This is a genomic window from Terriglobus saanensis SP1PR4, from assembly GCF_000179915.2.
GTDB lineage: Bacteria > Acidobacteriota > Terriglobia > Terriglobales > Acidobacteriaceae > Terriglobus > Terriglobus saanensis.
Map to the genome: position 1 here is coordinate 171,134 of NC_014963.1, position 230,686 is coordinate 401,819.

At 58.2% G+C, this 230,686-nt stretch carries 186 protein-coding genes and 3 tRNA genes (1 of these 189 only partly in view); 97 read left to right on the plus strand and 92 right to left on the minus strand.

Features of this window, described 5'->3' with window-relative positions:
- On the plus strand, positions 1-297 hold the 3' portion of the coding sequence (locus tag ACIPR4_RS00790) for a hypothetical protein (protein ID WP_187290229.1). Its footprint begins 60 nt before the window's first position; 297 of the gene's 357 nt are visible here — the last part of the coding sequence; its start codon lies beyond the left edge, outside the window; the stop codon is at positions 295-297.
- A 16-nt stretch (positions 298-313) separates the two neighbouring features.
- Here the strand turns inward: ACIPR4_RS00790 and ACIPR4_RS00795 are convergent, their stop codons facing one another.
- Genes ACIPR4_RS00795 through ACIPR4_RS00805 form a run of 3 tightly spaced genes read right to left on the minus strand, consistent with a single transcriptional unit; the run spans position 314 to position 1,500 of the window.
- Positions 314-781: an RES family NAD+ phosphorylase gene (locus tag ACIPR4_RS00795; protein WP_013566736.1), complete on the minus strand. Its 468-nt coding sequence runs from the start codon at positions 779-781 to the stop codon at positions 314-316.
- A gap of 3 nt (positions 782-784) precedes the next feature.
- Positions 785-1,195, minus strand: a complete 411-nt coding sequence (locus ACIPR4_RS00800; protein WP_013566737.1) for an antitoxin Xre/MbcA/ParS toxin-binding domain-containing protein — start codon at positions 1,193-1,195, stop codon at positions 785-787.
- A 53-nt stretch (positions 1,196-1,248) separates the two neighbouring features.
- Positions 1,249-1,500, minus strand: a complete 252-nt coding sequence (locus ACIPR4_RS00805; RefSeq protein WP_049780749.1) for a hypothetical protein — start codon at positions 1,498-1,500, stop codon at positions 1,249-1,251.
- 19 nt (positions 1,501-1,519) lie between these two features.
- On the opposite strand from ACIPR4_RS00805, the gene ACIPR4_RS00810 reads away from it, so the two are divergent.
- Positions 1,520-2,743: a BaiN/RdsA family NAD(P)/FAD-dependent oxidoreductase gene (locus ACIPR4_RS00810; protein ID WP_013566739.1), complete on the plus strand. Its 1,224-nt coding sequence runs from the start codon at positions 1,520-1,522 to the stop codon at positions 2,741-2,743.
- A gap of 8 nt (positions 2,744-2,751) precedes the next feature.
- Here the strand turns inward: ACIPR4_RS00810 and ACIPR4_RS21330 are convergent, their stop codons facing one another.
- The 4 genes from ACIPR4_RS21330 to ACIPR4_RS22880 form a co-directional block, all read right to left on the minus strand.
- Positions 2,752-3,486 carry a DUF1573 domain-containing protein gene (locus tag ACIPR4_RS21330; RefSeq protein WP_013566740.1) on the minus strand — a complete coding sequence of 245 codons (735 nt, stop codon included), beginning with the start codon at positions 3,484-3,486 and terminating at the stop codon, positions 2,752-2,754.
- Positions 3,470-7,006 carry a choice-of-anchor D domain-containing protein gene (locus ACIPR4_RS00815; RefSeq protein WP_187290230.1) on the minus strand — a complete coding sequence of 1,179 codons (3,537 nt, stop codon included), beginning with the start codon at positions 7,004-7,006 and terminating at the stop codon, positions 3,470-3,472. Before ACIPR4_RS00815 ends, ACIPR4_RS21330 begins: the two co-directional genes overlap by 17 nt.
- Before the next feature lie 341 nt (positions 7,007-7,347).
- Positions 7,348-7,602: a hypothetical protein gene (locus ACIPR4_RS00825; RefSeq protein ID WP_222829252.1), complete on the minus strand. Its 255-nt coding sequence runs from the start codon at positions 7,600-7,602 to the stop codon at positions 7,348-7,350.
- 3 nt (positions 7,603-7,605) lie between these two features.
- Complete coding sequence (locus ACIPR4_RS22880) at positions 7,606-7,779, minus strand: hypothetical protein (RefSeq protein WP_222829253.1); 174 nt, start codon at positions 7,777-7,779, stop codon at positions 7,606-7,608.
- Positions 7,780-8,231: 452 nt separating this feature from the next.
- On the opposite strand from ACIPR4_RS22880, the gene ACIPR4_RS23270 reads away from it, so the two are divergent.
- The 5 genes from ACIPR4_RS23270 to ACIPR4_RS00850 all read left to right on the plus strand — a co-directional run bounded on the left by ACIPR4_RS23270 (position 8,232) and on the right by ACIPR4_RS00850 (position 14,644).
- Positions 8,232-10,325, plus strand: a complete 2,094-nt coding sequence (locus ACIPR4_RS23270) for a DNRLRE domain-containing protein (protein ID WP_013566742.1) — start codon at positions 8,232-8,234, stop codon at positions 10,323-10,325.
- A 59-nt stretch (positions 10,326-10,384) separates the two neighbouring features.
- Positions 10,385-10,927 (plus strand): phage tail protein, encoded by a 543-nt coding sequence (locus tag ACIPR4_RS00835; RefSeq protein WP_013566743.1) that lies wholly within the window; start codon positions 10,385-10,387, stop codon positions 10,925-10,927.
- Between the two features lie 56 nt (positions 10,928-10,983).
- Complete coding sequence (locus ACIPR4_RS00840) at positions 10,984-11,526, plus strand: GNAT family N-acetyltransferase (protein ID WP_013566744.1); 543 nt, start codon at positions 10,984-10,986, stop codon at positions 11,524-11,526.
- Positions 11,527-11,630: 104 nt separating this feature from the next.
- The gene (locus ACIPR4_RS00845; RefSeq protein ID WP_049781084.1) at positions 11,631-13,988 is read left to right on the plus strand and encodes an NHL domain-containing protein; all 2,358 of its coding nucleotides are present in this window, start codon (positions 11,631-11,633) and stop codon (positions 13,986-13,988) included.
- Between the two features lie 26 nt (positions 13,989-14,014).
- Positions 14,015-14,644 (plus strand): outer membrane protein, encoded by a 630-nt coding sequence (locus tag ACIPR4_RS00850; protein ID WP_013566746.1) that lies wholly within the window; start codon positions 14,015-14,017, stop codon positions 14,642-14,644.
- Between the two features lie 11 nt (positions 14,645-14,655).
- Here ACIPR4_RS00850 and eutC read toward each other — a convergent pair whose 3' ends face one another.
- Genes eutC through eat form a run of 3 tightly spaced genes read right to left on the minus strand, consistent with a single transcriptional unit; the run spans position 14,656 to position 18,178 of the window.
- Positions 14,656-15,417 carry an ethanolamine ammonia-lyase subunit EutC gene (gene eutC, locus ACIPR4_RS00855; protein ID WP_013566747.1) on the minus strand — a complete coding sequence of 254 codons (762 nt, stop codon included), beginning with the start codon at positions 15,415-15,417 and terminating at the stop codon, positions 14,656-14,658.
- Positions 15,414-16,808, minus strand: coding sequence for an ethanolamine ammonia-lyase subunit EutB (locus ACIPR4_RS00860; RefSeq protein WP_013566748.1), 1,395 nt, complete (start codon positions 16,806-16,808; stop codon positions 15,414-15,416). The genes eutC and ACIPR4_RS00860 overlap by 4 nt, the downstream gene beginning before the upstream one ends.
- Before the next feature lie 29 nt (positions 16,809-16,837).
- Complete coding sequence (eat, locus tag ACIPR4_RS00865; protein WP_013566749.1) at positions 16,838-18,178, minus strand: ethanolamine permease; 1,341 nt, start codon at positions 18,176-18,178, stop codon at positions 16,838-16,840.
- Positions 18,179-18,606: 428 nt separating this feature from the next.
- On the opposite strand from eat, the gene ACIPR4_RS00870 reads away from it, so the two are divergent.
- Both ACIPR4_RS00870 and ACIPR4_RS00875 read left to right on the plus strand, forming a co-directional pair.
- Positions 18,607-22,113 (plus strand): TonB-dependent receptor, encoded by a 3,507-nt coding sequence (locus tag ACIPR4_RS00870; protein WP_013566750.1) that lies wholly within the window; start codon positions 18,607-18,609, stop codon positions 22,111-22,113.
- A 74-nt stretch (positions 22,114-22,187) separates the two neighbouring features.
- Positions 22,188-24,296, plus strand: coding sequence for a phosphocholine-specific phospholipase C (locus tag ACIPR4_RS00875; protein ID WP_013566751.1), 2,109 nt, complete (start codon positions 22,188-22,190; stop codon positions 24,294-24,296).
- Positions 24,297-24,470: 174 nt separating this feature from the next.
- On the opposite strand, the gene ACIPR4_RS00880 is transcribed toward ACIPR4_RS00875, so the two are convergent.
- The 3 genes from ACIPR4_RS00880 to ACIPR4_RS00890 form a co-directional block, all read right to left on the minus strand.
- A complete protein-coding gene (locus tag ACIPR4_RS00880) occupies positions 24,471-26,231 on the minus strand; it encodes a DUF2059 domain-containing protein (RefSeq protein WP_013566752.1) in 1,761 nt (586 codons plus the stop codon).
- A 66-nt stretch (positions 26,232-26,297) separates the two neighbouring features.
- A complete protein-coding gene (locus ACIPR4_RS00885) occupies positions 26,298-27,521 on the minus strand; it encodes an L-lactate MFS transporter (protein ID WP_013566753.1) in 1,224 nt (407 codons plus the stop codon).
- Between the two features lie 137 nt (positions 27,522-27,658).
- Positions 27,659-30,217 carry an FdhF/YdeP family oxidoreductase gene (locus ACIPR4_RS00890; RefSeq protein ID WP_013566754.1) on the minus strand — a complete coding sequence of 853 codons (2,559 nt, stop codon included), beginning with the start codon at positions 30,215-30,217 and terminating at the stop codon, positions 27,659-27,661.
- Between the two features lie 213 nt (positions 30,218-30,430).
- On the opposite strand from ACIPR4_RS00890, the gene ACIPR4_RS00895 reads away from it, so the two are divergent.
- The 3 genes from ACIPR4_RS00895 to ACIPR4_RS00905 all read left to right on the plus strand — a co-directional run bounded on the left by ACIPR4_RS00895 (position 30,431) and on the right by ACIPR4_RS00905 (position 36,898).
- Positions 30,431-31,717: a M24 family metallopeptidase gene (locus tag ACIPR4_RS00895; protein ID WP_013566755.1), complete on the plus strand. Its 1,287-nt coding sequence runs from the start codon at positions 30,431-30,433 to the stop codon at positions 31,715-31,717.
- A gap of 270 nt (positions 31,718-31,987) precedes the next feature.
- On the plus strand, positions 31,988-35,263 hold the full coding sequence (locus ACIPR4_RS00900; protein WP_013566756.1) for a TonB-dependent receptor: 3,276 nt from the start codon (positions 31,988-31,990) through the stop codon (positions 35,261-35,263).
- A gap of 105 nt (positions 35,264-35,368) precedes the next feature.
- Positions 35,369-36,898 (plus strand): M20/M25/M40 family metallo-hydrolase, encoded by a 1,530-nt coding sequence (locus tag ACIPR4_RS00905; protein ID WP_013566757.1) that lies wholly within the window; start codon positions 35,369-35,371, stop codon positions 36,896-36,898.
- Positions 36,899-36,969: 71 nt separating this feature from the next.
- Here the strand turns inward: ACIPR4_RS00905 and ACIPR4_RS00910 are convergent, their stop codons facing one another.
- The gene (locus tag ACIPR4_RS00910; RefSeq protein ID WP_041585859.1) at positions 36,970-40,257 is read right to left on the minus strand and encodes a TonB-dependent receptor; all 3,288 of its coding nucleotides are present in this window, start codon (positions 40,255-40,257) and stop codon (positions 36,970-36,972) included.
- 345 nt (positions 40,258-40,602) lie between these two features.
- Here ACIPR4_RS00910 and ACIPR4_RS21335 point away from each other — a divergent pair, with 345 nt between their 5' ends.
- Positions 40,603-42,222 carry a GWxTD domain-containing protein gene (locus ACIPR4_RS21335; protein WP_049780753.1) on the plus strand — a complete coding sequence of 540 codons (1,620 nt, stop codon included), beginning with the start codon at positions 40,603-40,605 and terminating at the stop codon, positions 42,220-42,222.
- 15 nt (positions 42,223-42,237) lie between these two features.
- Here the strand turns inward: ACIPR4_RS21335 and ACIPR4_RS00920 are convergent, their stop codons facing one another.
- Complete coding sequence (locus ACIPR4_RS00920) at positions 42,238-42,531, minus strand: ArsR/SmtB family transcription factor (RefSeq protein ID WP_013566760.1); 294 nt, start codon at positions 42,529-42,531, stop codon at positions 42,238-42,240.
- A 142-nt stretch (positions 42,532-42,673) separates the two neighbouring features.
- Between ACIPR4_RS00920 and ACIPR4_RS00925 the strand changes: the two genes are divergently transcribed.
- The 4 genes from ACIPR4_RS00925 (at position 42,674) to ACIPR4_RS00940 (ending at position 49,644) form a co-directional block, all read left to right on the plus strand.
- Entirely contained in the window at positions 42,674-45,841 is a 3,168-nt protein-coding gene (locus ACIPR4_RS00925; protein ID WP_013566761.1) for an efflux RND transporter permease subunit, read from the plus strand.
- Positions 45,838-47,091: an efflux RND transporter periplasmic adaptor subunit gene (locus tag ACIPR4_RS00930; protein ID WP_013566762.1), complete on the plus strand. Its 1,254-nt coding sequence runs from the start codon at positions 45,838-45,840 to the stop codon at positions 47,089-47,091. Before ACIPR4_RS00925 ends, ACIPR4_RS00930 begins: the two co-directional genes overlap by 4 nt.
- On the plus strand, positions 47,075-48,571 hold the full coding sequence (locus ACIPR4_RS00935) for an efflux transporter outer membrane subunit (protein WP_013566763.1): 1,497 nt from the start codon (positions 47,075-47,077) through the stop codon (positions 48,569-48,571). Before ACIPR4_RS00930 ends, ACIPR4_RS00935 begins: the two co-directional genes overlap by 17 nt.
- A gap of 164 nt (positions 48,572-48,735) precedes the next feature.
- The gene (locus ACIPR4_RS00940) at positions 48,736-49,644 is read left to right on the plus strand and encodes a glycosyltransferase family 2 protein (RefSeq protein ID WP_013566764.1); all 909 of its coding nucleotides are present in this window, start codon (positions 48,736-48,738) and stop codon (positions 49,642-49,644) included.
- Between the two features lie 14 nt (positions 49,645-49,658).
- Here ACIPR4_RS00940 and ACIPR4_RS22650 read toward each other — a convergent pair whose 3' ends face one another.
- From ACIPR4_RS22650 to ACIPR4_RS00955, 4 genes are read right to left on the minus strand one after another with little or no spacing between them, the layout of a single operon-like run.
- The gene (locus ACIPR4_RS22650) at positions 49,659-49,826 is read right to left on the minus strand and encodes a hypothetical protein (RefSeq protein WP_013566765.1); all 168 of its coding nucleotides are present in this window, start codon (positions 49,824-49,826) and stop codon (positions 49,659-49,661) included.
- A gap of 54 nt (positions 49,827-49,880) precedes the next feature.
- Positions 49,881-50,747: a hypothetical protein gene (locus ACIPR4_RS21340; RefSeq protein WP_013566766.1), complete on the minus strand. Its 867-nt coding sequence runs from the start codon at positions 50,745-50,747 to the stop codon at positions 49,881-49,883.
- Positions 50,748-52,631, minus strand: a complete 1,884-nt coding sequence (locus tag ACIPR4_RS00950; protein ID WP_245536545.1) for an asparagine synthase-related protein — start codon at positions 52,629-52,631, stop codon at positions 50,748-50,750.
- Positions 52,628-53,077: a lasso peptide biosynthesis B2 protein gene (locus ACIPR4_RS00955; RefSeq protein ID WP_083811865.1), complete on the minus strand. Its 450-nt coding sequence runs from the start codon at positions 53,075-53,077 to the stop codon at positions 52,628-52,630. Before ACIPR4_RS00955 ends, ACIPR4_RS00950 begins: the two co-directional genes overlap by 4 nt.
- 293 nt (positions 53,078-53,370) lie before the next feature.
- Between ACIPR4_RS00955 and ACIPR4_RS00960 the strand changes: the two genes are divergently transcribed.
- The gene (locus ACIPR4_RS00960; RefSeq protein WP_013566769.1) at positions 53,371-53,646 is read left to right on the plus strand and encodes a PqqD family protein; all 276 of its coding nucleotides are present in this window, start codon (positions 53,371-53,373) and stop codon (positions 53,644-53,646) included.
- A 24-nt stretch (positions 53,647-53,670) separates the two neighbouring features.
- Here ACIPR4_RS00960 and ACIPR4_RS00965 read toward each other — a convergent pair whose 3' ends face one another.
- Positions 53,671-54,777 carry a glycosyltransferase family 17 protein gene (locus tag ACIPR4_RS00965; RefSeq protein WP_013566770.1) on the minus strand — a complete coding sequence of 369 codons (1,107 nt, stop codon included), beginning with the start codon at positions 54,775-54,777 and terminating at the stop codon, positions 53,671-53,673.
- 148 nt (positions 54,778-54,925) lie between these two features.
- Here ACIPR4_RS00965 and ACIPR4_RS00970 point away from each other — a divergent pair, with 148 nt between their 5' ends.
- The 6 genes from ACIPR4_RS00970 to ACIPR4_RS00995 all read left to right on the plus strand — a co-directional run bounded on the left by ACIPR4_RS00970 (position 54,926) and on the right by ACIPR4_RS00995 (position 63,103).
- Entirely contained in the window at positions 54,926-55,840 is a 915-nt protein-coding gene (locus ACIPR4_RS00970) for a right-handed parallel beta-helix repeat-containing protein (protein ID WP_013566771.1), read from the plus strand.
- A gap of 46 nt (positions 55,841-55,886) precedes the next feature.
- Entirely contained in the window at positions 55,887-57,068 is a 1,182-nt protein-coding gene (locus ACIPR4_RS00975; protein WP_013566772.1) for a nucleotidyltransferase domain-containing protein, read from the plus strand.
- 182 nt (positions 57,069-57,250) lie between these two features.
- On the plus strand, positions 57,251-57,553 hold the full coding sequence (locus tag ACIPR4_RS00980) for a hypothetical protein (protein WP_013566773.1): 303 nt from the start codon (positions 57,251-57,253) through the stop codon (positions 57,551-57,553).
- A 149-nt stretch (positions 57,554-57,702) separates the two neighbouring features.
- Positions 57,703-58,890, plus strand: coding sequence for a TolC family protein (locus ACIPR4_RS00985; protein ID WP_245536415.1), 1,188 nt, complete (start codon positions 57,703-57,705; stop codon positions 58,888-58,890).
- The gene (locus ACIPR4_RS00990; RefSeq protein WP_013566775.1) at positions 58,887-59,984 is read left to right on the plus strand and encodes an efflux RND transporter periplasmic adaptor subunit; all 1,098 of its coding nucleotides are present in this window, start codon (positions 58,887-58,889) and stop codon (positions 59,982-59,984) included. The genes ACIPR4_RS00985 and ACIPR4_RS00990 overlap by 4 nt, the downstream gene beginning before the upstream one ends.
- 2 nt (positions 59,985-59,986) lie before the next feature.
- On the plus strand, positions 59,987-63,103 hold the full coding sequence (locus ACIPR4_RS00995; protein WP_013566776.1) for an efflux RND transporter permease subunit: 3,117 nt from the start codon (positions 59,987-59,989) through the stop codon (positions 63,101-63,103).
- 62 nt (positions 63,104-63,165) lie between these two features.
- Here the strand turns inward: ACIPR4_RS00995 and ACIPR4_RS01000 are convergent, their stop codons facing one another.
- Together ACIPR4_RS01000 and ACIPR4_RS01005 are read right to left on the minus strand one after the other, a co-directional pair.
- Positions 63,166-66,318 carry a ligand-binding sensor domain-containing diguanylate cyclase gene (locus tag ACIPR4_RS01000; RefSeq protein ID WP_013566777.1) on the minus strand — a complete coding sequence of 1,051 codons (3,153 nt, stop codon included), beginning with the start codon at positions 66,316-66,318 and terminating at the stop codon, positions 63,166-63,168.
- Positions 66,319-66,447: 129 nt separating this feature from the next.
- Positions 66,448-68,844, minus strand: coding sequence for a hypothetical protein (locus tag ACIPR4_RS01005; protein WP_013566778.1), 2,397 nt, complete (start codon positions 68,842-68,844; stop codon positions 66,448-66,450).
- A gap of 171 nt (positions 68,845-69,015) precedes the next feature.
- On the opposite strand from ACIPR4_RS01005, the gene ACIPR4_RS01010 reads away from it, so the two are divergent.
- Together ACIPR4_RS01010 and ACIPR4_RS01015 are read left to right on the plus strand one after the other, a co-directional pair.
- Positions 69,016-72,420, plus strand: coding sequence for a TonB-dependent receptor (locus ACIPR4_RS01010; protein ID WP_013566779.1), 3,405 nt, complete (start codon positions 69,016-69,018; stop codon positions 72,418-72,420).
- A 451-nt stretch (positions 72,421-72,871) separates the two neighbouring features.
- The gene (locus ACIPR4_RS01015; RefSeq protein WP_013566780.1) at positions 72,872-73,072 is read left to right on the plus strand and encodes a cold-shock protein; all 201 of its coding nucleotides are present in this window, start codon (positions 72,872-72,874) and stop codon (positions 73,070-73,072) included.
- 161 nt (positions 73,073-73,233) lie between these two features.
- Here ACIPR4_RS01015 and ACIPR4_RS01020 read toward each other — a convergent pair whose 3' ends face one another.
- The gene (locus tag ACIPR4_RS01020) at positions 73,234-75,750 is read right to left on the minus strand and encodes an Ig domain-containing protein (protein WP_013566781.1); all 2,517 of its coding nucleotides are present in this window, start codon (positions 75,748-75,750) and stop codon (positions 73,234-73,236) included.
- 624 nt (positions 75,751-76,374) lie between these two features.
- On the opposite strand from ACIPR4_RS01020, the gene ACIPR4_RS21345 reads away from it, so the two are divergent.
- Positions 76,375-79,464 carry a sensor domain-containing protein gene (locus tag ACIPR4_RS21345; protein WP_013566782.1) on the plus strand — a complete coding sequence of 1,030 codons (3,090 nt, stop codon included), beginning with the start codon at positions 76,375-76,377 and terminating at the stop codon, positions 79,462-79,464.
- A 139-nt stretch (positions 79,465-79,603) separates the two neighbouring features.
- Here ACIPR4_RS21345 and ACIPR4_RS01030 read toward each other — a convergent pair whose 3' ends face one another.
- Together ACIPR4_RS01030 and ACIPR4_RS01035 are read right to left on the minus strand one after the other, a co-directional pair.
- Positions 79,604-83,293: a TonB-dependent receptor gene (locus ACIPR4_RS01030; RefSeq protein WP_144312267.1), complete on the minus strand. Its 3,690-nt coding sequence runs from the start codon at positions 83,291-83,293 to the stop codon at positions 79,604-79,606.
- A 422-nt stretch (positions 83,294-83,715) separates the two neighbouring features.
- Entirely contained in the window at positions 83,716-85,068 is a 1,353-nt protein-coding gene (locus tag ACIPR4_RS01035) for a hypothetical protein (RefSeq protein ID WP_013566784.1), read from the minus strand.
- A 155-nt stretch (positions 85,069-85,223) separates the two neighbouring features.
- On the opposite strand from ACIPR4_RS01035, the gene ACIPR4_RS01040 reads away from it, so the two are divergent.
- The 8 genes from ACIPR4_RS01040 (at position 85,224) to ACIPR4_RS01075 (ending at position 100,021) form a co-directional block, all read left to right on the plus strand.
- Positions 85,224-88,712, plus strand: coding sequence for a TonB-dependent receptor (locus ACIPR4_RS01040; protein WP_013566785.1), 3,489 nt, complete (start codon positions 85,224-85,226; stop codon positions 88,710-88,712).
- 102 nt (positions 88,713-88,814) lie between these two features.
- Entirely contained in the window at positions 88,815-91,373 is a 2,559-nt protein-coding gene (locus tag ACIPR4_RS01045; RefSeq protein WP_049780754.1) for an amylo-alpha-1,6-glucosidase, read from the plus strand.
- A 95-nt stretch (positions 91,374-91,468) separates the two neighbouring features.
- A complete protein-coding gene (panB, locus tag ACIPR4_RS01050; protein WP_013566787.1) occupies positions 91,469-92,371 on the plus strand; it encodes a 3-methyl-2-oxobutanoate hydroxymethyltransferase in 903 nt (300 codons plus the stop codon).
- 3 nt (positions 92,372-92,374) lie between these two features.
- The gene (gene panC, locus ACIPR4_RS01055) at positions 92,375-93,235 is read left to right on the plus strand and encodes a pantoate--beta-alanine ligase (protein WP_013566788.1); all 861 of its coding nucleotides are present in this window, start codon (positions 92,375-92,377) and stop codon (positions 93,233-93,235) included.
- Positions 93,232-94,476: a bifunctional phosphopantothenoylcysteine decarboxylase/phosphopantothenate--cysteine ligase CoaBC gene (gene coaBC / locus ACIPR4_RS01060; protein ID WP_013566789.1), complete on the plus strand. Its 1,245-nt coding sequence runs from the start codon at positions 93,232-93,234 to the stop codon at positions 94,474-94,476. The genes panC and coaBC overlap by 4 nt, the downstream gene beginning before the upstream one ends.
- A 4-nt stretch (positions 94,477-94,480) precedes the next feature.
- Positions 94,481-94,903 (plus strand): aspartate 1-decarboxylase, encoded by a 423-nt coding sequence (gene panD / locus ACIPR4_RS01065; protein WP_013566790.1) that lies wholly within the window; start codon positions 94,481-94,483, stop codon positions 94,901-94,903.
- A gap of 368 nt (positions 94,904-95,271) precedes the next feature.
- On the plus strand, positions 95,272-98,649 hold the full coding sequence (locus tag ACIPR4_RS01070; protein ID WP_013566791.1) for a TonB-dependent receptor: 3,378 nt from the start codon (positions 95,272-95,274) through the stop codon (positions 98,647-98,649).
- A gap of 379 nt (positions 98,650-99,028) precedes the next feature.
- Positions 99,029-100,021, plus strand: a complete 993-nt coding sequence (locus tag ACIPR4_RS01075; RefSeq protein ID WP_187290231.1) for a carboxypeptidase-like regulatory domain-containing protein — start codon at positions 99,029-99,031, stop codon at positions 100,019-100,021.
- Here ACIPR4_RS01075 and ACIPR4_RS01080 read toward each other — a convergent pair whose 3' ends face one another.
- A complete protein-coding gene (locus ACIPR4_RS01080) occupies positions 100,022-101,350 on the minus strand; it encodes an MFS transporter (protein ID WP_013566793.1) in 1,329 nt (442 codons plus the stop codon).
- A 105-nt stretch (positions 101,351-101,455) separates the two neighbouring features.
- Here ACIPR4_RS01080 and ACIPR4_RS01085 point away from each other — a divergent pair, with 105 nt between their 5' ends.
- Genes ACIPR4_RS01085 through ACIPR4_RS01095 form a run of 3 tightly spaced genes read left to right on the plus strand, consistent with a single transcriptional unit; the run spans position 101,456 to position 104,328 of the window.
- Positions 101,456-102,490 (plus strand): cytochrome-c peroxidase, encoded by a 1,035-nt coding sequence (locus ACIPR4_RS01085; RefSeq protein WP_144312269.1) that lies wholly within the window; start codon positions 101,456-101,458, stop codon positions 102,488-102,490.
- Positions 102,491-102,502: 12 nt separating this feature from the next.
- Entirely contained in the window at positions 102,503-103,264 is a 762-nt protein-coding gene (locus ACIPR4_RS01090) for a carboxypeptidase regulatory-like domain-containing protein (protein ID WP_013566795.1), read from the plus strand.
- Positions 103,261-104,328, plus strand: coding sequence for a beta-propeller fold lactonase family protein (locus ACIPR4_RS01095; RefSeq protein WP_013566796.1), 1,068 nt, complete (start codon positions 103,261-103,263; stop codon positions 104,326-104,328). The genes ACIPR4_RS01090 and ACIPR4_RS01095 overlap by 4 nt, the downstream gene beginning before the upstream one ends.
- Here the strand turns inward: ACIPR4_RS01095 and ACIPR4_RS01100 are convergent, their stop codons facing one another.
- From ACIPR4_RS01100 to ACIPR4_RS01125, 6 genes are read right to left on the minus strand one after another with little or no spacing between them, the layout of a single operon-like run.
- Complete coding sequence (locus ACIPR4_RS01100; protein ID WP_013566797.1) at positions 104,329-105,864, minus strand: acido-empty-quinoprotein group A; 1,536 nt, start codon at positions 105,862-105,864, stop codon at positions 104,329-104,331.
- A 56-nt stretch (positions 105,865-105,920) separates the two neighbouring features.
- Entirely contained in the window at positions 105,921-107,084 is a 1,164-nt protein-coding gene (locus tag ACIPR4_RS21350) for a c-type cytochrome (RefSeq protein ID WP_222829254.1), read from the minus strand.
- A gap of 25 nt (positions 107,085-107,109) precedes the next feature.
- Complete coding sequence (locus tag ACIPR4_RS01110) at positions 107,110-108,513, minus strand: multicopper oxidase family protein (RefSeq protein WP_041585862.1); 1,404 nt, start codon at positions 108,511-108,513, stop codon at positions 107,110-107,112.
- Positions 108,514-108,521: 8 nt separating this feature from the next.
- Positions 108,522-109,481: a sugar phosphate isomerase/epimerase family protein gene (locus tag ACIPR4_RS01115; RefSeq protein ID WP_013566800.1), complete on the minus strand. Its 960-nt coding sequence runs from the start codon at positions 109,479-109,481 to the stop codon at positions 108,522-108,524.
- 32 nt (positions 109,482-109,513) lie between these two features.
- Entirely contained in the window at positions 109,514-110,671 is a 1,158-nt protein-coding gene (locus ACIPR4_RS01120) for a Gfo/Idh/MocA family protein (protein WP_245536416.1), read from the minus strand.
- A 23-nt stretch (positions 110,672-110,694) separates the two neighbouring features.
- On the minus strand, positions 110,695-111,561 hold the full coding sequence (locus tag ACIPR4_RS01125; RefSeq protein WP_013566802.1) for a ThuA domain-containing protein: 867 nt from the start codon (positions 111,559-111,561) through the stop codon (positions 110,695-110,697).
- Between the two features lie 342 nt (positions 111,562-111,903).
- Here ACIPR4_RS01125 and ACIPR4_RS01130 point away from each other — a divergent pair, with 342 nt between their 5' ends.
- From ACIPR4_RS01130 to ACIPR4_RS22330, 4 genes are all read left to right on the plus strand, one after another.
- The gene (locus ACIPR4_RS01130; protein WP_013566803.1) at positions 111,904-113,097 is read left to right on the plus strand and encodes a phosphatidylinositol-specific phospholipase C1-like protein; all 1,194 of its coding nucleotides are present in this window, start codon (positions 111,904-111,906) and stop codon (positions 113,095-113,097) included.
- Positions 113,098-113,206: 109 nt separating this feature from the next.
- Positions 113,207-113,743 carry an RNA polymerase sigma factor gene (locus tag ACIPR4_RS01135; protein ID WP_245536417.1) on the plus strand — a complete coding sequence of 179 codons (537 nt, stop codon included), beginning with the start codon at positions 113,207-113,209 and terminating at the stop codon, positions 113,741-113,743.
- Complete coding sequence (locus tag ACIPR4_RS01140; RefSeq protein ID WP_013566805.1) at positions 113,740-114,264, plus strand: hypothetical protein; 525 nt, start codon at positions 113,740-113,742, stop codon at positions 114,262-114,264. The genes ACIPR4_RS01135 and ACIPR4_RS01140 overlap by 4 nt, the downstream gene beginning before the upstream one ends.
- Positions 114,261-114,872, plus strand: coding sequence for a periplasmic heavy metal sensor (locus tag ACIPR4_RS22330; RefSeq protein ID WP_013566806.1), 612 nt, complete (start codon positions 114,261-114,263; stop codon positions 114,870-114,872). Before ACIPR4_RS01140 ends, ACIPR4_RS22330 begins: the two co-directional genes overlap by 4 nt.
- Before the next feature lie 64 nt (positions 114,873-114,936).
- Here ACIPR4_RS22330 and ACIPR4_RS01150 read toward each other — a convergent pair whose 3' ends face one another.
- Both ACIPR4_RS01150 and ACIPR4_RS01155 read right to left on the minus strand, forming a co-directional pair.
- On the minus strand, positions 114,937-116,133 hold the full coding sequence (locus tag ACIPR4_RS01150; RefSeq protein ID WP_187290232.1) for a dienelactone hydrolase family protein: 1,197 nt from the start codon (positions 116,131-116,133) through the stop codon (positions 114,937-114,939).
- 238 nt (positions 116,134-116,371) lie between these two features.
- The gene (locus ACIPR4_RS01155; protein ID WP_013566808.1) at positions 116,372-117,931 is read right to left on the minus strand and encodes an N-acyl-D-amino-acid deacylase family protein; all 1,560 of its coding nucleotides are present in this window, start codon (positions 117,929-117,931) and stop codon (positions 116,372-116,374) included.
- A gap of 27 nt (positions 117,932-117,958) precedes the next feature.
- On the opposite strand from ACIPR4_RS01155, the gene ggt reads away from it, so the two are divergent.
- Positions 117,959-119,833, plus strand: a complete 1,875-nt coding sequence (gene ggt, locus ACIPR4_RS01160) for a gamma-glutamyltransferase (protein WP_013566809.1) — start codon at positions 117,959-117,961, stop codon at positions 119,831-119,833.
- Between the two features lie 91 nt (positions 119,834-119,924).
- On the opposite strand, the gene ACIPR4_RS01165 is transcribed toward ggt, so the two are convergent.
- The gene (locus ACIPR4_RS01165; RefSeq protein ID WP_013566810.1) at positions 119,925-120,734 is read right to left on the minus strand and encodes an SGNH/GDSL hydrolase family protein; all 810 of its coding nucleotides are present in this window, start codon (positions 120,732-120,734) and stop codon (positions 119,925-119,927) included.
- 105 nt (positions 120,735-120,839) lie between these two features.
- Between ACIPR4_RS01165 and ACIPR4_RS01170 the strand changes: the two genes are divergently transcribed.
- Complete coding sequence (locus ACIPR4_RS01170) at positions 120,840-121,673, plus strand: sugar phosphate isomerase/epimerase family protein (RefSeq protein WP_041585863.1); 834 nt, start codon at positions 120,840-120,842, stop codon at positions 121,671-121,673.
- 409 nt (positions 121,674-122,082) lie between these two features.
- On the opposite strand, the gene ACIPR4_RS01175 is transcribed toward ACIPR4_RS01170, so the two are convergent.
- A complete protein-coding gene (locus ACIPR4_RS01175) occupies positions 122,083-123,393 on the minus strand; it encodes a M20/M25/M40 family metallo-hydrolase (protein ID WP_013566813.1) in 1,311 nt (436 codons plus the stop codon).
- Between the two features lie 90 nt (positions 123,394-123,483).
- Here ACIPR4_RS01175 and asnS point away from each other — a divergent pair, with 90 nt between their 5' ends.
- Together asnS and ACIPR4_RS01185 are read left to right on the plus strand one after the other, a co-directional pair.
- Positions 123,484-124,851: an asparagine--tRNA ligase gene (gene asnS / locus ACIPR4_RS01180; RefSeq protein ID WP_013566814.1), complete on the plus strand. Its 1,368-nt coding sequence runs from the start codon at positions 123,484-123,486 to the stop codon at positions 124,849-124,851.
- Positions 124,852-124,872: 21 nt separating this feature from the next.
- The gene (locus tag ACIPR4_RS01185) at positions 124,873-125,331 is read left to right on the plus strand and encodes a hypothetical protein (RefSeq protein WP_013566815.1); all 459 of its coding nucleotides are present in this window, start codon (positions 124,873-124,875) and stop codon (positions 125,329-125,331) included.
- A gap of 108 nt (positions 125,332-125,439) precedes the next feature.
- Here ACIPR4_RS01185 and ACIPR4_RS01190 read toward each other — a convergent pair whose 3' ends face one another.
- Positions 125,440-126,264, minus strand: a complete 825-nt coding sequence (locus tag ACIPR4_RS01190; RefSeq protein WP_013566816.1) for a class I SAM-dependent methyltransferase — start codon at positions 126,262-126,264, stop codon at positions 125,440-125,442.
- A gap of 151 nt (positions 126,265-126,415) precedes the next feature.
- On the opposite strand from ACIPR4_RS01190, the gene ACIPR4_RS01195 reads away from it, so the two are divergent.
- Genes ACIPR4_RS01195 through vapC form a run of 3 tightly spaced genes read left to right on the plus strand, consistent with a single transcriptional unit; the run spans position 126,416 to position 127,479 of the window.
- On the plus strand, positions 126,416-126,814 hold the full coding sequence (locus ACIPR4_RS01195; protein ID WP_013566817.1) for a DoxX family protein: 399 nt from the start codon (positions 126,416-126,418) through the stop codon (positions 126,812-126,814).
- Positions 126,815-126,874: 60 nt separating this feature from the next.
- Positions 126,875-127,087 carry a type II toxin-antitoxin system VapB family antitoxin gene (locus ACIPR4_RS01200; protein WP_013566818.1) on the plus strand — a complete coding sequence of 71 codons (213 nt, stop codon included), beginning with the start codon at positions 126,875-126,877 and terminating at the stop codon, positions 127,085-127,087.
- Positions 127,084-127,479 (plus strand): type II toxin-antitoxin system VapC family toxin, encoded by a 396-nt coding sequence (vapC, locus tag ACIPR4_RS01205; RefSeq protein WP_013566819.1) that lies wholly within the window; start codon positions 127,084-127,086, stop codon positions 127,477-127,479. Before ACIPR4_RS01200 ends, vapC begins: the two co-directional genes overlap by 4 nt.
- Before the next feature lie 100 nt (positions 127,480-127,579).
- Here the strand turns inward: vapC and ACIPR4_RS01210 are convergent, their stop codons facing one another.
- The 5 genes from ACIPR4_RS01210 to ACIPR4_RS01230 form a co-directional block, all read right to left on the minus strand.
- On the minus strand, positions 127,580-128,119 hold the full coding sequence (locus tag ACIPR4_RS01210; RefSeq protein ID WP_013566820.1) for a DinB family protein: 540 nt from the start codon (positions 128,117-128,119) through the stop codon (positions 127,580-127,582).
- 84 nt (positions 128,120-128,203) lie between these two features.
- A complete protein-coding gene (locus ACIPR4_RS01215) occupies positions 128,204-129,211 on the minus strand; it encodes an LLM class flavin-dependent oxidoreductase (RefSeq protein ID WP_013566821.1) in 1,008 nt (335 codons plus the stop codon).
- Positions 129,212-129,589: 378 nt separating this feature from the next.
- Complete coding sequence (locus tag ACIPR4_RS01220; protein ID WP_013566822.1) at positions 129,590-130,456, minus strand: hypothetical protein; 867 nt, start codon at positions 130,454-130,456, stop codon at positions 129,590-129,592.
- Between the two features lie 102 nt (positions 130,457-130,558).
- A complete protein-coding gene (locus tag ACIPR4_RS01225) occupies positions 130,559-131,047 on the minus strand; it encodes a cytochrome P460 family protein (protein WP_013566823.1) in 489 nt (162 codons plus the stop codon).
- Positions 131,047-132,021: a heme-binding domain-containing protein gene (locus ACIPR4_RS01230; protein ID WP_013566824.1), complete on the minus strand. Its 975-nt coding sequence runs from the start codon at positions 132,019-132,021 to the stop codon at positions 131,047-131,049. Before ACIPR4_RS01230 ends, ACIPR4_RS01225 begins: the two co-directional genes overlap by 1 nt.
- Positions 132,022-132,141: 120 nt before the next feature.
- Between ACIPR4_RS01230 and ychF the strand changes: the two genes are divergently transcribed.
- Positions 132,142-133,239, plus strand: coding sequence for a redox-regulated ATPase YchF (ychF, locus tag ACIPR4_RS01235; RefSeq protein ID WP_013566825.1), 1,098 nt, complete (start codon positions 132,142-132,144; stop codon positions 133,237-133,239).
- 96 nt (positions 133,240-133,335) lie between these two features.
- Entirely contained in the window at positions 133,336-133,971 is a 636-nt protein-coding gene (locus tag ACIPR4_RS01240) for a LysE family translocator (protein ID WP_013566826.1), read from the plus strand.
- An 8-nt stretch (positions 133,972-133,979) separates the two neighbouring features.
- On the opposite strand, the gene ACIPR4_RS01245 is transcribed toward ACIPR4_RS01240, so the two are convergent.
- Positions 133,980-134,255, minus strand: coding sequence for a DUF2164 domain-containing protein (locus tag ACIPR4_RS01245; protein ID WP_013566827.1), 276 nt, complete (start codon positions 134,253-134,255; stop codon positions 133,980-133,982).
- 101 nt (positions 134,256-134,356) lie between these two features.
- Here ACIPR4_RS01245 and ACIPR4_RS01250 point away from each other — a divergent pair, with 101 nt between their 5' ends.
- The 7 genes from ACIPR4_RS01250 to ACIPR4_RS01280 all read left to right on the plus strand — a co-directional run bounded on the left by ACIPR4_RS01250 (position 134,357) and on the right by ACIPR4_RS01280 (position 139,035).
- The gene (locus ACIPR4_RS01250) at positions 134,357-134,602 is read left to right on the plus strand and encodes a DUF4160 domain-containing protein (RefSeq protein WP_013566828.1); all 246 of its coding nucleotides are present in this window, start codon (positions 134,357-134,359) and stop codon (positions 134,600-134,602) included.
- Positions 134,583-134,843, plus strand: coding sequence for a DUF2442 domain-containing protein (locus tag ACIPR4_RS01255; RefSeq protein ID WP_013566829.1), 261 nt, complete (start codon positions 134,583-134,585; stop codon positions 134,841-134,843). The genes ACIPR4_RS01250 and ACIPR4_RS01255 overlap by 20 nt, the downstream gene beginning before the upstream one ends.
- Before the next feature lie 88 nt (positions 134,844-134,931).
- The gene (locus ACIPR4_RS01260; RefSeq protein WP_013566830.1) at positions 134,932-136,059 is read left to right on the plus strand and encodes a D-alanine--D-alanine ligase family protein; all 1,128 of its coding nucleotides are present in this window, start codon (positions 134,932-134,934) and stop codon (positions 136,057-136,059) included.
- Positions 136,060-136,068: 9 nt separating this feature from the next.
- A complete protein-coding gene (locus ACIPR4_RS01265) occupies positions 136,069-136,428 on the plus strand; it encodes a cupin domain-containing protein (protein WP_013566831.1) in 360 nt (119 codons plus the stop codon).
- Positions 136,429-136,460: 32 nt separating this feature from the next.
- Positions 136,461-137,579, plus strand: a complete 1,119-nt coding sequence (locus ACIPR4_RS01270) for an alginate lyase family protein (RefSeq protein WP_245536419.1) — start codon at positions 136,461-136,463, stop codon at positions 137,577-137,579.
- Between the two features lie 185 nt (positions 137,580-137,764).
- Entirely contained in the window at positions 137,765-138,607 is an 843-nt protein-coding gene (locus tag ACIPR4_RS01275) for a CDP-diacylglycerol diphosphatase (protein ID WP_013566833.1), read from the plus strand.
- The gene (locus ACIPR4_RS01280; RefSeq protein ID WP_013566834.1) at positions 138,598-139,035 is read left to right on the plus strand and encodes a DNA-binding transcriptional response regulator; all 438 of its coding nucleotides are present in this window, start codon (positions 138,598-138,600) and stop codon (positions 139,033-139,035) included. The genes ACIPR4_RS01275 and ACIPR4_RS01280 overlap by 10 nt, the downstream gene beginning before the upstream one ends.
- Here ACIPR4_RS01280 and ligA read toward each other — a convergent pair whose 3' ends face one another.
- The gene (gene ligA / locus ACIPR4_RS01285; protein WP_013566835.1) at positions 139,036-141,120 is read right to left on the minus strand and encodes an NAD-dependent DNA ligase LigA; all 2,085 of its coding nucleotides are present in this window, start codon (positions 141,118-141,120) and stop codon (positions 139,036-139,038) included. It abuts the gene before it with no gap.
- Positions 141,121-141,179: 59 nt separating this feature from the next.
- Here ligA and ACIPR4_RS01290 point away from each other — a divergent pair, with 59 nt between their 5' ends.
- From ACIPR4_RS01290 to ACIPR4_RS01300, 3 genes are all read left to right on the plus strand, one after another.
- A complete protein-coding gene (locus ACIPR4_RS01290) occupies positions 141,180-142,247 on the plus strand; it encodes a metal-dependent hydrolase (RefSeq protein ID WP_013566836.1) in 1,068 nt (355 codons plus the stop codon).
- Between the two features lie 42 nt (positions 142,248-142,289).
- On the plus strand, positions 142,290-142,853 hold the full coding sequence (locus ACIPR4_RS01295) for a DUF6580 family putative transport protein (RefSeq protein WP_013566837.1): 564 nt from the start codon (positions 142,290-142,292) through the stop codon (positions 142,851-142,853).
- A 254-nt stretch (positions 142,854-143,107) separates the two neighbouring features.
- Positions 143,108-144,772 (plus strand): TIGR03118 family protein, encoded by a 1,665-nt coding sequence (locus ACIPR4_RS01300; protein WP_013566838.1) that lies wholly within the window; start codon positions 143,108-143,110, stop codon positions 144,770-144,772.
- Between the two features lie 93 nt (positions 144,773-144,865).
- Here ACIPR4_RS01300 and ACIPR4_RS01305 read toward each other — a convergent pair whose 3' ends face one another.
- Complete coding sequence (locus tag ACIPR4_RS01305; protein ID WP_041585865.1) at positions 144,866-145,540, minus strand: YqaA family protein; 675 nt, start codon at positions 145,538-145,540, stop codon at positions 144,866-144,868.
- Between the two features lie 20 nt (positions 145,541-145,560).
- The gene (locus ACIPR4_RS01310; protein WP_013566840.1) at positions 145,561-146,067 is read right to left on the minus strand and encodes a MogA/MoaB family molybdenum cofactor biosynthesis protein; all 507 of its coding nucleotides are present in this window, start codon (positions 146,065-146,067) and stop codon (positions 145,561-145,563) included.
- A 100-nt stretch (positions 146,068-146,167) separates the two neighbouring features.
- Between ACIPR4_RS01310 and ACIPR4_RS01315 the strand changes: the two genes are divergently transcribed.
- The 3 genes from ACIPR4_RS01315 (at position 146,168) to ACIPR4_RS21995 (ending at position 148,508) form a co-directional block, all read left to right on the plus strand.
- The gene (locus tag ACIPR4_RS01315; RefSeq protein WP_013566841.1) at positions 146,168-147,193 is read left to right on the plus strand and encodes an energy transducer TonB; all 1,026 of its coding nucleotides are present in this window, start codon (positions 146,168-146,170) and stop codon (positions 147,191-147,193) included.
- A gap of 153 nt (positions 147,194-147,346) precedes the next feature.
- Positions 147,347-148,267: a tRNA (adenosine(37)-N6)-dimethylallyltransferase MiaA gene (gene miaA / locus ACIPR4_RS01320; protein ID WP_013566843.1), complete on the plus strand. Its 921-nt coding sequence runs from the start codon at positions 147,347-147,349 to the stop codon at positions 148,265-148,267.
- A 64-nt stretch (positions 148,268-148,331) separates the two neighbouring features.
- Positions 148,332-148,508 carry a 2-oxoisovalerate dehydrogenase, E1 component subunit beta gene (locus tag ACIPR4_RS21995; protein WP_013566844.1) on the plus strand — a complete coding sequence of 59 codons (177 nt, stop codon included), beginning with the start codon at positions 148,332-148,334 and terminating at the stop codon, positions 148,506-148,508.
- 206 nt (positions 148,509-148,714) lie between these two features.
- Here ACIPR4_RS21995 and ACIPR4_RS01330 read toward each other — a convergent pair whose 3' ends face one another.
- From ACIPR4_RS01330 to ACIPR4_RS01340, 3 genes are all read right to left on the minus strand, one after another.
- Positions 148,715-149,653, minus strand: coding sequence for a hypothetical protein (locus ACIPR4_RS01330; protein ID WP_013566845.1), 939 nt, complete (start codon positions 149,651-149,653; stop codon positions 148,715-148,717).
- 138 nt (positions 149,654-149,791) lie between these two features.
- Entirely contained in the window at positions 149,792-151,117 is a 1,326-nt protein-coding gene (locus tag ACIPR4_RS01335) for a dihydroorotase (RefSeq protein WP_013566846.1), read from the minus strand.
- Positions 151,114-152,094, minus strand: coding sequence for an aspartate carbamoyltransferase catalytic subunit (locus tag ACIPR4_RS01340; RefSeq protein ID WP_013566847.1), 981 nt, complete (start codon positions 152,092-152,094; stop codon positions 151,114-151,116). Before ACIPR4_RS01340 ends, ACIPR4_RS01335 begins: the two co-directional genes overlap by 4 nt.
- Positions 152,095-152,381: 287 nt before the next feature.
- Here ACIPR4_RS01340 and ACIPR4_RS01345 point away from each other — a divergent pair, with 287 nt between their 5' ends.
- Entirely contained in the window at positions 152,382-153,902 is a 1,521-nt protein-coding gene (locus ACIPR4_RS01345; RefSeq protein WP_013566848.1) for a sialate O-acetylesterase, read from the plus strand.
- Positions 153,903-154,099: 197 nt separating this feature from the next.
- On the opposite strand, the gene pyrR is transcribed toward ACIPR4_RS01345, so the two are convergent.
- Entirely contained in the window at positions 154,100-154,669 is a 570-nt protein-coding gene (pyrR, locus tag ACIPR4_RS01350; RefSeq protein WP_041586290.1) for a bifunctional pyr operon transcriptional regulator/uracil phosphoribosyltransferase PyrR, read from the minus strand.
- 137 nt (positions 154,670-154,806) lie between these two features.
- Positions 154,807-155,412: a hypothetical protein gene (locus ACIPR4_RS01355; RefSeq protein WP_013566850.1), complete on the minus strand. Its 606-nt coding sequence runs from the start codon at positions 155,410-155,412 to the stop codon at positions 154,807-154,809.
- A gap of 171 nt (positions 155,413-155,583) precedes the next feature.
- Between ACIPR4_RS01355 and ACIPR4_RS01360 the strand changes: the two genes are divergently transcribed.
- On the plus strand, positions 155,584-156,954 hold the full coding sequence (locus tag ACIPR4_RS01360; protein WP_013566851.1) for a TolC family protein: 1,371 nt from the start codon (positions 155,584-155,586) through the stop codon (positions 156,952-156,954).
- 28 nt (positions 156,955-156,982) lie between these two features.
- Here ACIPR4_RS01360 and ACIPR4_RS01365 read toward each other — a convergent pair whose 3' ends face one another.
- A complete protein-coding gene (locus tag ACIPR4_RS01365) occupies positions 156,983-157,600 on the minus strand; it encodes a hypothetical protein (protein WP_013566852.1) in 618 nt (205 codons plus the stop codon).
- Between the two features lie 363 nt (positions 157,601-157,963).
- On the opposite strand from ACIPR4_RS01365, the gene ACIPR4_RS01370 reads away from it, so the two are divergent.
- The 4 genes from ACIPR4_RS01370 (at position 157,964) to ACIPR4_RS01385 (ending at position 161,417) form a co-directional block, all read left to right on the plus strand.
- Positions 157,964-158,473 carry a MerR family transcriptional regulator gene (locus tag ACIPR4_RS01370; protein WP_245536421.1) on the plus strand — a complete coding sequence of 170 codons (510 nt, stop codon included), beginning with the start codon at positions 157,964-157,966 and terminating at the stop codon, positions 158,471-158,473.
- Positions 158,474-158,560: 87 nt separating this feature from the next.
- Positions 158,561-159,022: a hypothetical protein gene (locus ACIPR4_RS01375; protein ID WP_013566854.1), complete on the plus strand. Its 462-nt coding sequence runs from the start codon at positions 158,561-158,563 to the stop codon at positions 159,020-159,022.
- Positions 159,023-159,030: 8 nt separating this feature from the next.
- Positions 159,031-159,912, plus strand: coding sequence for a dihydropteroate synthase (folP, locus tag ACIPR4_RS01380; protein WP_013566855.1), 882 nt, complete (start codon positions 159,031-159,033; stop codon positions 159,910-159,912).
- 41 nt (positions 159,913-159,953) lie between these two features.
- On the plus strand, positions 159,954-161,417 hold the full coding sequence (locus ACIPR4_RS01385; RefSeq protein WP_013566856.1) for a DNA recombination protein RmuC: 1,464 nt from the start codon (positions 159,954-159,956) through the stop codon (positions 161,415-161,417).
- A gap of 339 nt (positions 161,418-161,756) precedes the next feature.
- Here the strand turns inward: ACIPR4_RS01385 and ACIPR4_RS21355 are convergent, their stop codons facing one another.
- Positions 161,757-163,031, minus strand: coding sequence for a GGDEF domain-containing protein (locus ACIPR4_RS21355; RefSeq protein ID WP_013566857.1), 1,275 nt, complete (start codon positions 163,029-163,031; stop codon positions 161,757-161,759).
- A 293-nt stretch (positions 163,032-163,324) separates the two neighbouring features.
- Between ACIPR4_RS21355 and ACIPR4_RS01395 the strand changes: the two genes are divergently transcribed.
- Both ACIPR4_RS01395 and fabF read left to right on the plus strand, forming a co-directional pair.
- Entirely contained in the window at positions 163,325-163,564 is a 240-nt protein-coding gene (locus ACIPR4_RS01395; protein ID WP_013566858.1) for an acyl carrier protein, read from the plus strand.
- 13 nt (positions 163,565-163,577) lie between these two features.
- Positions 163,578-164,846 carry a beta-ketoacyl-ACP synthase II gene (gene fabF, locus ACIPR4_RS01400; protein ID WP_013566859.1) on the plus strand — a complete coding sequence of 423 codons (1,269 nt, stop codon included), beginning with the start codon at positions 163,578-163,580 and terminating at the stop codon, positions 164,844-164,846.
- A gap of 54 nt (positions 164,847-164,900) precedes the next feature.
- On the opposite strand, the gene ACIPR4_RS01405 is transcribed toward fabF, so the two are convergent.
- From ACIPR4_RS01405 to ACIPR4_RS01415, 3 genes are all read right to left on the minus strand, one after another.
- Complete coding sequence (locus tag ACIPR4_RS01405; protein ID WP_013566860.1) at positions 164,901-166,247, minus strand: MATE family efflux transporter; 1,347 nt, start codon at positions 166,245-166,247, stop codon at positions 164,901-164,903.
- A 34-nt stretch (positions 166,248-166,281) separates the two neighbouring features.
- The gene (locus ACIPR4_RS01410; RefSeq protein WP_013566861.1) at positions 166,282-167,010 is read right to left on the minus strand and encodes a YIP1 family protein; all 729 of its coding nucleotides are present in this window, start codon (positions 167,008-167,010) and stop codon (positions 166,282-166,284) included.
- Positions 167,011-167,078: 68 nt separating this feature from the next.
- Positions 167,079-168,515: a DUF5715 family protein gene (locus tag ACIPR4_RS01415; protein WP_144312274.1), complete on the minus strand. Its 1,437-nt coding sequence runs from the start codon at positions 168,513-168,515 to the stop codon at positions 167,079-167,081.
- A gap of 149 nt (positions 168,516-168,664) precedes the next feature.
- Between ACIPR4_RS01415 and ACIPR4_RS23275 the strand changes: the two genes are divergently transcribed.
- Positions 168,665-169,093 carry a c-type cytochrome domain-containing protein gene (locus ACIPR4_RS23275; protein ID WP_013566863.1) on the plus strand — a complete coding sequence of 143 codons (429 nt, stop codon included), beginning with the start codon at positions 168,665-168,667 and terminating at the stop codon, positions 169,091-169,093.
- 8 nt (positions 169,094-169,101) lie between these two features.
- On the opposite strand, the gene ACIPR4_RS01425 is transcribed toward ACIPR4_RS23275, so the two are convergent.
- The 5 genes from ACIPR4_RS01425 to ACIPR4_RS01445 all read right to left on the minus strand — a co-directional run bounded on the left by ACIPR4_RS01425 (position 169,102) and on the right by ACIPR4_RS01445 (position 172,356).
- Entirely contained in the window at positions 169,102-169,695 is a 594-nt protein-coding gene (locus ACIPR4_RS01425; protein WP_013566864.1) for an HD domain-containing protein, read from the minus strand.
- A gap of 186 nt (positions 169,696-169,881) precedes the next feature.
- A complete protein-coding gene (locus tag ACIPR4_RS01430) occupies positions 169,882-170,334 on the minus strand; it encodes an RES family NAD+ phosphorylase (RefSeq protein WP_013566865.1) in 453 nt (150 codons plus the stop codon).
- Positions 170,335-170,751, minus strand: coding sequence for an antitoxin Xre/MbcA/ParS toxin-binding domain-containing protein (locus ACIPR4_RS21360; protein WP_013566866.1), 417 nt, complete (start codon positions 170,749-170,751; stop codon positions 170,335-170,337).
- Positions 170,752-170,813: 62 nt separating this feature from the next.
- Positions 170,814-171,650, minus strand: coding sequence for a PEGA domain-containing protein (locus ACIPR4_RS01440; RefSeq protein ID WP_013566867.1), 837 nt, complete (start codon positions 171,648-171,650; stop codon positions 170,814-170,816).
- Between the two features lie 265 nt (positions 171,651-171,915).
- Positions 171,916-172,356 (minus strand): hypothetical protein, encoded by a 441-nt coding sequence (locus ACIPR4_RS01445; RefSeq protein ID WP_041585868.1) that lies wholly within the window; start codon positions 172,354-172,356, stop codon positions 171,916-171,918.
- A 41-nt stretch (positions 172,357-172,397) separates the two neighbouring features.
- On the opposite strand from ACIPR4_RS01445, the gene ACIPR4_RS22660 reads away from it, so the two are divergent.
- The 5 genes from ACIPR4_RS22660 to ACIPR4_RS01465 all read left to right on the plus strand — a co-directional run bounded on the left by ACIPR4_RS22660 (position 172,398) and on the right by ACIPR4_RS01465 (position 176,888).
- The gene (locus tag ACIPR4_RS22660; RefSeq protein ID WP_013566868.1) at positions 172,398-172,562 is read left to right on the plus strand and encodes a hypothetical protein; all 165 of its coding nucleotides are present in this window, start codon (positions 172,398-172,400) and stop codon (positions 172,560-172,562) included.
- A 94-nt stretch (positions 172,563-172,656) separates the two neighbouring features.
- A complete protein-coding gene (locus ACIPR4_RS01450; protein ID WP_187290233.1) occupies positions 172,657-173,412 on the plus strand; it encodes a hypothetical protein in 756 nt (251 codons plus the stop codon).
- A gap of 64 nt (positions 173,413-173,476) precedes the next feature.
- Positions 173,477-174,949 carry a sensor histidine kinase gene (locus ACIPR4_RS01455; protein WP_013566870.1) on the plus strand — a complete coding sequence of 491 codons (1,473 nt, stop codon included), beginning with the start codon at positions 173,477-173,479 and terminating at the stop codon, positions 174,947-174,949.
- A 5-nt stretch (positions 174,950-174,954) separates the two neighbouring features.
- Positions 174,955-175,377, plus strand: a complete 423-nt coding sequence (locus ACIPR4_RS01460; protein WP_013566871.1) for a response regulator — start codon at positions 174,955-174,957, stop codon at positions 175,375-175,377.
- Positions 175,362-176,888, plus strand: a complete 1,527-nt coding sequence (locus ACIPR4_RS01465) for a hybrid sensor histidine kinase/response regulator (protein ID WP_013566872.1) — start codon at positions 175,362-175,364, stop codon at positions 176,886-176,888. Before ACIPR4_RS01460 ends, ACIPR4_RS01465 begins: the two co-directional genes overlap by 16 nt.
- 28 nt (positions 176,889-176,916) lie before the next feature.
- Here ACIPR4_RS01465 and ACIPR4_RS01470 read toward each other — a convergent pair whose 3' ends face one another.
- The 6 genes from ACIPR4_RS01470 to ACIPR4_RS01495 all read right to left on the minus strand — a co-directional run bounded on the left by ACIPR4_RS01470 (position 176,917) and on the right by ACIPR4_RS01495 (position 182,156).
- On the minus strand, positions 176,917-177,846 hold the full coding sequence (locus ACIPR4_RS01470) for a DsbA family protein (protein WP_013566873.1): 930 nt from the start codon (positions 177,844-177,846) through the stop codon (positions 176,917-176,919).
- 42 nt (positions 177,847-177,888) lie between these two features.
- Positions 177,889-178,707 carry a hypothetical protein gene (locus ACIPR4_RS01475; protein WP_013566874.1) on the minus strand — a complete coding sequence of 273 codons (819 nt, stop codon included), beginning with the start codon at positions 178,705-178,707 and terminating at the stop codon, positions 177,889-177,891.
- Positions 178,708-178,731: 24 nt separating this feature from the next.
- Positions 178,732-179,505, minus strand: coding sequence for an alpha/beta fold hydrolase (locus ACIPR4_RS01480; protein WP_013566875.1), 774 nt, complete (start codon positions 179,503-179,505; stop codon positions 178,732-178,734).
- 65 nt (positions 179,506-179,570) lie between these two features.
- On the minus strand, positions 179,571-180,287 hold the full coding sequence (locus tag ACIPR4_RS01485) for an alpha/beta hydrolase (protein WP_013566876.1): 717 nt from the start codon (positions 180,285-180,287) through the stop codon (positions 179,571-179,573).
- 238 nt (positions 180,288-180,525) lie between these two features.
- Positions 180,526-181,389 (minus strand): ThuA domain-containing protein, encoded by an 864-nt coding sequence (locus tag ACIPR4_RS01490; RefSeq protein ID WP_013566877.1) that lies wholly within the window; start codon positions 181,387-181,389, stop codon positions 180,526-180,528.
- Positions 181,386-182,156 (minus strand): ThuA domain-containing protein, encoded by a 771-nt coding sequence (locus tag ACIPR4_RS01495; protein ID WP_013566878.1) that lies wholly within the window; start codon positions 182,154-182,156, stop codon positions 181,386-181,388. The genes ACIPR4_RS01490 and ACIPR4_RS01495 overlap by 4 nt, the downstream gene beginning before the upstream one ends.
- A gap of 146 nt (positions 182,157-182,302) precedes the next feature.
- Between ACIPR4_RS01495 and ACIPR4_RS01500 the strand changes: the two genes are divergently transcribed.
- Positions 182,303-183,343, plus strand: coding sequence for a YncE family protein (locus ACIPR4_RS01500; RefSeq protein WP_342612307.1), 1,041 nt, complete (start codon positions 182,303-182,305; stop codon positions 183,341-183,343).
- Here the strand turns inward: ACIPR4_RS01500 and ACIPR4_RS01505 are convergent.
- The 4 genes from ACIPR4_RS01505 to ACIPR4_RS01520 all read right to left on the minus strand — a co-directional run bounded on the left by ACIPR4_RS01505 (position 183,318) and on the right by ACIPR4_RS01520 (position 187,855).
- The gene (locus ACIPR4_RS01505) at positions 183,318-185,663 is read right to left on the minus strand and encodes a putative bifunctional diguanylate cyclase/phosphodiesterase (protein WP_187290234.1); all 2,346 of its coding nucleotides are present in this window, start codon (positions 185,661-185,663) and stop codon (positions 183,318-183,320) included. The genes ACIPR4_RS01500 and ACIPR4_RS01505 overlap by 26 nt on opposite strands.
- Positions 185,664-185,920: 257 nt before the next feature.
- Positions 185,921-185,997, minus strand: a tRNA-Pro gene (locus ACIPR4_RS01510).
- A gap of 42 nt (positions 185,998-186,039) precedes the next feature.
- Positions 186,040-186,567, minus strand: coding sequence for a DUF4112 domain-containing protein (locus ACIPR4_RS01515; RefSeq protein WP_013566881.1), 528 nt, complete (start codon positions 186,565-186,567; stop codon positions 186,040-186,042).
- Positions 186,568-186,616: 49 nt separating this feature from the next.
- Complete coding sequence (locus ACIPR4_RS01520) at positions 186,617-187,855, minus strand: acyltransferase family protein (protein WP_013566882.1); 1,239 nt, start codon at positions 187,853-187,855, stop codon at positions 186,617-186,619.
- Positions 187,856-188,095: 240 nt separating this feature from the next.
- Between ACIPR4_RS01520 and ACIPR4_RS01525 the strand changes: the two genes are divergently transcribed.
- From ACIPR4_RS01525 to ACIPR4_RS01540, 4 genes are all read left to right on the plus strand, one after another.
- A tRNA-His gene (locus tag ACIPR4_RS01525) sits at positions 188,096-188,171 on the plus strand.
- A 37-nt stretch (positions 188,172-188,208) separates the two neighbouring features.
- Positions 188,209-188,961, plus strand: coding sequence for a DUF72 domain-containing protein (locus ACIPR4_RS01530; RefSeq protein WP_013566883.1), 753 nt, complete (start codon positions 188,209-188,211; stop codon positions 188,959-188,961).
- Positions 188,958-189,998: a YheT family hydrolase gene (locus ACIPR4_RS01535; RefSeq protein WP_013566884.1), complete on the plus strand. Its 1,041-nt coding sequence runs from the start codon at positions 188,958-188,960 to the stop codon at positions 189,996-189,998. The genes ACIPR4_RS01530 and ACIPR4_RS01535 overlap by 4 nt, the downstream gene beginning before the upstream one ends.
- Positions 189,988-190,578: a hypothetical protein gene (locus tag ACIPR4_RS01540; protein WP_013566885.1), complete on the plus strand. Its 591-nt coding sequence runs from the start codon at positions 189,988-189,990 to the stop codon at positions 190,576-190,578. Before ACIPR4_RS01535 ends, ACIPR4_RS01540 begins: the two co-directional genes overlap by 11 nt.
- A gap of 10 nt (positions 190,579-190,588) precedes the next feature.
- Here ACIPR4_RS01540 and ACIPR4_RS01545 read toward each other — a convergent pair whose 3' ends face one another.
- Complete coding sequence (locus ACIPR4_RS01545) at positions 190,589-191,860, minus strand: hypothetical protein (RefSeq protein WP_041585869.1); 1,272 nt, start codon at positions 191,858-191,860, stop codon at positions 190,589-190,591.
- Positions 191,861-191,951: 91 nt separating this feature from the next.
- Between ACIPR4_RS01545 and ACIPR4_RS01550 the strand changes: the two genes are divergently transcribed.
- A tRNA-Arg gene (locus tag ACIPR4_RS01550) sits at positions 191,952-192,028 on the plus strand.
- A gap of 27 nt (positions 192,029-192,055) precedes the next feature.
- Here the strand turns inward: ACIPR4_RS01550 and ACIPR4_RS01555 are convergent.
- From ACIPR4_RS01555 to ACIPR4_RS01565, 3 genes are all read right to left on the minus strand, one after another.
- A complete protein-coding gene (locus ACIPR4_RS01555; protein WP_013566887.1) occupies positions 192,056-193,576 on the minus strand; it encodes a hypothetical protein in 1,521 nt (506 codons plus the stop codon).
- 27 nt (positions 193,577-193,603) lie between these two features.
- Positions 193,604-195,307 carry a sensor domain-containing diguanylate cyclase gene (locus tag ACIPR4_RS01560; protein ID WP_049780756.1) on the minus strand — a complete coding sequence of 568 codons (1,704 nt, stop codon included), beginning with the start codon at positions 195,305-195,307 and terminating at the stop codon, positions 193,604-193,606.
- 298 nt (positions 195,308-195,605) lie between these two features.
- Positions 195,606-196,868 (minus strand): MFS transporter, encoded by a 1,263-nt coding sequence (locus tag ACIPR4_RS01565; RefSeq protein ID WP_041585870.1) that lies wholly within the window; start codon positions 196,866-196,868, stop codon positions 195,606-195,608.
- 77 nt (positions 196,869-196,945) lie between these two features.
- Between ACIPR4_RS01565 and ACIPR4_RS01570 the strand changes: the two genes are divergently transcribed.
- Positions 196,946-198,733 carry a tetratricopeptide repeat protein gene (locus ACIPR4_RS01570; protein WP_013566890.1) on the plus strand — a complete coding sequence of 596 codons (1,788 nt, stop codon included), beginning with the start codon at positions 196,946-196,948 and terminating at the stop codon, positions 198,731-198,733.
- 339 nt (positions 198,734-199,072) lie between these two features.
- On the opposite strand, the gene plsX is transcribed toward ACIPR4_RS01570, so the two are convergent.
- The 3 genes from plsX to ACIPR4_RS01585 form a co-directional block, all read right to left on the minus strand.
- The gene (gene plsX / locus ACIPR4_RS01575; RefSeq protein WP_013566891.1) at positions 199,073-200,155 is read right to left on the minus strand and encodes a phosphate acyltransferase PlsX; all 1,083 of its coding nucleotides are present in this window, start codon (positions 200,153-200,155) and stop codon (positions 199,073-199,075) included.
- Positions 200,156-200,186: 31 nt separating this feature from the next.
- Entirely contained in the window at positions 200,187-200,372 is a 186-nt protein-coding gene (rpmF, locus tag ACIPR4_RS22005; protein WP_013566892.1) for a 50S ribosomal protein L32, read from the minus strand.
- 126 nt (positions 200,373-200,498) lie between these two features.
- Complete coding sequence (locus tag ACIPR4_RS01585; protein ID WP_013566893.1) at positions 200,499-201,062, minus strand: YceD family protein; 564 nt, start codon at positions 201,060-201,062, stop codon at positions 200,499-200,501.
- A gap of 828 nt (positions 201,063-201,890) precedes the next feature.
- Here ACIPR4_RS01585 and ACIPR4_RS01595 point away from each other — a divergent pair.
- Positions 201,891-203,012 carry a dermokine domain-containing protein gene (locus ACIPR4_RS01595; RefSeq protein WP_013566894.1) on the plus strand — a complete coding sequence of 374 codons (1,122 nt, stop codon included), beginning with the start codon at positions 201,891-201,893 and terminating at the stop codon, positions 203,010-203,012.
- 85 nt (positions 203,013-203,097) lie between these two features.
- Here the strand turns inward: ACIPR4_RS01595 and ACIPR4_RS01600 are convergent, their stop codons facing one another.
- Genes ACIPR4_RS01600 through ACIPR4_RS01610 form a run of 3 tightly spaced genes read right to left on the minus strand, consistent with a single transcriptional unit; the run spans position 203,098 to position 205,346 of the window.
- Positions 203,098-203,652: a GyrI-like domain-containing protein gene (locus ACIPR4_RS01600; RefSeq protein ID WP_013566895.1), complete on the minus strand. Its 555-nt coding sequence runs from the start codon at positions 203,650-203,652 to the stop codon at positions 203,098-203,100.
- A gap of 35 nt (positions 203,653-203,687) precedes the next feature.
- Entirely contained in the window at positions 203,688-204,032 is a 345-nt protein-coding gene (locus ACIPR4_RS22335) for a histidine triad nucleotide-binding protein (RefSeq protein WP_013566896.1), read from the minus strand.
- A 9-nt stretch (positions 204,033-204,041) separates the two neighbouring features.
- A complete protein-coding gene (locus ACIPR4_RS01610; RefSeq protein WP_013566897.1) occupies positions 204,042-205,346 on the minus strand; it encodes a M48 family metallopeptidase in 1,305 nt (434 codons plus the stop codon).
- Between the two features lie 133 nt (positions 205,347-205,479).
- Here ACIPR4_RS01610 and ACIPR4_RS01615 point away from each other — a divergent pair, with 133 nt between their 5' ends.
- Positions 205,480-207,216, plus strand: coding sequence for a TldD/PmbA family protein (locus ACIPR4_RS01615; RefSeq protein WP_013566898.1), 1,737 nt, complete (start codon positions 205,480-205,482; stop codon positions 207,214-207,216).
- On the plus strand, positions 207,216-208,868 hold the full coding sequence (locus ACIPR4_RS01620; protein ID WP_013566899.1) for a metallopeptidase TldD-related protein: 1,653 nt from the start codon (positions 207,216-207,218) through the stop codon (positions 208,866-208,868). The genes ACIPR4_RS01615 and ACIPR4_RS01620 overlap by 1 nt, the downstream gene beginning before the upstream one ends.
- 366 nt (positions 208,869-209,234) lie before the next feature.
- Here ACIPR4_RS01620 and ACIPR4_RS21365 read toward each other — a convergent pair whose 3' ends face one another.
- The 4 genes from ACIPR4_RS21365 to ACIPR4_RS01640 form a co-directional block, all read right to left on the minus strand.
- Entirely contained in the window at positions 209,235-209,864 is a 630-nt protein-coding gene (locus tag ACIPR4_RS21365) for a DUF2059 domain-containing protein (RefSeq protein ID WP_049780757.1), read from the minus strand.
- A gap of 151 nt (positions 209,865-210,015) precedes the next feature.
- Complete coding sequence (locus tag ACIPR4_RS01630; RefSeq protein WP_041585873.1) at positions 210,016-211,098, minus strand: FUSC family protein; 1,083 nt, start codon at positions 211,096-211,098, stop codon at positions 210,016-210,018.
- A 569-nt stretch (positions 211,099-211,667) separates the two neighbouring features.
- Entirely contained in the window at positions 211,668-212,138 is a 471-nt protein-coding gene (locus ACIPR4_RS01635; RefSeq protein ID WP_013566903.1) for a ferritin-like domain-containing protein, read from the minus strand.
- A gap of 64 nt (positions 212,139-212,202) precedes the next feature.
- Positions 212,203-213,390: an alginate lyase family protein gene (locus tag ACIPR4_RS01640; protein ID WP_013566904.1), complete on the minus strand. Its 1,188-nt coding sequence runs from the start codon at positions 213,388-213,390 to the stop codon at positions 212,203-212,205.
- Positions 213,391-213,497: 107 nt separating this feature from the next.
- Here ACIPR4_RS01640 and ACIPR4_RS01645 point away from each other — a divergent pair, with 107 nt between their 5' ends.
- Together ACIPR4_RS01645 and ACIPR4_RS01650 are read left to right on the plus strand one after the other, a co-directional pair.
- On the plus strand, positions 213,498-214,088 hold the full coding sequence (locus ACIPR4_RS01645; RefSeq protein WP_041585874.1) for a hypothetical protein: 591 nt from the start codon (positions 213,498-213,500) through the stop codon (positions 214,086-214,088).
- Positions 214,081-214,323, plus strand: a complete 243-nt coding sequence (locus ACIPR4_RS01650) for a hypothetical protein (protein ID WP_041585875.1) — start codon at positions 214,081-214,083, stop codon at positions 214,321-214,323. Before ACIPR4_RS01645 ends, ACIPR4_RS01650 begins: the two co-directional genes overlap by 8 nt.
- 14 nt (positions 214,324-214,337) lie before the next feature.
- Here the strand turns inward: ACIPR4_RS01650 and ACIPR4_RS01655 are convergent, their stop codons facing one another.
- Positions 214,338-216,191 (minus strand): glycoside hydrolase family 15 protein, encoded by a 1,854-nt coding sequence (locus ACIPR4_RS01655; RefSeq protein WP_013566905.1) that lies wholly within the window; start codon positions 216,189-216,191, stop codon positions 214,338-214,340.
- A gap of 257 nt (positions 216,192-216,448) precedes the next feature.
- Positions 216,449-217,504 (minus strand): DUF2235 domain-containing protein, encoded by a 1,056-nt coding sequence (locus ACIPR4_RS01660; protein ID WP_013566906.1) that lies wholly within the window; start codon positions 217,502-217,504, stop codon positions 216,449-216,451.
- Positions 217,505-217,755: 251 nt separating this feature from the next.
- Between ACIPR4_RS01660 and ACIPR4_RS01665 the strand changes: the two genes are divergently transcribed.
- The 3 genes from ACIPR4_RS01665 (at position 217,756) to ACIPR4_RS01675 (ending at position 219,685) form a co-directional block, all read left to right on the plus strand.
- On the plus strand, positions 217,756-218,115 hold the full coding sequence (locus ACIPR4_RS01665; protein ID WP_013566907.1) for an ArsR/SmtB family transcription factor: 360 nt from the start codon (positions 217,756-217,758) through the stop codon (positions 218,113-218,115).
- Between the two features lie 17 nt (positions 218,116-218,132).
- A complete protein-coding gene (locus tag ACIPR4_RS22885) occupies positions 218,133-219,062 on the plus strand; it encodes an SRPBCC domain-containing protein (protein ID WP_013566908.1) in 930 nt (309 codons plus the stop codon).
- Positions 219,063-219,220: 158 nt separating this feature from the next.
- Positions 219,221-219,685, plus strand: a complete 465-nt coding sequence (locus ACIPR4_RS01675) for a response regulator (RefSeq protein ID WP_013566909.1) — start codon at positions 219,221-219,223, stop codon at positions 219,683-219,685.
- A 106-nt stretch (positions 219,686-219,791) separates the two neighbouring features.
- On the opposite strand, the gene efp is transcribed toward ACIPR4_RS01675, so the two are convergent.
- Together efp and ACIPR4_RS01685 are read right to left on the minus strand one after the other, a co-directional pair.
- Positions 219,792-220,367 (minus strand): elongation factor P, encoded by a 576-nt coding sequence (gene efp, locus ACIPR4_RS01680; RefSeq protein ID WP_013566910.1) that lies wholly within the window; start codon positions 220,365-220,367, stop codon positions 219,792-219,794.
- 181 nt (positions 220,368-220,548) lie between these two features.
- Positions 220,549-223,173 carry a beta-glucosidase gene (locus ACIPR4_RS01685; RefSeq protein ID WP_049780759.1) on the minus strand — a complete coding sequence of 875 codons (2,625 nt, stop codon included), beginning with the start codon at positions 223,171-223,173 and terminating at the stop codon, positions 220,549-220,551.
- 275 nt (positions 223,174-223,448) lie between these two features.
- Here ACIPR4_RS01685 and ACIPR4_RS01690 point away from each other — a divergent pair, with 275 nt between their 5' ends.
- Positions 223,449-224,801 (plus strand): hypothetical protein, encoded by a 1,353-nt coding sequence (locus ACIPR4_RS01690; RefSeq protein WP_187290235.1) that lies wholly within the window; start codon positions 223,449-223,451, stop codon positions 224,799-224,801.
- Positions 224,802-224,849: 48 nt separating this feature from the next.
- Positions 224,850-225,242: a GlcG/HbpS family heme-binding protein gene (locus ACIPR4_RS01695; RefSeq protein ID WP_013566913.1), complete on the plus strand. Its 393-nt coding sequence runs from the start codon at positions 224,850-224,852 to the stop codon at positions 225,240-225,242.
- 56 nt (positions 225,243-225,298) lie between these two features.
- On the opposite strand, the gene ACIPR4_RS01700 is transcribed toward ACIPR4_RS01695, so the two are convergent.
- Complete coding sequence (locus ACIPR4_RS01700; protein ID WP_013566914.1) at positions 225,299-227,335, minus strand: beta-N-acetylhexosaminidase; 2,037 nt, start codon at positions 227,333-227,335, stop codon at positions 225,299-225,301.
- 95 nt (positions 227,336-227,430) lie between these two features.
- Here ACIPR4_RS01700 and ACIPR4_RS01705 point away from each other — a divergent pair, with 95 nt between their 5' ends.
- Complete coding sequence (locus ACIPR4_RS01705) at positions 227,431-228,072, plus strand: NAD-dependent epimerase/dehydratase family protein (protein ID WP_013566915.1); 642 nt, start codon at positions 227,431-227,433, stop codon at positions 228,070-228,072.
- 142 nt (positions 228,073-228,214) lie between these two features.
- Here the strand turns inward: ACIPR4_RS01705 and ACIPR4_RS23435 are convergent, their stop codons facing one another.
- Positions 228,215-228,490: a transposase gene (locus ACIPR4_RS23435; RefSeq protein WP_425358327.1), complete on the minus strand. Its 276-nt coding sequence runs from the start codon at positions 228,488-228,490 to the stop codon at positions 228,215-228,217.
- On the opposite strand from ACIPR4_RS23435, the gene ACIPR4_RS23045 reads away from it, so the two are divergent.
- Positions 228,398-228,694 (plus strand): hypothetical protein, encoded by a 297-nt coding sequence (locus tag ACIPR4_RS23045; RefSeq protein WP_245536423.1) that lies wholly within the window; start codon positions 228,398-228,400, stop codon positions 228,692-228,694. The two genes, ACIPR4_RS23435 and ACIPR4_RS23045, sit on opposite strands and share 93 nt — an antisense overlap.
- Here ACIPR4_RS23045 and aspS read toward each other — a convergent pair.
- Positions 228,691-230,544, minus strand: a complete 1,854-nt coding sequence (gene aspS, locus ACIPR4_RS01715; RefSeq protein WP_222829255.1) for an aspartate--tRNA ligase — start codon at positions 230,542-230,544, stop codon at positions 228,691-228,693. The two genes, ACIPR4_RS23045 and aspS, sit on opposite strands and share 4 nt — an antisense overlap.
- Positions 230,545-230,686: the final 142 nt, after the last annotated feature.

The window sequence follows — 230,686 nt, forward strand, 5'->3', positions numbered from 1 at the left end:
AAACCTTCCTTCGGTTATGAAACCTATCCGGCGAAGTGGCATAAGCCAGGCAAAGAGATTACTGTTCTTCTCCCTGTTTTCGGCAAAACGGGCTCTTTCTTTACCTGCAACCTGAAAACCGATGTCAAAGACTTCGCCTACGCCATGCGGAGCGGTGGACGGCTGGTCTCCATGCCGGTGGGTAACTTTAAAGAGTGGATGACTAAGCACGACTACGACCCGGAGCACGGCAAGAATACGCCCACCCAGCCTGAGGCGGGCCCCTCCGAAGCAGGCACCCCCGCCCCGCCGAAATAGACCTGTTTTGTGGGAGTTATCTGGAGAGCAGACGGAAGAGTCGCCGGTCATAGGCGACTCTTTCGGCTCTTCTGACCTTGAGATGGCCTGCATCGGGCGCCAGCGGATTGAGAAGATAATTAAAGGAGTAGGGCGCGACGGCGGCAGGCACTTTAAGAAGCGCGGACTCTCGCCCAAGCAGCCATTTGTCTCCGATAGCCTGGGTTCGTGTCAGGGCGCTTTCCCATCCTGAGGCCAACTTTGGGGCTTCCCCTATGGCGATCTCTCTTTCCATCACAATCTCGAGAAGCTGGAAGGTGTCGGGCAAAAGGTCGGCTGAGCCTTTCAGGTTGACGAGCGTTTCCAGGATGGCAAGTGCTGGCGATTCAGCTAGATAGGCGATTCGTTTGCCGCGCTCGGCGGTGTGCCAGCGTCCGTCGGCTCGTTCTCCGCCGAGGCCGTCGAGTGTGTCGTAGTTGCTGATGCGCCAGAGGATATCCACCATCGATCAGGTGTAGATGCCTTCGTCGATCTGCCAGAGCATTTTTTCGACCAGCCGCCCACCAGCTTCTGTCACCAGCATCTGGAGAGGGGCACGGCTCTGCAGGCGGTCATCCGGCATGCGGAGCCAGCGGAGGGCTTTTTCAGCGTTGTCGAAGATGCGGGTGGCCATCTCGAGGATCCTGCCGACGCGAAGAACCCGGTCCGTCTGTTCCAGGGTGAGGAGGCCGCCGCTCGCCTCGCGATGCTTCAAGCTGCGGGGCGAGATGACGATGGAAGCGACTTCGGAGAAGGTGAGGCCGAGTTGGCGAAGGCTGTCGATGGAGGCCGTCGACGCGCCATGTTCCACGGCGGTCGCCAGATCGAACTCCGATCCGGAGCCAAGACCAATCGATTCGGCAAACGGCACAGTCGCCATGCTTCACCTCTTCTTGCATTATGCCATAGAGTGATAAGGCATAATGTCTTGCCTCATCCAAACAGGCCTACGGTCTGGGGAGGAACGGGGAGGCCGGTCTTTCCGTCGTCGCAGCGGGGGCACTTGCGCTGGTGGATGGAGATGCCGTCCGAGCCGTACTCAAAGAGGCAGCTGGGGCGTTGGCATTGCAGGTGGTAGACGTACTGTCCGTCGCGGCCAGCGTCCATCCAGGCGACGCGGCGGAGAACCTTCTGGCGTTTGGAGTTGATGTATCCGGCTTCGGTGGTGAGGCTGCGTGTGGCCATCCCCATAGAATAAGGGTCTATGGCAGACGAATATTCACAGAGCACCAAACAGTACGACGTAGCGGTACTGGGCGCGGGTGCCGCAGGCCTGATGGCCGCGATCGAAGCGGGCAAGCGCGGTAAGAGTGTTGTTCTGGTCGACCATGCCGAACGCGCGGGCAAGAAGATCCTGATCTCCGGTGGCGGACGGTGCAACTTTACGAACCTGCATACGACCCCGGCAAACTTCCTTTCGGAGAACCCGCATTTTGCGAAGTCGGCGCTTTCGCGCTATACGCCGCAGGAGTTCATTGCCCTGGTAGAGAAGCACGCGATTCCGTATCACGAGAAGACGCTGGGACAGCTTTTCTGCGACCGCGCGGCCCAGGACATTGTGACGATGCTGCTGGCGGAGGCGTCTGGGGCTGGAGTGGAACTGAAGCTGAAGACGGGCGTTCGTGGAGTCGAGCGAAACGATGAGGGATTCACCGTGACAACGCACGATGGAACGGTCTCTGCGAAGAACGTGGTCGTGGCGACGGGTGGGTTGTCCATTCCCAAAATGGGCGCGACCGGTATTGGTTATGAGATCGCGCGTGCGTTTGAGTTGGAGATCGTGGAGACGCGACCGGCCCTTGTGCCCCTGGTCTTTTCTCCAGCGGATGAGGAGAAGTGGTGCGACCTGACGGGGCTTTCGGCGGATGTGGTGGCTTCGACGCCGGGGTCGCCGTACCATCCGGCGCGAAAGCCGGAGGTGACGTTTCGCGAGAAGCTGCTGCTGACCCATAAGGGAGTTTCGGGGCCAGCGGTCTTGCAGATTTCGAGCTACTGGAAGCCGGGCAAACCGGTGGTCTTCGACCTTGCGCCGGGGCAGGTGGTCTTCGACCTGATGCTCGCGCCGGACGCGATCCGGACGGCGGAGGCGATGGCGTACTACCTGAAGGAAACCACGCTGCCGCAGCGCTTCGCGACGCGGTGGATGCGGTTGAATACGCCGGAGCAGTGGAAGAACCCGCAGGTGAAGGGTCTGGAAGAGGCGCTGCATAGGTGGACGGTGGTGCCTGCCGGGACAGAAGGCTATGCCAAGGCCGAGGTGACGGCGGGCGGCGTTTCGACAGCAGAGCTGGATTCGACCACGATGGGCGTGAAGAAGATGCCGGGGCTGTACTTCATCGGTGAGGCTGTTGATGTGACGGGGCATCTGGGCGGATTTAATTTTCAGTGGGCATGGGCTTCGGGAGCGGCGGCGGGGCGGGCGGTTTAGCTCGAACTTTATTGGACGGTGAGCGTCAGGATGACGGACTTGGTGAGACCGGCGCTGGTGGCACTTACGGTGATGGGATAAGTCCCACTGGAGGTTGGCGTGCCTCCGGTGCCTGAGCCGGGGTTGGAGCCGTCCCCTGGAATCTTGCGGCCCAGACCGCAGCCTGTTACGAGGATGAGTGCGAAGTAGGCAATCGCGATTTGCCTCCGGCGTCGGAGGAAGGCTGCGGGGAGCAGAAGCAGGGCGAGCCAGAACGGAGTTCGTCCGGGAACGTGTGCCGTTGTTGTGCCGGTGAGGATTGTTGCTGTAACAGTAGTGATCGCACTGAGATCTGCAGTAGAGGGTGTGACGGTGCATTTGGCATTTGCAGGAGCGCCCGTGCAGGCGAAGGCGACTGGCTGCGCCATCAAAGTAGAGGGTGTGAGGAGAAACGGAAAGGCTGCGCTCTGACCGCTGGAGAGGGTCGCGGTGGTGGCAGCGGTGGCGGCCCATGTGAAGTCGACTCCCGTGCCTGCGAGATGGGTAACCAAGGGTGAGTTTGGAGCGTTGCTCGCGACCGAGAGCGTTCCCAGACGCGCGCCGGAGAGCCTGGGCGCGAAGGATACCTGCATGGTGCAGGCCTGACCCACGGCAATCGGTGCAGAGGTCGAGCAGGTGTTGGTTCCAACGACGGTGCCGAAGTCATTGGACAGCGCAACGCTGGAGATGACGAGCGGCGAAGAGCCGTTATTTGTCAGTGTCACGGTTTGCGGTGTGCTGGCGTTGCCTACGCCCGTGGCTCCGAAGTTGAGCGAGAGCGGAAGGAGAGAGATGCCCGGCGGGGCCTCTCCCGTTCCCGCAAGAGTGACTGTCTGCGTGCCGAAGACATCGGTGACCGTAAGCAGGCCTGTCTGCGGACCGACGGACTGGGGTACGAAGAAGGTCTGCATGGAACAACTGGAGTGCGCGGAGAGCGAGTTGCCGCAGGCTGGTGACGGTGAAGTCTCCGCTGGTGATGCTGGTGGCGATGAGCGTGAGAGCGATGTCCCCGTTGTTGGTCAGGGTGACGGTCTGCGCGGAGGAGGTAGTTGTGGCGACAGTGTTCGGGAAGTTGAGTGCTGTGGGCGAGAGTATGTCCGTTGCCGCGCTTGTGCCGACGCCGGTGAGGGATGCGGTGTGAATGCCGGAGTCGGAGGAGAGGGTGAGTGTTCCGCTGCGTGCTCCGCTGGCCGTGGGCTTGAAGGTGATGGAGAGCGTGCAACCTGCTTGTGGGGGAAGGGTGCTGCCGCAGGTGTTGGCGGAGAGGACGAAGTCTCCTGTGATGCTGGCTGTGCCAAGTGTCGCGTTGGCCGTGCCTGTGTTGGAGACGGTGATGTTCTTGGGCACGGCGGCTGTGCCGATGGGAGTGCTAGAGAAGGCGAGGGTGGTGGGCGTGAGGATCAACGCGGTCGGTCCGGGAGCGTTGCCGGAGAGCGCGACCGTCTTTGTACCTGCATCACTCGTGATCGTAAGTGTGCCGGTGCGTGTGCCTGTGCTGGTGGGTGTGAAGAATACTTCCACTGTGCATGAGGCTCCTGGAGGCAGGATTGGTTGGGCGGTGCAGGTCCCGGCCTTCGTGAAGTCGCCTGTGATTACGATCGCAAGAAGATTTAAGGGAGCCGAACCGGCGTTGCTGACGGTGACCGTTTGTGCGGAGCTGGTAGTTCCAACGGGCTGCGAGGCGAAGGTGAGAGAGTCCGGTCTGACCTGAAGAACGGCAGCGGGCAGCGCGCCCGCAGTGACGAGAGGGACCTGCCAGATACCGCGGCCATAAGTTCCCGCGCGCAAGGCGCCAGCCTGCGCGCCTCCGGGAATGCTGACAGCTGCCTGCACATTGAGTTGGGTGACGGGCGCGTTGGGAAGGCCGGTTCCGTAGACGCTCCAGCAGTTCGCGGTGGCGCAGATGTCGACCTCCGTGGTGACATAGACGCCGGTGTCCATCGCCACGTACACGGTGGAAGCGTCGTTGGGGTCGACGACGACTGCGTTCGCGGGAGCGTTGGGCAGGTTGCCGGAGAGGTTGAGCCAGGTCGCGCCCGCATCTGTAGAACGATAAAGGTGCGGAAAACCGAAGCCCATCACGGTGACATAGACCGTGTTTCCAGACCCGTCATGCGGGTCGACGAAGATGCTGGAGAGATCGAAGCCGCCGGGGTTGAACAAGTTTGCGTGGAGGGGATCGTTTGAAACGGTATTCGCGGTACGGTCCATCCAGACCGAACTGCCGGAGTTCGTCTGTGCGTTGAGGGTGGCGTAGAAGTGTCCGCCTGCAAAGCCGCCGCCATCGAACGTTCCCGCCATTCCTGCGTAAAGCACCGTCGAACCCGCATTCTGAGGAATGGAGCTTGCGGCGACCGGTCCGCCTGCGACAAGAGAGCGGATGAGCGCGTCCGTTGCGGTACACGCATCGCTGGAAGAGCCGCTGAGAGGAGCGCTGAGGAGGCTGGAGGTACTCCAGAGCGAGCCGCCCATTGCGGGGCCGCGCCATACTCTGCAGGTCCCGGTGATCAGGTTGGTGTTGAGTGCGGGGTCGAGGAGAAAAGGAGCATTGACGAGAGAGATGTCTTCGCTGGTTTGAGAAGCACCGATCTGCGGTAAACCGGTAAAGTCCGCAGCCGTGCATGCGGCTCCGTTACTGCAATGAAAGATCGAGACGCCACTCCCTGACTGAAGGAACCTGTTGCGCGGGTCAGTTTGATCGATGGCTACAGAACCGCTCTCGCCTGTGCCGAGTTGTTGCCACGGTGAGAGCGACGATGCACTGGAAGTAGAGGCACTGCCGAGTACGCCGACGCCCGCGAGCATCGTGTCTGCTTCTGTGGGATGCGTGGCGAGGCTGGTGATCTCTGCAAGGGAACCGAGGCCGCCGTTGAGATTTTGAAAGTGCGTGGCATCGTCTGCTGAGCATGCGGGGCCGTTCTGTGCGACGAGATCGGTCGAGCGCCACAGACCTCCATCGTTGCCGAAGAAGATCAGACCGCCGTTGCCAGCGGCGATGGCATGCTGTGCGGGGGCGACCTTCGCCGGGGCCGCGCAGCCTGTGGTGGCATTGGTGGTATTGCGCAGGTTGCAACCACTGGCGAGAGAGCAGCGGAAGATCTCCTCAGTTCCGGCGAAGAGGACTGTGTCGGCAACTCCTGCAGCTGTGGTTGGGACAGCGGCCAGGACGAGGTTGTAGTCCGCCTGTGGAATGGCTCCGTTGCTCTCCAGCGGCGCTGCGTTGAGTGGATGCGTCCATGCGACCGTGTTCGAGAGACAAGTCGAACCGTTGAAGGCGCAGGCATCCTGCCAGAGTCCCTGGTCGAGATTGTTGACGTCTACGGTAAGCGCGAAGAGATCGCCAGTGACAGGCTGCACGGCGAGCGCTCCGCGAAAGAGCGGGCAGCTCTGTGCACCGGGCGCGCCTGCAAGCGTGGGACAGTTGGCGAGCGTCAGGCCTGCGCCGGGCTGCGTTGCGAGACGTGTCCATGTGCGTCCGTCCGCGCTTTCGTAGTACCCGTGGAAGCGGACGGCAGCGTAGAACTTCTGGCGGATGGGGTTGTAGACGACTGCGGTGACGGCATTGCCTTCGTAGTTGGAGAAGTCGGTCGTAGGCGATTGAACGACGGAAGTGCCATCGGCGATCGTGCCCATCTGCCAGGTCATACCGGCGTCGGTGGAGTAGAAGAGACCGCGTGTGCTCGCGCCCAATTGGCTGGCGCCGACGAGCGTCCCTTCTGCCGCCTGGCTGACTGCAGCGACGACGAGCTGCGGCGAGAGCGTACTCCAGGCGAAGCCTGCAATGCCTTCGCCAAGGAAGAGGTGTCTGCCTGCCGTTCCGTCGTTCGAGCGTTGCGCGATGGTCCAGGTAAGTCCGTTGTCCGCGGAGCGCAGGATGCCTTCGCCATAGAAGGAGTCCGAGGCGTCGTTGGAGTCGCCTGTACCTGCGAGAACGACGCCTGTACCGCCCGGCTGCACGCTGACGGCTCCGATACTGAGAGAGGGGATGACGGAGGTGCCGCTGTTGGCGCTGAAGACCGGGAGCGTATCGGTCAGCGGAGCGAAGGAGGGATTCGCAGAAGTGGCGTTGGAGCTCTTCCAGACACCGCCACCTGTGGTGCCGAGGTAGACGGCATTGCCTAAGGAATCTGCTGGATCGATGGCAATGGAAGTGATGCGACCGGTGACGTTGCCGTAGAGGGTTGTGTTGATCTGGTTGGGGCCAGCGGGTTGCCACGGTGTTGAGAGAGGCGTTGTGGTAAGCATCGCGGTTTGCGTGGCGCGGGCTTTGACGAGATGTTCAGCGATGTTTTGTTGGCCGAGGGTTCGGGGTTGGAGAAATCTTTTGTGAGGGGATTGGGCGGGGAGCAGGGTGGTGAGAATGAGGAGAGCTGTGGCGAATCTCCATCGAAATATGTTTGTGCGCTCTGCGCGACCCCATTCTTTCGCCATAAAGCGGCGAAAGAATGGGGCACAAAAGTGCTGGGGAAATCTGGATAAATTCGGCTGCTGGGTTTTCAAGAACTCTGTCCCGGAGCTGTCAAAATATCATGGCAGGCGGCGGTGTCTGTTCTTCAAACGTTCCACGCGGTACCCAATGGAATACGTTATTCCCGAACCGGTACTTGACGGTTCTTTTGGTTGGGTTTGTCTGTCAGAAGAAGCCGCAGGGGAGCCAGTGGGCCGACGGGTATCAGGTCGAACTCCATAAGCTTTGCCTGGCCGAGAGGAAGCTTTTCGAGCAGGGCATGTGCTTCTTCGACGGACGTCACGTTCAGGAGAAAGATCGGCCCTTGTCCATCTTTCCGAAACCAGCTCTGGTCGATCTTCCCGGCCAGAATCAAGCTGAGGGTGTCCTTCACCTCCTACGGCAGGATAGTTTTACGTTGCTCCGGTGTAAGAGGACTGGGGACGTGACCTATCGCCAGAATGTGCGTCGTGGGTGCCGAGACCGCTGTTGGTGTTGAGGCTGTCTGAGCAAAGCTAATGACGGGCAGGAAGGCGAATACAAGGGCGACGTTGCGGCACAGCTTCAGCATGGAGCCTCCGGAGGTTTGCAGTTATAGATGGCCTCCCTCGGCAAGTGATTCACAAATGTGAGCGTCCGGTTTTGAGATTGGCAGGTCGCCCATTTCATTCCAGATTTTCCCAGGCCATGACAAAATTGCGTCCTTTGACTACAGCCAAGTTCGCGTACTCTGTCTTACGTTTATTCCAACCAATTAAGGTTGAACTTACTGCAATTTTTATTGTGATGTTATGAAGTTAATTGAAAAACTAATCAGCCTCTCTTGCTTTTGCAAGTTATCCGCGCATAACTTGTCACCACTACTGAACTACTTCTTCATGGCGCAGTGACCTCCGCAGGTTGTCGCGCAAGGATTTACCTGAATCGCTTTTCTCCGGTAATAAAACCGCGATCGTAGCTCCGGGCCCTCTCCAGAGGTCTATGAGAATCTGCGTCCGGTCGTGTTCCTAAGGAGTGTGCGCCTTGAAGTCACTTGGATTCGCTCGTTTGTCTCTTTGCCTCGGCGTGATTCTCAGCGCTCAGCAAGCGCTCGCGGTGGATGTGCGTCTCGACGGTGACGCGCACGTGAATGCCGCGCATGCAAGCACCCGCTATGGCACGCTCACGAACCTATATGTCGGAGCGGGCAATTCCACTTATCTGCAGTTCGATCTATCCTCGTTGCCCGCGGGGACGCTTTCAAGCCAGGTGACACGCGCGACGTTGACGCTCTTTGTGAATCGCGTGTACACAGCGGGTTCGGTGTCGGTCTCTCCTGTGATAGGAGCCCTGAACGAGGACACCATAGACTTCACGACAGCACCTGCGATGGGTAGCCCCTTTGGTAGCATTTCGGTGTCGACTCCGGAAGAGTATGTTTCCGTGGATGTGACTGCGCAGGTGCAGGCGGCGCTGGCTCTGCCCGCGGCGAGTATTGGATTTGGACTTCAGTCTGCCGCTGCTGTCGCTCTCTTCGACAGCAAGGAGAACGATGAGACTTCGCATACGGCACGGCTGGATGTGACGTTGGCCAGCCAAGGACCTCAAGGCATTCAGGGTCCCCAAGGCATTCAAGGAGTGCCCGGTGTGGCAGGTGCACCCGGTACCGCGGGCGCACCTGGAGTTCAAGGGCCAATCGGGCCTGCAGGTGCACCGGGTCCTCAAGGAGCGATTGGCCCCATAGGCGCCACGGGCCCGCAGGGAGTGGTCGGCCCTGTAGGCGCAACCGGCTCGCAGGGAGCAACCGGTGCAACAGGAGCTACTGGCGCTACGGGAGCACAAGGAATCCAGGGCGTCACGGGATCGACGGGTACGACAGGAGTGGCGGGTGCTACCGGGCTAGCTGGTGCTACGGGTTCGACGGGTCCCACCGGAGCACAAGGACCGCCGATTAATTTCCTGGGGGTCTGGTCCAACGCGAGTACTTATGCCATTGGCGATACTGTGTTTTTCAACGGGTCGAGTTATATCTCGCTTGTAAGTGGCAATACAAACTTTCAACCGGATGTCAGCACGGTGCAATGGTCTCTGCTGGCGCAGCAAGGAAACATGGGAGTTCAGGGTATTCAAGGCGTCACGGGACCCACTGGCGCCATTGGGCCGATCGGTCTGCAAGGGGCGACAGGTCCGATAGGGTCGACTGGTCCGCAAGGAATTCAGGGCATTCAAGGTATTACCGGATCGACTGGAGCTACCGGTAACACCGGGGCGCAGGGGGTGACTGGTTCCACGGGTGCTACGGGTGCCACTGGCGCTACTGGACCCATTGGACTACAGGGCGCCACAGGATTCACGGGGGCTACTGGACCCACTGGTCCAATCGGAGCGACCGGTCCCCAGGGATTGATCGGTCCCACAGGCGTAACAGGTCCTACTGGAGTTACAGGCCCAACCGGTTCACAGGGACCGCCGGTCAGCTTCCAGGGTGTCTGGTCGAACGCAACGACTTATGCGATAGGCGATGCGGTCTTCTATAACGGGTCGAGTTATATCTCCCTGGCGGCAAGCAACTTGGGCTTCCAGCCAAATATCAGCAATACGAAGTGGTCCTTGCTCGCACAAGCGGGTGCCACCGGAGCTACCGGAGCCACTGGACTTGCCGGAGTGACGGGCCCCGCAGGGCCAGCGGGTGCGACCGGATCGACTGGCGCAACAGGGGCGAATGGAAGCGGCATCACTTCCGTCTCGTTCACCTCCACATTCGTAAACCCCACGGCCACGACGATGTATTTTCAATCGCCGTCCTCTACAGTCGGCATTGCCACTACGCAAACCACTATCTCCGGAGCCACAACGAATAACTTTGTCGCGATGCCGATCTCATGCACCATGTCCGCACTCAGTGTCGGTGCAAACAACTACTTTACTGCAGGCGCAGATACCGAAACGATTGTGGTCTACAAAAATGGGTCGCCGACAGCCATGACCTGTTCGGTCACTACCAATAACAATGGATCAGGTTGTTCCGATACGACAGATACCTTCGCCGTAGTTACCGGAGATGCGATCTCTCTTGGTTATTCGCAGACTAACGGCTCGCCCTTCAACAAAGTGAGTGTGAAGCTTACCTGTCAATAACGCGCTCGATGCGCAAGAAGTGTCGCTGTAGATAGATTCATTACGAAAGGAATGTAAGTATGGCAGATCCATATCTTGGAGAAATACGGATGGTCGGCTGGAACTTTGCAGCCAGCGGGTGGGCACTTTGTAATGGACAATTGATGTCCATTAGTCAAAACACTGCTTTATTTTCCTTGCTAGGAACTACGTATGGGGGAGACGGCCGAACGACCTTTGCTTTGCCAAACCTCCAGGGCCGTGTGCCCATCCATCAAGGCAATGGAGCTGGATTAAGCGGCTATGTTATTGGGCAGCTTGCGGGGAACGAGCAGGTATCCCTCCAGCTTCCCGAAATGCCCCAACATAATCATTTGATGGGCGTCAGTAATCTTGCGGGATCGCTGTCGGATCCGACGGGGGGGATTTTGGCCCAGGGAAACTCCGGAACGGACAGATCACCCGTTTTGATTTCTGACTATGTCTCTTCTGCAGCGACGGGGACCTTGGCACCGACGGCGATTTCCATGGCCGGTAGTAGTCTTCCCCACAATAATATTCAGCCTTATTTATGTATCAACTTCATTATTGCGCTGCAGGGGATCTTTCCTTCGCGGGGTTAGCCTGAGGTGTGTCGGAGTGCAAGCACCGGCACATCACTTCTTTGATTTAAAAATATATGGCCACTGCTACTCCAGTTCGTGTAACAAGCCTCTATCTCAGACAGGCAGAAAGTGCCGACGAGGAGTTTCTGCAGAGGCTTTACGCAGAGCAGCGAACCGCTGAGTTAGAGTCTTCGGGCCTGGACGCATTGCAGTGCGAAGTTTTTTTGCAAATTCAATTTCGGGCCCGGCAGCTCAGTTACGCGGCTCACTATCCCACAGCTTCGGACCAGATCATTCATCTGGAATGCGGGTCGCCGATCGGGCGAATCCTGGTCGAACGCAGCACAGAGGGAATGCGCCTGATCGATATTGCCCTGCTTCGTAAGCAGCAGCGGCGGGGGTTTGGCACAAAGCTTCTTCATGCTCTGCTGCAGGAGTGTATGAGCCGTGGAGAAGAACTGAGACTACAGGTTTTAAAAGGAAGTGTGGCTGAAAGGCTTTATCTGCGACTAGGGTTCGTCCTAACGGGCGAAGATCCGTTCCGCAAGCAGATGGTTTGGACCGGTGGTTCGCAGGAAACATCGCACGGGCGCATCACAAAAAGAGCCTTATGCTAAGGCGAAAAAAAGCAGAAGATGCGCAAAAAAGTCTGAACCCGCCGCCTTGGAAATTCGGTCGAAGAATAACCGGCTTCGTGTACCTGGTGGTCGCGTTCTGTGCGATGGTCGCGTGTCTTGCGATGCAGGCGCAGACCACGCCAGTGAGTAATGTTGAGGCGACGACCGCTCCGCTCGCCTCTCCAGCGGGTATTGCTTACGATGCTTCTGGCAATATGTACTTCGCGGATTTGAATAACCATGTGGTCCGCAAGGTTAGCGCTGCGGGCATTATTACAACGGTTGCGGGAACCGGAGAGCAGGGCTTTGCAGGGGACGGAGGGTCGGCCACGAGTGCCTGGCTCGATTCGCCTGTTGGTGTTGCCGTCGATAGAGTTGGCAACCTCTACATCTCCGATAGTCACAACCAGCGCATTCGCAGGGTGAGTGGTGGCACGATCGCAACGATTGCTGGTACCGGCGTTGCAGGCTTTTCCGGCGATGGTGGCGCTGCCGTGTTGGCAACGCTGAGCCATCCCACTGGTCTTGCTGTGGATACAGGCGGCAACCTTTATGTTGCAGATACCGACAACCACCGCATTCGCAAGATCAGCGGAACGACCATCACCACGGTTGCGGGCAGTGGCGAGCAAGGCTTCGCCGGCGACGGTGGCCCGGCGACGGCGGCGTGGCTTGATTCGCCCGATGGCGTTGCGGTGGATGCTACAGGCAATCTCTACATCGCGGACACACACAATCAACGCATTCGTGTCGTAAGTGCCGAGGGAACCATCTCCACCATCGCGGGTAATGGCAGTAGGGCCTATGCGGGAGATGGAGGCAGTGCAGTGGCTGCGTCTCTTGCTCGTCCGCGCGGGTTGAGTGTCGATGCATTGGGCAATATCTATTTTGCCGATAGCGACAACAACCGCATCCGCCTCATCGCTACGACAGGCATTATTACAACGGTTGCGGGGAACGGTTCACAGGGAGATGGAGGCGATGGCGGGTCTGCGCTGGACGCGACGCTGGATACTCCGCGCGCGACTGCAGTGCGCGCTCTCGGTATCTTTGATTTATCCGATACGCACAACGACATCATTCGTGAAGTCGGTCTCAATGGGTTGATCTATACGATCGCGGGCATCAGTCTTGTTAGTGGGGAGAGCCTTACGCTGAGCGGACCTGCTTCGGTTGTCTACGGTAGCGGTTCGCTGATGTCTACCTTCAGCAACTATGGTCTAACGGCCACGGGCCAAGTCAATCTGCTGGACATCACCTCCGGTTCAACCGTTGTTGGCTCGGCGACCCTGAGTGCGAACACGGCCACGCTCAGCAGTTCGACACTCTCTGCAGGAATGCATCGCCTCGTGCTCAGTTACGGGGGCGACGGACAGAACGCGGCGATCACCAGCGGCGTTTTTGTACTCACCGTCGATGTGCTGCCAATTACAGCAACGGCGAATGGCGTATCAGTGCCGTTCGGGCAGGCGATTCCGACACTTACGGGAACGCTCACCGGCGTGCTTCCCCAGGACACCGGGAACGTCACCGCCGTCTTTGCAACGACGGCAACTTCTACCTCGCCGTTCGGTTCATATCCCATCACGGTGACGCTTGCCGGAACCTCGGCCGCGAATTACAAGGTGACGCTCACGGCAAACTCGGGCAATGTCATTATTGGTAAAACCGCGAGCACGGTCACACTTACTTCCTCCAACATCGCGCCGTTCTTCGGTTCGCCGGTGACGTTTACAGGCGTCGTGGCATCTTCTACAACAGGCACACCCACGGGCACTCTCAGCTTCTTAGACGGCACGACTTTTCTGGCCACAGTTGTTATTAGCTCCACCGGCTCTGCAACCTATACCTCAAGCGCGTTGGCGGTCGGAACGCATAGCCTCACCGCTGTCTACAGTGGCGATACAAACTTCGCCGCCAGTACTTCGCCGGCTGTGATCGAGTCGGTTACTGATTTCACTCTTGTGATTAATGGGACGTCCACGCAAACAGTCAATCCTGGTGAGGTCGCAAGTTATAACTTCGCGGTGCAGAGTGGTGGTACTCCCGGAGCGATTACCTTTACAGCCTCTGGCCTGCCGCCAGGTGCGGCCGCAACCTTTACGCCTGCTACGATTCCCGCTGGCAGCTTGACGACTGCGGTGGGCTTATCGATCCAGACCGCCGGATTACAGGCTGTAAACCGTCGATCGGCATTGCCTTCACAGATACCGCTTCTTCCGCTGAGTGCCGTCTTTCTTCTTCCTCTGCTGGGGGGCAGACGCATTCGCGCAAGCCTTGCCCGTATGCCGAGGACGCTTCTCGTGGTAATCGCCGGCATGGTGATGTTGGGGCTGAGTGGATGTGGTAGTGGAGGCTTCTTTGGAAACTCCCCGAAGACCTACACCATTACCGTGACAGCATCCATGACAGGCGCCACGACTTTACAACATACGGCCACGATCACACTGACCGTTCAATAACCAACGCAGGGAGCAAGCAGGCACGCATGAGACTTACCAGGATCCTGTTTTCGATCGTACTCATGATCATGGCGACGACTGCCTGTGCGCAGGCGATCCCGTCAGGAGCCAGTGAGCTTGGGCAGACGGTTTCGAAGGAGTATCCCATCGCGCTGTCTCTGCGCTACAGCGCGACGATCAGCAACGCACCTCCCGGCACATGCGGTTGCTTTCTGATGAATGGCGGTAGTGGCGAAGTCCTGTTTTACGTATGGAAGCACATTTCCCTGGCGGCGGATGTTACGGGGAATCACACCGATCTTGTTCCGCAATCGCAACAGGGCCTTGGCCTGATCACATACATGGCTGGCCCACGTTACTCGTTTCATCCCACGCGAAGGCTCACGCTCTATGGACAGTTTCTTGTAGGCGGTGTGCATGGTTTCGATAGTTACTTCCCGAGAAACAATGGACGGTCCAGCGATGTGGCGAACTCCTTCGCTTACAGTCCGGGCGGCGGTGTGGAGATCGGCGTAAAAGACTGGCTCTCAGTGCGCGCGGTGGAGGGCGAATATCTCTCGACTCATCTTCCGAATGACCTTAACGCGTATCAGCACAATCTTCGTCTCGGCTCTGGCGTCGTCTTTCGCTTTTCGACCAAGCGAATCAATCGCTAAGTCGGCCTTCCTCAACCTCGTTCGAGTCCTAACAGATCGCTGCTATCTTTCAGCGAAACACCGGTGCCGCCTTGCAGCCGTGCTCCCGCGAGTAAGTACAGAAGCTTGAAGACCGCGTTTTGATACGAGAGACCTTCGGGATGAATATTCGAGATGCAGTTGCGCTCTGCATCCGTGCGCCCGACGCGTGGATGATAGGTGAGATACGCCCCGAGACTGTCTGGAGACTTGAGGCCGGGCCGCTCTCCGATGAGAAGCAGTACAGCCTCCGCGCCGCGTATCTCACCGATCTCATCGCCCAGAGCGACGCGCGCCTGTGTCGCCACGACGACACGGTCCAGCGTCCATCCGATGAGGCCATCGCGCAGATGCCGCAACAAAGGAAGCGCGTGGGATGCAGGTGCGAGGGAGGAGAGTCCGTCGGCAATCACTACAGTAAGAAGATGAGTGCCTGGAGTCGTGCTGGGCTTCAGAGCTTCGATACATGCGGGGTCGAGCGAGCGTCCACGGTCTGGACGGCGAAGGTATTCGGATCGGTTACAGGCTTTACTCCACGCGCGCAGCGAGGAGAAGTCTGCAGCCTGCAACTTGCGCACCAGCCTGTCCACATCCAGAGGTGTATGGATGGCGTCGCGGGCGGTGGCGTGGTCCATTGTGAAGTCGAGTACGGCCTGCGTCGGTTGGCTCGATCCGACGCGCCCCATGGCGATACGCGCGGAAGTCCACTGCGATAGATGCTGCCATGGATCAGGGCTCGCCAACTCGTCCTTCATAGCTGCCCCTGTAGAAGTCCCGGCGGCATGAGACGCGCAATTGCATCTCTCGATGAAGCGAGACGTCCTTCTTCGTCCACGATGCGCATCTTCCTCAGCCATGCTTCAAACTCGGGCGCGCGCTTGAGACCAAGAACACTACGGACGTAGAGAGCATCGTGGAACGAGGTGCTCTGGTAGTTCAGCATGATGTCGTCCGCTCCCGGAACACCCATGATGAAGTTGACACCCGCAACGGCAAGAAGCGTGAGCAGCGAATCCATATCGTCCTGGTCGGCTTCGGCGTGGTTGGTGTAGCAGACGTCGCAGCCCATCGGAAGACCCATTAGCTTGCCGCAGAAGTGATCTTCCAGACCCGCACGAATGATCTGCTTGCTGTCGTAGAGATACTCCGGTCCGATGAATCCAACGACGGTGTTGACAAGCAATGGACGGCACATGCGCGCGACGGCGTAGGCGCGGACTTCGCAGGTCTGTTGGTCGACGCCGAAGTTCGCATTTGCGGAAAGAGCACTTCCCTGGCCGGTTTCAAAGTACATGCAATTCGTTCCGATGGTTCCGCGATGCAGTGCAAGCGCCGCCTCCTCCGCTTCGCGTAACAGGGAGAGCGATATGCCGAAGCCTTCATTTGCTTTCTGCGTACCTGCAATGGATTGAAAGACGAGATCGACGGGTGCGCCCAGTTGCATGGCCTGGAGCGTGTTCGTCACATGTGTGAGCACACAGCTTTGCACGGGCGCGTCGAAGCGTTGACGGAAGTCGTCCAGCAGACGCAGAAGCTTCATCGTGGCGGACACGCTGTCACTGGCGGGATTGATGCCGATGACGGCATCGCCGCAGCCGTAGAGAAGACCATCGATGACGGACGCAAGGATGCCCTGCGGATCGTCCATGGGATGGTTTGGCTGTAGACGTACGGACATCGTTCCCGGAAGACCGATGGTGGTTCGAAACCTGGTGACAACGCGGCATCGGCTGGCTGCGAGGATCAGGTCCTGATTGCGCATCAGCTTCGACACTGCCGCGACCATCTCGGGCGTGAGTCCACGGCTGACCTGTAAAAGCGAGTCGGCATTATGTGTCTCCTGCAGGAGCCACTCGCGGAGTTCACCTACGGTGAGATGCGCTACGGGAGCGAAGGCCTCAAGATTATGTGTGTCGTAGATGAGGCGTGTGACGTCGTCGTCCTCATAGGGAATCACCGCTTCGTTTAGGAAGTGTCTCAGCGGAACGTCGGCAAGCGCGTATTTCGCGGCGGCGCGAACGATCTCCGACTCGGCGGCGACGCCAGCCAGTTCGTCGCCCGATCGTGCGGGTGTTGCCTTGGCAAGCAGCATCTTCAGATCGTCGAAACGATAGGTGCAGCCGTTGATCGTGTGTGAGAAAGCCATCTCGTCGCAATCCTGCAGGAATTTGTGAACTAAGCCGACTGGCGTTTTGCCAATCGAAGAAGAAGATAACCTGCAGCTAACAGGCAGACGAAGAGCGCCGCGATCACCAGATTGTAGTAAATGACGCTGGCAAGGCAGACGCCCACGCCAGCCAGCGTCCACAATGGTGAAAACGGATAGAGTCTTGCGCGAAAGGGCCGTGGCATGGATGGCTCCGTCTTACGCAGACGGAAGAGAGCCAGCATGCTCGTGGCATACATGACCAGCGCACCGAGTACGGACATGGTCACGATGTTTGCGGTGAGCGATTGTCCGCCGATGGTGATCCAGGAGTCGCTGTAGATGGCCGCGATGCCGACGACCCCTCCAGCAAGGATGGCGACGTAGGGTGTGCCAAGACGCGGATGCACCTTGCCGAAGAGCGAAGGTAGATAGCCGCTGCGGGCCAGCGCGAAGATCTGACGCGAGTAGCCAAAGATAATCCCATGTAGCGAGGCAATGAGGCCGAAGAGACCGAGCCACACGAGCATGTGCAGCCAACCGCTGGAGGGGCCCACGATGATCTTCATCGCCTGCGGAAGCGGGTCGTTGATGTTGGCGAGCAAGCGCCAGTCTCCTACGCCGCCCGCGAAGACCATGACGCCCATTGCGAGCGCCAGCAGCGTGCCTATGCCTGCGATGTACGCGATCGGGATGGAACGCGAGGGGCGCTCGGCCTCTTCCGCTGCCATGGCGACGCCTTCAATCGCAAGGAAAAACCAGATCGCGAAGGGAACTGCGGCAAACATGCCTTGCAGTGTGGACAGGGTGAAGTGGTTCTGACCTGCCCAGCCGTTCGCCATGAAGTTCGACAGACGAAATCCAGGGGCGACTACGCCCATGAAAACGAGAAGCTCGACGATGGCGAGGACTGTAATCAGTAGTTCGAAGCTGGCTGCAATGCGGACACCGATGATGTTGATCGCCATGAAGAGGAGATAAGCCATCGCTGCAGCGTGCTTTAGAGAGAGCGAAGGAAACTGCACGTTCAGGTACGCGCCGATGGCGAGTGCGATGGCGGGCGGAGCGAAGACGAACTCAATCAGCGTGGATGCGCCCGCGAGATAGCCTCCGAACTGCCCGAAGGCGCGTTCCGCGTAGGCGAACGGACCGCCTGCGTTCGGGATTGCCGTTGTGAGTTCGGTGAAACTGAAGATGAAGGTGGTGTACATCGTGGCGACGAGAAGGGTCGTCACCAGAAAACCGAGAGTGCCCGCACTGGCCCAGCCATAGCTCCATCCAAAGTACTCGCCGGAGATCACGAGCCCCACGGCAATTCCCCAGAGCTGCCACGTGTTCAACGTCGCCTTCAGGTGCGGCTGTTCTTCCATAGATACTCTCCGGCCATGATCCGTCATGATGGCTTCAGCCCGTTGAAGTCGATCTTGATCTAACGCATAATACGCGCATCGCATGAACTTCCCATTGCTGACGGATGTGCTGCGCGCTTCCCGGGAGGCACGTGGGCCACTAAAGTTGCCACGGATTTGTACGTCAATTAGGCGAAGACGCAAATGCCCAGGCAGACAATCTTTTGCGGATGGTCTCAGCAGCTACCGTTGTTGCGCTCTAGTGCGGAGAAGAGTTAATTTTCCGTGAAATTCAAAGCTTTCTTTGTTTTTTAGGCTAAATGCGATAGTGGCTGCTCCGCTTCTGTCTCTATTCTGCAGTTAACTTTTCCGATTTCTTTCTCCGCCGGGCATTTCGCAAGAAGGCGATCGTCGGCGACAATCTGGCCGCAACACACTTCAGGAGATTTATGCGTTTCAAGAGTCTTTCCCTTTGCTTGTTTCTTGTCCTGTGCGCGATCTTTTTTCCTTCACAGGTCTTCGCGCAATCGACGCAAGGCACCATTCTTGGAGTTGTGAAAGACAGTACCGGGGCATCGGTGCCGAATGCTTCGGTCAAACTGACGGGCGTGGATACGGGCGTGACGAAGTCGGACATCTCCGACTCCTCGGGTGCTTATCAGTTCTCCAATCTCAGCGCAGGTCTCTACAGCGTGGAGATTACCGCCCAGGGATTCTCCGTGCAGCGATTGGAGAATCTACGACTCACCGCACGCCAGGAGCTGCGTGCCGATTCGACGCTCACTACAGGGAACGTGAGCCAGGAGGTCTCCGTCAACGCCAGTGATGCGGGAACCATCCAGACCGATTCTCCCTCGATCGACGCGTCGCTCTCGAGTGTTGCCGTGCGCGACCTGCCTGCGAACTATCGTGCGAGTCAGAGTGGGACAAGCCCTCTTTCGATGATCCAGACGCTTCCCGGAGTGCAGGCGGATACCGCTGCACCCGGAAAAACCGCGGCCTATTCCGTGCAGGGAGGCCTTCCCTTCCAGACGGAGGTTTCGGTGGATGGCATTACGACACAGAGCGCGACGGGAGGGAACAGTCCACTCTCCAATGCCTTCCCCTCGGGCGAGTCGATCTCCGAGTTGCGCGTCGACGGTGTTCTGAACGCTGCCGAGTTTGGACAACCGGGCGAAGTTACGACGATTACGAAAAGTGGAACCAACAAGCTGCATGGTTCGCTCTTCTGGTATCACCAGGACGCTTCCTTGAACGCGAAGGATTACGGCGCGCTCTCCAAAGCTCATCTGGTGACGAACGATTATGGAGCGACTGTGGGTGGTCCGGTTGTTGTTCCGCATCTCTACAACGGCCACGACCGAACGTTCTTTTTTGGAACATATGAGGGATATCGGAGCCCGCGCACGACATCGGTTCAGTACTATGTGCCCACGGCGGCGATGAAGAATGGGGACTTCTCCCATGTAGCTGGCCTGACTTCGCTGCACAATCCGTTTACCGGCGGAAACTATGCTCTCTCTGCTGTGCCGATCAATCCTGTTGCACAGAAGTTCTTGCAGTTCTTTCCAGATCCGAACATAGGCGATACGTCCACTTATACGCCGGGTGTCTTCAACTATTCGACTAATAAAGATACCTCTCTCTTCTCCAACCAGTTCGACGTTCGCGGCGATCAATACTTTGGTCAGAAGGCGCTCGTCTTCGCACGCTTCACCTGGAAGAACTATGAGCCTCATACGCCAAATAGTCTGCTTGTGCCTTCCACTACGAACTCGGTGCAGGACCGCATCTTCCTGGTCGCTGGAAACTATAACTTCACCTCGAACCTGATCAATGAGTTTCGTTACGGGTTTACCTTCGATACTTCAGGGAATACCAATTCGCTGGATGGCAAAGCGTTCACGCAGAGCTCGGGTCTGACCGGTCTGCAGAATCTTTTTTATAACGGTCTTCCTGAGCTTGATTTCAATTACCTGACTTCCCTGAACGCGGACCGACTGAGTTCGACAACGAAGTCGCGCATGCATGTGTTTACCGACAATCTGAGCTGGGTAAAGGGTCGCCACACCATGAAGTTTGGCGTGGACATCCGACGCATCGAGGCACTTACGCCGCTCGGATTCAATGGAGCGGATAACTATGGGACCTTCAATTACTCTCCTGCAACCTTCACGGGAAGTGAGTTTGCCGACTTCCTGATTGGTACCCCCAGCACGACGTTCTACGATGTGGTGCAGTCGGACAACGATGGCAAGACGCTCCACTACCACGCGTATGCGCAGGACCAGTGGAGAGCCAGCGATAATCTCACTCTGAGCTTCGGTCTTCGTTACGAATTCCATCCGGCGTATCACGATCCCAGCGGCAATATCGGCAACTTCGATCCTTCGGTGGCAAAGTCGGGCCGCGTGGTTTTCCCAGCGGGTAAAGGCAGCCTCGTCTCCACGGATTATCTGGCGAGCTTCGACTCCTGTGGTCTCGGACAGACGACCGGCGTTCCGACGCAGAACGGAGCTCCCTGCACACCCACAGTGGACAATGTACAAGCGGGCTTGCCTGATGGACTGAGGACTGCCATCAAGACGCGTTTTGCGCCTCGCTTTGGTTTTGCGTATCGCCCGTTTGGAGGCAATCGCACGGTGATTCGCGGCGGATACGGGCTCTACAACATCACTCTCCTGGGTTCGAACTTTTACTCGCTCACCGGAACGTTGCAGGCCAACACCGTGCAATACGCCAACCTGCAAACGGCCACGGGCCCGTCTTATGTATGGCCCAGCATCTTTGCGGGGTCGGGCACCAGTTCGAGCTCTGTGGGCTACGGTCAGGCTTACTTCGGAACCGCAAACGATATCCACTGGAAGGATCCGTACTCCAACCAGTTCTCACTTTCGATCGATCGCGATCTTGGAAATAGCTATGGTCTGCGCGTCTCTTATATCGGTATGACTACGCGCCACCTTGTGTGGGCGCCGAACCTGAACGATTTGCCTTACTCCACGACAACGTCGGCGGCGAATCAGCCTCTCTCTGCTCGCCCATTTCCAAATTGGGGCACGATCAACACTCGTTCCACAGGAGCTGACTCCAACTACCAGTCCGGACAGGTGAACTTCTTCCATCATCTGAAGGACGGCTTCACCTTCGATACGACCTACACGCTGGCGAAGAACCTTTCGGATAACCAAGGGCCGAACAGCAGCAGCTTTGCCAGTGAGAGTGGAGGCTCGCGCGCCTCCTTTGCGGGCGATCCTAACGTCGACTTTGGCCAGGTCTATGGCTCGCGCAGACATCGTTGGAGCACCACGCTGGTCTATGCGCTTCCCTTTGGGCGCGGACGCCAGTTCGGCGGCAAGATGAATCGCTTCGCGGACGCAGCGGTCGGCGGATGGCAGGTCAGCGGCATCTCTCTGCTGCAGACCGGGCCGTTCCTGTCGCCCTACTTCTCGAGTGGTGAGGGCGATCCCTCCGGTACAGGGTCTGGTTTGAACAGTGCAAACAATGGAGCAGCTCTGGGTAGCCGTTCTCAACTTGTGGACCGCGTTAGAGGTGTGAGCGCCACGCCCACGTTACGCACCGCGCTCAACTGGTTCAACAAGGCTGCCTTTACCTGCCCCGGAGATCCGAACTGGGTAGCCGGTACTCCGTGCCATACTGGACGCGGGCAGGCAGGCGACCCCGCTCCGATCGGACGCTTCGGCAATGCACAGAACGGCTCTCTTGTTGGCCCCGGAACAGTCAATTTGTCTCTTGGTTTGAACAAGGTCTTCACCCTTACCGATCGCATCTCGTTGCGCGCGGAAGGAACCTTCACCAATGTTCTGAATCACACCAACCTCGGAAATCCGAATATGGATATCTCCAGCTCCGCCTTCGGCCAGATTACTGCCGCAAGCACTGCCGACTTTGGTGGCCCGCGTACCGGTCAGGTTTCCATGCGGGTGCAGTTCTAATTCGCTGTAAAGCAGAAGAAACGCTAAAGGGAGCCGGATATTTCTTCGGCTCCCTTTATCGTTAGAGAGAGACGATGAAGACTAGACGAGATTTTCTTCGCATGACGGCAACTTCTGCTGGTGCAGCCATGGTGCCTCCTGCGATCCAGCGTGCGCTGGCGATCGCACCGCGTCGCGGGACGGGCACGATTCAGGATGTGGAGCACGTTGTGATTCTCATGCAGGAGAATCGCTCCTTCGATCATTATTTTGGAACGCTGCGCGGCGTGCGCGGTTTCGGCGACCCTCGTCCTGCGCCTCTGCCGAACGGACAGAGCGTATGGCACCAGCCTGTGGCTGCGGTGAAGACGAAGCGTTATCACGCTCGCGGCCTGTCTCCGGACGCGAAATACGTGCTGCCGTTTTATCTCAACCCGAAGCGGACGACGGAGTTTCAAGCCGGAACGGACCATGGTTGGAGCAGTGGACATCTTGCGTGGAACGATGGCCGCTACGATCAGTGGGTAAACCAGAAGCAGGATGTCCTGACGATGGGATACCTCAAGCGGCAGGATGTCAGCTTTCACTATGCGCTCGCGGATGCCTTTACCCTGTGCGATGCGTACTTCTGTTCGACCCATTCGAATACCTGCCCCAATCGCATCTATCTTTGGTCGGGCACGATCGATGCGCGGAATGCGATGGGCAAAAAGCCGAATGGGCCGGGTCTGGAAGAACGAGCGAAGACGAATGGCTATACGTGGACGACGTATCCGGAGCGTCTGCAGCAGGCGGGAGTTTCGTGGAAGGTCTACCAGGGCGGCACAGGAGTACCCGGAACGCCGACGGACAATTACACGGATAACTCGCTGGAGTTCTTTGCGCAGTACCAGGTACAAGAGGGCGCTTCGCCTGCAAGTCCGCTTGTGCGCCAGGGCGTCTCAAGCCAAACGTTGCGCGATCTTCGCAGCGATGTGGAGAAGGGCACGCTACCTCAGGTTTCATGGGTCGTCGCGCCGTATAAGTACTGCGAACATCCGGAGGCTTCACCGACCGATGGCGCTTACTTTATCTCGCAGGTGATGGAGGCGCTGACGGCCGACCCTGATGTCTGGAGCAAGACGGCGTTCCTGATCAACTATGACGAGAACGATGGCTTATTCGATCACATCATTCCGCCGATGCCGCCGAAGACGAACGCAGCTGGTCAGAGCGGCATGGTCTCTGCGGATCTTCGCGAGAGTCTGCAGGATGAGTTTCTTGATCTCGATAAATATCCGCACGAGATGCATCCGCTGGTTCCGGGGGCGGACCCCGGAGGTCTGCAGCCCATTGGCCTTGGGCCGCGTGTTCCGATGCTCGTCCTCTCCCCGTGGAGCACGGGTGGTTGGGTTTGCTCGCAGGTCTTCGATCACACGTCGGTGCTGCAGTTTCTGGAGAACCGCTTTCATGTAGAGGAGCCGAACATCAGCAAGTGGCGTCGCGCGGTGTGCGGCGATCTGACGGCGGCCTTCGATTTTTCGAATGCGGGTCCGACGCGTAATGCTTCTTTTCCTGTGCCTGCGCCGATGAAGTCTTTGCATCATCCCTACCAGGTGCCGCCGCAACAGCTGATGCCGCAGCAGGAGCCGGGGACGCGTCCCGCAAGGGCTTTACCGTATCGCATTGAGACGCAGTGCCATGTTGCTTCCGGTCGCGTCACGCTTGACCTAGTGAATCGAGGCAGCGTGGGCGCGGCGTTTTATGTCTTCGACGCTAAGCGTGCGGAGGCGGAGCCACGCCGGTACACCGTTTCTTCGGGTGATACGTTGAGCGATTTCTGGGAGTTGTCTAGCGGCTTCGACCTTTTGGTGCATGGGCCGAATGGATACCTTGTCCATCAGAAGGGCACGCTCGATACCGTGCAGCCAGAAGTAACTTTGCAGCATGAGGAAGCGGGACTTTCACTCAAAATCGCGGTTCGCAATCCAAAGACGCAGGCCATCACGGTGAATTTGGCCGAGGCGTATGCGGGTTCGCATCAGACACAGGTTGTCCAGGCGCATGGAAACATAACGACGGAGATTCCGCTGAAGGCGACGGATGGATGGTTTGATGTCTCCCTTACTCTAGAAGAGGACGCGGGTTTTCTGCGGCGCTTTGCCGGGCATGTGGAGGACGGTAAGCCGAGTACGAGCGATCCTGGTGTGGGCCGAAGTTCTTAATTCTTTTTTGCCATCCCATAGCGAAGCGAAGGGATCTGCTGTCGCGGCTTTGGCGAAAGTATGGGTCGCGCAGAGCGCATAAACCGGACGTCGACGGAGATCTTTTGGATGCGCTTCGCGCATTACCCACTCATTCGCAAAGAACGCGAATGAATGGGGCACAAAGCTTTTGCACTACGGCAAGTAATACCTGAAGCTGGTGTAGACGAAGTTGTTGGTCGCCTTGGGCGCTCCACCGACTCCTGCCCAACCGTTGCGTTCCAGGTAGCTATACGCCAGACCATACTGCAGCTTTCCTTTGGGGCCGCTGTAGAAGCGGTACTGATAGCCCAGAGAGCCCTGCATGATGTCTCGTGTGGCGCCGAGGCAGGTTCCGGTTCCGGGAGCATATCCGGTGCTGCCCGTGGGAATCGCTTCCACACCGCAACCGACGTTTGAGCCTGTGATTGGGGCGTAGCCTACGAGCACGCCAGCAGCGTTGAGATACGTCGTCCGCTGCACATACTCTGTGCCCGCGTAGGCGAAGAGGTCGAGCCTGGGTGTGGGGTGGACTTCCAGCGAGAAGAGGCCCTGTGCGTTGCGCAGAGGCTCCAGCGTTCCGTTGGGATGCACGGTGATATCGGGCAGGATCGATGCACCGTATCGGCCCGTGCCGTCACCGGCTACGACATGCAGACCCACGGTTGTCTTCGATCCGATCGGGAAGCGTGCACTTGCAACCAGGCCTCCGCCCAGCTTGGTATCGTTCTGCGCATTGGTGGAGCTTGCGGCGGTGGGATAGTAGCGGTCGCGGAAGAAGCGGGCAACACCGCCGATTTCATAGTGGCCGTACTTCGGATCGAAGGAAGCCTTGACGATGACATCGGGCGCGACCTGATTGGTGTAGTTTGCAGCCGAGTTATTCAAACCGCCCGCAGCGCCTGCCGAGCCAAAGAAGAAGTTACTTGCGGCATTGCTTGCGGCGAACTGGTACTGCGAGTTCTCCACTGAGGCAGCGAGCGTAAACGACGGCGTGAAGGCTTCCTGCACGCGGAAGCTGGCCTGCCGAACGTAGGTGAAGCCCACATGGAGATTGCCGTCGAAGAAGAGCGGTACGGCTTCCTGTCCCGGGCTGGCGGCCTTCTTATCTTCCGTCAGCAGCGTCCACATCTCGCCGCCTGTAAAGGTCGCGCTACCGGCCTGCGCCTGGGCCCATGCCTGCCGGATGCGAAGGGTGTAGCTGTTTGTCTGGAGATTGTTGGAGGTGATACCGGCCGAAAGAAAGTCGCCTTCAAAATATCCACTGATGGTGCCGAAGGGGACTTTTCCGCTGGCCAGAAAGGAGAGTCGCGACTGGCGCGCCGAAGGCACCCACTCGCTGGTATGCGCTTCGCCTGCCGCAGGGAATGGCGTGGCGTTGTAGTTCGTGTAGATGTCGGCGTTCATCGCGCGCTGCCGCCAGATGCTTTCAGCGGCCAGGAAGCCTCCGGGCACAAGGGTGATGCCCTTGTAATGGATCGACGCCGGCTCATCCATGGCCTTGCGCAGTGTTTCCTGAGTCTGCTGGACCGCTTCTACCTTGGCTGTCACAACGGCATCCGTAGTGTGGATCTCTTCGACCTTCGCTTGCAGAGTATTCACCGCAGAGGTGTTCTGCTCTACAGCCGTAGTGACCGATTGCGTCTGCGCAGCGGTGGCGGCCGTCTGTTGCTGGCTGGCCTGTTGCATGGAGGCGAACTGCGCATCGCGTTGGGAAAGCTGCTGTTTCAGCAGATCGATCTGACTTTGAAAGTCATCATGCATCTGTTGCATCTGCGCCGCCAGCGAACTCAGGGTTGCGGTTTTACGTCGGGCGACTGCATGTTTCGGATGCACTGTTGCGGTTTTCTGTGCCGACATAAATGGGACAGCTCCCATCGCGACTGCGATTAACGCCGAACGAAGTAGGGTTTTCATACAAGGCCTCAAAAGGTGTTGCAGACTGCGCTCCGCTTGAACGGAGCGCAATTGGTGAAAGTTCTGCTATCGCGTCGTTGGAACGACGTCTGTAGCGGTTTTAGGTGGGCGAACGATAAAGGGAACCACTGCGGAGATGAGCATGACGACAGCCAGCACGTGCAGGCCGCTGGCAAAAGATCCGCTGGTCTGTCGCAGATGCGCGATCAGCAAAGGACCGAAGGCGCTGGCAAAGCCCCACGCTGTGAGCATCAGGCCGTAGATAGGTCCGACATAGCGAGAGCCGAAGTAATCCGCTGCGAAAGCGGGCATGGTGCCAAAGCCGCCTCCGTAGCACATCAGAACGATGAAAGCGACCGCCGTGAGCGGCGCGACGGCACCGAGACTCGGAAGGAACCAGAAGAGCGCGGCCTGCAAAAGGAACATGACGAGGAAGGTATAGCGTCGCGTCAGATAGTCCGACATCGAGGCCCAGAAGACACGTCCCAGAGCATTGCCGATGCTGACGATTCCTACCATGCCTGCAGCGACGATTGCGCTGACCTTCGTCAGCTCCTGGAACATGGGAGCTTCCTGCGAGATGATCGAGATCCCTGCCGAGGTGTTGAGAAAGAGGAGAACCCAGAGTGCCCACCACTGCCAGCTCTTCAGCGCTTCAGCCAGAGTGAAGTCACGTGCCGCCTGAGACTTCAGCGAAACCTTTGGAGTCCAGCCTTCCGGCTTCCAGTCTGCCGGTGGGTTCTGCATAAAGAAGCCCGCGCCGACACAGATCACGAGATACGCCGTGCCGAGATAGGCGAAGGTCGTCATGACGCCTATGCTCTGGATGAGGCGAGTAGCCACCGGCGCGGTGATGAGAGCGCCTGCACCAAATCCGCCAACAGCGATGCCTGTCATCAGGCCGCGCTTGTCGGGGAACCACTTCACCAGCACGGAGACGGGAATGATGTATGCGAAGCCCAGGCCGATACCACCGATGAACCCATAGGTAAGGTAGAGCCACCAGAGCCGACCGGCGGAGAGGCTGGCAAGAATTGTGCCCAGACCGTAAAGCAGACCACCCGTCATCGCGACGACGCGGGGACCACTGCGATCGTTCCAGAGGCCACCGAAGAACGCGGCAAAGCCGAGGACAAAGATCGCAATGGTAAAGGTGAGTGTGACCTCTGCAATGCTCCAGTGAAACTGGGTCGCCAGTGGCTTACGAAAGACGCTCCACGCGTACACAGCGCCTAGCGCAACCTGCAGAAGAACGCCTGCGGCCGCGATGCCCCATCGCTTCGAGTTCATCGTTTGATCCTCGGATGAATCTATTTTGTTAGATAGATATCTGATGCGGAAAGCGAACCACGTGCCGCATCAGTCCGCATAAAGTCATGGGCCATCCGAGATTGGATGGCCCATGTGAAACGGTAAGAAAATTTCCGCTATGGGGCGAAGGAGCCAGGGATCAGCCGGTCGTACCAGGGTGTGTGAAGCGGCATGCCCGGTTCGTCCGATTTTTCCACGGTGATGGTGATGTGCTTCGCGGCAGGCTGATTGCTCTTCTCTGCAACGCTGCCGATGGGCAGCAGAACATTGAGTTCGGGGAAGTATCCCGCGCAGTCGCCTTTGCTCAGACGGTAAGGGACGACGACGAAACGCTTCGCGTAGCGGGTTTGGTCATTGAAGTAGCTGGTGATGTTGATGATGTCGCCAGCCTTCAGGCCTCGGTCGCGCATGTCCTCGGTATTCATCATCAGGACGCGGCGTTCGTTATGAATGCCGCGATAGACATCGTTCCAGGCATAGACGGTCGTGTTGAACTGATCGTGGCTGCGAACGGTGGTGACGACGAGCTGCCCGGGCTTGAGATCGTGCTTCGGAAGCTCGATCACGGCAAAGTTCGCCTTGCCTGTTTTGGTGTCAGCAAAGTTTCCTTCGCGCGGCTTGTTGGGAAGATAGAAGCCAAACTTCTGGCGAACCTTCTCGTTATAGCCGTCGCAGCCGGGAATGACTTTGCCAATCAAATCGCGGATCAGATCATAGTTGTCGAGCAACGAGAGCCAGTCGACCTTCGACTTTGTGCCGAGCGTGCGCGCGGCGATGTGGCAGATCATCGCGGGCTCCGACATGAGGAGCTTCGACGCAGGCTCCAGACGCCCGTGCGACATTTCCACTACACCCATTGAGTTTTCCGTGCTCTGGAACTGATGTCCGGATTTCTGCTCGTCGAGCTCAGTACGGCCAAGCGCCGGAAGGATGAGCGCTCTCTTGCCGGTAACGAGGTGGCCGCGATTCAACTTGGTGCTGATCTGCACGGTCAGGCGCGTGTTGCGCATAGCCTCTGCTGTGTATTCCGTATCCGGGGCCGCGGAGAGAAAGTTGCCGCAGAGGCCGATGAAGACCTTCGCCTTTCCCGCATGCATGGCCTTGATGGATTCGACAACATCGAAGCCATGATGACGCGGCGGATCGAAGCCGAAGACTTTCTGCAGTTGATTGAGGAAGGGCTCACGTGGCCGTTCCCAGACACCCATGGTGCGGTCGCCCTGCACGTTGGAGTGGCCGCGTACGGGACAGACGCCCGCGCCGGGTTTGCCGATGGCGCCGCGCAGCAGGTTGATGTTGACCAGTTCCTGAATCGCCGAGACCGCGGTCTTCTGCTGCGTCAGGCCCAGGCACCATGCCGTAATGATGCGGTCGGACTTCACCAGCAGCTCGGCGACTTCACGCATCTTCTCGCGTGGAACGCCGGACTGATGCACAAGCACGTCAAAGTCCGCCAACCGAAGATCGGCGATCAACTCTTCGATTCCAGAAGTCTTTTCGCGGATGAACGTCCAGTCGAAGGCTTTGCCTGGATTCGCGTCTTCCAGAGCAAGCATCTCTTTCAGGATCCCTTTGAAGAGAGGGATGTCACCGTTGATGCGGATCTGCAGGTACAGATCGGTGAGTTTCTGCCCATTGCCGATGACGCCCTTCGGTTCCTGTGGATCTTTGAACCGCAGCAGCCCCGCTTCGACGAGGGGGTTGATCGAGATGATCGTCGCTCCCGCTTCTTTTGCTTCGGAGAGCGTCGTGAGCATGCGGGGATGGTTCGTCGCCGGGTTATGACCGATGAGGAAGATGACCTGCGCCTTCGCAAAGTCGTCGATCTTTACCGTGCCCTTGCCGATGCCGATGGATTCAGTCAAAGCCGATCCGGAGCTCTCGTGGCACATGTTGGAACAGTCCGGCATGTTGTTGGTGCCGAAGTGCCGCGCAAAGACGCCGTAGAGGAACGCCGACTCATTGCTGGCGCGACCGGAGGTGTAAAAGACTGCCTCGTCCGGGCTTTCGAGCGCGTTGAGCTCGTCCGCGATTATCTGGTACGACTCGTCCCAGGAGATCGGCGTGTAATGCTCTTCGCCTTCGCGTAGCACCATAGGTTCCGTCAGGCGTCCCTGTTGGCCGAGCCAGTATTCATCGTGGTTGGAGAGTTCGACGATGGAGTGCTTGGCGAAGAACTCCCGTCCGCACTTACGCGAGTCGGTCTCCCACGCGACGGCCTTTGCTCCATTTTCACAGAATTCAAAAAACTTTCGATGGCCATCGGTCTCCGGCCATGCGCAGCTCATGCAGTCGACGCCGTGTGAGTGGTTCAAGATCGAAAGGGAACTTGCACCTCGCAGGATCGACTTGTTCATGAATAGATGCTCGGTCGAGCGGACGACAGCGGCCACGCCAGCGGCATAGTGCTCTGGCTCGGTGAGCCACATCGGTCGCAGTTCGGCAGGAAACTGGGCCTGCACCGGATGGAACTTCCAGCTTGGTTGTTCCAGGGCTTCGCCCGCTAGTCCGTCCGAGGAGATCGGATTGTTGCGAATGCGCGCTTCGCTGTTGATGTCGTTTTTTTCGGCTTCCCAGTGAGAGGGCGTTTGAGCATCCATCTGGCCTTCGGCTTGATCCTGATGATCGGCGGGGTCCGATTGGGGGGCGGTATCGTTCCGGGGCGTAGTTGCCATTTTGACCTCCAGAGTCCGTAGAACGATTGTAGGCTTGCGATCCTTGCTGCGCATTCAATCAGAAGGAGGACGGAGATCATTGGATGCATTTTCCCTAACCTCCGCATCTCCTGAAACGTCGACATCGATCTGATTTTCCGATTGCGATGTTTTCCGTTTGCGTAGAATGAGCGAAACCTGATCCCCAATTTCCATCAATAAAGAGGCCCTCCTTTGGATCGTCGCCATTTTCTGCAAACTAGTCTGCTTGCAACCCCTTCCGCATTGGCTTTAGGACAACGAACGGAGCACCGGGCGGAGAGCTTCTCTCGCCCGCTTCCTTCTGCAATCGCCGCGCTCAAGAACCGCAAGGACGAAGCCGTGCCGATCACCCTTGCCGAGCGCGAAGCTCGTTTTGAAACCGCGCGTCGGCTGATGAATGAGGAGAAAATCGATGCCATCCTGTTGGCGGGCGGCACCTCCCTGGTGTACTTCACCGGCATGCGGCTAGGAAACAGCGAACGTATGTTCTGTTTTGTAATTCCACAGAAGGGCGACGCCTTCGTCGTCTGTCCGGCGTTCGAGAAAGACCGCATGATGGAGCGGATGAATCTTCTTCCGGGAGGAGCAACGATCCGCATTTACACCTGGCAGGAGCATGAAAGTCCTTACGCGCTTGTGCGCAAAGGGCTTGCCGACGGAGGTGTGGACTCGGGCACGCTCGGTATCGAAGAAAAGACGCCGTTTGTTTACGCCAACGAGATCGCCAAGGCGTGCGGCAATCTGCACGTGGTGGACGCTACGCCGGTGATCGCTGGTTGCCGCATGATCAAAAGTCCCGCAGAGTTAGCGCTAATGAAGCTGGCGTGCTCCGTAACGCTGCAAGTCTACGAAGCGGTATGGAAGTCCGCGCATCCGGGCCTGACCACGGCACAGTTTAGCGAGCTGTGCGACGCAGCGTATCGGCACGTCGGTTTTCCCGGAGACACGAGCTGCCAGACGGGAATCTACAGTGCATTGCCGCATGGATCGGTCACGCCGCAGGTGATCAAAGAAAACGACATCGTGCTGATCGACGACGGCTGCATGGTGGAAGGGTATGTATCCGATCTGTCGCGCACCTTCGTGTACGGCAAACCGACCGACAGGATGTTGCGCGTCTTCGACGTAGTGCATCAGGCGCAGGCGGCGGCACTGGCTGCGGCGAAGCCGGGCGTGGAGTGCCAGGCGGTGGATGCTGCGGCACGCAAGGTCATTACCGACGCAGGATTTGGTCCGGACTACAAGACGTTCACGCACAGAGTCGGTCACGGCATTGGGATGGACGGGCATGAGTGGACCTACCTGGTACGGGGAAACACGACGAAGCTGCGACAGGGGATGACCTTCTCGGATGAGCCCGGTATTTATCTCAAGGGCGAGTTCGGTGTTCGGCTGGAAGACGATATGGCCATCACCGAGCACGGTGCAGAGATGATGACGCCGACCAGCGCTTCGCTGACACAGCCTTTTAGCAGCTAATACAAGCATTTTTTTGATTTCAGGAGAGTTACAAAGACGGCGACTTTGTAAATAAAAATGCGAAAGTCGCCGTTTTTTCTTGCGTTAGCGCGTACGTAGTTCTATCGTGGGACAAATCACCTCATCTAAATCGAGCGCGGTCTTGAAGGCTAAGACTGTGTAGGGGGGCCTTGCGGCTCGCCGACGAACACGTGCATCTTTTCTCACCCGTTGGGATGTAACTGAAGCGAAACCTTCGCTCAGCAGAAAAGTATAGGAGAGCTCTAAAACATGAAGTTATTTCCGAGGCAAGTGAAGTTTGTTCTGATGCTGTTCGTTCTTGCGCTGACGCAAGCGATCACAGCACAGACGTTCCGCGGTGGTATCGCGGGAACAGTGCAGGACAGCAGCGGCGCAGTGGTCCCCAACGCCAAGATTTCTTTGACTGGTACCGACACCGGCTATAAGCGCGAACTGGAGTCCACAAGCTCCGGCGACTACACCTTCCCGGATCTTCCTCTCGGAAACTATTCGATTGAGGTTTCATCCGCAGGCTTTGCGTCTACGAAGATCGATAAGATCGCGGTTCGTCCAGGTCAGGTCTATTCGCTGGAAATCAAGCTCAGCGTTTCTACCTCGTCAGAACTGATCGAGGTCAATGCAGCAGCGGTCTCTCTGGATACCGTTTCTTCGACGAACAACGCTGTCGTCAATGAGAAGGCTGTAGAAAACATGCCTCTCAACGGTCGTGACTTTACGCAGCTCATCAAGATTGTTCCCGGATATAACGGAGCAGGTTCGCTCAACGGTACGCGTACGAACCAGAACAACTATCAGATCGATGGTGCGGACAATAACGATATCTGGCAAAACGCTTCAGCAGCCAACCAGGGAGGCGTAGGCTCCATCGCTGGTGTCACGATTCCCATCGATGCAATCGATCAGTTCACTGTTCAAACGCAGGCCAACGCGGAATCCGGACGCAACGGCGGTGGTCTCATCTCGCTCGCTATCAAATCCGGTACGAACCGCATTCACGGAACGGCATATTACTTCAACCGTAACGAGTTCTTCGCGGCGCGCAGTCCATTCCTCAAGGACACGGACCGCAAGCCAGCCCTCCGCAATCAGCAGTTCGGCGGTTCGCTTGGCGGCCCCATCATTCACGACAAGCTCTTCTACTTCGTAAACTATGAGCGTCAGAAGTACACGATTGCGAACTCCGCTTCCGCTACCGAACCAACCACCGCATACGTGGCTCAGGCGACTGCGCTTCTCGCGGCTCACGGAATCTCTGTCAACCCGCTCTCGCTCAGCGTGATCACGCTGTGGCCGCAGGGCAACAAGAACTCCGGACCCGCAGCCAACGGTAACTTCCTGGACACCACACCCCAGCATGGTTACAGCGATAACTCCATCGGCAAGATCGATTGGACAATCACCCCGCGCCAGCAGCTTTCGGCACGCGCCTTCATCGGTACCGGCCGTCAGTTCGCCACCTCCAGCAGCACTGGTCCATTTATCTCTGACTATTATCAAGTCGCTCCTGACATCACCCAGAACTTCACGGTAGTCCACAACTGGGCAGTTACGAACCATATCTCGAACCAGCTCCTCGCGGGCGTGGGCGTCTTCAATCAGACCTTCAACGACCAGAACCACAGCCAGAACATTCCGGCGCTCGGCCTTAACACCGGAGTCACCACACCGTCGCTCTTCGGCGCTCCCACCATCACGATTAGTTCTTCGACGGATTTTGATCAGGTTGGTCCAACTCAGCCCCTCGGACGTAAGGACTACACCGGTCACCTGACCGACACCATGACGTGGCTCAAGGGTAAGCACCAGTTCCGCTTTGGTGGTGAATTCCGTCGCAACTACATGGACCTGCAGTATCAGCGTAACGTTCGTGGAACCTTCACCTTTACTGGCAACGCTTCGGCCAGCGTTGCACTGCCTGCCGGAGCGACTTCTTACGCTGCCGATACTGCGCCAACACAGGCCGTCAAGGGACTTGCTGACTTCCTGGCTGGTTATGTGGGTTCATCGTCCTTCACGCAGGGTACGCTGCGCCGCGGTATCTATAACAAGGCGTTCGATATCTTCGCTCAGGACACCTACACCGTTCTTCCGTCGCTCACCTTGAACTACGGTGTCCGTTACACCTACAACGGACCCTTCACCTCCAACGGCGTGATCTCGGGCTTCCGCCCCGGAGCAACGAACGCAGACGCCTATGGTCTGGAGATTGTCGGTCAGGGCCTCGACTCCGTGTACAACTCCAACAAGACCAACTTTGCTCCGCGCTTTGGCTTCTCTTATCAGCCAGCGCAGAAGATGGTCATCCGCGGTACGTACGGTATCTACTTCGACGTTCCCAACTGGAACGGCTTCTTCGATAACCGTCCAGGCAATGGCGGCGCATCCGGTGTGCAGGCCAATCCAACCGGCGCGACCCCTGTACTCAACCTGAGCCGCAACTTATACCAGTGGCAGACGGGTGTGAACCCATTTGTCGGTGCCTCCATTCCTGCCGCCCTCGGTCTTTCCACTGTCGACCCTAACTTCAAAACGGCGTATGTGCAGAACTTCAACCTGAATACGCAATATCAGATCAGCCGCAACACGATGTTGCAGATCAGCTACGTCGGCTCGCTGGGCCGTCGTCTGTTCCGCCTTCGTGACATCAACCAGGCACGCCCCGGAATCGGTGCGACAACTGCTGCACTCCAGCCACGTCGCCCCTTCTACACGGACACCCGTCTGGCGAACCGTACGACCATCGCAGCCATTAACCAGATGGAAAGCAAGGCTGCATCGAACTACCACTCGATCCAGGCGATGCTGCGTACCAGCAATTACCACGGTCTGACCGCGCAGGGTTCTTACACGCTCGGTCATGCCTTCGACAACGTATCGGGTACCCGCGGATTCGCTCCTCAGGATTCGACCAACATCGATGGAGAGTATGGCAGCGCCGACTTCGACGTGCGCCAGACGTTCAATGGTTACATCGTCTACGAAGTGCCAAAGTTTACCGATCACGCAACGTACCTTACACGTGGCTGGCAGGGCAATGCCTTCATCACCGCTTACACGGGTACGCCCTTTTCGGCAAAGCTGGGTAGCACGGACAACAGTGGCACTGGCGAACTCCAGGACCGCCTGAACCAGATCGGAGATCCAAAGGCAGGCCTGAACCGTCAATTGGTCCGTCCGGCGGGTGCAACTCCCTACGTCCAGTGGTACACGGGCGCGGCTTTCCAGACGGCGCCTGCGGGCACCTTCGGAACAACCGCACGTAACGCCTACCGTGGACCTGGATTTGCCACAGTCGATGCGGCTGTTGTGAAAAACACCTACATCCACGAAGGCATCAACCTCCAGTTGCGGGCTGAGATGTTCAACATCTTCAACCGCCTGAATCTGGCGAACCCCAGCCTTTCGGGCTCGCCAACGGGCAGTTCTTTCGGTCGCAGCACAAACACTCGTTCCAACAGCGGCGCCCCCGGCATCGGACCGGGTGAGCCGTTCAATGTGCAGCTCGCGGGCAAGATCATTTTCTAACTTGCACCCAACAGACGAACCAACACAGGCTGAGAACGAATTCGTTCTCAGCCTGTGTTGTGTCTGATAGCTTTTCCAATCGAATAAAGCGAACAGGAGATTGTAATGAAGCGTTTTGCAGTGATTTTGACGGGTGCGGCCTTATTGGCCCCGCCGCCGACGTTTGCGCAGATGGGTGCTCCTGGGCAGCGTCCCACAGGGATGCCGGCAGTGGCTGGACCTTTGGCAGCAAAGTATAAGACGGACGCAGACAAAATTCTGACTGCGGCGATGGAGGACAACGAAGGCTATGCCGATTTGGCGTACCTCTGCGATCACATCGGAAAGCGCATCAGTGGGAGTCCGCAGCTGAACACCGCCATAGAGTGGGGCGCGGACCTGATGAAGAAGGCTGGCCTGCAGAACGTGCAGATTCAGCCGGTGATGGTGCCGCACTGGGTGCGTGGTGGCGAGTCTGCCGCTCTGGTCGGGCCGGTGAAGAAGCCTCTCCACATGCTGGGCCTGGGCATGAGCGTGGGCACATCGAAGGAAGGCACCACGGCGGACGTCGTCTTTGTGCATGACTTCGCGGAGTTGGATGCGCTGCCCGACGCGCAGGTCAAGGGAAAGATCGTCGTCTTCAATCCGGGATGGAAGGGCTACGGCGTTGGTTCGATGTACCGAACGGGCGGAGCGTCGCACGCTGCGGCAAAAGGCGCTGCCGCAATGCTGGTGCGTTCTGCCACCGGGCTGGCGATGAAGACGCCGCACACCGGAACGCTGCGCTATGACGAGAAGCAGACCAAAATTCCGGCTGCTGCGATCTCGGTCGAAGACGCGTTGATGATCGAACGCCTGAGCAAGGAAGGTCCCGTCAAAGTGCATCTGCAGATGGATGCGCATATGGAAGAGGACGTGAAGGCAGGGAACGTCATGGGCGAGATCGTCGGCAGCGAGCATCCGGAACAGGTGGTCGTTCTTGGTGGTCACATCGACTCGTGGGACGTCGGCCAGGGCGCACAGGACGACGGCTCCGGCATCATGGCAACGTTCGAAGCGGTCTCTCTCATCCACAAGCTGGGACTGAAGCCGAAGCGTACGATCCGCATCGTCTTCTGGGTGAATGAAGAGAATGGCGGAGCCGGTGGACGCGCGTATCGCCAGCTCATTGGTGACAAGATCGGCGACCAGGTGGCCGCGATCGAGATGGATGGTGGTGCGGAGAAGCCACTGGGTATCGGCTATGGCGGATTCGGTGGCGGACGTCGTCCGACTCCTCCCGTTCCTGGTGCAGTTGCTGCGCCAGTGGCAGAACCACGCGGCATGGACGAGAGCACGCTCTCTCCAGCGGAGAAGCAATCCTTCGTTTACATGAAGGACATCGCTTCCTTACTTGAATCGATCGGCGCGAACACGGTTTCGCCCGGCGGCGGCGGTTCGGACATTGGACCCATTACTACAGACGGCGTTCCGGCCCTGAGTCCCGCAACGGTGGGTGACCACTACTTCGACTGGCACCACACCGAGGCCGATACGCTGGATAAGGTGGACGTCGATTCCTTCAAACGGAACACGGCGATGCTGTCTGTCGTGGCGTATGTGCTTGCGGATATGGACGGCCGTCTCGCTGGACAGAAATCTGTAGCGCGCGAGTAATTCAACTCTTACGAGTCCTTAAACAGTGATGCCCTCGCTTCCGGGAGGGCATCTGTTTAAGTGTGAAGTCCTTAGAACTCGAACCGAACCGAACCGCGAGCGTAGAAGGCGCGCTGGAAGGAGAGAGGCTTCAAGTAATCGACGTTCGGCGTGGTGGAGTTGAGTTCTGAATCCTGATCGACCTGTGTGAGCGACCGGGAGTTGAGGACGTTGAACATATCCCAAGAGAGCTTTACCTTTGCACCTTCGCGAACCGGAATGGAGTAGTCGGTGTGAAGGTCGAGCTGCATGTTGGAAGCAGTGCGACCGAGGCTTCCACGTCCGTTGCCTAGAGGAATTTCGCCCTCGTTGTCATAGACGGGGTGAGCGCCGAGGTTTGTAAGGGGAGCGCCAGCCTGGCCACGGAATCCGATGCCCTGTGTGAGGTTCTTGAGGAAGCCGCTCGGTACGACATAGGAGCCGTATAGGTTCGCGACGTGACGTCGGTCGGTGTTGAGAAAGCCAGACTTGAACTGGTTACCCAACAGGCCGAGCACACCTTGAGTGAAGTCGAAGAGTGAGCTCACACCGGGGTCGGACTGACCGTTATCGTTGCGGAAGAGACCTTCATAGTTTCCGTAGAGCTTCGCGTAACGATAGTTCACGCGCATCAGGAAGTTGTGGCTGAAGTTCTTATTCGCTTCGATTTCCAATGCCTGGTAGTGACGACGAGCTGCTGCAAATCCATCCGCTTTGCCGTCTGGAGTTGGGAGGCCAGCAACGTCAGGGTTTTGGCCGCAGGCGCCGCCGAGGGCATCACCGGCCGCGTTGTGCTGAATGCCGTAGTCGAGTACACAATTTGCCGGTGGAGTGGTGGTGTAAGCCTCCTCCTGTTCGTTGACGAAATAGTCTGCGGAGGGGCTTGGATTACCAATCAAGAAGTTTTGAAAGGGGCCAATGTTTGGATCAGCACCAAGGGCACCTTCCGGCGAAACGCCGGAGAGATCTTCAAGAATTCTCAGAAGACGGCGATCGGTGTACCGTGCACTCACGACAAACCCTAAGCCGACCTGACGTTCGATTCCGGCAACGAACTCTTCTTCATAGTTCAGCTTGGTGCCCGAGGCAATGAGTTCGGGTGCCGAACCGCTGATGGAGAGACCTCTACCGGCGCCTGCGGCTACCCCGTTGTCATCGACGCCTGCCGCCGTATTTCCGCTCAGCAGATGGGCTGCATCAAGAACCGGAATGACCGTTCCCAGGGAACTGAGAACTACCTGATGATTTGCGTCCGAAAGGGGCGCGTAGTTAGCGCGGTAGACATCCTGCTCCTGGTTGAGTTCGCGAACGGCGGCGTCTGCTGGAAGCATTTGCGTGTAGCGAGCGTAGTTGAAGAAGACCTTGCCTTTGCGATCTCCGAAGGGATCGATATTGATGCCTACACGCGGAGACCAATTGTCATTGAAGACATACTGCTGAACTACACCGTTGAGCTGCTCCTCTTCCCAGCGGAGACCTGCGTTGACGCTGATGTGCTTGTTGATGACCCAGTCATCGTTCGCATAGAGCTGGTGATATCCAACGCTGGTGAACGCCTGGGGAGTGCTAAAGATGCCACGATTCTGCGAGAGGTAAACCTGCGCTAGACCATAGCCCGGGATGTTCATCTGGGGGCATAGAGTCAGAGGGCAGTTCGGGTCTGGACTGTCTTTGGTGTAATTAAGCGCAATCAACTTGAAGCCCGCGCTCGTCTGCGTCCCCGCGATTGCAGCAGGAGTTGCGGCCCCAGCGCTATTTGTGGTGGGGAAAGCGTAGGTCCCACCGGTATAACCCTTGAACAGGTCATAGATGGCACGGTCAAATTCGTACCCAATGGAGAGGGTATGGGTGCCAAAGAAGCTGACCGTTTTTTCTGTTTCCGCGGTGAAGCTGTAGGCGTGAGTATCAGGATTCTGATAGTAACCGAGACCTGCCGCATTGAACTGAGCGCCAGCGAGCCCAAGATTAGGCTGTGTCGTATCGGTGATGTTGTAAAGATTCTGAAATCCAGACTCGGTAAAGTGGGTCTGCTTCGCGGTGCCTGCAATATTGAGGACCCAAGTCGGTGTGATCGCCGCATTCATATGGAAAACCTCGTTACGCGATCCGAAGTTCCAGCGGCTGAACGACGACGAGTTAGCCTGGTTGAAGTTGGGATAAAGGGGGAAGGTATCCTGGTTGGCGTATCCGTATCCATAGTTGCTGCTGGAGGGATCGCCGAAGGCAGACGCGTCGAAGGTCAGTGTCTCAAACGGCTTGTAGGTGATCTTGCCAGCCCAACTGTAGGCCGTAATGGAGTTGGTGAACGCACCCTGCGCTGCGAGACCGGAACCTGCGGGCGCGATATATTGCACCTGGTTGAGCGAAGGATTGAAGGCACCGAAGAAGAAGAGCTTGTCACGCATACCGTGGAATGGAATGTAGCCGCCCAATTCAATGGCTGCGTCATACTGGGGTACGCCAAAGATGCGTCCATGGGTGTTCACGCGATTGAAGAAGTCATCTGCGTAGCGCTGGGTTGAGCTGAACTGTGCGGGAGCAAAGTAGGCTGAGACCGCTCCATGGAAATGAGTTCCGCCCGTTTTCGTCACGATCAGTGCAATACCGCCGTCCGCGCGACCATACTTCGGCTCCAAAGCGCCGGTCTTTACCTGAACGCCCTGAATGAAGGACAAGTTGATGCCTGTTCCGAGAGAGCCGTAGGTCGGGCTGAAGACGCCGAGACCACCGTAACCGACGTCGGTCAGATTCACGCCGTCGATGATGTACTGATTCTCCAGGCCAGTTGCGCCACCGATGGAGGGATTCGCATTTCCGGTACCACCGCCGTTAACTGCACCAGGAGCCGTATAGAACAGGCTTCCAACATTGCGCGCCACGGGAACCTGCTCATAGAAGGTGTAATCCAGGTTGCTGCCGATAGCCGTCGAAACGGTATTTACTTCAACGCTGTTCGCCTTGACTTCAATAACGTCCGAAACCTGGCCGATCTGTATGGAAAGATCAAAGCTCGACAGGCGTCCGATTACGACGTTGACGTTCTTTGCCTCAGTCGCGCTGAAGCCTTCTTTCTTGGCTGTTACAGAGTAGAGACCAGGCGTAAGGCCACCGATTGTGTAGCGTCCCGTGGCATCGGTCGTCACTTCTTTTTGATCGGTCGCACCCTTCAAGGTCACCTTTGCTCCCGGGACGGCAGCACCACTGCCATCCGTGATGACGCCCGACAGTCCGCCACGTGTTGCGGAAGTCTCCTGGGCGTAAAGCAGAGGACCAACCCTTGTTCCCGTCGAGAACAAAAGTGCAGATACAAAAATCCCTTTGATCAATAGCTTCACAAGCATCTCCAAAATTTAGCGGTAGGATTCAGGGCGTATGGGCTTTTGCCCTATACGGCCGTATCTCATTTGGTATACGCACGACGTATGCCAAATGAAATTCTCTTTAGAATCATGAAAGTACTTTGAAGTTGAGAAAGCTCAATATTCCAGATTCTGGAGATTACAGGTTCGTAAATGCGGTTTCGCGGAGCGCTCGTCGAAGGAACGACATGGGATTAGAATGACGCGTACACTATGAATTTCCGCTCAATGTATTCAGGCAGTTCTATTTTGGGAATAAAGGCATTCGGATCTATTACAGTTCGAGTTACATGTCTCTTATTGGCGCTAGTTATCGCGCAGTCGAGTATGTTAGCCAAAGATCCACATCTGCCGGAGATCTATGCTCATTGGCTGAACCAGGAAGTGAACTACCTAATCACTTCGGAAGAAAGAACTGAGTTTCTTCATCTCACTTCGGACACGGCGCGCGAGCAGTTCATCGAGACATTCTGGAAGATCAGAAATCCTTCTCCTGCGGCCCCTACCAATGTCTTCAAGGACGAACATTATCAGCGATTGGCCTATGCAAATCAGCACTTCGGCACGCTCTCTCTGAACGATGGAGCAAGCACGGCTCGGGGAATGGTCTACATCACACTCGGTGAACCAGCGCAAATCCAGTCTTATCCGGAATCGAAGCACCTGCGGCCAATCCAGATGTGGTTTTACCAGAACACCAGCGGGGCAATTCCCGTCCACTTCTATGTGCTCTTTTACAAACCCAGTCCGATTGAAGATTACAAGCTCTACTCACCTACCGGCGATAGGCCACAAAAGCTGATCAATGGTACGGACGCCGTCAATAACGATCCCGTTGCGATCAAGATCATTAACGACGACTTGGGAGTCGAGATGGCCCATGTCGCCCTGTCTCTTATTCCTGGTGAACCTGTCGATCTCAAATCGCCTTCGCCCTCGATGCAATCCGATATCTTACTCAGTAACATCCGAAATTACTGGAATCTTCCTCTCAATAAAGAACGTATTCGCGAGAGACGAGGAGCCTCCGAGCAGGTCTCCCATCGCATTATTCTTGGGGAAGAGTTTTTCGATCTTACTGCGGTCGTAGAGCGGAGTTCTACGAAGCAGCTGCGCGTCAATTACCTTCTTCGCTTCCGTGAACCCCGCGACCTGGGATTGGCGCAGCAGGCGGATGGGCGTTTCTTTTATAACTTCGTTCTCGAAGCGAAATTAACATCTGCCTCGGGTAAGGAAGTCTATCGTCAGACAGAAAAGCTCTCCGACTATCTCAGCCAGAAACAGTTTGAAGAGATCAAGAGCAAAATTTTCGGTGTTGAAGGAAGTCTGCCTATCGCTCCAGGTCACTATGATCTGCATCTTGCACTTACGAATCAGATCAGCCATCAAACCTTCCAGCAAACGAAGACCCTTCTTGTGCCCGCGTACGATCATCCACTGGCGATCAGTTCGGTATTCTTCGCGGCGAAGGAAGTGCCGGGCAAAGATTACGCGGGTAATCTGCCCTTCAGTTATTCCGGCTTGAAGCTGGCGCCCGTCGGTTCCGACAACACCACCATCGCGCAGGGAGACCCCTTACGCATGATCTTCCAACTATGGGAGGCTGCGGGAACGCCAACGGAGCTCCGTGGGAAGACGCTTGAGATCAGTTATGTGATTGGACAGCTGGGCTCTCAGGAAAAGCAGGAAGAGCAGCAGACGGTGGACCGCGGCGATTTCGATGCAGCGGGCAATCTACTCATCGGCAGAGACTTTCGCACGGACATCCTTCGCCCTGCAAGCTACCGGTTGATTATCAAGGTAGAAAATCCTGAAGACCACGGTACGGTCTATCAATCTCTGAGCTTCCGTGTAGCCCCTGCATCCCCGGCACCGCCAGCACTTTGGACTTTGCTGGTTCCGGCAGGTACAGGCGAAGTAGTCGCAGAAAAAACCTCTTCCAAATAGCGATAAACAGGCAATCTAGCGGCTGAGGCTTGTACCAATGTTTTTTAAGTAACGAAGATACGCGGAGAGCTTTTCCGGAACCGTACGGTAATAGACGTTCAGTCCCTCCTTGCGAGAAGAGACCAGACCAAGTTCCGTCAACACTTTCAAATGGTGGGACAAAGTCGCGTTGGAGATGGCGTTCTTGGCGTGCATGTCGCTGCAGCAGAGTTCTTCGTGTTCTGCAATCTGCGTATAAACGGCGAGCCGGTTCGGATCTCCGAGTGCCTTCCCGATCTGCGCGACTTCGTCGTCCTTGATACTTGCCATATGGAATGAGACGCATTAGAGCGGATTAAGGGCACTAAAAAGACGCCTATAAAAAATAACCCCTAAGAGTTGAATCCAACTATTTCGACGTTCATCTAAATAGTTCGCAGGCTGGATCCGCTGCGCGACTGGAGAACTCGAGATGTGGATTGTCCGCCTTGCTTTGAATCGTCCTTACACTTTCATTGTAGCGGCGATCCTGATTCTTGTTCTTGGTTTCTCTTCCATCGCGACGACGCCGACGGACATCTTCCCTAACATCGACATCCCTGTGGTGACGATCATCTGGTCCTACTCGGGTCTGCCTGCGAAAGAGATGGAGCAGCGCGTCACCACCTTCAGTGAGTTCGTCATGGCGGTGGTGAATGACGTGAAGGCGATTGATTCCCAGACAACCAGCGGCGCAAGTGTCATTAAAATTTCGTTCCAGCCGCAGGTCCATATCGATGCGGCCATGTCGCAGGTGGGGGCGGCGGTAAACTCCATCCGCTTCCGCATGCCGCCTGGTGTAAATCCCCCGTGGATTTTGCGGTTTAGCGCCTCGACCGTCCCCATTATTCAGCTTGCTCTTTCGAGCGATACGCTCTCCGAATCTGAGATCTACGACTACGGTCTCTTCCGTATCCGTCAGCAGTTGACAACGGTGCCCGGCACGCTGCTGCCCACGCCTTACGGCGGAGTCGCGCGGCAGATCATGGTGGACCTCGACCAGAATGCGCTTCTCGCAAAAGGGCTAACGCCGATCGATGTTACGGCGGCCATCAATGCGCAGAACGTGACGCTCCCTTCAGGCACAGCCAAAGTCGACGCGCGCGAATATACGGTCAGTACGAACTCTAGCCCCGTCGATGCGCTCTCGCTGAACGATGTGCCGATCAAGACGGTTAACGGATCGCTCGTTTATATGCGTGATGTGGCCCACGTGAGGGACGGCTGGTCGGTGCAGCAGAACGTCGCCAGGGCGAACGGCAAACCGGCAGCGCTTCTCGCCATCATGAAGACCGGCTCGGTGTCGACGCTCGACATCGTCAACCAGATCAAGAACGATGTTCTTCCTGCTTCGCGTGCAGCGGCTCCCAAGGGATTGAAGATCACGGAGCTCTTCGATCAATCCATCTTCGTAAAAGCATCCATTGTCGGCGTACTTCGCGAAGGTGTAATCGCCGCGAGTCTTACGGCGTTGATGATCCTGCTCTTCCTCGGTAGCTGGAGAAGCACGCTCATTATCGCCATCTCCATTCCGCTTTCGATTCTTAGTTCCATCATCGTCCTGAGTGCGATGGGCGAGACGATGAATACCATGACGCTCGGCGGCCTTGCCCTGGCCATTGGTATCCTGGTGGACGACGCGACGGTCACCATCGAAAATATCCACCGCCATATGGACGACCAGCCCCTGCGGGAAGCGGTGCTGATTGGCGCTTCTGAGATTGCAACGCCAACGCTCGTCTCTACACTGACGATCTGCATTGTCTTCGTCTCGGTGGTCTTCCTGACCGGTCCTGCAAAGTTTCTCTTCACGCCCATGGCGCTCGCAGTCGTCTTCGCTATGCTCGCCTCGTATGTGCTTTCGAGAACGCTTGTTCCGGTACTCGTGAACTTCTTTCTCGGCGCCGAGCAGAAGCATGGCATCCACGAAGAAGAGCAGGCTAAGTCAACGTCCTTCTTTGGCCGCATCAACGACCGCTTCAATGAAGGCTATGCCCGGGTGCAGGGCGTCTATACGCGCTCGCTGGAAAAGGTTTTGAATCACCCAAAGCCAGCGCTCATTGCGTCGATTGCGATCATGTCTACCGCGTTCCTTCTATTGCCTTTCATCGGTAGGGACTTCTTTCCCTCGGTGGACGCAGGGCAGATCAAGCTGCACATTCGGGCTCGTCCTGGAACCCGCATTGAGGCCACGAAAGTCCTCTTCAGCCAGGTTGAAGACCAGATTCGCAAGATGATCCCGGCGAATGAAACCGATCTGATTATGGACAACATCGGTCTGACGCCCGAGACCTTCAACTATGCCTTCGGCGACGGCGCAACCATCAGCAGCGCCGATGGAGAGGTGCTCATCGCCCTCAATGCAAAACATCACGGCTCCACGGAAAAATATATGAAAGAGCTGCGGTCGCAACTGCAAAAGCAGTTCCCCGATCTCACCTTCTTCTTCCAGCCCGCCGACATGGTGACGCAGATTTTGAACTTTGGACTGCCTGCGCCGATCGATGTGCAGGTGCAGGGTTACGATCCTGCAAACTACAACATCGCACGGCATCTTCGCGAGCGCCTCGCTTCAGTTCCTGGTGCGGTGGATGTGCATATGCATCAGGTCGTCGATGCACCGGATCTTCATCTCGACGTTGATCGCGTGCGTGCCGCACAGTTCGGTCTGACGCAGCAGGACGTGGCGAACAGCATGTATATCTCGCTGGCCTCCAGCGCTGCGGTGCAACCGAACTTCTGGCTGGACCCCAAGATGGGCATTACGTATACCGTGGCCGCACAGACGCCGCAGTACAACATCGACTCTATCAACGCGCTGCAGAACACGCCGATCCCGATTCCTACAATGCGTAACCGCACGGAGGTGCTGGGCAACATGGCAACGCTGACGCCTGCCATTCTGCCCGTCGTCATCAACCACCATAACGGTGCGCCCGTCTTCGACATCTTCGCGAATACGCAGGACAGCGATCTCGGTTCCATCGCTTCGAAGGTAAACAAGATCGTGAAGGAAGAGAGTGCGCATCTACCACCGGGTACGAAGATCGTTGTACGCGGACAGGTGGAGAGCATGAACGAAGCCTTCAATCGTCTGGGCCTCGGTCTTACCTTCGCCGCGCTGCTGGTCTACCTGTTGATGGTGGTGAATTATCAGAGCTGGCTCGATCCCTTCATCATCATCTGCGCTCTGCCAGGAGCCTTCTGCGGTATCGTCTGGGCGCTCTTCCTCACGCAGACCACCTTCAACGTCCCGAGCTTGATGGGAGCCATCATGTCGATCGGTGTGGCTACGGCCAACTCGATTCTCCTGGTGACCTTCGCCAACGAGCTTCGGGAAAAGGGAGTCGCGCCTCTTGAAGCGGCCCTGACCGCAGGCTTCACGCGGTTGCGCCCCATCATCATGACGGCTTTCGCCATGATCATTGGCATGTTGCCGATGGCGCTCGGTATAGGAGAAGGCGGCGAGCAGAATGCACCTCTGGCACGGGCCGTGATCGGCGGTCTCGGTGTCGCCACTTTCGCCACGCTCTTCTTTGTTCCTCTGATGTTCACTTTGATCCACGGAAGAAACGCCAACACGCCACAGGAGGCAGTATGACGCAGCAGACACAAATCGTTCCGACCGAAGAGACCACTGCACGGTCCTCCAGCGTAGTTCTGCGAGTGGGTGTGACCGTGGCGATTCTTCTCGTGCTGGTTGCCATCGGAGTTGTGCCACGCCTCTCGCGACAGCGCGACGCCCTTGCTGCTTCACGTGAGGCACCGGCCACGCATCCGGTGGTCACGCTCATTCACCCAAAGCAGGGCGAGCCAACCTCTGTGCTGCAATTGCCCGGAAACATTGAACCGCTTTACAGTGCCAATCTGTATGCACGTGTGGACGGTTACCTTGCCAGTCGTAGTGTGGACATCGGCACCAAGGTGAAAGCAGGCCAGGTCCTGGCGGTGATCTCTTCTCCGGAAGTCGATCAGCAGCTTTTGCAGGCCAAGGCCGCTCTAGCGCAGTCGCAAGCTTCGCTTGAGCAAGCGAAGGCCGCGCTCGAACAGGCGAGGGCCAACGCTGAACTTACACGCCTGACCAAGGAGCGCGATCTTCCGTTGGGAGAGCAGCATGCCATCTCGCAACAGATTGTAGACAGCGCAGTGCAATCGCACAACGCGCGGTTGGCGGATGTCTCCGCCGCTTCTGCCAACATCACGGCAGCGGAAGCGAACGTGACGGCCAATCGTGCGAACGTCTCGCGTATCCAGCAGACACAAAGCTTCGAGCGGATCGTCGCTCCCTTCGACGGCGTCATTACGCAGCGCAATGTGGAACGTGGCGATCTTGTGAGCATTGGCACGCCGGCTGCGGGCAAACCGCTCTTTAGCATTGCGCAGAGCGGAACGTTGCGCATTCAGGTCGATGTCCCTCAGTCTGAGGCGGTTGCGATCAAAGACGGGCAGACCGCTGCAGTCGATGTGAAAGAGCGTCTTGGACGCGCCTACACAGGCACTGTGATTCGCAATGCGGGAGCTCTCAACAACGCCGCACGCACCATGCTCACCGAAGTGCAGTTGGACAACAAGGACGGTTCGCTGCTACCGGGCATGTATGCGCAGGTCAGGTTCACCCTGCCGCAGCAACGCAACTCTCTAATCATTCCTACAAGCGCCCTTGTAGTGAACCAAGGCGGAATGCATGTGGTCACGATGGATGCAGGGCAAACGATCCACTTTGTGCCCGTCACCATCGGCAAGGATATGGGCAAGGAAATCGAGATTCTGAATGGGCTGCAAGGCTCGGAGTCGCTGGTGGCAAGCCCTGGCGATCTCCTGAATGAGGGCGAACATGTCGAAGTACGCTGATTTCAAACCGACTCAAAGTAAATCGATGGATGAGACGAGATCACGCAAGGTGGTCAGGTATGTCCTGCAGACCGCACTCGCGGGTCTGTTGACGTTGATGATCGTCGGTTGCCGCGTGGGACCAAACTATGCGAGACCTATGGGCACCACGCCGCAAAGCTATCGTGGCGCATTGGCTCCTGAGATTGCACCGGCAACACAGGCCGGTGCGTCGCTCGGCGACCGTCAATGGGCCGCGGTCTTTCAGGATCCGGTCCTGCAGCGGCTAGTCGCGGAGGCCTTGCAGAACAACCTGGACCTTCGCGTTGCCGCGCAGCGAGTGCTGGAAGCACAGGCACAGGTGGGTATCACTCGGTCGCAGCAGATGCCGACGATCAACGGCGGAGGCAGTTACTCCGCTCTGCAGATCCCCAGCTCGCTCGCGGGCAATAAGTCCGACGGTACTCCCGCAAACTCCTTTTTTAGCGGCGGAGGCTTCAGCGCATCGGCGGCGTGGAACCTGGATTTCTGGGGCATGTATCGCCGCCAGACGGAGGCCGCCCGTGCGGAACTTCTCGCCAGCGCATGGGGACAACGCGCCACACGGGTCACGCTTGTGCAAGAGGTCGCCGAGGCATACTTTCGGCTTCGCAGCCTCGATGAGCAGTTAGAGATCACCAACAATACCATCAAGGCTCGGCAGGACTCTTTGCAGCTCACGCAATCGCTGGAGAAGTACGGCTTCGGTTCCAGGGCAGACACGCGACAGGCAGAAGAACTCCTCCACTCCGCGCTGGCGAACCTGCCCGAGATCCGCCGACAGATTGCCGTACAGGAGAACACGATCAGCATCCTTCTCGGCCACAATCCGGATGGCGTAGAGCGCGGTCTGAAGGTCGCGGACCAGCCGCATCCCGAAGAGGTGCCGACAGGCGTACCTTCACAGTTGCTGGAAAGACGCCCCGACATTCAGCGTGCGGAGGCTACGCTCATTGCGGCCAACGCCCGCATTGGAGTCGCCAAAGCGCAGTTCTTCCCTCAGATCTCGTTAACGAGTATGGGGGGCTCTGCCAGCAACCAGCTACAGAACATCTTCTCCAGCAAGAACGCTTACTGGTACGCGGCCGGTTCTCTGTCCGAGCCCATCTTTGACGGCGGTCGCATCCGTAGTAACTATCACTACTCGCAGGCGCAACAACAGGAGATGCTTCTCGAATATCGAAAGACAATTCTGACTGCACTCAAGGAGGTCTCGAACTCTCTGGTCGCTTACAAGGAGACGCGCGAACGCCGTGCGGAACAGACCGCGCTGGTCGTCTCTGCTACGGACGCTGTGCGTTTGGCGAGGCTACGTTACTCCGGCGGAAATACAAGCTATCTCGAAGTACTTACGAACGATACCAACCTCTATGACGCGCAACTGCAATTAGCGCTCAGCCAGGAGCAAGAGGCCGTCTCGCTGGTGCAGCTTTACGCGGCCCTTGGAGGAGGATGGCAGTAATCGCCAGAATTGAAATGAGACGAAAAAAAATTTCATTGAAATCGATATGCAGATCGACTTAGTGGAGTAAGGTAGCCTACTCTCTCCACTAAGTGGGTTCAGAATTGAAAAAATTATCGGCACCTTCGATCATTCTTGAGTGGGAGACAGTTCAAGAGGGCGGCTTGGACCGCGGACTGGCGGGACTTCGCGGCATCTGTGGCCAGTTGACGGAACTGGCCGCGGATCTCGACGGTCCTGCGGAAGTCATTATCTGTTATGAGCCGGAAGTGATTGCAGAGGAGTGCCTGCGGTCCATTGTGGATGTCGCCGCCGCTCCCGCAAAATGGCCTTGTCCTGTCCTTTTATATAAAGTCCCCTCTACGGCCAATTACTACGAAAAGAAAAACATCGGCGCGCGCCATGCCCAAAATCAAGTCCTGATTTTTTTCGATACGGATTTACTTCCTGACCCTGGTTGGCTCGAAGGCATGTTGACCCCGTTTCAGCGGTGGGAGGTCTCGGTGCTCATGGGTGCGACTTATCTGGATTCTGTGCGGCCATACGATATGGCGGTCGCGCTTTTCTGGATCTTCAAGCCCGCGAGGGCAGCGGCACCGCTCCATCCCACAATCAGCCTGCTCTCGAATAATCTCGCGATGCGGCGTCCGCTGTTTATTCGCTTTCCATTTCCCGACCGGGATCTATACCGTGGCCAATGCACGGAGCTTGGAATACAACTGCTGAACGCGGGCCTTACGCTATACGAACAGACAGGGGCGCGCGCCAGACACCCGCCGCCACCGGGAAAGAAATTTATTAAACGAGCCCTGTTAGCAGGGCAGAACGAGCATTTTTATCATGCGCTTGAAAGGAAGACCTCGTTTGCTACCAACTGGGCGCAGCTTCGCACCGATTATCGCAATGTCGCGAAGCGCATCAGGGAGCGCAGCGTTGTATTAAAGCCGAACGCAAGCGCGCGGACTCTCGCATGGATTCTAGGCTCCAGTTATTACGTCATCAAGGCGCTGGGTTACTTCCGGGCACGCATGAAGGCGCAACTCCACAGAAGCCTTGCGAGGGCCGAGGGCTGATGCGGCCAGGCAAACTACGAGGCGCAGGTACCTAGATCGGACAGATTGAACGTAGTATTTGATGCAAGAGTCACCTGCGCCACTTCGGCGATCTTGGCTTGTGGCTTGTTCCATGTGCGAAGAGCTTTTTGAGCACCCTTGGCCTGTTCTATATTCTGGATTATTTCGTTGCTGCTCTGCATAGTCTCTCCAGTACCGTCTGCCACTAAGTCCCGCGACGGTAAGTAAAAATAATACTACTCGCTCTGTATCTTAATTGATCGGCCATTAGCCGCATTTATGTGATCTTCGATAAGATCTGCGCAAGATACAACTGAACCTTCATGACATAAATATGAAAATTCGATTGCGTTGGAAAGAGTGCAGGTAAGTTCCAGATGGCTCTGCATGCATCCGAGCGCAGCCAGATAGTTTGGCCGATAAGAGTTTTCAGTCAAAAGAGAAAGTCGCGCTGGGCCTGTGATAGGAACGATACCGTCGGAACGAGTTCGATCCAGTAAAAAGACCGTTCGCAGTCGCGCGGGATGTGGCCGTGTTTCCACGGGCAGTGTGTACTTGTCCCTCGCTCCGGGCAGCCGATCCAGATCGCTCACATCAATTTCGAGATGATCGCAGGCATCTCGCCATAACTTGATGCCGGGACGGCTCGGCCAGGCCATTATGCCTTCAGGTTGGGAGTAGATCGCCGTGAGATCGTCCCCCAGGAGCGACCATCCCCGGCGCACCAACTCGCCCGCGAGCGTCGATTTTCCTGTCCCCGAAGGCGCAGCGATGGCGATGGCCTCCATTTGTTCCGCGGGCACCAGGCAAGCGCCATGCAGAGCGAAGCCTCCGCGCTGATAGATCAGTGCCGCCCGCACGGCCCCATAAAGAAACTGATTGAACGCAATGGGATTGACACCCTCTTCACGGCAGACCTCGATCACCGATCCGTCCCTGGCGAGAAATCTACCGATGCCTGGCATGATGCGTAACAGGGCTCCGGGCTTTGCAACAGAGAAGGGCGCAACGCGGACGGCGCCCTCCAGTGCATCGGGGAGCGAACCTACTTCGCGTATTTCAGCGCCGGGAACTCCTGGTACAGGCAAGCCAGCTTTTTTCAATCAGCCTCCTGCATTTTGTCGAAGTAGAAATAATCCTATGTCTGCGGCTCGATCGATCCTGCCTGTGAGCACAGGGGAAGTTTCGCCGTTGGCCACTGCGTAAATGGCGCGCCGCAGAAGGGCCAGATCGAGGAGACGGATGCAGGCAGGTGACTCCGCCATATCCTCCGCGATCTGGCGATAGTTCGCGCATTGTCTCGCCATGGAGGAGCTGTAGTCTGCAGACTGCTGTCCCTGCGTGCGGCGCAGGCGAACCGACTCCGGAAGCACTCCTCGACCTGCTTCGCGCGCCAGACCACGGGATTGTCCCGCAGGGGAAAACGCTGCGAGGGGAAAGGAAAGCAGAAGCTCAATCAATCGGCGGTCGCTCGTTGGGTCGCGAAATTCTATGCCCCACTGCGGCAGAGGATCCGCCGCCCAGAGCATCGCTGGTGAGAGCGCCCCTCGCAAGAAGGCTTTCCGTGTTCGTTGAGGGGGGCGCAACCGACGCAAGGCCTCACTGTTCGCCTTTTGAAAATCGGAGGCAAGGAGACAAGCAGGCAGGCTTTGGCTCACCTTCTCTCCGTAGACGCGGAAGCGCAGGGCATCGAAGAGGGATTGAGGAAGCAGTCCTCCGGCGATGGTCTTCCAGGCGGCGCGATCTCCCGCTGCCTGCATGTCCAGCGCAAGCCCGAATGCCGCTCTGAATTGAAGATGCTGGCAGAGTTCGCGAAATCCTCCCAGACCGCTATAGCTGAGAGCGAAGTTGCCGTGAGCGCCGGTCAACAAAACACGCGAACCCCTTTCTCTCAACCTGTGGGCGATGGTATCGATCCAAAGGTGGTTCGCTCCATTCCGCACGGGCGTGGCGCTGCGAGCGTGGATCTGCGGGATCAGGTCAAGAGCCGTGCGGCCATCCGTTCGCAGTACGATGTGCTCGATGTTTTGATGGAAGGCAGCTGTTTTTGCCGCAAACGGCGCATCGTCGGCGTCCCATCCAGTACGTCGATTGCTTGGATTGTCGAGATGCGGCGCGGAGGTGTAGGCCGTGATGCTCTGGCCTGAAGCGCGCAGCTGTTTTGCCGCCATGCTTGTGACCAGACCGGAATCGAGACCGCCGCTGAGTGTCGCGCTCACGGGGGAGGAAGACCGCAGGCAGGACTGCACAGCCTTCTCAAAAAGCTCGCGCGCGCTTTCGACGTAGTCCGCCGCGTTGCTGAACCGCGCCTGATACTTGTCTTGGGGAGCCCACCAACGCGTGATCTTCACCTGCCCATTACTCCAGAGCAAAGAATGGCCGCCGGGTAGCGCGCTGATCTCGCGAAACGGAGTTTGCCCTTTCAGAAAGACCGCCTCGGCACATAGCCCGAGCGCCTGCTCGTGCATCGTTGGTTTGAGATATGGACAAGCGCGAATCGCAGTAAGTTGCGTACTTACGATCAATCTGCCTTCTGCCAGAGCATAAAAAAGACGCGTATGGCCAACATGGTCCGTAGCGCCAAAGAGCTCTTTCTTTTTGTGAGAGAACGCGACAAACGCGTAGTCGCCCGCGAGATGTCCCATGCAGACCCGGCCCCACTTGAGAAAGCAGCGGTAAAGAATTGCAGAGTCCGCCACATGGCTTGCGGTGGCCTGTGGCAGGTCGAGAGCACGTAGGAGGTCTTCGCGATTGTCCAATCTCGCCTGGCAGACGAACACAGTATCTCGGTCTTCCGAAAGGATGGGCTGGCGGTCGAACTTATCTTCAGGAAGCAGACCCGATACGCCGACCGCTGCACGGAAGTCTGATCTCTCTCCCGCGATGGCCTCGGGCCAGAGCCGTAGATTGCTCCCTCTGCCTAGCAGAGCTTCGCTGGTCCGCTGCAACACGTCTGGTCGAATGTTCTCTTCTGCGGAAGCAATCACTGCGAACAAGGCGGCGCGTCTCCCGGCGGCTGCACGACCGCATTGTTGAAGCTGTAGATCGGGACGTAACGTTCTTTCTCTCTACGTCCCGTGACGATGACTCCACCTGCCTCGAGCCAGGCGTGCGCCTTTATCGTTACCCCTTCACTGGGTGCGACAGATAAAACGAGCGTCGAAGCAATGTGACGTTGTCGCAGCATACCGCGTGCTGCCATCGCTTTCTCGAGGCAAGTCCACTGATGAGGAAGGTTGCGATCAACAGATGCCAGGGCTCCCCGAACATCCAACGCGGTGCGCGCCTCATCCCGGAATCTGTTTGCCTGCAGGAGAGGTCGCGCAAGATCCTTTGCCGAACGATCAAAGGGAAGACGCAACTTCCACGAAGCCCTCAGAAGTTGATAGGTCGCCTCGGCAATCAATCCGTACCGTCTCAAATGTGCTCGCATAGAGTACTGATGCTCTCGTGGTCTTCACACTCTATGTTTGTCTACTGCGATCGACAAATGGCCTTCCAGTAAAAGTTGATGGCATGAAAGAAAATATGCAGGAAAGAGGAAGGAACTTATGGTCTCTAAGTTGAGAAGGTCAGACACGTGATCACAAATCTCGTAAGGTAGCTAGAGAGATTGGCCCATTGCCTGCAGGAACGCAGGCACAGCACTTATAGGGCTGAGATAGACTTCTCCTTCTCACTGGAGAGAGTTCCACGTGGAAACGTGTAAATCAATATAGGAAAGATATGAAAGATAGCCTTGTCGTCTATAAGCGAGCATCGGAAGTTGTTGCGGCGACCATGGGTGAGACCTCTCTTCTGTTGCATGTGAATGACTGGGTCTATCTGGAATTGAACGAAAGTGGCAGCCGCATCTGGGCGCTTTTGGAAGAGGGCTATGGTCTGCCGCAACTCGTTTCCACCCTGGTGGAAGAGTTTGCCGTAGCTCCGGAGGACTGCGCGGAAGAAACCGCTGAATTTCTCGCGATCCTGGAGTCGAAGAAATTTGTCGTGCGGTTGTAACTGTCTCCCGTCTTCCTTAGATGTTTAGTGGTGGAGATGACCCTCTTCTGTGCTTTGCCTCCGTCTTCCGCGTAACAATCGTGCCAACAAAGAACGCGCGATCCCTGCGCAGAGCAATGGCAGGCTGAGAAGCGGCAGAAGCTCGTCGAAGTGAAGATCGATCCACCGTACTGTTTTATCGGAGAAGGCTGTACTTGTCCTTGCCCAGGCCCAAGTGCGCACCGCACTTCGCTTCCACACGGGAGGCAGCGGGCTGTGGCGGAGCGTGGTCGGACATGCGGTCGCAAGACGACGAAGATCTTCGGGAAGATCACCGGGACTCCGTTCCGCATACCACCATCCTCTGTGGTGAACGGCATGTTCTTCGCAGCGTAGGAGATGGGGAAGATGCATCCCGCGGCCAGTGGCCCACTCCGCGTGAAAGACGCGTCCAAGTTTGCTGGAGAGCTGTGCCGAAGGATCGATTGCCGTCAGATGACGACCGGCGTCGGCGATCACCGGCTTTTCTTCGGGCCCGAAGCGAAGCCAGAAAGGGGAGCTTTCCAGAAGGCTCTTAACGGGTGCGGCGACTCCGGATCGGCCACTCCACAGCGACTTCAACTCACCCCAAGTCTCGGGGACAGAATGGTTCGCCGCAAAGGCAAAGGGAAGGGAAGTATCCACGCAGCACGTAGACGCGGGAGCGAGAAGATCAAGCTTCTGATAGTGGCGCGTCATTTGAAGCCGATGGGGTTCTTGCAAACCCTCGGCATGCAAACGCTGTAAGAGAGATACGCTCGGAATCTCATCGGAATCAAGGAGCAGAACGATATCTTCCGGACCGGCGTCACGGAGCGCGAACAGGATCGCATTGCGTTGGACTTGTGCTCTCTGCTTTGGCGAACTGGACGGACCTCCCAGGCGTGCAAGTTGCAACGTTCTTAACTTATCCGCAGCCCATGAAAATCTTTCTTGGTGGGATAAATAATGAAATAACTTATCCTCGCCTCGGTAGGTTTCTCCCGCTTCGACCAGAACGAAGAAATCCGTATCGACATAGTTTTGGCGGAGACGGTGCTCCAGTAAGTCGAGCTCGCCATCGAAAAGGAAAGTGTCATAAATACGAGCTGCCGATTTCTGGTAATTACCCACGATAGAAAGAGATGTTACAAACTTCGCGGGGAAGTACGAGTTCGCACTTTGATAGGACAACCAAATTTTTAACTACCGAGTTCACTCCGAGAAAAAGATACGCGTACACTTCTCCCACTTCTAACTCTGTATAGGACTTGGAGCTCCAATGAATAATCTGCGCACTCTTTGTGTCGTCTCAGTGGTCGTACTTCTTACGTCTGTCTCCGCACATGCACAAGCAACCCGCACGTGGGTCTCTGGTGTAGGGGATGATGCCAATCCCTGCAGTCGTACTGCTCCTTGCCATACCTTTGCGGGCGCGATCTCGAAGACAGCTGCAGGTGGCGAAATCGACATTCTAGATCCGGGTGGATTCGGCTCTCTGACGATCACCAAGAGCATCACGGTGGACGGTATGGCGGGCCTTGGAGGCATCCTGAACAGCTCTGGCGCGAATGGCATCACGATCAATGCAGGCGTCGGCGATGTGGTAACGCTTAGGAATCTTTCGATCAATGGATCCGGGACCGGCGGGATCGGGGTAAGAATTATCCAGGCCAAAACAGTGCATATCGAAAGATCAGTCATCAGCGGAAATACCGGAAATGGGATCGACGTTAATACGAACGCTGCTTTGGAACTTACTGTGACGAATTCAACGGTTCGAGATAATGGTGGCAGCGGAATCTCCCTTCTGGGGACCGTCGCCAGTGTGAACGCAACCATCGTGGATAGTTACATCCAAAATAACGGAGCAAGCGGTTTGCTCTGTGGAGCCTTCTGCAAAAGCCTGGTAAGAAACAGCTCTTCCAGCGATAACTCCGGGGCCGGTTTTGTTGCAGACGCTACCACGAGCGCCGCCGCTCTGAACATCGCCGATGCCACCAGCGCAGACAATGGGGGAGCGGGAGTGCAGGCCATCGGTGGAGCCAGCACGATCGCGACCATTCGTATCTCCAATGTCTCCATCGCTTCGAATGGCTCCGCGTTTTCGACCAGCACTAATGGAAACATCTATTCCTATTTCAACAACCATGCCACCGGAGCTGGCACAGTCACATCGATCGTTCCAGTGCAGTAAAGATCAAACCCTTTCGAGGCTCACCAACGATAGGTGATGAGTGGCTATGCAAACTGTTAAGTCATGGCTGGAGAAAACTCCCATCGAATTTCAAGTGGTGGTGGCAGCCTGCTGTGGACCGCAGACAGAAGTACACATCGAACGATTGGAAAGACTCCTCCGCTCTTCCATCGACTGGAGTCGGCTCCTTCGGATCGCTCACCGCAATCGGGTCAAAGGACTTGTCTTCTCCTCACTCTCGACGCACGGTGACCTGGTCCCCCTCGTCGTGCTGGAAGAATTGAAGGCGGCGAGCTTAACACTTCTACGTGACAACGTGATCGCTGCTCGCTATGCGACGTACCTCACGGAAGAACTGGCTGCTTCCGGCATCAGGGTCGCGACGGTCAAAGGCGCGCCGCTCGGCCAGAAGCTCTACGGCGCTTTGAATCTTCGCCACGGTAAGGACATCGATCTCCTCATCCCCGAAGCGTCGCTGGAAGCTGCGGACGCAGTGCTTCGCTGCAGCGGACATATTCGCTCCGCTCCGCCACCTTCCGCTACTCCGCACGAACTTCAGGCGTACCGCATTTACAGAAGCCATTACGAATACGAGCCCGGCCCAGGCAAGCCGCAGGTGGAGCTTCATTGGCGGCTTCATCTTAATCCGTGTTTCGGTCCATTGAGTTATCCGGAAACAGAATGGCAGACGATCGCCTTCGCGCCGGGCATTCGCGTGCGCACGCTCGGAGATCTGGATCTTCTCTGTTATCTCTGTGCGCACGGCTCTACGCATGCCTGGTCGCGCTTGAAGTGGATCGTGGATATCGCCGCGATGCTCCGGTCCGACCCTGATCTTGCGGCCCCTTTCCTGGAGCGCTCCCGGCAACAGAACACGGAACGAGCGGCGTGCCAGGCGCTTATGATGGCGCACGATCTCTTTGGAACGCCACTCCCCTCGACGGTGCCCGCGCCCGGCATCGCAGTGCGCCTCCTCCACAGGATCGCGCAGAAGACCCTGACCTTCGGTGGTGCGGAACAGGAGATCGCCGAAGGTCCTTTTCTGCTCCGCCAGGTCTACTTTTCGCAACTCCTTTTGAGTACTTCGTTTCGCCAGTTGCTTACGGGACTTCATAACCAGTTACTTGCGCCCGCCGCCTCGCGCGGTTCCTTGAGTTCGCGCGCGGCACGTGTTGCGGCGCCCTTGCGCTTCGTTTATCGATGGTTGTGGAGAACGGCCAACCCGTAGCTGTCCCTGGTGTCGGACTAAGTGTAAGCAGTGGCAGAGTTTTGGGGAAAATTTTCAGTTGGCAAGGGGTGCTGTAAGATGCAAGTGTGGAGTTCGTTTCAAACTTTGTCTGGTTAGCGTGTGCGTCCGTTGCGCTCGTAGCGACGTGCCGTGGCGTACGTCGAGGGACAATCAGGCTCTCCATGGTGTCAGCCATCCTGCTGGCGCTTCTTCTCTGCTTCATCCTTTTACCCGTCATCTCCGTGAACGACGACCTTCTGCTGGCCGATCAGGCCTCGTTGCCTCTTTCAGGGCAGACCTGGCGCGTCGCGTATGAAGGTGCGTCGGTTGGGCTGAATCTTTTGTTCGCGATCGTGGCGTATCTGCTTTGGGTTTGTTTCGGAATCGAGTCACGCCTGGGCAGGAAAGATCTTTGGAATGTGCGTCCCCTCGCCGCCCGGCTAGCGCGGTCTCAGCGCCTCCGTCCACCGCTCTGCGTAGCGTAAATACGTCCCCTTCTAAATCTTCCCATTCCTGAGCTGCCGTCCACGGCATGAACCAGCGAGGTGCACTCATCGTGCGCAGAATCATTTGTCTTTGTCTTTTAAGTTGCGCCGCGGCTTCGGCCGTCGCACAGTCTTCGCAAACGGCACCGGTGTCTTCCACCGCTGCCGGACCACTCACGCTCACGCAGGTGCTGGAGGTCGCTCACCGCGCCAATCCCACCCTCCTCTCCGCCGCGCAGCATCTCTCTGCGGTGCGCGCGCAGGAGATCACTGCAGGCCTGCGGCAGAATCCGAACGCAGTGCTCGGGACCCAGATGACTACTTTGGATCCTGGCGATCCGAACGGCACGGAGTTCTACCAGTTTGGCGTGCAGCGTCTCTTTGAGCGCGGCGGCAAACGGGATGCTCGCCTGGCAACAGCCCGATCGACCACGGCGCTCACCGGCTTCCAGCTGGATGATCAACGGCGGCAAATCGATCTTTCCATCCGGCAGGCTTTTTCCCGCATGCTCTTTGCGCAAAAGGCGCTTGGGATCGCTCGGGAAAATCTCGCGGATTACCAAAAAACCGTTGCTCTGATGAAGGTGCGTCTGGACGCTGGCGCGATGGACCAGACCGACTTCGACCGCGTGGAATTGCAGCTCGCCGGCTTTGAATCCGATCTGGACAACGCCCAGTTGGCGCTGCGGCAGGGAAGCATCGCCTTGCAGACTCTCATGGGCGTGGCTACTCCAAACGAGCAGTTCGATATTGCAGGAACGCTCGACCCGCCGACGGTGACCACGACGATCGATCAACTGCGCAGCGATGCCCTCGCGAATCGCCCTGATCTGAAGGCCTCGCAGGCACAGGTCGCCGTCAGCAACGCCGGTGTAAAGCAAGCCATCGCCAACGGCACGGCCGACCCCACGGTGGAAGGCGAGTACGAGCGTGCGGGAAGGGCAAACACCGTCGGTGCAAGTCTCAACTTTCCACTGCGGATCTTCGATCGCAACCAGGGAGAGAAAGAGCGTGCGAAGTATGAGTTGGAGAGCAGCCGACTTGCGCTGACCGCCTTACAGAACCAGGTGCTTTCCGATGTGGACAGCGCCTGGGCTGGGTATCTCGCCGCGCAGTCTCAGGCAGCGCGCTATCGGTCCAAGTATCTGGCGGAAGCGGCGCACGTTCGCGACAACCTGCAGTTCAGTTATCGCAACGGCAACGCAACCCTGCTTGACTACCTCAGCGCCCTCTCCGACTATCGACAGATCAACCTCACAGCTCTAAATGCAGATCTGCAGCTCCTGCTCTCGCTCGAGCAACTCAGCTACGCCACACATACGGAGATCCTTCCATGAACAGGTTTCGCGTCACGTCCCCATTCGGTTTCCGGGTATTCGCATTCGGTTGTCTTCTTCCTCTCGGACTTGCAGGTTGCAAGCACGATGCTGCACCGGTCCCGGACCTGCCCAAGGCCAATCTGAAGGTGGAAACAGTCCACTCACAAAACATCGGCGACACACTGGAAATTCCCGGACGTGTAGAAGCAGATCCCGAGCATCTGGTGCACATCTACGCTCCGCTCAGCGGACGTCTTTTGAATCTCAAACTGACCGCGGGCCAGGAAGTGCGGAAGGGCCAGGCCATTGCTATGCTGCAGAGCGGCGATGTCGCGCAGGCACGTGCTGATTTCGAGAAAGCACACATCGAAACACTCCGGGCCGATCATGCTCTGGAGCGCGGCAAGCTTCTGGTCGCGCATGAAGTCATGTCGCAGGCAGACTTTCAGGAGCTTCAGGCCGCAGATGACGCGGCACATGCCGAGCAGGAACGTGCGCGCCAGCGTATCCATGAACTTGGATTCTCCGAAAACGGTACGTCGGACATGACCGCCATCACCTCACCCATCACCGGCACGGCGCTGGAAGTTGGCACCGCAAGCGGAGAGATGCAGCGCTCGTTGGAGACGACGAACGCCATCGCTACCGTCGCCAACCTGGACACCGTCTGGATCACCGGCGATCTCTTCGAGCACGACCTCGGCGCTGTGCCTTTGCATCGCCCCGTGGACATACTCTTCTCCGCTTATCCGGGTGAGACCTTCCACGGCACGATCGCCAACATCGGCGACTCGCTCGATCCCACAACGCACGCGGTGAAGGTCCGCGTTGTGTTGGCGAATCCCGGTCATCGCCTGAAGCCCGCCATGTTTGCGACACTTCGTATTGCTCGGCCATCGGTGATGCGCATCCTCGTGCCGGTCGAAGCCGTTCTGCACGACGGCGATGTCACCGAGGTCTACATTCCGTCCTCTGCAGGCAAGTACACACTACGGCAGGTCGTCACAGGACCCACGCGCGGCAAGCAGATTGAGATCGTCTCAGGTCTCCATGACGGCGACAGGATCGTAACCGAAGGCGCAGCGTTTCTGCGGCAACCGGTAGGAGACTAAGCGTGGCCTCACTTCTGAAAGCTCTTCTCCGCTATCGCACCATGGTTCTGATCGTGCTCGCGGCTGCTCTTGCAGCGGGCACCTTCGGCGCTCTGAAGCTCGACGTCGAAGCCTATCCCGATCCCTCTCCACCGCTCGTCGAAATCATCACGCAGAATCCTGCTTGGTCGGCCGAAGAGATCGAGCAACAGGTTACGGCTCCCATTGAACTCACACTCAACGGAACACCGCAGCTGGAACAGATCCGCTCCATCAGCATCTTCGGTCTAAGCGACGTCAAGCTGTACTTCAAATTCTCCAGCGAACTCTTCCGCGACCGTCAGGAAGTTCTGGCACGCCTACAGACGCTGCAACTCCCGATGAACCTGCAGCCGCAGCTCTCGCCCTGGTCGCCCATCGGTGAGATCTATCGCTATCAGCTCAGCGGTCCGTACTCGCTCAACGATCTGAAGGCAACGCAGGACTGGCTCGTTCGTCGCGAACTCAAGCAGGTCCCCGGCGTCGTCGATATCACTACCTTCGGTGGAACGACGAAGCAATACCAGGTCCAGCCAGATCCCGACAAGCTGCTGGCGTACGGCGTCACCCTGCCCCAGGTCATCACGGCGATCCAAAGCAGCAATGCCAACGCTGGTGGAAACTATCTCTCCATCGGCGATCAGAACGTAAACGTTCGCTCCATCGGCCTGCTGCGGAATATGGACGATGTCGGCGCAGTCGTCGTTGCCCAAAAGAACGGCACGCCCGTGCTCGTTCGCGATGTGGCCACGGTGAAGGAAGGCTTCCAACCGCGTCTCGGCAAGATCGGCCGCAACGATCAGAAGGACATCGTCGAAGCCATCGTTCTGCTGCAGAAGGACGAGCAGAGCATCCCCGCACTGGAAGCCCTCAAGAAAAAAATCGGAGAGCTCAACACCGGCTCGCTGCTTCCACCTGGAATGCATATCAGCACGATCTATGACCGCACACGTCTGATCGATCTGACCACGCACACCGTGAAGCACGTCATCCTTACCGGTCTTTTCCTTGTGACGCTGATCCTCCTGCTCATGCTGGGTGATCTCCGCACAACGCTCATCGCCGCAGCCACGATTCCTTTCGCGGTGCTGTTCTCGTTTTCGATGATGGCGCTCACCGGACACTCGGCCAACCTCATCTCCATCGGCGCGATTGACTTCGGTATTCTGGTGGACGCGTCCATCATCGTGCTCGAAAGCTCCTTCCGCAGACTCTCGCGGTGCGAGCCCGGACAGACGACGGCAGGCGCCATTGTGCAGGGCGTACAGGACGCAGCCCGTCCCGTACTCTTCTCCACACTGATCATTCTTGTCGCCTTCATCCCTCTCTTCACCATGCAGGGCGTCCCCGGCAAGATCTTCGCTCCCATGTCAGTGACGTACGGATTTGCGCTCACGGGTGCCTTGATTTTCGCTCTCGTCTTTGCTCCTGTACTCAGCGACGTCTTCGCCAAAAAGCAGCCGCCAGTAGCAGAGTCGACGAAGCAAACCCATACCTCGCACGAAGATGAGGGCACGTGGCTCAGCCGCTTCTTCTCACATCATTACGCCTACATGCTTGACGGCATCTTCCGCGTGCCCAAACTCATCTGGGGCGTCGCCGCAGTCGCAATGATCGGAGCGGTCCTGCTCTTTGTCTTCGCCGTCGGTGGCGAGTTTATGCCGCCGCTCGAAGAAGGCAATCTTTGGATCCGCGTCACACTTCCGCAGGATATTTCTTTCGAGCGTGCAGCGGCGCTTGGTGACCAGCTTCGCGCCGATATGGCGAAGTTTCCTGAGATCACGCAGGTCGTCTCCCAGGTCGGTCGCCCGGACGATGGCACAGACGTCACAACCTTCAACAATCTGGAATTCGGTGTTCAGCTCAAGCCATCGAGCGAATGGCCGAGCGAACTCCACGGCGACAAAGACAAACTCATCGAAGAAATGCAGCACGCCTTCTCCAAATACCCCGGCGCCGCCTTCGGTTTCTCGCAGGCGATTCAGGACAATGTGGAAGAGGCCATGAGCGGAGTCAAAGGCGAAAACTCACTCAAGCTCTTCGGCGACAACCTCGACGATCTCACGCGCATGGCCAACCAGATTCAAACGGTCATGGAACAGGTGCGCGGTGTCACCGACGTAGGCATCTTCAAGGTTAACGGTCAGCCAAGCATGGTGATCAATCTGAACCGCGAACATGCAGCGCGATACGGCATCTCGCCCTCAGACGTGAATGCTGCGATTCAGGCTGCGGTCGGTGGCTCTCCGATTACGCAGATGGTGGAAGGCGATCGTCGCTTCGATATCGCTCTGCGCTATCCGGAGTCGGACCGCTCCACGCCTGAAGCGGTCGGACGCATCCTCCTGCCCACACCGGATGGAGGACACGTGTCGCTCTCGCAGGTCGCCGACGTGGCGATTCGTGAAGGCAGCTTCATGATCTATCGTGAAGGCGGACGCCGCTACATCCCCATCAAATTCAGTGTGCGCGGGCGAGATCTGTCCGCGACCATCGAAGATCTACAACATCAGATCCACGACAAAATCAAACTGCCGCAGGGATACTCCTTTGCCTGGGCCGGGGAGTTTGATTCACTGCGCAAGGAACAGCAGAGGCTTGCTGTCATTATCCCGATCAGTCTGCTCGTGATCTTTCTACTCCTCTACTTGCAGTTCCAGCGCTGGGTGGACGCGTTGATCGTTCTGGCAACGCTTCCGTTCTGCGCCATCGGTGGCATCCTCGGTCTGCTGATTACACATACGTCCTTCAGTATCTCGGCGGCCGTTGGATTCACCTCGCTCATCGGTGTCGCAACGCTTGCCGCCGTGGTCTTCCTCTCGGGCATTCGACGCACGCAACGCGCGCATCCACACCCCAAGGCGGAAGCTCTACGCATAGGTGCGCTCGACGAGTTGCGTCCCGTGATGATGGCCTGTCTGTCGGCAGGTCTCGGCCTGCTGCCTGCGGCGGTGATGAATGGCATCGGCGCACAGGCGCAACAGCCACTCGCCCGCGTCGTCGTGGGAGGCATGGTCACCACTGTCCTGGCGGTGCTCTTTCTGATCCCTCTGATGACCGCAGGAACAAAACCGGCGGAGGTCAGCGTCGAATCAGAGTGAGTTCCATCCTCAAAGAAGCCAGAGCAAAGCCGAGCGCCAGTTGTCGCGCTCGGCTTTTTGGTTTAATGCGTCGACGTCGTTTCGGTGGAGGGCGTGCCCGCAACGCGCAGGCAGTTTCTTCCGCCGCGCTTGGCCGCGTAGAGCGCCAGGTCAGCTCTCTCCAGAAGCATTGTCGTCGTGCCCTTGATGTCTGCCTCCGCGCATCCGATGCTGACGCTTGCGTTGATCAGAAATCCTTCGATCTCAATCGGCGTGGATGCGATGGCCGAAAGAATACGCAGGGCCAAAGCCGTTGCCTGCGGCACAGCCGTGTTGGGAAGAAGAACGATGTACTCCTCGCCCCCAAAGCGCGCCAGCGTGTCCGTCGCACGCAGAGAGGTGGAGATGCGCGCGGCGATGGTCTGAATGACGGTGTCGCCCGCGAGATGCCCATACGTATCGTTGACGGACTTGAAGTGATCGATGTCCAGAAGCAGGAGCGAGAAGGTCTGCGCGGTGCGTTTGCTCCGCGCCAGCTCGGTGTCGAGCAGAGCAATAAAGTGACGCCGGTTGAACAGGTTCGTCAGAGAATCGCGCGATGCCAGTTGGTTGAGAAGGCTGTTGGCGACCTGCAGCTTATCTCTCTGGTCGTTCAGCTCCAGGGTCCGCTGTGCAATCTCTGCCTCAAGCTGTTGTCGTCTCCGTTCCAGCACCGCCGTACGGACACGTACGAGAAGATAAATCACAAGGCAGGCAAACAGGACCAGGAGCATGCGGAAGGGCAGCGTCTCAGTCCACAGCTTCGGTGCTTCGATTGGAAATGCAGACTCAATTACAGGGCCCAGGCCTGAACGGCTGACCGCGCGCGCCATCAGCGTGAAGTTTCCCGCTGGAAGGTCGCTGTAACTGATGCTGTCGTGACCCTCCGCAAAGGGAACCCAGTCTTTATCGACTCCCACCAGCTTGTGGGAGTAGCGCATGCTCTCCGGAGCCGTGAAATCCAGCAGGGCAAAGCTCGCTTCAAAGCCACGATGCGCGGCATCCAGGCGAATGCTGCGGTTCGCAGATTCGTAAGCAGCCACGGTGCTTGAGCGCGTGTCATGCTGCAACTGAAGATTAGTCATCACTAGGGGCGCGCGGTAGCTCCGTTGTTCCAGGCGATCGGGCAGAACGCCGATCAATCCCTCCGCCCCTAGAAAGAGAAGCGCTCCATCATCCAGCACAATGGAGCCAAACAGCTTCTGCGAGATGCTCCGCAGACCTTCTCCTACCGAAAAGACCTGCACGGCCAGCGTTTCAGGACTAATTACTGCAAGTCCCGCTGCAGTATTGACCCAGATACGACCGTCCTTTCCAAGCGCCATCGTAAGGACGGAGTCGGAGGGCAATCCATTGCGCTTATCGATGGTGCGAAAGATCGGTGTGCCTTCGGGTGTCCAGTTCCACAGCACGGCAAGACCAGCGTCCGTAGTCGCAACCCACAGTCTGCCGTTGTGGTCTTCTTTCATCACCCACACGTTGTCGCCTGGAATGGAGTCACTCTTCGACGAGTGCCGAAAAGCCTGAAAGTGGCCGGTCAACGGATCGCGCACATCCAGCCCCGTACGTGTGCTCAACCATAGCCGTCCATCCCGCGCGTGCAACACCCGACGAACGTCATTCTCCGGCAGGCTGAAGGGATCGGCGGGATCATGGCGATACATGAAGCCCTTTTTCGTCTCGGAGTCGTAGACGTACAGACCGTTATACGTTCCAGCCCAGACCTTCTCGCCATCCAGAGTAGGAGCGCTGACAACCTCCTTGGCTACGAGGGGATCAGGAACAGGCCGATAGCTGTTCTTTGCCAGATCGACTTGAAAGAGCCCTGTGCCCGAAGCGTAGACAGTCTTTGTACCAGCGCTTCGGCTGCCTTCTTGATCATTTCCTACGATGGCAAGAATCTCGCGGCTCGTGCTCTGTCCCGGAGTCGCAGGCATTACCTGCTTTACCTTGGCGTTCTTCTCCAGCGTTCCAAACTCACCCTGATCGAAACCGACCCACACCTTGCCGTAGGCTTGGCCCACACTGCGAATCTCCGTACCGGACTGCGCGTCTGGATGCACGAGCGAGGGATGGATCTGGTAGATGCCGCGCGTCGAGTCGTTGAGCGTCGAAACACCGTTATCGCTCGCGATCCAGAGCACACCGGACCGGTCCTTGAAGAGTCCACGCAGAAAATTATTCTTCAGCGGATAGGGTTTGCCTGAGCCCTTCGTGAATGAACGAATGTCGCCGTTCTTCATGTCATAGGTCAACATGCCAGCGCCGTACGTTGCAATCCACAACTGACCCGACGCATGTTCGAACAGGCCGCGAACGGTGTGTTCCCCAATCTGCGATCTAAGACCCGCAAGTTTCGGAACGCCGCGCAGCACATGCGCATTTGGGTCGTAGGTCGCCAGGCCGACGTGGTCGCAACCGACCCAGAGCTTGCCCGACTTGTCCTGCAGGAAAGACCAGACAAAAGGCCGCGCTCCGACCTCACCTTCGCCTTCCAGACCGAGAACATCCACAAACTTCTTCGCATTGGCGCGTTTGACCTGCAAACCCGCATCGCCTCCTACCCACAGCGAGCCACTGCGGTCTAAAAAAAGGGAGAAGACGTGCTTCAGGTCAAATCCAGCAACACCTGGATGACTTCCCACGCCTAAATAGACCTCGTACGCATGAGAACTCGGTTCGTAGTGAAAGAGTCCAAACTGGCCGCCCGCCCACAGACCTCCATGACCGTCCGAGATCATCGCGTAAATTCTCGCATTCGCAAGCGAAGGTGGAAGATCCGGCAGCGCCTCGAAAGAATCGGTAGAGGCGCGATAGAGCGCTACCCCTGCGTTGTCCGTACCGATCCACACGTCGCCATCGGGCCCGGGCACAAGTGCGCGAACACTGTTGTTCGGAAGGGAACTCGGGAGCTTCGAATCGTGAGCGTAGGTGTGGAGGTGGCTTCCATCGAAGCGCGAAAGACCGCCATACGTCGCGATCCATACGTAGCCTCGCGTGTCCTGCGTGAAGGCATAGACCGACTGATGGGGCAGTGTATCGCGTGTATTCAGACTGACAAAGTCGAGGTCCGAGACGCTTTCCAGCGTTTTTGCGGAGAGAGCGAAATCAGGTTGTGCGGCAGCCGTCGCGCACTGCAATGCGGTGGACAAAATGCACACGCCTGCCCAAAGCAGGAAACTGTTCGTCGGTCGCATTCGATCCATTCTTCACCAAAGGAGGGTGAGCGTATCTCGATCTTAGAAGCTGGATTGGTGATCGTCTCTCCCCCCATTGTGTCAGGACAAGCAAAGGTTTGCTGTAGCGATCTCGGAACGCTCGCCGGATCACTTCGAAGGGATGAGCCAGGTTTCGGCGATCTGCCCACCCCGACCGCCGCCGCCCGCGCCGTTCGCGCGAAGCCACTGCAGCGTGAGGCTTCCGGTGCTGGTGATGCCTTTGGGCAGAGCGATTTCGACAATCTCCGGATTCGTGGTGCGGACACGGAAGGACTGCACCTCCGTCTTTCCGTTGGCAAGAATGCGCATGGGCAGCGTGTAGCCTTCGCCTGCATAGTTGATTCGCAGGGTGTAAATGGTGGTGGCGTCCAGATAGTCGTAGTGAAGGGTAAGCGGCTCTTCGTAGAGCGTCTCCGCATAGCTGAGGGAGGCGAGGTTCCACCCCTTTTCGAGGGTTTCGTCGGCAATCCCGTCGATGGCGGTGTGGTACATCTCGGGATCGGCGAGCCAGCCCTTGCCACGAACAAGGTGCGGCTCGGCACTCGGGTCGCCGAGGTCGTCGTACAAAGTGCGGGGGCGCGGGTCTTTCCAATGGGTAATGGCTTTGAGGGCCGTGGTCTTATCGCCTTCAGTGGAGAGTGCCTCAGCGGAAGAGAGCTTTGCTTCAATCCAGCTACGACTGCTAAGAGCGGTACCGACGCGGTCGAGATTCGCGCCGCGCTCCCAGTTGGAGGCACCGTACTTCGGAACACTGAGCTGCAGGCCCACCTCGTGAAAGAGCTTGTCGGCGAGAGAGAAGAGCGCATCGTGAAGCCGAGACTCTTCCGTCGAAGCTTCAGTATCGGCGAGTGCGTGGCGGGCAGCGGCGATACGTTCGTTGCTGGTCCCATCTGTTGATAGAGCCGCGAGTGCGGCAGTCTCCGAGGCGAGTTCGCGGCGGCGCCTAAGCTGAAGATAGGCGTCGTAGCGTGCGCGGTACAAGAGAGAGTTCCAGCGCCAGTTGTCAGCCGAGACGTTTGCACTTTCCAGCAGGGCAAGGGTCTTTGGAATGCCGGTGTTCTGGAGCAGTGGGCCGTTCCAGTTCTGCTCAAGTTCCTCGATGCCACGCGCTACATGCTCCGCGGTGGCGTCCTTGAGGTGGAGAAGATAACGCGCATATTCGACGAGGGTTCCATGAGTGTTCGTAACGGAGGACCAGCCCCAGCTTCCCCATAGAAATTTATTCACGTCGTCGTTGACGCCTTCGGAGTAAACGATGAAGCCGGAGTTTAGGGCGCCGAAGCGTTTATAAATGTGCTCGAACGCCGCAGGCCGAGGGCCGATGGGCTCGCGACCTTCGGTGAGCGCAAAGATCGGGTCCCACTGTGGAACGGGGAACTGCGCGTGCATCGTGTGGGCTGTGTCGGGGTAGAACTCAAGCGGATACTGCGGCGGAATGGCAGCGCGTTGCTGCTCCATGGATTCGCGCGACTGCGGACCGAAGAAGATGCCGGTGAGCCACGCGGGCTTGTCCGCGAGAAGCTCATAAAATCGCTTGTAGCGCAGACCAGTAAAGCCCTGCGCGGAGACCCAGATCGCGGCCTTCGGGTGATAACGGTGCAGGATCTCCGCCTCTCTCTGCAACAGCGGAAACAAAACCTCAGGTGCGGTATGACCGGGGTCTCCGCCGGGGACGTGGACAGAGTCGATCAGCGGCAGAGACTTTACGAGAGCTTCGAACTGCTTTAACTCAGCTGAGAACTGGACGGTGTCCGTGTAGTCCTTCGCCATCTCGGGATAGAACAGGTCGAAGCGAAGGCCGTACTGCTGCGAGAGGCGCGAAACGCCCTCGATCATCTCCTGCGCGGGCGCGGGAAAGAGAGGACTGGTGGGATTGTCATCCGAGATCGGTGCAACGAACTGCACAGTGTTTAGTCCGAAGACGGCGAGGTCCAGCATCTGCTGCTCAAACTGGGCAAGCGTCCAGGCGTCATAAGTGTTGTTCTTCATGCGATACCCGATCTGGTAACCGCGGACAGGTTTCTCCGGTGCGGTGTAGAAGGCCTTGGGCATGGGCAGCGTCATGGCGCTTTCCGTGAAGCGCGTGTTCCGCAGAAGCCAGCCAGCAGCGAAGAGCTCCGCGCGCGGCGTGTTTCCCGCAAGGACGACAAGGTGTTTGCCCAGCGGTGTGACGGTGTAGCCTTCGGGGTTTGCCGTGACCGGAGCGTGCCGCGCTTGCCATTGCAAAAAGAGAGGCCTGGGAAGCAGCTCTTCCATCTCCGCAACTGTACCGAGGACAATCGTGCCGAGGACAGCAGTGCGTGCGGGGGAACTCTGCGCTAAATGCGGAGTGATCTGCCAATTCGAATTGGTGCGTCGCGCGGTCTCGCGCTTGAGGAAGGTGAGGTATTGTCGCTCGATCGGCGTGGCGGGGCTGGCGACGAGGACAGGATTCTGAGCCACGGAAGTAAGCGCTAACAAAAATGCGAAGCAGGCAGCGCAAGAGTCGAGGTTTCGAGAGAACATGCGCTGCTCCTGAAGGAGTTAGGCAAACTAGGTCAGATGTCCGGGTTGATTTACGTAATAACGTAATTTACTTTACATTCAGACTTCAAAACATTTGCTCCTCACATAGTAAGGGTCTTCCCGGAACCTTACACAACCTCGCCTGAATGATTGGGAACTTCAAGGATGGTTATGTCTCGCAGTCGCCTTTTTTCCGTTGCTTTCTTTCTCTTTCTTTTTGCCGCAGTGCGGTTGAGTGCTCAGGCGGTGAACGCCACGATGAGCGGAACGATCCACGATAAGACCGGGGCCGTCATTCCCGGAGCTCGCGTAACAGTGACGAACGTCGACACCAACATTACCCAGACGGTCTCGGCGAGTGCAGGCGGAGAGTACAACGTGCTCAATCTTGCGCCTGCCCATTATCGCCTGGACGTGGAAGCCCCCGGCTTCGCGCACTATGTGCAGACCGGCATCACGCTCGATGTCGGACAGAAGGCAAACCAGGAGGTCGCCCTCGAGTTAGGCGCATCGTCCAGCACGGTCAGCGTGGTTGCGGATACGAATGCGGTTGAAGCTTCCGACGCGACGCTGAGCGACGTGGTCACTGGTTCCGAGATCCGCAATCTCCCGCTCAACTCCTGCAATCCGTACGCCCTGATTGCGCTTACCCCAGGCTTCTCCGGATCTGTGGGCAACAACTACAACTCCATCAGCTATTCGATCAATGGCAGCCGCCAGGGATATACGGATGTTCTGGTGGACGGCATCCCCGGTGGATTCCCAACGGTTAACGGCAACTCCGGCGTCGGAGTTTTCCCGTCGGTCGATGCGATCAACCAGTTCCGTGTTCTGGGGCAGAACTATCCTGCCGAGTTCGGACGCAGCCTTGGCGGCATTCTGAATACCGTCTTCAAGAGCGGTACGAACGCCTTCCACGGCTCCCTCTTCGAGTTTGCCCGTAACTCTACTTTGGATGCGAACGACTACTTCTCGAAGTTGAATGGAAAGGCACTCCCGACCTTTCAGAGAAACCAGTTCGGTGGCGTGCTCAACGGCCCTATCCTGCATGACAAGCTGTTTTTCCTCGTCTCGGCAGAGCTTCTTCGCCAGAGCAGCGCCATCTCCACCACCACCACAGTGCCGACGCTGTTGCAGCGGCAGGGCGACTTCTCGCAGACCTTCACCTCCACCGGTGCGCTGGTTAAGATCTACAATCCCTTCACCACGCGCGCCAATCCTGCAGGCGGTTATATGCGCGACGCCTTCGTAGGCAACAAGATCACTTCCGGCTTGAGCAAAGTCGGCCAGAACGTCATGAACTACTATCCGCTGCCGACTGCGACCGGCAACACGCTCACAGGTGCGAACAACTACTTCGCCACCAGCACCGAAGACAACCGGATCGACGGCTGGGACGTGCGGCTCGACTACACGCTGCCGCATAACCAGACGGTCTTCGCCCGCTACTCCGACCGTTTCTACGACGACACGCCGCAGCCCTTCTTTCCCGCAGCAATCAGTAAGGCGGAGAGCCGCATCGAGCAGCGCGACTGGATGCGTAACTTCGTTGTCGATTACACCATCGCGCCCAGCTCGCATCTGCTCTATGACGTGCGCCTCGGTTTCTCTCGCGCCCTCTACGACTATCTCAACGCCGGTCTTGGCTTCCAGGCCAGCGATCTCGGTCTTCCTACAGCGTTAAACACCGGTGGCGGTCTTCCCATTTTTCCCGTCTTCGCCGCAAGCGGTTACGTACAGCTGGGCAACGCGGACAATCGCCACAACGCCTTCATGACCTATAGCCTGCCACAGAGCCTTACTTGGGTGCATGGCAACCATACCTTCAAGTTCGGTCTGGATGCTCGTCTCATCCGCGTGAACGATCGTGAGACACGCGATACCTCCGGCGACTTCACCTTTACCTCCGGCTTCACGCAGGGGCCGAACCCCAGCACGGCGAGCGTCTCGGCGGGTAACTCCATCGCGTCCCTGCTTCTGGGCACCGGCACCGGCGATCTAATTCAGAACTTCAAAGACGTCGCCTCGCAGAGCTACTACTACGGAGCCTATGCGCAGGACGACTGGCGCATCACACCCAAGCTGACCCTGAGCTTCGGTATGCGCTACGATCTCGACACGCCCAGAACGGACCGCTATAACCGCATCAACTACTTCGACCCCACGGCGCCTTCGCCACTGGCGCAGCCTTCCGGGATCACTGGTCTACAAGGCGGCCTGGTCTTTGTCGGCGTCAACGGACACGACCGGCACCAGACCAACTACGACGCCAATAACTTCGCTCCGCGCTTCGGTGTAGCGTATGCCGTCGATCCGAAGACGGTCATCCATGCAGGCTTCGGCATCGTCTACGGTCCTTCGCCGCAGGCGGCCGCCGGTACGGTCGGGCCCTTCGGCTTCCGTGTGCAGAACACGTGGGTCAGCACGCTGGACAACATCACTCCCTACAACACGCTCGACAATCCCTTTCCCTCAGGATTCCAGCCCGTACCGGGAGCATCGCAGGGTCTCGCTACGGGCGCAGGCGGACAGATCGAAGGCTTCCTTCGGAACACCGTCACTCCTTATACAGAGCAGTACCTGCTCAACTTCGACCGGGAGCTTCCAGGAAACTCTCATATCCAGATCGGCTACGCGGGCAATCACGGCCTCAAGCTACAGCAGAGCCGCGAAGGTGGCATCGACTTCGATCAGCTTCCAACGTCGGCCCTCTCACTCGGTTCCAAGCTGAACGACCTCGTTGCGAATCCGTTCTTTGGCGTGATCACAAGCGGTACGCTCGCAGCAGCGCAGGTCAGTCGCGGGCAGCTCTTGAAGCCGTATCCACAGTTCACCAGCGTCTTGCCCCTCTTCCAGCCGGGAGGCCAGACAAAGTATGACTCCTTGCAGGTGAAATACGACAAACGCTTCGGCGCAGGTCTGCAGGTCAACGCAAGCTACGTCTTCTCCAAGACCTTCGACACAAACACGACGCATCAGGACAGCTATAACCCTTCGGCCGACTACGCGGTGGCCTCGCAGCACACACCGCACCGCCTCGTGGCGGGTTATACCTACCAGCTGCCCGTGGGTATCGGTCGCCACTTTGGCGGACAGATGCCGCGAGCGCTCGACGCTCTGATCGGTGGCTGGCAGGTGAACGGCATCAGCACCTTCCAGAGCGGCAACCCCCTGCAGATCACGGCAAGCAACGTCTCCGGACTAGGCAATCCGACGGAGTACGCAAACTACGACGGAACGAACCCGACGCTCTCGGGCGACATTCACAAGCGGCTGGCGAAGTACTTCAATACCGCCGCTTTCTCGCAGCCTGCGGCATTTACCCTGGGGAACTCTCCAGCTTACGTGTCGCGGCTCCTGTCTCCACGCCTTGTAACGACGGACCTCTCTCTCTTCAAGGAGTTCCACCCCTACCGCGAAACGACTCTGCAGCTGCGAGGCGAGGCCTTCAACGCCTTCAACCACGTGCAATTCGCTTCGCCTAACACCAGCGTTAATTCCACCAGCTTCGGACAAATTACCTCGCAGGCCAATACACCGCGCCAGCTCCAGTTCGGAGCAAAGCTGCTGTTCTAAGCAACATGTGGTTTTTCAGGATGCGGGGCCGCTAGCGGCCCCGCATTTTTTGTCATCCCGCAGCACAAGGAAAACCCCGAGACGGGTGCCTCATACATCGCGTTCTTTGCAATGTGTGGGTAATGCGCGAAGCGCATCCAAGATCTCCACGGCATCCGGTTTATGCGCTTCGCGCGACCCCATTCTTTCGCGATCAGGCCGCGAAAGAATGGGGCACATGAATCTTTTTGCCATCCTTCGCTGCGCTATGGCTGACAGAGAATGGCGGCATGGAACTTATTTGCACTGCTATGGAATAAAACGGCGGAGCTAATACCGTCAATGAGCAGAACGTGTAGTATAGAAAGTGATCGTAGAATCTGATCTGGTCTTCTTGCTTGTTTGGCTTGCCGTACTCGCAGATTATTCCAAGTTGCGTTCGGCGGTACATCGATTCATAAGGAAACAAACAATGGAACAGGGAACAGTGAAATGGTTCAACGACGCAAAGGGATTCGGCTTCCTCAGCCGCGCTAACGGCGAGGATGTATTCGTACATCACACCGCGATCCAGAGCAATGGCTTCCGTTCGCTCCAAGAGGGTCAGAACGTTCAGTTCAACGTCGTCAAGGGCCCCAAGGGCTGGCAGGCAGAGAACGTTCAGGTTGCATAAGCTTTTTCTAGCTTGAAAGAGGCGACTCCCTGGGAGTCGCCTCTTTCTTTTGCTTGCTTATTTGTTCCAAAAGAAAACCTGCTCCTCAACTGAGGAGCAGGTTTTTTGTTGCATTTGAGCAGGACAGCCGGGGAGAGGTGAAGCACTCAGTCAATCCCGCGTTAGCGATTGATGGCCATGAGTGGGGGAGAGTCGATGGTGGGATCCGTATTGAGTGCGATGAACCGACCCGTCGATGCCTGGTAGAAGGTCGTCGATCCGGGAAGGAAGGTAAAGCGGCCCGTCGTGGCATCCGTCACCGTATAGGTCAGGCTCCGGGGAGCGGCTGGCGAAACGGTGGAGGCGCTTGTGGGAACGTTGGAGGTAACCGTTGCGATACCGGTTCCGTCTGCCGTGATCGTTCCCAGGTTGCCAGCGGAGGTGTTGGCGGTCACGCTCAACGCGCCCATCAGATAGGATCCGTCAAAGGCTGCGATGCTCGTCGTCTCCGTCATCTGTGGCTCGAACTTGCCGAGCGCCGCATAGGACGTGTCCAGGAAGTAGCCGCGGTTGGCGGCGGTGAGATACATGGTCCGTGTCTTGGACGTGGTGGAGGTTACCGGCAGGTTCAGAGTGCCGCGGCCGTTGGCCGAAACCTGGCAGCTTGCCTGACCGGTGGACTGTGCGGCGGTGCGGACCGAGCTGATCACGCTGGCATCCGTACCGGCTGCAGTGGCTTTCTTTAGCAGCGTTTCCAGGCCGCCCGTGTCGGTATTGGTGACAGCGCAGCGCCCGTCGCCGCTGGCGGCAACCCGCAGGATCGTCGAGACCGACGAACCGGCGACCACCTGGGGGCTGACCTTCAGGGCCGAGGAGTCGGCGGCCGAGGTGACATAACCAAGGAGCGCACCGGAGAGAGCCGCGTCGGTGAAACCGCCATCGCTCTGGCGCTGGGCCGAACCCGCAAGCAGGATGTGCGAGCTGTGGTCGGCTTCGGAGAGGATGAACGCCTGCTGCGCATTGAGCATATAGGCGGCGTAGTGGGTGGGATAGGTGTCAGCTGGTGCGCCCGCGAGAGCCAGCGTCAGTTCGACGCGGCCGTTCAGATCGGCCTTGCCATACTTGCCGGAGAGGTTTGCTTGGGGGATATTCGTCGAAGCGATCATCGCGTCGCCCATGCCGGAGCTGATTACGCCGCTCGCTTCGCCGACAAACTGGCCGACCTGCGCCACGGTGCCGGAGAGTGTGCCCGCCGCGCAGTTTGCCTGGCAGGGGGTCTCACCCTGCAGGCCGAGAGCGAAGCTGCCCGTAAGGCCCTGGGCGAGGGTTGTGCGGTCCTGCAGAATCATCGAACCGGCTTCGCCGTCTGCGGGAAGGGCAGCGGTGGAAGTCTCGGTAGCCGCAGAACCTTCAATCGCGTAGGTGTTCGTTGCGGCAATGGTGCCGTCCGTGTTGAAGGTGGAGATCGTGATCAGACCCTGGCGCTTCGCGCCGACCGTGTATGTTCCCAGAAAGGAAGACGCGAGGATCGAGCCGCTGGTGTTGGTGGTGGTGTGATGGTTGGCATCCAGTTCGCCGTCCGTGATCAGGCCGTTGCCGTCGGCGGTAAAGCTGCCAACCGTTGCGCTGCGATAAAGTGTGCTGTCCGTGGTCGACTTGTCGATGCTCTGCATCATGAAGGCATACGATCCAGCAAGCTGGCCGCTGGCGGGCGTCACGGGGTAAGTCACGAGCGAAAGGAACGAGGGCTGAATGCTCTGGACCGCATCTTCAGAATCCGTGACCTGAAGCGTGAAGGAAGTCGCACCTGCGTCAGTCGGTGTACCGCTGATCACGCCTGTCGTCGAGAGAGTCAGGCCCTTGGCCAGGTTTCCAGAGGCGAGCGCGAAGAGATAAGGGGCCACTCCGCCCGACATCTGGATAGACTGCGAGTAGGCCACGCCCTTGACCGGGTTTGGGAGGCTCGCCGTCAGTACCTTCAGAGGTGTGGCCTTGACCTTCAGGACGACCGGAGCCTGAAGGGTGTCCGCGTTGACGTCCGTTGCTGCGATGGTGAAGCTCGAATTGCCAGCCGTCGTGGGCGTTCCGGAGAAGGCGCAGGTGCTGGGGTTGAAGCTGAGGCCCGTGGGAATCGTGCCTGCAGCGATCTGGCAGACGACGCTACCGATTGCGCCGAGGAATTTGACCTGCGCGGTGTAAGCGGTGTTCACCGTGGGTGTTGGAAGCGGCGTGCTATCCATGCTGAGGACTGACTGCAAGGGAAGTGTGAACTGGCCCGTAGCCTGCTGTGCCGGTGTGCTGGCATCGGAGACGGCGATCGTTCCGGTGAACTTCGCGGCGGATTCGGGAGTTCCCTTGATCGCGCAGCCGTTGAGCTGCAGACCAACGGGTAGCGTGCCCGACTGGACGGAGCAGGTATAAGGAGCCGTTCCACCCGTGACAGAGATCGCCGCGCTATAGGGCTGATTGATCGTAGCCGTCGGCAGCGCCGAAGAGCGGATAGCCAGGGCAACAACCTGTGGCGCTGTGGGGGACGTCGGGTCGGTCGGCGAGGTCGCGGTGGAAGCAGACTTGGGAGCAATGCCGCTACCGCATCCAGTAAGGGCCAATGTTGCAATGAGGCAGAGGGGCTTGATCCAACCGTCGCACTTGGTGATCGTTCCTTCGAACTGATTCCGTTTGTTCAACAAGTAGTTCATGCTGCCTCCGTATCGTGCTGGCCCAGGTGCAGGCCGTTTTTGAAACAAGAATTCCCCGATGCGCCAAGCGCATTTTTCTGCGATATGACATTCGTGTGCGGGGTCCTAGCAGAAGGGAAAAATCAATCCCGCGAATGATTGAAGTGTAGGGAGCAGGACGAATCCCGCCACTCCCACATTTGGGCCAGATTGTGGTACTTATTTGCCACTTTTAATTTGGCACCACCCATGCAATTCGAGAAACCCCATAATCTATGGGAAAAACACAGCGATTATGCTAAAAACTGTGTTTCTATAGGCATGTCTTTTTTATGCAAAAAAATGCGCATCATGCCATATTGAGAACGATATTGTGCACCGCAAGCGGAATAACCAGCAAGATCGAGCATTCGGTGTACCTGCAGGCTGCGGTGGACATCCCATCAAGTTGAGCGCGAAGAGGTACACGAGTCGGTCTCTCTACAGAGGAGAGGTGATTCCGTTTCGGTAGCTGACCCGCACGCCTTCGCTCCGCGCTCTCTGGTGGGTATGGATGAGCATCACGTCCCAGGGAGCACAATGTGTGAAGTACTTCCGAATGGACCGAAGTTTCCTCTAGCCAATGTTTCTCACTGGTGAAGAACCATGAAGAGGACCACAGATCGGAAAACAGACACGACGACGAACCATGCCACAGGCATCATCTCGGCAGCGTTCCTCACGCTGCTCGTCCTCGCAGCGATTCTTCTTGGCCTGACCGCCGCTGGAGATTACTTCCATGTGCGTTCAACTGCCATGGGTGGTCAATCGCGCGATGCTCGGAAAGACGGCTTTGTCTTCGCCGCAACGATCGGCCATCGAACCCGCAACGCACAGATTGCTGCGGGTAGCGAACAAGTCCTCGATTTCAGCCGTCTTCCCAGCGAAGCAGCCGCTAGGCTCACGACAGACACCATTAAGCGGCCCGTCGAATTTCTGCACGACCTCGGATTTACCTCCATTGCGATCGTTCGCCCGGATGGAATCGTCATTCGGAGCGGGGCTCCACTGCCGTCGTCCATCGTTAGCGTTCCGCTCAAGTCCAGCCTGCCCGCCCGGCTTCTTTGGAACAACGGCTTCTACCTCGAAACCAGGCACGAGTTGAAAAGCAGCAAGGACGAGTTTCTGGGTACGATGGTCGCTCAGCAGCCCATTCCTACTCTGGATGAGATCTTTCGCCAGGACCCTGAGAACGGCAAAACCCATGACATGATGCTCTGCGGGCCGATCTCCTCTGGAGCCATGTGCTTCGCGAGTCGTTCGAAAAATGGACCCTTTACGCTCACGGATACTTCAGACCAGAGATTGCAGTTGATCCAGAGCGCGTTTGCTGGAGAAACCTCCACGGAGTACTGGACCAGAACCTCTGTGGGCAGAGTGCTTGCCTCATCCGTACCGGTGGGCAGCACAGGTCTCGCTTTGACGAAGACGGTCGCCGTCTGGGAAACGCTTATCCCCCTCGATCTTGAGGTGGGTGCAATCGCTCTTGTCGTTTTCGTCCTCATGGGCCTCTCCTGGCCTCTGCTTACGCGTGCGGTCAAGCCTCTGGTCGACACGCTGATCCTTGAAAAAGAGCGCTCGAATCAGAATGAGCACCGATTTATCGCCGCGATGGAGAGCAGTCTCAGTGCTTTCTATCTTCTGGACAGTGTTCGCGACGAGCGGAACGAGATCATTGATTTCCGTTTCGTGTACCTGAACGGGCACGCCGAAAAGCTGATTCACCGGAGATCGGCCGACCTCCTGGGCAAATGGCTCTGCACAGAGATTCCGATGAATCGGACAGCAGGGTTTTTCGACAAATACCGAAAGGTTGTGGAGACGGGAATCCCCTTCAATGAAGAAGCCTCGGTCTCCAGCGTCGACGTCGATGCCGCCTGGGTCCATCTCCAGGTCGTCCGTCTGGGCGATGGCATCGCGATTACGACGACAGATATCAGTCTGCGGAAGCGCATGGAAATTCAGCTGGAGAAGGCCCTCGGCTTTACCCAGGCGATCATCGACGCTTCGCCCTTCAGCACCATCGTGACTGACCTGGAAGGCAATATCGTTGCCGTGAATCCTGCCACGGAGCGGATGCTTTGGTACACCAAGGCCGAGATGGTGGGGAAGATGACTCCCCTTTCCCTTCACGATCCTGTCGAGCTGAAGTTGCGGGCCGCAGAGCTCTCCGCCGGTATGGGCGTCCCCGTAGCAGCCAACATGGAAGTCTTTATCGTGGGACCGAAGCGGGGAATGGCCGAGGAAAACGAATGGACCTACATCAGAAAAGATGGATCCAGGCTGCCCGTGCAACTCACTGTGACGGCACTGACCGATGACTATGGGCACGAAACGGGCTACATGGGCATCGCCTACGACATTACAGAACGAAAGCGGCAGCAAGACTATATCTCCCACCTGGCCCACCACGATTCCTTGACGGGCCTGCCGACCCGCATTCTCTTTAAGGATAGGGTCGATGTCGCTCTCGCCAGGGTGCAGAGATACGGGGGCAAGTGTGCTCTCATGCTCATCGATCTCGACAACTTCAAAGACATCAACGACTCCCTGGGGCACCATGCCGGAGATGAAGTCCTGATCGTCATTGCGCAAAGGCTAAAGGAGGTTCTGCGCTCTACGGATACCGTCTCCCGCATGGGCGGCGATGAGTTTACGGTCCTTCTCGATCACATTACATCGGAGGAGGACGCGACGACCGCCGCCGTAAAACTGCTGGCGACACTTTCGAAGCCGATTTTGATCGGAGAAGACCTTTTACCGATCTCGGCGAGCATCGGCATCAGCATCTATCCCGAAGGCGGAGCCACCTCGGGAAACCTTCTCAAGAACGCCGATGCGGCGATGTATTACGCCAAAGGTTCCGGGAAGCAGAGCTATCGTCTTTTCACACAAGGTCTGGCGGACGCCACAACCAAAAGACTCCAGATGGAGATGGCCCTTAAGAAAGCGATCAAGTCGCAGGAGTTCTCCGTGGTGTACCAGCCCCAGGTCGCCCTCGCGAACGATGTCATCATCGGCGTCGAAGTCCTGGCGCGATGGAAGAGCGAAAGGCTTGGAGTTGTTCCTCCCAGCGACTTTATTCCCATTGCAGAACAGTGCGGCGTGATCGCACCTCTCGGAGAATGGATTCTTAGAACAGCCTGCAATGACGTCAAGGCCCTCTCCGATTCGATCGGCAGACCCCTAAGGCTGGCTGTGAATGTTTCTCCTCGACAACTGGAGCGGGAAGGCTTCGCGGCCAGGGTGGCTTTGATTCTCGTGGAGACAATGTTCCCCGCAGAGATGCTTGAGATCGAGATTACGGAAGGGGTTTTGATGAGCGACTCCCTGCTTGTTTGGGAGGCCCTGAAGGATTTGCAGTCCCAGGGCGTACAAATGGCCATCGATGACTTTGGCACCGGCTTTTCGAACATCTCTTATCTGCTGAAACTCTCCGTCAATCAGATCAAGATCGATCGAAGCTTCATCACAAACCTGGAAGATGATCCTGGCTGCGATGCGGTCGTTGGCTCTCTGATCAGCATGGCCAATACGCTTGGAGTAACGGTAGTGGCAGAGGGTGTGGAGACGGAGGGACAGCGCGATATCCTGCGAGCCAAAGGCTGCCACGAGGCGCAGGGGTATTTCTACCACCGTCCGATGGATGTCGCAGATTTGATGAAGGTCCTGCAGGGCAGCAAGGTGGGCGCGTAGGGCGGCTTCTGTATAAGCGGCTCTCAAAGGAAGACCTTGTAAAACAGATTTTCTTCGCTTCGCTACGGAAGGGAAAAGTAACTTCACGAAAAGAGAGGTCTTCGGAATGAAATCCGAAAACCTCGGGAACGGCAAAACTCTAAAAAGAGATTCGTCCTCCGAATTGAAATTGTCGCGCATCATAGGCAGAGGTTGGCCTGCCTGCATCGCTATAGAGAGAATCTACATCGAGCGTGTTGTTCTTATTGATGAGGTTGAAGACGTCGGCTGTTGCTTGAAATGTAAGACCATGCTCGACAGTAAATGTTTTGGCGAAGCGGAAGTCAGTGAATACATTAAAGGGCTTCAAACCTGCATTCCGTCCGAGTGAGCCATTGAAATTACTATCACCGGGACCAGCGTTCGCAGGAGCATCGATATAGCAGGGAATATTGAAAGCCCCCGTTGGCGAAAACTTTGAGCGTACGGGAGCGGAACCGCAGCTCGTCGTCGCGCTATTCACTGGGACAGCATTCGGTCTATCCGTAAGTGGATTGAAGTCGAAGTTCGTATCAGTACCCGTAAGAATATTGAATGGCTTGCCGGAGGCAATTTCGATAATCGGCGCTACGGTCATATTGGAAAAGACACGGCGCATCAGACCGTTGCTACCCCCGCGCCCGACGTTATAAACGCCTGAGAGCACCAGACGATGACGCTGGTCGAAGGAAGAAGTTGCCCGTTCAGAATTTGGGTTGAAGTTATTCTGCGGGCCATCGGATGTGGAGATGAGATCGGTCGCGTCATCGATCGCATGGGACCAGGTGTAGCTCACCAAAAATTCATAGTTCTCTGCGTAGCGCTTTTTCAGATTGATCGAGAGCGCGTTATAGGCCGATGTCCCCGTGGTGAGATTCGAATTGATATCGCCGAAAGGCACCGGAACGCCGACTCCAAGTCCATCGAGTGTGGCAATTTGGTTAGCGAGTCCGATACATGCACCTGCTCCTTGGCTGGTCAAAAATTGGGCCAGCGATGTGTTCAGGCCTGAGCGTCGAAAGAAGTTCAGCGCTGCTGGTGTGACATAGGGACCGCTCGGGCCCGATCCGCACGGAAGAGTTCCAGCAGCGGTAGCAACGGTGAGGGGATTTGACGTGGCCGAAGCCACCGCGGACTGGGGGGTACCCGGAAGAACCGATGCCGTTCCAGCCTGAGCAGCATCTATTGCATTCCGCCAGTTCGCAACAAGCAATGCAGGATTGACCGGATTGACATTGACCGGACGATTGAGATGGCGACCGCCTGTGGAGTTATAGGCCAGCGTAAGCGAAGTATCCCGGCCAAAGCTTCGTTCCACACTCAAAGAGACCTGCTGGACATAGGGAGTTTGGTAGTGGAGATCGATAGGAAGACCTGAGGGCAGGATTGCCAGGGGAAATCCCTGCGAAAGGAAGTTTTGATTATTGAAGACAGAGTCGGTGCTATTGGGATTAAACCTCTGCTGCCCCGGAAGATAGTTTAAGTTTGCACCGGTGACACAATTCGCATTCGTCAGCGATCCCTGAAAGGTATTCGTGGCATTGAGATTGAGCGGACTCGCTATGCTTGCAGCGGTACAGGGTGAGCCTCCTGCAAGAATGACCAGCGGAACCGTATACGTGTTGTAACTGGTCGACTCTGCTTCACTTGGTCCCGGAGCGCGGTCATAGAATAATCCGTAGTTGGCGCGGAGTACAGTTTTGTCTTCTCCGTGAATATTCCACGCTGCTCCAATGCGTGGCGCATAGTTGTTCGCTCGCAATGGAATACCCTGACGAACGCCGAAGGCCCGTTCCGCAGCATAGGTATTGGCGTTGAGGGAGCCCGGGGTAGGAAACGCCTCAATGTCGTAACGCACACCGTAGTTAAGCGTGATGGTCGGCGTCAGGCGCCAGTTGTCCTGCAAAAATGCTCCCAGCGTCTTCAGATCGTACTTGTAGCGCGTCAGACCGACTCCCTGTACAAAAGACTGAGGTATACCAAGCCCGTACGCCTGAATTGGCGAAAAGCTCGGGAGGCCACTAAACGCCGGTGCCAGGCTGCTGGCGTCGAGACCGGCAAAGGTGTAATCCCCGCCGGAGTACAACTCCGCCTGTTTAATGTTGATGGGTATATCTCGCACATCAATGCCTGCCTTGAACGTGTGTGTGCCGCGAGTCAACGTAAAGTAATCCTGAAGCTGATACTGGTCTTCGATCCGGTCTTCAACGGTGAAGGGTGTCTTGCCAAAATAAGCGAAGCCTGGAATATTCACGGCCGTGTTATTGCTTCCGGGAGCATTGGACGGCGAATAATTGACCGGATGGCGCGAGTACTGAAAACGGAGCTCGTTCACCTTGTTGCTGCCAAGCAGCAAAGTGTGTTGCCCAACGATAGAAAGATCGTGGTATCGCTGTGCCGCCGTTCGGGAGAAAGAGTTTTGCCCAAGATTTTGATTGGCCGCGCTCTCTTGAATACCGCTCATAAAGCTTGGGCTGAAGCTGGATCGCAGCATGAGTTGCTGGTTGCTCGTCAGCTTATGATCGAGCCGCAAAGAGTAGATTTCCGTCTTTTCGGAGACTGGAAAGTTTCCAATAAGACTATTGAGCGCAACATACGAAGCAGGTGTTACCTGCCCTGAGCTTGCAAAGTTATTCGTCCCAAGGCTCGGCTGCAGAAAGACGGGATTTTTCCCGGTAACAGCGAGCGAAGAGCTCGATCCAACAAGGGCAACGTACTCCTGTATCCCGGGTGTATTGGCTGGCGCTGAAGCCAGAAAGGAACCCTGGTCCGGTGTGCCTTGCACCATGAGCGATCCGGCCGGAGTACCATAAAATTTACTGACATCGATGTTGGTCAGGCCGAAGTTATCGGAACCAATGGTCGAAAATCCTGTTTCCTGACGCCGGGTAATTTCCGTCGAAAAGAAGAAAAATGTCTTATCGCGAACAATGGCGCCGCCTACAGTGAATCCGGCCTGCACACGGGTAAATGCAGGTTGATCGACTGTGCTGAAAGGATTCGTTGCCTGGAGATAGCGATTGCGTAGAAATCCAAAGGCGCTCGCATGGGTAGTGTTATTTCCGGATTTGGTAACAATGTTGACCACACCGCCTGAGGCCCGTCCATACTCTGCGGAAAAGCCATTGGTAATAATCTGAAACTCCTGCACGGCGTCCTGCGAGACGGTGGCACGCGTACCTCCCGAGATGTAGTCGCCCGCATCGGCTCCATCTACATTGATAGAGTTTGAGCGAGCGCGAATACCGCCGAAGTTGAGGCCCGATGTCATAAGGGCCCCGACAGGCGGTGCGGCATCTCGTGCAATCTGTGAGTTGACCAGTGCAAAATTAATATAGTTTCTGCCATTTGTAGGCAGATTATTGATGCGAAGCTGGTCGATCAAAGAAGATTGCGCGCTGCCCTGCGTCTCAATCAGATTGGCGTCGGAGTTCACGGTAATCGCCTCGCTTCCGGCCGCGAAGAGGGTTAGCGGAAGTGCTGCCTGCTCTCCCACTGTCAACACGACATGATTCGCGGTGAACCTGGCAAAACCTGCAGACTCTGCCGTAATACTGTAAGTCCCTGGAGGCAATTGCAGTACAAGGTAGTTTCCCATCGCATCGCTCGTAGTCGAACGGGAGATTGCTCTTGATGAATCCGTCACAGTCACGGCCGCATTGCTAATCGCGGCTCCCGTCTGATCACGGACAATACCACTAAGTTGGGCCGTCACGATATTCTGAGCGATAAGAGGCATCGAAAGTAGGAAGGCCATGAAACAAAGTGCATAGAGCTGAACGCGCGAAAACGAAGAAGAACGAATAAGCATGAATAAAGACTTTCTATTGTGGCTGTAAGAAGTTTTATAAGTCGCTCTAAGTCCCACAGCCAGATCTCGAAGGCTTGTTTCCGGGAGCGAATTGCCTGAATCTTTGGTTCTACTTCTAAACGCGCCGGCCACCGATTTATTCCACACAATTGCATTCAGGATTCGCTTCCTGCAGAGATAAGAGTTTCTAAAGCGAAGGATGCGCTTTACGCATAAGCCCATACATCGCAAAGAGCGCGATGTATGGGCCACCCGGAAAAGTTGTGCTCAGGCTGATTCTGTGTGGAGGGAAGCTGTCTGTGCCCCGCCCTTTCGCGCTTTTGGCGAAAGGGCGGGGTCGCGCGGAGCGCACAAACCAGATCTTTAAAGAAACTTTAAAGCAGACACCGGCCCGTCGAATGACGGGCCGGTTGGGTTGTCGTTTAGTGCGAGTGCAGCGCGATAAGGTCTGCCTTCAGCGGCACACCGCGCGAGAGCGAGATATGCAGCACCGCCTCGAAGGGCTTTGCGGAGCCGTCTGCTTCTCCGGCCTTGTCTAATAATGCTGCAGCTCCGTGAGGCGAAGCGGCGAACTCCACTGCGGCTTGCGTCCCGTTCGTCGTCAGGCCAGCGAAGACGGCGATGCGCCGACCCGAATCGATTCCCGGAATCATGGCAACGATGGCGAACTCTTCATTTGGCGAGGAGGGAATAAAGGCCGCCGGTTCGCCCGTTCGGGGATGGAGATTTGCGATATAGCCGGTATGCTGCGCGTTTAGATTGATGGTGAAGTCTGCCGTTGAGGGCAGATCATGCAATGCACCGTTCTGTCTGGGAGCCCCCATAAAGATCAGATTGCGCAGCTTGGCTTCGTCCCATGTGACCAGGCGGCTGCGTTTGAGCACGAAGTCTGAGCCGCGCTGGTCGAAGAGCTTACTGAGAATGTGCGCGGCGACGACTTCGCCGGTACCCGTATAAGTCTCGTCCAGCGTGCGGTTCGCGGCTACCTGAGACTCCGGGGTATCGGGCTGAACGAGTTTCAGGCCTTCGTCCGGCGTTCCACTGAAGATTGGGTTGCTGTAGATGACAAGAGCGGGTTCGGCACTCTTGAGAAAGGGTTTCCACAGGCGATCCACAGCCGTGGGCCGGATGGTCGGCCTGTGCCTGCCGAGAAGGATGCCGGCCATTAACCCGACTGCAAGGAGAAAGAGGGCAACCAGCGCGCTCATGGAGCGGCGGAAGACCTTTCGCTGCATCGTAAAGCGCGCATCGATCCCCACAACATGGTCGCCAGGGTGAAGTTCGGTCTCCAGGGAGTCGGTGGCAGGCGTGGGAAGAGCTGCAGCTTCCAGGTGGTCGTTATGCCCGCTCACAGGCGGAAGGATGATCGGCTCGATGACTTCGGTCGCCGACCCGCTCAAGCTCTGATGATGTTCTGAAGGGTGGAAGACAGGAAGGTAGTGGCCCTTGGGAATCTCGACCACGAGGGGCTCATGCTCGCCTTCGCGGGCGAAGTAAGCCGTCAGTTTGAGGCGAAGAAGACGCGCCTGCGAGCGAACGATAGAGTCGTCGCTGGAGTTATAGCCCGGGATGCGGTGGAAGACATTTACCCCGATCTGCTGCTCGGTAGCGTCCTCTGGGGCCTCTCTTAGGCAGCAGTCCACGACGTATAGGAAGAATTCGCACAGCTTTGGCGACCCACTGAGGTGGGAACTGGCAACGATCCGGTGCGTGAGTTCCGCACGTGGGTCATCCAGAGTGTTGAGCGTTTCATATGAAGCACTTACAGACAACATTCGACCTTCACTTCTCAGCCATTTCACGGTCCGGTTCACCCGTGAAAGCTCCAGCGTGCACCGTGAATACGGTGACAGTTGTTGGATGCAAGCTGCAATGTTTAGCGTCACCCTGGGATGAATTTCATCCCCGTGGGTTTCACTAGGAGACCAGAATGTTTAAGTATATGAAAACAGCCCGCTTGTGGCTGAGCGCCCTGACGATAGCCACGACGGCTACGCTGGGTGCTGGCCATGGTTCTGCGCAGGCGATCTTTGGAGCACTGTACGGAACAGCAACAGATTCCACCGGAGCGGCGATTCCCAATGCGACCGTGACCATTACGGATCAGCAAAAAGGCATTAGCCGGACAGTCCAGACGAATGGCACAGGAGCCTGGAGCGCTGACCACTTGATCCCGGACACCTACACGGTCAAGATCGAGTCGGGTTCCTTTGCACCTTCCACCACCACGGACATCATCGTCCACGCCGACGCTTCCCAGCAAGTAGATCAGGTCCTGCAGGTTGCGGGCAGCAATACTACGGTTTCAGTTTCGTCCGGCGATGTTCCGGCCCTGAAGACCGACCGCGCAGACGTGGCCCAGATCATGGATGAGCGCGCGGTTCAGAATCTTCCCAACCTCACGCGTAATCTGACCCAGTTTGCCCTGCTCACGCCGGGCATGCAGCACGCCAGCTTCAACATCGCTGGACCGGAGAATCCTCAGGGCGGCATCCAACTGAACTCCAATGGCTCCAACTACGGCGAACAGGGCTTCATCCTGGACGGTACGGACAATCGCGATCCCATCCTGGGCATCATCGTGATTAACCCCACGCTGGACTCCATCGCGGAGACGAAGTTCACCACACAGAACTACGACGCTGAGTTTGGCGGAGCAGCTGGCGGCATTGTGAACGTCACCACCAAGTCGGGCGGCAACAAGTTCCACGGAGACGCCTTCTGGTATCGCCACAGCGATGCGTTCTACGCGCGGAACCCCTTTACCCAGTACCAGCCGGACCCGGTCACTGGAAAGACGATCCCCAGCGAACTCTATAGCCAGTTCGGTGGTTCGATCAGCGGCCCAGTGATCAAGGACAAGACGTTCTTCTTCCTGGACTATCAGGGACTTCGCCGCCGCGTCGGTAACAGCCTGCTGCAGAACGTTCCAACGGCACTCGCGCGTAACACCTGCATCACCGGGAACGGCACCTGCGATCTCAGCCAGTACACGACCGCTCCTTTACGTAACCCGGTCACCGGCGTGACGTATCTGAACGGTCAGATTCCTACGGCTGCTCTCTCGGCCCAGGCGCGCGCAATCCTTGCGGGTCTTCCCGCACCGAACACCACCGGCGTCGGCACAACCAACAACTACGTCGCTTCGGGTAACGGACGCGTCGACGGCGATCAGGCCGACCTTCGTCTGGATCACCAGATGAGCGACAAGCTTCACCTCTTCGGACGCTATGACTATGCTCTCTTCCGCCTCGTCGGTATTCCGGTCTTCGGAGCTGCGGGTGGTGCGGGTTTTGGCATCGGCGGAACTTCGGGTCTGACGACCACGCAGAACCAGAGCGCCACGCTGGGCTTTGACTATGCTGTGACGCCGACCTTGCTGACCGATCTGCGTGGCGGCTTCCTGAGCTATCACGTGGCGGAGAACAAGTACGATGCGGGCTCCGCGCCTGCGGCGGCTGCCGGAATTCCGAACCTGAACGTCAATGGAGATACTTCGGGCTCTCCGACGTATGACTTCAACGAAAGCGGTATCAGCGGTTTCGGTAATCAGGGTTGCAACTGCCCTCTACTTGAGAGCGAGCAGGTCTTCCAGCTCGTCAACAACTGGACCAAGGTCTGGGGCAATCACACCCTGAAGTTCGGTGGCGATCTTCGCTATGCGAAGAACGTTCGGAACGCCAGCGATTCCAACCGCGCGGGCCGCTTCGTCTTTGCGGGCAGCAGCACGGCCACTGCGACCAGTTCGGGTCTTGATCTGGCTTCGGCTCTCTTCGGCGCAGCGGCTACCTTTCAGCGCTTCGACGTGTTTGTGAACGATCAATACAGCTATCAAAAGCGCGGTGCATTCTATGCGCAGGACTCCTGGCGTCTGACACCCAAGTTCCAGCTGAACTACGGCGTGCGCTGGGATGTGATCTTCCCGGAGACGGTGAACGGTGCAGGTCACGGCGGATTTGCTTCGCTGCAGACTGGCGGCATTCGCGTCGCGGGTGTTGGCCCCTTCGGAACCAACGGCAATCAGAAGATGGATTACACCAACCTCGCTGGACGCATCGGCTTCACCTATCAGGTTCACCCGAACACGGTGATCCGTGGTGGCGTGGGTACGGTGTATGACACCATCGGTTACTTCGGCACCATCTACGGCAGTATCCTTTCGCACAACCTGCCGGTACAGGCGAACGAGAGTCTCTCGAACGTCGGTGCAGTCGGTGGTTTTGTCACCACGCTGGCCGCGCCGCCGGTTCGTCCGACGTCCCTCCCCATTCCGACGAGCGGCATCATTCCGTTCCAGGATGCCTACGGTCAGCAGTTCCGCCCCGAGCGGATTCAGTTGCCGAAGGTGGACCAGTTCAACCTCACGGTGCAGCAGCAGTTCGGCAGCAACCTCACAGCGGAGATCGCGTATGTCGGCAACGTCGGCGAGCGCGTGTATCCGGGTGAAACCTACGGCTACGATCTGAACGAGCCCACGCTGCCGACCAACGCGGTTACCTTCCGCAACGGCACGGACACGCAGGTATCGCGTCGTCCTTTCAATGGCAAGTTTGTCGGCACGTACAACGGCGCAGCAACGATCTGCTGCAGTAACAGCATGACGTCGGCTGCTCCTTCGGGCCGTGCGAACTACCACTCGTTGCAGACGAAGATCGACAAGCGCTTTGCGCACGGTCTGAGCTTCAACGCCAACTACACCTGGTCGAAGGCGATGAACTACGCCAACGATGCAGCCTTCACCAACTATCGCCAGTTCAGCTACGGTCGAAACGATACCAATCGCGCACAGGTCTTCGTGGTGAGCGGCGTCTACGATCTACCCTTCGGTAAGAACCGCATGTTTGCTGCGAACTCGAACCGTCTGGTGAATTCCATCATCGGCGACTGGACACTGTCTGGTTCGTCGACGTGGGAAGCTGGACGTCCGTTCACGGCGACCTACGCCGAGTGCGGTCTGGACCAGGATCTCGACACGAACGCAGGCACGAACGGTGCGACGAGCGATTGCCGCCCGAACGGAGACTCCTCTGCCTTCCAGATGAAGGCAGGCGGTCTCAACTCGGCGACACATTCACGGCAGTACTTCGTACCGGTAGCAGCGCTGGCCAGCAATGGTGCGGTCTCGGGAGCCTTCTCCCGTCCCGCGTTTGGAACATTCGGAAGCATCGGACGCAACACGTTCGTTGGACCGCGTGACTACTTTGCAGACGCAGCTCTGATCAAGAACGTCGGGATCACGGAGAGGGTGAAGGCACAGTTCCAGTTCCAGGCCTTCAACGTCTTCAATCACGCCGCTCTGGATATTCCTACTGCTTCCAACTCGCATTGCATCGACTGCTCCACGGGCGGCAGCATTACCAGCCTGGAGAGCAACTCCACGATGCGCCAACTGCAGTTTGCTGCACGCCTGACGTTCTAAAAAGTGCCTCCTGAATGGGGCTGCCACAACGGCAGCCCCAAATTTTTGCGGTAACAAGTTTTGAGTTTGAATGATGCGATGGGTTCAACCCATCGAAGGATTATGAACGTGCGACTGCTCTCTACTGCTTCCCTCCGTGCTCTCTGCCTTGCGTCTGCATTTTCCGCCGCGCTCGTAAGCGCCTTCGCGCAGCAAAGCCTGCCTGTAGCGCAGTTGTCGTCCGTCGATCACTTTGACCTCGGCGAGAATCCCCTGACAATCCGCCAGCCTGCGCAGGCTAATCGGCCTTTCAGCGTGACGGGACAGCGCGGCGCCATCATTGGACAGCAGGATGGCACGTTCGAGCTATGGCTGTTGCCCACGAAGATTCTGCATAACGCACGTCTGACCGCGCAGCTCGACGGCTACGGTGCTGTGATTGATATGAACCAGCAGGCGTCGACGATCGAGGTGCATCCGGATCACACGACGATCACGCTTGCGCACGCGGCCATCACAATAAAAGAGCATCTCTTTATTCCACGAAGCGCAACGACAGGTGTTGCGTCCGCGATGGTGCTGCTTGAAATACACTCCGTGCGCCCCGCGCAGATCACGCTGAGCTTTGAGCCTTCGCTCGAACGGCAGTGGCCCGCGCCGAACTTCGGACGTCCCGGCGCAGGCTGGGTTCCTATGGGTAACGGCGGAGCGTTTCAACTGGAGAGCGACAACCCGAACTTCTACGGCATGGTGGCCATGCCTGGCAGTACACCCGGCTTGGTTCGTCCCTTCCAGGAAGCACCCAAGAGCGAGTCTCTCAGCTTCCACATCGCCTTCGATCCCGCGAAGGACAGCGGCAGGTACTTTCCTCTACTCGCGGCGGTGACGGATGCGAGCGCCGTTCCGGTGGAGAACGGCAAAGCGAAGATGCGGTCTGCTATCGCAGACGCGAGCGCGAATGTGGAGAAGCTGTATCGCTCCACGGCGGACTTCTACGCGCACTTCTTCGACACGAGGCTCGTGGTCGAAACTCCGGATGCGCGTTTCAATGACGCGATGCGCTGGGCAGAGGTGTCGATCGAGCAATCGAAGGTGGCGACGTCTTCCGGCAGCGGCCTTGCTGGCGGATGGTTTATTTCTGGAGACTCCGCGCGTCCTGGCTTCGGTTGGTTCTTCGGCCGCGACACGCTCTTCACGCTCTATGCGGTGAATAGCTACGGCGACTTTGCGCTAAGCCGTGAGTCCATGGACTTCCTCCTGGCGCACCAGCGCGAAGACGGCAAGATGATGCACGAGTACTCACAGACGGCGGATCTTCTGGACTGGAAGAGCCTTCCGTATCTTTATGCGGCAGCGGACTCCACGCCGCTCTTTGTGATGCAGATGGCGGACTACGTTCGTGCAAGCGGCGACACGGCATACCTTAAGCAGCATTGGGACAACGTGAAGCGCGCCTACGCCTTCACCCGAGCACACACGACACGTGGCGTCTACGACAACACGCAGGGAACCGGATGGGTAGAAGAGTGGGTGCCGAAGGCTCCCTTTCAGGAGGTCTATCTCGCGGCTCTGGATCAGCAATCGAGCGCCGCGATGGCGGAGCTTTCGACGCGCATGGGCGAGACCGATCTCGCGACGCAGGCGAAGGACACGGCAGTTACAATCGAGAAGCAGCTTGCCGAGTTCCATAACGATGGCGGCTTTTATAACTTCAGCCGCAATCAGGACGGAAGCTTCGACACACAGCCTACTGTCTTTCCGTCAGTCGCATGGTGGGATGGTGGCCTGAAGCTTCCGCAGGCCGACGCGCAGCTTTCACGCTGGGCGGGCCATAAGTTTTCAACGGACTGGGGTATGCGATCCATGGAGACCGGCGCTGCCACCTACGATCCCATCAGTTATCACCACGGTTCAGTATGGCCGCTCTACACAGGATGGACGGCGATGGCGCAGTATCGCAACAGCAAGCCGCTGGCAGCGTATGCGGACCTGGAGCAGAACATCGCGTTGACGTGGCTGCAGGATCCCGGCGCGATCACGGAAGTGCTCTCGGGCGAGTTCTACCAGCCGCTGGGACGTTCGAGTTCGCATCAACTCTGGTCCTCCGCGATGACGCTGACGCCTGCTGTGCGCGGCTTGTTTGGCGTGGAGATCGATGTGCCACGCCACTTGCTGCATCTCTCTCCCCAACTTCCCGCGGACTGGCACGAGGCCAAGCTGCACCACATTGCCTTCGGCGAAGCCATGCTGGACATCACGATGCATCGTCGTGGAGAGCATCTTGATCTGGAGGTCGTCAGCGATAAATCGACGGTGCTCTGCATTCAGACGGAGGCTGTTCTGGATACAAAACGTGAGTGCAAGAGCGCAACTACAACGCGCCACCACGTCACGCTGAAGCTGCCCGCTTTTGAAGTCGCTCTTGCGCCGCAGATCGCGGTGCCGGGCGAGACGACGCAGCAGTGGAAGGTGACGCAGGAAGAGCGCACCGAGCGCGGCCTGAAACTCACGTTGGAAGGCCCCTCGGGATCGACGCAACTGCTGCACCTGCGTCGCAATGGAAACGCGAGTCGCGTGCCCATGTTGAAAGGCGCGCAGATGGTTGGCGATAACCTTCTGGTGATGGCGCCGGTTACAACTGCAGGAGAGTATGCCCAGCAGGAAGTCGAGCTGAAGTGGTAGCTGGCGCCGCGACGTGCCTTGCGCTGCAGGATTACGTATACTAGTAGCTGTTCGGGCTGCATCCGCGTATCTCACGGAGCGGCACTGGGGATCCAATGAGTCTGATTCAACCCGGTATGCAGGGGCACAGCATGAGCGCGCGTAAAACAACCCCGCAAAGCCTGCAGGACCAGAAGCGACGCCAAACTCCCATCACAGCACTGACAGCCTATGACTACGCTACCGCGCGTCTTGTCGACGAAGCTGGCATCGATCTTCTTCTCGTCGGCGACTCTCTGGGCATGGCCGTTCTCGGCTATGAGTCCACGCTACCCGTTACGATGGAAGAGATGCTGCATCACACACGTGCCGTTCGCCGCGCCGTGCACAGTGCGCTTCTCGTCGCAGATATGCCTTATGGCAGCTATCACCTTGGCACGGAAGACGCTGTGCGCAACGCCATGCGCTTAGTAAAAGAAGCTGGCGCGGAGGCGGTCAAGATCGAAGGCGGCTCGGAGCGCGTGCATCTTGTCGCGGCAATGACGTCGGTGGAGATCCCCGTCGTCGGTCACATCGGCCTCACGCCGCAGTCGGTGCATCGCACCGGTGGATACAAGGTGCAAGGCCGCACCCTGGCGGCGGTTGAAACGCTCTGCGAAGATGCGCTTCTTCTGCAGCAGGCGGGTGCGATTGCGATTGTGCTCGAAGGCGTTCCGCGCGAGGTCGCCACACGCATTACGGCTAGCCTGGAGATTCCTACCATCGGCATCGGCGCGGGGCCTGAGTGCGACGGCCAGATCCTCGTCTTTCACGATCTCTTCCAACTTACCTTCAACCACACGCCAAAGTTTGTTCGAAGTTTTGGAGACGCTGGTGAACTCTTTCGCAGTGGCCTCGAAGCATATCGCGAAGCTGTCACTGCGAAAACTTTTCCCAACGATACAGAGAGCTATCACCTCTCGCACGACGTGCTGCAGGAACTGAACGAGCCAGATCTCGTACCCGCGAAGAGGCGCTAAGCCATGCGTATTCTCCTTACCGTTGCGGAACTGCGCGCGGCGCGCTCTGAACTGCTGCAGCGCGATGCCACGGCGACGCTCGGTCTCGTTCCGACGATGGGCGCACTGCATGACGGGCATCTCGCGCTCGTTCGTGCTGCAAAAGAGCGCTGTCGTTTTGTGGCCGTCTCCATCTTCGTCAACCCGCTTCAGTTTGGCCCCAGTGAAGACTTCTCTCACTATCCCAGGACCTTCGATCAGGACTGCACATTGCTTCTAAAAGAAGGTGTGGACCTGGTCTTCGCTCCGGCAGCGGAAGAATTGGTTCCCGCGCACGCAACCACTTTTATTCAAGTCGGTGGCATCGGGGATCGACTTGACGGTAAGTCGCGACCGGGCCACTTTCGTGGTGTCACCACGATCGTTGGAAAGCTCTTTCACGTCGTCGCTCCGCATGCGGCCTTCTTCGGGCAAAAGGACGCAGCGCAGGTGGCTGTGCTGCGCGCGATGGTACGCGATCTCAACTTCGATCTCGATCTGGTCGTCTGTCCCACGGTGCGCGAGCCGGATGGTCTAGCGCTGAGTTCGCGCAACCGCTATCTCAGCGCCGAAGAGCGTATCCATGCTCTGGCTCTCTCTCGAGCTCTGCAGTCCATCGCTTCGATGAGCGTTCAGGAGAAAGATGCGCGCGTTCTGCAGGAACATCTTCGTTCCTGCCTTGCGGCTGCCGAGGGCATTCGTCTCGACTATGCCGAGGTCGTCGATCCTCGGACGCTCGAAGCGATCACCACGATGCACAAAGGCGCGCTCGTAGCGGTTGCTGCCTATGTTGGCAAGACCCGCCTGATCGACAACATTGTTCTGCCCTCGGGGAACACGCCATGAACATTCTTCTCGCAGTGACCGGCGGGATCGCCGCGTATAAGGCCGCTGAACTAACCCGCGAACTTCAGCGTCGGCTGATCAGCGTGCAGGTCGTCATGACTCCGTCGGCGGAGGAGTTTGTCCGCCCGCTCACGTTCGCCGCACTTACCGGCAAGCAGGTTTTGACTTCACTGTGGCAGCCCGCTGTGGAAGGGAGTGACGAGTTCTCCATCGAACACATCGCCGTCGCTCATTCCATCGACGCGCTCGTGGTTGCGCCCGCAACCGCGGACAGCCTTGCGAAGATGGCACACGGCATCGCGGACAATCTCTTCCTCAACATCTTTCTGGCGACGAAGGCTCCCGTGATCGTCGCCCCCGCGATGAATGTGAATATGTGGGAACATCCCGCGACGCAGGCCAACCTTCAACTGTTGCGTCGAAGGGGCGTCCTCATCGTGGAGCCGGATGCGGGCTATCTCGCGTGCGGCATGATAGGCGGCGGCCGATTGGCAGAGGTCACGCATATCGCGGACGAAGTAACACGCCTGCTTACGGTCAAAAGCGACCTCTCTACGGAGACGGTGCTCATCACGGCAGGCGGAACGCAAGAGCCCATCGACCCTGTTCGTTACATCGGCAATCGCTCCAGCGGCAAGATGGGGCACGCGCTCGCGCAGGCAGCCATGGATCGTGGCGCACGCGTGATTCTTGTGACTGCATCGGGAGAGTCCGCGCCAGCTACATCCGAAGTGATCCGCGTTCGTACTGCGGAAGAGATGCGTCGCGCAGTCCTGGATCGTCTGCCGGATGCGACAGTGGTCATCAAAGCCGCCGCCGTTTCGGACTATCGCGTAAGCGATCCATCTTCTCAAAAAGTGAAACGGTCCGGCGCGCTAACGCTTCAGCTCGAACCAACGGGAGACATTGCCCACGCGGTCGCAGCACAGCGCCAGCCCGGTACACTTGTGATCGCCTTCGCAGCAGAGACGGAAGATCTACTCACGCGGGCACGGCGCAAACTCGTAGAAAAGAACGTGGATGCCATCGTGGCTAACGATGTCTCCCAGCCGGGAATTGGCTTCGATGCGGAGGACAATGCGGGATTCTTCCTTACTCCTTATGAAGAGATTCCTCTGTCTCGTTCCAGTAAGCGTGAGATGGCGCATCGCATTCTGGACGAGCTTCTCCGCCTGCGAACGCATCAGAAAACGGATCGATCGGAAGCAGGCGGGAACTTAGCTGCAACAGAAAGTCACTAACACTATGCTGAGAAATTTTCTTCGCTCCAAAATTCACGGCGCCGTCGTAACCGAAGCCAATACGGCGTACGTCGGCTCGCTTGCGATCGATGAAGATCTTATGGACCTTGCAGGGATCCAGGAGAATGAAGTGGTCCACATCGCGAACGTCAGTAATGGCGAGCGACTTACAACGTATGCGATCCGTGCTCCGCGTGGATCGCGCGTAATCTGCGCGAACGGTGCGGCGGCCCACAGGGTTTCTGTGGGAGACAAGATTATTATCTTTGTCTTCGGCTGGTATGACGAAAGGGAAGCGGCGCAACATCATCCTGCGCTTGTGTTTGTCGATCGCGAAAATAAAGCCACCCACCGTCCTCTTCGTGAGGATCACGCACAGACCGCTGAAGAGATCGCAACCGCAGAAGAACTTATCTTTCTTTCCTGAATTGGTTTTGCTTAAGGCATCACGCCGTGTCATATTACGGCAATGCATTCATATCGCTGCACGGTCTAAGGCAAACGTCCTAGTGGTTTCTAAGTAGATAAAAATTCAGTAAAAACTTTAATGAAATTTTAGAGACTTTCTGTAGTTAAATCTCGTCAAAGGTTGCAAGACAAAACAGCTCACTTATGCCTTGCATAGATGCAGTTCTAACTGCACACGCGGTATTTTTTGTTGCGGCTCGGCCACTTAGTTATCTCCCCCGGTCGTTCATTACGAAGAGCGAGAAAGATCCCTATCTCTCGCCGCGTATCTCATAAAACTGCGTTGCGAGACGACGCTTAACAGAAGTTTCATTTGGAGGCAGACCCATGAAACGTACCGCCACGCCCTTCGCGTGGGCGATCCTGTTCGCCCTTTTTTGTAGTCTTCCCGTTCTGGGACAGACCGTCACTGGCTCGATTCGTGGAACCGTTACCGACCCAACCGGCGCGATCATTGCAGGTGCCAAAGTAGTCGCAACCAACGCAGCGACCGGTGTCAGCACGACCACCACTACGAACTCCTCCGGCGATTACTCCATCCGCTTTCTCCAGATTGGACAGTACAAAGTGAATGTCTCGGCTGGAGGATTTACGATCTCCAACTACGGCCCATTTGCGCTGGAGATCGATCAGACTGCCAAGGTGGATATTGCCCTGACGGTCGGCTCCGCCACAACGACAGTGGATGTCACAGACCAGATGCAGCCGATTCTCAATACAGAGAGCGCGACGCTTGGTCTTACCATTACCGAAAACACAATCAATTCGCTTCCTCTCAACGGCCGCGATTTCAGCCAGCTCGCGGTGTATACGCCGGGAGCGGTCTCCCCGGGCTTTCCTTCCTTTGGTGGCTCTAACTCGACCGAGCGGTCCACCGGTGCCGACAACGAAGTCTCCGTTAACGGCAACCGTCAGCAGTCGAATAACTACCTCCTCGACGGGCAGGAAATCAACGAAAACATCAACAATACGATTGGTTACAACCCCAGCCCCGACGCTCTCGCGCAGATGCGCGTGATCACCAGCAATGCCAACGCAGAGTTTGGAAATGTGAACGGTGGCACCATCGTCGCTGTCATGAAGAGTGGAACCAACCAGTTTCATGGGAGCGCCTTCGCTTACCTGAAAAACGAGAACCTCAGCGCCAACAGCTGGAGCAACGATCACAACGTCCCCGGGCAGATCGTCCCAATCAATCCCTTCACCTCGACGCAGTTCGGTGGCACCATCGGCGGACCGATCTTCCGGGATCGCCTCTTCTTCTTTGCGGATTATGCGGCGGCGCGGTCACACACGGGCGGACTTCTTACCGCAAGCGTAGCGCCTGCAGCCTTCCGCACGGGAAACTTCGCCTCACTACCCTTTCAGCTCTATGACACGCAGGCTGCGGGCGGCCCAGTTCCCTACGCCAACAACCAGGTTCCCATCACAAGCAAGGTGGCGCAGTTCCTCTTTGCGCATCCCGAAATCTACCCTCTTCCGAACGCGCCGGGCATCGACGCTCTCGGAATTCAGAACAACTTCGTCGGTCATCAGCGCAAATTCAACGCGAATGATCAGGGCGACATCAAAATTGACTGGCATCTGCACAGCAACGATGTCTTTACCTTCCGCTACTCGCAGGGCATTGCACGCGACGGTCAAATCACGAATCCTTTGCCGGTACAGTTTCCCAGCAGCAGTGATTATCCTGATCATCTGTTCAACGCCACCTGGGTCCGTTCCTTCAGCTCTTCGATCGTGAACTCCTTTGCTGCGAACTACGGTCGCATCCGTTTCAACAGCGGTGTTACGACCGATCCCAGCGGCGTCTTTGGCTTCAACGGCAATAACCTCGTTGGAATTCCCAGCGCGGCTCAACTGACGCAGGGTTTCAGTCAGCAGACCTTCAGCGGCGGAAGCGGAGCGTTCGCGATCGACAACGTTGGAGCCAACCCCACGCCCGAGATCTTTATCGACAACATCTTCGGCTACTCGGACAACCTGACATGGCAGAAGGGCAAGCACCTGCTCAAGTTCGGTGTGCAGTTCATTCGCTATCAACAGAACAGCTTCTACCCTGGCAACGATGGAGAGCTTGGATCGTTTACTTATAACGGTACCTATACCGCCCTTCCTGGTGGTACCACCTACCCCTTTGCGGACTTCGTGGCAGACCGGTCCAGCGATGTATCCGTCGGAGCTGTGACCGGACGTACGGGACAGCGGCAATGGCGCGATGCCTTCTTTGCACAGGATGACTGGAAGCTTCGTCCGAATCTGACGATTAATCTCGGTCTACGCTACGAATATTCGCAGCCGATCTATGAGGTCAACAACAAAGAAGCGAACGTCGATCTCAATACCAAGGCGATCATTCTGGCAGGTCAGAACGGCGCAAGCCGCGCCCTTTATGACGCTGTCTATAACCAGTGGCAGCCGCGCGTAGGTTTTGCCTATTCGCCCACCTCACGCACGGTGGTTCGCGGAGGTTACGGTATCTCCAGCTATCTGGAAGGAACCGGCGCCAACCTTCGTCTTACCCAGAATCCTCCCTTCCACAAGGACTTCGAGCAGCAGGGTGTTGCTCCAGGCACGGTCAACGGCGTCTACAACCCCGGAAAGTTCCTCCAGGCCGCGAATGGCTTTCCTACCACTCAGGTTCCGACCACGACGTTCTATGTGTGGCCTAAGGACTTGAAGCCCGCTGTCGTTCAGGAGTTCAGCCTGACGACCGAATACCAGATCAACAACACGTCCTCGTTCCAGATCGGATACGTTGGCGTGCTCGGTCACCACCTCACCGATCCCTACTGGGGCAACCAGTCCACGGGCGTCGATGCGAACGGAAACGCGCTTCCTGGACCTCTCGACAACATCGTAGGCGTGGGCGGCGTGATCAAGATCACGCAGACCCAGTCCGCAAGCAACTACAACGGATTGCAGGCTACCTATCGCCTCCGTCCCACGGGCGGCCTGGAACTCACGGCTAATTACACCTACTCGAAGTCGCTAACGGATGATATCGGCTTCTATGGCGTCACCAACAACAACAGCGGTCAGTACTACCAGCAGAATGCCTACGACATGCGTTCGGAGTGGGGACCTGCCGGTACGGACACGCGCCATAACCTGTCGGTCACGGGCGTTTACAACGTTCCCTTCGGTCGCGGCAAGAAGTACGGTGGTGGTTCGAACTTCGTGGTGGATTCTCTCCTCGGCGGATGGAAACTGAGCGGTTCGGAGGTCTATTACTCGGGCTTCCCCGTAACGCTTAGCTCACCTGCTGAATTCTCAAGCCGTGTCTTTGCCTTCTCTGGTTCGGCGCGTCCACAACAGAACCTCGCTTACCACCAGAAGAACCGCGGACTGAACAACTACTTCGGTACTGTGGGGACAACGCCTGGCGCGGGAACGGACATTACCGTCTGCGATCAGTCGGTGGGTGCTTGTACCTACAGCCAGCAGCCGCAGGGTGCCTTCGGCAATGTGCGGCCGGGAACCTTCCGCGCACCGAGCTTCCACAACATCGACATGGCGTTGGCTAAGTCCTTCAGCGTGTATCACGAGCATCGTCTCGAGTTCCGCGCGGACGCGTTCAATGCCTTCAACATCGCCAGCTATCAACAACCAGACAGCAACGTCACGGACACTACGTTCGGACAGATTACGAACACGGTCAGCAACAGCCGCGACATTCAGCTGTCTCTGAAGTACGCGTTCTAAACGAACCACTGTCCACTCGGCGCGAGAAAAAGGAGGGCATTCGCCTCCTCTTCTCGCGCCGAGTGCGTTTTAAGCAAAGTCCTGCCCTCGCGAGGGAATTTCCTCACTTTCCAAGGGCATGGGGAGAGACTCTTTCGGGGGACAGACAGAAAAGCGTCGATTCAAGTATTCTCGCTGCATGATGTCCGGGGCTCCTTCTTCGATTCAAAAAAAGTGCTGGCAAAAAAATGCGACGGGAAGGCGCCTGTCGCGCCTCGCCCGTTTGCGAGCGATCGAACGTCGCTGGGTACGCAGCCTGCGTCTTATTTTTCTGGGAAGTTCTCTTTTATTTTCAATAGCTTACGGCTCTGCGCAACAGACTTCGGAAGCGCTGAACACTTTGCCTGAATCTCCCGGAAGTTCCATTTCAGGAAGGGAATCGGCTGGCGAGCAATCCGAGCAGAAGTCTTCCAGCAGCATCAGCGGCACCGTGCTCGACCTCAACGGAGGCATCGTCCCGGAGGCGAAGGTGACCCTTAAGATGGAGGGTGCTTCGGCAGAGACCGTCATCACTTCGGATGGTGAAGGCAACTTCCGGTTCTCGAGTCTCCCCTCTGGTAAGTACAGCGTGACCATCAGTTCGCCCGGCCTGGAGACCCTGAAGCTGGACGAGATCGTCCTGCACGAGGGACAAAATCATCAGCTTCCCAAGATCGCACTACCCCTGTTGCGCACAAGCACCGATGTCCAGGTCGTCGTTACGCAAAAAGAGCTCGCCGTCGAACAGGTGAAGCTCGCGGAGAAGCAGCGCGTCCTCGGCATCGTTCCGAACTTCTACAGCAGCTACATCTGGAACGCCGCTCCGCTCCCGGCCAAACAGAAGTTCGACCTGGCGATGAAGTCGCGCACCGATCCTGTGGCTTTTGTGATCACGGGCGTTGTGGCTGGCATCGAGCAGGCGCGCGACCGGTTTCCCGCATACGGCCAAGGTACCGAAGGATATGCGAAACGCTATGGGGCCTCCTATGCGACCAGTGCCGTTGGCCGGTTCATGGGATACGCTGTTCTTCCTTCCGTCTTTCACCAGGATCCGCGCTACTTCTACATGGGATCGGGGAGCACCAGGTCCCGCGCATTCTATGCCATGACAAGGCCCTTCGTGACCCGTGGAGACAACGGGCGTTCGCAGCCGAACTACTCCTACATCCTGGGCAGCTTTATCGCCGGAGGCGTCTCGAATCTCTACCATCCGGCAGACGATCGCGGAGCCAGATTGACGGTCGACAACGCCCTGTTGGGCATTGCGGCCAGCTCCATCGGCAATTTGGTGCGCGAATTTGTCCTGCGGAAGTACACGCCCAGTGTGCCGAACTACGCACAGGGCAAACCGTAGCTACTCGATGCGTGGCGCGTCTGTGGCTTGTGCGAGATCGTCGTCCTTGGTCTCTCGTACCAGCAGAAGGCCGGCGAGCGAGAGCGCTGCTGCTGTGGCAAGGTAATAGCCCACATACGGCAGGCCGTAGGAGCGGGCGAGGTACGTTGCCGCATAGGGCGCGAGCGATCCGCCCAGAATGCCCGCGAAGCTGAAGGCCAACGAGCTTCCCGTATAGCGAACAGGCGTGGGAAAGAGCTCCGAGATCACGGTACCAAGCGGGCCGTACGTCATGCCCATCAGCGCCAGGCCTATGCCCATCATGGCCAAAGCTCCCGCCGTTCCCGCAACGAAGATCTTCGCCATCACCAGACCGAACAGCGCAATCGCTACCGTGACCGAGAGCATCACGCGGCGTCGGCCACGCTCTGCCAGCAAGGCGGAGATCGGGATGGTAAGCGCAAAGAGCGGAATCACGGCCATCTGCATCAGCAGGAACTTTCCGCGGCTGAAGCCCAGCACCGTTGTGCCCCACGAGAGTGCGAAGACCGTCATCAGGTAAAAGAGAACGAAGGTTGCGAGGCAGACCAGAATGCCCGCGAGTAACGGACGCGTGTGGCGGCGCATGACCGTGAGCATCGGGAACTTTACCTGCTCGTGGCGATCCATCGCCTTCTGGAAGACGGGCGTCTCGTGAATGGTGAGGCGGACATAGAGGCCGAGCACCACCAGCAGCGCGCTGGCGAGAAAGGGAAGCCGCCATCCAAAGCGGAAGAACTGCTGGTCCGTCAGAAGGCGCGAAAGCAGGAGAAAGACACCGCCGGAGAGGAAGAATCCAAGAGGTGCGCCAAGCTGCGGAAACATGCCGTACCAGGCGCGCTTATTCGGCGGAGCGTTTTCAATCGCGAGGAGCACAGCGCCGCCCCACTCGCCGCCAAGGCCGATTCCCTGCCCGAAGCGGCAGAGTGCAAGCAGCAGTGGTGCAGCAAAACCGATCGTCGAATACGTCGGCAAAGCGCCAATGGCAAAGGTAGACAGGCCCATCGTAGAGAGCGCGATGACCAGCGTGGTCTTGCGTCCGATGCGGTCGCCAAAGTGTCCGAAGAGCGCGGAGCCAACAGGTCGGGCAAGGAACGCGATGCCGAAGGTCGCAAGCGAGGCGAGCGTTGCCGAAGCTGGATCCGAAGCAGGGAAGAAGAGCTTCGGGAAGACCAGCACCGCCGCCGTGGCATAGATGTAGAAGTCGAAGAACTCGACCGTCGTTCCGACAAGACTGGCGAAGAGGACATGGCCGGGGCGGTTTTGGGGGACGATCACAGGAACGATAGTGTTTTCGCTTTTCACTCGCATGCACTCACAATCCTAATTGCGGAAGTACTACGACAGATAGAGCACAGGTATCCTTAAGAGGGGGTTGGCGTCTTGTTTTTTCGTTCTTCGGTTGTGTCGTTGACGATGGCAGCGGTTCTTCTGATCGCCGTCGGCGGTTGCCGTTCGCGTGTGCAGAATCGGCCCGTGGGTAAGGCCGTTTCCATCGCTGTTCCCCTGGGCCTGCCGCCGCTCCCGCTTCCGCGCGACAACCCGCCCACGTCGGACTCGATCGCTCTGGGACGCATGCTCTTTTTCGACAAGCACCTGTCGCAGGATGACTCGCTTGCATGCTCTTCCTGCCACAATCCGCAGACCTACTTCACCGACGGGCAGAGGCTCTCCAAAGGTCTCGGTGGCATGTCGCTCCGGAATGCGCCTACGGTGATGAACGCGGCGTATCTTCCCTTCCAGTTCTGGGACGGCCGCGCCCTCACGCTGGAGGAGCAGGCGGCAAGCCCCATCGCAGATCCGATCGAGATGAATCAGCCACATAATGTCTCCGTAAAGAAGATCGCCGCGGAGAGTGCCTATAAGGGAATGTTTGCAAAGGCTTTTGGAACGGACAACGTCACGCTCGGGCGCATCGAAAACGCACTCGCCAGCTTCGAGCGCACGCTCCTCTCCGGCAACTCCGCCTTCGACCGTTACCAGTATGGTGGAGACCAAACGGCGCTTACGATCTCTCAAGCACGCGGTCTTGCGGTCTTTCTCGATCCGAACAAGGGCAACTGCGCGGCGTGCCATACCGTCCGCCCACACGACGCTCTCTTTACCGACGGCAAATTCCACAACACCGGCGAAGGTGTGGGAGATCTTGACCAGTTCAGCGATGTCGGGCGATATCACGAAACCAAGGTGAAGACAGACACAGGCGCCTTCAAAACCCCAACGCTGCGCAACGTCGCCAACACCGCGCCCTATATGCACGATGGGCGCTTGAAGACCTTGAAAGAGGTCGTCGACTTCTACGCCGGTGGCGGAAACTCCAATCTTTATTTAGACCCCGAGATGAAGAAGATTCATCTCAACGGAACCGACCGCGAAGACTTGGTCGCGTTTATGCAATCCCTCACCGGTGAGATGCCGCCCGATGTCGGACCTCCGGACAAGAAGAAGTAAAGTGGAAGAGCCATGAAGAAAAATCTCTGCCTGCTGTTCATTGTTATGTTCGCTGGATGCTCAAAGAAGAGCACCCCAGTTCCCGTTGCTGTTCCCGCCGCGCCTTCCTACTTCAAAGTAGATGCCGCCACTGCGGGCTCCATCTCCGGGAAGGTGAAGTTCGCCGGGCCGCGCCCGCATCTTCAGCTGATCAATATGGAGGAAGACCCGGCATGCGTGATGGCGCATGCCGGCAAAGCCTATGAGGAATCGCTTGTGGTCGACGTGCACGGCGCATTGGGCAATGCGTTTGTGTACATCAGCAAAGGCCTCGAAGGAAAGAAGTTTGAAACTCCGACGACGCCCGTTGTGATCGATCAGCGTGGATGCTGGTTCCGTCCGCGCCTCCTCGGCCTGCAGACCGGGCAACCCTTCAAGGTCGTCAACTCAGATCCTGTCACGCACAACATTCACCCCATGGCGATGGTAAATCGCGAGTGGAACCACAGCCAGGGCCCCGGTGACGATCCGATGACACGCCGGTTCATCAAGTCGGAGATCATGATTCCAGTGAAGTGCAACATCCATAGCTGGATGCACGCCTACATCGGCGTCCTCGATCATCCTTACTTCGCGGTCACGAAGGATGATGGGAGCTTCGAGATCAAAAATCTTCCCCCAGGGACGTATACGGTCTCCATCTGGCAGGAAAAGCTTGGGACACAGGAGCAGCAGATCACGGTCGCTTCCCAAACAAACGCAACGGCAAACTTTACGTACAAAGGAAAATCATGATGCCCCGGACTTCTCTCGTTCTTCTCGTAGGCCTCGCGGTTGCAGTCACTGGATGCCATTCTTCGAAAGCGCCTGCCACGCAGGAAAACCAAGCGGTCCACGCGTCCTCTCCGCTTCGGCTCTATGTGACCAACGAGGTCTCCGGTGATCTCACGGTGATTGACGGCGGCTCGTATGATGTGATCGCCACCGTGCCGCTCGGCAAGCGTCCGCGCGGCATCCATCCCAGTCCCGATGGCAAGACGCTCTACATCGCGCTCAGCGGTTCGCCCATCGCAGGTCCGGATGTGGATGAGAGCACGCTCCCTCCGCCGGACAAGAACGCGGACGGTATCGGTGTCTTCGACGTCGCGCAGAACAAGCTCGTCCGCATCATTAAGGGGGGCTCTGACCCAGAGAACTTCGATGTGAGCAAGGACGGCAAGCAGTTGTACATCTCTAACGAAGATGTCTCCGCCGTCAGCGTTCTGGATATCGCCTCCGGCTCCGTGGTGAAAGAGTTGAAGATCGGTGCACAGCCTGAGGGCGTAAAGATCTCGCCCGATGGCAAGTTCGTCTACGTCACATCGGAAGAGACAAGCGAGATCGCAGTGCTGGATCCCGTAGCCGGAAAGATCACCGCGACCTTCAAAGTAGGACACCGCCCGCGCTCAGTGGCCTTTATGCCGGACGGCAAGCACGCCTATATCAACGCTGAAAACGATGGCACGGTCGTTGTGGTGGATGTTGCCAGGCGCAAAGTGGCGAAGGCCATTCAACTCGGCCAGCCGGGACTCGTAAAGCCCATGGCTGTACTGCTCTCGGCAGATGCGAGCAAGCTCTACGTAAGCACGGGGCGCGGCGGCAAGGTCTTCACCATCGACACCGCGACAGACACCGTCCTCAACTCCGTTGCCGTGGGCAAGCGCCCGTGGGGCATTGCGCTTTCGCCCGACGGCAAGACGCTCTACTCCTCCAACGGCCCGTCGAACGACGTCGCCGTCGTCGACCTCGCCACCAACACAGTCACGAAGAAGGTTAAGGCCGGAACCGGTCCTTGGGGAGTCGTGGCCTTGCTACGGTAATCATTGGGGTAAGGCCCACGCGAACATCACGCTTCCGGTACCGACGACGACATACTGCCGCCCATCCAGCTCGTACGTAATGGGCGAAGCCTGCATCGACGATCCGGTACCGGAGTGCCACAGCGTCTTGCCATCCTCTGTGTTGAGCGCGAGAATGTTTCCCACCTGATCACCCGTGAAGGCGACACCGCCATCCGTCGTGAGAATGCCTGCGCCGCTGCCGTCACCTAGGTCGTGCGTCCAGCGAAACTTGCCCGTTTGATAGTCGATGGCCTCAACCACACCCTTACCCCACAGACCATAATCCGCACCGGCCCAGCCGTAGGCGCCATCTTCGGGCTTAGTGAAGTAGAGGCTGTAGCTGGGGTGCGCGTCGACAAGGAAGAGGCCGGTTTTGGGATCGAAGCTCGGCGAACGATAGTTCGTCAGGCCGCCCTCATCCGGCGCGATCAGGCGTCCATCGCGCTTCGGGTCTTTGTCGGGATTGGGGATAGGACTTCCATTCTTGCCGATGCCTAATGTCCAGTTCACCGGGCCGAAGGGCGTGGTCAAAAGGTTCTCACCCGTCTTGCGATCGAGCACAAAGAAGAACCCATTGCGCGAAGCCTGCATGAGCATCTTGCGCGGTTTGCCGTGAAAGTCGCCATCGACGAGTACGGTGGCCTCGGTCGCATCCCAGTCATGCGTATCGTGCGGCGTCGCCTGGAAAGCCCACGCCATCTTGCCGGTGTCCGGGTTCAAAGCGATGATGCTGCACGTATAGAGATTATCGCCAGGGCGTACGGTGCCATTCAGCACAGGCGTAGGATTTCCCGTTCCCCAGTAGGTGAGATTGAGATCTGGATCGTAGCTTCCGGTAAGCCACGCCATGCCGCCTGTTGGTGCGCCGGGTGTTCCCGCAGGCGGTGTCGCATCCCACTGCCACTGCGTTTTGCCTGTCTCCGGATCGATGGAGCGAATGTAGCCGGTGATGTTGTCGGAGTCGCCTCCCATGCCGACAAGCACGTGGTCACGGATGACGAGCGGAGACATCGTCGTCCAGTAACCCTTGGTCATATCGCCCACCACAACATCCCATCGCACTGTGCCGTCCTTCGCATTCAAAGAGACCAGGTGCGCATCGGGAGTTGTCGTGAAGATATAGCCCTTGTACATCGCCACGCCGCGCTGGCCGATGTGCTGGCCCTTGTTTGGCGGATAGGTATAGTGCCAGACCAGGTGGCCGGAGCGCGCGTCTACGGCGTAAACGTTGTCGGGCACGGTGAAGTACAGAATGCCATCGACAAGGATCGGAGACGCCTTGATGCCTGCAGCCTGGTTGGTCTGAAAAGCCCACGCCAGCCCGAGATTCTTGACGTTGTCCTTGGTGACCTGCGTCAGCGGGCTGTGGCGTCGCGCGGTGTAATCACCGTGATACGTCGGCCAGCTCTCGGCCTTAGGATGCAGTAGATCGTTCGCCGTAAGGTTCTGAGACGTTGAAGGAACCGAGAGCAGGGCCAACCCAAGCAGTACAACAAAATGCTTCACGCAGTTCATATCGATTGGAACCTTTCTGTTACCACGGTTCTTGCAGTCGCGCTTTTAACGCCCAATCAACGCATCGTTTGCAGATAAGCCATCAGGTTGTGAATGTCATCATCGGTGTACTTGGGAAACTGATCTACATGTGCCTGCAGCGACTTCTCTACGTTCTCTTTCACCGTTGTGCGCGGCCAGGAACGATACGTGCCGGACGCATCCGTAATCGCAATCGTGAACTCATCGAGATACGAGATCGTCCCCGCAACCTTCTCTCCGGAAGGCAACGTCACGCTGGCCTTGACCTTTGTCCCGCGCGGATACAGCATCCTCTGTTCCAACTGGAGGCCTTCATATCGCGTGGCAATGCCCTTGAGATCGCCCGTCGGAGAATGGCAGGAGGCGCAACCGCCCGCGCCGTTGAAGTACTTCTTGCCTGCATCCACATTGCCCGTCTGCAGATCGGAGACGTCCACGCCACGGCGACGGCCTTCCTTCTGCGCTGCCGTCACAATCGAATGCACATAGGCCACAACTCCCGCCGTCTCGTTTTCCGAGAAGCTGAAGCGCGGCATGCGCGGCGGCCGTCCATTGTGAATCACTTCAGAGATCTTGTCGCCGTTGACATCCGCATTCACCAGCTTGGAACGCGTCAGATCCGGCCCGGTCTCGCCACCGCCCGCATCGCGTCCATGGCAGAAGGAGCAGTTCTGTTGAAACAGCGACTTCCCGTTTTCAAGAAGAGGAGAGAGCGTCGCCGTGGATCCTACCGTAGGATTCACCGCGATCACTTCGCCGCTCTTCATGAAGTGCAGAAGATTTCCGATCTCGATCTCGCTGAGCTTCGGAAAGGCAGGCATACGGCCTCTGCCGTGGCGGATGCGGTCGATGATCGCCGCATCGTCGTACCGATGGCTCACACCGATCAGCGGAGGAAACGACGGAAGAATGCCCTCCCGCTTTTCGCCGTGGCAGATCGCGCAGTGGTCTTCGTAGACCTGAGCTCCGAGAACATCCACAGAAGCTGGCCCTGCTGGAGGAGCTGGCGTGGGCGTGGCGGACTTCTGCTGCCCCAAGGCATCCAATGCTGCAGCCAGACGGAGGTAATGCGCGACCTTCTGCCGCGGCGCGAGCGATGCAGCAGCGGATGCCGCGCGCACCTGCATTGGCGCATGCAACATCGCACCCGTGACTACAAGCAGGCCCAGCGTCGAAGCGGCGAGGTGAGTTCTCTTCATCAAGCTCTTAGGCATCTTCTCTGACTTACCCCGCATATTTGATCAACTGCATAAAGCCGTAGTCCATGTGGAGCTGCTGATGACAGTGCATCAGCGTGTCGCCGGGATTGTTCGCTACAAAGTCCACGGCGACTGACTGCAACGGCATGACGTTGATCACGTCTTTCATCAGGCCGCTCAACTGCGTCTTTCCAATCTGTGTCACTTCAAAGGTGTGCCGGTGCAGATGCATCGGGTGCTGGTCGCCACTACCGTTGCGAAAGACCATGCGATAGCGCTTGCCCTTCTGCACCACCAGCGGATCGATGTCCGGCCACGAGCGGTTGTTGATCGTCCATACATCGAACTTCGAATCCATCTTGTGGCCGTTATCGCGGAAGGTGAGGACGAAGGTCTCATCTGGATCCGCTGCCTTCGTCGGATTTGCGAAGATCGAGTAGTCCCACTCAACAGGTGCAGGATCTTTCCAGACCGGCGCGCCCTTCTGGCCCGCATATTCCACCACAATGCCAAGGCCCATCTGCCGCGACTTCTCCAGCGTGGAACCAAGCACCCACACGCCGGGCGAGTTCATCTCCACGATCGCATCCACGCGCTCCGCCACAGCCAGCGAAAGCACTTCTACCGACTTCGGATTCGGTACAACATTGCCGTCCATTGCGATGATCTTGAAGGTATGCCCCGGCAGTGCCAGAACGACATTTTCCGTCGCGCTCGCGTTCAGCAGACGCATCAACACGCGCTGACCCTTCTTCACGCGCAGCGGTTCGCCCGCGCCCAGCATGTGCGCGTTCATGGTGGCGTACTTGTAGCCCACATCGGAGCCGTTGGTCTGCGGCACATTTGCGGACTGCTCGCGCAGCATGTCCACCATGGGGACAAAGCTCGGCTCCCAGTGGCGCACAGCCAGATTGATTTCCTGGTCGTAATGGCCTTCGTGCCCCGCTTGCTTCTTGCCTTCGACGATCAGGAACCCCGCTTGCCCCGTATAAGCACCAGCGGCAAGATTATCCATCGCCATCGCATGGGTGTGATACCAACGCGTCCCTGTAGGGTTCGGCGTGAATTGATACCGATGGGTCGCGCCCACCGGTATCATCGGCGAACCCTCTTCGACCGCGCCATCGTTCAGCGAATCAATCGCGAGCCCGTGCCAGTGCACAATCTCGGGAACAGGAGAGTTGTTCGTCACATCGATGGTCACCGGCACACCCTCGCGCAGGCGAAGCAGCGGCCCCGGCACCTGCCCGTTGTAAGCAATGGTGTCGATGACCACGCCCGGAGCGATCTCCAGCCTGGTCGGCGCGATGCGCAGCGTGTGGTCCGCCTTCGCAGGACCGGTGACCGCGCGAGTTTTGCGCACCGCCGCGTGGAGTGCCGTTGAAGTGAGTGCCGCGCCCGCCGTTGCCAGAAAGCTTCTACGATCCATCCCTTTATCTATACCCACCAAGCAGCCCCCGGTGTTTCTTTCAGCACAACAGAGTTCAAGAACTCAACAGCCTTGTTCAGGCCCTCATCCGGCGACAACAGACTGTCCTCGTGCTCAATCGAAAGCACACCGTCATAACCGAACATCCGCAACGTGGAGACAAACTCCTTCCACCACTCGGCTCCATGCCCAAAGCCGCAGGTGCGGAAGATCCAACCGCGATTGCGCTCGTCCGTGTAAGGCTTCGTGTCCAGCACGCCCGTGCGCGGAAGATTGGCAGGGTACATCTGCGTGTCCTTCGCGTGAACATGAAAGATCGCATCGCCCAGAACGCGTATCGCTTCAATCGGGTCGATCCCCTGCCAGAACATATGACTTGGATCGTAGTTGCAGCCCACCGACGGCCCGGCAATCGAGCGTAACCGAAGCATCGTCTCCGGGCTGTACGCAACGAAGCCAGGATGCATCTCGATGGCAATCTTCACACCATGATCCGTTGCGAACTTCGCATGCTCTTTCCAGTAAGGCGTTACCACCTGGTCCCACTGCCACTTCAGTATGTCGAGATACTCCGGCGGCCACGGGCAGGTCACCCAGTTGGGATACTTCGAACCCACCGTACTCCCCGGGCATCCCGCAAAATCCACGATGGTGGACACACCGAGCTTCTCTGCGAGAAGAATCGTCCTGCGACTTGTTTCACGCGCCACCTTCGCCTGCTCTTTGTCCGGATGCAGACCGTTGCCATGGCAACTCAGTGCAGAGATGGTGAACTCCTTGTCGGCGAGGGTCTTTTGGAACTTCGCCAGCGCGGCTTCGTCTTCCAGCATGGACAACTTGCAGTGCGCGTCACCCGGATAGTTTCCCGTGCCCAGTTCTACAGTACGAATGCCGAGCGTGCTCAGCTTCTCCAGCGCGCCTTCGAGCGGCAACGTCGACAACAGTGGTGTAAAAACTCCAAGTCTCATCGTGGTTCTCTCATGCGCTTCGGTTGGTACGGTTAGAAAGATGGCGGAAAGTACTGCACCTTCTGCCATGTATTGCCTGCAGCATGGCTCGCCAGAATGGCATCCACAATACAGTTGGAACGGTAGCCGTCGTCAAAGGTTGGCAGCGGCGACGGCTTATCCTGGATCCCCGCTCCCGCACGGACCCATGTGTACGCATCGCTGACGATGTTCATGAAGGCATCGGCCCACGATTCCTGATGGCCCGCCGGTAGATGCGTGTAACGCAGCGCTTCGCCCGCCACCAGCGCGGGATCCTTGCCTACAATGCAGTTCGGCCCTTCATGGCTTCCCACCCAGAGTTCGTTCTGCTCCTCCTGCCGCCACTTCAGGGAGTGCTTTAGACCGCTGATCTCAAACTGCAGATCGTTCTTATGTCCCGGCAAAGTCTGCGCCGCGGAGAACGTACCCTTCGTCCCATCTTCGAAGCGCAGCAACACTGTGGCCAGGTCTTCGCTCGTCATAGGGATTGCCTTGCGGTCGCCGGATGTTGTTTTGGAGAAGGCCTCGGAAGATCCTTCGGTGGCGTATCTTGTCTTCACCACCGTAGTGATGTCCGCCAGCACCGAGGCAATCTTCTTGCCAGAGACATGCTCCGCAAGATCGCACCAGTGCGATCCGATATCGCCCAGAGCAGAGGTACCGCCACCCTTCGCCGGATCGGATCGCCATGAATACACGTTCGGATCGGTCAGCCAGTCCTGCAGATAGAAGCCCTGAATAAAAGTCAGATTGCCAATGCTTCCATCGGCCACCATCGTACGCGCATGCTGCACCAGCGGGTTTCCGCGATAGTTGAAGGTCACGGCGTGCGCCACTTTTGCCGCAATCGCCGCATCGCGGAGCCTGCGGCTCTCATCGGAGTTCATCGCGAGCGGCTTGTCTGAGACCACGTGCTTGCCCGCTTCAATCGCCGCCATCGTCACCGGAAAGTGCATGTGGTTCGGTGTCGTGTTGTGAACCACATGAATATCCGGGTCGGCGATCAACTCGCGATAGTCGCCGTACGAACGTCCGACCTTGTACTCCGCAGCCTTGCGCTTTGCCGACTCCACGGAAGATCCCGCAATCGCCACCACGTCTACGTCGCCCAGCCGCCGCACCGCATCGATGTGATGCGCTGCGATAAAGCCAGGCCCTACCAGTCCCATACCCAATCTCTTCATGCAATCCCTTAGTGCGAGTTAGTGGTGAGCCGTGCGTGTGTCGCCGTGCTGCCTTCAGTTAGACCCATCGACCACTTGATCGCTTCAAGGTACATTTTACGAATTTCGGGGTCTTTCCACGCCTCCTGCGTATGTCCCAGCGTGGAGTAGAAGACGCGGCCCTTTCCGTACATCTTGGACCACGCCACGGCAAAGTCGCGATCCGCTCGATGAATCCGAGGATTGTCGGCGTAGTCCAGCTTCGACGCATCCAGGCTCAGCAGAACATTCACCTTGTCGCGCGACCACGTCATCGGCTGATAGATCTCGTCGTACTTCGTAAACGCGGCAGGGAAGTGGCGTGTCGCGGGAAAGTCTCCACCCTCGTTCAGGATGGGTGCATTGAAGGTGAACCACGGATGCTGGTCGAAGTACCCGCCGATCATCTCACCGTATTCCGGCCACTTGTAGTTCGTGTCCAGCGCAGCGTGAATACCTACAAATCCTTTGCCATCTTCATGGACGAAGGAGAGCAGGTCGGCCTTCTGCTGCGCATCCATGTCCAGCTCGCCCGTCGTGCTGGCAAAGACTACCGCGTCGAAGTAGTCGAGGTTCTTTGCATTCTTGTCGAGCTTTTTCTTCGTCAGCAGCTCCGTGTCTGTACGGATGATCGTCTCCCACAGACCCGTCTCTTCACCCATCTGCAGAATGGCGGACATCGCGTCCGAAACGGAATCATGCTCGAATCCCTTCGTCTGCCCAATCACCAGAACGCGCAGCACGTGCGTCGGTTTCGTGTGAGAAGGGGGCTGGCCCTTCTGTGCATAGGAAGGCAAGGTGAATCCGGCAAAGAGAACCAGGCAGAACAGCGTGCTGAGCTTCAGAAGACGTCGCAAAAGAACCTCCAGAAAGTGTCGCTATCTTACAGAGCCGAGCGCAGGAAAGTCGCCGGTCTACAACCGTCACCCTGGGAGCGCTTGAGGATCGCTCCGCCAGCATGGCAGCCATCCTTTCACAACCGCGTCCGAGAGGGGAATCCTATGTGCGAAATACTAAGGCGCTTAGGTCAGACGACGTACCTCCGCCACCGCAAATCCCTTGATAATCAGCGATAAGGCTTCGTTCCGGCATCTGTGCCCCATTCTTTCGCGGCATTTTGCGAAAGGGTGGGGTCGCGCGGAGCGCATAAACCAGATCTCCTCGGAGACCAGCTCACACCGCCAGAAAGGCTCCGCCGGATGCCCGTCTTCACCCGCTCTCTCGCAGCACTCGTTCTCTCCGCTTCTTCTCTCGGCATCGCGCAGAACCAGAGCCAGTCGGCGCAGGACAAGCTCCTCCATCTCAACCAGATCCAGGTCATCGGCACGCACAACAGCTACAACACCGGCTTTGCCCCCAGCGAGGCAAAGTACTTCTCCGCCACCTACGCCAAGGCGTACCACGGTCTGGAGTATCACCACCTCTCGCTTCCCGCGCAGCTCTCCGGCGGCATTCGCCAACTGGAGCTCGACATCGTGCAGGATCCTGCAGGCGGTCGCTTCGCGCACCCGAAGATCGTCGAAATCACTAAAGAGCAAGGACTTCCCGCCGACCCCGACTTCGACCCCACCCATGAGATGGACAAACCCGGGTTCAAGGTCATCCACCTCGGCGACCTGAACGAACGCAGCAGCTGCCAACGTTTCGTCACCTGCCTGCAGCAGATCCGCACATGGTCCAAAGCCCACCCGAAGCACGTCCCGATCTTCCTCCTCATCGAAGACAAGCAGGGCAAGATCAGCCAGATGCCCGACGCAGTTACCGCCGAACCCTGGACCGCCGAGACCTGGGACGCCATGGATAAGGAGATCCGCTCCGTCTTCCGCGAAAAAGAGATGATCACCCCGGATCAGGTGCGCGGCAGTTACCCAACGCTGGAAGCTGCCGTGCTCGCCGGAAAGTGGCCCACGCTGGCAAAATCCCGCGGTAAGGTGATGTTTCTTCTCTACAACCGCAAATCCGCGCCCGCCTACCTCGCCGGGCATCCCATCATGAAGGGTCGCGCGCTCTTCACCAACGGCCGCCCCGGCGAACCCGGAGCCGCCTTTGTGGAGCAGGACAACGGCAAACCTGAGGCCATCGACCCTCTGGTCAAGCAGGGATACCTTGTCCGCACGCGGTCGGACTTCAACACCGATCAGGGCCGCAGCAACGACACCACCCGCCGCGATCTGCTGCTTGCGGGCGGCGCGCAGATGATTAGCACCGACTTTCCCGTTTCGGAACCCGCTCCCTGGACCGGATATACCGTCGGTCTGCCCGGAGGTCTAGCAGCTCGGTGCAATCCGGTGAACGCACCTGCTGGCTGCAACAACGCCCTTCTGGAGCCGGCGATCCCGCGCGTGGCCGAACCATCTCCGGCGAACCACCCGGAAACCCCGGAAAAGCACTAATTTTGAAAAAATACAAGGGCCGCAACGTAAACTGGCGGCAGGGAATCGCCGTCCCAAGAAGCGTATGCAGATCACAATTGACGCATCTATGATTCCCCTCAGTTGCAGGGTGAGCATTATTTCGGAATTGGACGATATCGATGCCCTGGTCGGGCTTTATCGTGGGCGCGTCCTGCGGTATGTGATGTTGTCTGTCGGCGACCAGGACCTTGCGGAGACCATCACGCAGGACTGTTTTCTGAAGGCCTACAACGGCCGCGCGTCCTTCCGTGGAGATTGTGCCGTCAGCACATGGCTCTTCACCATTGCAAATAACCTTATCCGCGACCATCTCCGCACCAAAAAGTTCCAGTTTTGGCGAAAAGCCAAAGCGACGGCCATCGACGCAACCGAGATGGCTTCCTTCCTCCCAAATGGGGAAACTTCGCCTGAAACACGTATCCTGGCCAGCGAACGGGCGGAACAGGTCAAAGTAGCGATGGAAAAACTTTCTGTAAACCAGCGCAGGATGTTTATCCTGAGATTTCTGGAAGAAATGGACCTTGCCGAGATCGCCCAGGCAACAGGTATGCCTGTGAACACTGTTAAGACGCATCTGCACCGGGCCGTCACCAGTATCCGCAAGGAATTAGGGGGAGCTCGATGAATTCATCCCGTACACAACACCTTACAGAAGAGCAGTTTGCCGGCTATATGGTGGGCGACGTGGCGGATGCTGCCGCCGCTGCTCATCTCTCCGTATGCGACGAATGCCGCTCGGAAGTAGAAAACTTCGGCGCTTCTGTCCAAAGCTTCAACCTGGCTTCGATGGCGTGGAGCGAGTCGCGTCCGTCGACCAGCCTCCGTGTACGTACCTCCTCGCGCGCCGCATGGCGTCTCCATCCCGGGATGACTGTGGCCTCCTGGGGATTTGCCACCGGCGTATTGCTGATGTCGGCGATTCCGCTGGCGCGTCATCTCAAGCATCCTTCCCGCGAGACCGCTCCGGCGGTTCTCTCGGCGCAGGAGTCGCAAAAGCAGATCGAGCAGGACAACCAGCTTCTGATGGCCGTCGACCGCGAGCTTTCGGAACAGGTCACCTCTCCGGAACAGGAATACGGCCTGGACAAGGAACTACCGCAGGACCGGCAATTGAACTCGCATAAGAGAGCAGCAAAGGTTCAATGATGAAATCGCTCCAATGGACTTTTTTAGCCGCGGTATTGCTCTCTGTGGGGGCATCTGCGCCCGCGCAGATGCACGGCGGTGGAGGTCCAGGCGGCGGTGGTCCTGGTGGGGGTTCCGGTGGAGGCATGGGCGGACCACGCGGCGGCGGTATGTCTCCCTTCAACGTACCCAGTGGCATGGATCGCCAGAATGGCAGGGGCATGCCACCCATACCAGGGTCCGGCCCCATGAGCAGTACGATGCGGGGTGGTCTGCAGTTGGGACCTCCGGGCCGTTTCTGGAACGACAAGTCATTCGCTCAGACTCTTGGCCTCCGCAAAGACCAGCAGAAGAAGATGGACGCTATCTTCGGTGCGAACAAAACGGCCATCGTCGAAACCTTCAAAACCTACCAGAAGGAAGAGAAACGCCTGGAAGCCGCGACGAAGGAAAAGCACCCCGACGAAAGCAAGGTCTTCGCGGGCATCGACGCTGTCGTTCAGGCGCGCGGAAACCTTGAGAAGGCCCACGCCCACATGCTCCTGCTCATCCGCGGCGAGATGGACGACGACCAGATCGCCCGTATGGAAAAGTTCAGAGAAGGCCCACCGGACGAATCGGCCCAGTAGAACAGATTGTCGATGGTTTAGAGCGCTATGAACAGCACCCAGCACAGCGACATGAAATATGACGTCAAGGCTTTTGCGTCGACGGCTGGTCTTCCTTTTTGGGATTAAATTGCACAGCGAGCATGTGGCCCGGCACTCCATTTGCCGCCGGAGAGTTCGTCAGAAATTGATGGGCGTGTTGGTCCTGCCTGAACGTCCAATCCAAGAATGCGAGAGTGTAGCGCCCAACCCAGTTGTAGCTTTCGCTTGTCTCTTCAGGCGAATACTCCGCCGAAGGGTGACGAGTCCAGTACGCTGGCGAACGCTGCTTCATCGAATCGAATTCTCCGTGTCGCATGTTATGCATCCTCACGATATAAACGTCGCTGTGAGCCATTTCGTTTAGAACGCTCGCGGAGACGTCGGCACCCACTAACTCTTCAAGAGGAATTTCGCCTCGCGTGAAGAACAGCATTGGAATCGTCATGTCTTTTGGTTGAACATATCCGGATTTGCTGAGGAGGCTAGGAAAGTATCGGGCGGAGCCGTCGAACGCCAGGAGCGCCTTGATGCGGTCGTCCTTTGCGGCTGCAAAGAAGTTTGAGAGGCCACCCCAGCTATAACCCAGTACCGCAATGTGTGAGGAGTCAACTTCCGGTATTGAGCTGGAGAAACCTATTTCAAATGAAATGTCTTTGGCCTGTGTCTCGGCTCCGGGAATTCCACCAGTCATGTCGAACGAGTCAGCGCCAATCGAAGGACTCGCCATGACAATGTATCCATAACTGGCGAGATATTCGCAAATATCGGCGTTCTCAAAAGCTGGTCCGCTGAAGCTGGGGGCGTAGATCACCAAAGGAAACTTGCCGCGTTGAGTGGGAGCATCTTTTATAGCTCGCATCCTGGCTTGAGGATCTGCGTCGACCTGATAATCGTGGAGATTCTTCTTGAGCACACTCGCCGCTTCAGAAGATGTGAGCGTGAAGCTATCTTCCGACACGAAGAGACTGAGATAGTCACCGTAAGTCATCGCGGACGCGCGAGGAGCGAGGTGGGCCGGATACCAAATGAGGGTTTGCAGGGGGCGTGCCCCGCTTTTATTAGCTAATGTTCCGTTCACATCGGTCAACGCGTTGTAGGTTCGGGAATTGTCATACTGGTATGCGACACGGAAGCCTACTGTGTAGGGGCCGGGCTTAGTTGAAAACCTGAAACTCGACGGACCGAAGGCGTGTGCCAACTCCGTAGTCAGTAGGTAAAGCAAAAGAAGATAAAAGCGCATCGCGAGGAATTGGCCTCCTTTAATAACATCTATACGAAATCGAAGCATGAGCACCGCCAGGTAGGCCTTCGCATGAAACCACAAGGGCAGCCTGCGGCGTTATACGACAGTCCCATCTGCGAAGTTCCCTCGCGCCATGACCGGGTGCCCCATACATCGCTCGAAGAGCGACCTCAGGAAAGCGGAAAGCAGATCCCTTCGCTTTTCGCTTCGGGATGACAAAGACGCAAAGACTCTCTCAATGTTTCAAAGGCCGCCCCGCTAAAGCAGTCGTGAGCGCGCCATTGTTGATCACCAGCACACCATTCACCGTGAGATAGCGCACTCCCGTCGCCAGCACACGCGGCGACTGATACGTTGCTCGTTCGTTGAAGGTCTTCGGATCGAAGACCAGCACATCGGCAAAGTAGCCCGGTTTCAGCAGGCCTCGTTCTTTCAGTCCCAGCGTCTCCGCCGTGAGCGACGTGCTCGAACGCACGGCGAACTCCAGAGAGATCACGTGCCGCTGGTAGACGTACTCGCGCAGCTTGCGCGGAAATGTTCCGAACTTACGTGGATGCCCCTCGGAGCCGTCGGAGCAGGTCATCACCCACGGCTGCCGCATGAACGCCTCGATGTCCGCCTCCTTCATGTTGAACGAGGCCACATCCGATCCGCCCGCCAGCACAATCTGAATTGCCGCATCGATTGGACTGACTTTGCGCTCGGCGGCAATCGTCTCCAGAGTTTTGCCGACGATGCTCTTGTCCTTCGCCGACGTCATCAGCAGAGCCTCCGGCCCGCCGCGACGCTTCAGGTTCAACGTCATCTCTTCCACGAGGTGCGCATGCACACTGGGATCGGTCATGTTCTTCAGCAGAGCATTGTGTCCGCCTACCTCGGCCCATCGCGGCACCAGCGAAGCCGTCACGCTCGTTCCGGAGGCCGTGTACGGATACTGGCTCGCCGTGACCTTCACGCCGTCCTTGCGCGCGGCATCGATCAACGCAATGACGTCACTGCTCTGTCCCCACACATCCGCGCCCAGTGCCTTGATGTGCGAGATCATCACCGGCATCTGCGTCTCGCGTCCGATGCGGATGGTCTCGCGAACGGAACCGAGCAGTCCAATGTTGTAGGAACTTTCATCGCGCATGTGCGTGTCGTAGAGGCCGCCGTGCCTTGCCGCGATTTTCGCAAGCTCGATCACCTCTTCCGTGCTGGAGTAGCTGCCCGGTGCGTAGTAAAGACCGGTAGAAAGACCGATTGCGCCCTCGCTCATCGCTGTCTCCACCAGCGACTTCATCTTTTCCATCTGTTCCGGTGTCGGCTTTGCATCGGACATCGCCATCACCTCGCTCCGCACCGTCCCTTGTCCGATGAAGAGCGCTGCGTTGGTGCCGATGCCTTGTCTCTTCCAGCGCGCCAGGGTCGCTCCAACATCCGTGGGACTGCTGCCGTCGTTGCCCGTGACTACCGTGGTCACGCCCTGCATCAGGTATGCATCGTTGCGGCTATACATGGGGTTGGAGAGATCTTCGGCGGTGTGAGTATGCGGATCGATAAACCCCGGCGTCACTACAAGACCGGTCGCATCGATCACGCGTTTTGCCTTATGGCCTTTGGAAGGTCCAACGAAAACAATCCGGTCGCCCTTGATCCCTACGTCCGTCTTTACCGCGGCGGAACCTGATCCATCAAGCACCGAACCACCGCGTACGATCACGTCCAGATCCTGACTTTGCGCGGCAACCGCGATCAGAGGAAAAGAGCTGACTACAAAAACGCGCGCGAGAAGATATTTCAGAGATGCAGTCAAACCGAGACTCCTTTCGGGGATCCTAAGATGTCGTTGTTTTCAGCTAACGATACGCTGCTTCGTTCTGCTGTACCTAGACGTTGGTATGCTTCTGGCATCCCCTGCTTTCTGGAGCGCCCTTTGATCCATCTTCCTCGCATTGCTGCGCTACCACTTGCTCTCTCGTTCCTTCATCCAGAGGCGCAATCTCAGGCACTTCCGGTCGTCGCGCCTACCCGCGCATCGCACGCCATGGTGGTCACCGTCCAGCATGACGCCAGCGAGGCAGGCCTTTCGATCCTGAAGCAGGGCGGCAACGCGGTCGACGCCGCCGTAGCCGTGCAGTTCGCGCTGGCCGTCGTTTATCCCATGGCAGGGAATCTCGGTGGAGGCGGCTTCATGCTCATCCGCCCTTCCACCTCGGGCAAGCATCCCCACAAGATGGGCGATGGCAAACCGCACTTCATCGACTACCGCGAAAAAGCGCCCGCCGCTGCCTCTGCCGACATGTATCTCGATGCGGACAAGAACATCATCAAGGGCATGAGCCTCTCCGGATACAAGGCCAGCGGCGTCCCCGGAACGGTCGCCGGTATGGTCTACGCGGAAAGCCACTACGGTCGGCTTGGGCTGAAGGCCGTGATGGCGCCCGCCATCCGCCTCGCCCGCGAGGGATTCATCCTCTCCGAAGAAGAGACGCACTTCTATCACGCCCACAACATCGAGAGCTTTCCGGAGTCGCACCGTATCTTCCAGCGCAATGGAGATTTCTATAAAGCGGGCGAGCGCTTTCAGCAGCCGGAGCTCGCCGTTACGCTCGAACGCATCGCCGCCGATCCGACAGAGTTCTACAAAGGCCGTATGGCGCAGCAGATCGCCGACGCGATGCAAAAGGGCGGCGGCCTGATCACCGCTGCGGACATGGCCTCCTACGAAGCCAAAGATCGCACACCGCTTCGTGGCAAATACCACGGCTACGAGATCCTTACTTCGCCCCCGCCCAGCTCCGGCGGCATTGTTCTGATCGAAGCCCTGAATATCCTCAGCGGCTACAAGCTCAGGAAGATCGGCGCCGACCGCTCACCGGAACAGATCCACCTGATCACGGAGGCCTTCCGCCGATCCTACATGGACCGCGGCGACTACCTCGGCGATCCCGACTTCATGCACATGCCTCTCGCCGAGCTTGCCAACAAAAAGTATGCCAAGGCGTGGCGCAAATCCATCGATCCCGTGAATCCCTCACCCTCGGCGACGCTCGTTCGCCCGGCTGGATTTCTTCCGGAACCACCCAAGATTCCCATCCCGCCGGCCTCTACGCAGACCACGCACTTCAGCGTCGTCGATGACGAGGGCAACGCTGTCTCGAACACTACCACGCTCAACTTTTTCTTTGGCTCGGGCGTCACCATCGAAGGCCTGGGCTTTCTCATGAACGACGAGATGGACGACTTCGCCAGCAAGGTCGGCGTTCCCAATGCCTTCGGCCTCGTTCAGGGACCGGCCAACGCCATCGGCCCGAACAAGCGCCCGCTTAGCTGCATGTCACCCACGATCGTCACACGCAAAAGCAAACTCCGCCTCGTGCTCGGCTCGCCCGGCGGGTCCACCATCATGACCACGGTCACCAACGATATCGTGAGCGTTCTAGACAACGGTCTGGATGTGCAGGCCGCGGCGGATGCACCACGCTTCCACCACCAGTACCTCCCCGACGTACTCCAACTGGAGAAGAACTTCCCGACGGACGTCGCCAACGTGCTCAAGGCCCGCGGCTACACCATCCGGCAGAAGACCGAATTCGACGAAAAGACACCCGGCGTCTGGGGAGACAGCGAACTGATCGCCGTCGATCCCAAAACGGGAGAACTCCTCGGCGGACACGACTCCCGGAGAGGCTTCGGCAAAGCCGCAGGTTACTAAAGCGCCCTTTCGTCACACATGCCCTCCGTCATTTCGACCGGAGCGACAGTTCCACCGTCGCGTAGTGGAGAGATATGCTTCTCATCCGCACTTAGGGCTTCCCCTTCAAAGCCTTATCAATACCCTCCTGCGCAATCGGCATCATCACCGTGTACCCCATCCCAGTCGGATGCACGCCATCGTTCGACGTCCCCTCACGCATGCCACCCTCGGCATTCGCCAGGGCAGAGTAGTAATCCACATAAACCAGCCCGCGTTCCGCCGCAAACTGCTTCATCCAGAGATTCACCGCGCGCACTTTAGCGGCTGGCTGCAGACCCGGACGCCACTTGTAATCGCTCACCGGCAACAGCGAAGCCAGCACAAACCGTATGCCGTTCGCCCTGGCGATATCCGCCATCGATCGGATATTGTCCTCGATCATCTCCTGCGTGGAAAGTCCCGTATTTCCCGCAAGGTCGTTCGTTCCCGCCAGTACCACCACCGCCGCTGGGTGCAGGGCCACAACGTCCTGCTGAAAACGCACCAGCATCTGCGGCGTGGTCTGCCCGGAGATCCCCCGGCCAATGTAGTTTTTCCCCGGAAAGAAGGTCGCACTGTTCTTCGGCCCGGCCCAGGCATCCGTAATCGAATCGCCATAAAACACCACGCGTTGTTCGCCCGGAGCAGGTGCAGGCAGGGCCGCATTCGCTGCGCGATAGCGCTCGAGTTGCGGCCAGTCGGCCAGCTTTTTCTGCATGGCCGTGATCTGCGCAGTCGTCAGCTCGGTCACGGGCGTCACCAAGGTGGCATCCACCTTCAACGAAGGCGAAGCAGGCATCGGAGCTGGGCTCGCTTGCCCGGCCAGTGCCGAAGGCAGCAAAGTAGTGGCGGCAAGTAGTGCAAAATCAATGCGTCGCATAGCGGCTTTCCCTCGTCTCTTAGGTGCCGCACCAGTCTAAGACACGCCAGCGAACCTTGGCTGATACGGCATACGACCTATTCCTGCTGTATGTTCAAGATGGGTATGAAACAGGCAGTCTCGAGTTACGTGTTCCTCCTGCAGCGTCTTCACGTTGGCCACCTCGACGCTATGGTCGCAAGCGGTGCCCAGACGATTGAAATCTTTGCTGCGCGCCATCACTTCGATTACACCGACCGCGGCGGCGTCAAAGAAATCGCCAGCTGGTTCCGGTCCAACGACGTCCGCGCTACCCTCCACCAGCCCATCTTCGACGCCAATACCGGCGAGTGGAGCCGTCACCACCAGCCCGCGCTCAACTTGATCGACGTCGAAAAATCGCGCCGCATCAATGCCATGGACGAGGTCAAACGCGCACTCGAAGCCGCGGAACAGATCCCCTTCGAAAGCATCGTGCTCAACCTTGGCACGTCCAACGACACCTGGAGCGAACGCACGCTCGATCTCTCTCTGACCGCCATCGAACACATCAAGGCCTTCGCCCATCCCCTCGGCGTAAAGACCCTCGTCGAAACCTCGCCGCATGAAGTCGCCACGCCAGACCATCTGCTGGAGATCCTCCGCGTAGGCCACTTCGACACCGTGGGCGTCTGTCTCGATACGGGACACATGAACCTGCCCGGACGCGGCGGCGTGGAAGCAGCCTTCGCCATCCTCGGCGATCGCGTCAAGGAAGTTCACCTGAATGACAATCACGGTGAAAAGGACGAACATTGTTGGCCCGGCGAAGGCACCATCGACTGGAAGCTGGTCACTGCCGGCATCGCAGCGATTACAAATCCACCCATTTGCGTCCTCGAAATCGCCTATGAGCCGGAACTGACCTCGGCGGAAGTGACCAAATTGGCAACGAAGGCGTTTGAGACGCTCAACAAGTAAGACTTTCTGTTGACGAAAAGCTGCGATTTGGCGTCGAATATAGATAGTCCTCGAGCGGAGTGGTACCGCCCGAGGGGTTGTTGCAGCATCAAGGGCTTAGAAAATAGCGAATCAAAAACGTAGCAAGCACGATCGCAAGTGCAAGGACGAGACGTCCGGGCACTTCCAACGAGCAGCTAGCCTTGATCTTTCCAAGGTCCATCATGGCTACCTCCTACAGTGAAATCGCCTCGGGGCTGTCACCCCGAGGCGTTTCGCTTTTCAGGGCGAAACCTGTATATCCCTCGAAGTGCCCTGAAGCGCACCACCTTCTGTAGAAAGCTCCCCAGAATACTTTCGAAAACCCAGATTTTTACCTCTCCGGAAGCATGTTTGCGAAGGGCAAGTCCCGATATGGAAGAAGTCCTCCCTACTTCTCCAGGCTCAGCCGGTACATCAACAGCGCATCCCGCTTCGCATTCAGGACCTGCGAAGGCAGGTCCACGGTCTCGCCCGGAGCGTGCGATCCTTCCCCTGTCGCACCTACGCCCGCCAGCCCCGGCAGCAGCGAGGCCATAAACGAGATGTCCCCCGCCCCGCGCAGCAGCGGATCGAGCTCCGGCATCTCAGCCGCGCCCAACGTCTTATTGACCTGATTCAGCGTATGCAGCAGAGCACGGCTGGCTTCGGTCGGCGGCATCGCCGGATAGCCCTCTTCAAAGCTGATCTCAGCCCCCGTCTTCGGCAGATGCTGTGCCACGATGGCTCGCATCTTCGTTTGAATCCGCTCGGTCTGTTCATCAGAGATCGTTCGCAGGTCTCCGGTTGCTGTGGCTACTGGCGGAACGATATTGCTCTTTCCAAATGCGATTGTCCCTCCGCCCGGGGCTGCCTCCGTGCGCGATCCTCCGGCAATCGTGCCCACATTGAAGGTCAGATACTTCTCCGGCAGTTCCCGGCGAAAAGCGTCCAGAATCCGCGTCAGTTCATAGATCGCACCGTATCCCATGTTTTCGCTGAAGACGCCCGAAGAGTGCCCGGTGTTTCCCGTCGTCGTCAGCTTCCAGCTCGAAGAGCTTCTTCGGCTGATGGAGCCGTAATACTCCCCCTTTTGCCGCGCCGTTGCCTCAAACTCCAGCGCCACATCCGAGCGCTTCGCTGCTTCCACCAGGTCACGCCGAGACACCGTCGCCGGCGTCCCGTGCGCTTCTTCATCTCCATCCAGAACCACCGTAATCGCCGCGCCCTGCAGAACTCCGGCGTCCTGCATCGCCTGCAGCGAGGACAGTAGAATCACCAGGCCGCCCTTCATATCGTTCGTTCCCGGCCCAGTGGCTGTATCTCCCGATACGCTCCAGTGCTGAAAGGGACTGCCCTTGTCGAACACCGTGTCCATATGGCCGATCACGAGGATTCGTTTGCCGCAGCCGCCCGCTTTGGCGCAGGGGTGCTCCGCGATCAGGTGCCCCGCACGGTTCACGGCGTCCATCGTTACCCATTTCGTCGTGAATCCCAGACCCTTGAACTTCGGCTCAAGCACGTCGCTCACGGCCCGTACGCCCTCAAAGTTCATCGTGCCGCTGTTGATCTCTACCAGTTGCCGCAACAGCTCCACATTCGCGGCCGCATTCCGGTCGACCGACGCCACCATCGCCGCCTCGGGGCCTTTTACTCCCTGCGCAAACGACGTGACCGCACAAGTCAGAAATACCGCCTTCAGGACATATACAACTGCTTTCATGCGCAGAGGATAGCAGGGCAACCGACCTCGGCCTTGTCTGATCTTGCGGAAAAGCGAAGCCAGAAACAGGAGACTAGAATCGAAGTCGCCATGATTCAGGACTCTAGCGTCGCCCCCGTCACCACCATCGCCACCCTTGGCCAGCACGAAGGCCAGAGTGTGACCCTCCGCGGTTGGCTCTACAACCTCCGCGCCTCGGGGAAACTGCTCTTCCCGATCTTCCGCGACGGCACGGGAACCATTCAGGGAATCGTGCCCAAAGCGGCTGTTCCCGAGGAGGTTTTCGAGACCCTCAAGAACCTCACGCTGGAATCCAGCGTCATCGTCACCGGCAAAGTCCGTGCCGACTCCCGAGCCCCCTCCGGCTTCGAGCTTGACGTGGAAGACGTGCAGGTCCTGCAGCGTGTGGACGACGCCACACCCTTTCCCATCACGCTCAAAGAGCACGGCGTCGACTTTCTGATGGAGCATCGCCACCTCTGGATGCGCACGCCGCGCCAGTCCGCCATTCTTCGCGTTCGAGCCACCATCATGCGTGCTGCGGCGGAGTACTTCGACACCAACGGCTTCACCCGCACCGATCCGCCCATCCTCACGCCCAACGCCTGCGAAGGCACCAGCGAGCTCTTCGAGATGGAGTACTTCGACCAGGGCAACGCCTACCTCACCCAGTCCGGCCAACTCTACATCGAAGCCACGGCGCTCGCGCTCGGCAAGGTCTACAGCTTCGGACCCACCTTCCGCGCGGAAAAATCCAAGACCCGCCGTCATCTTACCGAGTTCTGGATGATCGAACCCGAGGTGGCCTTCCTCGAACTCGACGGCCTGATGGACCTGTCGGAGGCCTTCCTCACCCACATCGTCACCACCGTCCTCGCCCAGCACCGCGCGGAACTCAAGGTCATCGGTCGCGACATCGCTGTCCTTGAGGCCGTCGTCGCTCCCGGCCCCAACGGAGAACGCGTCCCCTTTCCGCGCCTCTCCTACGATCAGGCCCATGAGATGCTGGAAGAAGCGTTCAGCAAGGGCCTCATCGAAACCGCGCACAAACCTGGCGACGACTTCGGCTCTCCGGACGAAACCTACATCTCCTCGCAGTTCGACAAGCCGGTTCTTATCCATCGGTATCCCACGGCCATCAAGGCCTTCTACATGCAGCCCGATCCCGTCGATCCCGCGCGCACGCTTTGCCTCGACGTCCTCGCGCCCGAAGGGTACGGAGAGATCATCGGCGGCTCGCAGCGCATCCACGACTACGACCTATTGAAATCCCGCATCGAACAGCATGGCCTGCCCCTCGACGCCTTCCAGTGGTACCTCGACCTCCGCCGTTACGGCTCCGTTCCCCACGCGGGCTTCGGCATGGGTATCGAACGTGCGGTCGCCTGGATCTGCGGTTTGGATCACGTCCGCGAAACCATCCCCTTCGCCCGCACCCTCAACCGCATTTACCCGTAGGAAGGAAGTCTCGCCATCCCCATGCAAACCATCCTGAAAAGAGCCGCTATAACCTCGCTGTTCCTCCTTACTCTCACACTTGCGGCACAGGAGAGAGGCACATGGAAGGCCGAGAGCAAAACGGCCCGCTCCATCACCGGGGATCTTATCCTCACGGACGAGAAGCTGACGATCTCCTTTTCCATGATTGCCATGGCGCGCATCCGTGGCCTGCAGCCGGAAGAGATTGGCTCTGTCTTCGACGTGGACAGCAATGAGGCCGGCCGTGGAAGCCTCTACCGCCTCAACATCCCGGCCAGCAAAAAATTCGCACATCACAACAGCCTCTGCGGAGGGGAGGACGTGGAGTGGATGGTCACTTACGTCTCCGGAAAGACGATGCAGGTCGCTTTCTTTGGCAACGTGAAAGTCCCGGTCTTCGATCGCAACAAGATTGCCGACTCAAGCAATCTCTGCGGCACCTTTACTTACGCGAAGTAGCCAGGATACTGCGCGCACCAGCCTTCGCGATCACTTCAAGGCGCCAGGACTGGTACGGTCGGAAAGTGCATCAGCGGTTACGTCTGTCTTGCTTCTGAATCGCCTTGGTTAAGATGCCGGATCGAATCTCGCCAGAACGATCGGCTGATAGTAGCCGCTCTGCCCTGGCATGAGCCACTGCACGTCTTTGAAGCCGGCAGACTCCAGCTCGTTCGTGAGTTCGCTGCGCAGGATGCACCGATATTCAGAGACGAAATGATGGGTCGTCCACGTAGGACGAGATTCCTCGGTAATGTAAAGGTGAACGATATATCGTTCCGCGTCGATCCAGTCCCACACCTGATGAACGATGCGTCGTTCTCCCGCATCCCCATAAAACGCGGGCTGTTGCATGGTGGGTCTTTGATTGAGAAGTTCGTCATAGTCCCGGATGCTCGCGATGAATCGGCCGTTTTGCGCGAGCTTGGAACCGATCGCTCTGAGTGCACGTCGGACCTCGTCGCGGGATAAGTGCGGTAGAGCGTTATCCATTGCGGCTACCACATCGAAGGTGCTTTCCGTAATCTCCGACATCGAGGTCATGTCTGAGACGAGGAAAGAGATATCCACGCCGCGAATTTCAGCTTCCTGCCTGGCACGCGTCACCGCTGCTTCGCTCAGGTCCGATGCCGTCACCGTATGGCCTAACTTTGCGAATCCAATCGCTTGAGTCCCAATACCGCACGCGCAGTCAAGGATCTTGAGAGGTCGGTCAGTGGACTGCACATGCAAGAGAGGATCAAGAACCTTCGCTTGGCGATCAATCGCCCGGTCCCAGTCTTCGAAGATCAAGTGGTAGCGTGCCGCAAGCGATTCGTAGAAGTCCAGAACTTTTTGGTCCAGAACGCCTCCTCGTTTTTTCGGAGTCTGAGAAAACCTATTCGATGCGTTCATCCTATCGTGACGAATAGTTCGGCTCTTCGTGGACCTGTCGAGGCTTCAAGGCAGTGGCTGGTGTTCTTTGCTATAAGGGGAAGTACCCTTCACCCCACAGCACATCCGACACAATGAACCACGGGAACAAATTCAAAGCAGGAGCTTCGAAATGCCGAAATCTCTCGACCGTCTTCAGCCTTGGGGAGCGTCTGTCTTACGCCTTGCACTCGGTCTCTCCATGGCCGTCCATGGCTATCAGAAAGTAGTGCCCCATAACGCGACCGCACACTTCGCGCATTATGTCGTTTCGCTGGGCATGTCCTACTGGCTCGGAGTTGTCTCGGCCTACACGGAGTTTTTCGGTGGAGTCTTTGTACTCCTCGGCCTTCTGACACGCCTCGCGGCGGCATTCATCTGCATCAACATGCTCGTGGCCCTCATCACAGTAGGCATCCACCAGGGCTTCGGCATCTACAACTACATCTTCGCCTTTGTGGCGATTGCCTTTATGCTCGTCGTCAACGGAGCAGGTGCCTTGTCGCTGGACCGCAGGATCGGTCTTTCGTAAGCGGGACTGTCGGAATCAATACACCTAAAATGTTATTCTCTACACATTGAGGTCACGCTGATGCGGACAAACATCGAGATTGACGACGCGCTGATCAAGCAGGTAATGCGTCGCGGTAAGCTGCCCACAAAGCGCGCAGCGGTCGATGCCGCACTCCGGTTGATGAAGCAGGTACAGTCTCAGGCGAAGGTCCAAAAGCTCTGGGGCAAGATCCCATGGGAAGGCGACCTCGACGAGATGCGAAAGAGTCGCTTTCCCGACTGGCCCGAATGATCGTTGTCGATACCAGTGTCTGGATAGATCTCTTGCGCGGTACGGAGAACTCGGAGTCGCTTTGGCTACGCGAGGCGCTCGGACATCGGCCCATCGCTCTGACGGATCTAACCCTGTGTGAGGTGCTTCAGGGCATCTCTCAAAAGCGAAGTTTCGACAATGCGCTGAAGCGACTGTCCACTTTGAAGGTCTATGAATGCTGTGGACCTCGAATGGCAATTGCCGCCGCTGCCAACTTTCAGACACTTCGCCGCCGAGGTTTAACGGTCCGCAAAACGATCGATTGCCTTATCGCCACCTTTTGTATCGAGCAAAAGCACACGCTCCTGCACCGCGACCGGGATTTCGATGCGTTTGAGCAGCACCTCGACCTTAAAGTTCTCCATCCCTAACGACGAGACAGCACCGCACCTACCTCACCATGCGGTAGAAGCGCAAACAAACACAGGCAGGGCGCAAAGCGCCCTGCCTGTGTTATGTAAACCTGAGCAGCTACTTTTCGCTCGTAGGCGGCGTAAGGTCCTTATCGCGCAGATAGTCGCTGAGAATCGCGTACTGCTCGTTGTCGTGCGAGATATTTCCCCACAGAACGGTGATACGCGCACGGCTGCCGCGGGGGTTCTTGATCGGGTCGGCGAGGTTCGCGTCCGTTGTCGAGCCATAAGCCTTGTCGCAAAGAACAAACGAAGCCTTCAGGGCTGCGAGAACTTCTTCCTTGGTTGCGGTCTCCGCCGGAACCTTGGGTAGATCTGCTGCAGGCGTACCTAACACCGCGCCGCAGCTTCCAACCTGAGCCTCGCTGATGTGGTTCACCACGCGTGCAAAGGTACGGATATCCGGATGCGGTTTAAATCCATAGCTCTCCGCAGGCATCTTTTCTGCGGCTTTTATCGCGTTGGTCTTCACGCGGTTATACGCGCCAAGCACTTCGGCGGCTGGGCCAGAGGGCGCGCTTGTTGGGGCTTGTGCTGTAACAATACCGCCTACGGCAGCCAGGGAAAGAACTGCTGCAATCATGGTCGTGCGCTGCATGGAAAGGTCCTTTCAAAGAAACAAACCCAGCCTACGCGGGACAGCGTCGACCGACAAGCGATTTGTTCTCTGAAATCCGAGCGTCTAACCTGCAATCGGCCCGACCAGCGTGCCCAACAACTCGATGGACCGCATCTGGTCCGCATGCGCTACACCGCCGCCGCTCATGTGCAGGGCCACCTGGCTCAGGCCGCCCAGCACCTCGTCGTAGTACCGCAGCTTGGTGGCCACGGTCTCCGGCGCACCGATCAGGTACGCCGCCGTCGGCGCAAGCTGCGCGTCGAAGCTCTCGCGCGTGATCGGTCCCCATCCACGTTCACGCCCGATGCGACCGAAGGTCTCCTTGTGCGAAGGCCAGAAGATATCCGCGGCCTGCTGGTCCGTATCGGCCAGAAAGCCCAGGGCATGCACGGACACATCCGTCTTCGCGGGATCGTGCCCGGCGCGCGCCCATGCCTGGCGATAGAGATCGATCATCGGACGAAACCGATGCGGCTCGCCGCCGATAATGGCAACCGTGAGCGGCAGCCCCAGCAGCCCCGCCCGTGCGAAGGAGGCAGGCGTTCCACCCACACCCAGACGAACCGGAAGCTGCTGCTGCACCGGCCTGGGCCAAACACCCTGGCCGTTCAAAGACGAGCGATGCTTGCCTTGCCAGGTTACCAGCGTCTCATCGCGCAACTTCAAGAGAAGGTCCAGCTTCTCCGCAAACAGCTCATCGTAGTGCTTGGTGTCATAGCCGAAGAGCGGATAGCTCTCGATAAAGGAACCGCGCCCCACCACGATCTCCGCGCGTCCGTTGGAGATTAGGTCGATCGTCGCAAAGTCTTGAAAGACGCGCACCGGATCGTCGCTCGACAGCACCGTCACCGCGCTCGACAGCCGAATCTGCTCCGTCACCGAAGCGGCGGCCGCCAGAAAGATCGCAGGCGACGAAGCGAGATACTCCACGCGATGGTGCTCGCCGATTCCGTACGTGGAAATGCCCACGCGGTCAGCAAGCTTAATCTCCTCCATCAGGTTTTTGGCGCGCTGCGCGCCGGTGAGCTCCGGCCCACCCATCTGCACGAAACTATCGATTCCGATTTCCATGCTGGATAAGATGCACGACACTTGTCGTTTGATGCAAGCCTGTAGCGTGCCCATTCTTTCGCAGTTTCATCGCGAAAGGGTGGGGTCGCGCGGAGCGCACAGTACGTATGGCATTCGCCAAATTCGATCTCTGCTAACTCGACGAGCAGGGAGCTGGCCCAAGGAAGCGAGTGATGACTGCAGCTGTTCCTCGAGTCCGAAGTCGCTCTTGCCCCCGGCCACGGTCGAATCGTTAGTTAGTAGGGCCACAATTCCTCTCATTCGGTCGCTTGAACTCGGCTAAATCGGTCGGTTTCAGTGAGTACAAGATGCTCTGGAAGGAATCGTTCGGCTGTCTCAACGCTATGAATTCGCCGGATTGAGGGATCTGGTCGCTGCTTACATTGCCTTCGTAAGGTCCAAGCGGGCAAGGATACCTTCAGAACGCTTCTGCAGCATCCACTTCCACAGCCGTTGTTCGTCATCGGCAGGCCACATTCTATGCAACTCGTTCTTGGCAACTTCTTCTCGTCCGCTATACAAATCTCCAAAGACGATGTCCAAAATGTAGCCTTTTACCTGTCCCGAACGGAATGCATTCTTGACGCGGCGGTTTCTAAACTCATCAATCTCTCGCGTCGTTAATTGAAGGCGGATGGCTGCAGTTCGATGATCAAAGTGGGATTTGCAGGCGGAGGATTCATTTACGAGTGCATTGCCATGAATGTTGAGCGCCACCTCAGGAACAAAGAGGTCTTGGTGGTAGACGTCCGCGAGTTCCGGGTCTCCTTGGAAGGCATCGTCTGCAGTCCAGATATGCCAACGTCCATCGCTACAACCGTTCTCAATCCAGAACCCATAACCATTCCTAATGGTTGCTATGACCCGAGGATGAGGCCCTAAGCCAAGGACAAACAGTCGGCTTGGGCTGGAATCATCTTGTATTACGAAGAAAACTAGGCCCTCCTTAGTAGGGCCTTGAGCGGATGAAATCTGTATTCCGGTTGCTACATGCTCAAACAGAAGCTTCCCTTCAACGTCCGATACTTCAACATGGCAATTCCCATCACCGTGTATCAGTCGAACTGTGACGCTTTGAAGGCGCATGGTCTGAGTGCTGCCCTTACCCAAGTCACAATTGAGATGGTAGGGGAGCATCTTGGCATGCGCTGAATAAGCGAAACTGAATAGTAAAGTGAGGACAAATTTGTAACGAAACATGTTGGCGACGATTCTAGCTCTTTTGGTCCCTGCGGTCGTCATCATGTCGATTCTCAATAGCTACGCAATAATTGCCAACAAGAGCGAAGGCGAAAGCAGATCCCTTCGCTACGCTACGGGATGACAAATAGGACTTCTTCAAGAGGCCTACGGCATCACCGCCGCGCGCTGTCCCAGCAGGAAAGCCGCCCGCGCATTGGGTGTAGCCGCCGCAACGGATTCGACGCTCTTCGCCGATTCACCGTCGTACCGCATATATGCGTACTTCTTCTCAGGAGTCGCATCCACATTCACCTGTTCCACGGAAACTACTTTGGCAGGGATATTGCCGCCAAACCAGCGCGGATCTTCGGTCTGCTTCCAGGTCACGAGAGAAAGCTGCGACCCTGCAGGATAGGCCGCATCGCTGTTCTTGCGGGCGTAGTTCACGGCTACATCGTTGCCGTAGAGGGTCGACATCGTCGAACTCGGTTTGTCGATCCACGAGGTAATCACACGACCGTGCATTGCCGCGCCGGGTACGCCGTTTACCTTACTGGCATCTTCATTCAGAGTCGTGGTAACGCGCGAGTTCGTCGCCTCACAACCGGCCAAACCACCCAGCAGCAACAGGCCTAAAACTTGAGCTACTCGCATTATTGGCCTCCCTGGATCGGCATCGTGTAGACATAATCGTTCTTGCGCACGGGATTATGGCAGCCAATGCATTCGTTGGCGAAGTTCGCTTCTTTGCCATACGGCTTCAAGTCCATGCCGACCCAGCGCGCCCATCCCCAACCGGCGGTGGAAGCGTACTTCTGGCTGTCTTTGACCATGAACTCCACCTGCTTGAATGCGCCCGTGTGGATCGCGCCCTGCGCGTCCGGCTCCTGTGCCCAGGCCACCTTGGCAAAGGCCGCGCCGTCGGGCCAGGGGTTGATGTGGTTCTCTGCGATTGCCTTCACGGCAATGTCATTGCCAAGGATCTGGCGCATCGTGTGGTTGTCGAAACGGTCCGTCGAACTGATGGCTTTCCAGTTCTTATAGTCCGGAAAAAACTCGATGCCGTTGAGCTCGGGCTTCACTTGTAATGGCGTATCACTCGCGGTGATCCACTTCGCATACTGCTCGTCCGAATCCCTGTTTGCCGTCGGTGCAGCCATGTCGACCTTCGCCGGGCCAGCGGAAACCGCAGGAGCCAGATAATTCCGCAGAACCGCAAGCTGTTCCGGCGTGATCGTCGCTCCAGGATGGACTTTGCGGTAGGACGGCAGCGGCATCGCACCCATCTGGATCTCGTTTACAGCTTCAAAGAGCGCGCCCTTCTGCTGCGCTTCGGGCAACTTCCCGATCTCGGAGAAGTTCAGGTGCGCCCGCGCCGTGCGCACATCCTTGGACACCATCCAGTATGCAGGCACAATCTGGTCAAACCAGGCCAGTTTCGTCTCGTTGGAATGGCAGTTGTAGCAGGAGTTCCGTAGGATCGCTTTCACCTCGGGCGGGGCCTGAATTTCTGCGGTCACGGGCGGGTTCGTGATCGGCGGCCGAACAAACTGCAGACAAACGAAGCCAAGGAAAAGAACTCCCGCTGTAAGAACCAGGCGTAAACGTGTTTTTGGTTCGAGTGCCAAGGTTTTCCCTTTCCTGTGGTTCTTGCAGCGGTCCTTACAAGGGACCCGATCAGGCGCATGCACTATCCTGATTATGCATGGACGCGACCCAGCAGGGTTTCGTCGCAAAAGGAATGAACATTGCCTCTGAACTGTGGAATTGTCGGACTCCCTAACGTGGGTAAGTCCACCATCTTCAACGCCCTCACCTCGGCCAAGGCCCAGGCGGCGAACTACCCCTTCTGTACGATCGAGCCCAACACGGGCGTCGTTACCGTGCCCGATGAGCGCCTTGCCAAAATCGCCGCGCTCATCAAGCCCAAATCCCTTGTGCCTACCTCGATGGAGTTCATCGACATCGCTGGCCTGGTCGAAGGCGCCAGCAAGGGCGAAGGCCTCGGCAATCAGTTTCTCGGCCACATCCGCGCCACGGATGCCATCTGCCACGTCGTCCGCTGCTTCGACGACTCGGAGATCGTCCACGTCGCCGGGAAAGTCGACCCTCTCCACGACATCGACATTATCAACACAGAACTTCTGCTCGCAGATCTGGATACGGTCGAAAAGCGCTTCACCAAGGTGGAACGCGCGGCCAAGGCCAGCAGCGACGCCAAGGTGAAGGCCGAGCACGCCATGCTGCAGAAGCTCCTCATCGTGCTGCAGGCAGGCAGGCCCGCCCGCGTCGCCGATCTTACCGACGAGGAAAAGCTCCTCGCCCGCGATCTCTTCCTGATCACGTCGAAGCCGCAGCTCTACGTCGCGAACGTCGACGAGGGCGGCCTGATCGGCGGCAACGAATACACTGCTGCCGTTGAAAAGCGCGCCATCGAAGAGCACGCCCAGGTCGTCCGCATCTGCGGTGCGCTTGAAAGCGAAATCTCCCAGCTTGAACCGGCCGAACGCGACGAGTTTCTGAAGGACATGGGTCTCAGCGAGCCCGGTCTGAACCGCCTCATTCACTCCGCCTACCGCCTGCTGGACCTCATCACCTACTTCACCGCAGGCGTGCAGGAAGTCCGCGCCTGGACGATCAAACGTGGCACCAAGGCACCCGGCGCAGCAGGCGTTATCCACTCCGACTTCGAACGCGGTTTCATCAAGGCCGACGCCTACGCGAGCGACGATCTCTTCGCCCTGGGTAGCGAACAGGCCGTGAAGGAAAAAGGCCTCCTCCGCTCGGAAGGCAAGGAGTACGTCGTGAAGGACGGCGATATTCTCTTCTTCAAGTTCAACGTGTAGCAGATCGTTTCACACTTAGTCCGGAATGAGACTTGAGAGACTCGCGGCTCATCTCCACGGTTACATCGGCGAAAAGCGACCCTTTATAGTGGAGCCATGAACATTTTGTTGCCGATTCTGGCTCTTATGGGCATTCACATACTGGCTGTGGCTTCACCCGGACCAGCGTTTGTGGCCACGCTGCGCATCTCCATGCAGCAGCGTCGTCCGGTAGCGATCTCGCACGCGCTCGGAATCGGTACTGCGGCCATGGTCTGGGCCACCTCAGCGGTCTTTGGGGTGCAGATTATTCTGTCGAAGGCGGCATGGCTCTATCGTGCGATGGAGTTTTGCGGCGGTGCCTATCTGCTGTATATCGGCGTTCAGTCCTGGAGACACGCTCACTCGGTAGTGCCCGGAGAAGACTCCGGGCCGCTGGCGTCGCAGCTCAGTTTAGCTGGCGCGTTCCTCCGTGGTTTTTCGACGAACCTTTCGAATCCGAAGGTCATCGTCTTTTTTGCCAGCATCTTTGCCGCGGTCTTGAATCCAGCGTGGCCAAACTGGCTCCGCGGAATCGTTCTCTTCGTGATCTTTCTGGACGAGACTGGTTACTACGTCGCGTTAACCTTGCTGCTCTCGACACAAAAAGCGCAGGCTGCCTATCGGCAGGGGAAAGTGATGATTGAACGGACGGCAGGAGCCGCCATGTGTGGCTTTGGCGGCAAGCTGCTCTATTCCGCAGTCCGGCGCTAGCAGGCTCTTTAGCGCCGTCCCCTCTTCGCCCCGGCCCCTTTGCTCCAGTACTGAAACTCATCCACATAAAGCTCGCCCGTCAGGTCCGCCGCGCGCAACTGCATACGCGCCTGCGCGTCTGCCACTGCCTTGTTGTAAACGACGGCTCCAATCTCCTCCAGGAAGAAGTTCAGCAGCAGGCTGGCAGGCAGATCGCCGATAGGCTCGTCCATGTTTTCCTGAAAATATCGTTGGATCGAAGCGACGGCGTCGGCACGCGCTTGTTTTGAAATCTCGATGGCCATTTAGAAAAAGTACACCTTCGCGAAGGGGCCAGTATCGTGCCTGATTCTTTCGCGTGCTCTGTACTGTGCAGCACCCAAATAAGTCATGCTAAAGATTGCGTATGCCAACCGTTTTTCGTCACCTGGGCTTCCGGTTTTTCTTCTATGCCAATGAAGGCACACCTCGCGAACCGGTGCATATCCACGTCGATAGTGCCGAGGGGGAAGCAAAATTCTGGATGCAACCCGTGATCCACGTCGCCTACAATGATGGTTATAGTGCCAGGACGCTTCGGCAACTGCACGAAATCGTGGAAGCAAACAGAAATCGCATTGAGAGAGCATGGTATGACTTCTTCGGCAATTAATTCCGCCACCAGTGTTCGTTTCGACAGCGACAGCATGTGGGTCTCGCTGAGCGACGGCCGAATTCTGGGCGTTCCGCTCGCATGGTTTCCCCGCCTGTTGAAGGCTACGCCGGAACAGCGGGAGCGGTTCCGTATCAGCAGCCGCGGCCTGCACTGGGAGGCGATCGACGAAGATATCTCCGTTGCTGGCCTTCTTGCAGGTTTGCAGGATCAATCCAGGCCGCATCCCAGCGCCGCATAGTCTGTCTCGATTGCCTATATTCCAAGCGAGTAGCTTCGCAGATTCCTGCCTCCGCAAATCGCATGCTCCCGCGTACCCTTGAAACAACATGGCAAAGAAACTCCGCGTAGGCATTCTCTTCGGTGGACGCAGTGGTGAGCATGAGGTCTCCCTCCGCTCCGCCGCCTCCATTCTCGACGCAATCGACCGCAAAAAGTACGACGTCGTCCCCATCGGCATCAACAAGCAGGGCAAGTGGCTCAACGGCCCGGACGCGCAGAACCTGCTCGGCGGCGAGACAGTCAAACAGCTTGCTGCCACGGCGGAGACCGGCCTCAGCATCCACGCCGCTGCTGCGGGAACGGAGACCTCGAAGCTCGACGTCGTCTTTCCCGTCCTGCACGGCACCTTTGGCGAAGACGGTACCATCCAGGGCCTCTTTGAACTGGCGGACGTGGCGTACGTCGGCTCCGGCGTCCTCGGCTCCGCCGCAGGCATGGACAAGGACGCGATGAAGCGCATGTTCGCTGCATCAAAGCTGCCCATGGTGAAGCACGTCACCCTTCTGCGCAGCGAGTGGGCTGCCTCCAAGAGAAAGTGCACCACACAGATTGAAGCCGCGCTCAAGTATCCGCTCTTCGTGAAGCCCGCAAATCTTGGCTCGTCCGTCGGCATCAGCAAGGTACACGACCGCAGCGAGCTTCCCAAAGCGATGGACGAAGCCGCGCGCTTCGACCGCAAGATCGTCATCGAGCAGGGCGTTGGCGGCAAGCGCGGCAAGGCGCGCGAGTTGGAAGTCGCCGTCCTTGGCAATGACACTCCAGAGGCCTCCGTCGTCGGTGAGATCGTCCCCGATCGCGAGTTCTACGACTACGCCTCCAAATACGACGCAACAAGCACCTCGGAGCCGCAGATTCCCGCGAAGATCACCAAGGCCGAAGCGAAGCAGATCCGCGAGATGGCCATCCGTGCCTTCAAAGCCTGCGACTGCTCCGGCCTTGCCCGCGTCGACTTCCTCATGGATCCGCCCAGCGCCACCGGCAAGCCCGCAAAGATCTATCTCAACGAGATCAACACCATGCCGGGCTTCACCAGCATCAGCATGTATCCCAAGCTGTGGGAAGCAACCGGCGTCAGCTATCGCGAACTCATCGACCGCTTGATTACACTCGGCATCGAGCGTCACGACGAACGCAAGCAGACCAATTTCTCCATCGAAGCCACAGCCCAGAAGTAGAGAGGCCGCATGAACACCGAAGCCGAACCGCTCCTCACGCAGACCGACAACGGAAACATGACCACGCCTGAGCCCGGCCTCCGTCGGCAGGTGATGTCCACGACCAATAGCCTCATGCTCGTCCGCCATCTGCAGGTGAAGGGGTGGGTCGGCGCCCGCCACAAGCACCCGCACGAGCAGCTTCTTTATGTCATCTACGGAGCGATCATCCTTAAGGTAGAAAATCCCGCGACCAACGTGGACGACATCTTCACGATGCGCAAAGGCGACAGCCTCATCGTCCCCGGCGACCGCATGCACGAAGCCTCCGCGTTAGAAGACACCGAAGTCCTCGACGTCTTCACACCCGCGCGGGACGACTACCGATGATCGGCAAGCAGGATTGCACAAGCGGCATAGCAATGGAAGACGAAGCAAAAAAGCAGATCCCTCCACTTCGCTACGGGATGACAAAGAAGCGGTGTGCCCCATTCTTTTGCGGCTTTATCGCGAAAGAGTGGGGTCTTCTGGCTCTTTCCGTTGCGGTAACCGCCATTGCCGCACCTCTCCGCTCCCCCTGGGACGGCCATAAAATCAAACAAACAAACGCCCCCTACACCTGCGGCCCCATCCTGCATCTCGCTCCAGACCTCACCACCAACAGCTTCTATCGCCTCGACGATCCCACACACTCCATCGTGGATCCCGTTCGCATGGCGGAGTATCAACGCACAGCAGACGGCGTGAAAGCCGTCGGAGCCGCAGTCGTCGCTGCAGCAGATGCCTACCGCACCACCGGTTCTCGCATCGCTCTGCGCTGTGCCACGCAGCAGACGCTCTCGCTCGCAAAAGAGAACGCGCTCGGCGGCAGAATGTCCTCCACCCAGGCGATGTATGTGCAGGGTTGGGAAGCGGGCGCCATCGCCATCGCCTATCTCAAAGTCCGCGAAGACGCAGGACTCGCTTTGGCGGACGACAAGCTCATCGGTTCCTGGCTCCTCCGCCTCGGCAATGCAACCCTCGGCTACTACGACGGACAGCGGGCCAAAGGCGACAAGGGCAACAATCATCTCTACTGGGCAGGCACGGAACTCATCGCCGTCGGCACGGTTGCGAATGACCGCGCGGCCTTCGATTGGGGCATCGGTACCTACGAAGACGGCGTCAAGGAGATCCAGCCCGACGGCACACTTCCGCGCGAGATGTCTCGTGGACAACGCGCCCTCCACTACCACTTCTACGCGCTCGCTCCGCTTGTACTCACTGCGGAGTTTGGCGAAGCCAACGGCATCGACCTCTACGCCTATGCGGACGGAGCGATCCATCGCCTTGTGAAAGCCTGTCTTGCGGGCGTGAAGGACAAGGACCTCTTCGCTAAACCGGCAGGCGCTTCGCAGGAGTTTCCTGAAGTTCTTACCGGCGACCAGATCGGCTGGGCGCCTCCCTATCTACGGCGTTTCCCCAACGCTGAACTCGCAAAACTCGCCGCCGCTGCACCCTCCCTCAGTGTGCCCTATCTCGGCGGCCTACCTCCGCAATAGCACTCCTTCGATGGGCCGACGAATCTTCGCTTCGCTTCGTCGTTTCGCCGATCTGCGTCCGGCATGAGTGGCCGCGCACGTCTATGAAAGAATGCCGCCGGGGAAGAGCGTCGGGAATATCCAGGAGAAGGAAGGTGTTTTAAGCGAGAGAGAACCCGTTCTCGAATCAAGTCAGAGAAGAGCAGATGCTGAACTCGCGTTCCATAAAATATCTCCTCGCGCTCATTGCGGTGCTCGTGTCGATTGTGATTGCCATCGTCGCCCTCCGGGAGAAACAAATAAATAAGGGCGACGTTCTCTGGCAGATTGTGCACGAAGATTGCGTTCCCGATATGCAGGCGAACCATCTTGCTTCACCTTGCGTCAGCGTGGATCTTGCGCGCGGAGAAGCCGCAGGCTTCGTTGTGTTCAAGGACAAGCAAGGGAATACCCAATATCTCGTGATGCCCACGGCCAAGATCACAGGCATAGAAGATCCCGCAATTCTTGAGCCGAACGCGACGAACTACTTTGCGGATGCGTGGCAAGCCACTGCTCTTGTGGATCAAAGGCTGCATCAAACCCTGCCACGCACAGATTTGTCGGTTGCGATTAACTCCGTCAGTGGGCGCTCCCAGGACCAGCTTCACCTGCACGTAGATTGCATGCAGCCAGCGGTGAAATCGGCCCTCCAGCAAGTTGCACCTCAAATCGGAACGGCCTGGCAGACGTTGCCCGTCAGGTTGCGGGGCGATGAATATCGCGCGATGTGGCTCCCCGGCGCGGATCTGGACACGCGCAACCCGTTCCGCCTGCTCGCCGACTCGTTGTCGGATCCCGCGCGGGAGATGGGCAACCATACCCTCGTCCTGGTGGGAGCCGAGCGTTTGGGGAAGGATGGTTTCATTCTTCTCGATGGCAAAGCCCCAGCGCTGGCCACAGCAATCTCTTCCTGGCTCAGACTTGGCTACGGTGCAGGGGGCAAACTGCAGGACCATCAGTGCAGGGTGGCGAGCACGCTTGAAAGTAAGGAGAAACTTTGGAGATAACCGCGACAGCCTACTTACGCATCCCACTGCGCATGGTTCGTCCTTGTTTTCTCGTGATCGACCGGGAGTTTCCTGGAAGCATCTCCACCCGCAAACTCGTGCTGGAGACAGCAAAGTACAACGTCATCACGGCCTATAGCGCGCGCGAAGCCATCGATACCCTGCGGACGTTCCCTGCTGTTTCGGGCATCATTCTCGACAAGTCTATCCGTGATATGCCTTGCGCAGACCTTGTGCGCGAGATCCGTGCGATTGACCCCACGAGGCCCATCGTTCTCATCGCAGGGCCCTCGTTGGAGGTCTGTGACGATGCGGATTACATCCTGGAGTTCTACACTCCGGAGGCCTTGCTCGAACTCATCCGCAAGATCTGCCCTGCGGACGCCTCCGCGATTGCGGCGCGCACCCTCGAGCTGGAAAACCTGTAGCTACAGCATCTCCAGAAGCCCGGCCTCATCCAGCACCGCTATGCCAAGCTCACGCGCCTTCTCCAGCTTGCTTCCCGCATCTTCGCCCGCAACCACGTAGGTCGTCTTCTTGCTCACAGAGCCGGAGACCTTTCCACCCGCCGCCTCAATCTTCTCCTTGGCCGTGTCGCGGGTCAACGTGGGTAGCGTGCCTGTCAGTACAAACGTCATGCCGGCAAGCTGCGTTCCGCGCTCGCGCTTCTCCGCCGTCATCGTCAGACCGGCGTCTTTCAATCGCTGGACCAGCAGAAGATTTTTCTCGTTCGCAAACCACTCGCGGATCGCCTCAGCTACCTTCGGCCCAACATCGTTCACACGGGTCAGGTCTTCTTCCGTCGCGGAGATCAGAGCGTCCATGCTGCCGAATTCTTCGGCCAGCGTCTGTGCGGTGCGCTCGCCTACATGACGAATGCCCAGGCCCAGCAGCACGCGGGAGAGCGGGGCCGACTTGGACTTTTCAATCTCCGCCAGAAGAGACTCGGCGCTCTTCTGCCCAATGCGCTCAAGCCCCATCAGCTGCTCCAGCGTGAGTCCATAGATGTCCGCGACAGAATGTACCAGCGCCTCGCGCGTCGGCGCCTCGGCCACGGACTCTTCGCCTTCCCCCACTCCCGCTGTGGCGTCAACCGCTTCGGCAACTGTATGTCCCAGAAGCTGGGCTACTAGCGATTCGCCCAGGCCTTCAATGTTCATCACGCCGCGCGAAGCAAAGTGCCGCAGCTCTTCCTCCAACCGCGCGGGGCAACTGGCATTCACGCAGCGCCAGTCGACTTCTCCTTCTTCACGCACCACCGGCTCGCCGCATCGCGGACACACCGTCGGAAAAACAATCTCCTCTGTTCCGCGTGCGTGTATCTTGTCTTCGACGACATGCGTGATCTTCGGAATCACGTCGCCGCCACGTTCAACGGAGACGTGATCGCCGATCTTCAAACCCAGCCGCTCGATTTCGTCCGCGTTGTGCAGCGTCGCGCGCGTTACCGTCGTTCCGCCGATAAAGATCGGTTGCAGATCGGCAACAGGCGTCAGCTTGCCCGTCCTTCCTACTTGGAAGATCACACCGCGCAACTGGGTCACACCCGCACGCGCAGGGAACTTGTAGGCAATCGCCCATCGCGGAGCCTTGCCCGTGAACCCGAGCCGTTTTTGCAGCGCTGTAGCATTCACCTTGATCACAACGCCGTCGATCTCGTATCCCAGGCCGTCACGCTCGGCCTCTGCCTGCGCGATAAAGCCCAGCACTTCGTCAATTGTTCCTACCGTCCTCGCCTGCGCATTCACGCGAAATCCCGTAGCGCGCAGAGCATCGAGTGTCGCCTGTTGCGATTTCAGCAGCGTGTCGCCATCGCGCAGGAGAAAGTACGCGTAGAAGTCCAGACGCCGTTGCGCCACGATACTTGGCTCAATGGTTCGTATCGTTCCCGCCGCCGCATTGCGCGGATTCGCCGCCGCCGCCTGTCCCGCAGCCTCGCGCTGCCGGTTGAGTTCTTCAAAGGCAGACTGCGGCATGACCACTTCACCACGCACCTCGAACGTGCCTGGCAATCCCGCGGCCTTCAACTTTGCAGCAGCGATGCGCAACGGCACAGAGCGGATCGTGCGCACGTTGCTCGTGACGTCTTCGCCCACGCTGCCATCGCCCCGCGTCACGCCGCGCACCAGCTGGCCGTTCTCATAGTGCAGGGCAAGCGACAGCCCATCCAGCTTGTACTCGCAGGTGTACTCCACCGCGTCCGAAGCGGGAAGGGAAGTGGTCACGCGCTCCGCCCACGCTCGCAGCTCGGCTTCGTTGTACGCATTGTCCAGGGAGAGCATCGGTCGCGAGTGAGCGACCTTCGCAAATCCCTCGCGCGGCTTTCCGCCGACACGCTGCGTCGGAGACTCCGGCGTCACCAGCTCCGGATGTTCGGTCTCCAACGCCTTCAAAAGATTCACCAGCGCGTCGTACTGCGCGTCGGAGATCTCAGGCTTATCCAGGACATAGTAAGCGTGTTCGTGATGCTCAATCTCGGCGCGCAGTTCGGAGGCTCTTTGTTCGGGGGACATCTCGCGATTATAGAAACTCCGCCCGCTGCCGGGTCGCTGTATTCTCAACACACACCAATATGGAACCCGTTACGCATATTCTTACCGGCGCTGTTCTCGCTCGCGCCTGCGGCTTCAATAAGCGCGCCCGCTACGCGACGCTCGCCATGGCCATCGCCGCCGAGCTTCCGGACATGGACATCGTCCATGACGTGCAGGGGCCGCTGCACTACTTTCAGCATCATCGCGGCTGGACCCACAGCTTTCTTTGGCTCCCCGCGCAGGCGCTACTGTCCCTTGGAATCGTCTACTTCTGGCACCGCCTTAGCCGCAGGGACAAAGAGCGCGAAGGCGACCCGCCCCTTCGCTGGCTCTATCTTTTCGGCGTCTCGCTCATCGCGCTTGTCAGCCACATCCTGCTCGACTGGACAAACAACTACGGAGTACGCCCCTTCGCGCCTTTCAATCCACGCTGGTACCAGGGTGAGTTCGTCTTCATCTTCGAACCGCTGATCTTCGCCGCGCTTGTGTTCGCACTGATTCTTCCTTCGCTCTTTGCGCTGACAGACAGCGAAATCGGCGCACGCCGCACGCGCTTCCGCGGACAGGGCTTTGCCATCGCGGCGCTCGCCTTCATCGTGGCGCTCTGGGGCTATCGCTACACGCAGCACGAAAAAGCCGTTGCCATCGCCCAGCAGCAGATGTATCAGGGAGACGCCCCCGTCCTCCGCGTCGGGATGAACCCCTACGCCGGTACGCCCTTCGAGTGGTACGCCGTCGTGGAGACGCCCGCCTTCTACCAGACCGGCACCGTGAACACACGCCTCGGCACCATGGAGTTCACGCCACAGGAGATCTTCTGGAAGGGCGCTGTCACCCCGGCAACGCAGGCGGCCGATGCTGGCGAACTCGGCCGCGTCTATCTCGACTGGGCTAAATATCCGCTCGTCGACGACGTCGGCGTTCTGGTCCACAGCGACACGCCGGAGCTGAATGGTCTCCGCGCCGTCCGTTTCCGCGATCTCCGTTTCATGTTCAACACCTTTGCCTACAAGGGCCGCGACCACGCTCCGCTCAGCGGAATCGTCTACCTCGACGCGCAAAACCGTATTGTCCGTACGGAAATGAACGGGGCCCAGCAGAAGTAGTTCCTTGACCCGGCCCTTTTCGACGCCGACAATCAGAGATACATGGTCGCCTACCTCGTTCTCGTCCTTGCAGCGCTCAGCCGCTGCCTCCCTCACTGGATGCATACCGCCAGCTACGGCTTCACGGCAGTCGGCGCGGGGATGCTCTTCTTCGGTTCACGGCTGCAGGCCCGCAGCCGCTGGCAGGCGATTGTGGCCGTGCTCGCCATGGCCGCGACGGACTACTACCTCACGGTCTATGTCTACAGCTTTCCCTTTGCGATCTCCTCTTACGTGTTTACCTGGGTCTGGTACGCCGCCTTGGTGCTCTTCGCGTCGGCGTTTCTAGGGAGCAAGCGCACTGCCGTCCGCGTAACCGCAGCGGCACTCTTCTCGGCAACTGGATTCTTTGTCTGGAATAACGGCGCGGTCTGGCTCGGTAGTCATATGTATCCGCACACGCTCGCGGGTCTGGAAGCCTGCTACGCCATGGGTCTGCCGTTCTACCGCAACGACCTCGCCTGCACGCTTCTGCTCTCCGGCGCTCTCTTCGGCCTTCCTGTGCTGGTACGGGAGATGAGCGAGATGCTCCATCGCATCGGCAGCAACGGCTCCCGACCCGCCTGAACGAAAAATATTCCGCTACTTAAATAATCGTGTGCGTGAGTACCGCATGACCCGGCTCTTCCTCAAGCGCCGGGTCAACTTCGTACGTCCTTCCCGTAAATCAAGTATCAGAAGTTATCCCGCGTGGGAATAAATAGAGAGCCTGCGGGGTTCTGTCTACGTTAGACAACTGAGGCTGCGAGGAAGATAACAGCCAGTCTTATACGACTGGCGTTAACGACTTTGTGCGTCCAGATTTCATGCTGGAGCTACGAATGATGATCAAAAAAATCGATGCGCTTTCCACGGTGGTGGAGCGTTTGCAACAGAAACTCTATAAGTTCGACCAGAAGAAGCTGCGGAACAAGCACGTTCTTTCTCTCTCTCTCGCCGCGCTCACTGCGGCTTCCTCTTTCGCTCAAACAAGTTCGTTTACCCAGACCAATATCATCTCCTCTGATAGCTCCATCCCTGCGGCCAAGACCGACTCCCGACTGATCAATCCCTGGGGCCTTGCGATTGGGAAGGCATTCTGGATCGACTCCCCCGTCAGTGGTTTTTCTCTCGTCGTTGACCCGCAAGGAAACCCGCAACCACCCTTGGCCGTGGCCGTTCCCCCACCCGCATCAGCCGCACCCGGCACCGCAGGACAGCCCACCGGTGTAGTCTTCAACGCCGATACCGCAAACTTCATCCTCCCGGTCAACAGCCAGTCCGCGGTGTTCCTCTTCGCCACCCTCGGCGGCACCATCGCTGCATGGAACACGCCTCTCACGGCAGCCGTCACGGTAGCAGACAACTCTGCAGCCAAAGCCGTCTATACCGGTCTCGCCGTCGATGTAAACTCCACCGGATCGTTTCTGCTGGCTGCGAATCAGGCCAGCGGAGCCGTCGATGTATTTGATAGCAAATTCGCTCCGGCTCAACTCGCCGGTACCTTTGCTGATCCCACATTGCCTACGGGATTTCATGCGTTCTCAGTGCATATCATCAATGGCCAGGTTTTCGTGGGTTATACCCAGATAGATCCTGCTACAGGCAAGAGAGTGCTCGGCGCCGGCCTTGGCTTCGTCAATATCTTCGACCTCAACGGAAACTTTGTGAAGCGCGCGATCAGCAACGGAAATCTCAATGCTCCCTGGGGTATCGTTCTTGCCCCCTCTGGCTTCGGTAGCTTCAGTGGCGACCTGCTCGTCGGCAACTTCGGAGACGGTGTCATCAACGTCTACGATCCCACCAACTTTACCCTGATCGGTCAGGTACAGGACTCCAAGGGAAATGTTCTCGTCAACTCCGGCCTCTGGGATCTCGTCTTCGGCGCTAAAGGCGTTGGCGACCCCAATACCCTCTTCTTCGCAGCGGGCGTGAACGCTACCAAAGGCGGCCTCTTCGGTTCCATCGCCGTCGCCGCTCCGCCTGCAGGCAGCGGAGACTTCACTCTGGCCGCCGCTACACCGACCGTTTCGGTCACTGCGGGACAAAGCGCTACGGTGAGCCTCTCGCTTGCCGGAACGAACGGTTTCACCGGTGCGATCGCGCTTTCGTGCTCGGGTCTGCCGACAGGCGATAACTGCACCTTCAACCCTGCAAGCGTTACCCTCTCGGGAACCGCGGCAGCGACCGACGTGGTCACCATCACCACCGCCCCCCATCAAGCGTCCATCGCAGCGCCGCACCGCAATGGAAAGAGTCCGTTCTCTGGAATCGCTCTGGCCTTTGCCGGTCCCCTCGGTATGCTCGCGCTCGTCGGTCTTCGCCGCCGTTCCGCAAGTCTTCGTGGAGCTGTGCTCGTGATTGCAATGTCGTTCCTATCTTTCGGAATGATTGGTTGTGGCGATGATTCATCCCACCCTACAGCGCCAGTCACCACGCAAGTCATGATCAACGCCACTGCTGGCGGCACAACGCACAGCATCCCTGTTACGCTTACCGTCAACTAAAAGTTGCTACGCCGAGACAGCATCGTGCGATGGTCCGCAATTGAACCATTTCACGATGCTGTTTTGTCTTAATGAGATTGCTTGTTCTACAGGCTAGAGCTTCGAAACTTCTACTGAGTCTTCCTCTACCGGAAACTCCGTCTCACTCCGCCCGGAAAACAGCTTCCGCATGATCCAGACCGTCAGCCCCACCAGTAGAACCCCCGCTACCGTCCACATCACCGCCGCATGTTCATGCAGGCCAAGGCGGAACTCCCGCAGGAGTGCCGGTCCAAACGTGAGGAAGAGGATCGAGCAGACCAGGAACTGGACCAGCTTTCCCAGAAAGATCGCTGTCGCAAACGGCAGCGGCTTCATCTCGAAGACGCCCGCTGCAAACTCAAAGAGCTTGATCGGTGTCGGCGGAGGCAACATCGCCGGGATCATGATCGCCAGGAACTCCTGCTTTTCGAACCGGTCGCGCATCCGCTCATACCGCTGGCGATTGATTCGCTTCAGTAGAAACAGCTCTCCACCCGCGCGACCTACAAAGTAGGGCACCAGGCTTCCGATACACGAAGCCAGCGCGGCGACCAGGCAGTACAGGACAAACCGTCCATGGTTTCCCTGCACATAGATCAGGACCGTGCCATCCATGGACGTAGGCAGAGGAATCAGCGCGGCATCCACGAAAGATAGTCCGGCCAGCCCCCAGATACCTAGCGGCTTCATCGTCGCCATGATCACCAGGCTCGACTTTTTCAGAAATACGATCGGATGCAGTTTCACTGGGAGCTTTTCACCGTAGCCTACGATTCTAACGGCTCGGCATGCTCTGTTTTGCCCGCCAGAAGGTCAAGCGCATGGGGAACCAGCGGTAACACCGTCCGCAAGGACGCCACCGCGCCCGCCGGATTTCCAGGCAAATTCAAAATCAGCGTTTGTTTGACTGTCCCACACACACCGCGCGAAAGCGCCGCCAACGGCGTCTGTTTTGCCCCGTCCAGCCGCATTAATTCGCTCAGTCCGGGCACCATCCGCGTGCAGACCTCCATGGTCGCCTCGGGGGTAACGTCGCGCGGGGCCAAACCGGTCCCGCCAGTGGTTACCACTAGGCTGGCGCTCTTTGCGGAGGCACGCAGTGCCGCCGCGATCGTCGGGATCTCGTCCGGAACGACCACCGTGCATACCACGGTAAAGCCGGATTCGGTCAGCAAACGGGCCAGAAGGGGGCCGCTTCCGTCCACACGTGTGCCCTGAAAGCACCCATCGGAGACCGTAATCACTGCTGCCGTTCGTAGAAGAGGCTCACCCACCGCATGATTGTACGGTTCTGGGACATGAAAATGAGAGAATGAAGAGACGCTGCTCCGTAGCGAAACCCTTGCACTCATTTCAGAGTCTTTAACTTCATAGATGTCCATACTGCAAACGCCATCCGAGCGCGATCCCAAGAAGCCCGAAGTTCCTCTTCCCTCGCGCTACAGCGATTTGGAGCACCATGAACTGATCTATCTGCTCGACGAGGTGGATGATGAGCGTGCACGCGCCCGTTTCCGCGAGTCCGTCTACATCTCCTTTATCGTCTGGCTGCTCCTGCTCGGCCTCATCGTCTATGGTCCCGTATATCTCTGGCATACGCCGCGCCTTCTGGCGGTCACACCGGACGAAAAACACCACCCCAGCATGACGTACCTCGATATTCCCAAGGATCTCGCGCGCAGGACGCCGCCACCACGGCCGACGCCGAACGTCTCCGAGCGCAGCCAGCAGTCGCAGAGCCCGACGCCTTCGCCCGCTCCGGCCATGCCGAAACAGGGACGTCCCTCACCTCCCGCACAGCAGCCGACGCCGACACCCGCTCCCCAGCAACAGGCTGCTCCACAGCAGCAGGCGCCGCAACCCCAACAGCCGCAGCGTTCCTCTCCTGTCCAATCTCGTCAGGCGCCCCTTGTGGACAGCCCCACCCCCGCGCCCACCAAGCCCAGCTTCGCCACGGGCGGAAGCGCAGGTTCCCAGATCGCACAGGCTACGCGCGGCGCGCGGGGTGGTGGAGACTCCGGCAACTACGGCAACGGTCCACAGCGCTCCGGCGGCGCAGCCATGGGTACGCAGATCCTTTCGGACATGCAGGGCGTCGACTTCAGCAAGTACCTTGCCCGCCTTCTGGCGGATGTAAAACGCAACTGGCTTCCGCTCATCCCGGAAGAGTGCCGCCCTCCGCTCAGCAAACAGGGCATCACCGGCGTCCGCTTCACCATCGCCAAAGACGGCAGCATCAGTGGCATGAATCTCGACTATTCCACGCATGACGACGCCATCAACCGCGCTGGTTGGGGATCGATCAAAGCGCTGGGATCCGCGCAGCCTCTTCCGCCGGAGTTCCACGGGCCTAACCTCGAACTCCGCATCGAGTTCCGTATCAACAAGGACCCTCAGTAGCATGGGGACGCCGCGTGAAGGCGCAGAACGCATACGCCAGGAACGCACGCGCCAGGTCCGTGGACTTCTCATTCTGCTCGCATTCATTCTTCTGGGGACGGTCCTGCACGTTGGTGTCCGCAACGTCTTCCTCCCCGGCTGGTGGAGAGTCCGGTGAGCGATCCCCTCCTTCTAGCCATCGTTGGCCCCACCGGAAGCGGTAAAACTGCCCTCTCGCTGGCCCTGGCTGAAGAACTGAACGGCGAAATCGTCTCCTGCGACTCCGTCTCCATCTATCGCGGTATGGAGATCGGTTCCGCCAAACCCACTGCAGCGGAACGCGCACGCATCCCGCACCACATGCTCGACGTCGCCGACCCCAGCGAGGCTTACACCGCAGGCGACTACAGCCGCGCCGGACGCGAGGTCCTCGCCGACCTCCACTCACGGGGCAAAACTCCCATCGTTGCCGGAGGTACGGGTCTTTACCTGCGCGCTCTGCTCGATGGCCTCAGCCCCGTTCCGCCGCGCGACGAAGAGCTGCGCAAACGTCTTCGCCATTCCGTCCAGCGTCATGGCGATGCGCATCTCCACAGCCTGCTCAGCCGCATCGACCCGAAGGCGGCGGCACGCATCCATGCGAACGATCAGTCGAAGCTCCTCCGCGCCGTTGAAATCTCTCTGCTCGAACGCCGCCCCCTCAGCGCACAGTTCCACGCCGCCCCTCCGGAGCCGCTCAAAGAATTTCGCATCGTGAAAATTGGTCTTACGCCGCCCCGCGCCATCCTGTACCAGCGCCTCGACACGCGCGCGGCGGAGATGTTCACGAACGGCCTCGTAGAAGAGACGCGCTCTCTAATTGCCCGTTATGGGAAGGACTGCCGCGCCCTCACCTCGCTCGGCTACACCCAGGCTGTTGCAGAAATCAACGGCACATTGACGCACGAGCAGGCCGTTGCTTCCGCCCAGCAGGGCCACCGTAACTACGCCAAGCGGCAACTCACCTGGTTCCGGGCGGAGCCTGATATCCACTGGATCGAAGACTTCGGTGCACCGTCGCTGAAGCGGGCGGCGGAAATCATCCAGTCCCTATGATGGACGAGACGAATTACAGGACCGCCACTTCCTGAACTGGCGGTCGCAGCGTTACGATAGCGAAATGGCATCCAGCGAAATTATTTTCGAAGTCGTCGACAGTCTGGACGGAGGCTTCGAGGCGCGCGCGCTGCAGGCCGCCATTTTCACTCAGGCAGAAACTATGGCCGAGCTTCGTGAAGCCGTCCGCGATGCCGTTCGCTGCCACTTCGAGGAAGAGAACGCGCCTGCACATGGATGACGTAGTACTTGGATTCTGAAGCTAATCCATCTTCTGATTTGTCATCCCGTAGCGAAGCGAAGGGATCTGCTGTTGTTTTTGATTCCCATTGAAATCCATTTGTGCGCTCCGCGCGACCCCACCCTTTCGCAAAGGGCGCGAAAGAATGGGGCACAGGTTAAACAAAGAGGGGCAGCTTTCAAGCTGCCCTTTCGCATCGCAGAAGATTATTCAGGAACAACACTCAAACCTTCGGTCAGACGAAACCGCACAATCGACTCCGCAGGGATATCGATATCGCGATTGCCCGTCGTTCCGGCAATCAAGGTTCCTGCACCGCCACCAGCCAGACCGCCGACCAGAAGGCCAACGCCGCCCGTAGCGATTCCGCCGATCAACATGCCCACACCGGCGCCGCCGCCGATCCATGCGGCAGAGCGCTTGCCCTTACCCTTCTTCGTGCGGGTCAGATGGCCCGTCGAAAGAGGATAGCGGTGGCCGTCGAAGGTCATCGAGGTCAGACGCAGGGAAAGGATCGAAGAACCCTTGAAGTGTCCACGTTTGTGCGCCGCGCTCACCACACCGGCTACCGGCGTTCCACGTGGAACAATCAGGCGGCCATCGTCGCCCGTGATGCCTTCCGCCAGTGTGCCATCGAAGGGATCGCCCGCCATCGCTGTCTTCACGCTGATGTGCTGGTTCACACGGATCGCCAGAGTCGTTCCCTCGGCAATGTGGACATCCAGGGGACGAATCACGGCTGCGCCGCCCGCGACTGGCTGACCTTGTACCGGCGCGCCTGCAGCCGGTGCATTGGCCGCTGTCGTTGGAGCGGGTGCCGGAGCGGCGCCTGCATTAAAGTCCGTTCCTCCTGGAAGTGTGGAGGGATTCGCGCCTGCTGGTGTGGTCGTGGTGACGACCGAAGCTTCCTTCTGTCCTGGTGCGGGAGGACGCACAATGCTCGTAATTGTGTTGCCGCTGCGGTCGACGGAGACCACCTGCTGAGGCTGGCCGGTGGCAATCGCCTGCTGCTTCGCGGCGTCTACCGCTTTATCCTGCTTCGACTGGCAACCGCTCAGCACCAGCATGGAAAGAACCAGCATGCCGGCCGCGGTCGAGATGCGGTGGCGCAAAGGAACTGCGGAAAGTCTGTTTTGTGTAGGCATCGTTCGTCCTCAATCTGTCCGGCGTTCCCGGCGTGTAAATCCTGTATCCACACGCTGTGATGCACGCCGCATCGCGACAAGCTGCTTAGGCCTTCGCGAAAATGTCGCATTACGGCAGGGTTGCCGCAGACCGAACATTTATTTCGCGCTGTAAACAACTCTGCCGGAAGCGATCGTCCAAAGGATCTGCCCCTGCATCGCGTGATCGTGGAATGGCGTGTTCTTCGACATGGAAAGCGACCGCTCCGCGTCAAAAGCCCACACTTTTCCAGCATCGAAGACGCAGACGTCCGCGGATGCGCCCTTTTTCAACGTGCCTAAGCCCGTCAAACTAAAGACGCTGGCAGGTCCGTTCGTCAGAAGAGCCAGCACCTTTTCCAGTGGCATACCGTATTGGCTGTGCAGAAGGCGCAGCGCCAAGCCGAGCGCTGTCTCCAGCCCGGTGATGCCATTCGGTGCACGTTCGAACTCCACGTTCTTTTCATGATGCGCATGCGGAGCGTGATCGGTCGCAATCGCATCCACCGTTCCATCCAGTAGAGCGGCGATGCAGGCCTGCCGCTCGCTCTCCGGACGCAGCGGAGGATTCATCTTCGCCGAGGTGAAGACCGCCTCGTCCGTCAGCGCAAAATGATGCGGAGCCACCTCGCAGGTTACGTGCAATCCACGCTTCTTTGCCGCGCGGATTGCCTCCAAAGCCTTCAGCGTCGAGACATGCTGCACATGCAGATGCGGCCGCAGCTTCTCCTTGCGTTCAATCTCTTCCAGCAGACGAATATCGCGCTCCACGATTTGAGACTCTGCTTCAATCGTCATCCCGCGCAGACCCAGACGAAACGAAACATCGCCCGCGTGCATACTGCATCCGCCGGTGAGGCGCGTGTCTTCCGCATGTTGCGAAACGGGCAAGCCCAGCTTCGCTGCAGCCACCAGGCAGGCGCGCATGATCTTGTCTTCCAGAATCGGCTTGCCATCGTCCGAGACGGCAATGGCTCCAGCCTTCTTGAGCGCGGCATAGTCGGTCAGCTTTTCGCCCATACTTCCTACCGTCGCTGCAGGCACAGGAAGCAGCCGCACCGAAGCGCCGCGTTCCGGATCCTGCATCCATCGCGACCACTCCGGCGTGTCGTTCACAGGAGTCGTATTCGGCATTGCGCACACGGTCGTAAATCCACCCGCGGCAGCAGCCATCGTGCCCGTGCGGATCGTCTCCTTGTGCGTCTGTCCCGGTTCGCGCAGATGCACATGCAGATCGATGAAGCCCGGTGCCACAACGCAGCCATCTGCTTCCAGGAATTCGGCGCGCACCTTCTTCGCAGCCGCATCCAGCTTGCCCGGCGCGGCTACTTCGGCAATCACTCCGCCATCCAGCAACACATCCGACAACGCATCTGCACTGCGGGACGGATCCACCACACGCCCACCGCGAATCAGAATTGCACTGCTTGTCTTTGAACTGCTCATCGTTGCCCCGCCTTCAACGCTCTTACCAGCAACGCCATTCGCACGTAGAGCCCATGCGTCACCTGCTCTTCAATCGCGCTCTGTGCACCATCCGCTACGGCGGAGTCGATCTCCATCCCGCGCACCATTGGCCCCGGATGCATCACGAGTGCCTTCGGCGCAAACTTCTGCAAACGCTCTGCGTTCAACTGATACTTTGCGACATACTCAGCCACATTCAATTCCATCCCCGCCAGCCGCTCGCGCTGTACCCGCAACATCATCGCGACTGTCGCGCGCTGCAGGGCCGCATCGAAGTCCCGCTCAATCTCCACGCCCTCGCCGAGCGTCAGTGCCTGCTCGGGCAGCAACTCAGTCGGTCCACAGAGGACGACCTTTGCGCCGAGCCGTGGCAGAAGCATCGCATTGCTGCGCGCTACGCGCGAGTGCAGAATGTCTCCGGTAATCACCACGGTCACGCCACGTAGCAGCTTCTCGTCGACGCGCTTCTTCTTCAGGCCCAGCCGCGCGATCATCGTGCGCAGGTCGAGCAGCGCCTGTGAAGGATGCTCATGCATCCCGTCCCCTGCATTCAAAACGGGCAGATCGGTAGACCGCGCCAGGACCCACGGTGCGCCCGAAAAATTCGAGCGCAGAATGATGCACTCCGCGCCCAGCGCCCGCAGCGTTACGCCGGTATCGTGCAGGCTCTCGCCCTTTTCAATCGAAGAACTCTTATCGCTCACCAGCGTCGTGATCGCGCCCAGGCTCTTCGCCGCCAGCTCGAACGAAGTCCGCGTGCGCGTGCTGCTCTCATAAAACAGGAGAGCCACCTTGCGACCTTCAAGCCGCTTCGTGCGTTTGGTATGCTTCTCGTCCTCGAGCACATCCGCCAACTTCAGAATCGAAACCACATCCTTGATCTCCAGCTCTTCCACAGAGAGCAAAGACCCCGCAGCCACCCGCTGCTCCATCTTCGTCGTACTCTTCATTCGCATTGCCATTGGTCTCGCACGATGTTATCAGCGTGGGTCTTCGAATGACCGATTTGGATTTCTTACTTTGTCATCCCGTAGCGTAGCGGAGGGATCTGCTTTGGTTTTTCTGACAAATCAGGTTTGTGCGCTCCGCGCGACCCCACCCTGTCCCACCCCAGCGAACAAAAAGCCGTTCGCCGGGGGCCCCGGTTTCGCCAAAAGCCGCGAAAGAATGGGGCACAGGGCGCAACGAATCAACCCTCTTGCCACAACCGAAACAATCCGCAATCATGGCCTCGGAGAAAAACATGCGTTCTTCGCGTTACCTGATTGCCCTGGTTCTCTCTTCCGCCGCCCTCACCTACGCAGAACCCCGCCTTCCTAGCGTCCTCTCCGACCACGCCGTTCTACAGCGCGACCGTCCCGTCCGCATCTGGGGATGGGCCACGCCGCAGGAGAAGATCACGGTCAAGTTCCACGATCAGACCCGCACCGCGAACGCCGACGCTCTCGGCGAATGGCAGGTTTTTCTTCTCCCCGAACACGCCGGTGGCCCCTTCACGCTCTCTGTCACGAGCGACCAATCCGGTACACCCATCGAGCGCAAAGACATCCTCCTCGGCGACGTCTGGATCGCCTCCGGCCAGTCCAACATGGAGATGCCGCTCAAAGGCTTCGGCAGTGGCACTCCTATCAAGGACAGCGAAAAGGAGATCGCCGCCGCCAATCATCCGCGCATCCGCCTTCTCCTGCAAAAAAAAGCGACTTCTACCGTTCCGCTGACAGACTCCGCCGATACGTGGACAGAGTGCACCCCGGACACCGCCGCCAACTTCTCCGCTGTCGCCTACTTTTTTGGTCGCGAGATCTCCGAGAAGGAAAACGTCCCCATCGGGCTCATCGACACCACCTGGGGAGGAACGCCCGCTCACGCCTGGATCTCGCTCGAAGGCATCGCAGCTGCTAACCTCACCTCGGTCGCGAATGACGCAGCCGTCATTGCTCGCGATCAGGGCATCGCCGACCGCCTCCGCGCCGACTATGCCCGCCAAGCCGACGCTGCTAAGGCCGCAGGCCAACCCGTTCCCGCGCACCCGCCCATTCCCAACGACCACGCCGGTTCCTGGACGCCGGGAACCCTCTACAACGCCATGATTGCGCCTTACATCCGCTACACCATCAAGGGAGCCATCTGGTACCAGGGCGAAACCGACACCGCACCGGCGCGCGCGCCTTACTACTCCCGCGTCTTTTCCACGCTCATCAAGGACTGGCGCGCGCAGTGGGCGCAGGGTGATTTCCCGTTCTTCTACGTGCAGATCTCCAGCTACACTGCGGATAACGACGGCTGGGGACGCGTCCGCGACGCCCAGCGCCGTACCCTCGCTCTCGTTAACACCGGACAAGCGGTCACCCTGGACGTCGGTCTGGAGAAGAATATTCATCCACCGGACAAACAGACCGTCGGAGCACGTCTGGCAGCCAATGCCCTGGCCACGGTTTACGGGAAAAAGATGGAGTACAGCTCGCCCGAGTTCCTTCAAGCCACCACAGAACCCGGAGCCATGCGCGTCTGGTTTACCCACGGGGAAGGCCTCACGACGAAAGGCCAAGCCCTTGGCGGCTTTGAAGTTGCAGGCGACGACCACAAGTTCGTCTCAGTCACTGCCACTCTTGAGAAGGTCGCGGGAACAGAGACCATCGTCCTCACCGCGCCCAGCATCGCCATGCCGAAGTACGCCCGCTACGCCTGGACCGGATTCGTAACGAGCTTCGTCTACAACGCGGCAGGATTCCCGCTAGGAACTTTCACCTCAGAGTCGATGTAGAACAACCAGACTTTAAAGACCCGCTACACACTGGGTGCCCCGTACATCGCGCTTTTGCGATGTGCGGGAGGGATGGTTGTCCCGTTTGGATTTGAGGAGGAGTGGAAGATCTAAAGCGGTTCGCGCCTTCGCGCGAATACCCACTCATCGCGATAAAGCTGCGATGAATGGTGCACCCGGTTCTGGGTCTTATAAAGCTACTCCGGCAACTCCATCAATAACACCTGTTCTTCACCATCGATCTCGCGCAACTTCACCTCGATCACTTCACGCGAACTTGTCGGCACATGCCGCCCCACAAACTGCGCCTCGATTGGCAGTTCGCGATGTCCGCGATCAATCAGCACCAGCAGCTGCACGCTGCGCGGCCGCCCATGGTCAAACAGAGCATCCAGGGCCGCGCGAATTGTCCGTCCCGTGTAAAGAACGTCATCCATCAGGATCACGTCGCGTCCCTCGATATCGAAGCCAATCGCGCCATTCGTCACCACGGGACGCTTGTCCTTGGTGCTCAGATCGTCCCGGTAAAAGCTGATATCCAGAACGCCTGTCTCCACGGGGGTCTTCTCAATGGTCGAAATCATCTTGGCGATACGCTCGGCCAGAGGAAAGCCGCGCCGCTTGATCCCGATCAGGCCGAGGTTCTGTGAGCCTTCGTTCTTCTCCACAATCTGATGCGCCAAACGCACCAGGGTGCGATCGATCTCAGAGGCCGACATCAAGCGGCCCTTCTCACGTAACTGCTTGTTTGCTTCGACGTTGCTCATCTGTCCTGCCTTGGCAAAAATAGAAAATCCGCTCCACATGACGCAGTGCGCTGATGATACGGACACAATCGCCCGTCTGCAACGCCGACCGCTAGGGCATGTGTCTTGACGAAGCCCATCGCATCCAAGCGATGGATCTACTTTGGCTTCCGCGTCAGCGCAGATCCGGCCAGGGCTCCTGCGGCGGCGGAAAACCCGACCGTCAGCAGGGACATCATGCCCGTTTCGAGGATCAGGAACCACGCGCGGAACTCTGGCTGCTTCCAAAGAGCTTCCATCGGCGGGGTCACGGTTCCTTGTGCACGCGCGTGGTCGATCGCCTGCTCCAGCACGGCGGTCAACTCGCTGTCCGCCGCGAGGGAATGAAACTTGTAGCGCAGCAAAAAACCAGAAGCGGCAATCGCAAAGACCACCGCCGCGGAAACCAGAATGCCCGTCATGGCACCGACACGCGCTCCCAGACCAGCGCGCATGGCCGTCCCGGAGCGTCCACGCCGGTAAATCGTTACGGCTACGGCGGGTGCCGCCAGCACCCAGAGGGTCTCCGCGCCATTGAGGACGGGGAATTTGGTCGTCGCGGCCTGAAGTCCTCCCGCCACTACGGCCACGGCCACGGCACACCGTAGGGCAAAGGACCAATCCACCCCTAAATCCTTGCCTGAAGCCTTTGCCTCGGCGACTACGGATTCTTCGTTCGCAGGCCCACTCTGGGCCGCGCCTTCGGCCACGCGCAACTGTGCCATGCCGCACACTGCACAAAAAGCTGCGGGACTGCCGTCAACCTCTGGCAGCCCCGCTCCACATCTCTGACATCTCTCATTCATTCACTTTTGAAACTACGCCACACCGCAACCGACCGCAAACTTTGAGAGGTGAGCCCCGTCTGCGCGCTCTTCCCATGAGATTCTTAAGAGATGGCGTCTCATGATTCGCGAACGTCGCGTTCTTTACGCCTCCTGTCACTAGGCCGTCTCCTGGCCGTGTCAGTTGCGCTCCTCTCTCCGGCGCTGTCGGCGAAGGGCCAGATCTCCTTCACCTCGGCCATCGATCTCTCGCTGCGGAACAGTCCTCGCGTCAAAGTTGCCGAAGACGATGTCCGGAAGGCGCAGGCCGTGTTGTTGGAGACGAAGTCCGTCTTTATTCCCAGCATTGTTGCGGGCGGCGGAGCTGGCGCTTCGTCGGGCATTACGCTGAACGTTCCCACGATCTTTACGATCAACGCCCAATCGCTCGTCTTCAATTCTTCGCAAAGGGACTACATCCGCGCTGCGCGTTCGGGCCTGGAAGCCGCGACCTTGGCCCTGACCAACGTGCGGGAGCAGATTGCAGAAGACGCCGCCGTCAGCTACCTGTCTCTCGATCGGACCCAGAAGCGCGAAGGAGCGATGGCGGACGAATACAGGTTCGCCGTCCGTCTGGTCGCGATCGTGCAGGAGCGTTTCGACGCAGGCCTGGACACGGACCGCGAACTGAAGAAGGCCCGCCGCACCCTCGTGCAGATCAGGCTGCTCCAGCTTCAGTTGGAAGACGAAAAGGCTTCCCTGCGCGACCACCTGGCAAGACTCACAGGTCTGCCCGGCAGCAATCTGGAAACGGTGCCGGAGAGCGTGCCTTCGAGCGCGGCCTTTCGGGCTCCGGAAAAAGCGAGCGCCGATGCTTACCGAGATACGCCCGAGGTCCTGTCCGCGCAGGCGAACGCGCGTGCCAAGTGGCAGACGGCCTTCGGCGATTCACGTTACACGTGGAGGCCGCAGATCACGTTTGACGCGCAGTATGGACGCATCAGCCCTATCAATAACGTTTCCACGTATTACAACCTGAACGGCAATTACAACACCCTGGCCGCCGGGATTCAGATCCAGCTTCCCTTTCTGGATAGAACCAGAAGGGCCAAAGGGCGCGAAGCGATGGCCGACGCCCAGCACGCCGCACATGAACTGGATTTTCTCCGCGATCAGCAAGGGGAGTCCCGGCTCAAAGTGAGCCACAATGTTGCGGAGTTGGAAGCCAAGGTCGAGCTCGCCGAGCTGGACGCGGGCATCGCACAGGACGACCTCAACGCCATGTCGGTTCAGGTCAAGGCAGACGGTGGAAACTCGGCGCCGCCAATGACCCCGAAGGACGAGCAGAACGTCCACATCCAGGAACGGCAACGCTTCATCGACTCGCTCGATGCCAAACTCCAGCTACAGGAGGCGGAGATCTCTCTGCTTCGTCAGACTACTGGGCTGAACGAGTGGCTTCGGTCGCTTGTGGTTACCACTGTGGCGCCAGTCCCGCGTTAAGCGAGACCGGTGCCGGTTAAGCTTTCAGTTAGTCGTTGTCCGACTTCATCTCTCCCGGAAGATCCAGAGAGACCAGCGTGATCTCCGTATGGCCGTTCTTCTCCTCGACGGCAGCGATGTGCTGCCGTCGCTTGGACCCGGCCTTCAGCGATAGGCCGTCCGAGTGGCTTGAGCCATGGATCGGCTTGTGCTTGTCTCTATCTTTGTCCTTATCCTTGTCGTCGCAGGTCAGCCCCTGGCCTGTTTCAGTCGGGGTACCGATCGGCCTGTCGTTCTGGCACTCGATCACTGTTCCGTACTGCGCCAGGTCGTTGCGATAAAAAGACAGCACCCTGTCCGGCGCATCGGTCGTGGAGAATTTGGCCGTCTGGACCTTCAGATGGAAGTTCCCGAAGTGCATGTCGACGTTTGCCCGGTCGTCGTCCTTGTCTTTGTCCTCTAAGGCAGTGGACCCCGGGTACTCCGTGATGCCCAGGCCTCTGGTGGAGGCGGCTTTGTTGGTCTTGATGCTCATGCCGCCCAGAGGCGTGGCGAAGTCTACATCCTTGCCGTCTTTTCCCTTGTTGGCTTCGATGCGGCAACCGCTTACCGTCAGACAGACCAATGCGACAGACAACATGGTGACTGCTCTCAATGCATCCTTCATCTTCATCACCTCAAAAAGTCTTGCTCAACACCATACGTGGGTTTCTTCCGTGCAGTTCAATTGAAGTTTTTTCTTGACACGTGTGTGTTCAGAACTCCATATTTTGTATGAACGGGAAGGTAAGCACTACCTGTTGGGTTGGCGATGTGGATTCCGGGCTCCCTTGGGAGAGAGCCCAACGGAGGCGGCCAATCCTGCAGAAGCTCCTTTCCCGCTTTTACCTGTCCATTGAGCGAGGCCCCGCTGATCGCGGGGCCTTTTTTTCGGAGAGAGCTTGAGAAGAAACTAGATGGAGATGGAAATCGGGAAAATTACATCCAACCCATTCTTCGCAGGCTTATACTCGCAAGAATCGGGCCTTCTTTGGCCCCCTCCTTTCGCATGACGCCCTCCTCTCCAATCCGGCAGATCGGCAAGTCGGAGATTCCTGACAAGCTGTACTTCCGTATCGGTGAGGTAGCTCGCCTCTGCGAGGTGCCTCCTTACGTTCTGCGTTTCTGGGAGAGCGAGTTTCCTCAGCTCAAACCCAATAAAGGCGGAACGGGGCAGCGTCTCTATCGACGCAAAGACGCGGAGATGGCGATGCGCATCAAGCGTCTCCTCTACGACGAGGGGTACACGATCCCTGGGGCGCGCCAGGTCTTCAAGTCCGAGGTCAAGCAGAAGGAGCCTGAACTCTTTCGCATGGAACCGAGCCAGGCTGTCCCGAAGACCGATCTCTCCAGCCTGCGCAAGAGCCTGCAGGAGATCGCCGATCTCCTCTCCCGTCCTTCACCCGGGACGGTAGGGCAATCGCGTCGTGCGCGAATTATTCCCTCTACACGACAAACCAAGGTAATGGATCGCAAACCAGAACTCCCGCCACTTTTCTAACAAATTCCTTGCTGCCCGCAAACTCCAACGGTAGTCTGGAATCTGCTGTACTGGAGCGTTTTTTGCGAGCCTTGGAGAATAGCGCACATGGATGCCGTTGACCCCTCAACGTCTCGCCAGAACGGTTTTGGCGAAAAATCTTTGCTGGAGTCCGGCTTGGAGACGCCCACGACTCGCGGAGTTACACCTTCCTCCAAAAAGAATCGTCTGGGCCGTTGCGTCTCCTGCGGCTCCGAGCTGCGCCGTTCGCGTTTCCAGAAGGGTGACTTTCTTCGGCTGTTCCTGTTTCAGGTCCCTGCACGTTGCCGCCGATGCGGCGACCGGCAACATACCTTCTCTCCGATGGCTGTGTTGGCTGGAGAACCCTGGCGTCCGATGAAACGAGCGACTTCGGGAAGCGGACCGGAGCGGAAGAACTGGTCGCCTCCCTTAGCCTCCGGACGGATCAATATGCGCGAACGCAATGCGCCCATGGTTCCTCCCGAGCTTCTCCTGGACCAGAAGAAAAAACCTCCTGTCCGCGGCAGAGTCGACGGCTACATCTGGTAGTCGAACGAATGTCCTTTCTGACGCATCCCCGGCCAGAGAAGGAGTGGCGCATCGGTTCGCGCACTCTCTTTCTGGGGAGCCGCACGCTCCTGATGGGCATCGTGAATCTCACCCCGGACTCCTTCTCGGACGGCGGCCAGTTTTCCACCACGCAAACCGCAATCGACCACGCCCTCCGTCTGCTGGACGAAGGCGCTGAGATCCTCGACCTCGGCGCGGAGTCGACGCGCCCCGGCGCAACGCTCGATCTCGCTGCTGAGGACGAGCAGCAGCGACTGGCTCCTGTACTCGAAGGCATTCTTCGCGCCCGGCCGGATTGCGTTCTCTCTGTGGACACCTTTCGCGCCTCCACCGCGCGTTTCGCCGTGGAGCGCGGTGCGCTTATCGTCAACGATGTCTCCGGTCTTACCTGGGATTGTGAGATGGCGCAGACGCTGGCGACACTCTCCTGTGGCGCTATCCTGATGCACACCCGTGGTCTTCCTTTGGAATGGAAGTCGCAGAAGCAGCTTGCGCCCACGGAGGTCATGCCTACGGTTACGGATGGCCTGACCTCGATCCTTGCCAACGCGGAACAGGCAGATATCTCGCTGGATCGCATTGTGCTCGATCCGGGCTTTGGCTTCGGCAAACGCGCGGAAGAGAACCTGACGCTCCTGGCCCACTTCGGCGAGCTTCACCGCTTTGGTCGGCCGCTCCTCGTGGGCCTGTCGCGCAAAGGCTTCCTTGCACCGCATCTCGCGCCGCGTGATCGTGTGCCCGCAACCGTCGCAGCTAACACCGCGGCCATTCTTGCCGGGGCGCATATCCTACGTGTGCATGACGTCGCCGCAGCGCGCCAGGCCTCTGATCTCGCGGACTCTCTTCTCGCCCAGACCATCGCGTTCTAGGCCAGCCTCGCGGTATTCTGCATGGAGAAGGAAATACGAAGATGCTTCTCGTACTTATCGCGCTCGCAGCGCTGAATTTTATCGGTCTGATCGTCTTGCTCCTGCGTAAAACAGAAGCGCCGCCGCTCGACCCGCGTCTCGCGCAACTCCCCGAAGCCATTACCGATCTGCGCGCCCGCTCCGGCACAGTGGAAGACCATCTCCGCAGCAGCATCGCCGAGCTTCGCCGCGAACAGGCAGAAGCCGCACAGCACACACGCGACGCGGCGTCGCGCTCCTTTGCTGAATTGCGTACGGAGATTCAGGCCTCCATCACTACGTTGGGCACCACGTTGACGGGTGGGCTTAACAGCTTTCGCACGGACAATGCTGCTTCGGCTGACCTTCTGCGCTCGGCAGTAGCAAAAGATCTCGATACGATCAGTCGAAACCTGACTGCATTCATCAACGACGCGAATAAACAGCAGATCGCAGCCCAAGATACGTTACACAATCGCCTCAACGACCTTGGCATTAATCAGACCACTCAATTAGAGAAGCTCAACCGCGACAACTCCGCCAAGCTGGAAGAAATGCGCCAGACCGTCGATGAAAAGTTGCATGCCACGCTGCAGACGCGCCTCACGGAGAGTTTTGGTCAGGTAGCTACACATCTTGGCGAAGTACAAAAAGGCCTCGGTGAGATGAAAGAACTTGCCACTGGAGTGAGTGATCTCAAGCGGGTCTTTTCCAATGTGAAATCGCGCGGAATCGTGGGCGAACTTTTGCTCGAACAACTTATCGGCGAACTCTTTACGCCTGAGCAATTTCAGAAAAATGCGAAGATCAAACAAGGCTCACAAGAGACAGTTGAATTTGCGCTCAAAGTACCGATAGGTGAAGATCAAACAGCCCTTCTCGCTATTGACTCAAAATTCCCTCTCGGCGATTGGGAAAGATTAGAACTGGCGCGCGAAACAGCTAATCAGAGCGATATCGATTTGGCCGGTAAAGCTTTTGAGCGGTCGATCCGAAACGAGGGCCAGAAAATCTGCAGTAAATACATTGAAGAACCGACGACACTCCCTTTCGCCATCATGTATTTGCCCACGGAAAATCTTTATGCAGAAGTTTTGCGTCGTCCGGGACTTATCTCCGATCTTCAACATAACTGCCAAGTCTCTGTTGTCGGTCCTAGCACCTTCATGCACATGATGGCGACTTTTCGCATGGGCTTCCGCACCATAGCAATACAGAAAAAAGGAGGCGAAGTCTGGAAAGTATTGAATGCTTCCAAGAGAGAGTTTGAAAAATTTGGCGTTCTGATGGAAAAAGTAAACGACCAAGTTGGCACGGTTCAGAACACCTTGGAAAAGATACGCAGCAAGACGACTATGATTAATCGCGTCCTGAAAACGGTTGATCGTGAGGTCGCGTCAATGGGCCCTCAATCGGAGAGTAATCTCCTTGCCTTTGAAGAGATTGCTGGTGTAGCGCCTCTGCTTGCTGCGACGGAAGAAGAGTAATAAAGAAGCACTTGTGCCCCATTCTTTCGCGGCTTTATCGCGAAAGGGTGGGGTCGCGCGGAGCGCACAAACAGGACTTGTCAGGACCAGCAAAAACAGATCCCTTCGCTACGCTATGGGATGACAAAGTAAAAACTGGGTATTCGCGTAAAGCGCGAACCGCTTTTACATTTTCGCTCGATATCAAATCTCAACAGAATAAGCATCCCTCCCACACATCGCAAAGAACGCGATGTATGGGGCACCCGGCACCCGGTTTTGGGGTCCTCCTGAGGTTTGTTTAGAGTCAGAAGCCAGCTAGATCCCTTCGCTAAGCTACGGGATGAAAAAGTGGTGTCGTCAAACTGCTTCGCTCAACTGCGGTTCCGCGAGCACAACGCCTTGGAAACGCTTGTGCTCATACATCCGCCGATCGGCGATGGCCTGGAGCTCCATCATGTTGGCGGTGTCGGCAGGGAAGAGGGCAAAGCCGACGGAAGCCTTTACCTCCACGAGACCATGGGTATTCAGCTGGATCGGTGTTACGAACGCGGTCATGATTTTGACCAGCAGATGCCGCGTCTGCTCCGCATCTAGGCTGTCCGTGACGATGATGCTGAACTCATCACCGCCCAGGCGCGCCACGGTATCGGTCGCACGCAGGGTCGACTGCAGGCGCGATGCAACCGCCTTTAGAATCTCATCGCCCGCCGGGTGGCCCAGCGTGTCGTTAATCTTTTTGAAACCGTTCAGGTCGATGGTGATCAAGGCCACCGGTTTTTGATTGCGCAGTGCCCGTTGGATCGACTGAAGCAGGCGGTCATCGAAGAGTCGCCGATTGGGCAGACCTGTCAGCACATCATGCAGTGCCAGGGTCTCGTTCATCTTCAGCTGCTCTTCCAGCAAGACTACAAGCATGCCGATGACGATGAGGAACTTCTGCATGTCCCACACGAGGTTCGAGAGTGTGGCGTAGATGCGGTTGGCTGCAGTTGAGGCTGCGGGATGGGTAAGAAATACGAGAGCCCACAAGGCAAATCCTGCAACCAGCATCCAGATCCCCAGACCGCGCACACGCTTGTTCTGATGAAAGGCGAAGGCGGTCATGGCATAAAGGAAGAAAAGCGATCCATAGGCCATGGAGCGAAAGTCGTGATGGTGTGCGGCGAACCAGAGGGGGGCCCAGAAGACAACATGCACTGCGGCGTTCCAGACCCTCAGTTTCACGGCCATCACCAGGCCCAGGCCCAGCAGGCAGGACACGATGGCCAGCGCTTCGTAGAAAAACTGGTTCTTGACCTCGTAGCCGTATGCGGTCAGCAGGACAAGATACGGAAGGGAGTTGAGCACCATGTAGGCCACACGTCTCCGGGACTGCTGCCTGTCCGCCCCGGAGAAGAAAAAGCTCAAACCCGCCAGTGCGTAAAAATCCAGCATCGCGGCGTGCATCGTTCGGACCCAGGGGCCATGGGGCGTGTAGAAGGCGTGAGCGAAGATCTCCAGGAAGATGAAGAACAGCCCGGCCATCCAGCCATCCAGGCCTGCCTTGTTGTAGGTCCGTCGGAGCGCGAAAAGCAGCGCCGTCAGGGACGCCATCGCGATCAGATCCGGGAGAAGGAGTGGATTGAACACCATGAAAAGGATTCCCGCGAGGTCAGTTAGCCGTAGGTCCACCACGCATCACATGGTGGAAATGCGGGCCTGCTCGGTGCTCGTAGTAGATAGAGAAGCACGAGGAATTGTTTCCGAGAAGCGAAATCGACAATGAAAGCCAAAAATCCAGCCCTGTCAACAATTTCGCCGATTCCTTCTGAGGAAACTGTCTGGCCGCGTTTGCTTTACACTCTTGAGAGCGCTCAGTATCCTTACTGAGCTTCACAGGTTCAGTACCACCACAATCAAGATTTACCCTCTAGGAGATTCGCTCTATGGCAGCCGTTGATGAAAAGGTGAAGCAGATTATCGTGGAACAGCTTCAGGTGGATGAAGCTGAAGTCACACCCAATGCCTCGTTCCAGGAAGACCTCGGCGCAGATTCACTCGATGTCGTCGAACTCGTGATGCAGTTCGAAGAAGCCTTCGATATCCAGATCCCCGATGAAGACGCCGAGAAGATCAAGACCGTCAAGGATGCCGTTGATTACATCGAAGCACATTCCAAGAAGTAAGCAGGGCTAGATCGTGCAGGATTCGAAAACATTCGGCGGACGCCGCGTCGTCGTGACTGGCATTGGCATGCTTTGCGGTGTGGGTAATACCGCGCCCCAGGTGTGGGACGGCCTTCTTGCAGGAAAAAGCGGCATGGCTGAGATCACGCACTTCGATCTCACCGGCCACTCTGTTACCTTCGCAGCCGAGGTCAAAGGTTTCGATGCGCACGACTTTGTGGAGAAGAAGGAGGCCCGGAAGATGGGCCGCTTCATCCACTTTGCTCTTGCCGCTGCGGACGAAGCCATGAAGCAGTCCGGCTTGGTCGTCACGCCGGACATCGCGGACAATGTTGGGGTCCACATCGGCTCCGGCATCGGCGGCTTCGACGTCATCGAGCGTGAGCACACCAACCTCATGTTGGGTGGTCCACGCAAAATCTCACCCTTCTTTATTCCCGCGGCGATCATCAACCTCGCAGCGGGCCACGTCTCCATTCGCTACGGCGCCAAGGGGCCCAACGAGGCTACGGCTACGGCCTGCACCTCGTCGGCACACTCCATCGGCGACGCCTTCCGTATCATCCAGCGCGGCGATGCCGACGTGATGATCGCAGGTGGAACCGAGGCGACCATCACGCCTCTGGGCGTTGGCGGATTCGCCGCCATGCGTGCGCTCTCTACGCGCAACGACGATCCCACCCATGCCTGCCGACCCTTCGATAAAGACCGCGACGGCTTCGTCGTCGGTGAAGGCGCAGGCATTCTGATCCTCGAAGATCTCGACTTCGCGAAGGCTCGTGGAGCGAAGATCCTCGCCGAGATCATCGGCTACGGCCTGTCAGCGGATGCTTTCCACATGACCGGTATGGCTGCCGATGGTGAAGGCTGCTTCCGCGCCATGAAGCATGCTCTTCGCGTCGCGGACATCGCGCCTGACCAGATCGATTACGTCAACGCGCACGCCACGTCGACGCCATTGGGCGATGCCATGGAATCGAAGGCCATTGAAAATGTCTTCGGCGAACGTGCCTTGAACCATGAGCTACTCGTCTCTTCCACCAAGTCCATGACCGGCCATCTTCTCGGCGGCGCGGGTGGTCTGGAAGCGGGTATCACGATCATGGCGATGCAGCAGCAGATCGTTCCCCCTACGATGAACATCGTGGAACTCGATCCGGCCTGCCGCCTGAACTACGTTCCCAACAAACCCCAGGACGCAAAGATCGATTACGCCCTGTCGAACTCCTTTGGCTTCGGTGGAACGAACGGCTCGCTCGTCTTCAAGCGCTGGACCGAGTAAGTCTTTCTAAACTCTTATAGAAATGCCCATGTCCGATTCAGGACATGGGCATTTCTATGCTGTCACGATGGCGGTGGAGCGCCTTCGCCAATAAATAAACAAGACAATCGAGATCAGGATCAGAGCCGTGGTCAGGCCGGTCCAGACGCCGAAGACGCCCCAGTGGGCCCAGAAGCACAGGGCTACACCCATAGGGATTCCCACCACCCAATAGCCGAAGAGGTTCGCCAGCATAGGCACCCGTGTTAGCCCCAGGCCGCGTAGCGCGCCCGTGGCTACGATCTGCACACCGTCAAAGACGGCGAAGGCAGCCGCCAGTGCAAACAGGGGAACACCCACAGCCATCACCGCCGGATCGTGCGTGTAGAGCGCGATCAATGGTCGCGGCATGACGAGGAACACTACGGCAATCACGATCATGAACGCGACGCCCAGACCCATGGACATCCATCCTGCGCGGCGTGCACGCTCCGGATCGCCCGCGCCCACAGCATGCCCTACGGCGATCGCCGCCGCGGCACTGATGCCGAGCGGCACCATGTACGCCAGCGCTGCGGAGTTCAGCGCGATCTGGTGTGCCGAGAGAGCTACGGGCGAGATTGTTCCCGCGATTACCGTCGCCAAGGAGAACGCTCCCACCTCCATCAGCAACTGGCACGCCGTCGGCACGCCCAGACGCAGCAGCTCTCGGATCTCGCGCCCTACCGGTCTTGCCCAGCGCGCAAAAAGCGGATGCCCGCGCTTGCGCTCATAGTTCCATGCAAAACCGAAGAGCGTGACCGCCATCATGATTCTCGATAGAACGGTGGAGAGCGCCGATCCCGTCACGCCCAGCGCGGGAAACCCCAGCTTGCCGTTGATCAGGACCCAGTTTCCGCCCCAGTTCATCAGGTTCGCGCCGACGAACGTGAGCGTGATCACGCGCACCTGCCCCACCGACTGCAGATAACGCCGCGCCGCCACATAGAGCAGAAGCGGCAGCGTTCCCCAGAGCAGCACCCGCAGATAACTCGTCGCCGGAGCCACCATCACGGCGGCCACGCCGAGATGAGGGAAAAGCAGACTGACGCCCGCCAGAAGGAGCATCATCGGCACGGTCACAGCTGCGGCAATGTAGACGCCCTGCGCCAGCCAGCGATGGCATGCGTCGTAATCCTTACGCCCGAAGGCATGCGAGACCACGGTATCCATGCCCAGAAGCAGGCCGAGGGCAAAGAGCGAGGGGGCGTAGTAGGCGGCGTTTCCAAGTGCAACCGCACCGATGGCGACCGGCCCCAGGCGTCCGACCATGATCACGTCGACCACGCCCTGCAACATCCAGCCCAGTTCCGCCAGCACCACGGGCAGAGCAAGGCGTATGAGAGAGCCTAACTCCCCTCTCCATGGGTTTTGTGAAGGCATCCAACCAGTTTACTGCGGCTGCCCATTGGGAGTGTTACATTGCTGCCAATCCGACACGTACCAGCACAAACAGCAGCCACGCGCCGAAGACGAGCATTATGCCGGACTTCACCTTGGTTCTCGAAACGATCGCTCCGCCAAGACCGACCAGGAACAGCATCCACAACGTGAAGACATCGAAGGAACCGAGAAAGACCTTCAGCCAGTGCGCGCTCTCCGGCCCAAGATAGAAGCCGGGGTTGGTCCCCACGGGATCTTGAATGTCGAAGTTGTCGTTATTGCTAGACCAGAGGACGGCGATCATGAGCACTGTTTTGATGATTCCGGTCAGCGACGCAAAGACAAAGACGGCAAACATGCCTCCGTACGTTCCCTTGCCGCCGAGGATGAAGTTGAAGCCCAGCCACAGCAGCAGGGAAAAGATCGCCGTTGTCGCAAGAAAGATAAGAGGCCAGGCGCCGAAGCTCGCTTTGAACATGGATACCGTAAACGTCTTGCCCGCCGCCATCTGCTCCGGAGACATCTGCTGTCCCGTCGCTTCCGCACGCTGCTGCAGTGCATGTTCCGCCAGCGCGGAAAAGCCCACCTTCTTCACGACCGCGCCCGTAAACAAATAGCTGAAGAGTGCGACGATCAGAAACGGTAGCCACCAGCTGCTGCTGCGACGAACATCCAAAAAGGTCTTAGAGGGTGCAACAAAGGTGTTGATAACTCGTTCGATCTGCGTCAACGGTGGCTGTTCCAGCTCCAGCACTTCATCCATGCTCTCGACCTCGAGTGGGTTGGGGATCGAAGCGATTTTAGAGCCAGTTTTGCCTTTTGCGAAAATTTTTATCGAATTGAGGACGCAATCAGGCGTCCCGTGCTGCGCGATCTCTTTATGGGAATCTCACGTCTTGGTGCGGCCATCGGCATATACCGCCGATAGACGCTGATGTGGAAGCACGCCTGCTGAAACTCTTCCTCCACATCGATCTTGCCCTGCTGTACCAGAGGCAGGAGATACCCGCGCATCCATGCGATCTCCGTCATGCTCATGCCGTGCTTGGCCAGATCGATCGCTTGTCCCGTCAGATGCGGAGAGGCCGTGTCTCCCGTGGGCGGCGCGGCATTGCCGTTCACCCGCATGAGCTGCCGCTGAAAATCGACGGTGCGCACGGCTGAGTTGACCTGAATCGATTCATGAAAACGGGCGAAGTGCGCACGACCCAGGTCCGAGAGGAAGCGCACCGTCCACGGACGCGCGTAGCGTCGGTTTGCCGGCAGACGCTCATCCACCTGAACGCCGAAACCTACCGGCAGAGCAGCCAGAAGCTTCGCTTTGCGCATGCTGTTGAGCTGGTCGTCATCTTCAATGCGGTCCAGGCCGTCCTGGGTCGCCATGACATTTTGATGGACCAGAATCTCATGCGACCCCTTCATCGGCGCAGGCACAATGAGTCTGCCATTGCGGCGAAGCAGGGCGGGCATCGTCTTCGGCCCATAGCTGACGGAGGCATCGTTGGCGTCAGAGTCCGCCGCATCCTGATCGTCCGCGTCTTCTTTAGGCAATGCCTTCTTGCCAAATTCTTTCGTTGTGAGGGAAGCAGCCGTCTGCGGGTCGATCACCGCCTTGCGCCCGCGCGTGTTTGCAACCACCGTTGCCGCGACGGAGGCGGGCTTCTTCGCGGCTGGTGGAGCAGGCAGGTCGAGCTTTTGCGTAGGAGACCTGGCTACGACGGCGGCTTCGGCCTTCGTTACGGGATCTGCTTTCGTTACAGATTCTGTCTTGGAGACCTCGACGTCATTGGTCACGCCTTCTTCCTCTGGCATCGAGATGCCAGTCAGGGCGGAACGCGGTTTCGTCGCTGGCTCCGGTTGAGGCTCGGGCGCTTTAGACTGCGCATCCGCAGCCGCATCGAAATCCGCTGCGGTCGCTTTACGTGGAGCTTTGCTCTTTGCAGATACGGCGGGCGTTTTCTTTGCAGCGGGCTTGCTTGCCGGGGCCCCGTTTGTCGGCGCATGATGTTGACGGATCCATGCGTGGACGGAATCTTCCGTCTTGGGGGACTCCGCTTTTACCGTGGGGTCCATACGCTCGCTCTGCATCCTGTCGGCGTTGGCGGCAGCAATCTCACCCGCGCGCTGGATCTCTTCGGAGGAGGTCTGACGCCGGACGGGTGCGCGCCTTGCAGGTACAGATTTAGCAGCTACAGCTTTGGTGTGCGCAGATTTAGAAGGCACGGGCTTGCGCTTCGTTGCGCCCTGGGCAGCGAGTGCGAAAAACACGAGGATTGTAGCGCCAGCGCGGCGCCCACACCATTCAAGAGCCATGGCAGACGGGCCGCGGAGTTCGGCAGAGCAACTTCGACTCTAGTGAGCCGTTGCCGCCCATGTAAGTAACCAGGTCGGTTCCGTATACTCTTTCGACAACACCCATGATTTGGCCGGTTCCCTCAAAGCGCTCTTTTTCTCTAACAAAACCTCTCCTTTTCGCGGGACTCTGCTTATTTCTTGGGGGATGCCGCCCGGAGCCTCCCAAACTGACCTCAGACCCAAAACAGAACTTTTATCTCCAACACGTGGGGCCGGTCCTGAAAGAGAACTGCTACCGCTGCCACGCGGGGATGAATCGCAAAGGTGGTTTCCGGATGGATTCGCGCAGCACGCTTTTGGCTGGGGGCAAGGACGGCATCGCCGTGGTGCCGGGAGATCCCGAAAAGAGCCGTATATTGCACGTCGTCCGTCGCGAGAACGCCTGGGGCAAACCCATGCCACCGGACGGGCCTTTGACCGAGGGCGAGATCGCCGCGATCGAACAGTGGATCCGGGAGGGAGCGGTGATGCCCGAGGCCGAGCGCCGTTAAAGTTCGCCCTAGAGTTCTCCCCTCGCCTCTTCCTGAAGCTCCATCAGGAAGTGCTGCAGCACCGCGATACGAGACGCAGCGAGTTCGCGCGTGCGGTCTAGCGTGATCTTCGCTGGAAGTGTATCGAGCGCGTGAGTGAGGGAGGCAACGGCTTCGGCGAAGGTATGGAAGCGCGTATCGCGGCCCACCTTGCAGACCGTGCGCAAGATGCCAACAGAGCCAAGCTGCTCAAGAATATCCGCGTCGCGCAAAACTGCTGCCTCATGCGATTGCGGCGTGTTGTGTGGCTGGTGGTTTGCAATGCATTCGACCACGGCGGGGATTTTTTCTACCGGAAAGCCCAGGCGCGTGAGGATCTCAGGCGTCACCCGCACCGCATAAGCCGCCGAGTCCCACTTTTCCAGCTCGGCTTTCTCCGCAGGACGGTGGCCGAGGAAGACTCCGAGGTCATGCAACCAGACGGAAGCGAAGAGGATATCTGTGTCCGCGTCGGGATCGATGAGCTGGGTCAGAGCGTAGAGACGCGGCTGATGCGAAAACTTCTCAATGGGCAGGGCTTCGATTCGAATGTAAGAGATGAGCTCTTCGCGCCAGGGTGCCATGTAAGGACTTTAGAGGACGAGATCACGGTAGTCGAGGGTGGAAGGTTGTGAATGAACACCCACCACACCTTTGTCATTCCGTAGCGAAGCGAAGGGATCTGCTTTTCACTTCCCCGAAAATCCGTTTGTGCGCTCCGCGCGACCCCACCCTTTCGCCAAAGGCCGCGAAAGAATGGGGCACAGAAGTTAGAGGGTAAGATAACGGGGATCGAGCGCGAAGGGCTCAGGCTTGTTGAAGCGGATTTTGTGGAAGTCCGGATGGGCTGGGTTAAGGACGAAGTTATCTTCAAGCTTGTTCACTGCGATGCTGGGTACGCGGAGGATGGCGGTGCGGGCGGACTTGACCCATAGATCTCCGAATGCGCGAGAAGCGGGATCGTCCAGCCACTTTGAGGTTTCCACCATTACCGTTGCGGGAACGGTAATGCTTGTAAGGGAGCGCGGAGGTAGCTTGCGTCCGCCAGCGTGGATGAGTGTTTCAAGAAGAGCAAGGCTGATATGTTCCGCGGCATAAACCACTCGGGTTCCCTGCGAGTGCCAGCGTCCAGGGGCACGCATGGCTCCCGTGGAGTCCGACGCAGCGAAGGCCGAAGAGTGCATGCGGTAGATGGTGAACTCTGCAGCTTTTGCCGAGGCCATCTAGACCGCGAAGCCGTGCTCAAGGGCGATGAGGAGATCTTCGACAGCGCGTCCACCGGACTCTGTCTTCAGGAGGGAGTAAGGCGTAGCTCCGCGTAGTTCGGGGTGCGGCGTGTTGAGCCAGTTCACGGCTGGCTCTTTCTCTCCCCAGACGGCCTCGGCGAGTGTGAGCACGCGCTGCAACCGAAGTGCAGACTGGCTGGCTGAGGGGGAGAGCGTAGCGCCGGAGCGCTTCCAAGAGGAGTCGGGGATGATCTCCGCGCGAAGACGTCCTGCGGGGATGGGCGAGCCCTGAGCCACTGCAGCGAAGAGGTGCGTGGCTTTCTTCTTGGAGACGGTGTCTTCCGCTCCGCGATGAATGGCGGGACGGCGGGTCTTTTCCGGAGCAATTTTGTGGACGACTGTGGCCTGGGCCATGACGATTTTCCTTGGGTTCATTATAACCCTTGCTGCGGGTCCATCTGGCGGTGCGTTTCGGTCTACTTTGAGACTTCAAGTTCCGCATTCAGGTGGACGCTCGAGCCGGATAAATTCATGGATTTGCTCCAGTCTTGGTAGCCCTTCTTCTTCACGGTGATCGTGTGCTGTCCCTGAGCGACAGAAAGGCTGGATGGTGTGTTGCCCATGAAGTTGCCGTCCACCTCTATGTCGGCTCCGGGGGAAGAGGAGTCGACCACGAGGGTCGCGGATTGAATGCCGTCGACCGATGGTGAGCCCGGTGTCGCAGGAGTGAAGGAGGCGAGGTTTAACTTCATATCCCCCTGTACGAACGCGGTAATATCGGTGCCTTTTGGGATCGTGATGTCCTTGCCATGCATAAAGAGAAAAAGCGGAGCTGCCGGGAAGAAAACAATGGAAGTGGCGACCATGGCGCCGGTCATCGCGCCAACGTGTCCTCCACCTTTGGTGTCCTTCACCGCACGGAGCTGGACCTTCTCCCCATCGGTCAGACGCATGCTGTCAACATTGACGTCGAGTTTTCCGCCGCGTCCCATGCGCTTCTTCGGCTCTGCCGTGGTCACGGTGGCGAGGGCCTGCGATCCCTTGGGGGCTATGGTGATTCCTTGCACCACAACATCTTCAGTCACTTCAAAGGGAACTTGTTGGCCCACGTGAGCGTCGGCAGAGCTGACTGTGTCCACTAGTCGCAGCTTGACGGCTGTGCCGTCCATCAGCGTATTGGGAAGAGGAACTCGCGATGGTTCCGGAGCCACTGAGGCCGCAGCTGGGGCTGCTGGAACAGCGGTTTGTTGTGCGGAAGCGGGGTTCGCGAAGATAAGCGTGCCGATCAGAGACAAGGCAATACAAGTCTGCATTTGAGGAATCCTGATTGTTCGGAGTGATGCAACAGTACGGGAGAGTGCAATTGAGCAGGAAGCAAAGGAAATACTTTCATGCGGAGTAAGAGATTCCGCAATGGGGCCCGATAGTCAGAGTGATGTCGCTTCGGAGTTTAGCTGGCATTTCTGGGTTGTTGGTCGATCTTATTGGATGCTGGCTATGCCAGGTCCTTCAATCGTTCGATAAAGAATGCGCCGAGCCCAGATTGGGAATCTATGTGGCACGTACAGTGAAGACGATCTATGGGCGGAAGAGTTCGTGCCAGCTCGCATCCAGGGTGAGCCAGCGAGCTGTGCGGAACCAGCTGGTCTCCCATTCGGGCAGGTGCAGGAGGCCGTGGCCTCGGTCGCAGGTTTCTTCAATGCCGTTCCATGCAAGGAAGCTGCGCGAGGGCGGCCCGATACGCGCGGAGCTGAGCAGAGAGCGCATGCACTCGGGGCAGCGCGATTTCTGATCGAGCAGCACCCAGTTGAGCGCGGGGATGTTCATCGCGAGACCGCAGATCAGGACGAGCCAGTCCGTGCGGACGCCGATGTGGGCGACGAAGGGGCGCGTAAACTCCACCGAAAGGAGGAAGCTCGTGAGGAGGGCGAGCACCATCTTGCTGACGAGGAAGAGCCAGCGCGTGATGCGCGCTTTGCGTGACTGCTCCTGGCAGCTGAAGGCCTCGTAGTCGCCCATGTGCGAAGCGCGCGTAACAAAGGCGGCTTATCAACTGGAAGATGTGCGCCGAGGCCTGGCCGCTGACACTGGTCTGGCTGGGAATGGCCGCGGCGGGTATGCGCCTGGGTCTGCACCACGCGCGGAGATCGCCGGTGTACCCGCCGGATGAGGCGTTTGGGGATGAGACAGACAACTATGTTCAGACGCTGGGGATCGGCGCTTGATTTGAGGCGTGTCTTTCTGCCGTGACCGCGTTTTGCATCACAACTTGCATCACATAGGGACGCGGTGCACTTCCGCGTCCTTTTGGAGAGATGCTTGATGCGTTGGTTGTGGGTGTTCTGCCTATGGGGTGCCGAGGTGGCGATGGCTGAGCCGTTGCCGGTGCGGCATGTGCAGGGCTCCATGCAGAAGACCCTTGTGGTGCGGTCGGAAACAGGGGCGGTGATTGCGCAGGGCGCTCTGCAGCAGGTAGCGCATGGGACGGATATGTCGCTTCACCTGGTCTACACGTTTCGAGACGGATCGGTCGATGACGAGAGCACGGAGTTCTCGCAGCGCGGAGTCTTTCGTCTGGTGCGGGACCGGCACGTGCAGAAAGGATCGTATTTCTTCCGACCGATCGATGTTTCGGAAGAGATGGCTACGGGAATCGTGACGATTCGGGACAAGGACGGAAGGGCGGAGACGATCCATTCCCAGCTTCCGGAGGATCTGGCGAACGGGCTGCTCGGGACGCTTCTTTTGAATGCGAAGGAAGGTGGGCCGGCCTTCCGTGTGAGTTATCTGGCTCCTGTGCGCAAGGGGCGTCTGGTGAAGCTGGCGATGACTTCCGATGGGGCTGGGGATTTTCGCATGGCGGGGATGAAGAAGACGGCCCACATCTTTCGCGTCAAGGCAGAGCTGGGCGGGATCACCTCGATGGTCGCTTCCGCTGCCGGGATGCGGCCAGCGGATACGCGGGTTTGGATCGTCGAAGGCGACTCGCCCGAGTTGGTCAGGATCCAGGGGCAGATGTATGTCGGTGGACCCTTGGTGAGTATTGAGTTGGCTGGAACGACTTTTAGTCCCTAAGGAAAAGAAGTAGATGTTGGTGCAGTTTGTGGCGCGGTGGGGCAAGACGAGATAGGTTGAAGAGATGGCAGCGGCGAATGGCATGACCGTATACAAGGACACCATGGCAACGAAGGTAAACCGGGCGCTCGTCCCTGCGGTTCTAATTGGCGCGATCCTGTTTGTCGCGGGGAATGCCTGGATGGCCTTGCGATCGGTGCGGGCGTTGCAGATGAGTCAGGGCTGGGTCGACCATACGTGGCAGGTCATCAGCCATGTGGAGCGGATCATGAGTTCCGCTAAGGATGCCGAAACGGGAAGCCGTGGGTATCTGCTGACTGGAGATGACAGGTATCTGGAGCCTTATCTCAAGGCTCAGAGAGAGCTTCCGGTTGAGATAGATAACTTTCAGCGCCTCACCACAGACAATCCCGGTCAAAAGGAGCACGCGCAGGAGATGCGTGCCGTTTTGGAGCAGAGGCTTTCTCTTCTCGCGCAGGGCAACGATCTAAGGAAAACGGGTGCGGACTTCGTCACCCTGCGCGCGATGGTATTGACCGGAACAGGCAAGGCCGAGATGGACCATCTGCGGCAGATTGCGGATGAGATGGAGGCAGAGGAGCGCAGTCTGCTCTCTGAGCGGGTGCGCGAGGCCGAAGCAGCCGCAAAACGGGCGCGCTACACCCTGGCACTTGCCAGTGGACTCGATCTTTTGTTGATCGTCTTCATGTTCCGCTACTTTGCGCGGGAGCGAGATCTCCGCGTATCCGCGGAGCTGACGGCCGAAAAGCTGGCGATCTCTCGTGTGGAGGTGGAGCGCAAGGCGGCGGAGATCCTGGCCCTGAATGAGCTTTTGGAGGCTCGCGTGAAGGAGAGAACGGCGGAGCTGGAAGCAACGAACCGCGAGCTGGAGGCGTTCAGCTACTCCGTTTCGCACGATCTGCGCGCGCCTCTGCGAACGATTGACGGCTTCAGTCTGGCCCTGGAAGAGGACTACGGCGAAGTCGTGGGCGCGGAAGGCAAGGACTATATCAAGCGCGTGCGCACGGGTGTCCAGCGGATGGGGGGCCTGATCGACGCTCTGTTGCAGCTGTCGCGGATTACCCGCGCCGACATTGAGCGCGAAGCGGTAGATGTGACGGCGCTGGCGGAGAATGTGGCTTCGCAGGTGGTCGATGGAAGTCCCGAACAGCGAATCGAGTTTGTGATCGAACAAGGGCTGCAGGCCGAGGCTGATGCGAAGCTCTTCCGTGTGGCGCTGGAGAATCTTTTTGGCAATGCCGCGAAGTTCAGCTCCAAAAAGACGGAGTCGAAGATCGAGTTTGGATGGGATTCTGAGCAGAAGGCGTGGTTCGTCCGCGACAACGGTGCGGGCTTTGATATGCACTATAAAGACAAGCTGTTCGGGGCCTTCAACCGGCTGCACGGCGACAAGGACTTCAAAGGATCCGGAATTGGCCTGGCGACGGTAGCGAGGGTAGTCAGGCGGCACCATGGCCGAATCTGGGCCGACAGTGTGGTCGAGAGTGGAGCAACCTTCTGGTTTACGCTAGGATAACTGGAATGACGGACACAACGAAATTGATCCTTCTTGTAGAAGACGATCCGGACCACGAGGCGTTGACGATCCGCGCCCTGAAGAAATCCAACATGGCCAACGACGTGCGCGTCGCCCGTGATGGCGAAGAAGCCATCAATCTGCTCATCGGCCCGGATGCGATCAAGCCGCAGGTGATTCTGCTGGATCTGAAGCTGCCCAAGCTCGACGGCCTGGAAGTTCTGAAGCGGATTCGCGAAAACGATACGACGCGGACGCTTCCCGTAGTGGTTCTAACGTCCTCCGATGAAGAGCGGGATGTAGTGCGCAGCTATCAACTGGGCGTGAACAGCTACATTCGCAAACCAGTCAACTTCAACGACTTTGCGGAGGCGACCCGCCAGCTGGGAATGTATTGGCTGGTTCTGAACGAATGTCCGCCGGCCTAGATTCTCCGCATCTGAAGGTCCTTCTGGTGGAAGACAATCCAGACGATGCTGCCCTGTTGGAGCGGCATTTGCGGAGGAATGGTTTTTTGCCCGATATGACTCGGGTTGAGACCGCTTCCGCGATGCAGGCCTCGCTGAATACTTCCCTCCCTGACATTGTCCTTGGTGACTACAACCTCCCGAACTTCAGCGGACCCGAGGCGTTGCGGTTGCTGAAAATCTCCGGACTGGATATCCCCTTCATCATGCTCTCGGGCGCGGTCTCGGAACAGACCGCAGTGGATTCCATGCGGGCCGGAGCGCAGGATTACGTCTCCAAGCAGAACCTGACGCGTCTGGTTCCGGCGGTCGAACGTGAGCTGAAGGAGGCCAGCGGTCGGCGCAACAAGCTTGCCGCCGAAGTCGCTCTGCGGGCCAGTGAAGCGCGTTTCCACCATCTTGTGGATGCGATGCCGATGGGGCTTCTGCTCAACGACGGCAAAGGCAGAATCTCTTATGCAAACCAGGCCATTGCACGACTGCTCGGCCGGTCGGTAGAGGATCTTACCTCCGGCAATGTAGTGGTGGACAGTGTGTGTGCGGATATCCTGCCTGCTCAGATGGCCTGTACTGTCGATGGCATTTCGAATGCCGCGCCCTTCGAGTCGGTCTGTCAGACGGAGAATGGAACTACGATCGACGCACTCATTGGCGTGACCCTGCTAAATCCCGAGGCAAGCTCGGAGACCTGGCAGTTTGCGGCTTTTGTCGCCGACCTGTCGCTCCAGAAGAAGAGCCAGGAAGCGCTGCGGCAGACCGAGAAGCTGGCCGTAGCTGGCCGGTTTGCGGCTTCCATCGCCCATGAAATTAACAATCCGCTGGAGGCGATCACGAACTGCCTCTATCTGGTGATGCAGACAGACCTCCCGGACGATGCGCGTGGCTACGTCGACCTGGCGCAGCAGGAGCTGGACCGCGTCTCGCAGATCACGGTGCAGACGCTGCGGTTCTTCCGCGGCTCTACAAGGCAGGGCGCGACCGACCTGCGCGAGTTGATCGACACGGTAGTGACCTTGCTGGAGTCGCGTCTGCAGAGAGCGCAGATCGAGGTGGTGCGGGAGTTTCGCACGCAAGCCAGCGTCGTGGCGCAGGGCGGAGAGATCCGGCAGGTGGTCGCGAATCTCGTAGGCAATGCCATGGATGCCATGACGAAGGGCGGACGTCTGATTCTTCGGACCGCCGATGGTGTCAACCGGACGACGGGCGAGCGGGGCGTTGTGCTCACCGTGGCGGACGGCGGTTCCGGTATGGACCAATTCACACTCGACCGGATCTTTGAGCCGTTTTTTTCAACCAAAGGGATTACGGGCACCGGCCTGGGGCTATGGATCTCGCAGGAGATTGTGGCCAAGCACAGTGGCACGATGCGTGTGCGCAGCAAGCCGGGCGCGGGTACGGTGTTCCGTTTGTTTCTCCCTGCGCTGGGTGTCGTGGCTGGTTCTGAGTCTAAGCCTCGGACAGAGATCCGCTAATGTAAATTGCCTGACGCTGTAGACCACGCTATCGCTGTTCCTGCATCGGCGGTGGAGGAGTCGCTCCGGCGGCATTGAGCGCGTTGTCAACCATCTCGAAGACGAAGGAGATCGGCACGGCTCCATCGATCTTCATCCCATTGATAAAGAAGGTCGGAGTCCTGTAGACCCCCAGCTTTTTTCCCGAATCGATATTTGCATTCTCAAGCGTTGTGTCCTGTTTCTTAATGCACGCTCTAAGAGCCGACTCATCCACATGGAAGAGATGACCTTCGTTGATTACCACGGTATCGAGTTCCTCTTCCGCTTTGGCGAGTAAGTGTTCGGCGCCGCCATACTCCCCTGCGTGAGCATGGATCTGATCCACGGCTGCCCAGTAGCCTTGTGCGTTCTCCGCTCCTAAACAATCCACATCCACCGCTGCGTGCATGGCCCATAGGTGGCCTTCGAGGGGAAAGCTGCGATACGCGATCCGCACCTGATTCTTGTATCGATCCATCAACGCCGGAAATAACGCTGCATGGAGGCGCGCACAATAAGGACATTCGAGGTCGTCATAACTGACGATCACCACCGGAGCATCCAATGGCCCGCCCCGAGCCGGGCGATCTTCCGTAGAAAGCTTCAGCTTCGGGTCCACGGCAATGTCGTATGTCATGAACTGTGCCACGCGCGTGCCATCGTTAGACACCAGCAAAGGAATGTCTCCCTTGTCGGTGCTCAGGCTGCTACTGAAGTGCGCCTGAATGCGGTCGTAGCCGGGAACTTCGCTCGCGCTTCGTGGCCCGAAGCTGATGCTCGAAGCGGGCGGAAACTCCATTTTGGAGCGGAGCATCGACTCGATACGGTGCGCGAGCTCAGGAGAAATATTCGGTGCGGCACTCTGTCCGTGGGATGAACCAAGGGATAGAAGAGTCAGGGCGAAGAGGATCGAAGATCTCGCTGTGCGGTGAAGCATGGCGACATTATTTCAAGCCCGAAGCCATGTGGGTCTTGATCTCTATGGTTGCTCGTCGGGTTTGAAGCGGACCGAAACGGGAATCGCAATACCGTGCTCGATGCGGTACCGCGCCTCGACCATCCCAAGACCACCGCAGGCATGGCACTTCGGATCTCCTTCTTGAACCCAACTCTTCAGTTCAGCCTTTTCCGGGTGGAGCGCCCAGCAATTGGGAGTGTAGCCGCTGTTTTTTGGAATGACGCGATAAATTGCTTGCGCTAGTGGAGAGAAATCCACCAGGTGCACACCCGCTTTGTCGAACCACCAGTAGCCGTCGTCGCAACCTCCGCCATTTCCGGAATCTCGATCGTATGTTCCCAGAATGGCATTGGGCCCAACACCATAGATTGCAGCGTCTTTCAGTGGTGGATTGGTACCGTATTCCGACTGCAGCCTGTAGATTTCTTCGTACTCGTTCCCGGTTTTAACTAACAGGCTCTTCCATTGCGTGGGAGGGATGTCGGTGCTTTTCCAACCTAAAGAAACGAGGCGAGGACCGGGTTCGATTGTGGTCATGATCTGTACGATCCGGTGCCCGGAGATTGATCCGAGATACGTGACCTTTTGCTGGATACGATAGTCTCCCGAGGTAACGATGTGTCCGTCCGGTGCCGTTCTACTGAGCATCAGGTCGCCACTTGCATCCAGCCGGAGCGGGTTCTGTGTCCACCATGAGAGCGGATGTGGAACGGGCGTATCCGGCGTTCCGCCTTTTGCTGTGTAAACCTGGCGCGGTACCTGCCCAGAAAGAAACGCTGTAGCCACGGTAAGCAACACCGTGGCTACAAGGCGAGATAAAGATAAAGTGGCTGGCAGCACGTGGCACCCTGCTCCTGCACACCTTTATACATATTCTTTTCTTTCTGTCTCTTCCTTTGTTTTAGCGATGTAGTGTCGTTTGGAATAAGCAAGCGCAGCGGCTTCCTTCAGAAGCTCGGCGACCTCTTCCGGTTTGTTCAGCATTAGTTCATGACCGGAGTCGATCGTTCGGGTGACCCAGGTCGGATCGGCACTGGCCCGATCGTAGAATCCGCGGAACCCGTTCGGCTCCCAACCGGTGGCCAGGGCATAGATCTTTGTCTTAATCTTGTCCTGGTTTCCTCGCAGGCGGATGGCTTCAGTCTGCGAGGCGATAGGGTGGGGTGTACTCATCCGGTCGACCCAGGCGCGGTCCTGCAGATTCGTCTGAATGAATTCCGTGGAGATCGGAGGAAGGCTGAAACCGCCGGATTGGCCAGCATTCTTGATATTGGCCAACTGCATCGCCTCCGGATTGAGCGTGAAGATGGAGTCGCCATTCTGCGGTAAGAAGGCGTCCAGATAAACCAGCGCATCGATCCGTTCGCTGATCTGGTTGGCTACGCCTGTGATCACCATGCCGCTGTAAGAAGCGCCGCAGAGGATGACTTCGCTGAGTTCTTCAAAGCGAATAAGACTGACGATGTCCTGAATATGCGTGGAGAGGTTGATCCCGGCGTGCAGTAAATGACTGCGATCCGCCAAGCCAGTCAGGGTTGGAGTGTAGACCTCGTGTCCCGCATCCCGGAGCTGGCGAGCTACGCGCTTCCAGGTCCAACCTCCACGCCATGCTGCGTGCACTAAAACAAAATTTGCCATGCGCTTCCTTCTATCAATAAGAACCGCAGGCTGATGCTTTTATTCCGTTTGTACGGTTCGCCTCGTTACCTTGACCGTACAAGAACAGCGGCTTCCTTGAGAAGTGCGACTACCTCTTCCGGCTTTTCCTGTGCGATGTCATGTCCACAGTCGATAGCTCTCGGGATCCATGCGGGATCATTCTTTACCTGATCGTAGAACTTGCCTAAGCCCAGCTGGTCGCTCGTGGACATGAGATAGATCTTTGTCTTGATTTTGTTCTGGTTTCCCTTCAGACGGATTGCTTCCGTGAAGGTGGCAAGCGACTGTGGTGAACCATGATCCACCGGCGAAGGATCTCTTCCATCCGCCGGAATTGTGTCAGGCGTGAGGGGCGAAATGGAATAACCGCCGTGGAGCGCTGCGTTATTTATGACGGCCACCCGTAAAGCTTCTGGAGCCAGAGCAAATCCGGACTCGCCGTCCTGCGGTACGATGCCTTCGAGATAGACCAGGGCCGCGATCCGCTCGCTGATCCGATCCGCCACTCCGGTAATCACCATTCCGCCATACGAGGCGCCGCAGAGCACCACTTCGTTGAGGTCTTCATACTGAATGAGGCTGACGATGTCCTGAATATGGGTGGAGAGATTGACGCCGGCATGAGAGAGGTGACTGCGGTCTCCCAGGCCCGTTAAGGACGGAGCATAGACCTCGTGTCCTTCTGCGCGAAGCCGGCGAACGATTCGCCTCCAGATCAAACTTCCACGCCATCCGCCGTGAACCAAAACAAAGTTCGCCATACGCCTCGCCTTTCAAAGAACTCTTGGGAGAGTTCCTTTTGGTAAGACATTCCTGGCTGGGTATTATTCCATCGGTGCACGGGTGGGCGTAGCTTCTTTTGTCATCCGCAGCGTAGCGAAGGGATCTGCTTTTATCAGGAACGTCGCCCCAAAGTGAACTTACTCGGAGATCAGGTTTGTGCGCTCCGCGCGACCCCACCCTTTCGCGATAAAGCCGCGAAAGAATGGGGCACGGGACCTACTGCTTCTTCATATTTCCAAGCCAGAGCAGCCCATCTTCGAAGATGTGGTTCTGGGTCTCGTTGGTGAAGATCTTGTCGCCGTGGCCCATATTGACGTAGAGCATCCTGTACTTCGTGTTGGTCCAGACGACGGGCATGTCTCCGGAGAGGAGACGGTCTTTGAAGCCGAGCGGATAGTTGGCGGGATCGAAGCTGATGAGCACCTTGACGTTCGCGTTCGCGCGGGCGCTGGGCTTCCAGACGTACCACTCGTTCGAAGGCGCGAGGAATGTGGCAGGGAGGCGGTGGGTCACGGGATGATCTCGGACATCGACGATGAGCTGCGCGGGGAGCGGTGGCCAGTTGTTGGCGTTGAAGACCGCGCCTCCGAAGAAATCCACGAACCAGCGCCACTTGGTATCCCTGTCGTTGTAGCCCGAAACATGCGATCCCAGCCACCCGCCGCCATGGTTCATATAGCTTTCAAAGGCCGTGCGCTGCGCGTCGGTGTGGGGCTGGTCGTTGAGCCAGAGAACGACATCGACGTGAGCGAGGGTCTCGGGGTTGAGTTCCTTCCAGTCCGTGGTCGCACGGAAGTCGAAGTGATCGCGGGCGGCCGCTTCGGTGTAGAAGGCGATGGCCTGCCGAGCGAAATCGGAGTGATCGGTTTCGCCGCCGGTGGTCCAGAAGGCTAAGGCGTGGAAGGTGGGTTGTTGGGCGGTGGCTGTGACGGTAAAGAGAGCGAGCACAAGGGCGACAAACCAAAGCCCACGTATTGCCCGATCGCTCTTCGAGCGAAAGATGCGCTTGGCGCATGCCCCCATTCTTTCGCGATAAGGCTGCGAAAGAATGGGGCACGAGTTCAAGTTGTTCTTCCTCATTTGCCTGCTGCCCAGTAGATCGCGTTGTGAAAGAGCTTTTCTACATTGGGGTTCTGCAGCAGCTCGCCATGATGGCCAAACTGGAAATAGACGTTGCGGGCCTTGTAGTGCGTATTGGTCCAGATGACGGGATGGTCGCCCATCTTGACGGTGCGTGCGGGCGTGTAGCTGTCTTCGTCTACGTTGGCGAGTACATGCACGCTGGGACGCGGGGACTGGTCGTAGGTGTACCACTCATCGTTTTCTACCACGAAGGATTTAGGCAGGCCGCGCATCACGGGATGGGTGGCGTCTTCGATGCGGACCGTGCCGGTGGCGAAGTCCGGAATGTAGCTCTTGAAGACGATGTTGCCCATGAACTCGTGGAAGAACGGCGACATCTCAAAGCCATCGAACTTGCCAAGAAGTGAGGCGTGATGGAAGCCGATCCAGCCGATCGTTCCTTGCTCCATTGTCTTTTTGAAGGCTGCTTCCGCAGTGGGAGTCCAGCGATAGGGTGGATAGTTGAGCTGGATGAAGACCTTGTGCTCAGCGAGGTAAGCATCGTTGATGGGATCGGTTGTGCGGATGTAGTCGACGGCGAAACCCTCCGCGGCGCCGGTCTTTTCAAGCCATGCGATGGCGGCATCCACGAAGCCCTGGTGCAGGCCCTGTCCGGGTTCGGCTAGCGCAATCACGCGAAACTTGATCGGCTTCGTTTGTGCCGGAAGGCTGAAGGCGGTGACGAGTGCGAGGAGCGCAAGGGTACTTCGGAGCAGCTTCGACATCGTGGAATTCCTCTGATGAGGGGAATGGTAAGGGAAGAGATGCTTCATGGCAAAAGAGAAGTATGGCAATTGTCCTGTCTTCATAAGGCGGAGCAGTGATAGCGTGGGTGTCCATGAGAGATCGTTCGATTTGGATTCTGGTGGGGATGGGCTTGTTCCTGTGTGCTGCGCGAGGGCAGGAATCGGGCATGCAGTCAGGAACATTGCTTGCGGACCACGGCATCGCCTTTAACCGGGCAACAGGCAAGGTCTACGCCGTCGACCAGGAGCACGGCGCGGTGATGGTGATCGATGGCAGAACTGGCGTTGCGAAGCGTGTGACGGTCGGCACACATCCCGTCTGTGTAGCGGTCAATGCCGCGACTGGGCGAGTGTATGTGGCCAACGGCGGCAACGGCAACGTGAGCGTGCTGGATGGAGCGACCGACCAGGTGGTTGCCACGGTAAAGACCGACCGGCGTCCGTATTACGTGGGCGTCAACGAGGCGACGAACAAGGCGTTCGTGTCGAACACCTTCAGCAGTGTGATGACGATCATCGACGGAGCGACGAACACCTCCAGGCAGCTTCCTGTGGGGTCGGGCGATGCGCTGATTGTCGATGGGAAGTCGGACAAGATCTATCTACTGGGTTATGAAGACCCGAACCTGCGCGTCATCGACGGCACCACCGGAGCGACAACACGGGAGCCCGTGGGCAGCGTACACGCCTGGGCTCCTGCAATCGATTCGGAGCGGCGTGTGTTGTATGTCACGCGATCTGGCACAGCTGACATTCTGGCGCTGGGCATGGACACGCACGAACACAAGGTGATCAAGGTGGGTAATATTCCGAGTGCCGTAGCGGTCGATGCGGCGACGCATCGTGTCTACGTGGCCAATTACGCGGACGACACCGTGAGCGTGATCGACGGTGGACGCGTGATCGCAACGTTGAAGGTCGGCAGAAGTCCGCAGAGTATAGCGGTAGACGCGAAGCGGAGGCGCATCTATGTGGCGAACTTCCACGGCGATAGTGTGACGGTGATCGATAGCGCGAACAATCGCGTGCTGGCGACGAAGCCTGCCGGAAGGAATCCATACGCGGTGGTGGTGGATGAGGCTGCGGGTACGGTCTTTGTGGGGAACATGACGCGGCCCTCGTCCGAGGGCGCATCGGTGTTTACAAAGGTGGAATTGGGGCGTTGAGCAAAGGCTCCTCGCGCGACAGCAGGGGATCTTCCGCAAGTACGAGGTCTCCTGAGGCAACACGCGCGGAGAACTCCGCGGCACTCAATGGCCGGCTCAGAAGGAAGCCCTGCAGCTTGTGGCGGTCCAGATCGAGCAAAAGTTCGATCTGCTCTTCGGTTTCTACGCCTTCCGCAACGACGTCGAGATCGAGATGTTTCGCAATCTGGGAGATGGCCTGCACGATGCCAAGAGCGCCTGTGTGTCCAGGCAGCTTGTGGATGAAGGAGCGGTCGATCTTCACTGTGGCGATAGGAAGTTCTGTGAGGCGCTCAAGCGAGGAGTAGCCGGTGCCGAAGTCATCGATGGAGAAGCGCACGCCCGAGGCGGCGAGGAGGTTCATTCCTTGCACGATGTCGGAGAAGTCCCGCAGGATGGTCGTCTCCGTGAGTTCGAGATGGAGGAGTTGAGGCGGAAGGTCGAATCGATTCAGGGTCGCGAGGACCTGGTCGGCATAGCCCGTCTGAAACATCTGGTGGCAGGAGACGTTGACGGCGAATTCAACGCATCCCGTCCCGTCGCGACGCCACGCTGCAATCTGCTCGCATGCCCTTTCGAGCACGAGTAAACCCAGCGGAACGATGAGCCCCGTCTCTTCCGCAATGGGGATGAACTGCGTCGGCCCGATTCCATCTGCCTGCAATGGAGCGATCCGCACCAGTGCTTCGACGCAGCAGATACGACGGGCTGAGTCGAAGATGGGCTGATACACCACCTGGATCGATTTTTCGTGGATGGCCTGGCGAAGAGAAGCTTCGATCTTTTCGGTCTCATCCACCTCCGCGCGCAGGCCTTCGGAAGAGAAGACTGCGCGGTTACGTCCGAGACGCTTGGCCTGGTAGAGGGCCTTGTCCGACTGCTTGCGGATCTCTTCGAGCGTGTCTCCATCTTCAGGAAAGAGAGCGACGCCGATGCTGATGGAGGTCTTGATCTCGTGTGCGGGAAGCTTGATCGGATGGAGGAAGATGTCGAGCAGGATGGAGGCAAACTTCCGCGCGCCGATCTCGGACCGAATACCGCCGACGATGAGCGTGAACTCTTCTCCGCCGGTGCGGGCAAGCGTATCGGCCTCACGAACACGTGATTTGAGTCGCTGGGCAATCGCCATCAGTACCTCGTCGCCCACTGGGTGACCAAAGGTGTCGTTGACCTGTTTGAAGTGATCGACGTCGATGGTGAAGAGGGCGACGAGGTCTTTTTCGCGTCGCGCACGCAGGAGAGCCTGTTGTGCGCGGTCTTCGAGAAGAAGCCGATTCGGAAGTCCCGTCAGCGGGTCGTGCTGGGCGTTGTGAACAAGGCTGCGATTGAGCTCTTCACGCTCCGTGATGTCCATCGTGAGGACGAAACGGGCGGGCTTGCCGAGGAAGGTGACGTGGTGCGCCGTAATCTCGACCTCAAAGAGGGAACCGTTTTTGCGGCGATGTTGCCAGACGTTCTTATTCAGAAGCTGAGGGTCGTGAAGCTCTGCAGCGAGCTTCTTTCGCTCCCTCTCCGGCCGGATATCGAAGATGGTCATGGAGAGAAACTCTTCGCGGGTATAACCGTAGTTTTGAACGGCGGCATCGTTGACCGAGAGAAAGCGGTTGGTCACGGAGTCGAAGATCCACATCGGATGCGGGTTATTTTCGTAGAGAAGCCGATACTCCTCGCTCAGTTCCTTGAGGGCTGCGGTGTCCTGTTCGATCACTTTGAGAATCATGCCAAATCCGACGAGGTAGCGGGGGATATTCCATATCTGCCAGGTGGTCAGGAGAAGGGCAGTATGGCCCGTGAAGAAGCACAGGACGGAGTAGCAACCGGCCCAGAGCAGGAAGCCCACACTGCCGATCCATCGGCCTGCCTGGGCCTTTGCGGGAAGCGCAAAGAAGAGAAGGCCGCAGGCCGCGAACATTTGCAGCGGGATACATTCGTAGCGCTCGTCGACGGAACCCTTAAACCCGAGGTTCAGGAGAAGCGTGACCGGTAGAGACGAGAGGGCGATGGCCAGCCAGAAGAGACCGGAACGCGGGCGCTGGCGAAGCCTCGTCGTTGCCAGCAGGGCGATGGCCTGGAGAAGAGCCAGAGACCAGAGGTTGCTGATGTTGTGGGAAGCCAGGGAAGCCTGTGTGACGGCAAAGGCCGGGATGCCCAGAAGTCCGGCATAGAGGGCGGAGATCTTCCACGAAGTCTCCTCGGGAAGAAAGGAAATCAGGAAGGCCAATCCGGTCAGTATGAGGGTATCGAGACGAATCGCCTCTTGAATCTTTCCGTTTTGCAGAATAGCGAACGAAAGTTGCCACATCGCAATGCTTAAAAGAAAGCATGTCCAGCCAACAAGCCAGAAACGAAAACGTCGCTCCATCCTTTTCGCCTGCAGAACTGCAAAGAAAAGCGTCAGAAGCGGAAGCAAAACGAGATCGAATAGAGTTCCGCGCACTCTACCATCCTTCCAAGGAAGTTTCGTTATAGCAGAGAGTTAGAGCAGGAACGGCCTGATAGAAGGCGCTTTCAAGACCTTCGTAAGGTTACTCATCGAATTTTGGGAAGGAAATTCGATGATGGTCGGGGCGGAGAGATTCGAACTCCCGACCCTCTGCTCCCAAAGCAGATGCGCTACCAGGCTGCGCTACGCCCCGACCTTTCTATTTTAGCAAGTTAGCGGGTGAGCGGTATTGGTATTAGTGATGTGCGCCAAGAGCAAAGAGTTTGCCCGCAATGTAGGCCAGCAGAAGCAGCGGGATCGCAAGAAGCGTGAGCATGCCGAGCATGAGAAGCATAAGAAAGCCCCAGTCCCGGGATTTCTGCTTCCGGATTTCGGTGACGGGGGCCTCGGTGGTGCGCTGGAGCAGAGCAAAGTTGCGGCGGTTGGCTTTCCACGCAATGTCGAAGGCATCTCCGAGCACGGGGACGGACCCCACAATGGTTTCAATGGCCACGTTCGCCAGCATGCGGGCGAGGGTGATGTTCGGGACGCCGCGCATCCAGGCCGCGAGGATGATGATCCACGAAGCCATTGCGCCGAGGATGTCCCCAATCCCCGGAACAAGGCCGATGATGCCGTCCAGACCGAAGCGGATATTGGTGCCGGGAATCCGAAGAAAATCGTCGAGGATATGCGAGAGATAGTCGAGATTCTCGTCGCTAAAGAGCGATGCCCCCCGCTGCGTGCGGGGGGAGAGGATCTCGGGTTTTTGTGTGGGAGGCATGAAGTCTGCTATTTCAGATGCGGTTTTCGTCGAGATCTATGGTCGCAGGTCAGATTTTGAGGAAGATCCGTTTGCGGTAGAGCGGGTAGACGATCAGCCAGCAGACGGCGACGAAGGTGAGCGAGTAGATCAGCGACGACAGGCCAGTGCTGGAGATGGTGTGGTTGAGCATCTGGATATAAGGGCGCTTGATGTTGACGCCAGGGGCGACGTGGATCGCACTCAGAAGGCTGTCGCCCACTTCGGAGACCATGTAGGCCGCGATCGCATTGGTGCCGAAGACGAGCGCCGGTTTGTAAATCGTGGGATGCGTCGGGTCGTCGGCGCGGTCGTTCTTCCTGCGGCCAAATCGATGGATATCGATGAGATAGATGAAGAGCGCGAGCAGAAGAAGGCTCCAGCCACCGGCCCAGAGGGAGAAAGAGCTGGTCCAGAGCTTCTTGTTGATAGGAAAGGCGAGGTGCCAAGCGCCACCGAGGATGAGGAAGCTGATGCCCGCGTATTCGATGCCTTTGGCTTTCTGCATCGTGGAGCGCGAGGTGCGGAGCCAGATCCCGGCAAGGATACCGAAGAGAGCAGTCGCCACGGCGGGAATGGTGGAAAGCAGGCCTTCGGGATCGCGGGTCTTTTCGTAGAGATGCGACGCGCTGAAGATGTGGCGGTCGATGTAGGCGACCAGATTGCCATCGGGATCGTTGATCGGTATCTCGTGCGTCGGCGTACCGAAGCCCGGGATGGGGATGAAGCGCATCAACGCCCAGTAGCCGACGAGGCATGCCGCGGCTGCGGCGGCAAGGATAAAGGCGCGCTGCTTCAGGTCGCGCACCAGAAGGTAGAGGCTGCCGACGATGAAGTAGCAGACCGCAATGCGCGGAAGCACACCGTAGACGCGCAGTGTCTGGAGATGAAAGAAAGGCGCGTTGTTGACGATCAGGCCAAAGAGAAAGAGCACTGCGGACCGCTGCAGAGTGTGCAGGAAGATGGTGGACTTGGCGACTCCGCGCGCGAGACGGGCTTCGGTGGAGAGCACAGTAGACAGACCGACAAGGAGCAGGAAGGTTGGAAAGACGAGGTCGGTGGGCGTGAAACCGTTCCACTTGGCATGCTGCAAAGGAAAGAAAGCGCCTTCGCCCGTCTGGTTATTGACCAGGATCATGAAGCCGATGGTGACGCCGCGCAGGACATCGAGCGAGAGCAGGCGCGCGGGTTTATGCGTCGTGCGCGCGGCGGAGTCGGTACGAATGACGTCGGTGTCGATGGTCCGGGAGATCGTGGGATCGTTGGTCATGGGTCTCGCTTGTGCCAGAGATAGGAGTGGTTTTGGTTCTGAATTTCAGCTATCGCCGAAGCATATCAGTCGAAAGTGAGATTGTTTCCGTATAGGACGGGGATAGGACCTGCTTTTATTACGGCTGGGTGTCCGGAAAAGTCTCCCGGAAGTGCAGGCAGGCCTTCCACTGCGCGTCCGAAGCAGAGAATCGGAACGGAAAGGCCACCGGCGCATCCTGTTATAATCGATCGTGGTACGGCGGCTATAGTTCAGGGGTTAGAACGCGGGTCTGTGGTTCCCGATGTCGAGGGTTCAAATCCCTCTAGCCGCCCCAATTTTTCTCCTCCCCGCCCGGTGGGCAAAGGCTCCTCTTGCAGATAAAGAAGACAGAGCAGAGTGCGGGTGGTTTGTATGTGGGTACGTCCGGGTGGGCGTACGCAAGCTGGAAGCCGGAGTTTTATCCCAAGGCTGTCCCGGCAAAGAAATTCCTGGAACACTATGCGACGCGGCTGAACTCCTGCGAGGTGAACTACACCTTTCGGGCGCTCCCGTCTGCGACGCAACTGGAAAACTGGCTGGCGGCTGTGGGCGCGCCAGAGTTCCGCTTTTCCTTCAAAGCCCCGCAGGGAATCACGCACTTCAAGCGATTGAAGGACTGCGGCGAAGTGCTGGAGGCGTTTCTATCTTCACTGGAGCCGGTGCGACAGGCAGGCAAGATCGGTTGCGTCCTCTTCCAGCTGCCACCGAACTTCAAAAGCGATGTCGAACGGCTGCGCGATTTCTTAAGCCTGCCTGCTATGAAGCGAGCGGGCCAGATTGCCTTTGAGTTCCGCAACGCCTCGTGGTTCTGCGATGAGGTCTATGCGGTGTTGCAGGAGTATGGCGTAGCTGTCTGCATCGCAGAGAGTGATGACCTTGAGACGCCGGAGAGCTTCACCGCTCCGTTCAGTTGCTATCGGCTGCGGATGGCGGGTGGATACGCGGACGCTGCGGTAACGGCATTTGCGGAGAGGTTCGCTGCGCTGAGCAAAAAGCGCGAGGTCTACGTCTACTTCAAACATGAGGATGAGCCCACAGGCCCGCTCGCCGCAGAGCAGATGCTGATTGAGGCGCGCGCGCTTTGACCTCAGCCCTGATACAGGAGTTCGAGCCTCGGTGGTGGTTGCGGAACGGACACCTCCAAACCATCGTCGGAAACTTCCTTCCACGCAAAAGCCGTCTGGCCGCGCCGGTGACGGAATTCGTGGATGTGCCTCTGCCTCCCGAGATGCGCGAGAGGCACGGAAGCGATGCGCTTATTGCAAGCAGGATTGTCTGTCACTGTCACTGGCAGCCGGAAGAAGTGCGTGCCGAACGAATGACGGTCGTGCTGGTGCATGGCCTGGAGGGCTCCTCGCATTCGCAGTACGTGGTGGGCAATGCGAACAAGCTTTGGGACGCAGGCTGCAACGTGGTGCGGATGAACATGCGCAACTGCGGTTGGACGGACGCTCTGAGCGGCACGCTCTATCACTCGGGTTTGAGCTGCGATGTCCTCGCGGTGCTGGAATGGCTGATCGCGCACGGCATGCGGAAGATCGCGCTTGCGGGCTATTCGATGGGCGGCAATATGGTGCTGAAAGCCGCAGGGGAACTGGGCGCAAAGGCCCCTGCGGAGTTGAAGGCGGTGGTCGCGGTGTCTCCGCCGATGGACCTGCGCGAGAGCGCCGATGCGCTGGGACTGAAACAGAATTGGCTCTATGAACGTCGATTCATCAAAGCGCTGAAAACAAGATACCGACGGAAGCGGGCCCTGTTTCCCGCGGTGTTTCTGCCGATGAAGATGGAGAGGGTGAAGTCGATCCGTGATTTCGATGAATTCGTGACGGGGCCTCAGTGCGGTTTTACAGGGGCGAACGACTACTATGCGCGTTCAGGCGCCGCGCTGGTCGCGAACCGAATCGCCATGCCGACGTTGGTGCTGCACGCATGGGACGACCCGTTCATCCGGCTGACTGCAGCCACGCGCGCGAAATTGCTGGCGAATGAGTGGATCACGCTGGTGGAACCACAGCACGGCGGCCACTGCGCGTTTCTGGCCGAGCCTGCGGAAGGCTACGATGGGTATTGGGCGGAGCATCTGCTTCGAGAGTTCGTCATGGAGCGTATGGATGCTGAGTGAGTGGAGCGCGGAATGTACAGCAGACGATCCGTGGATCGAAGTGCCTTGGCAGAGCGAAGATGGAGCACTGCGCTGGGTGGACCTGCGCGCCGATCCGGATGCGCTCGATGAGATTCACGAGGCAGACGAGCATCCCGCGTTATTGGCGGCCCTGCGAACGCTGAACGCGACACGGTCGCCCGTCTTCACTACGAAGTGCGATGCGTGGGCGATGGAAGAGGAAGAACTCGCCGCCGCGCGTTTCGACCTCATGCTGGACGACGAAGTCGCCCAGGCGGGGATGGTGAGCTACATCGACCTGCTGTGGAGAGAACGCGGCATCTTCGCCTCCCGCCACCGCGCGGAACAGATGATGCACCGGATGGAACGCCTTTCCCGCGATCTGCCCGCCTCGCTGGCCAAGGTAGAGTTCGTCCTGCGCCCCGCCGTGATTGACCTGGACGGAGTACAGGAGGGCTACGGCGTCACCGTATACGTGAAGGGCTGCGGCGTAGACCGGTACGAGGCAGAGCAGCGCTGGGGCACGGGTCTCCGCGAGGTAGCCCGCATGATGCGCGGCGTGGACCCAACTTCGAAGTAGCTCTGCCGCCTCACTTTTTCGATGGAAGATGGAAGGCTGGCCAGCCTGTGGGCGAAGGCTTGAGCGGTGTTGCAGGATCTCGCTCCCATCGCAGCACCTGCTGTCGCCACGGCTCTCCCTGATAGGCGGACTTCGTTCGCAATGGAAGCAGAAGGTAGTCGACCGCACCCGAAAAAAACGCAAGGGCAAGCAGGACACGGGCAGTCGTTCGCCGCCACGTGGCTGTGATGGCAAATGCGGCGGCAACGATGGCCAGTTCTATGAGGACATTGGGTGTGAAGGCGTAACGCTCCCCTCCGCCTGGACCGACATGATTGAGTCCGCCATCCAGCGCTAATGAGGACTCCAGGAGAGCAAGCCATAAGGCAGTCAGTAAAAGAAGCTGGGCCGTGCGCTGCCGACGTAGGAGATAAAGAAGCCCGCCGACCCCGACAATCACGGCAAACCAAGTCGCAAGCAATGTGGCCGTGCTGAAGTGAAAGCGATTCAACAGCACCAAGTAAATGACCTTAGCTACGAGGCGGTTCAGGAAGAGAAAAACGAACTGCTTGTTGAAGAGAACCGGACCGATCGTGAGCGGGTTGAAGTGGACGATGCGGTTCGCCGTGGTCGTTGTCAGAGCGGTGCCGACCTGCAAGAGAGCGCCAACGCAGACAACGACGGCCTGCACCATCTCGTCTCGCCGCCGCCGCACCAGGGAGCGCAGGACAAAAAACGGCGCAAGCAGCGTGGTGAGAGGACCGCTCAGGACAGCTACGGCAAGTCCGAGATTGCGAGGAATCCGCAGACGAGAAGCGTTGGAGAGCAGGATGACGGCGGCGAAGATGCCGAAGTAAAACTCACTGTTGATGAGGTTGAGCCACGGCTCGATGCAGGGCGGCGTAAGCAGGAGTGCAAGGACTCCTGCGGTCTTCGCGGCCCGCGTTACAAGGAATTCAGCCTGGTAGATGAAATAACCCGTCACAAGGAGAAGCAGAACGGCTGACCAGGTGAAGAGAAGCGCCACCATCGTGAGCGGGACGCCATGGACTGCGACCGCCGCGAAGAAGTTATCCCAGATGGAAAAGTACCCAAACTGCGGCGCGAGCAGGACGGTGAAGAACGGTACATTCCACGAATGGATAAGAAAGACGGAGGACTCTTCCGCCCAGACGCGCCCATGGATCAGGATGGGCGGACACCGCAGAAAGGCTCCCGCAAAGAGCAAAAGCAGGGCGAACCATAGACCCATGGGACGAGAAGAGATGCGACGTTCTGAGTTCAGGTGGGTCGATTGAGCCATCCGGAAAGTATATGGATCTGACTCGACCTCCGCGGCGCTGCAATCGTTGTCTATTCAAGTTTTGTCTTGTGCGAAGTAGAATGACCACAGTGGACGAGTAGCTCAGCTGGATAGAGCATCTGCCTTCTAAGCAGAGGGTCGCAGGTTCGAGTCCTGCCTCGCCCACCATAAAATCAAAGCTTCTTCAGCCTTTGCTTAATTCGCGCGAGCTTTCGCGTGCCCATGAAACGCTTCCCAAATTTGCTGCAAAAACAACGCAGCGACAACCGCAGCCATAGCCTGCGTCTCAAATCGAAACCGCATATTCTCCCCAGTCTCCACGAGATTGGTCACGACGAAGACCCAGACAATCGTCCATCCCAGCAGAATCGTCATAACGCGGCGATCAGGGCTCGTCTTCCAGAAAGACCATTTTGCGACGGATGCTAACGCGGTCATCGCCAGCAGAAAAAGCACAATCCCGCCCAGGCAGAGCCGCTGGAAGAGCTGCATCGTAGTTGAGTGGTCTTTCGGAGCGGCCTGATCGGCGGGGCGGTAGTCGCTGCGGAAGTCGGGAGGTAGGCCGAAGAGATTGCAGCAGACTCGATCGAGCGTATGGGTGACTTTCGCCAGGCGACGGTACTGTCCCGCAGCTTCGTTCTGCGAGATCAGGAAGTAGCGCGAGGTCGGCTCAAAGTAGAGCCGGATGCTCGCGATGGCGTCCGTGGACAGCGGCTGCGGGTAGTGCCGCAGGAGAAAGCTGACGTCCTTCGCCTGTGCTTCGTGCATACGCAGCAACGCGAGGGAGTTCCAGTTCGCCGCGCCTCCGACCGACTTCGTCAGGCTGTCCAGCTCAGGCACGCCGCGCTCCTGAGCGCGCCAACGTGTCTTCAGCCACTCGGTCTCTTTTTCTGCACCTTCAGCTTCCGAGTAGGTGAAGGTCGGGAGCTTTCCCTCCGCTGCCCACTTCGCCACGGCGGGATCTTCAGCCTTCCAGTGCTTCGCCACACTGTAGGGGAGCCATGTGCTGGTGGCGAAGTGATGGAAGAGCACGAGGTTTTTCAACGGCCATAAGAGCGAAAGCCCAATGAAGACGAGCGAGGTCAGCGCGGTGCGCCGGCGCGCCTCCGGGATAAACCACCAGAGCAGGGCACACAGCACGGCAAGCCAGATCCATTGATAGGTCGCGCGAACGAGCGTGAGGGCAAGGCCTAGACCCAGGGCAGCGCAGAGCCATCTCCGCGTCCGCAACTGCACGTAGCAGGTCAGCGCAAAAGCGAGCAGGCAGAGCATCCCATAGACCAGCTGTGTATACAGAGCGTCGAACTCGTACAGAATCGCCGATGGATTCAGCATCAGGATGAGCGCGATGGCAAAGCCGATCAGCGGCTTAAGCCTGAGTCGAACCAGGGTGGAATAGACCGCCAGCGCAGCGGCCAAACCGAGCAGGATCTGACCGCCGAGAAGAACCCAGCCGATCGCATCGGGCGCCGTCTTCAGAGCCAGACCGATCAGGGCGTTATAAAGAGGAGGCTGGCCGTGAAGATGCAACAGGCCTCGCAGAAGATGGTGGTGGAGCACGTCAAAATCCAGTACCTGCCAAAACCAGACCAGCTCGATAGCGGAGTAGCGAAGGCCAGCCGCCAGGGCAAGGCCTCGGCTGAGCAGAAAGATGGCCGTCAGTAGCGCCGGATAAAGGTAGCGTGATTTCCCGGTGAGGGGCGATCGAACAGTCATCCCTCTATTCTGGGTGATCTTCGACCTTTAGTGTTCCTTTTTCAGGAACAATGCCGGCGCATGCGAAGCAACGACCGTCCGATTGCGTCCGGACTGTTTGGCATCGTAGAGCGCATGGTCAGCCATGCGAAGCAGTTCGTCCACACTGCTTGCGGGATAGGGGAACATGGCCAATCCGATCGACAAGGAGATGTGGCCCAGCGGCTGCCCTTTAAATTGGATCCTGAGAGCACTGATTTGCTCGCGAATTTTCTCCGCGCGCTGCAAGGCCATCTCCGCCGTGATTTCGGGAAAAATGATGACGAACTCTTCTCCTCCGTAACGACAGACGATGTCTTCCGTACGAACGGACTGCAGGAAGCAGGCGCCTACTTCGCGAAGCACGACGTCTCCAGCTTCGTGACCGAAGGTGTCGTTAAAGTCCTTGAAGTGATCTACGTCCAGGAGCAGGACGGCCAGGGAAGAGCCGCGTCTTGTAGCGCGGTGCAGTTCGCGTTCCAAAGCCACTTCCATAAAGCGGCGGTTGAAAAGACCGGTGAGGACATCGCGAATCGACTGGCTCTCCAGCTTGGCGCGCAGATTGAGCGCGGCGATCGTCATCGAAGCCAGCTCGACCATCTCCTCGATGAGGACCAGACGATCGCAGGCCAACTGGGCAATCTCTTCCGTCGGAAATTCGAGATACGTAAAGCCGATAGTCTCGCCCTGCGCGGCGAGAGGGATGCAGAGGTAGTTCTCCGGAGGTACGCCCGCAAAGTGGCTGCAGTGAATCTCGGATTCGCCGGGTTTGCGCCAACGGGACCTTCCCGTGCGAAGACCGCAGCACGTCTCCAGGGCAAATCCATCGGAAAGAGAGTTCGGTTCACCCCACGTGGTCATGATCTCCATCAAGGTGCGGGAGTTGTTGAGGATCACGGTGGCCCCTCGACTGCCTGGCACCAGTTCGTGGAGATGCCTTCCCGTACATTTTTGGGCCTCGAGGGAGGTGACACAGAGCTGAAGTTCGTCACGGGAGGATTTGAGGAAAACAGAATCAGCGCCGTGGCGTTTGAGCTTTTCGACGGTACCTTCCAGCCGGTCATTTGCGATTGAAATCTGTGTTTCAAAGGCTCGGCGGCGCAGAGCGTCCCGGATCAGGAATGCAAACAGAACAACGATCACGACCAGCGACGAACCAAGAAAGAAGATACCCAGAACCAGGCTGCGTGTCGTGGCTTTCTGGGTATCGTCGGCACGCTGTGTCAGAAGTCCGTGCTCCTCGTCTTGAATGACCGTAATTGCGCTACGGCTTTCGCGAAGTTCACGGTCGGGGATCTCTCTCGATGTCTTTGCAGCGTCGAGGGCGTGAGCTAGGCCGTCGATTTTAACATCCAGGTCCTTCGCATGCTGGGTCTGCGAGGGGTTGTCTCGGACGAGCGTCTCTAAGTTATCGACACCCACCCGCATGGCTGCGGTAGTTGACTGGGCATTGCTGAGATGCCTGTCATCTCCGGTCGCTCTATAGAGTTGCATCGAAGCACTGACGCGGTCCAGCCTTTGCCCCTGGTTTTGGAGCAGTGTAAGAACACTGTGGGAGTGCTCAAGCCAAACTCGCGCATCGGCCATATGCTGATTATTCGCATACCCCACCGTGGCCACCGCACAGGTAAAGGCGATCGCGCCGAATGCGGAGAGCACCAACAGAGGAACGACCCGGCCCACCCGCATCGGAGCGCGCAATACTTGATCCATCGAAAGCTTATCCGACACCTAAACGCCTCTCGCATTAGAGTACGAAGCCAAATGCAGGGCGGTTTTAGTGAAAGTTGCTTTCTTCGGGGTAATGCTACCCAACGGACATACCCTCGCAAGCTCCACCAGTTGGGCGGGGCTTGGTTCCGAATATTTTGAGGAGATCGAGTTCTTGATCACAGGCGCTCGTTTTGTGAGTAGGTGAATCGTAACCACCTTACGGCTAGAAACTCTGTTTCTCAATGGCACCTTTGTGCCATTGAGAATGGAGGTTTGCCCGCTGCCTGCGCTTTGGTGCTTACCCTTCGAGGACGAAATCCCGGCTGTGATCGGTGGGATGCAGGGGCTTGTATTTCGTGCGGTCCCCCGTGAGGTGGCGGAGAAGGGCCAAAGCAAGCAGTCCAAGCGCCAGGGTGCAGACGCCGTTCCACTTGTAGTGCTCCCACGCAAGCGTAGAGAGCGTGGAGCCCATAGCGCCGCCGGTGAAGTAGACCACCATGTAGACCGTGTTGATCCGGCTGCGCGCCTCGGGCAGAAGCGAGAAGATGCGTGTCTGATTCGCGATCTGGACGCACTGCATGCCGATATCGAGCAAAATCACGCAGACCGCCATGAAGATGAGGTGGAGCGTGAAGGGAGTACGGAAGCTTTCGTTCAACCAGAGGCCTGTGTAGGCGGTCGCAAAAACGATCAGGCCGCCCGTAAGCACCCAACGCGGTCCGTGACTGTCGGACTGCCTCCCTGCAAACGAGGCCACGAGTGCGCCAGCCGTACCCACCAGACCGAACGTACCGGCAACGCCTGCGCCCAGACCGTGTGTGCCGAGAAGGAAGGCAAGCGTGTTCCAGAAGCAGGAGAACGCGGCAAAGACAAGGCCGCCCATGACGGCCGCTTCCCGCAGGAGCGGTTCCCTGCGAACCACCGCATACAGGCTGCGCATCGCGTCGGAGTAGCTCAGCTTGCGCTTCGGGGGAAGGCTGGGCATGTAACGCCGCATCGCCGGAACGAAGGCTGCGTTGATGATGGCGGCGAGGAAGAAGACAGTCCTCCATCCAGCAAAGTGAAAGAAGTGATGTGAGAGATCATTGAGCCATCCGGCAAAGGTGCGTGCGAGGAGAACTCCTAGAAGAAGACCGCTCATCACGATCCCGATGGCGCGTCCACGCATGTGCTTCGGCGCAATGTCCGGAGCGATGGGAAGGGCAATGTGTGTGACCGAAGCGAGCGCACCAGCAATGGCGGAGGCAGCAATGAGCAGAGGCAACGTAGGCGCAAGGGAGACGAGCAGCAGAGCCACCGAGACGGCTCCGTACAGCTTCATCATCAGGCCGCGCCGTTCGGCGATGTCGCCCATGGGAACGAAGCAGAGAAGTCCGATGGCGTAGCCCACCTGTGTGGCGACGGCCACGAGACCGGCCTTGCCTTCGCTCACATGGAAGGTGCGGCCCATCTCGAGCAGAAGTGGTTGGTTGTAATAGATGGTGGAGACGCCGACACCGCAGGCGAGACCGAGAAAAGGTAGCTGCGCTTTGTTGGAGGGCGGACTTTTGGGAGAGGGCATGGCTCTCTTTAGTTTACCGACCCCATACCGAATCCGTGTTTGGCGCATTCCGACGTCGCTCAGATATCATCGCGATCATGCGCTTTCTTTCCAAATATTGGTCGTCGGCCCTGATCGTTGCGGTGTTGAGTTCCTTCTCTCAGGCGCAGATGACGTGGCACGATATGGGCGCTGCGACCGCCCCGACGCCTCCAGAGAAGCTGCCGCCGCCGCTGCGGATGACTGGGATAGGCAACGGACATATCGCGATTACGACCTCCAATCCCGAGGCGCAGATCTGGTTTGACCAGGGCCTGAATCTCCAGCACGACTTCTGGGACTATGAAGCCTCAAAGGCGTTTGAGCAGGCCATACGCCTCGACCCGAACTGTGCCATGTGCTGGTGGGGGTTGGCGCAGGCGATCGACTTTCGCGGCAAAGAGTCAGACACCCTGGTGGCGGAGGAGCTTGCGCACGCAAAGAAGTGGAAGTCACACGTGACGCCTGCGGAGAAGCTCTACATCGAAGCATCGCTCGCCCAGCAGAAAGACGACAAGAAAGAGTCGAAGAAGAAGACAGATCCGAAGGTGCATCACGACTCCGCAGAGACGAAGAAGCTGCGCAAATTAGTGGCGCTTTATCCCGCTTCGGATCAGGCTTCCATCCAGACAAGGATCTTTCTGGCTGGTTCTTTGCGCGATGGCTTTACCCATGGCGAACCGAATGCGGGAACAGCGGAGGCGCAGAGAATTTTGGCGCAGTTGATCCTGGAGTATCCCAACGACACCGCTTCGCTGCACTACTGGATCCACGTAATCGAGCCGGGAAATCATCCGGAGCTGGCGCGCGATGCGGCCGTGCGCCTGGGCGCGATGGTGCCGACAAGCGGACACATGGTGCACATGCCCGGACATATCTTCTACCTGCTGGGCGACTACAACCGCGCACAGGTCTCCTTCGCTGCTTCGACTGCGGTAGATGAGGCGTACATGCGCGCGCAGAACGTCTCGCCCGATGATGACTGGAACTACGTCCACAACCTGATGTACTCCATTGCGGACCTGCTGGAGGCGGGACGCTTTGCGGAGGCGGACGCGCTGGCATTGAAGACAGCACCTGCGCATGGCACTCGTCCAACGACACTCTATGTTGGATCCCCGCGCGATGGCATCTCGCGACTCGATCCCGCTCTACCTTCGGCCCTGCGTTCCGCGAACTGGACCGTGGCAAAGACGCTGCTGGAGAAGAGCACGGCGCCCACGATGTTTCCAAACCTGGGTGTGCTGCGCGAAGGCCTTCTGCAGTATGCGAAGGGTATGCAGGCATTGGAGACCAAGGACCTGGCTTTGGCAAAGTCCGCTTCGACCGAGATGGAACGCGCTGTGAAGACGAGCGTCGGGGACAAGTCGGCTCACCCCATGGGGGCCATGCCGGGCATGAAGAACGACCCGCGCGATGCCATGCTCTCTCCGATTCATAGCTATCTTTCGATTGCAGCGCTGGAGCTCTCTGGTGGCGTTGCGATGGAAGACGGTCGCGCTGCGGATGCCGATCGTGACTTTAAAAAAGCAGTAGAGATGGAAGCGGCACTCTCGTACCGCGAGCCTCCCACCTACCTTCGACCAGCTGCGGAGACGCAGGCCGATTCGTTGATGCGGGCGGGTCGATTTGCCGATGCGCGTGCAGCGTTGGAAGTCGTTGCGAAGAAGCGTCCCGAGTCTGGATTTGCTCTCTACGGCATTGCGCGCGCGGACGAAGCCACAGGGAATGCGGAGACAAATGCGTCCTATGCCAGGTTTCTAAAGGCCTGGTCGCAAGCGGATACAGGCCTCCCTCAGATGGTGCATGCACGAGCCTGGATGGAGAAACACGCAGCAGGGATTTGAGATTGTTTGTGCTGTACCGTGCGTTGTTTCGTTCTGTACACTGGGGACGGGTTCGATTGTGTCCCCGACCCACCCCCGGGTGACTGCGAATCCTGCGCTCCCGTAGAGCTTGCTCTGCGGGAGCGCCTAATCAGCAAAATACCTTTCGACTGCCGTGCCCCATTCTTTCGCAGCTTCATCGCGAAAGGGTGGGGTCACGCAGAGCGCACAAACCAGATCCCTCAGGAAGCCCCAACCGGGTGCCCCATACATCGCGTACTTTGCGATGTGTGGGTATGCGCAAAGCGCATCGTTCGCTCAAAGAGCGACCCCAGCGAAAGCAAGACAGCGGAGGGACCTTTAAGCGGCAGGCGGAATAAGTCCGTTGTCGTCCCGGAAGGGATCTGCTTTTACCTCATTGAACGGAGGGAGCGGACCCGGATCTCTCGGTTTAAGCGCAGCTTCGATGTGGCGGCTGACATCGGCCTGGGCAAACTGAACGGCGACGCGAATGGCATTCATAATCGCGCGCTCGTTCGAAGATCCGTGGCCGATGATGCATGCACCCTGAACGCCGAGCAGCGGAGCTCCGCCATACTCGGAGTAATCGAGACGGCGCTTGAAGTCCTTGAAGGCGCGACGCGAAAGCAATGCACCGACCTGCGAGGTGATCGTTGCCTTGAGCGCCTGCCGCAGTTCGTCGGAGATAAGCTTCGCCAGACCTTCGATCGTCTTGATCGTGACGTTGCCCACAAAGCCGTCGCAGACGACGACATCCACATTGTTCTGAAAGAGATCGCGGCCTTCGACGTTGCCGATGAAGTTGATAGGCAGCTCACGCAGCAAGGGAAGAGTCTCCTTCGTCATGGCGTTGCCCTTAGAGTCTTCTTCGCCGATGGAGAGCAGGCCGACGCGGGGCTTGGCGATGCCGAGCACGCTCCGCGCGTAAATCTGTCCCATCAGGGCGAACTGAACGAGGTTCTGCGGATCGGAGTCGACGTTTGCTCCCACGTCCAGAAGGACGCAGGGCGTTCCAGCGCCGGTAGGCAGGATCGTGGCAAGGGCAGGACGGTCGACGCCATTCAGAGCGCCGAGCACCATCTTGGCCGTAGCCATGGCCGCGCCGGTGTTGCCGGCAGTCACAAAGCCGCGGGCCTTTCCTTCGCGCACGAGCTTGAGCCCGACGCGCATGGAAGAGTCTTTTTTGGAACGGACAGAGCTTGCGGCCTTGTCGTCCATGCTGATCCACTCGCTGGCGTGGACGATTTCAATGGGCAGGTTCTCGCCCTTGAGGTGAGCTCGCAGCGCGGGACGGATTTTATCTTCCGGACCCACGAGGTGGATACGGACGGGCAGATGACGGCAAGCCAAAATGGCCCCACGGAGCTCAGGCTCGGGGGCCTTATCGGATCCCATCGCGTCAAGAACGATGTCGACAAGCATCAGGCGGGTGATGTCCCTTGAAATACGATGGTTAGCTGGCTTGCTTCACTTCGATGACGGCGCGTCCCTTGTACTCGCCGCATTTGGGGCAGGCGTGATGGGGAAGCTTAAACTCATCGCAGTTAGTGCAGCGGGAGACACCCGTGGGGGTAAGAAAGTCGTGCGAACGGCGCTTGGCCGTACGCTGCTTCGAATGGCGACGCTTGGGATTAGGCATCGTGTGTTTCCTTTCAACAAACCAACCCTGACCCTTCACGCAATCTGCGTGTGAGGAGCAGAGTTCATCCATCAGAAAAATTTTGTATTGCCCTTGGTACGCTGCGGAGAGTTCAAGCCACGCAGATCAATTCTGTTTTGACTTTATCGCACCTGCAAGACCGGCCAGCGCACTCCATCGCGGATCCGCCGGGGCGGCTTCGCAGTTGCATTCTGTTTCATTCCGGTTCTGGCCGCAGTGCGGGCAAAGTCCCTTGCAGCCTGGCTTACAGAGAGAGCGATCCGGAAGGGAGAGAAGCACCTGCTCCCGAACGACGTCTTCCAGCACAAGTCCGCTCTGTTCATAATACCCGATTTCTGTCTCGGCCTCACTAATTGCTCGTTCGCCGGATCTCGCATCGACACCGGTCGGCCGAAAAATCAGGTCGAAATCGCCGGAGACGTCCTGCTCTCCGGGCTCCAGACAGCGTGCGCAGAGGAGTTCAAAGCGTCCGGAGAACTTGGCGCGGAGACGAATATCTTCAATGATTTCTTTGGGGCCGCCGTGCTCTTCCAGAATCTCGGCGGTGCCGGTCAGGTTGAGTGGGCTGATCTGACGTATGTCTTCGGCGTACGTGATGGCGTCCGGAAGGATGGAGACGTCCAGGTCGAGCGGGTCAGGACGGAGGTCGATTGGTTTAATGATCGTCATGGTGCCCTCCTGTCCTCATTATCGCAGGATGCGGCCTGGGAGCGGAGAAAAGAGACGGGATCCAAAGAATCCTATGGATTTTGGTAGGCGGAAAGCTAAAGTGTTCGGATTTGCGGAGTTTCCGTCCGATCAATTTTTGGTTTAGTGCTTATAAAACATGCATTTACGGTTTGGTTCGGGAAATGCTTTAGGTATAAGCGTTGAGCAGTAGCGTAAAAGCGCATTGCATCATGATCTGCAAAGGCTGCAGGAACGAATCGGGTCCATAGATGTCTCGATCGCCCGGCTGGCGCAAGGGTTTCGCATGACGAAACCGAAAATATTCAGGAGGCCAGTGGCTGGCCATTGGCAAGAGAAGTGCGGAGCAGAAAGGCCATCGCGGGCGCGGTGGCCTTTCTGTTTTAAGCTTGACGCTGCTGCATGGTGGCCTATCTCCGGAACCGTATCCAAACTCGGAACTTGCGAAATGCTAGGGTGAGTGCTAGTATCACGATTGCTGGATCGCGCGGTTGTAGCCCATGTACCTGGGACTTCTCAGACGGGCTCACCAGAACGCCAGATCTTGCACGGGTACAAAGTGGGTCGCGATGGGCGACACCTTGACGATGCGACCGATCATAGAAGACACCCGGTGGGACTTCTGAAATTGATCCTCGCCGAACCTATGTTTTTCTTTAGTAGTGTTCTTTTTGAGTAGAACTTGATCATCGTTTCTTCCGACCTTCACATTCCGGCTTAGCGTGCTTTGACGTTCTGCATCCGCAGGGCGGCAGCGTGTGGTTGTGTGTGTGCGGCGATTCGAAAGTACGAAGTAACCAGGAAGTGGCAATGAGTTCAGAAGCGAATCTCCCCGAGGCTCCCATGCCGCAGGGACCCCCTCCTCCGGTGCAAGCCGGGATAGAGAATGGTGGCGAATCTGGCCAGCCAGGTGCAGCTAACAAGAACCGCCGCCGCCGCCGCAAGCGGAAGAAGCCCGGCGTAGGCGAAGCTGGCGCCACGGGAAGTGGCGAAGCGGTAGGCAGCCTATCTGCTTCTGGCGATGGCGAGGCCGGAGCAAGTTCGAACGGTGCCGCAAACGGCGCGTCGAACGGAGCTTCCAATGGGACCCCCGTGCAAGCCGCAGGCCAACCCAATGGACAGCAGCGCACCCAGAACAACGGTCAGGCCCAGGGTCAGAGCAACGGACAGGGAAAGCGTTGGAAGAAGAAATTTCGCCGTGCAGGTGAAGGCAGTGGTGGCGGTGAGAACCGTCCTCCTCGACCGGAGCCGGGCAACAGCATCCACGCGGGCGGTCAGGGACAGCGCCGCGGACGCAGTGGCAGCAATGGCGGGAAGCAGCAGCGCGGACCGCGCAGCTTCGTCGGTCCCATGGATCACAGCTACCGCGAGGCGAATGGCAACTTTGCCGAATCACCCCGTTCGACGATCGAAGTGCACGGCAACGTGCGCCGCGGCGGCGGACAGCAGCACTACAACCAGCATCGCGAAGATCGCATGCCTGCGGAGTTGCTGACCAACTACCGTCCCGTCGCGATTCCGGAAGATGCACCGACGCACATCTATTTCTTTGTCGATGACCTCTTCGTCACGGCGAAGGTGACCGAAGCCGCAAAGAATCAGGGCGTCAAGGTCGCCTTCATCAAGGCGGACAAGGACATCGTCGCCCAACTGGTCGACATGGAAGAAAAAGACCATCCGGCGTTGATTGTGGTGGACCTGAACAACGCCAACGCCAAGCCCCTGACGCTGATCCCGAAGTTGAAGGCCAAGCTGAAGAAGGGTACTTCCATCATCGGTTTCCTCTCGCATCTGCAGGGCGACCTGAAGGCAAAGGCCGTTGAAGCGGGCTGCGACACCGTCATGGCAAAAGCCGCGTTCTCACAGAACCTGCCGAATCTTCTCCGTCGTTATGGCGTAGAAGACGAGGAAGAGCAGAACTTCAACCAGTAAATTTCAATGCTGGAAAAAGGGCAGCGACTTCGGTCGCTGCCCTTTTTGCTGTTGGAAAATTCTGTTTTAGTCTTGAAGGTCCTTGTTAACGCTTTCCCTTGATTGCGATGAAGATTTTGGCGCCTGCGCTGGAATGCTGCTCGAAGTCATAGGTGAAAGCTCTGCGTTGGTCGGGATGATGAGCAAAATACTGATAGACCTTCATCCATGCCGCCTTGATCGCATCCGGAGAGCTGGTTCCAGAGGAGAAGACAAGGTATCGCGCGGCCGGTATAGGAATAGCCTTCATCTTTGCCGGAACTTGCTGTTCGGGCTGAACGGATTTTCCGAGAATGAGGTCGTAGGCGCCAGTTTCGTCGCTCTCGTAGTTGGTATAAACGGCGTAGATGGTCTCTTGCTCGATCGCTCCGGGAATGGCTTCTGCGCCGCCGTGCATGAACTGGTTCCAAAGCGGCCCAATTTTGCCATCTTTGCCAGACATCTCTACTGCATTCGTCGTGCGAACAAACGAACCGATGACGGTGAATGCTGGTACTTCGGCAACCTGTGGTGAAGACGGGTCTATGGTCTTACTTTGTAAAGGCATAGGGCTGCTGTCCAGCAGGACGACCGAGAGCAGGATTGCCGGGAGTCGTGACATGCTGACCTCCAATGCCCCATATTAAAACGCCAAATCTATCCCGGAGGCCAGTGCATTTGCCGACCACCCAGAACATGCAGGTGGAGATGGTGGACAGTCTGTCCGCCCTCGTCGCCGGTGTTGATGACGGTGCGAAATCCGTTGGTGAGACCCTCTTCTCCAGCGACTTTTGCAGCGATGAAGACGAGATGCCCAAGAAGGGCCTCATGGGTCTCCAGAGCGTGCGCCTGCGAGGAGACGTGTCCCTTCGGGATCAGGAGAACATGCGTGGGAGCGACGGGGTGGAGATCGCGAAAGGCGAGGCAGAGGTCGTCCTCATAGACCTTCGTGGCGGGAATCTCGCCCGCGACAATGCGACAGAAGATGCAGTCAGGTTCCATCGAGAGATTTTACTTCTTGAAGAACTCCGGCTGTTTGCCCGGTTGCCAGGGATCGTAGCTGGCGGCGAAGGCGGCGCGGCTGGCGATGGAAGGATGGCTTCCGGTCCAGAACTCCACGAAGGCGTTCGGGTTGGGGTCGACGAGGGAGGCCTCGCCGAGCTTCTGGAACGCGCTACGGGCCGACTCCTGGGGATTCTGGACGATGCCGTGGACGGCCTCCATACCGTAGACGTCTGCCTGGTGCTCCATCGAGCGCGAGAAGCCGTTGGTGACGGGTTCTATGAAGAAGCCAAAGATGGAGAGGGCGAGCATAAGGACGGCAAGGGAAGCCCAGTCGCTTAAGCTTCGAACCTGCCACGAAGTTCCATAACGGGAAATGGCCCAGTCGATGAAGAGCTTGGCGAGAAAGAGTGTGACGAAGAGGACCGCGATGGTGAAGGCAATGCCCCTCCAGATATGGTTCAGAACGTAGTGTCCCATCTCGTGGCCGAAGACGACGGAGGTCTCGTCGAGGGTCAACTTGGCGATGGTGGTATCCCAGACGACGACGCGCTTGGAGGCGCCGATGCCGGTCACGTAGGCGTTCATCTGGGTGGTCTTCGAGCTGGCGTCCATCCAGAACATGCGCGCCGGCGGGATTACCAGGCCGCCACGGGCGACGACTTGTTCCAGCCGGTTCACGAGAGCGGGTGCCTTCGGCTGCAGCGATTCGTACTTATTCATCAGGGGCTCCAGAACGACCGGAGCGATGAAGACCAGGAAGACAATGGTGGGAATAGAGGCGCCCCAGAAGATCAGCCACCACTTCTGCGGTGCCTTGCGGAAGATGTATTTGAGGAGAATGGCAGGCAGGTACGACAGCGCCATGCCGATCAATAGGCCCTTGGTCTGGTCCCAGATCCAGCCTCCCCAGGTTTGCACGCTGAGGCCATATTTGAGCGACACGGTGTGCATGTAGAGGTCGATGGGGAGATCGATGACGGTGAGGAGCACCAGAAAAAGCGGCATATAGATCAGGCACTGGATCCAGACGTTCGAGCTGATGTTCTCTGCAATATTGCGAGCCCGTGCGAAGACGCCGAGCGAAAGCAGCACAATCAGGGCGGCGATGTCCCATCCCGCCTGCGCGAAGTGGACGATGTCGCGGATGCGCGAGACCTTGATGGCCTTCTGGAGCTTGTCTCCGGAGAGAGAGTAAGCGGGGGTTCCGCTCGTCTGTGCACTGGGCGCTGGAGGTGCCTGCTGCGCTCTGGCTGTCGCGGCGAAAGGCAGAAGCGACAGAAGCAACAGAAAGATTTTCAGCGAACGCAGCATCGTTTTCGTCTCCGCGAGGTCTTTGCAAGAGATTCTTCCACGATTGACGCCGGGCGAGCGAAAGAATACTGCGATGGCGCGTTTCCGTTACACTCACACCACGCCACGGGTGCGTCCCGTGCGTCTCTAAACTATGCAGATTTTTCGCGTCGTACCCGCTGTTGCTCTCTTTGCTTCCTTTGTCTCCCTCTCTGCTGTCGCTGCGGATCCCACCCCGCCGGTAAAGGCAGACAGCTCCGTGCTGCTCTCCGCGATGGACGCGGAACTGCAGCGGGCCATGTCGTCGCTTGGGAAGGGTGGGGCCGACCAGCCTGCGCCGTACTTCCTCTCCTACGCGGTGGCCGATGCGACGACGCTGAATCTTTCGGCGCAGTACGGTTCCATCACCAGTTCGAATGAGAGACATAGCCGTTCCGCGGATGTGCAGGTGCGCATCGGTACGACGCAGCTGGACAACACCCACGGCGATCACCGGCCGTCGGGTGTGACCACGATTCCTCTGCCGCTGACGGACGACCGCGCGGCGATTGAGCGCTCGCTCTGGTTTGCCACGAACCGCGGCTACGGCCGCGCGTTGGACAGCTATCTCAAGGTCAAGACCGACCAACAGGTGCGGGCGAAGGAAGAGGATTCGTCCAACGATTTCTCGGTGGAGAAGGCGGCGACCTCTGGCATCGCTCCGGGATCTTCGTTGTCAGTGGACAAAGCCGCCTGGGAGAAGCGCCTTCGCGAACTGTCGGCGGAGCTGCGGGGCTATCGCGGGATCTTCTACTCTGTCGTCGCCCTCACGGTAAACAATGAGAGCGATTACTTCCTCTCCTCGGAAGGCACGCGGGTTTCCACGCCGTATCACAACGCGCGCCTGGTGATTGTGGCGCGGGCACGTGCCGACGATGGCATGGATCTCTTTCGCGTCGAGACGTTTGAGGCCGATACCGTAGCGCATCTTCCCAAGCAGGCTGAGCTTACGGAAAAGATCGAAGCGATGGCGAAGAACCTTGAGGCGCTCCGCATCGCTCCCGTCACGGAGCCGTACAACGGCCCTGCGATTCTCAGTGGCCGTGCCTCTGCAGTCTTCTTCCACGAAGTTCTGGGGCATCGCCTGGAAGGGCAGCGTCAGCGCGGAGACGAAGAGGGACAGACGTTCACCAAGATGTTGAACAAGCCGATTCTGCCCTCGTTCCTTTCGGTGGCCGATGATCCAACCCTCTCGGACTTCCACGGCACACCCTTGAGCGGACACTACGTCTTCGACGATGAAGGTCAGGCCGCCCGCCGCGTGGACCTGATTACCGATGGAACGCTGAAGACATTCCTCATGTCGCGTCTGCCGATTGCCAGCTTCTCGGAGTCGAATGGCCATGGCCGCGCGCAGAGCGGACGTATGCCGACGGGACGACAGGGCAACCTGATTGTGACCTCGACCAAGACCGTAAGCGACGATGAGTTGCGCAAGATGCTGATCGCCGAAGCCAAGAAGCAGGGCAAGCCGTACGGGCTTTATTTTGAAGACATCTCTTCCGGCTTTGCCGTAACCAGTCGACGCAGCCCGCAGGCGTTCTCCGTCATGCCGTTGGTCGTGTATCGCGTCTATGTGGATGGACGACCGGACGAGCTGGTTCGTGGGGTCTCCATCGTAGGAACGCCGCAGGCCGCGCTGAATCGCATCGTGGCGACGGGCAACCATCAGGACATCTTCAACGGCGAGTGCGGAGCGGAGTCGGGAACGGTCCCAGTAAGTGCTGTCGCTCCCCCCATGCTGGTGACAGAGATTGAAACGCAACGGCTGGCGCAGGGAACAACTCGCCCCCCGATTCTTCCTCCACCGGCTTTCGATGATGACGCGCAGACCAAGAAAGAGGTGCGCTAATGCAGATTCTTTCTCGTAGTTTGATGGTGGCGGCGTTGGGCGTGGGATTGGTTGCGGGTGCGCAGGAGACTGCGCACGATACCGTGCAGAACGACAAGATTCTTGCGGCCATGAAGGCGGAGCTGGACCGCTCTGTGCAGAAGCTTGTACTGCCGGGGATGGAGAAGCCTTACTTCATCGAGTATCGTCTCGAGGACATCGCGCAGTTTGAAGCGTCCGCGAACTTCGGCGCGCTCGTCCGCAGGGACAAGTCGCATCAGAAGGTCCTCCGTGTAAGTCTGCGCATTGGCAACTACAAGCAGGACAGCAACAGCGCACGCGGGGACGGTGTGGTGCAGGTGGCTCCGGAGGACGGCGAACCCACTGCGCTTCGCCAGAGCCTGTGGTTTGCCACCGACGAGGCCTACAAGAACGCCCTGCGAAACTATGCGGCCAAGCAGGCTGCGCTGAAGCGTTTCCAGACACCACCGACGGCGGACGATTTTTCCGCGGTCAAACCCGTGCAGTACGTCGAACCGCTCGTGCACCTGTCTCTCAATGAGGACGAGTGGACGAAGCGGATCACCGTTGCCAGTGGTCTCTATGCCACCGACCCGAAGGTTAAGACGTTTTCTTCGGAGGTCCAGTTCTCTTCCGCAAGCGTGCGCGGCATGGCGGTGAATCGCTACACCGTGAACTCCGAAGGAACGCAGATGCGGAAGGGCTATACGGTCTATGCCGCAAGCGTTTCTATCGCCGGGCAGGCACCGGACGGCATGCGCCTCTCGCGCGACAACGGAACGACGGCGGCGGTGCCTTCTGAACTGGAATCGGATGCAGCGTTTCACGCGCGTGTGATTACGGACATCGAAAGCCTGCACGCCCTGCGCAACGCCCCTGTGGTGGGCGAGGATTATCACGGGCCGGTGTTGTTCTCCGGCGATGCCGTTGCCGACATCATGAACCGTCTCTTCGTGCCAAACGTGGAAGCCGACAAACCTGATCCGGGAACGACGGCGCGCACGCAGGGAGCGTATACGTCGAGCTATCACGCGCGCGTGCTGCCGGAGTTTCTTTCGGCGACGGATGATCCCCTCATGAAGACCTTCGCAGGAAAGCACCTTCTGGGCACGTATGCGGTGGATGACGAGGGCGTGCCAGCGGAGAAGGTGGACGTTGCGGTGGACGGTATCCTGCAGCATTACCTGATCAGCCGTGCTCCGGTGAAGGACATTGCATCGTCGGATGGTCATGGCCGGTCGGCCCTTGTGCAGCCCGCGCAGTCACGGTCGGGCGTCATGCTGATCCAGAGCACGAAGCCTGTGAACTCTGCAGAGCTCGAGCGCCGTTTGGTCGCCATGGCGAAGGACCAGGCGCGGGACTTTGTGTATGCCACGGAGACGCTCGGAGGCGAGCTGGTTCCGAGGATGCTCTACCGTGTGTACCCGGATGGACATCGAGAACTGGTGCGAGGCGCGGTCTTCGATGAACTCGATCTCCGCAGCCTGCGGTCCGATGTGATTGCTGCAGGAGACGATCCGTACGTGTCGATGACGATCACGCCGATTCCACAGACGACGATTGCGCCTTCGCTTTTGTTTGGAGACATTGGCGTGAAGCGGGCAACGCAGGAGCAGGAGAAGGTGCCTTACTACCCGCCTCCGGCAGAGTAATCTTCGTGCCCCATTCTTTCGCGGCTGCATCGTGAAAGGGTGGGGTCGCGCAGAGCGCACAAACCTGATTCCTTAGGGAACCCGGGATCGGGTGCCCCATACATCGCGTTCTTTGCGATGTATGGGTTATGCGCAAGCGCATCGTTCGCTCGAAGAGCGACCCCACGAAACTTGAAAAACAGATTCCTTCGCTATGCTACGGAATGACAAAGAGGTGAAGGAGAAAGTCGTGGCACGCTTACCCACCCTTTCGCGATAAGAAAGAATGGGGCACGAAATTAGATCCCTTCGCTCCGCTACGGGATGACAAAAGAAAAAGGGCTGGCCAGAAAAGTTCCTCTGGCCAGCCCTTCCTGTTGGTGAAGCTTACTTCTTAGGAGCAGCAGGAGGAGCAGGGGTGTCCTTCATGTTCTCCGGGGTGCTGATGGTGGGAGGTGTTGCAGCTTTGAGGCTCGTCTGGAACTCCTTCGTGGTCTCGCCGAGCTTCGGCTGAAGGTCTTTGAGGACGCCCTGGAAGAGCGCGTTGGTCTGTTCGCCGACGGCCTGGGTTTTGTCTACGAAGACCTTGCCTGCGGGCGAGCCGTAGAAGGCTATGATGCTGTCGAGCTCAGAGTCCGTGAAGTTCGAGGCATAGACGTCGGCCAAGGGCTGGCGGAGCTTCGCGTAATCCAGAGCGGAGGTCGTCATGGCGTCGATCTTGGCGGTGTAGTCGGTCGCGAGCTTCTGCTGTTCCGGCGTCTTGCCAGCCTGGGCTGCCTGCTCCTGGGCGAGGGAATGAATGCGGCGGCCCGTATTGGTGAGCATGGTCTGGAGGCCGCTGTCGAGTTTCAGCAGGACGAGGAGCTGTTCCGCCTTCGCGCGCTTCGCAGGTGTGATGGGTGCGGCCGCAGGAGCAGGAGCGGCAACGACTGGCTTGGCTGCGGAGGGAGCGGTCTGAGCCTCAACAGTCGCGCAGGCGGCTGTGAGAACAAGTGCCAGAGGAAGAAAACGACGCATGTGGGTGGAGACTCCGAGGGTAATTTGCATGTCTTGGTAAGTGTAGAGCGGTTGTGGCGTTCCTGTTTGGACGGGCAGCCGAGAAGATTGTTGTTTCTGGCTAACTTTTGCTTTCAAGGGTTCGATCTGGGAAAAATCAGGAAATCTAAAATCAGTCGATCTCCGGCAGAATGTGCAGCTTACGGCGAGTGGCGCGGAAGATGAGGTGGACGATCAGACCGATGGCTCCGCCGAGGATCGTGGCTTCAATCCGATGAGCGAGGACGACTTTCTCCGGCAGGCGGACAATCGCCAGGATAAAGCAGACATAACCGGTGATGCAGACGACAAACGCTCCATAGTTGACCCGGAGGAGACAGTACCCGGCAAAGAGGAAGAGCAGGACGAGGAGCGCCAGCGTCTCTCCTGTGGGCCGAACGAAGACAATCAGGACGGTGCAGAGACCCGCTCCCAGCAGCGTTCCCACGAAGCGGTGGACCGTTCGGAGGGTGGTGAGGGCGAACTCCGGTTTAGGCAGAAGAATCGCCGTCATCGCCACCCAGTAGGCGTTGCCGAAGTTACGCGTGCGGTAGACAGCGACCGCAATCGCCATGGTAACGGCCATCCGCAGGGCGAACTGAAAGTGAATCGACTTCGGCGCGAAATGGGAGAGGAAATACTCCCAGCGCAGCGTGGCGGGGTCGAAGTTCGGATCGGTGAGAGTGGAGGTTGCACGGGGCACGAACCTCCAGAAGATGAGGATGGCAAGCATCTCCAGAACGCCACCGCAGAACACGCCCGCACCGCGCAGGAGTGCCTGGTGAAGCGTATCCGTAGGACTTCCGGCAGACGCTGGAGCGGCGGACGAGATGATAAGAAAGACGCAGCACTCCATGCCGACCCAGGCAGCCGCCGGGCCAAGTGAGTTCGCCATGCCGTACAAGAAAGCCCAGAGGATGGCGATGGCGGCGAGGAGCAGCGTGTGGTCGCGCGCGGCTGCGCCCACCATGGCCGAAATCGTGATGCCGACGGCTGCTGCGAGCATCGGACCCCAGCGACGGAAGAGTGGCTGCTGGAACGAGCCGAAGCCGACACACATGGCTCCGCTGGAGAGCAGAACGCCAGTGCCGGGATAGCCGAGACGGATTGCAACGAAGAGCGGAATGCCGATGGCAGGCATACAGAGAAGCGCGTGCAAGGGCTCGCACTGCGTCCAGTCGAAACGGAAGACCTTCTGTCTTATGGAATCTGCCACTAGGGGTACGATGCCGGAACGGACGCAGGCATTACTTCCCGCGTTTTCGTGAACGCTTCATGCAGTAAAAAGATACGTCCGCAATCGGGACTGACAGGAGTTCCAGAATGGATCTCAAGAGAAGAAACGCTCTCTGCATCCTGTTTCGGCGATGAAATAATCGCTGTGCTTCCGGACGATGCGGTAACGCTGGAGGGGCTCACTAAAGGACGACTTTCGCCCCGACAAAGCGGAACACCCCAGCATAGCGCTGGGGTGCTCAGTCAGATCCGGAGGTAGCTATGGCCAATTGGTTCAAGGTCAAAGCTACGGGTTCAGTGGAAGTGCCAGGACTAGTGATCCTCGCACTCTTCGCCGTGCTTGTAGCAGTTGCAGTAGCGACAATTCGATTGTTGTGACTGTAAGGCTATAAAACCGACCTCGGATGGTTTCCCGCCCATCCGGGGTCTTCTTGTCTTATGAGATGCGTTTTGAGAATGGATGTCAACCAATTCTCTTCAGGATTTTTCGTCATGCAAAAAGAGCCGAAGCGATGATCGCCCCGGCCCTTTTTGTTGTTGCGTCTGAGCTTACGCGCCTTGCGTAATGACCTTGGGAACGTCGATCCCCAGGGCTGTGGCGAGGTCGTGCTGGTGCTCCTGTTCTTGCACGAGGATCTTGCGGATCTGCTCTGCGAGGGCGAAGTGGCCCAGGGCCTCGGCCTGCTTGACGCGCTGGCGGTAGGCGGCGATGGTTTCGGTCTCGTTGTCGAGGTCGAAGCGAAGCATCTCTTCCGGCTTGTCGGAGAGTTTGACTTCTTTCGGGGTAGCCGTGGGCATGCCGCCGAGATAGTCCACCTGGTCCGCAATGATCAGTGCGTGCTGCAGCTCTTCCAGTGCATGCTTCTTCAGTTCCGCGGCAATGTTCATGTACTGTGCGCCCTTGAGCACGGTCGAGTACACGGTGTAGGCGATTACGGCCTGGTACTCGCGGGAGAGATCTTCATTGAGCGCGTCGATCAGGTCCTTGAGCGCTTTGTCGTCGTTCTTTTCGTCTGCCATCATTTCTCCTCAATGTTGCTGTGTGGTTGGATGTCGCCAAGCGCGGAAGTGTCGCGTCCGGGGTTTAGTTTACGTTTTGCATCCAGAGAAGCGGCTGCCGGATGGGAAAATTGCGAATGATCTCCGGGTTTTTGGGGTCGGGATCGAGGGACTTCCAGAGATCCAGATACTCCGGTTTGGCGCAGGCAAGGCCGCAGAAGAGCAGGCCGGGCGAGCGGACGGGCCAGAAGTCGAAGTGCTGGACGTCCTTCGCATAAGTCCAGGTGGATTTGTCTTTGAGGAACGGATACAGAAACTCGGCGGCGCGGCACATGCCCCGGCCGTCGGGCGTCTGCCAGCGTTCTTCGGCTTCGCGGCCCAGCGACCAGCAGAGGCCAGCCATCACGTCGAAGTTGAAGATGGAGTAGCCATACGGCTTAGTGCGGGCGAGTTCGCGGGGATAGCTGCCGTTGCCCGCCATCTGTTGCAGCAGGAGAGTGCGGTAGCGGACGCGGAGTTCGTCGCGCGTGTTCTCGTCTCCGATCAGGCGAGCGAACTCGGAGGCCTGAAGCGCCCACGCTACGGAGTGGTTATTGGCTGCGTCGCGCTCGCGCATGCCCTTTTCGCTGGTCTTCATCCAATCGAGGTAGGTGGTGAACCATGTTTTGATCGCGGCGGAGTCCGTGGCTGTGAGGGCGCGATTCTGCAGGAGCGTTGCGGCACGGGCGACTTCGACGAGATGCAGCGTGTCGATGATGCCGTAAGAGCGGCCCGTAACGCCCTGGCGGACCCCCTGCCCGAACTCCAGGTTCGGAGTCATGCGGGTTTCGGGCGTAACGAACCAGGCGCGAAGGTGAGCGAGGGCGTGGTCGGCGTAGATCTTCTTTCCCGTAAGCAGCCACGCCGCAGTCAGTTGCGGTACGGCCATGGAGAGCGCGAGCATGGCTTTGCGGTGGCCGGTGAAGTTGTCGGGGTTGGATTGGCCATCGCGTTCTTTGTATGGGCCCGCCGGGTTCTTCGGATCGGGCCAGAAGTAGTCGGATTCGGAGAAGAAGTCATGCGGTCCACCGGGGGAGCGGCTGGAAGGGAAGGCGGTGATGGTCGCAGGTTGGAGCTTGAGCGCCTCGAAGGCGCGTTGCAGGATGCGCTTCCGGTCCTGGCGGGCGACGAGGGCATAGCCACTGGTTTCAGGCGGGCTCTTCTGGGCGTACGCAAGACTGGCGCAGGTCGCGGCGCTGCCGGCGAGAAAGGTGCGCCGATTGATCTTCTCCATCTTCGGATCTCCACTCGCAACTTTAGCGGACAGGACGCGTTACGTCTTGTGACGTGGCAACACTGTCCTCTGCTGCCAGCATCTTAAGTGCAGTCGGAGATGCCACCATGATGATCCTGCGTCGTTGCCTTCCCGTGCTTTTGTTTCCCTTTGCTCTGCCTTCCCACGCCCAGACTTCCGCGGTCGACATGATTCGTGCGATGTCGGATACGGAACTCAAAGCAAGTGCCGCGGACCACAGTCTGTGGAAGTATCGTGACCGCAACCGGCAGCATGGCGTAGAGACGGTTGCTCTGGTTGTAGATACGAAATCGGGTTCAGTGAAGAAGGTCCTGACGCGGGGTGGTCGACCTCTCACTGCGGAAGAGGAAGCCGCGGAAGATAAGAAGATCCACGAGTTTGTCACAGACTCCGGGAAGCAGCGCAAGCAGAAGAAGGATGCGGAGCAGGATGACGCGCGTGCGCGCAGCATGCTGGAGCTGTTGCCGAAGGCGTTTCTGTGGACGGTCAAGGCCCACAGCGGTGAAGAGGTAACGCTGCACTTCGAACCCGATCAGAACTTTGATCCACCGTCGCGAATCGCGTGTCCTTGCAGCAATGGCGGGCGACGTTGTGATTCACAAGGCCGACCACCGCCTGGAGAGTATCCGCGGAGCTCTGAAAGAGCAAGTGAACTTCGGCTTCGGTCTATTGGGTAAGCTAGAGAAGGGTGGCACGTTCAACGTGATTCGCCACGAGGTACAGCCCGGCGTGTGGGAGACGACGGAAACTCACGTGCACATGCAGGGGCATGCGTTGCTCTTCAAAAGCATCAGCGAGCAGGAGGACGACGTGCAGACGGACTTTGCTTCTGTGCCGCCGTCGACCAGTCTTGCGGATGCCGCCGCGATGCTGCAGAAGAAGGACGAACAAGTGGCACGCTTAGGCAGATAGCCTCTGTCGAAGAGCTAGTCGCCTTGCCAGCCCTCCGGACGCCATGCGCCGGACATCGTAAACGCTGCATGCACCAGCGCGATGTGCGTGAGCGCCTGAGGAAAGTTGCCCAGCATGCGGCAGGCGATGGGATCGTATTCTTCGCTCATGAGACCGACATCGTTGCGCAGTTTCAGCAAGCGTTCGAAGAGAGCGCTTGCTTCGTCGCGGCGACCAATGAGCCATAGGTTTGTAACCAGCCAGAAGCTGCAGGCAAGAAAGACTCCTTCTCCCGGAGGCAGGCCATCGGGGGAGGTGGCCGTGTTGTAGCGGAGAACGAAGCCATCATTCACCAGGTATTTCTGGATTGCGTCAATGGTGCCGAGGATGCGCGGATCGTCGGGCGGAAGGAAGCCAACGAGAAGGATGCGAAGGCACGAAGCATCGAGCTCTTTCGAACCATAGGCCTGCACAAAGCTGTTCAGTTCCTTGTCGAAACCTTTTTCGCAGACTTCGGCATGAATCAGATCGCGATTGATGCGCCACCGTTCCACGTCGCCGCCACCATCGTACTGCTCATAGTGTTTGATGGCACGATCGAGCGCGACCCAGGCCATGACCTTGGAGTGGGTAAAGTGCTGCTTCCCATCGCGCGTCTCCCAGATGCCCTCGTCCGGCTCCGTCCAGATATGGCAGAGGTGATCGATCAGGTTGGCCTGCAATGCTGAAGCGGAGACCTTGATGTCGGGCTCTGCCTCGGGAATCTTGGAGAGGGCCGCGGCAACCTCTCCGTAGACATCGAGCTGGAACTGATTGGCCGCACCGTTCCCCATGTTTACGGGGCGCGAGTTTTCATAACCGGGAAGCCAGTCCGCATCCCATTCCACGAGTTGGCGTTCGCCGGAGATACCGTAGATGGATTGAATCTGTTCGGGCGCACCGGCGATGGCGCGGAGAAGCCAACGCCGCCATGCCGCAGCTTCTTCGCTGTACCCGGCCTGGAGAAGTACAAGCAGTGTGAACGAGGTATCGCGCAGCCAGCAGTAGCGATAATCCCAGTTGCGTACGCCGCCGATCTGTTCCGGAAGGGACGTCGTGACCGCCGCGACGATGCCACCCGAAGGCCGATAGGTCATCGCCTTGAGCGTCAGTACGGAGCGATACACAGCCTCTTCGTACGGGCCGACGTAGGTATTTTGCTGGGTCCATTGTGTCCAGAAGTCCCGCGTCTCCTGCAAGGCTGCTTCAGGGTCGATCGCAGCGGGAAGCGCGACGCGAGCTTCCCCGTTTTCGTCCTTCTCGCGCCCCATGGACGAGCCATACGTGAGCGCAAAGCTTAGGGATTCTCCCTCGCCTATCGTGAAGTCGCTCACGGTAGACATTCCCTCGCCTTCGAGCGGTGCGGTTGTGCGTAGAACTACCATATCGGGACCGGCAATGGCGCGAAGTCCGCCCTCGATACGGGTGACCCACGGAATGGTCCGGCCATAGTCGAAACGGATGGCGAGGTCCATATGCATCGCGACGCGGCCGCTCAGGCCGCGCACGATGCGAACGACGTCGGAGTTCTTCCCGCGCGGAGGCATAAAATCCGTCACGCAGACTTTGCCTTCCGAAGTTTCAAAGGTGGTCTCGACGACCATGGTGCGCGGCGCGTACTGGCGCGTGATCTTGCAGCCTGCGCTAGCCGGAGCGATCTTCCAAAAGCCGTGATCGGCGGTGCCGAGAAGCGCGGCGAAACAGGCGCCGGAGGAGAACGTGGGCCAGCAGAGCCAATCGATGGAGCCACTGCGAGAGACGAGTGCGGCGGTCTCGCAATCGCCGATCAGGGCATAGTCTTCAATCCGACCCGCGTGAAGCGGCCCCTGGGTCTTCGTCTGCTCTGGCACGGAATTCCTTTCCAGCTAAGAAACCCTTAGAGGGTCTTAGCAGACCCTTGAGCAGATGCGAAACCGGTCTGTGAAGTTGCGGGAAGCGTGCAGGGATTGATTCGGCCAACAATTTCAGGTCATAGCATGACCACATGGCAACGCCAGGGAGACGTGTGGCATGGATTCGGACCTGTATTCAGCAGGGCTGGGACCGACGCCCTGATATCATCCGCATCGATCCCGCACCGAGTGCTTTATCCATTCGTTCTGTATGACTAGGGGACGTAGGGCAAAATCTGCGCAATGGCGTACCCGCGTAGATTGCGGCCATCCAGTGCGATATTGCTCGGCTTATAGTCACTATCCTGGTGCAAGCGCTCCTGGACGGTGTTCGACATGGCTGCGACTGCGGGAACGTCCCTATGCTCGGGTAGACCCCATGGCACAAGCTTCCATTCTTCATGTGCCATCCCAGTCACGTCCGTCGCCGGGGGATGCAGGTCCTGCGCTTCCGCTTCTCGAGAGAGGATCAAACCGTGCTTCTTCGCCTTTTGCAGCATCCAGCTCAAGGTGATGTCAGAGAGCTGTGACTCCGGATAGCTTCCCCCGACATCGCAGTGCACGCCTGGAAACCATACCTGCTCGACCTGAGCGTTATTGGCGAGCGCTGAGCCATCTGGTTTGGTCCAAAGAGTCGGTTTGAACTGGGCACGCCGTTCGTCGATGCAAACGGCGTGGTATCCATGCTCCACGCTGGGATGAAGACTCGTATCGAGAAAACCGTATTTCTTCTGATTCAACATGTTGAAGAAGATCCCCGGAATCCCAAGGGAGCCGACGGTATCCCAGACTCCTACCATTTCAATGGAGACGTCCTTCAGGCCATAAGTTGAGATCAATCCATCCTTCAGCGTCTTCTTGCGATCGGCATCGGGCTCTCGATAGGCTGCAAAAATCTTCTTGACGGTTTCGTTATCCAGATTGACGGAAGGCACTCCAAATCCGGCGATCATGCCCGCTACGCTGCGCGCCGTGAACGCTCCTCTGCTGAAACCGAAGAGGAAGATTTTATCCCCTGGGTCGTAGACGTCGGAGAGAAAGGAATAGCAATCCTGCACCTTCTGAAAAAGGCCCTCGCCCATGGTAAGTGCGGTCAAATGGTCCAGTGGGGTGCCATCCGTGCCGACTCCACTGTCGTAATACTTCAACTGCGACGCGCTGTTGACCAGCGCCATATAGAGCTTGCGGACATTCGTGTCGGCAAGGGTTGCAGTTGGACCGTGCGGAGTGTTCCACGTACCGTCCGCGCACAGGATGATGTTTTTCGCCATTTCAGTCTCCCTTGGAAGCCTCGGATGAAGATGAGGCTGTTCTTCTATTGCTTTGGACGCTCGATGCCACTCCAGGCCAGAGGAGACACAGCAATTTAAAAGTCACTTTGTATTAGGACGGCCTCTGTCCTGCTGAGTTAGATAAACCAGCTTCGCAAAATCTGCTCATGGGGAAAATAAAAGTACTTATTGACAAGAAAAATTATTCTCTATATTTTACTTTCAGGTTAATTAACTCATAGGTAAATAACATGCAGGATCATCTCAGCACGACCTTCGCAGCGCTGGCCGATCCAACGCGAAGGGCCATCTTGGCCAGGCTCTCACTTGGTGAGACTTTTGTGACAGATCTTGCCGAACCGTTCGACATGAGCATGCCCGCGATCACCAAGCACCTGAAGGTGCTCGAAAAGGCCGGGCTGATTAGCAGGAGCCGCGATGCCCAGTGGCGCCCATGCAAACTTGAGGGCGCTCCCCTGAAAGAGGTGGCCCAATGGGTCGAAGAGTATCGACGCTTCTGGGCTGAAAGCTTCGATCGACTGGATGCATACCTTGCGAAGGTGCAGGCAGAAGAGAAAAAAAGCAAAAAGAGAAACCCACGGAAACATTAAACAAACAGGAGAGATGGATGATGGAAACAGAGACGCAAATCGTAGCCTCGCGAGTATTGCATGCACCTCGCGAGCTCGTCTTCAGCATGTTCACGGATACGGAGCAAATCTCCAACTGGTGGGGGCCGCGAGGCTTTACCACGAAGACCGAGCAGATGGATGTTCGCCCCGGCGGCCTTTGGATTCACACAATGTTCGGCGCGGATGGCACGGCCTATCCCAACGAAGTTCGTTTCGTGGAGGTCGATGCGCCCAACAGGATCGTCTACGACCACGTTTCTGATCCTCTCTTCCGGGCGACTATCACCTTTGCAGACATGGAAGAAGGCAAGACCGAAATCCGCTTCGAGATGCAGTTTGCCACCAAGGCCCTCCGCGATGGCGTAGCCAAATCACGCGGTGCGGTCGAGGGTCTCTCCGAGACGCTGGCCCGCTTCGAAGAAGTCGTCGGTACGTTGGGGAGCGAAGAGCTCGTCATCACCCGCACCTTCGATGCGCCGCGCGAACTCGTTTACAAAGCCTGGACTGAACCTAGTCGCCTGGTAAAGTGGTTCGGTCCCGTAGGTGCCAAATTGTCGATCAAAAAGGCCGACATGCGTTCAGGGGGCGAGATGGTCTACGGCATGCAAGCGCCGGACGGCAGTAGGATGTGGGGCCGATGGACCTTCCGTCAACTGACACCGCCGGAACGAATCGTCCTTGTGTTCTCCTTCGTCGACGAGCAGGAGAATGCTATACCGCATCCTTTCGTTCCTAACCTCTCTGTGGAGATGCTGTCAACGACCACCTTTGAGGAGAAAAATGGCCAGACCCTGATGACACTCCGTTCCCGTGCTTTGCACGCCACCGAGGAGGGAAAGATGGCTTTCCACAAGCTCTTTGCAGGCATGGAGAAGGGCTGGGGAGGCACACTCGATCAGCTCGACGCCTATCTCAAAGAGGTTTGAAGAGCGGTGCGCGTGGCGATGAGGCTTGCCTTCGTCGCCACGTTTTTCATCAGCGATTCGAGCCGATGAGAAGACTGTCTGGCAAAAGGCTGCATCGTACTAGCGACTGGCAAAAGGCCCATTGAGCTTTGCGCCGCGGAAATCTCCAAGGGGGAAGCTTGGAAATCGCAATTCTGTTGGTAGAAGACAGTCCCGGAGACGTCCGTTTGACGCAAGAGGCGTTCCGCGAGGCAAATATGGACGTCCGCCTCCATGTCGCCGTGGACGGTGTTGCGGCCATGGCCTTCTTGAGACGCGAAGGCGACTATCACCATGCTCCCCGCCCGGACATGATCCTCCTTGATCTCAATCTTCCCAAAATGGATGGGCGAGAGGTTCTTGCTGCGATCAAGGCGGATGCCAGTCTGAAGATGATTCCCACAGTCATCCTCACGACCTCGGACGCGGAAGCGGATATCTTCCGGAGCTATGAGCTCCAGGCAAACTGCTACCTGAGCAAGCCTGTGGAGTTGGAAGCGTTCGAGAGCCTGGTAAGTCGTATCAACGAATTCTGGTTGACGACGGTCAAGCTTCCTCAACGCCAGAAGGCTGTCGGGTCGGATCTTCCCGCAATCGCTGGATAGATATCCTGGTTGGCCTCTGTCCTCAAAACGCAGCCGGAAACGCTTCTGCCTGGGCGCAGTTCAGCCCAGGCAGTTGTACTTTTTGGCGCTGCACGCTCGTCAGGGACTAGGCTCGCCCGGCGAACTCGCGTGTCTCCGTGGTGATCTTGATCTTTTCGCCTTCTTTGATAAAGATCGGGACGCGTACGACTGCGCCGGTTTCGAGCGTGGCGGCTTTGGTGACGCCGCCGCTGGCGGTGTCTCCACGGACGCCGGGTTCTGTGTAGGTCACGGCCAGTTCGACTTGCATCGGCAACTGAAGGCTGATGGGGTTGCCGTTGAATTTATTGATCTGAAGGATGATTCCTTCCACCATCATCTCCAGTGCGTCGCCAACCTTGTCTTCGCCGAGCACGAGGGTCTCGAAGTTTTCCTGGTCCAGGAAGTAGGAACCGTCGCTATCGCTGTAGAGATAGGAGGCATCCACTGTTTCCATATCCGGCTCTTTGAACTTGTCGCTGGCTTTGAAGGTCTTGTCGAAGACCGAGTTGTTCAGCAGGTTGCGCATCTTGAGACGCACCAGCGTCTGTCCGCCACGCGCAGTGGGCGTGGAGATCTCTACATCCAGGCAGGAGTACGGTATGTTTTCCAGTTCGACGAACATTTTGCGTTTTACGTCGATGGCGTCGATCAGTGCGGCCATGGTTCCCTCAGAAAAAGTTTGGAGATTGTCTTTCATCCGGTCTGCGAAGACGGAATGGCGGAGGCAGGCGGGTTCGCACCACGTTCCTGAGCTGAATGAAGGATACCGCGAATTGAAAAAGCGAGGAGCGCGACAGTGTTTGCTGTCGCGTCCCCGCTCTTGTGACCGGGCAGCCGAAACTCTACTGGGCGGCGTCCACGGAGACGGTGATCGGTGTGGTCAAACTCAGATCACCCTTCAACTCCAATTCTTCGGAAGATCGCCCTACTTCGACGGTGTAGCTGCCCGCATTGGCCTTCCAGGCTTTGGCGGCGACATCGTAGTAGGTGAGGGCCCGCGCGTTCAGCGGAAGAACGATGTGCTGCGTCTCGCCCGCGTTAAGCAGGACCCGCTTGAACCCTTTCAGTTCCTTCACCGGGCGAGGCACGGGCGCGCTCTTTTCACCGACGTAGAGTTGGGCCACGTCCGCGCCACTGCGGGAACCGATGTTGGTCACGTCGAAGGAAACCTGGTACAGAGTTCCAGCTTCTGTTGCCGGCTCGATCTTCAGATGCTCGTACCGGAAGCTCGTATACGAGAGGCCATAGCCGAAGGGGAAGAGGGGCTTCGTATGTTTGTGCTCGTAGCCGCGATAGCCTACAAAGATACCGTCCGTATAGTGAACGTCCAGCGTCTTCGGTGCGGGATAGTAGCTCTCCACGCTGGGATTGTCTTGGATCCTGCGCTCCCAGCTGAAGGGTAGCCGTCCGGAAGGATTGATCTCGCCAAAGAGCGCCTGGTTGAAAGCCGTTCCGCCTTCCTGTCCTGAGTACCAGACCTGAAAGACAGCCGGGACCTTTTCGAGCCAACCCGCCGTGGCGACGCTGCCGCCTGCGGAGAGGACGACGACGGTCTTCGGATTCGCCGCCGCGATCTGCCGGATTAGCTCTTCCTGTCCTGGCGGCAGCGCAAAGCCGCGATCTGCGCCTTCCGTCTCCGTGTCCGCGTCGAAGCCAACGGCGACCACGGCCACATCGGCATTCTTCGCAAGCTCCAACGCCATGGGATCGACCAGCTCCTTCTCTTTAGCGATGGCAACGCGCAGGAAGGGTTCCTGAAACGCCTCTCCTTCACCCTGATCGATGACAACCTTATGCGCGTCTCCGGTCAGGTGAATACGGATCTGGTTCATCACGGCCTTGGGCAGCACCATCGAATCGATCTCCACCTTGCCGTCGACGCTCAGGCGAAACTTCCCCGTGGCCTCCACGAAGAGGAGATACTCGCCCGCGCTCTTCGGCTTGTAGTAACCGGTCCAGCGATGCGATTCCTTTTTCGTGGAGGTCGAACCCAGCTTGACGATGAAGTCCGCCTGGGTCATCAGACCCATATCTTCGATGTCCTCCGGCGTTCCAAAGCCGGGATGGCCGATCTCGGCTGCGGATTCCACGTGCGACCCGGTGGAAGGTCCCGTACAGTCGTCGCTGGCAAAGCTTTCGACCAACAGACCAGGTTTCTTCTCGGCAGCATCCTGAAAGAAGTGTGTTCGTGTGGACACCTGGTGGAGCGTGGGAATCCCGCGCGCATAGGTGACCTGCTTTTGCAGGTTGTTGTCGCTAATGCCGGTGAGAATACTTGTGGTCTTGAACGTTGGCACTTCGCCGCTGCCGCCCGCCGTCGGGCTGCCCGGAAAGGCATTCGTTCCAAAGACTGCGATCTTCTGCACCTTCGTCTTATCCAGCGGAAGGAGAGCACCCTCGTTCTTCAGCAACACCATGCCCTCCTGTGCTCCCTTCAGAGCTGCTTCGCGGCCCTGCTGGTTGTAGCGAGGAATGGTGGCGTCTCTCTGCTCGCGCTCCAGCCAGTGAAAGCGCGTCGCCAGCCGCAGCATCCGGCGGATTTTGTCGTCGATGGTGGCCTGCGAGATGGTGCCAGCCTTGATGGCGGGGAGCAACGTCGCCCGGTTCATATAGGTGCCGAAGGGCATCTCCAGATCCAGCCCCGCGTTTGCGTCGGCGATGCCGTCGTGCGCCGCGGTCCAGTCGGACATCAGGACGCCGTCAAACCCCCACTGCTGCTTCAGCACGTCGATATTCAGATAGCGATTCGCCGTCATGTACGTGCCGTTGGTCAGGTTGTAGGAGTCCATGACGGAGCCTACGTGTCCTTCCTTCACCGCCGTCTCAAAGATGGGGAGATAGATCTCGCGCATCGTGCGCTCGTCGATGATCGAGTTCGTGGTGAAGCGCGCGTACTCGGAGTTGTTGCCCATGAAGTGCTTGATGGTGGCGACGACGTCCTGGCTCTGCACGCCACGGATGTAGCCGACGGCGATCTTGCCTCCGAGATACGGGTCTTCACCGAAATACTCGAAGTTGCGTCCGTTCATCGGCGCGCGATAGATATTTACTCCAGGACCCAGAAGAAAGTGTGCGCCCCGCGACCGCGCGTCGCGCCCCAGCTGCACACCGACTTCCTGCGCCAGATCGGGGTCCCATGTGGCGGCCAGGCCGATCCCTGCAGCGTATGCGGTAGAAGGTGGGGGGATGTGCGCTCCCACGGGACCGTCGCTCATCCAGAAGCTGGGAATGTGAAGACGCGGAACGCCATGCGAGCTGAAGAGGGTCTCGCCCGAAAGCATGTCTACCTTTTCTTCCAGCGTCATCTGCTGGATCAAGGAGTCGATTCGGGAGTTGGCTGAGGTGTCCGGCATCGCGTCCACCTGGGAAAACGCGGGCGCGGCGAGCAACAGAAAAGCGAGAAGGATCGAAAAGCGAGTGCGAGATCGGGACGTCTCGTCCCTGGGTGGCATCATCATGTGGTTCATAGGCCTCTCTGAGGGGCGAAGCTCCGGACGTAAATTCAGCACTGAGCGGGGACGGTTTCGACCTCGGACGAAAACACTACGAACTTCTACGACATTCGGGCAAGGGACTTACCGTAAAGAAAGATTTATTCCGCCGCTTCCAACTAAATTCGGCGATTGCAAGCCATCTTTTACGGACGTAGAATACGGCCTCTCTTGCGGTTAGGGGAGTGGGCGTGCTGAAGATTACTCAGAGACGTTTTCCGTGAATCGATCAGAGCAGGATGGGAATGAGTATGGCGTCAAACGCGTTGCAAGAGATGTGGATGTACTCCGGGACTGATGCAGGTTCTAACCGTGCAGATGAGATCAGCCGGTCGGCGGTGCTTGAGCAGTTGGAGAAGATTGTTGCCAACTCGCACTTCTGCCATAGCAAGCGGTACCCCTCGTTTCTTCGCTTCGTTGTGGAAGAGACGCTGGCGGGCCATACCGATGTCCTGAAGGAACGCAACCTCGGGACGGAGGTCTTTGGACGACAGAGTGATTACGATACCAACGCGGACCCGATCGTCCGCGTCACCGCCGGAGAGATCCGCAAGCGGCTCGCCCAGTACTACCACGAGCCCGGACACGAACATGAGCTCAGGATCGAGCTTCCGCTGGGGTCCTACGTCCCCCATTTCGCTCCTCCGGCTCATCGTCGTCAGGCAGCGGATGCGTCCGTCGCGCTGGAGGCTGCTTCGGCTCCGCTCCCCCTGGAGCAGGACGCGTCCGTCGTGCCGTCGGCCCCGAGCTCGCCCGTAGTGCTTTTTCCTGCGGCAGAGATACCGGCCAGCACTCCATGGCGCCGCTGGCCTCTTCTGATCGCGTTCAGCGCGGTCGGCCTCTGCGTCCTGGCTATCGGCCTTTATCTGTCTTTCTTCTCCCGCGCAAGCTTCCACGATGCAGGAACGAAGTTCTTCTGGCAGCCGATTGTGTCCTCCAGCAATCCCGCGCTTGTGATCATCGGCGTGCACTCGATGGACAGCAAAGGACGTACTCTTCCGGTCGATACCGTTGGGAGTTCGGAACAGAAAGAACCTCAGAACATGATGTCGCTCATGAGCCGCTACGAGATGGTCCCCATCAGCGACATCGTCGGTTACAGCAAGATCACGAACCTGTTGACGCGGCACGCGCGGACATACCAGACCGAGGGTTCAGGTGAGGCCACGCTCGACCAGCTGCGCCACGGCCCGGTGATTCTGATCGGTGGTCTGGATAACGTCTGGACGATACGGCTCACCGCTTCGCTGCGCTATCGCTTCTTCGCAAAGACGGAGCTGCTCAACGGAATCGAAGACTCAAAAGATCCGTCTAAACTATGGATGTTCGATAACGCTCTTCCCGCCCACGGAAACGCGCGCGACTACGCCATCGTCGCCAGCTACTTCGACACGACCATCGAGCAGCAGGTGGTGATCGCCGCGGGTGTGGGAAGAAGCGGGACGGTCGCCGCGACGGAGTTCATCACCAGCACGGCCAACCTCAACGCCTGGTTGAAGCAGGCAAAACTCTCCCCCGGCCAGAACGTGGAGCTCGTGCTCGCGACCGACCTCCTGGACGGCGAACCTGGACCACCGCACGTCATCGCAAGCTCTACCTGGTGACATTATCCTGACGACCCGATGTTCTACTCAACCTAAGGAGTTTTCGTGATGACATTGAACGATGCAAGACGGATCATTGCTGCGGCTGAAGTAAAGTCGCATGCCATCGGCCAGCCCATGAACATCGCGGTTGCCGATGCGGGTGGAAACCTCGTCAGCCACGTCCGTATGGATGGCGCGTGGATCGGCAGTATCGATATTTCCATCAAGAAGGCCTATACCTCCAGGGCCTTCGATATCGCGACCAAAGACCTTGCCACACACTCCCAGTCAGGCGGCCAGTTCTTCGGCATCAACACATCGAACGATGGACGCATCATGATCTTCGCGGGCGGCATTCCGCTGCGTAAGGATGGCAAAGTGGTAGGCGCCATCGGCGTGAGCGGAGGTTCGGGAGAACAGGACCACGCGGTGGCAGAAGCAGGCGCTGCGGCTTACTAACGGAAAAAGCCTGTACCGGTGATTCCGGTACAGGCTTTTGCTTTTCCGGTTGGTATTTACTCGGAGACGGCCTTCACCAGATCCGTGAGTGCGGCGATGAAGGTAAAGCGCACAATCGCGCTCGGCTTCTGCGCCTCCGCGATGAGGTCAAGCTGCTTCGCCTTCCATCCCGCTGGTGCCTTCTGACCCGTTGCCAGATAGTTCAGAGCATCTTTCCCCGTCTGTGTAAGCTTGACCATCTGCGTCGCGCGCAGGGCCGCATCGTTCAGACGTGGAGAGGCCTTCATCTGGCGCTGCACTTCAGGAACCGTGCTCGACAGTCTGGTCAGCCACGCCTCCATCTGCGCGCGGTCGGTTGCGTCGCCAGTGGGGTTCGCCAAAAACTGCTTCGTCAGCATCTCGAACCAGTGCTTGGTGGGCGGATCGGGACGGACGGCATCCACAAAGCGATCCAGAGAGGTCAGTTGATCGGTGCGCTGCGCCTTGTAACGTTCGCCGAAGCTTACTGGCTCCAGCGCGGAGGCAAAGGTCCGCAGAGCGTCGATCTGCTCCGTGCGCGCGAGCTCACGCAGCCCCGCATCGCCGGATTGCAGGTGCGTGAGGCCGAGGCCTTCGAGTTCGATGGAGACCCTCTCCAAACGCCGGTACATATCGTCCACGTCACGCAGATTTTCTGGAGACCAGAAGCGCTCCGCGACGGCCGCTGTGCGTGGCCAGATGCGCGAATCGATCGTGCGCTCGGAGAGTTGCTCCGCCCACATTGTCACTTCGCCGCCAAGAATCAGCTTGCGCTGCTCCGGTGTCACATCTGCGTCCGAAGGCAAAGGGTCTGCAAGATAGTGAACCGATGCGGGCCTCATGCCGTCGAGATAATACGGCGCGGAGAGCACGCCCTGGTATCCCAGCTTGGCTCCCTTTACGAGAGATGCAGTTCCGCGCCACGACTGCACCACAACATCCTTGGGCAGGCCGGGCGTGAGCACCTCGTCCCATCCCATCATGTGTTTGTGCAGACGCATGACGGTCTTGAGCACGCGTGTGTTGAAGTACGCCTGCAGGGCTTCGTTGTCCTTCAGATCGTGCTTCTTCATGAAGGCGACGATGCGCGGGTTCGTCTTCCAGTCGGGCGCGGGGGATTCATCTCCTCCGATGTGGACGTAGGTGTCCGGGAAGATCTCCGCCATCTCGCCGAGAAACTTGTCGACGAAGGCGTAGGTCTCGTCGCGTGTGGGATCGACGGCGTAGTTGCTGACGCCGAACTCGCGGCGGATGCCATCGGGCACCGTGCCGCTGGACATCTCCGGATACGCGACCAGCCAGGCCGTGCTGTGACCCGGCATCTCGAACTCGGGCACAACGCGGATGCCGCGATCACGTGCATACGCCACAATCTCGCGCGCATCCTGCTGCGTGTAGAAGAGACCGTCTGAACCCTTTTCCGTCAGCTTCGGGTAGATCTTGCTCTCGATGCGAAAGCCCTGGTCTTCCGTAAGGTGCCAATGGAAGACGTTGAGTTTCACAGCAGCCATGCCATCGAGCGTCCGCTTTAGTACCGGGACGGGCTCGAAGTGACGGCCGCAATCGACCATCAGGCCACGCCAGCGGAAGCGGGGTGTGTCGTGAATATGTACTGCAGGAATGGCATAGCCTTCACCGCTAGGCTGCACGAGCTGGATCAAGGTCTCAAGGCCATGCATCGCTCCCACATCGGTTGCCGCATCGATCTCCGCGCCAGTGGAGGTGACCTCCAGCGTGTAGGTCTCATCCTCATTGAGGCTTTGCACGGCTTCGCCAGGGCTTTGCACTTTGACGACGAGCTTCGTTCCCGGAACGACGCCTGCACCTGCGTGCCGCAGACCCGCCGCAAAATCGAGGCGGCGCACTGCCCTCCCGATAGCCCCTTCGAGACGTGCGTCATGGGTGCCGGGCGTCTCGACCGCAAAGGTGGAAGCGAGCGAAAGAGAACCCGTGCCGAAGGAGATCTCGGAGGGCATCGGCATGAGGTTGATCTGGAGCCGTTCCTGCGCAACTCCGGCAACGGTCGACAGGGCCATGGCGCCTGCCAGAACCGAGAGGGATCGAGTGTATTTCATTAAGTGGGTCACCTTCGGCAGAATGTCTTCCTCCCTAATTTATCCTGCCGCCTGATGGATTCACCCGAAGAGGCTGAGCTAGGTATGCTTTCGCTATGAAGATTGTGATCTTTGGTGCGAGCGGAATGGTCGGCGGCGGCCTGTTGCTGGAGGCGCTGAAGGATGCGGACGTGACCGAGGTGATCGTCGTAGGACGGTCGCCTGTTGGTGTAACCCACGCGAAGCTGCTTGAGGTCCTTGTCTCCGATCTGGCAGAGGGCGCGCGCGAAATCTCTGGAATGGACGCGTGTTTCTTTACCGTAGGCGTGACGGCCTCTGGAAAGAACGAGGCGGAATACACCCGGCTGACCTATGACCTGACGCTGAGTGTCGCTGAGGCGCTCGTGGAGCGAAACCCCGCAATGACGTTTGTCTATGTCTCCGGCCAGGGAACAGGCGGCAAGGCCATGTGGGCTCGTGTGAAGCGGCGAACGGAGGATGCTCTGCTGGCGATGCCGTTCCGCGCGGCGTATATGTTTCGTCCCGGCTTCATCGTACCCGTCGGTGTGAAGTCGAAGACCAAGCTCTACCAGAGGATGTACACGGTCATGGGACCAGTACTCCCACTTATCCGGAAGATGTTTCCGAAGTCGGTCGTCAACTCCGATGAACTAGGGCGGGCCATGTTGAAAGTAGCAAAAAGTGGTTTCACAAAAAAAGTATTAGAAACATCCGACATTGCCGGATTAAGGGAATAGCTTCCGTGCCCCATTCTTTCGCGGCTTTATCGCGAAAGGGTGGGGTCGGGATGATCGTGGCTGGACCGTCGATTCGCCTTGGCCAAAAAACCTCGATAACTACTCCAAGGCCACTCCTCCGGTTGATTCACAAGACCACGCTTCACCGGATTGTGATGGATATACGTAAACGTCTTCCATATAGCATTCTCTTCCGAAATATTCTCTTCCGTTCAGCGGCTTTGAAGACATCAGGGGCATTTTTCTTGAGACTACGGGCGAAGCGTTGCTTCAATACTTGAAGTACGAGAGAGTTTGTTTTCACATCAGGTGGTGCCAGGACAAGGTGAAAGTGCTCGGGCATGATGACGTAAGCTTCGAGCGGTGTTTCGTATTTCGTCGTGGTATCGACAAGGATTTCTTGAAACAGATCGCGCAGTCGCGGCGTACCAAGAAGAGGTTGACGCCGAAAGCAGCTTACCGTAACGAAGTGGAGATCGCCAGGGTTATGTCTTCGTTCAAGACCTGTTGGCATACGAAAAAAGATTATCGTGAGTTTTTGAGATTTTGGTTCGCGCTTCGCGCGAATACCCCACCCTTTCGCGATGAAGCCGCGAAAGAATGGGCCCCAGGGTTCTTTTAGCTGCGTACTGCGGTTTTCAGATGCAGATCGCGCATCTGCTGCTCCGTAGGCTCGCTGGGGGCCTGGACCATCAGGTCAATCGCCTTGGCTGTCTTTGGGAACGCGATCACTTCGCGGAGGCTCGAAGCTCCTGCCAGCAGCATTACGATGCGGTCGAGGCCGAGCGCAATACCGCCGTGCGGCGGCGTGCCGTACTCCAGCGCTTCGAGGAAGAAGCCGAAGCGTTCGCGTGCCTCTTCGTCCGTCATGCCAAGCGAGCGGAAGATCTCCGACTGCACGTCTTTGCGATGGATACGGATCGAGCCTGAGCCCAGTTCCAGGCCGTTGAGCACGACGTCGTAGGCAAGCGCGCGGACCGAACCCTTGTCGTTATAGAGAGCGCCGGATTTGATGTCGTCTTCGTGCGGTGAGGTGAAGGGATGGTGCGCCGCGTCCCAGGTCTTCTTCTCCTCGTTGAACTCGTACATGGGGAAGTCGGTAACCCAAAGGAAGCGGTAGTCGTCCGCAGTGCCGGTCTTGTCGAAGAGCTTGTGCTTGTCCGCGAACTTCTTTGCGAGCTCGATGCGGAGCGCGCCGATGCGCTTCGGAATCCACTGGCGATCGAAGTTCCACAGCGCAGGCGTACCGAGCTTCGGCGTGATGACGACCGCAAGATCGTTGGTGGTGAAGCTGTTGCCGTTGAAGGCGATGGTGGTGGCGTTGAGGTGCGAGCCGATCTCTTCCGCGAGCGGAACGAAGGCCTCGCTGGTGCGCAGGCGCGTGATATCGAGCGCGTCCAGACCGGAGTCGCCGAAGAAGGCGCGGATCTCCGAAAGCAGCGACTTGCGCGCCGTGCCGGAGAGTTCTCCAACGTTGGGAATCACAAATCCGAAGACAGGCAGGGCAGGTTCGATGCGCAGGCTCTCGCGCAGCTCCGGCGTGAGAACTTCGGTGAGCTCGGCCATGTGCGGCAGACGCATGTCGGGCTTGTCGATGCCGTATTTCGTGATGGCCTGGTCGTAGGTCATGCGCGGAAAGGGCGTAGGGATCGTCACATTCGCGGCTGCGAAGGCTGCGGTAAGAAAGCGTTCGGCAACACCGAAGACGGTCTCCTGTGTGGGAAAAGAGATTTCCAGATCGATCTGTGTGAACTCAGGTTGGCGGTCGGCGCGGAGATCTTCATCGCGGAAGCAGCGCGCGATCTGGAAGTAACGGTCGAAGCCGCCCACCATGAGGATCTGTTTGAAGATCTGCGGCGACTGCGGCAGAGCATAGAAAGTGCCGGGGTGAACGCGGCTGGGAACCAGGTAGTCCCGCGCGCCTTCGGGCGTGGAGCGCGTCAGCATCGGCGTCTCAATCTCCAGGAAGCCCTCGGACGAGAGTTGCCCGCGGATCGCCTGTGCGACCTTGTGGCGCATCAGGAAGTTCGCCTGCATCTCCGGTCGGCGCAGGTCGAGATAGCGGTACTGGAGACGCAGCTCTTCGTTCACGATGGCGTCTTCCGCAGGCGAGAACGGAGGAGTCTTTGCATCGGAGAGCAGAAGAAGCTCGCTGACGACGACTTCAATATCACCCGTCGGCATGTTCGGGTTTTCAAGGCCGGCAATACGCTGGCGCACCGTACCGATGGCGGCGACGACGAACTCAGGGCGCGCGGCCTCCGCCTTGGCGAGAGCTTCGGTGGATTCGGACTTGTCGACGACGACCTGGGTGATGCCGGAGCGGTCGCGGAGGTCGAGGAAGACGAGGTCGCCGTGGTCGCGGCGGCGATTGACCCAGCCCATAAGGATGACGGATTGGCCGGCGTGAGCGGAACGAAGGTCGCCGCACATATGCGTGCGCTGATGAGTGCCTAAAAAGTCGAGTGTCACAGTCTTTCTATTGTACGAAGTTTGCGGCGCGGGACGGGTGAGCCGAAAAAAGCATTGACGAGAACTCTGATTACAAGCACAATGTAGTTCTAATTGCGGCGCCGTGTTTCTATTGGCTGTATCGGTGCGCAACGGAAAAGTA

Excerpts from the sequence above, each read along its gene's own strand:
- ACIPR4_RS00795 (WP_013566736.1), bottom strand. The coding sequence starts at position 781 with ATGGTGGATATCCTCTGGCGCATCAGCAACTACGACACACTCGACGGC.
- ACIPR4_RS00800 (WP_013566737.1), bottom strand. The coding sequence starts at position 1,195 with ATGGCGACTGTGCCGTTTGCCGAATCGATTGGTCTTGGCTCCGGATCG.
- ACIPR4_RS00805 (WP_049780749.1), bottom strand. The coding sequence starts at position 1,500 with ATGGCCACACGCAGCCTCACCACCGAAGCCGGATACATCAACTCCAAA.
- ACIPR4_RS00810 (WP_013566739.1), top strand. The coding sequence starts at position 1,520 with ATGGCAGACGAATATTCACAGAGCACCAAACAGTACGACGTAGCGGTA.
- ACIPR4_RS00815 (WP_187290230.1), bottom strand. The coding sequence starts at position 7,006 with ATGCTTACCACAACGCCTCTCTCAACACCGTGGCAACCCGCTGGCCCC.
- ACIPR4_RS22880 (WP_222829253.1), bottom strand. The coding sequence starts at position 7,779 with ATGCTGAAGCTGTGCCGCAACGTCGCCCTTGTATTCGCCTTCCTGCCC.
- ACIPR4_RS00835 (WP_013566743.1), top strand. The coding sequence starts at position 10,385 with ATGGCAGATCCATATCTTGGAGAAATACGGATGGTCGGCTGGAACTTT.
- ACIPR4_RS00840 (WP_013566744.1), top strand. The coding sequence starts at position 10,984 with ATGGCCACTGCTACTCCAGTTCGTGTAACAAGCCTCTATCTCAGACAG.
- ACIPR4_RS00845 (WP_049781084.1), top strand. The coding sequence starts at position 11,631 with ATGGTCGCGTGTCTTGCGATGCAGGCGCAGACCACGCCAGTGAGTAAT.
- ACIPR4_RS00850 (WP_013566746.1), top strand. The coding sequence starts at position 14,015 with ATGAGACTTACCAGGATCCTGTTTTCGATCGTACTCATGATCATGGCG.
- eutC (WP_013566747.1), bottom strand. The coding sequence starts at position 15,417 with ATGAAGGACGAGTTGGCGAGCCCTGATCCATGGCAGCATCTATCGCAG.
- ACIPR4_RS00860 (WP_013566748.1), bottom strand. The coding sequence starts at position 16,808 with ATGGCTTTCTCACACACGATCAACGGCTGCACCTATCGTTTCGACGAT.
- eat (WP_013566749.1), bottom strand. The coding sequence starts at position 18,178 with ATGGAAGAACAGCCGCACCTGAAGGCGACGTTGAACACGTGGCAGCTC.
- ACIPR4_RS00870 (WP_013566750.1), top strand. The coding sequence starts at position 18,607 with ATGCGTTTCAAGAGTCTTTCCCTTTGCTTGTTTCTTGTCCTGTGCGCG.
- ACIPR4_RS00875 (WP_013566751.1), top strand. The coding sequence starts at position 22,188 with ATGAAGACTAGACGAGATTTTCTTCGCATGACGGCAACTTCTGCTGGT.
- ACIPR4_RS00880 (WP_013566752.1), bottom strand. The coding sequence starts at position 26,231 with ATGAAAACCCTACTTCGTTCGGCGTTAATCGCAGTCGCGATGGGAGCT.
- ACIPR4_RS00885 (WP_013566753.1), bottom strand. The coding sequence starts at position 27,521 with ATGAACTCGAAGCGATGGGGCATCGCGGCCGCAGGCGTTCTTCTGCAG.
- ACIPR4_RS00890 (WP_013566754.1), bottom strand. The coding sequence starts at position 30,217 with ATGGCAACTACGCCCCGGAACGATACCGCCCCCCAATCGGACCCCGCC.
- ACIPR4_RS00900 (WP_013566756.1), top strand. The coding sequence starts at position 31,988 with ATGAAGTTATTTCCGAGGCAAGTGAAGTTTGTTCTGATGCTGTTCGTT.
- ACIPR4_RS00905 (WP_013566757.1), top strand. The coding sequence starts at position 35,369 with ATGAAGCGTTTTGCAGTGATTTTGACGGGTGCGGCCTTATTGGCCCCG.
- ACIPR4_RS00910 (WP_041585859.1), bottom strand. The coding sequence starts at position 40,257 with ATGCTTGTGAAGCTATTGATCAAAGGGATTTTTGTATCTGCACTTTTG.
- ACIPR4_RS21335 (WP_049780753.1), top strand. The coding sequence starts at position 40,603 with ATGTTAGCCAAAGATCCACATCTGCCGGAGATCTATGCTCATTGGCTG.
- ACIPR4_RS00920 (WP_013566760.1), bottom strand. The coding sequence starts at position 42,531 with ATGGCAAGTATCAAGGACGACGAAGTCGCGCAGATCGGGAAGGCACTC.
- ACIPR4_RS00925 (WP_013566761.1), top strand. The coding sequence starts at position 42,674 with ATGTGGATTGTCCGCCTTGCTTTGAATCGTCCTTACACTTTCATTGTA.
- ACIPR4_RS00930 (WP_013566762.1), top strand. The coding sequence starts at position 45,838 with ATGACGCAGCAGACACAAATCGTTCCGACCGAAGAGACCACTGCACGG.
- ACIPR4_RS00935 (WP_013566763.1), top strand. The coding sequence starts at position 47,075 with ATGTCGAAGTACGCTGATTTCAAACCGACTCAAAGTAAATCGATGGAT.
- ACIPR4_RS22650 (WP_013566765.1), bottom strand. The coding sequence starts at position 49,826 with ATGCAGAGCAGCAACGAAATAATCCAGAATATAGAACAGGCCAAGGGT.
- ACIPR4_RS00955 (WP_083811865.1), bottom strand. The coding sequence starts at position 53,077 with ATGCGAGCACATTTGAGACGGTACGGATTGATTGCCGAGGCGACCTAT.
- ACIPR4_RS00960 (WP_013566769.1), top strand. The coding sequence starts at position 53,371 with ATGAAAGATAGCCTTGTCGTCTATAAGCGAGCATCGGAAGTTGTTGCG.
- ACIPR4_RS00970 (WP_013566771.1), top strand. The coding sequence starts at position 54,926 with ATGAATAATCTGCGCACTCTTTGTGTCGTCTCAGTGGTCGTACTTCTT.
- ACIPR4_RS00975 (WP_013566772.1), top strand. The coding sequence starts at position 55,887 with ATGCAAACTGTTAAGTCATGGCTGGAGAAAACTCCCATCGAATTTCAA.
- ACIPR4_RS00980 (WP_013566773.1), top strand. The coding sequence starts at position 57,251 with ATGGTGTCAGCCATCCTGCTGGCGCTTCTTCTCTGCTTCATCCTTTTA.
- ACIPR4_RS00990 (WP_013566775.1), top strand. The coding sequence starts at position 58,887 with ATGAACAGGTTTCGCGTCACGTCCCCATTCGGTTTCCGGGTATTCGCA.
- ACIPR4_RS01000 (WP_013566777.1), bottom strand. The coding sequence starts at position 66,318 with ATGCGACCGACGAACAGTTTCCTGCTTTGGGCAGGCGTGTGCATTTTG.
- ACIPR4_RS01005 (WP_013566778.1), bottom strand. The coding sequence starts at position 68,844 with ATGTTCTCTCGAAACCTCGACTCTTGCGCTGCCTGCTTCGCATTTTTG.
- ACIPR4_RS01010 (WP_013566779.1), top strand. The coding sequence starts at position 69,016 with ATGTCTCGCAGTCGCCTTTTTTCCGTTGCTTTCTTTCTCTTTCTTTTT.
- ACIPR4_RS01015 (WP_013566780.1), top strand. The coding sequence starts at position 72,872 with ATGGAACAGGGAACAGTGAAATGGTTCAACGACGCAAAGGGATTCGGC.
- ACIPR4_RS01020 (WP_013566781.1), bottom strand. The coding sequence starts at position 75,750 with ATGAACTACTTGTTGAACAAACGGAATCAGTTCGAAGGAACGATCACC.
- ACIPR4_RS21345 (WP_013566782.1), top strand. The coding sequence starts at position 76,375 with ATGAAGAGGACCACAGATCGGAAAACAGACACGACGACGAACCATGCC.
- ACIPR4_RS01030 (WP_144312267.1), bottom strand. The coding sequence starts at position 83,293 with ATGCTTATTCGTTCTTCTTCGTTTTCGCGCGTTCAGCTCTATGCACTT.
- ACIPR4_RS01035 (WP_013566784.1), bottom strand. The coding sequence starts at position 85,068 with ATGTTGTCTGTAAGTGCTTCATATGAAACGCTCAACACTCTGGATGAC.
- ACIPR4_RS01040 (WP_013566785.1), top strand. The coding sequence starts at position 85,224 with ATGTTTAAGTATATGAAAACAGCCCGCTTGTGGCTGAGCGCCCTGACG.
- ACIPR4_RS01045 (WP_049780754.1), top strand. The coding sequence starts at position 88,815 with ATGAACGTGCGACTGCTCTCTACTGCTTCCCTCCGTGCTCTCTGCCTT.
- panB (WP_013566787.1), top strand. The coding sequence starts at position 91,469 with ATGAGTCTGATTCAACCCGGTATGCAGGGGCACAGCATGAGCGCGCGT.
- panC (WP_013566788.1), top strand. The coding sequence starts at position 92,375 with ATGCGTATTCTCCTTACCGTTGCGGAACTGCGCGCGGCGCGCTCTGAA.
- coaBC (WP_013566789.1), top strand. The coding sequence starts at position 93,232 with ATGAACATTCTTCTCGCAGTGACCGGCGGGATCGCCGCGTATAAGGCC.
- panD (WP_013566790.1), top strand. The coding sequence starts at position 94,481 with ATGCTGAGAAATTTTCTTCGCTCCAAAATTCACGGCGCCGTCGTAACC.
- ACIPR4_RS01070 (WP_013566791.1), top strand. The coding sequence starts at position 95,272 with ATGAAACGTACCGCCACGCCCTTCGCGTGGGCGATCCTGTTCGCCCTT.
- ACIPR4_RS01080 (WP_013566793.1), bottom strand. The coding sequence starts at position 101,350 with ATGCGAGTGAAAAGCGAAAACACTATCGTTCCTGTGATCGTCCCCCAA.
- ACIPR4_RS01085 (WP_144312269.1), top strand. The coding sequence starts at position 101,456 with ATGGCAGCGGTTCTTCTGATCGCCGTCGGCGGTTGCCGTTCGCGTGTG.
- ACIPR4_RS01090 (WP_013566795.1), top strand. The coding sequence starts at position 102,503 with ATGAAGAAAAATCTCTGCCTGCTGTTCATTGTTATGTTCGCTGGATGC.
- ACIPR4_RS01095 (WP_013566796.1), top strand. The coding sequence starts at position 103,261 with ATGATGCCCCGGACTTCTCTCGTTCTTCTCGTAGGCCTCGCGGTTGCA.
- ACIPR4_RS01100 (WP_013566797.1), bottom strand. The coding sequence starts at position 105,864 with ATGAACTGCGTGAAGCATTTTGTTGTACTGCTTGGGTTGGCCCTGCTC.
- ACIPR4_RS21350 (WP_222829254.1), bottom strand. The coding sequence starts at position 107,084 with ATGAAGAGAACTCACCTCGCCGCTTCGACGCTGGGCCTGCTTGTAGTC.
- ACIPR4_RS01110 (WP_041585862.1), bottom strand. The coding sequence starts at position 108,513 with ATGGATCGTAGAAGCTTTCTGGCAACGGCGGGCGCGGCACTCACTTCA.
- ACIPR4_RS01115 (WP_013566800.1), bottom strand. The coding sequence starts at position 109,481 with ATGAGACTTGGAGTTTTTACACCACTGTTGTCGACGTTGCCGCTCGAA.
- ACIPR4_RS01120 (WP_245536416.1), bottom strand. The coding sequence starts at position 110,671 with ATGGGACTGGTAGGGCCTGGCTTTATCGCAGCGCATCACATCGATGCG.
- ACIPR4_RS01130 (WP_013566803.1), top strand. The coding sequence starts at position 111,904 with ATGCCCGTCTTCACCCGCTCTCTCGCAGCACTCGTTCTCTCCGCTTCT.
- ACIPR4_RS01140 (WP_013566805.1), top strand. The coding sequence starts at position 113,740 with ATGAATTCATCCCGTACACAACACCTTACAGAAGAGCAGTTTGCCGGC.
- ACIPR4_RS22330 (WP_013566806.1), top strand. The coding sequence starts at position 114,261 with ATGATGAAATCGCTCCAATGGACTTTTTTAGCCGCGGTATTGCTCTCT.
- ACIPR4_RS01150 (WP_187290232.1), bottom strand. The coding sequence starts at position 116,133 with ATGCGCTTTTATCTTCTTTTGCTTTACCTACTGACTACGGAGTTGGCA.
- ggt (WP_013566809.1), top strand. The coding sequence starts at position 117,959 with ATGTCGTTGTTTTCAGCTAACGATACGCTGCTTCGTTCTGCTGTACCT.
- ACIPR4_RS01165 (WP_013566810.1), bottom strand. The coding sequence starts at position 120,734 with ATGCGACGCATTGATTTTGCACTACTTGCCGCCACTACTTTGCTGCCT.
- ACIPR4_RS01170 (WP_041585863.1), top strand. The coding sequence starts at position 120,840 with ATGAAACAGGCAGTCTCGAGTTACGTGTTCCTCCTGCAGCGTCTTCAC.
- ACIPR4_RS01175 (WP_013566813.1), bottom strand. The coding sequence starts at position 123,393 with ATGAAAGCAGTTGTATATGTCCTGAAGGCGGTATTTCTGACTTGTGCG.
- asnS (WP_013566814.1), top strand. The coding sequence starts at position 123,484 with ATGATTCAGGACTCTAGCGTCGCCCCCGTCACCACCATCGCCACCCTT.
- ACIPR4_RS01185 (WP_013566815.1), top strand. The coding sequence starts at position 124,873 with ATGCAAACCATCCTGAAAAGAGCCGCTATAACCTCGCTGTTCCTCCTT.
- ACIPR4_RS01190 (WP_013566816.1), bottom strand. The coding sequence starts at position 126,264 with ATGAACGCATCGAATAGGTTTTCTCAGACTCCGAAAAAACGAGGAGGC.
- ACIPR4_RS01195 (WP_013566817.1), top strand. The coding sequence starts at position 126,416 with ATGCCGAAATCTCTCGACCGTCTTCAGCCTTGGGGAGCGTCTGTCTTA.
- ACIPR4_RS01200 (WP_013566818.1), top strand. The coding sequence starts at position 126,875 with ATGCGGACAAACATCGAGATTGACGACGCGCTGATCAAGCAGGTAATG.
- vapC (WP_013566819.1), top strand. The coding sequence starts at position 127,084 with ATGATCGTTGTCGATACCAGTGTCTGGATAGATCTCTTGCGCGGTACG.
- ACIPR4_RS01210 (WP_013566820.1), bottom strand. The coding sequence starts at position 128,119 with ATGCAGCGCACGACCATGATTGCAGCAGTTCTTTCCCTGGCTGCCGTA.
- ACIPR4_RS01215 (WP_013566821.1), bottom strand. The coding sequence starts at position 129,211 with ATGGAAATCGGAATCGATAGTTTCGTGCAGATGGGTGGGCCGGAGCTC.
- ACIPR4_RS01220 (WP_013566822.1), bottom strand. The coding sequence starts at position 130,456 with ATGATGACGACCGCAGGGACCAAAAGAGCTAGAATCGTCGCCAACATG.
- ACIPR4_RS01225 (WP_013566823.1), bottom strand. The coding sequence starts at position 131,047 with ATGCGAGTAGCTCAAGTTTTAGGCCTGTTGCTGCTGGGTGGTTTGGCC.
- ACIPR4_RS01240 (WP_013566826.1), top strand. The coding sequence starts at position 133,336 with ATGAACATTTTGTTGCCGATTCTGGCTCTTATGGGCATTCACATACTG.
- ACIPR4_RS01245 (WP_013566827.1), bottom strand. The coding sequence starts at position 134,255 with ATGGCCATCGAGATTTCAAAACAAGCGCGTGCCGACGCCGTCGCTTCG.
- ACIPR4_RS01250 (WP_013566828.1), top strand. The coding sequence starts at position 134,357 with ATGCCAACCGTTTTTCGTCACCTGGGCTTCCGGTTTTTCTTCTATGCC.
- ACIPR4_RS01255 (WP_013566829.1), top strand. The coding sequence starts at position 134,583 with ATGACTTCTTCGGCAATTAATTCCGCCACCAGTGTTCGTTTCGACAGC.
- ACIPR4_RS01260 (WP_013566830.1), top strand. The coding sequence starts at position 134,932 with ATGGCAAAGAAACTCCGCGTAGGCATTCTCTTCGGTGGACGCAGTGGT.
- ACIPR4_RS01265 (WP_013566831.1), top strand. The coding sequence starts at position 136,069 with ATGAACACCGAAGCCGAACCGCTCCTCACGCAGACCGACAACGGAAAC.
- ACIPR4_RS01270 (WP_245536419.1), top strand. The coding sequence starts at position 136,461 with ATGGAAGACGAAGCAAAAAAGCAGATCCCTCCACTTCGCTACGGGATG.
- ACIPR4_RS01275 (WP_013566833.1), top strand. The coding sequence starts at position 137,765 with ATGCTGAACTCGCGTTCCATAAAATATCTCCTCGCGCTCATTGCGGTG.
- ligA (WP_013566835.1), bottom strand. The coding sequence starts at position 141,120 with ATGTCCCCCGAACAAAGAGCCTCCGAACTGCGCGCCGAGATTGAGCAT.
- ACIPR4_RS01290 (WP_013566836.1), top strand. The coding sequence starts at position 141,180 with ATGGAACCCGTTACGCATATTCTTACCGGCGCTGTTCTCGCTCGCGCC.
- ACIPR4_RS01295 (WP_013566837.1), top strand. The coding sequence starts at position 142,290 with ATGGTCGCCTACCTCGTTCTCGTCCTTGCAGCGCTCAGCCGCTGCCTC.
- ACIPR4_RS01300 (WP_013566838.1), top strand. The coding sequence starts at position 143,108 with ATGATGATCAAAAAAATCGATGCGCTTTCCACGGTGGTGGAGCGTTTG.
- ACIPR4_RS01315 (WP_013566841.1), top strand. The coding sequence starts at position 146,168 with ATGTCCATACTGCAAACGCCATCCGAGCGCGATCCCAAGAAGCCCGAA.
- ACIPR4_RS21995 (WP_013566844.1), top strand. The coding sequence starts at position 148,332 with ATGGCATCCAGCGAAATTATTTTCGAAGTCGTCGACAGTCTGGACGGA.
- ACIPR4_RS01330 (WP_013566845.1), bottom strand. The coding sequence starts at position 149,653 with ATGCCTACACAAAACAGACTTTCCGCAGTTCCTTTGCGCCACCGCATC.
- ACIPR4_RS01335 (WP_013566846.1), bottom strand. The coding sequence starts at position 151,117 with ATGAGCAGTTCAAAGACAAGCAGTGCAATTCTGATTCGCGGTGGGCGT.
- ACIPR4_RS01340 (WP_013566847.1), bottom strand. The coding sequence starts at position 152,094 with ATGCGAATGAAGAGTACGACGAAGATGGAGCAGCGGGTGGCTGCGGGG.
- ACIPR4_RS01345 (WP_013566848.1), top strand. The coding sequence starts at position 152,382 with ATGCGTTCTTCGCGTTACCTGATTGCCCTGGTTCTCTCTTCCGCCGCC.
- pyrR (WP_041586290.1), bottom strand. The coding sequence starts at position 154,669 with ATGAGCAACGTCGAAGCAAACAAGCAGTTACGTGAGAAGGGCCGCTTG.
- ACIPR4_RS01355 (WP_013566850.1), bottom strand. The coding sequence starts at position 155,412 with ATGGCACAGTTGCGCGTGGCCGAAGGCGCGGCCCAGAGTGGGCCTGCG.
- ACIPR4_RS01360 (WP_013566851.1), top strand. The coding sequence starts at position 155,584 with ATGGCGTCTCATGATTCGCGAACGTCGCGTTCTTTACGCCTCCTGTCA.
- ACIPR4_RS01365 (WP_013566852.1), bottom strand. The coding sequence starts at position 157,600 with ATGAAGGATGCATTGAGAGCAGTCACCATGTTGTCTGTCGCATTGGTC.
- ACIPR4_RS01375 (WP_013566854.1), top strand. The coding sequence starts at position 158,561 with ATGGATGCCGTTGACCCCTCAACGTCTCGCCAGAACGGTTTTGGCGAA.
- folP (WP_013566855.1), top strand. The coding sequence starts at position 159,031 with ATGTCCTTTCTGACGCATCCCCGGCCAGAGAAGGAGTGGCGCATCGGT.
- ACIPR4_RS01385 (WP_013566856.1), top strand. The coding sequence starts at position 159,954 with ATGCTTCTCGTACTTATCGCGCTCGCAGCGCTGAATTTTATCGGTCTG.
- ACIPR4_RS21355 (WP_013566857.1), bottom strand. The coding sequence starts at position 163,031 with ATGGTGTTCAATCCACTCCTTCTCCCGGATCTGATCGCGATGGCGTCC.
- ACIPR4_RS01395 (WP_013566858.1), top strand. The coding sequence starts at position 163,325 with ATGGCAGCCGTTGATGAAAAGGTGAAGCAGATTATCGTGGAACAGCTT.
- ACIPR4_RS01405 (WP_013566860.1), bottom strand. The coding sequence starts at position 166,247 with ATGCCTTCACAAAACCCATGGAGAGGGGAGTTAGGCTCTCTCATACGC.
- ACIPR4_RS01410 (WP_013566861.1), bottom strand. The coding sequence starts at position 167,010 with ATGGATGAAGTGCTGGAGCTGGAACAGCCACCGTTGACGCAGATCGAA.
- ACIPR4_RS23275 (WP_013566863.1), top strand. The coding sequence starts at position 168,665 with ATGATTTGGCCGGTTCCCTCAAAGCGCTCTTTTTCTCTAACAAAACCT.
- ACIPR4_RS01425 (WP_013566864.1), bottom strand. The coding sequence starts at position 169,695 with ATGGCACCCTGGCGCGAAGAGCTCATCTCTTACATTCGAATCGAAGCC.
- ACIPR4_RS01430 (WP_013566865.1), bottom strand. The coding sequence starts at position 170,334 with ATGGCCTCGGCAAAAGCTGCAGAGTTCACCATCTACCGCATGCACTCT.
- ACIPR4_RS21360 (WP_013566866.1), bottom strand. The coding sequence starts at position 170,751 with ATGGCCCAGGCCACAGTCGTCCACAAAATTGCTCCGGAAAAGACCCGC.
- ACIPR4_RS01440 (WP_013566867.1), bottom strand. The coding sequence starts at position 171,650 with ATGCAGACTTGTATTGCCTTGTCTCTGATCGGCACGCTTATCTTCGCG.
- ACIPR4_RS01445 (WP_041585868.1), bottom strand. The coding sequence starts at position 172,356 with ATGGGCGACTACGAGGCCTTCAGCTGCCAGGAGCAGTCACGCAAAGCG.
- ACIPR4_RS22660 (WP_013566868.1), top strand. The coding sequence starts at position 172,398 with ATGTGCGCCGAGGCCTGGCCGCTGACACTGGTCTGGCTGGGAATGGCC.
- ACIPR4_RS01455 (WP_013566870.1), top strand. The coding sequence starts at position 173,477 with ATGGCAGCGGCGAATGGCATGACCGTATACAAGGACACCATGGCAACG.
- ACIPR4_RS01460 (WP_013566871.1), top strand. The coding sequence starts at position 174,955 with ATGACGGACACAACGAAATTGATCCTTCTTGTAGAAGACGATCCGGAC.
- ACIPR4_RS01465 (WP_013566872.1), top strand. The coding sequence starts at position 175,362 with ATGTCCGCCGGCCTAGATTCTCCGCATCTGAAGGTCCTTCTGGTGGAA.
- ACIPR4_RS01470 (WP_013566873.1), bottom strand. The coding sequence starts at position 177,846 with ATGCTTCACCGCACAGCGAGATCTTCGATCCTCTTCGCCCTGACTCTT.
- ACIPR4_RS01480 (WP_013566875.1), bottom strand. The coding sequence starts at position 179,505 with ATGGCAAATTTTGTTTTAGTGCACGCAGCATGGCGTGGAGGTTGGACC.
- ACIPR4_RS01485 (WP_013566876.1), bottom strand. The coding sequence starts at position 180,287 with ATGGCGAACTTTGTTTTGGTTCACGGCGGATGGCGTGGAAGTTTGATC.
- ACIPR4_RS01490 (WP_013566877.1), bottom strand. The coding sequence starts at position 181,389 with ATGAGGAAGAACAACTTGAACTCGTGCCCCATTCTTTCGCAGCCTTAT.
- ACIPR4_RS01495 (WP_013566878.1), bottom strand. The coding sequence starts at position 182,156 with ATGTCGAAGCTGCTCCGAAGTACCCTTGCGCTCCTCGCACTCGTCACC.
- ACIPR4_RS01500 (WP_342612307.1), top strand. The coding sequence starts at position 182,303 with ATGGGCTTGTTCCTGTGTGCTGCGCGAGGGCAGGAATCGGGCATGCAG.
- ACIPR4_RS01505 (WP_187290234.1), bottom strand. The coding sequence starts at position 185,663 with ATGTGGCAACTTTCGTTCGCTATTCTGCAAAACGGAAAGATTCAAGAG.
- ACIPR4_RS01515 (WP_013566881.1), bottom strand. The coding sequence starts at position 186,567 with ATGCCTCCCACACAAAAACCCGAGATCCTCTCCCCCCGCACGCAGCGG.
- ACIPR4_RS01520 (WP_013566882.1), bottom strand. The coding sequence starts at position 187,855 with ATGACCAACGATCCCACGATCTCCCGGACCATCGACACCGACGTCATT.
- ACIPR4_RS01540 (WP_013566885.1), top strand. The coding sequence starts at position 189,988 with ATGCTGAGTGAGTGGAGCGCGGAATGTACAGCAGACGATCCGTGGATC.
- ACIPR4_RS01545 (WP_041585869.1), bottom strand. The coding sequence starts at position 191,860 with ATGGCTCAATCGACCCACCTGAACTCAGAACGTCGCATCTCTTCTCGT.
- ACIPR4_RS01555 (WP_013566887.1), bottom strand. The coding sequence starts at position 193,576 with ATGACTGTTCGATCGCCCCTCACCGGGAAATCACGCTACCTTTATCCG.
- ACIPR4_RS01560 (WP_049780756.1), bottom strand. The coding sequence starts at position 195,307 with ATGGATCAAGTATTGCGCGCTCCGATGCGGGTGGGCCGGGTCGTTCCT.
- ACIPR4_RS01565 (WP_041585870.1), bottom strand. The coding sequence starts at position 196,868 with ATGCCCTCTCCCAAAAGTCCGCCCTCCAACAAAGCGCAGCTACCTTTT.
- ACIPR4_RS01570 (WP_013566890.1), top strand. The coding sequence starts at position 196,946 with ATGCGCTTTCTTTCCAAATATTGGTCGTCGGCCCTGATCGTTGCGGTG.
- plsX (WP_013566891.1), bottom strand. The coding sequence starts at position 200,155 with ATGCTTGTCGACATCGTTCTTGACGCGATGGGATCCGATAAGGCCCCC.
- rpmF (WP_013566892.1), bottom strand. The coding sequence starts at position 200,372 with ATGCCTAATCCCAAGCGTCGCCATTCGAAGCAGCGTACGGCCAAGCGC.
- ACIPR4_RS01585 (WP_013566893.1), bottom strand. The coding sequence starts at position 201,062 with ATGACGATCATTAAACCAATCGACCTCCGTCCTGACCCGCTCGACCTG.
- ACIPR4_RS01595 (WP_013566894.1), top strand. The coding sequence starts at position 201,891 with ATGAGTTCAGAAGCGAATCTCCCCGAGGCTCCCATGCCGCAGGGACCC.
- ACIPR4_RS01600 (WP_013566895.1), bottom strand. The coding sequence starts at position 203,652 with ATGTCACGACTCCCGGCAATCCTGCTCTCGGTCGTCCTGCTGGACAGC.
- ACIPR4_RS22335 (WP_013566896.1), bottom strand. The coding sequence starts at position 204,032 with ATGGAACCTGACTGCATCTTCTGTCGCATTGTCGCGGGCGAGATTCCC.
- ACIPR4_RS01610 (WP_013566897.1), bottom strand. The coding sequence starts at position 205,346 with ATGCTGCGTTCGCTGAAAATCTTTCTGTTGCTTCTGTCGCTTCTGCCT.
- ACIPR4_RS01615 (WP_013566898.1), top strand. The coding sequence starts at position 205,480 with ATGCAGATTTTTCGCGTCGTACCCGCTGTTGCTCTCTTTGCTTCCTTT.
- ACIPR4_RS01620 (WP_013566899.1), top strand. The coding sequence starts at position 207,216 with ATGCAGATTCTTTCTCGTAGTTTGATGGTGGCGGCGTTGGGCGTGGGA.
- ACIPR4_RS21365 (WP_049780757.1), bottom strand. The coding sequence starts at position 209,864 with ATGCGTCGTTTTCTTCCTCTGGCACTTGTTCTCACAGCCGCCTGCGCG.
- ACIPR4_RS01635 (WP_013566903.1), bottom strand. The coding sequence starts at position 212,138 with ATGGCAGACGAAAAGAACGACGACAAAGCGCTCAAGGACCTGATCGAC.
- ACIPR4_RS01640 (WP_013566904.1), bottom strand. The coding sequence starts at position 213,390 with ATGGAGAAGATCAATCGGCGCACCTTTCTCGCCGGCAGCGCCGCGACC.
- ACIPR4_RS01645 (WP_041585874.1), top strand. The coding sequence starts at position 213,498 with ATGATGATCCTGCGTCGTTGCCTTCCCGTGCTTTTGTTTCCCTTTGCT.
- ACIPR4_RS01660 (WP_013566906.1), bottom strand. The coding sequence starts at position 217,504 with ATGGCGAAAAACATCATCCTGTGCGCGGACGGTACGTGGAACACTCCG.
- ACIPR4_RS01665 (WP_013566907.1), top strand. The coding sequence starts at position 217,756 with ATGCAGGATCATCTCAGCACGACCTTCGCAGCGCTGGCCGATCCAACG.
- ACIPR4_RS22885 (WP_013566908.1), top strand. The coding sequence starts at position 218,133 with ATGATGGAAACAGAGACGCAAATCGTAGCCTCGCGAGTATTGCATGCA.
- efp (WP_013566910.1), bottom strand. The coding sequence starts at position 220,367 with ATGGCCGCACTGATCGACGCCATCGACGTAAAACGCAAAATGTTCGTC.
- ACIPR4_RS01685 (WP_049780759.1), bottom strand. The coding sequence starts at position 223,173 with ATGAACCACATGATGATGCCACCCAGGGACGAGACGTCCCGATCTCGC.
- ACIPR4_RS01690 (WP_187290235.1), top strand. The coding sequence starts at position 223,449 with ATGGCGTCAAACGCGTTGCAAGAGATGTGGATGTACTCCGGGACTGAT.
- ACIPR4_RS01695 (WP_013566913.1), top strand. The coding sequence starts at position 224,850 with ATGACATTGAACGATGCAAGACGGATCATTGCTGCGGCTGAAGTAAAG.
- ACIPR4_RS01700 (WP_013566914.1), bottom strand. The coding sequence starts at position 227,335 with ATGAAATACACTCGATCCCTCTCGGTTCTGGCAGGCGCCATGGCCCTG.
- ACIPR4_RS01705 (WP_013566915.1), top strand. The coding sequence starts at position 227,431 with ATGAAGATTGTGATCTTTGGTGCGAGCGGAATGGTCGGCGGCGGCCTG.